The following is a 189649-nucleotide window of genomic DNA, read 5'->3' as shown; positions in this document are numbered from 1 at the left end:
CCCGCTACGACAAGCTCGCCAGAAGTTTTGGCGCGATGGTCACGCTGGCTTGCGCGCTGCGATGCTTAAGGCAGTACTTTTCGTACAGAACCTAGTGAGCGAGCACGATCAGCATGTTGGTGGGAGTAATCTGCGGCAGCAGTTGCCGAACATGGCTGGGCGTATCGATCTTGAAGAATACCCGGTAGCCGCTGCCATCCGGATAAGGCCACGAATGGGTCACCCAATTCGAAACCACGCTCTCGCAGAGGCCGATATCGGTGGCAATTTTCAGCAGTGGAATATGAATGGTCATCACGAGTTCCTTCTCGATCATTCAGATAGTGATGCATACATCACGCTGCCGGACTTCCATACCGGGCCTGGGTTGACAGGCAATATCACTATGCCACATTAGAGCGCGTATAATCATTATTTTTGGAGCTGCAGCAAAGAGCTGCTTTTTGCCGAGGTGCGCAGACCGTGGCCTATTAATTCGCTACCAATCGTCTGCCCGACTGAACTATCGCCGTAGCTACCATCAAATAGCTAGTATTACTCGATATGGAGGAACCAATCGTGAGCAAACCCATTTTCAACGCCCGCACAGCGGACAAGTTCGTTGTTCGTCTACCGGACGGAATGCGCAAGCGCATCGAAGATCTGGCCAATGACAACTACACCAGCATGAATACCGAGATCATCCGCGCCATCGAAGCCCACCTCGAAGGTCAGGCCAGGCAGACCCTGCTGATCGATGCGCTGGAAGCCAAGCTGAAAAGCGAACTGCAAACCGCGGCAAAGCCTGGCAAGAAAGCTCAGGAAGCCAATATCGACTACCTCGACGGTCTCAAGACTGGCACGCGCTGATCTACTCAATGCCGTTCGCACAGCTGTTTTCAAGCCCCGCCCCGCCGGGGCTTTTGTTTATATGGTTATCACTGCCTACTCGACCACTCTGAACAGGACATCACACGACGCGTCTAGTGTCGCCTAGGCTCTATTGCAGAACCTTCTCGCCGCGCAAGTTTCGGAATTCATGCCCGAAAGTATCGGAACGCATCACTTTTCTGCAGGCACAAAAAAAGCCCCGTAGCCAATGGCTACGGGGCTTCTAGTTTGGAGGCTGAGGTCGGAATCGAACCGGCGTTCACGGATTTGCAATCCGGTGCATAACCACTCTGCTACTCAGCCTTAAACTGAACGGGCCGTACGTGACGGCCCGTTGAAACTGGAGCGGGAAACGAGACTCGAACTCGCGACCCCGACCTTGGCAAGGTCGTGCTCTACCAACTGAGCTATTCCCGCTTGTCTTGTCGACGGGCGCCATTCTATAGCTTCACAACGCCCAGTCAAGCCCTTGATTCAAAAAAGTTATTTCTTTTCGGCAGTGACACTCAGATGCGGCCAGGCAGCAAGCAGATACTGAGCCATCGACCACAGCGTAAGTGCTGCTGCAACGAGCAATAACACGTAGCCGACCAGCACCCACAAACCGAACACTGGCGGGTTGCCAAGGAGGATGACCAGCGCGAGCATCTGCGCGGCGGTCTTCCATTTACCGAGGTTGGATACTGCTACATGGGCCCTGGCCCCGAGCTCGGCCATCCATTCGCGCAGCGCAGATACGACGATCTCCCGCCCGATGATGATGGTCGCCGGCAATGTCAGCCACAGGTTCGCGTGCTCGGCCACCAGCAGTACCAGCGCGGTGGCGACCATCAGCTTGTCGGCAACAGGGTCTAAGAAGGCGCCAAACGGTGTGCTCTGCTCCCAGCGGCGCGCCAGGTAACCATCCAGCCAGTCGGTCACTGCCGCGAACGCAAAAACCGCACTGGCAGCCCAGTAGCTCCAAGAAAAAGGCATGTAGAACAACAGGATAAAGATCGGGATCAGCAGAACGCGGAGCACCGTGAGGAGGTTGGGGATATTCATCGGCTCAACTGGACGGTTAGGTGAGGCGGCATTCTACTCGCTGTGCAGTGCCGCATAAATCAAACCGGCTAGCTTTTTACTGATGCCGGGTGCTTTGGCGATTTCTTCCGTGCTGGCTCGGGACAACTCTTGCAGACCACCGAAATGATTGAGCAGTTCACGACGTCTTTTTGGCCCTACTCCTGCTACCTCCTCCAGGCTCGAAGTACGGCGCGCCTTGCCTCGACGCGCCCGGTGCCCGGTAATGGCAAAGCGGTGCGATTCGTCGCGAATCTGCTGGATCAGATGCAGGGCTGGTGAATTACCCGGCAGGGTGAATTCATGCTCGGCGTCATTCAGGTAAAGGGTTTCCAGACCGGGTTTGCGGGTGGTGCCTTTGGCCACACCCAGAAGTATCAGCGGCGGGACCTCAAGCTCGGTAAGCACCTCTCGCGCCATTGCCAGTTGGCCCTTGCCGCCGTCGACCAGCAGGATATCCGGCAGTTTGCCCTCATTTTGCTTGATCTTGCTGAAGCGCCGAGTCAACGCCTGGTGCATGGCCGCGTAGTCATCACCACCGGTCACGCCTTCAATGTTGTAGCGCCTATAATCCGACTTGATCGGCCCCTCGGGCCCGAATACCACACAGGAAGCTACGGTCGCCTCACCGCTGGAATGGCTGATATCGAAGCACTCCAGGCGCTGCGGCACCTCACCCATATCCAGCGCTTCGGCCAGCGCATCGAAACGCCCGGCCATGTGCTCGCGGTTGGCCAGTCTGGCTCCCAGGGCCTGCTCGGCATTGGTGACCGCCAGTGCCTGCCATCGTGCCCGCGTACCACGAACCCGGTAGCTGATGGCCAGTTCACGACCGCGTAGCTCCTGAATGGCCGCAATCAACACGGGATAGTCTTCATGAGGCGCATTGACGATCAGTTCGCTCGGCAAGTCCCGCTCGTGACTGCCAAGGTAATATTGGCCGAGAAAGGCGACGAGTACGTCCTGCGCCTCCTCTTCGATCGCTACCTGGGGGAAGAAATTCTTGCTGCCCAGCACCCGCCCGCCACGTACGCTGATCAGGTGCACGCAGGCGCCGCCTGGGTTGACCATTGCGGCGATGATGTCGACATCGCCGCTACCGCCCTCCATGCTCTGCTGGTCCTGGACGCGGCGCAGCAAGGCCATCTGATCACGCAGCTCGGCGGCCTTTTCGAAATCCAGCGCGGCGGACGCCTGCTGCATGCTGGCGGATAGCTCGGCATTCAGGGCATTGCTGCGCCCTTCCAGAAACATCACCGAGTGACGTACGTCCTCGGCATACTCAGCCGGCTCGACCAGGCCTACGCACGGCGCCTTGCAGCGCTTGATCTGATACTGCAGGCACGGGCGTGTGCGATTGCGGTAATAGCTGTCCTCACACTGACGGACCAAAAAGGTCTTCTGCAACAACGCCAGGCTTTCACGGATCGCGCCAGCACTGGGATAGGGGCCGAAATAGCGACCTTTGCGGTTCTTCGCGCCACGGTGGATGTCCAGGCGCGGGTAATCGCCGTCAGACAGGAACACGTAGGGGTAGGATTTATCGTCACGCAGCAGGATGTTGTACGGCGGGCGCCATTCCTTGATCAGCGTCTGCTCGAGCAATAGCGCTTCGGTTTCGTTGCCGGTAATGGTGGTTTCCACTTGGGCGATCTTGCCCACCAGCGCCATGGTCTTGGTCGCCAAACCGCTCTTGCGAAAGTAGCTGGAGAGTCGTTTCTTGAGGTTTTTCGCCTTACCGACGTACAGCAGATTGCCGCTCGCGTCGAACATGCGGTAGACGCCCGGGCGCCCACTGCAGGTGGCAAGGAAGGCACTGGAATCGAACACTGGGGTCACTTCAGCTGGTGGCATCGACCATGCCATGACGGACGGCGAGCAGCGCCAGCTCTACATCGCTGGTGATCGCAAGCTTCTCGAAGATCCGGTAGCGGTAGGTATTCACCGTCTTGGGCGACAGGCATAGCTTATCGGAGATGCTCTGTACCTTCTGGCAGCCGGCAATCATAAGTGCGATCTGGATTTCACGTTCGGAAAGCAGGTCGAATGGCGAGTTGCTGCTCTGCGGCTGAAAGGATTTCAGCGCCAGTTGCTGGGCGATCTGCGGACTGATGAAACGCTGCCCGGCAAATACCATGCGAATCGCCTGCACCATTTCTTCGAGGCCGGCACCCTTGGTCAGATAGCCGGCGGCCCCGGCCTGTAGCAACCGAGTGGGAAAAGGATCCTCTTCGCACACGGTAACGGCAACAACCTTGAGATCAGGATGGCTGCGCATCAGCTTGCGGGTCGCTTCAAGGCCGCCGATGCCGGGCATTTTCACGTCCATTAACACGACATCGGGCTTGAGTTCGCGGACCTTTTTCAGCGCCTCTTCGCCAGAGCTTGCTTGGCCAATGACCTGCAGGCCCTCAATGTCGGCCAGCATGCGCGAGATACCCGTACGAACGAGGTCGTGATCATCGACAACCAATACCTTAATCAAACGAACACCTCGTACCTGCGCGAGCGCCGCACCGCGACTAACTGAGAGAAATGCACCATAACAAAAAACCTGGCAGGTGAGTTAGCGGTACGCGCCAAATTACAAGCGCCAAACAAGCTGCCGCTCATTGAAAGTGCTACTCGCTCTCCTATGCTCGCCAACCTACATCATGCATCTCGTGCCCATAACCACATCGTCAAATCATGTTCCTCATTGAGCTGCGCAACAGAAGAGAAATAACGCATCACTGCTCGATAATTTATTCGGAACGCCCCAGCACAAGCACCGCTCTGAATTTACAGACAGTGCACCACACCGAGGGCTTTACAATGGATATGCTTATCAAGCAGCTGAAGACCGTAACCGCCGGGCGTTATCACATCGTTACCGAAACCTCTGCCGAGGGACTGCAGGTCGACTGCCTAGACCTCCAATGCAACCTGGTGGCAACGCGTCGCCTGACAGCGGCCCAGCTGCAAAACAAGATTCTGATGACCGCGGTGTATGCCGATTTGAAGGGCACGCTGGGCTATTGAGGCAACGATTCAGCGCCTTCAAGCGCGGCCCCATGCATTAGAGCCGCGCTTAAGCCGCTAACTTTCACGCAACCGCCCTCCTCGCCTTATCCCCTCTATTTGCCTGACAAGCGCTTCGTCACTTGTAGCCACACCGATTGTGGAGCCCTTTGGTCGCCGTGCAAACGTGACCGAACGGTCGCACAAATAGCCTGAACGAAGCTGAAAATCGCCGATTCTATTCAGATCATGCACAGCGTTTGTGTCGCTGCAGCGATGCGCTCTGAATAGATACAGGAATGAAATGACATGACTATGATCTGGATAGCACTCGGCATTGCCCTTTCTATCGCCTCATTACTGGGTGCAGGCATCTATTCGCTTCTGCAAATCCTAGGCGAATTCAGCCAGAACTGAAAATCACATGGCAGCGGCTCTGGACGTTCGCTGCCAGCCAAACAGCAGGCGAAAAAAAGCCCGGCGAAAACCGGGCTTTTTTAGAAGTGGTGGAGGGCCAGGGATTCGAACCCTGGGAACGCTATTAACGTTCGCCGGTTTTCAAGACCGGTGCATTCAACCGCTCTGCCAACCCTCCAGGTCGACACGAAATGCCTCGGCTCGCCGAAACATTCCTTTGCAACCTTGCAGGCTGCGGGCGGCATCTTACCGGAACGCAACACACTGTCAAACACTCTGACTTGGCAGCACCTAAGGCTCTGTTAAGATGCTTCTCGACCCTTGGTCACTGACCAATAGCATTCACTAGGAGTGTCGCCATGCGCGAACAAGATTACGCACATAGCCCTACACGGCTTGAACAAACCGCAGTCAGCAGCGTTCTGCGCAACACATACGGTTTGCTGGCTCTCACCCTGGCATTCAGTGGCATCGTGGCGTTCATGGCGCAACGCGCCAACGTTCCTTACCCGAATATCTTCGTGGTGCTGATCGGCTTCTACGGCCTGTTCTTCCTTACCGCCAAGCTGCGTGACTCCGGCTGGGGCATCCTGTCGACATTCGCCCTCACCGGCTTCATGGGTTACACCCTGGGCCCGATCCTCAACCGTTACCTGGGCATGGCCAACGGCGCTGAAGTCGTCAGCTCGGCGTTCATGATGACCGCGCTGGTGTTCTGCGGCCTGTCGGCTTACGTGCTGACCACCCGCAAGGACATGAGCTTCCTGAGCGGCTTCATCACCGCCGGCTTCTTCGTGCTGCTGGGCGCGGTACTGGCCAGCTTCTTCTTCCAGATCAGCGGCCTGCAGCTGGCGATCAGCGCCGGCTTCGTGCTGTTCTCCTCGGCCTGTATCCTGTTCCAGACCAGCGCGATCATCCATGGCGGTGAGCGCAACTACATCATGGCGACCATCAGCCTGTACGTTTCGATCTACAACCTGTTCGTCAGCCTGCTGCAGATCTTCGGCATCATGGGCGGCGACGACTGATCGTCACCCGCAAACAAAAACCCGCCTCGATGGCGGGTTTTTTATGGCCTGGAAAATTACTACTGAGCCTTTTGGCGCATGCCCTTGAGCGTGTTGAAGGGCGCTTCGACCACGAACTTGTTGGACAGCCAGGAAGGCACGCTGCCACCCGGGTCGGTGTGCGCTTCGTACACCACCTCGACCATGCCGTCGGGCTTGGGTGTCATGGTCCAGCGCCCCTCCACACTGGCAACGCGCACGTAGCCTTTTTCCTCAGGCTGATAATTCGGCACGCCGTGCAGGGTGCGGGTCACGCTGCCATCGGCACCCTGCTCGGTGGTGACTTCGATGATCGAATCCCGCGGCGTCACCGGCCATGGCGTGTTGAATCGGGTGTAGGTCCAGCTCTTGTCACCTTCGTGCTTGAGCAGTCGCTGCTCCTGGCACTCATGGATCCACGCGCATGCCCCCACCACATCTTCCTGCAGCGCTCTGAGCTTGGCCACATCGCTCTTGATCAGGGTGACGCCGCGGTACGCCTTGTAGGGAGAGCCGGCCACTTCACTGAGGTAGACCTTGATGCCCTCCTCGTCTTTCGCCAGGCGCCAGTCTTCGGCATGGGCGGCAGACGCAATACACAGCGCCGCACTTGCTAGCAACAAACGGGTCAACGACATTTTTGTTCTCCGGGGTAGGTCTGTATAGCGTCAGACGGTGGTCGCCGTAACATCTTCCAGCCAGGCCAGCAGGCGGATAGCTTCTTCACGGCTATTACCGCAGACAGCGGAATCGGCTGAAAATGCGGCGCATACGGCAGGTCTGTCATGCCGGCCAAAAATCGAGCAAAGGTTATCCGCAGCCAGATTCACGCAGCGCTCGCCGGCAGCCTTGCCATTGGGCATACCGGGAATAAATGAACTGATCGACGGGGAAATACAGCAGGCGCCACAACCAGGACGGCATTGCATGGAAAGGACCTCGAACAGGGGCACGCAGAAACGCGGCGATTCTAGCTTGCCGTTTTGCCGACCGGCAGCCCCTGTAATCAGTTCAGCTCGAAGCGAATGCTAAAACGCGACCCTTTTCCCGGCTGGCTTGCGACTTCCAGCTCGGCGCCCAGCACATCAACCGCCAGCTGATGCGTGATGTGCAGGCCCAAACCAGTGCCACCCTGGCCTCGGCGTGTAGTGAAGAAAGGGTCGAATATCTTGGCCTGCAACTCTTCATCCATACCCCGGCCGTCGTCGATTACCTCGATGGTGCACTGCGCTTGCGCCTCATCGATCTGAGCACGAACGGTGACCACGCCTTTCACGCCAGGGCCGAAGGCGTGAACCAGCGCATTGTCGACGAGATTCTGTACGATCTGCCCGAGTGGACCCGGGTAGCTATCCAGTAGCTGATTCGGCGCCACCTGCACCATGATTCGGTGTTCGCCCTGGCGCAGCTTTGGCTGTAACAGCAACACCACCTCATCCACCAGCTCGCGCAGATCGAAACGTCGCCGCTCGGTACTGGCACGGTCGGTGGCCAGCTGCTTGAAGGCGCGGGTCAACTGCGACATGCGCTCAAGGCTGATGAGAATGATGCTCAGGCCGTCGTCAGTGCGCTGAACGAAACGCTCCAGAGTGGTGCGTTTAAGACCCTCGCGCATCGCGATCTGAAATTCCTGACTGGCTCTCTCCAGGGTCGAAGCAGCCACGCTGGCAGCGCCAATCGGCGTATTCAGCTCATGGGCGACGCCGGCTACCATGGTGCCGAGCGACGACAGTTTTTCCGCCTGCAATAGCGCACGGCGGGTACGCTGTAATTGCTCTACGGTGCGTTGCAATTGCTCGTTGCTAGCGCTCAGCGCTCGGCTGCTCACATGCAGATCGTGCTCAGCCCGCAGCCGCTCTGCCTCGTCGATCGCACGGCGCACGCTGATCAACAGCCCCACGCCCTGCAGCACGCAAAAGAACAGCAGGACACGCCATAGTACGCCCCAACGCAACTCGCTGAGATTAAGAGCAGGTAGATGAGACAGCAGTAACCAATGATCCGCGTCGTTGGAGGTCGCCGAACCGGCATCGCCGGGCCGAAAATGGCTGTAGGCCCAGAACCCAGCTGGGTCGATGAACGAGCCGCGCTGCTCCTCCTGCAAGCGTCTCCAGCTCGAAGGCTGCTGACTGGCGAGGGTCAGTTCGGGCTTGCCCAGTAGAAAACCCCAAGCGTGTTCGGGACGCTCGCCAAGCATCCAGTAACCTTCATGATCGAGCAGTTGCAGGGAGCCGCCATAGGCTACCGAGGTTTCACGCAGACGCTGGAGCAGCCGCTCGGCACGATAGTCTAGGATCAGCACACCGCGCCGCTCGCCACGCTCGCTGAAAACCGGCACTGCTGCACGCAGGATCGGCTCTATGGATTCGACGGAACCGTCAGGTCGATAACGGCGCTCCACATCGAAGCGCGACAGATACGATTCACCTTTGTAGAGGTGCATGGTTTCCACGAAGTAATAGGCGGCAGAGTCATTCTGCAGATCTGCCTCGGCAACCTGCCGCGCCTCACCGGAGACACTGTCGACGCGGACCCGCTCCAGGCCCTTCTCGTCGAGCCAGCGAATATGCTGATAGGTACCGCGGCTATCGGAAAATTCAGCGAACAGCTCGCTCAGCGACGCCAAACTTTCGGCCGATTCTTGCCTCAAGAGCTGATCGAGCAAGGGCTGCTGGCTGAGAAACTGCAGATCACCACGCAAGCTGGACAGATGACGCTCCAGCACCGCCACACCCTCGTTAAGGCTGTCGGTCTGCGCCTCGAGCAGCGGTTCCAGCCGGTCATTGAGCATGCGGTCATAGAGCAGCAGGCTGAGCACGATGATGAGCAGCGACCAAGGCAGAAACAGCACCAGCAGGTTGCGCGGCAGCGGTTTGGCGAGCGCATTTCGCCAATCGGCGATGCGCCCCATCACCGCGACGAATGCTCGCCCAGCCAGCTCAACAGCCGCTCGAGCGACATTGGCCTGGCGAATAGATATCCCTGGGCCTCCAGGCAATCATGACGTTTCAACCACTCGACCTGGTGCTGGTTCTCAACACCCTCGGCGATCACCGTCATACCAACGCGCCGCGCAATCTGGATGATCGCTTCGGCGATCGCCTGGCCTTCATCCTCTGCCCGCAGCTCTTCGACAAAACTGCGATCGATCTTCAGGCGATCAGCCGGCAACTGGCGCAGGTAGCTGAGCGAGGAAAAGCCGGTGCCGAAATCGTCGATGGCGACCTTGACGCCCATGGCGCGCAACGCCAGCAGTTGCTCGCAGACCTGTTCGAACGAGCGCATGGCCACCGATTCGGTGATTTCAAGCTCGACCTGGCTTGCACTTACCCCGGCGGCCTCCAGGTGCAGCGTGAAGCGCGCGATGAAATCGCGCTGCAGCAACTGGCTGGCCGACACGTTGATTGCCACTCTGACATGACCGAACCCCGCCTCGTCCAGGCGCCGCGCCGCCTGTAAGGCCAGACGCATGAGCAGGTCGCCCAAGGGCAGGATGTAACCGGTGGCCTCGGCCAGCGGAATGAACTCCAGTGGCGGTATCGCCTTGCCGTCGGGCTGGTACCAGCGTGCAAGAGCCTCGACGCCAGTGACCACCCCGCTGCGCATATCTACCTGGGGTTGTAACTCGATGCTGATCGAGTCGCTGGCCACGGCGTCACGTAGCGCCAGCAAAAGGCGAAACGATTCGGCGTGGGCGCTCTGCAACCGACGGTCGTGCACCACATGCTGGTCGTGGCCCAGCTGTTTGGCCTGCTTGAGGGTCAGCCGTGCGTCCTGCAGGGCCACGCTGGCGGTGTCGTCGAAATCGCGCAGATAGAGCGTGACAGTGCTCAGGCTGTGCACCTGCCCCAACTCATAAGGCCGGTTGGGCCTCCGGAATAGTGCCACTATGTCCTCGGCACGCACCTGCTCCTCAGGGCCTAGCACTGCGAACAGGTCATCGCGAATCCGTGCGATCAGCACATTGCCATCGAAGGCATCGCGCAGACGGTTGGCTACCAGGCCGAGAATGAAATCACCGTAGCCGGTGCCGAAAGCGGTATTGGCCCCGGAGAAATTGTCGATATCGAGCAGCACCAGCACACGATCAGCCTTGTTTGGGCTACTCAGCGTCATGTCTAGCATGCGAATCAAGGCGTTGCGGTTGGGGATCTTCAGCAGGTCGTCCTGGTAGGCCATCTCTTCCAGGCGGCTGAACAACGCAACGTTGTAAAGGCCGCGGCTGATACTGGCGCTGAACACTTCGAGCAGTTCCAGTTCGGTGTCGTCCAGCGTCCGTTCGGTGGCCACGTAGCAGGCGTAATCGGCGCCAGCCTGGAAGCGTGGAAAGAACAATACGGTGCAATCGTCAAAGCGCAAGGTACTCTGCTTTTGCAGGCTGCAGCGCAGCGCACTGGCTACCGCTTCATCTCCCAGACTACTGAGGTTACCGTCGATGGAGCCGTAGAAACGCCCACTGGCGCTGATCACGTGCGCATCGGGCAGTTCACCCGGAACGGAATCATGGGCTTTGACGCAGACAATCCCTTCAGCCTGCAGATCGAGCAGCGAGGCGATTTCGGAAAGAATCTTGGCCGACAACTCCCGGGTGTTCTTCGAGCAGAACAGCGCATTGCTGGACTCGACGATCATCTGCAGGCCGCGGCGCGCACGGGCCATGGCCTTGAGCTGCGAATAGCTGCGCAGCCCGGCGGTGAGCACTGTGCGCAGGCGCTCGGAACTCAGCTCGTTCTTGGACCAGTAGTCGTTGATGTCGTAGTCACGCATCACGCTCTGCACGGGCGCCATGCCAGGCTCGCCGGTCAGCAGCACGATTCGGATCTCGGCATTGCCGATGACCTCGCGCAGGGTCTTGACCAGGCGCAGGCCTGCGTCTTCGGTTTCCATCACCACATCGAGCAGCACCAGGGCGAAATCCTGCTGCTCGGCCAGCAGCATGGCCGCCTCGCGGTTGCTGAATGCCTGCTGTATCTCGACACGCCGCCCAAGGATGTCCATTTCGCCGATCGCGAAGGCGGTCGCGCGCTGGAAGTCCGGGTCATCATCAACGGTCAGAATGCGCCACGCCGGGTGAGCGCTGTCAGCCACCGGCTCGTCATCTGAAAACACCACGGAATCATCCATGAACCACACTCACCTTTCATTAGGTATGAAGAAGCTCGGCCTGCCGTGCGCAAGTATAGCCAGCGGCAGAAAGACACAATGTCCATGATGGCATTTAGTAATGGCACGAATCGCACCACCTGTCGGTCTGAGCTCTGAGCAAGGTGAAGCGAACGGCAGCAGACAAGGAGAGGCAATGGCGTACTGGCTGGTCATCGACCTGGAGGCTACGACCGAAGAAGGTGGCTGGCCAGTCGAATATATGGAGATCATCGAGATCGGTGCCAGCCTGGTGGACGCCAGCGGACACGAAATCGATCATTTCCAGCGCTTCGTGCGCCCGCTGCATCGCCCCAAGCTGACCCGGTTCTGCCGACAGCTGACCCATATCAGCCAGGCGGATGTGGACGGCGCCGTCACGCTGCCAGTGCTGTGGCCTCAATTCGAGCGCTGGCTGGATCCCTACCACGCACGTCTGCGCGGCTGGTGCAGCTGGGGCGACTACGATCGCCAGCAGCTGGAGCAGGACTGGCACCAGCACGACCTGGCCAGCTACCTGCAAACCCTGCCACACATGAATCTGAAACAGCGATTCGCCAAGGCCCGCCAATTGGCACGGCCGATCGGGCTGAATGCGGCGCTGCAACTGGCAGGCATCAGTTTCACTGGCCAGCAGCATCGCGCCCTCAATGACGCGCGCAATACCGCCCGCCTGCTGCCTCTGGTGATCACCGAACGCGGCAGCACGCGCAATACGTGACGCCGCCGAACGCCTTGGGCATACTTGCCAGCCCTTTATTCTGCCGCTCACGAGGATGCACATGTTCAAGGTCAACGAGTATTTCGACGGTACCGTCAAATCCATCGCGTTCGGCATGGCAGAAGGCCCGGCCACGATTGGCGTGATGGCAGCAGGCGAATACGAGTTTGGCACCAGCCAACTGGAGGTCATGCACGTGATCGCAGGCGCCCTGACCGTCAAACTGCCTGGCAGCGACAGCTGGGAGACCTTCACTGCCGGTAGCCGCTTCACCGTGCCGGCAGACAGCAAGTTCCAGCTCAAGGTCGAGCAGGACACCGCCTACCTGTGCGAATACCGCTGACAGGTCTCGTGGCATGAAAAAAGCCCGGCCAAGTGCCGGGCTTTTTTACATCTATCCGTCGGGCTATCCATTCAGACGCGCAACTCCATACCTTCCTTGAGAAAACGCGGCGCTATATAGCGCTCGAAGTGGGCTTCGGAGAGCAGGAAGAATTCGCGGTCGATGGCGTCACGCAGATCTGGTAGCTCCCAGTCGCGAAATTCCGGCAGCAGTACGATGCCGTAGGCCTCCAGCTGGGTGATCACCCGAGCGCCGCGGGCCAGCAACTGATAAGCCCAGCAATAAGGTGATTGCTGGGGCAGAAAGCGAATCTGTCGCTGCTGCAGCTGCTTGAGCAGCAGCGCCTCGTCGAACACTTCCAGCTTGGCGGCCATCACCTGCACCAGCAACATTTCCAGGCGCGTCCACACCGACTGCTTTTCCTCGTCGCTGTAGCCGTTCCAGTTGATCACCTCGTGGTGAAAGCGCTTGCAGCCACGGCATACAGTGTCGCCGAAAACCGTGGAGCAAAGGCCTATGCAAGGCGTCTTGATACGTTGATTGGGCATGCGTTGAATCGACACACAGAACAATAAGGCGTGCATCTTAGCCCTTTGTCTAATAGGGATCACCCCAGAGGCCAATGGGTCTTTCACTTAACTTCGCCAGAAGATTCGGCTAGAATCAGCGCGCCTTGCGAAAGGCGCCAATGTCCGTTGGAAGCTGTTTTCAAAGCGTCACGAGCACAGTCGATCCTGCAGCACGATAGTTGGCGTGGTCACCCTCAGGCCATGCCAGCCCTCATCAGACCCCGTTCTGCAGGCGTAAAACTTTGAAAGCAGCTTCCGGATGGAAGCATCGAAACCATCGTGCTCAGCCCATGAGGCTGCGCGACGGATGTGTTTGATGCATTCCTGCATGCGTCCCGGACTTCCCATTTGGGACCACTGATGAGGGTAATAACTGTGCTTGAAGCCTACCGCAAACACGTAGCAGAGCGTGCCGCCCAGGGTATCGTGCCCCAGCCGCTAAACGCCGAACAAACTGCCGGTCTCGTCGACCTGCTGAAGAACCCGCCGGCCGGCGAAGAAGAATTCCTCCTCGATCTGATCACCAATCGCGTGCCGCCAGGCGTCGACGAAGCGGCCTACGTGAAGGCCGGCTTCCTGTCCGCCATCGCCAAGGGCGAAGCCACTTCCCCACTGCTCGACAAGAAGCGCGCCACCGAACTGCTCGGCACCATGCAGGGCGGCTACAACATCGCCACCCTGGTCGAGCTGCTCGATAGCGCCGAACTGGGCGCCATTGCCGCCGAACAGCTCAAGCACACCCTGCTGATGTTCGACGCCTTCCACGACGTGGCCGAGAAAGCCAAGGCCGGCAACGCCAATGCCAAGGCCGTGCTGGAATCCTGGGCTGCCGGTGAGTGGTTCACCAAGCGTCCGGCGATTGCCGAGAAGTACAGCCTGAGCGTCTTCAAGGTGCCGGGCGAAACCAATACCGACGACCTGTCGCCGGCTCCGGACGCCTGGTCGCGCCCTGACATCCCGCTGCACGCCCTGGCCATGCTGAAAATGGCCCGCGACGGCATCGTTCCCGAGCAGCCTGGCGCCATCGGCCCGCTGAAGCAGATCGAAGAAGTACGCGCCAAGGGCTTCCCTGTTGCCTACGTCGGTGACGTGGTCGGTACCGGTTCCTCGCGTAAATCTGCCACCAACTCGGTGCTGTGGTTCTTCGGCGACGACATCCCGTACGTTCCGAACAAGCGCGCTGGTGGCTTCTGCTTCGGCTCCAAGATCGCCCCGATCTTCTACAACACTATGGAAGATGCCGGCGCCCTGCCGATTGAGTTCGACGTGTCGAACATCGAAATGGGCGACGTGATCGACGTCTACCCGCACGCTGGCAAGGTCTGCAAGCACGGCACCGACGAAGTCATCACCACCTTCGAACTGAAGACCCCGGTTCTGCTCGACGAAGTTCGCGCTGGCGGCCGTATTCCGCTGATCGTCGGCCGCGGCCTGACCGACAAGGCACGTGCCGAGCTGGGCATGGGCCCGACCGACCTGTTCGCACTGCCGGAAGCGCCGGTCGACACTGGCAAGGGCTACACCCTGGCGCAGAAGATGGTCGGCAAGGCCTGCGGCCTGCCGGAAGGCAAAGGCGTTCGTCCGGGCACCTACTGCGAACCGAAGATGACCACCGTCGGCTCCCAGGACACCACTGGACCGATGACCCGCGACGAGCTGAAAGACCTGGCGTGCCTGGGCTTCTCCGCTGACCTGGTCATGCAGTCGTTCTGCCACACCGCGGCCTATCCGAAGCCGATCGACGTCACCACCCACCACACCCTGCCGGATTTCATCCGCACCCGTGGCGGCGTGTCCCTGCGCCCTGGCGACGGCATCATCCACAGCTGGCTGAACCGCATGCTGCTGCCGGATACCGTTGGCACCGGTGGCGACTCGCACACTCGTTTCCCGATCGGCATCAGCTTCCCGGCCGGTTCCGGCCTGGTCGCCTTCGCCGCTGCTACCGGCGTCATGCCGCTGGACATGCCCGAGTCGATCCTGGTTCGCTTCAAGGGCAAGCTGCAGCCTGGCATCACCCTGCGTGACCTGGTTCATGCCATCCCTTACTACGCCATCCAGAAGGGCCTGCTGACCGTCGAGAAGAAAGGCAAGAAGAACGCCTTCTCCGGCCGCATCCTGGAAATCGAAGGCCTGGACGAGCTGACCGTCGAGCAGGCGTTCGAACTCTCCGACGCCTCGGCCGAGCGCTCCGCTGCCGGTTGCACCATCAAGCTGCCGGAAAAGGCCATCGCCGAATACCTGAAGTCGAACATCACCCTGCTGCGCTGGATGATCAGCGAAGGCTACGGCGATGCACGCACCATGGAGCGTCGCGCGCAGGCGATGGAAGCCTGGCTGGCCAACCCGGAACTGCTGTCCGCCGACGCCGATGCCGAGTACGCCGAAATCATCGAAATCGACCTGGCCGACGTCAAGGAGCCTGTGCTCTGCGCGCCGAACGACCCGGACGACGCGCGTCTGCTGTCGACCGTTCAGGGCGAGAAGATCGACGAAGTGTTCATCGGTTCCTGCATGACCAACATCGGTCACTTCCGCGCTGCCGGCAAGCTGCTCGACAAGGTCAAGGGTTCCATCCCGACCCGTCTGTGGCTGTCGCCGCCGACCAAGATGGACGCTCACCAGCTGACCGAAGAAGGCTACTACGGCATCTACGGCAAGGCCGGTGCTCGCATGGAAATGCCGGGTTGCTCGCTGTGCATGGGTAACCAGGCACGTGTGGCGGCGAACTCCACCGTGGTATCGACCTCGACGCGTAACTTCCCGAACCGTCTGGGCGATGGCGCCAACGTGTACCTGGCATCGGCTGAACTGGCCGCTGTCGCCTCGATCATCGGCAAGCTGCCGACCGTCGAGGAGTACATGGAGTACGCGAAGAACATCGACAGCATGGCTGCCGACGTTTACCGCTACCTGAGCTTCGACCAGATCGCCGAGTTCCGCGAAGCCGCGGCCAGCGCGAACATCCCGGTCGTTCAAGCCTAAGGCGTCACCCGCGTCCAAAGGAGCCCCGCCCAGTGCGGGGCTTTTTTATGGTTCTTCGCACGCCGAACTACACAGGAGCGGCTTCAGCCGCGAGCCCTTCACAAGCTGTCGCGGATCCCTGGCCCGCTCCCCACGAAGACACCGTTCGCACGAGAATTGCCGCGAACTGTACCGGATACAGCTGTGCTGGCCGCTTCGCTGTAGGGGGCAAGCAGCCGTGGGCTGTATCTGACAGGCCGCCATGCCCCTCGGTTAGGGTTGCTCATCGCCGCCAACTGCCGAGACCCACCCCATGCGCACTGCCGAACACGCCCTGCTGACCGACGCCGACCGCCGCGCCATCGCCTATAACGATTCCCTGGAGCAGCGCCGGGTCTATCCCGTTGAGAGCGCCATCGCCGCCCTGGATGCCTTCGACCAACCCCTGCCAACCACGGGGCAGGATGCCGGGCAGGTGCTGCACGCACTCGATGAACTCGGCTCCCCCGCCACCGTTACCAGTAACGGGCCGCGCTATTTCGGGTTTGTGATCGGCGCCACCCTGCCTGCCGCCGCAGCCGCCGAGCGGATGGTCCTGGCCTGGGATCAATGCGCGTCATCCGCGGACGGCTCGCCCATCGCCGACAAACTGGAAAAGGTCGCCGCCCGCTGGGTCTGCGAGGCACTCGGCCTGCCAGGTCAAAGTGCCGTCGGCTTCGGCACCAGTGCCACCGCCTGCACCCTCGCCTGCCTGGCAGCCGCACGTCGCACTTTGCTGGCGAGGCAGGGTTGGGATTTCGATCAGGACGGCTTGATCGGCGCCCCGGAAATCCGCGTGGTGATTTCCGAAACCGCTCATATCACCGTGAAGAAGGCGCTGCGCGTGCTGGGTTTCGGCATGCGCCGGCTGCTTCTGGCACCGGTGGATCAGCACGGTCGCATCGATCCGGCCCGGCTCCCCGAACTGGATGAGCGTACCGTACTGATTCTGCAGGCTGGCGAGGTCAATACCGGCGAGTTCGACCGCTTCGCCGAACTGATCCCCAGGGCCAAAGCCGCTGGTGCCTGGGTGCATGTCGATGGCGCCTTTGGGCTGTGGGCGCGGGCGTCGTCCTCGGCCGGGCTGGCCGACGGCGTGGAGCTGGCGGACAGCTGGACCACCGATGGCCACAAGTGGCTGAACACTCCCTACGACAGCGCCATGGCCATCTGCCGCGACGGCGATGCCCTGGCGGCCGCGATGAACAGCGACGCCGCCTACGCCATGGCCTCGAAGGACTCGCAAAAGAACCTGACCCTGGAGTTCTCCCGGCGCGCAAGAGGTGTGGCGATCTGGGCAGCGCTGGCCCACCTGGGCCGCGATGGCCTGGCCGAGATGATCGACCGGCACATCCGCCAGGCCGGGCACCTCGCCGAGGCGCTTCGTGCCGGCGGCTACCAGGTGCTCAACCGGGTGCGCCTCAACCAGGTGCTGGTTCGCGCCGATTCGGACGAACAGACCAAGGAGATTCTCCAGGCCGCCCAGGCGTCTGGCGAAGCCTGGTTCGGGTCGACCGTCTGGCAGGGGCGGCCGGCCTTTCGCCTGAGCGTCAGTTCCTGGCGCACCACCGACGCCGATATCGATGCCTTGATCGCCCTGCTCCTGCGCTTGAAAGACGCCTGAGGCTCAACGGTCAGCTTTCAAGACCTGCTGCAGCAGCTTGAAGGACGCATCGACCCGAGCCTCGAGCGGCACGTTGCGGTTGGCCAAAAGCACCAGGCCGATGCGCTCGTCCGGCACGAAGGCGGCGTAACCGCCGAACCCGTTGGTCGAACCGGTCTTGCCGAACAGCACGCCCTGCTCGCTCGCTTCAGGCTCAGGCAGACGGCTAGCCGGTTGCGCCTCGAGCGCCATCGACGGCGCGTTGCCGGCCAGCAATTGCTCGCGGGAAACGGGCCAAGGGTAGCGCTCCCACACCATCGCCTGGGTGAAGCACTCGGTGCGGGTCACGCCCTGGTGGGTCGTCTTGACCGCGGCAGCCAGTGGCGCTGGTACCTGGGTTTCGCCCAGGTTGATGTCGACGAAACGCAACATGTCGTCGATGTTGGACTTCAGGCCATAAGCCTCGGCATCCAGCACGCCAGGGCTGACGCGAATGGCCTTGTTGTCCTGCCGCGCATAGCCGTAGGCGTAATTCGGCATCTGCGCCGCTGGCACCTGAACATGGGTATGGTTCAGCGCCAGCGGAACGAGCACCTGATCATGCAGCGCCTTGGCATAGGGCTCGCCGAACGCTTGGGCGGACACCCGCCCCAGCAGGCCGATGCTGACATTGGAATAGGAGCGCTCGTGACCGGCGCCCGTGGTCGGTTTCCATTGCCGCAGCCAGTTCAGCAGGCCATTGTCATCCTTGACGTGATCCGGCACCTGCAAGGGCATGCCGCTGCTCTGGTGGGTGGCCAGATCCATCAGGCTCAGCTCACCTGCGCAGCTTCCCTGCAGCGACGGCATGCGGGCAGCGAGCTGGTCATCGAGCGACAGCAGCGAGCGCTGCTGAGCCAGCGCCGCCAGGGTGACGTTGAAGGTCTTGCTCAGCGAGCCCAGCTCGAACAGCGTCTCGCGGGAAACCGCCCTGGCCGCCTCACGGTTCGCCAGCCCCTTGGTGAACACGTAGTGCTTGCCTTGCCAGGTCACGCCCACCGCGAGGCCAGGGATATCGTACTCGGCCATCAATGGAGTGAAGAGCGTGTCGGCCTCGGCTCGAAACTGCTGCTCGGTCATGGCCGCGGCCGGCAGCGTCACGGTGAGGCCGGCGGCCAGCAGGCCCAGGGCGATAGTGCGGTGAGTCATCGGGTAGGTTCTCTGTCTTGTTGTAGGGCGGCAGCGGAACGAGCGCTGCCTGGAGGATGGGTCAGGATTCGAGTCGCGGCCAAGCATATCGTTCGAGGCGGTCAGCAGGCACTGCGGGAAAAGCGCTTGCAGGCACTCGACAAAGCCCGCGCCGGGCCTTATTGTCCGGCCAGGCCACCCCATGTGGCCAACGTCGCTCGGACGGTTCCGGGCGCTTACGTCTCTCGAGGAAAGCATGGCTGACCAGGCTTCGCGCCGCTTTGCGCGCATCGATCGTCTCCCCCCTTACGTTTTCAACATCACCGCTGAACTGAAGATGGCCGCCCGCCGCCGTGGCGAGGACATCATCGACCTGAGCATGGGCAACCCCGATGGCGCCACACCGCCGCACATCGTGGAAAAGCTGGTGCAGGTCGCCCAGCGAGAAGACACCCATGGTTACTCCACTTCCCGCGGTATTCCACGCCTGCGCCGGGCCATTTCGCACTGGTACAAGGATCGCTACGAGGTCGACATCGACCCGGAAAGCGAAGCCATCGTCACCATCGGCTCCAAGGAAGGCCTGGCGCACCTGATGCTGGCCACCCTGGATCACGGCGACACGGTGCTGGTGCCCAACCCCAGCTACCCGATCCACATCTACGGCGCAGTGATCGCCGGCGCCCAGGTGCGTTCGGTGCCGCTGGTGCCGGGCGTTGATTTCTTCATCGAGCTGGAACGGGCGATCCGCGAGAGCATCCCCAAGCCGAAGATGATGATCCTCGGCTTTCCCTCCAACCCGACCGCGCAGTGCGTGGAACTGGACTTCTTCGAGCGCGTGGTGGCCCTGGCCAAGCAGTACAACGTGCTGGTAATCCACGACCTGGCCTACGCCGACATCGTCTACGACGGCTGGAAAGCCCCGTCGATCATGCAGGTGCCGGGCGCCAAGGACATCGCCGTGGAGTTCTTCACCCTGTCCAAGAGCTACAACATGGCCGGCTGGCGGATCGGCTTCATGGTCGGCAACCCGGAGCTGGTCGGCGCCCTGGCGCGGATCAAGAGCTACCACGACTACGGCACCTTCACCCCGCTGCAGGTCGCGGCCATCGCCGCCCTGGAAGGCGACCAGCAATGCGTGCGCGACATCGCCGAACAATACCGCCAGCGCCGCAACGTGCTGGTCAAGGGCCTGCACGAGCTGGGCTGGATGGTCGAGAATCCCAAGGCCTCGATGTACGTGTGGGCGAAGATTCCGGACGCCTATGCCCATCTTGGCTCCCTGGAATTCGCCAAGAAGCTGCTGGCCGAGGCCAAGGTCTGCGTGTCGCCGGGCATCGGCTTCGGTGACTATGGTGACGATCACGTGCGCTTCGCGCTGATCGAGAATCAGGATCGCATCCGCCAGGCGGTGCGCGGCATCAAGGCGATGTTCCGCGCCGACGGGCTGATCGACGCGCCTGCCGCGAAAACATCGCGCAAGGCCAGCGAAGCAGGCTGACCGCCACGGCGCGGCACCGCAAGGGTGCCGCGCCGCGTTATGATCGCCGCTCACCCCGCAGACGAGCGCGCCATGCAGGACCTCGGCAACTACCCTCACATTCGCCAGTCGGCCATCCGTTCGCTGTTCGAGATCTTCGAGCAATCCAGCGAAGGCACCATCATCGTCGACCGCGACGCCCATATCGTCTGGATGAACGAGCGCTACGCCCAGCGCTTCGGCCTGCAAAGCGCCAGCGAAGCCATCGGCCGCCCATGCGAAAGCGTGATCCCCGGCAGCCTGTTGCGCGATGTGGTGAACAGCGGCCGGCCGATCCTGCTGGACATGATGGATACGCCCCGCGAACCGCTGGTGGTCATGCGCCTGCCCATCCATGACGACGCCGGCCAGGTGATCGGTGCCATCGGCTTCGCCCTGTTCGACGAACTGCAATCGCTGTCACCGCTGCTGGCCCGCTACCAGCGCATGCAGCAGGAGCTGGCCTCGACCCGCTCGCAGCTCAAGTCGCGCCAGGCGAAATACAGCTTCGCCCAGTTCATCGGTACCAGCGCCCGCAGCCTGGAGGTCAAGCGCCTGGCGCGGCGCAGCGCGACCAGCGACTCGGCGGTATTGCTGCTGGGCGAGACGGGTACCGGCAAGGAACTGCTGGCCCACGCCATTCACAATGCCTCGCCGCGGGCCAGCAAGCCCTTCGTCAGCCTGAACACGGCGGCGATCCCGGAAACCCTGCTGGAAGCCGAGTTCTTCGGCACCGCGCCGGGCGCCTTCACCGGTGCCGACCGCAAGGGCCGCGCCGGCAAGCTGCAGATCGCCCATGGCGGCACGCTGTTTCTCGACGAGATCGGCGACATGCCGCTGCCCTTGCAGAGCAAACTCTTGCGGGTGCTGCAGGAAAAGGAGTTCGAGCCGGTAGGCTCCAACGAGGTACTGCGCAGCGACGTTCGGCTGATTGCCGCCACCTCCATCGACCTGGAAGCGGCGGTGCGCAAGGGCACCTTTCGCGCCGACCTGTATTACCGGCTCAACGTGCTGACCCTCGCCGTGCCGCCGTTGCGCGAGCGCCTGGAGGATTTGCCGGCGCTGTGCGAGGCGATCTTCGATGCGCTGCAGGGTCGCCACGAACTGCACCCCGAAGCCATGGCCCTGCTCGGACGCCACGCCTGGCCGGGCAACGTGCGTGAGCTGCACAACGTGCTGGAACGGGCCTGCCTGCTCAGCGATGACAGCGTGCTCGACTACAAGGCGGTCGCCACCGCGATCGGCACCGTGCATCCTTTGCCCGAGACCCAGGACATCGTTGCGCAAACCGATGAAATCGAAGACTTCCATCAGGCCCGCGCCAACTTCGAACGCGAGTTGATCCGCAAGGCGCTGGCCGCCACCACCGGCGATGTGCCGCACGCCGCGCAACGCCTGGGCTTGGGGCGCTCAACCCTGTACCGAAAGATGCTTGAGCTGGGACTTTCGTCCTGATTCCGGGACGCATCCCACTTTCGGGATTAGCGCAAAGGCCATGCTGGAAGGTGCAATCCTCCATCATCGTCCCAAATTTGGGACGAGCGCCACAGCGCAAGGCCAAGAAGAAAATAAAACCCTTTAGATTCAATTGCTTAAAAATTTGGCACAGAACTCGCTATAGCCAGGCTGCGGGCTCACCCGCCGCCGACAACAAAAACAAAAGCGCCCACAGCGCCTGAGCGAGTTACTCGAAGGCTAACGGCAGCCTGTCGATTCGCCGCGTTGCAGGGTCAGGAGATCGTCGATGAGTGTCATCATCGCCCTCGCTGCACTGGCTTTACTGATGCTGGCTGCCTACCGCGGCTATAGCGTCATCCTCTTCGCCCCCATCGCTGCGCTCGGCGCGGTACTGCTCACCGACCCCAGCGCCGTGGCGCCCGCCTTTACCGGGGTGTTCATGGAGAAGATGGTCGGTTTCATCAAGCTCTACTTCCCGGTATTCCTGCTCGGTGCCGTGTTCGGCAAGCTGATCGAGCTGTCCGGCTTCTCGCGCTCGATCGTCGCCGCCGCCATTCGCCTCCTGGGTACCGGCCAGGCGATGCTGGTGATCGTGCTGGTGTGCGCCCTGCTCACCTACGGTGGCGTATCGCTGTTCGTGGTGGTGTTCGCGGTCTACCCGTTCGCCGCCGAAATGTTCCGTCAGAGCAACATTCCCAAGCGGCTGATTCCGGCGACCATCGCCCTTGGCGCGTTCAGCTTCACCATGGACGCCCTGCCCGGCACCCCGCAGATCCAGAACATCATCCCCACCACCTTCTTCAACACCACCGCCTGGGCCGCACCCTGGCTGGGCCTGATCGGCAGCCTGTTCGTGCTCGGTATGGGCATGCTCTATCTGCGCCGCCAGTTGAACAAGGCGGTGCGCGCTGGCGAAGGCTACGGCACCGAGCTGCGCAACGAGCCGGAAACCCCGGACGACATCAAACTGCCCAGCCCCTGGCTGGCCATCGCGCCACTGATTCTGGTGGGCGTGGCCAACCTGCTGTTCACCCACTGGATTCCCCAGGTCTATGGGCCGACTCACAGCTTGCAACTGGCCGGCATGGCCGCGCCGCTGCAAACCGACGTCAGCAAGCTCACCGCCATCTGGGCCGTACAGGCCGCGCTGCTGCTGGGCATCCTGATGGTGCTGGTCAGCGCCTTCGGGGTGATCCGCGACAAGCTCGCCGAAGGCACCAAGAGCGCTGTCGGCGGCTCGCTGCTGGCGGCGATGAACACCGCGTCGGAATACGGCTTTGGTGCGGTGATCGCCTCGCTGCCGGGCTTCCTGATCCTCGCCGATGCGCTCAAGGGCATCCCCGATCCGCTGGTCAACGAGGCGGTGACGGTCACCTTGCTGGCCGGCATCACCGGCTCGGCCTCGGGCGGCATGAGCATCGCCCTGGCGGCCATGTCCGACACCTTCATCGCGGCGGCCAACGCCGCCAACATTCCGCTGGAAGTCATGCACCGTGTCGCCTCCATGGCCAGCGGCGGCATGGACACCCTGCCCCACAACGGCGCGGTGATCACCCTGCTGGCGGTCACCGGACTGACCCACCGCGAAGCCTACAAGGACATCTTCGGCATCACGATCATCAAGACCCTGGCGGTGTTTTTCGTGATCGGCGTCTTCTACACCACCGGCATCGTTTAGTTTTCGTGAGAAGCGCGCCTCGCTGCGCGCTTAAGGAGTTGTTATGAACCTCAAAGGCAAGACCGCACTGGTCACCGGCTCCACCAGCGGCATCGGCCTGGGTATCGCCCAGGTGCTGGCCGAGGCCGGCGCCGATCTGCTGCTCAACGGTTTCGGCGACGCCCAGGCGGCCATCGATAGCGTGGCCGCATCTGGCGGCAAGGTGCTTCACCACCCCGCGGACATGAGCGATCCGCAACAGATCGAGGCGATGATCGCCTACGCCGAGCGCGAGTTCGGCGCCATCGACATTCTGGTCAACAACGCCGGCATCCAGCACGTCTCGCCGGTGGAGGATTTCGCCCCGGAACGCTGGGACGCGATCATCGCCATCAACCTGTCCTCGGCCTTCCACACCACCCGCCTGGCGCTGCCCGGCATGCGCCAGCGCAACTGGGGGCGCATCATCAATATCGCCTCGGCCCATGGCCTGGCCGCCTCTGCCGGCAAGAGCGCCTACGTGGCGGCCAAGCATGGGCTGGTCGGTTTGAGCAAATCGGTGGCACTGGAAACCGCCACAACCGGTATCACTTGCAACGCCATCTGCCCCGGCTGGGTGCTGACGCCCCTGGTGCAGGCGCAGATCGATGCGCGCGCCGCCGAAAGCGGTGACAGCGAGGGTGAACGGCGCAATCTGCTGGCCGAGAAACAGCCCTCGCTGGAGTTCGTCACACCCCGGCAACTCGGTGAGCTGGCGTTGTTCCTGTGCAGCGACGCCGCAGCTCAGGTGCGCGGCGCGGCCTGGAACATGGATGGCGGTTGGCTGGCGCAGTGACGCGCTAGACTGCAGCCCAAAACGACAAGAACCAAGAGGTAACCCCATGCAGCAACCGCTTTGGACGCCCACGGCCGCACGCATCGGCGCCACCCGGATGGACGCCTTCCGGCGCTTCGTCAATCAGCGTCATGGCCTGGAACTGGCCGATTACCCGGCGCTGCACGCCTGGAGCGTGAGCGAGCGAGAGGCGTTCTGGCAGGCCATCGCCGAGGTCTTCAACGTGCGCTTCGACCAGGCGCCGCGGGCGGTGCTCGAAGAAGGCCCGGCGATGCCCAGCGCCCACTGGTTCCCGGGCACCACGCTGAATTTCGCCGAACATTTGCTGCGCCGTCGCGACGACCATCCGGCCATCGTCGCCATCGGCGAAGACGGCAGCCGCGAGCAACTCAGCTACGCGCAACTGGCCACCCATGTCGCCGGCTTGCAGCGTAGCCTGCGTGCGGCTGGCGTGGGCATTGGCGACCGGGTCGCGGCGTTCATGCCCAATACCTGGCAAACCCTGGTCGGCATGCTGGCCACCGCGAGCCTCGGCGCCACCTGGTCGAGCTGCTCGCCGGACTTCGGTACTCAAGGGGTGATCGACCGATTCGGGCAGATCGAACCCAAGGTGCTGATCGCCTGTGCGGGCTACCGCTACGCCGGCAAGAACCTCGACCTGACCGACAAGCTCAACGAGATTCTCACCCACCTGCCGACCCTGCAGCAGTTGGTCGTCGTGCCCTATGCCAACACCGGCTGCCAGGCCGAAGACTTCAAGACCCAGGCGCAGGTCGCCTGCTGGGAGGATTTCTACCAGGCCCAGGGCGAGCCGACCTTCACCTCGGTGCCGTTCGCGCACCCGCTTTACATTCTCTACTCCAGCGGCACCACCGGCGTGCCCAAGTGCATCGTCCACGGCGTCGGCGGCACGCTGCTGCAACACGTCAAGGAGCTCGGCCTGCACAGCGACGTGACGGCCGAGGACACCCTGTTCTACTACACAACCTGCGGCTGGATGATGTGGAACTGGCTGGTTTCCGGCCTGGCCCTGGGCGCCACCCTGGTGTTGTACGACGGCTCGCCATTCCACCCCGAACCCACGCGATTGATCGACCTGATCGACGCAGAAGACATCAGCGTGTTCGGCACCAGCGCCAAGTTCATCGCCGCCCTGGAAAAGTCCGGTGCCAAGCCGCGCGAAACCCACGAACTGCAACGCCTCAAGGCAATTCTCTCCACCGGTTCGCCCCTGGCCCACGAAAGCTTCGATTACGTGTACCGCGACATCAAGGCCGATGTCTGCCTGTCGTCCATTTCCGGCGGCACCGACATCGTCTCCTGCTTCGCCCTCGGCAACCCGGTTTCGCCGGTGTATCGCGGCGAAATCCAGTGCAAGGGCCTGGGCATGGACGTGCAGGTGTGGGACGACGCCGGCAAGGCGGTGGTCGGCGAAAAAGGCGAGCTGGTCTGCGCCAGGCACTTCACCTCCATGCCGGTGGGCTTCTGGAACGACGCCGACGGCGAGAAATTTCGCAGTGCCTACTTCGAGACCTTTCCCGGCGTCTGGGCCCACGGTGACTACGCCGAACAAACGCCTACCGGCGGGCTGATCATCCATGGCCGCTCCGACGCCGTGCTCAATCCCGGTGGCGTGCGCATCGGCACCGCCGAGATTTACCGCCAGGTGGAAAAGGTCGAGCAAGTGCTCGAATCCATCGCCATCGGCCAGGAGTGGGACGGCGACGTGCGCGTGGTGCTGTTCGTGCGCGTGCGCGACGGCGTAACGCTCGACGAAGCGCTGCAGAAACAGATCTGCCAGGTGATCCGCGCCAACACCACGCCGCGTCACGTGCCAGCGCGCATCGTTGCGGTAGCCGACATTCCACGCACCATCAGCGGCAAGATCGTCGAACTGGCGGTGCGCAACGTGGTGCACGGCAAGCCGGTGAAGAACACCGACGCCCTGGCCAACCCAGAGGCGCTGGAGCTGTTCCGCAACCTGCCGCAACTGCAGCAGTGATCACCCATCGCCCGGGTTCACCACCCGGGCGATGACCTACCACCGACGGCAGCTCGTCGCTTTTGCTCGCCAATAATCAGCGGTTCACAGATATCTCGCCGGGCAGTTCCTATACTCATGGCATAACGCCAAGGAATGCCCACGTTGCGCCTTCTCACCTGCCTGTTGCCATTGCTGCTTTGCTGCTCGGCAGTCGCCGAACCACGCACCATCCAGCTGTTCATGCCGGATGCCCCACCCTTGGCGTTGCAAGGCGAGGATGGCCATGGCATCACCGGTGATGCCGCCATCATGGCGTTGCAGCGCGCCGGTTATCGCGTGGCGGTGCAGAACATGCCCTGGCCAAGGGCGCAGAAACGCACCCAGGAACTGCGTGATGCGTTGATCGTGCCGCTGTCCAGAACCACCGAACGCGAAGGCCTCTACACCTGGGTGGTCAACATTCAGCCGCTGTACCGCGCCTTCTTCACCCTCGACGATCCGGTTGCCAGCCTCGAAGAGGCACGTCAGCGCTATCGCCTGGTGGCCGTTGGCCTGGGTTCGGCCCAGGAAGAAATCCTCAGGCGCGCCGGCTTCACCCGCGACCAGTTGTATGCCCTGAAGCTCGGCGACCGGCCGATTCAGCTGGTCAGGCGCGGTCGGGTAGACGCCTGGTTCACCACCGACCTGGAGGGCCGCCACCAGTGGGACGACGGCCCGGCCCTGGCCATGAGCGCCCTGCTCGCGCCCCAGGACATGTACATCGCCTGCTCGCTGCGGTGCGACCCGCAGCTGGTCCAATCGGTCCACGACGCCCTCGAAGGCATGCGCGTTGACGGCAGCCTGCAGCGCATCATCGAACGCTATGTGCCCAACCGCTAAAGGCCACCTCTAAAAATCTGTTCATAATTTTGAGCCCAGGCTCGCCGATTTTTGCCGCTAAGGGCCGGGAACGGACGTGTGCGACCTTGTGGGAGCGGCTTTAGCCGCGAGTTTTTATCAAGACAAATAAAGAGCTCGAGGCTAAAGCCTCTCCCACAAATGAGCGGCAGCGTCTGCCTTGTAGCTGCCGCTTCAAACGCATAAGGATCGTGAACAGACTATAAGGCAGTTGCCCCACTCAGGCTTTACTGCTGGAATGCTGTATCGCTTCACAGGAACACCCCATGTCCAGCTATCAGGACCTTATCGCCATCGGCGAGTGCTTCGATGCCTTCGCCAGCCGCGGTCTGCCAGCCGAAATCGAGACAGTACGAACTGCACGGGCGCTGCTCGGCCAGGCCGACGCCCTGAGCGGCAAAATCCATCAACGCCTGGCCGCCATTCAGGGCCGCTACCACCTGCTCGCCGCCGGCGAAATGTGGTGCCCGGATTGCCAGTTGAATCTCGCGGCGATGGACCACCTGCAGCGTCTGCAGCCCAAAGTGAGCTTGGCGATCATCTCCAAGGCCCGCGCCGAGCACGCGTTGAAAGCGCAACTGGAACTGGAGCGTATCTCGATTCCGCTGGTGCTGGTTCTCGACGATGGGTTCGAACCCATCGGCCGTTTCGTCGAACAGCCACAGGCGGTAGTCAACGGCGGTGAGGCAGCCAAGATCGACTACCGCGCCGGGCGTTATCTGCAAAGCACGATTACTGAAGTGCTGGCGATCATCGAAGTCCACGAAGCTCACCCACAGTGCTGACTCGTTACGGCAGATAGGGCCGGATCACACCCATGGCACGGTCGACGAACGCCTGCTTCTCACCCACCGGCGCCACGTAATGCAGCACCTCGGCACAGGCCTGCTCGCCCGCCAACCGGGCGATGGCCCAAGCCGCCAGATATGGCGCCGACAGGCAGCCGCCGGCGGTAGCCAGATTGCCGCGAGCGAAGAAAGGTTGGTCAAGCACCTCGAGGCCTGCGTCGATGACCCAAGGCTTGGTGGTGAGGTCCGTGCAGGCCGGCATGCCCTGCAACAACCCCAGGCGGGCCATCAGCAAGGTGCCCGAGCACTGGGCACCGATCAGTTGGCGCTGCGGGTCGAGCTGCAGGCGTTCAAGAGTGCCGGCGTCTGTTGCGATCTCACGGGTCTTGATGCCGCTGCCAAACAGCACCACGTCTGCCTCTCGGGCATACTCCAGCGGCTGCTGAGCGTGGATACGCACGCCGTTCATGGAGGTGACCTCCGCACTCGGGCAGGTGATCGCCGCCTGCCAGCCATGCTCGCGCAGACGATTGAACAGCGCACTGGCAACGAACGAGTCGAGCTCATTGAAACCATCGAATGTCAGAACCGCCACGCGCATAGCCTTCTCCCGGCAAATGGGTTGAGCCGCCAATCTAAGGGGCTCGCCCCATAGACGCCACGCACAGCGCAGCGCCATCTTGCCGGTACAGTCAGTGAGGCGAACTCAGATGCCCTGACGGCCCGGGTCTTCGGGAGGCGTGTCCTGTTCGATCTCTTCCAGCTTGAGTTCCAGCCCCCAATCGGCCGGGGCGGCGACCTTGGGTGCGCTGGCCGCTGGTGCCACCGGCGCCGCAGCGGGTGCCGGCGTCGTGGACGTTTCGCGGTATAGCTTTAGCTTGAGGCGCACGTTGTTGGCCGAGTCGGCGTTCTTTACCGCCTCCTCCTCGTCGATGGCGCCCTCGTTGACCAGGTCGATCAGCGCCTGATCGAAGGTCTGCATGCCGAGGTTCTTGGACTTTTCCATGATCTCCTTGATCTCGGAAAACTCGTTACGTTTGATCAGGTCACGGATGGTCGGCGTGCCCAGCAGCACCTCGACGGCGGCGCGGCGCTTGCCATCGACGGTCTTGACCAGGCGCTGGGACACGAAGGCCTTGAGGTTGTTGCCCAGGTCGTTGAGCAACTGCGGGCGGCGATCTTCGGGGAAGAAGTTGATGATGCGGTCCAGCGCCTGGTTGGCGTTGTTGGCGTGCAGTGTGGAAATCGCCAAGTGACCGGTGTCGGCGAAGGCCAGGGCATGCTCCATGGTTTCCCGGTCGCGGATCTCGCCGATCAGGATCACGTCCGGCGCCTGGCGCAGGGTATTCTTCAGCGCCGCGTGGAAGCTGCGGGTGTCCACACCGACTTCGCGTTGGTTGATGATCGATTTCTTGTGCCGGTGCACGTATTCCACCGGATTTTCGATAGTGATGATGTGTCCGCCGCTGTTGCGATTGCGGTAGTCGATCAGCGCGGCCAGGGAGGTCGATTTGCCCGACCCCGTACCGCCTACGAACAGCACCAGCCCGCGTTTCTCCATCACCGTCTTGAGCAGCACTTCGGGCAGTTTCAGATCCTCGAAACTCGGAATGTCGAGCTTGATGTTGCGCGCGACGATGGACACCTCGTTGCGCTGCTTGAAGATGTTGATCCGGAAACGACCGACGCCATTGAGCGAGATCGCCAGGTTCATTTCCAGCTCGCGCTCGAACTCTTCGCGCTGGGCGGCGTCCATCACCCCCTCGGCGATTTCCGCCACGGCGCCGGCCTTCAACGGCTCGCTGCTCAGGGCCTTGAGCACGCCGTTGAACTTGGCGCAGGGCGGCGCACCGGTCGACAGGTACAGGTCCGAGCCGTCCTGGCTGGAAAGGATTTTCAGCATTGCGTGGAGATCCATGAGCAGCGTTCCCGTCGACTGAAGCTATTACGTTAGCCAAGATTGAAAAATAGACGACCTTGAAAGGCCGGATAAATGGCGCCATTTAACTGGCGCCGCGAATACTGGCACAATACGCGCCCGATAACTGAGGAACCTGTCATGGCAAAGGCAATGGCCCGCCACATCCTGGTCAAGACCGAAGCGGAAGCCGCTGCTCTGAAGAAGCGCATCGCCGGCGGCGAAGCCTTCGACGTGCTGGCGCGCAAACATTCGACCTGTCCGTCCGGCAAGAAAGGCGGCGACCTGGGCGAAGTCCGCCCCGGGCAGATGGTGCGGGTGATCGATCAGGTGATTTTCAAGAAGCCGCTGCGCGAAGTGCACGGCCCGATCAAGAGCCAGTTCGGCTATCACCTGGTGCAGGTGTTCTTCCGCGATTGATTGGCACCAGGTGCAAAGCGCCTGTCACCGGCTGCGAAAGATCTTAGAATTGCCCGCTTTCACCCGAATACCACGAGTTACCTTGTCAGCCATGCCCACCATCACCCTCGACATCGAGCGCTGCGCCCGCCAACTGCAGAGCGGCGAACTGGTCGCGATGCCCACCGAAACCGTCTACGGCCTGGCGGCCGATGCCCGCAACGGCGACGCCGTGGCCAAGGTGTTCCAGCTCAAGGGGCGCCCGGGCAGCAACCCGCTGATCGTTCATCTGGCCGATGCCAGCCAGGCGGCCGACTGGGTCCGCGAGATCTCGCCTGAAGCGCAGATGTTGATGGACGCCTTCTGGCCGGGGCCGCTGACCCTGGTACTGCCGGCCCGTGACGATGTGCTGCGCAGCGTTACCGCCGGGCAAGACAGCGTGGCCCTGCGCGTACCGGCTCATCCGGGCGCCCGCGCCTTGCTGCAGACCTTCGGTGGCGGGCTGGTGGCGCCGTCGGCCAACCGCTACATGTCGATCAGCCCGACCAGCGCCGCCCACGTCGCTCAGCAGTTCGCCGATAGCGAGCTGCTGATCCTCGACGGCGGCGCCTGCCAGGTCGGCCTGGAGTCGAGCATCGTCGCCCTGCTGCCCGGCGACAGCCCGCGCCTGCTGCGCCATGGCATGCTCGACCAAGAGCGCCTGCAGCAGGTGCTCGGCCAGGCTCTGGACACCCAGGCCGGCGGCCTGCGCGCGCCCGGGCAGCATCGCCGCCACTACGCGCCAGGCACCCTGGCCAGCACCTTTGTCGAGGTCCCCAACGCTGCGCTGGATACGCCGGACTGCGGCTGGATCTGGTGCGGCCAGGCCCGTCCGACCCTCGGCCCGGCCATCGACCTGAGCGCCGACCCCGAACGCTATGCCGCGGGCCTGTATGCAGCCCTCTACCAGCTCGATGCTTTGCAGCTGCGCCACCTGCATATCGCCCTGCCGCCACAAGGCGCCGCCTGGGCAGCGGTACACGAGCGCCTGCAGCGCGCCACCACCCAGTAACCCACACGGCGGCTCAGTTCAGCGGCCGCCAGCCGCGGCCATCGCGAATCTGCAACGGCGCACCTGGCTGATCATCCAGGCGCAGCAGGTGCAACCAACCGTTCTCCACGAGTTCCCGCACCACCTGATGATTGGCGATGACCTGATCGATCATCGCGCATGGTGCGGCGATCACCACGCTCAGGCGTAGCGGGCGGTGCATCCAGCGCTGACCGTCGTGCAGCGATTGCCGCGCCAGGCCGATGCGCAGGTCGCCGCCATTGCCCTCGAACACGCCGATATGGCCGCCCACCACGTTGTGCAGCACCTTGTTGCCGCTGCCGAAGCGCCCGTTGTCGGTGGTCGAGGTCAGGTACTGCAGGTTGATCCAGTGCGCCACTACCATGGGCGCGGTCATGATCTGCTCCAGCACCTTGCCGCCTTCGTCCAGGCGCCAGTCGTAGTCGTGCAGAAAGGCACGTCCCTGCAGATTCAGCCCACGGCTGCGCGACCGTGGCGCAGCAATAAAGGCGGCATTGCCGGCCAACCCCCACTCCGGACGCGTTTGTGACCAGTCATTAGCGCGCCGGTGCAGCGCCTTCAGCAGCCGCTCGGGGTTATCGGCCAGATGCTCCAGGCCCAGAGTCGGCGCGCGCTCCTGACGTACCCGCCGCGCCGCGCCATCCAGTGCCTCGCGCAGGCGCTGCCAGGTTGGCGCGAGTGCCGGCGGCAGCGCCTGAGTATCGAACACCTCTACTTCGTCTGTGGTGGTGTTGTGCAGCCCGGCCAGCACGCGGCACTCGGCGGGCAGCCTGATGCCCTGCCCGACCAGGCCCTGGCGCACCTGCGTATCGGTGAGCAGATCGGCCAGCACCCGGGCATTGATTTCGCCGCTCTGCCCGCAACAGGCGCCGCAGTCCAGGCCGGCGGCCTGAGGGTTGTTGGCGCTCTGGCTACCATGGCCAAGCAGCAGGATCAGTGGCGGAAAGTCCCGGGTCAGGCTCATGACCCGCAGAATATGCGCGGCCATCTCGACCCGCTGCGGGGCCGATTCGAGCGCCAGTACCGGGCGCAAGCGCTGCCACTCGGCAGGTTTCCAGGCCACCCGCTCGGCCGAATGGCCGGCGCCCAGCAGGCCGCAGGTGCGCCCCAGCAGGCTGGCGGCATAACCCAAACCAAGGGACTCGACCAGGCTGAAACCGGAAGCCGGCAAGCGCTCGAACAACCGCCAACGCCCCTGGCGCGTCAGCCGCACCTGGCGGCGTTCGGCCAACTCGGTATCACGGCTAGTATCGCCGCTGCTGTCGCCGACCATCAGTTGCGGGGCCAGCAGACCTGGCAATTGCGGCCGCGTGGCACAGGTGCCCAGCGGTGTATAGGCGATGGGCAGGCCGAAGAAGCCGGCGAAACCACCGGTCTCGACTTCTGGGCAGACCGTCTCCAGGGCGCGGCGCAACGGCTCGGAGCGCACGTCGATACAGAAGTAGACCTTGGCCAGGGGCGCCTGCGTTACCGGTTGCGGCGGCTGAATGCACAACAGCTGCTGCAGCCGCTCCTGCCAGGCCAGCTCCTCGGCACGTTGCCACAGCTGCAGCGCCTGCCAGCTCGATGAGGGCTGCTGAGCGCGGGCGGCCTGCCAGGCACGGCGCCAGTTGTCCCAGCGGCTGCCCGCCTCGCGCCGGCGGTCATCCACCAGCCATTCCCAGCCGGCACGAATGGCCAACAGGTCGAACAGCGTCGCATCGTCGCCACCGCCCTGCCGAGCCTGCCAGCGCTGGTAAGCGCACCAGGATGCCCAACCGAGGTTGCGCAGCAACAGGCAGTCGAACCACTCCTCAAGCTCGTCGGCGCTGAGGCCCAGGCGCTGTACTGCAAGCTCCAGGGCAACTTCGGCCTGCGGCGGCAACTCGGCGATGCGCGCGCTCAGTTCGGGGCAGGCGCTGAGTACGCTCAGCCCGCGATCATCCTGCATGGCCTGGCGCCAGGCCTTGTACAGGCCGCCCTGGCGATTCACATGCCAGTCGGCCTGGCTTTCATCGAACCAGGCGGCGCAACACTGGCCGATCTGCTGGGTGATCAGGGTCGGCCAGCCCGGCAGCGCGATATCGGCGTCGGCCATGTCCTCCAGCAGCGGCAAGCCACGCGCCTCGTCGTCGGCGCCTTGCAAGGCCTGCAGCAGATGCTGAAGCGTCCAGCCACGGGAGTCGCCCTCCAGCGCCTGCTGCAGGTGACGCTCACCAATCGCACCGCTGGTCCAGGCCTGGCGATAGTCCTCGGCGTTCAGGGTCAGCCGGCTGCCGGCGCGGCGCCAGAGTTGCTCGGCCACCTCGGCCCAGCTCTGCTGGCGGCGCTCCCACAACGGGTTGACGGCGATCAGGCGATCCAGCGGCCAGGTCGGTGCGATGCGCTCGCAGGCCCTCGCGGCGGCGGCATGCAGGGTGTCGCGGTCGAGCACGAAGAAGTATTCGATGGCATTCATGGGCGCTCTCCGATAACGGTCAAGGTGGCTTGCTGCGGGCGTTGCGGCAGCGGCCGCACCGGCCACAGGCGAAAGGTCAGACGGGTGAAGTGTTCATCGAGAAAGAAGCCGGCGAAGGCCGCCGGATACAGGCGCCGCGCCAACGCATCTTGCGGCCGCGCGACGATCCACGCCTGCAGCAGGTAGAGCGCGAGGAACAGGCCCAGAGCGAGCACGCTCAGGGCCAGCGGAGCGTCAGGCAGCGGCTCGTGGCTGGCGAGAATCCAGCTCGCGGCCAGGTGCCAGAGCAGATACAGACTCAGCAGCGCCGCCAGCGTGGCAGCGTCGTAGAACGGCTGGCCGCGGCGCAGGCACCAGGGCGCCAGCCCCACGGCGAGAATGGCCAGTGCCTCCAGCGGCAGCGGCTGAGCCGGCACGAAATGGCGCCACAGTTGGTCGAGCAGAACCACGGCCAGCGCCGCCAGCAACAGCGCCAGCAGCAAGGCCGCGAGATTCGGTGCCGGGCGAGCCGGCTGCAGGGCGTGGTGACGCACCTGCAGCACCGTTTCGCCGGAGGCAAGGAAGGCATGGGCCTTGTACAACGAGTGCGCCAGCAGGTGCACCAGCGCTAGCTCGTATAGGCCAAGGCCGATTTCGAGCAGCATGAAGCCCATCTGCGCGCAGGTCGACCAGGCCAGGCGTACCTTGATGCTGATGCGGGTCATCATCACCAACGCGGCGAGCACAGCGGTCAGCCCGCCAATCACCACCAGCAGCGTCTGCGCGACCGGCGCGGCAGACAGCAACGGCGCGAAACGCAGCAGCACGAAACCACCGAGATTGACCAGCCCGGCATGCAGCAGCGCGGAGACCGGTGTCGGCGCCTCCATCACCTGAATCAACCAGCCGTGCACCGGCAACTGCGCCGATTTGAGAGTCACCGTAAGCACCAGCAGCACGGCAGCCAATTGCAGGTCCCAACCCAGAGCGCTGCCCTGCTGCAGGCGCAGCGTCACCTGCTCGGTAACCGCCGCCAGCTCGCTACTACCGGCCGCGCGTACCAGGAGCACACTGGCTACCAGTAAACAGACATCTGCCAGGCGACTGGCGATGAATTTCTTGTGCGCCACCACCAGGGCCATGGGCCGATCGGGGTAGAAGGTCAGCAGTTGGTGCAGGCACAGGCTGGAAACGATCCAGGCGGCCACCAGGGCGTACAGGTCGCGGCTGGTGACCACCAGCGCCACCGCCGCCAGGGTGCCGAGCAAAGCTAGCAAATATCGGCGCTGGCCCGACTCGCCCTGCAGGTAGCGCGCGGAGAACTCGACGATCACCAGCGCCAGCAGGCTGACCAGGCTGGCCATGGCCAGCCCCAGGCGGTCAGCGGGCTGGTCGTCCAGACCAGCCTGTAGCAGCGCCGCCAGCACCAGCGCCACACCAGCTATAGCCGCCAGGCGACCCGCGCACCACAGGCTTTTGGTCAGGCGCGCAGACCACAGGGCGACAGGCACCAGCGCCAGGGCGTACAGCCACGGCAGCCAGGTGGCTAAATAAGAGAGCGTGGGGTACATGAGCGATCTCCAGAGCTAGATAATGGCGGTAGTCTCCGGGAGCGCTTTACTTAATTAAAATAGATTGATAAGAACCAAACATTCGCTTTTAGAGAACCTCGCATGCGCCGCCTGAATTTTCATCACCTGCACTACTTCTGGGCCGTGGCCAAGGAAGGCAACCTGACCCGCGCCGCCCAGACCCTGCACGTGGCGCAGTCGGCGCTGTCGACGCAGATCCGCGCACTCGAGGAGCAGCTCGGCCACGCCCTGTTCATCCGCTCCGGGCGCAACCTGCTGCTGACCGAGGCCGGCCAACTGGTGCTGGATTACGCCGACAGCATCTTCGCCTTGGGCAGCGAGCTGCAGATGACCCTGCAGGGCGCCTTGCAGGCCAATCAACAACTGCGCATCGGCGCGGTGGCAACGCTGTCGCGTAACTTTCAGGAGAACCTGCTGCGTCCCTTCCTGGGCCGTGGCGAGCTGAGCATCGTGCTGGAGTCCGGCGGTCTGAACAACCTGCTGGAGCGGCTGGCGCTGCACAAACTGGACGTGGTGCTAACCAACCAGGCGGTGAGCAGCGACGCTCAGCGTTCCTGGCGCTGTCGCCTGCTGGATCGGCAGAGCGTTTGCCTGGTCGGCCCGCCGCGCGCTGATGGCTTCGACTTGCAGCGCGATCTGCAGCAGGCCCGGCTGATCGTACCGGGGCGCAGCAGCGACATCCGCAGTCAGTTCGATTTGTTCTGCGACAGTCACAGCCTGCGCCCCGACATCTGCGCGGAAGTCGACGACATGGCCATGCTGCGCCTGTTGGCCCGCGACTCCGGCGACATGGCCCTGCTGCCGGCGGTGGTGGTGCAGGACGAGTTGCAGGCCGGTGTGCTGCAGCTGTATGCCGAGATCCCCGAGATCGCTGAGCAGTTCTTCGCCGTCACCCTGCAGCGGCATTTCAACCTCAGCATTCTCGAAGAGCTGCTGGCCTGAACGCGGCTGCCTTACATGCATAGACAAAATCGGTCTGTTCAGCCGGTCGCCAAAGGCTGCACCGAGCCCGCCAAGCTGGCAGGATGAACGCCAACGCTACGCAAGGAGACGAAGCATGACATTTGGCCCTCTGGTAACAACCGACTGGCTGGCGCGCGAAAGCAACACCGCGGACCTGGTGCTGTTCGACGCCAGCACCTACCTGCCCAACGAAGGAAAAAATGGCCGCGAGGAATTCCTCAAGGCGCATATTCCCGGTGCCCGCTTCTTCGATATCGACGCCTTTTCCGACCCCGACACCCCGCTTCCCCACACCCTGCCCTCCCAGGGCCGCTTTGCGCGGCTGGCCGGCGCCGAAGGCGTGGGCAACGACACCCGCGTGGTGGTGTACGACCAAAAGGGGCTGTTCTCCGCCGCGCGCGCCTGGTGGCTGTTTCGCTACTTCGGCCACCAGAACGTCGCAGTGCTCGATGGCGGCTTGCCCAAGTGGCTGGTCGAACAGCGCGCCACCGAAACCGGCGAGCCGGCGGCTGCCCAGCCGCGAAGCTTCCAGGTCAATGTGCACGCCCGCAAGGTGCGCGGCCTGGGTGACGTGCTTGAGGCCATCGAGCGTGAAGACACGCTGATTCTCGACGCCCGCGCCGCCAACCGCTTCGACGGCAGCACCGCCGAAGCGCGCCCAGGTGTCGCCTCCGGGCATATTCCGGGCAGCCAGAATCTGCCGTATAGCCGCCTGTTGCGTAGTGACCACACCCTGCAGCCCGCGGAGACCCTGCGCACCCTGTTCAGCGCATCCGGTGTCGATGGCAATAAACCGGTGATCACCAGCTGCGGCAGCGGCGTTACGGCGGCAGTACTGCTGCTCGGCATGGAAGTGGCCGGTCTGCCGGAAGGCGCGCTGTACGACGGTTCCTGGACCGAATGGGGCAGCCGCGCCGATACGCCGAAGGTTACCGGCGTGGTGTGACGCATAAGCGCCCGCCTCCATGGCGGGCGCTTAGGGCCTGCTTACGATCTTCATGTCGAGCTTTATCTCATGTTGGACTGAAGCGCGGCGGTGGCGGCCGTTCACAATCTTGTGGGAGGGGCTTTAGCCTCGAGCTCTCTACGCCTAGTCAGGCACAATCGAGGCTAAAGCCTCTCCCACAAAAGCGCTGCGCCTACCGTCCGCTTTCACCTTGTAGTTGCCCCAGAAAGATCGGGAACAGCCGCTTACAGCGCGTGAGATTGATACAACTCAGTCAGCGCTTCGCTGCGCAGCTGCGCCAACTGAGGCGAACGACGATCCCGTGGATGCGCCAGCGGCACCGCCAGCTCTCGCTGCAAACGGCTGGGTATACCGCCGAGAATCAGCACGCGATCGCTCAGGTAGAACGCCTCGTCCAGGTCATGGGTGACCAGCAGCACGGCAATCCCGTAGCGGGCAGCCAGCTCGGCCACCAGGTCCTGCAGTTTCATCCGCGTGAAGGCATCCACCGCGCTGAACGGCTCATCGAGCAGCAGCACCTGGGGTTTGCCGTAGAGCGCCCGGGCAATCGCCACACGCTGCGCCTGGCCGCCGGACAACTGCTTGGGCAAGGCGTCACCGCGCCCCTGCAGGCCGACATCACGCAGCAGTTGCTGCACCCACTTGTCCTCGGCGATCCAGCCGTCGGCAAAACCGACGTTCTGCGCCACGCTCAGCCAGGGCATCAGCCGCGGCTCCTGGAACACCACGCCAATGCCGTTGCCGCGCCCGCGCGGCAGGTGCGCGCCGAGCTGCAAATCGCCCTGGTATTGACGGTCCAGCCCAGCGGCGATGCGCAGCAAGGTGCTCTTGCCGCAGCCGCTGGGGCCGAGCAGGCTGACCACCTCGCCGCTAGCGAGGCTCAGGCTGACGTCTTCGAGCACCCGCACATCGGCGAAGGCCTTATGAATGTTCTGTAATTGCAGAAGCGCATTCATGCTCCACCCTCCCCACCCTGATAGCTGTCGCGCCAGCGCAGGGCGCGGTTTTCCCAGGCCTTGAGCAGGCTGTCGCTAAGTTTGCCGAGCATCGCCAGCAACAGGATGGCGGCGATCACCAGATCCGGTCGCGAGGTTTCCCGACCATCGCTGAGCAGGTAACCGAGGCCGCGGGTGGCGGCGATCAATTCGGCGGCGACCAGGAACATCCAGCTCAGGCTCAGCGCGCCACGCAGGCCGGTGAACAGGCTTGGCAGTGCGGCCGGCAAGAGAATGCGGCGCACCAGCGTCAGTGGCGGCAGGCCGTAGAGCTGACCCACTTCCACCAACTTGCGATCGATATTGCGGATACCGGCCAGCAGCGCCAGGTACACCGGAAAGAAGGCACCCAGGGCGATCAGCACGATCTTCGGCGTTTCGTCGATGCCCAGCCAGAGCAGCAACAAGGGCACCCAGGCCAGGCTGGGAATCGCCCGCAGCGCCTGGAACGTCGGCTCCAGATACGCTTCGGCACGCCGGCTCAGCCCGACCCAGGTGCCGATGACGACTGCCAGCGCCGCACCGATCACGAAGCCGGCGCCGACCCGCAGCAGGCTGGCACTCAGATGCCGCCACAGCTCACCGCTCTGCGCCAAGAGGTAGAGCGTTTTGGCCACTTGGCTGGGAGCCGGCATCTGGTGGCTCGGCAACAGGCCCGTGCGCACCAGGGTTTCCAGCAGCGCCAGCAACAGCAGCGGCACCACCCAGCCACGCAGGTCGTTCAGTCGAGGCCGCGAGGTGGGCAGGCCGCGGCTGATGGCGAGACCTAGCGCCCTCATCATCAGTTACCTGCCTTGGCCACAGCGCGAGCGATCACCTTTTCCGCTAGTTGCGGCGTGATCAGCTGATCGACCACCTGAGCAACGTCGGTGCCCGGGCGTACCAGGCCCTCTTCAAGCAGGATCGGAGCCGCCGCCTTCAGCGCATTGATATGTTCGGCGCCGGGCTGCGAGTTGCTGAAGTCGGTACGCGACAGCTGCAGCTTGGCCACTTCCAGTGGCAGCTTGGCTTCATCGGCGAGCAGCTGGGCCAATGCATCCGGGTTGGCAATGGCCCACTGGCGCGCCTGCTCGTAGGCGGCGATGACCTGTTCGATCAGCGCCGGCTGCTGCTTGGCGAAGGTTTCGGTCACGCTGAGCACGCTGTAGCTGTTGAAGTCGCGATTGCGATACAGCAGGCGCGAGCCGGCCTGCAACTCGCTCGAGGCCATTAGCGGGTCGAGCCCGGCCCAGGCCTGCACGTCGCCCCGTTCCAGGGCCACACGACCATCGGGGTGCTGCAGGTGGACGATCTCCACGTCGTTCTTGTTCAGCCCGGCTTTCTGCAGGCTCTGCAACAGGAACAGGAAGGGATCGGTGCCCTTGGTAGCTGCCACCTTCTTGCCCTTGAGGTCAGCCACGGTCTGGATCGGCGAATCCTTGGGTACCACCAGCGCCGTCCATTCCGGGCGGCTGGCCACATAGATGGTCTTGATCGGCGCGCCATTGGCGCGGCTCAGCACCGCGGCCAGGCCGGCAGTAGAAGCGAAATCGGTGCTGCCACCGTTGAGGTATTCCAGCGAGCGGTTGCTGCCCTGGCTGAATACCCATTTGACGCTGATGCCCTGGGGCTCGAGCGCTTTTTCCAGCAAGCCTTGCTGCTTGAGCACCAGGCTGGTGGGGGCGTAGTAGGCGTAATCGAGGCGTACTTCCTTGGGCGGAGCAGCCTGCACAGCAGTCGGCAGCCAGACGGCAAACAGGGCGGCAAGCCCGACACGCAAAGTGGTTTTGTTCATGGTCTTGTTCCTTGTGGATGACACTGGCAAGCCGCTGCCGGCCGCCAGGCCAATGGTGATAACGGACGATCAGAGCAGCGTCAGGGTGTAACTCAGAATCAGGCGATTCTCGTCGGCATCGGTAGCGACGTTGCCGCGCTGGGTCGCGTTGCGCCAGGACACGCCCAGGCCCTTGAGCGGCCCGTCGAGCAGGGTGTAATCCAGGCGCAGATCACGCTCCCACTCCTTGAGGTCGCCATTGGCGGAGTCGACGTTGTCGCCCTTCAGGTAGGCGACGCTGGCCTTCAGGCCCGGCACGCCGAGCTTGGCGAAGTCATAGGCGTACTCGGCGACCCAGGTACGCTCGCCGGCGCTGGCGAATCTGCCGAGCTGGCGGTCGGTGATCAGGTAGGACGACGAGCCGCCGCCCTGGTTGAGGAACGGGAAAGCGCTGTCGCCTTCGACCTGCTGATAGCCAAGGCCGGCGGAATGGCTGCCCAGGGTGTAGGTGAACAAGGCGCTCCAGGTCTGGTTGTCGACCTCGCCGGTGGTCACGCCGTTACCGTAATAGCCGGTACTGGTATAGCCCTGAGCGCGACCAGCCGCGTTGCCATTCTTGCCGTCGGAATTGCTGTCGAAATAGCGCAGGTCACTCTTAAGCGAGCCCGGTCCGATGGCCCAGTTGTGCACCAGCCCGAGGAAATGCTGTTTGTAGAAATCTTCCAGGTTGCCGTAGTAGTACTGCAGCGTCAGGTCCTTGGTGGCCTTCCAGTCGCCGCCAGCGAAATAGAACTTGTTGGTGTCGGCGTCGCCCGAGGCGCCAGCGATACGCAGGCCGATGTCGTCGGTGGAACTGCGGGTCTTGGTGCTTTCCAGTTGGCCGCCGGTCAGGGTCAGGCCGTCGATCTCGCTGGAGGTCACCTGCCCGCCTTCGAAGGTCTGTGGCAGCAGGCGGCCATCGTTGAAGGTCACCACCGGCAGCTTGGGCTGCAGCGTGCCGATACGCACCTCGGTCTTGGACAGCCGCAGCTTGGCGGTCACGCCGGCCTTGCTGTAGTCGTCCACCGCGCTTCCGTCGCTATCGAGCGGGAAAAGCTGGCCCGGGGTGCGATCACGCCCGGTCTTTCCCGCCTTGCCACCGGAATCGAGTTTCACGCCGAGCAGGCCAATGGCGTCGAGGCCAAAGCCGACGGTGCCCTGGGTGAATCCTGAGGCGTAGTTGAAAATGAAACCCTGCCCCCACTCCTGCGCCTCGCCATTGTTGTTGGCGGTGTTCTTGGTGTTGAGGTCGTAATAGAAATTGCGCAGGCCGATGCTGGCCTTGCTGTCTTCGATGAAGCCAGCGGCGCTCGCTTCGGTGGCCAGAGCGGCCAGGGCGACGGCTAATGCCAGGGTGGACTTGTTCATGCTCGATGCTCCAGTGCAGGGGTGTGCTGTTATGAACGGGCACGGCGCAGGAGCTCGACATCACCGACACGAAGACGTTGGCAGAGAGCCCCTGGTTCGGGCCCGATGCGGTGGTCCGCTGTCGGCTGGTGGCTAATTTACGAGAGCCTTGTTAATCCCTAAAAAGAATTATTTTTCACTTTGTAGTAACTATTTTGCATATAAGAAAAGCAGATTCATCGACCTAAGCTAATATCTAAAAATTATTTATTAATTATTTTTTATATCGATTAGCTTCTCGACACCGGACCACCGGACTTCAATCGCTCATTCATGAAGTACGTGTGATCGTCCCCATATGGCCGCCACGCGTTTTTGTCGAGGCCCTGCCATGTCATTGCCGCATTCCCTACACCGCCCCATCACTGCCTTACTCCTGATCCTTGGCCTGGCCGTTGCGCCACTTGCCAATGCCGGCGAACAGCTGCGCATCGGCTACCAGAAATCATCGACCCTGATCAGCCTGCTGAAGAGCCAGGGCACTCTGGAAAAAGCGCTGGCCGATCAGGACGTCACCATCAGCTGGCACGAGTTTCCCAGCGGTCAGCCGCTGCTGGAATCGCTCAATGTGGGCAATATCGACCTGTCCGCGGATGTCGCCGATACCGTGCCGGTGTTCGCCCAGGCAGCCGGAGCCGACCTCGCCTACTTCGCCCAGGAGGCACCCTCGCCTCACGCCCAGGCCATCGTGGTGCGCGAGGATTCACCGATCAAAAGCCTGGCTGACCTCAAGGGCAAGAAGGTCGCCGTCACCAAGGCGGCCGGCGTGCACTACCTGCTGATCGCCGCGCTCGCCAAGGCAGGCTTGAAATTCAGCGACATCGAGCCGGCCTACCTGACGCCCGCCGACGGCCGCGCCGCTTTCGAGAATCGCAAGGTCGATGCCTGGGTGACCTGGGAGCCCTTTCTCAGTGGCGCCCAGCAGCAACTGCCCACGCGCATCCTCGCGGATGGCGAAGGCCTGGCTGACTACCAGCGCTATTACCTGACCAGCGCCAGCTTCGCCAGAAATCACCCGCAGGTGCTGCAGATCGTCTTCGCCGAGCTGGTGAAAACCGGCGACTGGCTGCGCGCCAACCCGCGCCAGGGCGCCGAGGTGCTCGGCCCGCTGTGGGGCAATCTGGATCCCGCCATCGTCGAGAAGGCCAACGCCAAACGCAGCTACCAGGTGCGCCTGGTCAAGCCTGACAGCCTTGCCGAGCAACAGAGGATCGCCGATGCCTTCCTCGCGGCGGGGCTGTTGCCCAAGGCCGTGGACGCCCGCCAGGTGAACATCTGGAGCCCGGCACCATGAGCAGCCAAGCCCTCGCCTACCCCAGCAAGCCGGAAGAACCGCTGTTCGCCGCCCATCTGTTCCCGGCGAATTTCGGCAGCCGCAGCGCCACCGTCGAACGCCTGGCCCGGCAGTTGGCCGCCAGCGCCGTGGAGCGTGACCGCGCCGGCGGCAGTGCACAGGCCGAACGTGAACTGCTGCGCGGCAGTGGCCTGCTGACCCTCGCCGTGCCGCAGCAATACGGCGGCCAGGGCGTGGCCTGGCCGGACATCTATCGCATCGTGCGCTACCTCGCCGCCGCCGACAGCTCGCTCGCCCACCTGTTCGCCTTCCAGCATTTGCAGGTGGCGACCATCCAGCTGTTCGGCAGCCCCGAGCAGCAACGCCACTGGCTGACCCGCACCGTGCAGGAAAACTGGTTCTGGGGCAACGCCACCAATGGCCGCGACGTCGGGCTGCATCTCACCCAGCACGAGGAGCACTTCGAGCTCAATGGCAGCAAGTCGTTCTGCTCCGGCGCCCTGGGCGCCGATGCACTGGTGATCGGCGTACAGCGCAGCAAGAAGCCTGATGACCGAGTATTCATCGTGTTGCCCAGCCAGCGTGAAGGCCTGGCGGTGAATCAGGACTGGGACGGCTTCGGCCAGCGCCAGACCGACAGCGGCACCGTGCAGTTCGAGCAGGTATTCGTGGACAGCAGCGAGTTGCTCGGCCCCGTCGGCCCCAGCCCACGTACCACCCTGCGCTCGTGCCTGTCGCAGCTGATCCTCACCCAGCTCTACCTGGGCAACGCCCAGGGCGCGCTGGACGCCGCGCTGCGCTACACACGCGAGCAGAGCCGCCCCTGGCCGGCCTCCGGCGTGGCCCAGGCCAGTGATGACCCGTTCATCCAGCAACGCTACGGCGAGCTGTGGCTGCGTTATCGCGCCGCGCTGCCGTTGGCCGAACAGGCCGCGCAACGCTTGCAGGGCGCCTGGGAAAAGTCCGCACTCACCGCCGCCGAACGCGCCGAGGTCGCCCTGGCGATCAGCGAGGCCAAGGTGGTGGCAGTACGCGCAGCGCTGGATATCACCAGCCAGATCTTCGAGAACATGGGCGCCCGCGCCACCAGCTCGCGCTACGGCTTCGATCGCTTCTGGCGCAACGTGCGGGTGCACAGCCTGCACGACCCCATCGATTACAAGGTGCGCGACCTCGGTCACTGGCTGCTCAGCGGCCAGGGCCCGCAGCCCTCGCTGTACAGCTGACTGCGCTCGTTACACACGCCGTTCGCCACCGGACCACCGGAGCCTCGATTCCCAGCCACTGCACGCACCTTATCCCGGTGCCGCAGTGCGTACATCCACAAGATGAGGTTCACGTGACCCGTCCGATTACCCTTGAGGACAGCGCCTCCGATCAGGACGTCGCCCCGCCGCTCCAACCCGCCGCCATACTCGTTAGCGATGCCGAGGCCCTGCAGGCCGCCCGCACCCTGGCCCAGGCCGCGCAGGCCGATGTCGTCCAGCGTGACCGGGAGCGGCGCTTGCCGTGGGAGCTGGTGGAGCGCTTCACCGCCAGCGGCCTGGGCAGCATCGCCGTGCCACGCGCTTTTGGCGGCCCGCAGCTGTCATACGTAACCATCGCCGAGGTATTTCGCATCATCAGCGCCGTCGACCCTGCGCTCGGGCAGATTCCGCAAAACCACTTCGGCCTGCTCGGCCTGCTGCACGCCGCTGCCAACCCAGAGCAACAGCAACGCCTGTTCGCCAGTGTGCTGGCCGGCTGGCGCATCGGCAACGGCGGCCCCGAGCGCGGCAGCAAGCACACCCTGGATCTGCGCGCACGCCTGACTCAGCGGGATGGTCGCTGGCTGCTCAGTGGCGAGAAGTTCTACTCCACCGGCGCCCTGTTCGCCCACTGGGTCACCGCCAAGGCGCTGGATGATCAGGGCCGCCCGTGGTTGGCCTTCATCCAGCGCGGCCGACCGGGCCTGCGCATCGTCAACGACTGGTCCGGTTTTGGTCAGCGCACCACCGCCAGCGGCACCTTGCTGCTCAATGAGGTGGAGGTCCATGAGAACGACCTCGTGCCGCTGTGGCCTTTGGCGGACAAACCAAGCATTCAGGGCGCGTTTTCCCAGCTGATTCAGGCGGCCATCGATCTCGGCATTGCCGATGGCGCGATCCGCGACGCCATTGCCTTCGTGCGCGAGAAATCCCGGCCGTGGATCGACGCCAAGGTCGAACGCGCCGGTGACGACCCATACGTGATCGCCGACGTCGGGCGCCTGCATATCGAACTGCATGCCGCCGAAGCGCTGCTGCACAAGGCCGGGCGGGTGCTCGATGAAGTGGCCGCCGCGCCCATCGACGCCGACGGCGCGGCGCGGGCCTCGATTGCGGTAGCCGAAGCCAAGGCGCTGAGCACCGAGCTCAGCCTGCAGGCCAGCGAAAAGCTGCTGGAGCTAGCCGGCAGCCGCGCCACCCTGGCCGAGTTCGGCCTCGACCGCCATTGGCGCAACGCCCGCACCCACACCCTGCACGATCCGGTGCGCTGGAAGTACCACGCCATCGGCGCCTGGCACCTCAACGGCACACGCCCCAACCGCCATTCCTGGATCTGAGCCCATGAACGCCCATACCCAACCTGGCGTGCCGCTGTTGCGCGACGACGCCCAAGCCCTTGCCGTCGCCGAACGCCTGGCTGAACGTTTCTCCGTCGGCGCCGCCGAACGTGACCGCGAGCGGCAATTGCCCCACGCCGAACTGGCGCAGTTCTCTCACTCCGGCCTGTGGGGCATCAGCGTGCCCATTGCCTTTGGCGGGCCGGGCCTGGCCAGCGTCACCGTCGCCAGGGTCATCGCCCGCATCGCCCAGGCCGATGGCTCGCTCGGGCAGATTCCACAAAACCATTTCTATGCCCTGGAGGTGCTACGGGTAAACGGCAGCCAGGCGCAGCAGCGCCGTCTGTATGCCGAGGTGCTGGCCGGCCAGCGCTTCGGCAATGCCCTGGCCGAGCTGGGCACCAAGACCGCGCTGGATCGCACCACACGCCTGACCCGTACCGCCGACGGCTACCGTATCGACGGGCGCAAGTTCTACTGCACCGGCGCGCTGTTCGCCCAGCGCATTCCGACCCTGGCCATCGATGAAGACGGCATTGGCTTCCTCGCCTTCGTGCCGCGCCAGGCCAATGGCGTGCAGGTGATCGACGACTGGAGCGGCTTCGGCCAACGCACCACCGGTAGCGGTAGCGTGGTATTCGACGGCGTAGAGGTGGCGGCCGATGACGTGCTGCCCTTCCAGAGTGCCTTCGAGCGTCCGACCACGGTCGGCCCCTTCGCCCAGTTGCTGCACGCGGCCATCGACACCGGCATCGCCCGCGGCGCCTACGAGGACCTGCTGCACTTCGTGCGGCACAAGTCGCGGCCGTGGATCGATGCCGGGATCGACAAGGCCAGTGACGACCCACTGACCCAGCAGGAAATCGGCAAGCTGCGCGTGCGCCTGGCCGCTACCGAAGCGCTGCTGGAGCGCGCTGGCGAATTCGTCGACCGCGCCCAGGCCGCGCCAGATGCCGACAGCGTGGCCGCCGCATCGATTGCCGTAGCCGAGGCCCGGGCCATCAGCACGGAAACCTCGCTGCTGCTCGGCAGCAAGCTGCTGGAACTGGCTGGTAGTCGCGCCACCCTGGCGGAACACGGCCTCGACCGCCACTGGCGCAACGCCCGCACCCACACCCTGCACGACCCGGTGCGCTGGAAGTACCACGCCATCGGCGACTTCTACCTCAACGATCGCCTGCCGCCGCGCCGGGGGACCATCTGATGGGCAAGCAGATTCTTCTCAACGCCTTCAACATGAACTGCGTCGGGCATATCCATCACGGCCTCTGGACCCACCCCGATGATCAGTCGGTGAACTTCAACCAACTGAGCTACTGGACCGACCTGGCCCAGCTACTGGAACGCGGGTTGTTCGACGGGCTGTTCATCGCCGACATTCTTGGCGTTTATGACGTGTACGGCGGTGGCATCGACCTGCCGCTTCAGGAAGCCATCCAGCTGCCGGTCAACGACCCGCTGCTGCTGGTCTCCGCCATGGCCGGCGTCACCCAGCACCTGGGCTTCGGGGTTACCGCCAACCTCAGCTACGAGGCGCCGTACACCTTCGCCCGCAGGCTCTCTACCCTCGATCACCTGAGTAATGGCCGCATCGGCTGGAATATCGTCACCGGTTACTTGGAAAGCGCGGCCAAGGCCATGGGCCTGAGCCAGCAAGTCGAGCACGACCGCCGCTACGACCAGGCCGACGAATATCTGGAAGTGCTCTACAAGCTGCTCGAAGGCAGCTGGCAGGACGATGCGGTGCTCGCCGACCGCCAGCAGCGCATCTACGCCCAGCCCGGCAAGGTGCACAAGGTGCGCCACCACGGCGAGTTCTATCAGGTCGAGGGTTACCACCTCAGCCAGCCCTCGCCGCAGCGTACACCGCTGCTGTTCCAGGCCGGTTCGTCAGCACGCGGCTCGCGCTTCGCCGGCCAGCACGCCGAATGCGTGTTCATTGGCGGTAATGGCGTCGAGGCGGTGCGCGCCCAGGTCGAGCAGGTGCGGGCCAGCGCCGTGGCGGCCGGGCGCAGGAGCGACGCGATCAAGGTGTTCATGGGCATCGCCGTGATCGTCGCGCCCACCGAAGCCGAGGCCTGTGACAAGCACGCCGAGTACCTGCGCTACGCCAGCCCGGAAGCCGGCATCGCCCACTTTTCCAGCTCCACCGGTATCGACCTGGCGGCCTTCGGCCTCGACGAACCGATCCTGGCGCGCAAGACCAATGCCATCGAATCGGTGGTCAAGACCTTCACCGGCTGGACCAAGCGTCGCCTGCTCGAACAGCACGCCCTGGGCGGTCGCTATCCGGTGCTGATCGGCTCGCCAGGCCAGGTGGCCGATCAGCTCATCGAGTGGATCGACGCCACCGGCCTGGATGGCTTCAACCTCACGCGCATCGTCACCCCACAAAGCTACGCCGATTTCATCGACCTGGTGATTCCCGAGCTGCAACAGCGCAGCCGCTACAAGACCACCTACGCAGACGGCGCCCTGCGCCACAAGCTGTTCGGCCAGGGCCCCAGGCTGCCGGCGGATCACCCGGCTGCCGCCTGGCGCGACCCTGCCCGCCTGCAACACACCAACCCCATCCCCCATGAACTGCGAAACCTCAGCGCCCACGCGTTGAACCTGCTCTGACCCCACAAGGACGCCACCATGCTCAAACCGTTGAAAACCCTGACACTCGCCGCCCTGCTCAGCGCGAGCACCCTGGCCCAGGCCGCACCCGCCCTCAAACTCGGCACCACCGCGGCCTTCGCACCGCCGCTGGAAGTGGCCGTGGCCGAAGCCAAAAAGCAGGGGCTGGATGTGGAACTGGTCGAGTTCACCGACTGGATCGCCCCCAACGTCAGCCTCGCCAATGGCGACATCGACGTGAACTACTTCCAGCACATTCCCTTTCTGGAGAATGCCAAGGCCGAGGGTGGTTACGACCTGGTGCCGGTGGCGCGCGGGGTGATCAACAACGTCGGCCTCTACTCCAAGACGCACAAGGATTTCGCCAGCCTGCCGGACGGCGCCAAAGTGGCCATCGCCAACGACCCGGTCAACGGCGGGCGCGGCCTGCAACTGCTGCAAAAGGCCGGGCTGATCGAACTCAAGCCCGGCGTCGGCTACAAGGCAACCCAACAGGACATCACCGCCAATCCGAAGAACATCCGCATCATCGAACTGGAAGCCGTGCAACTGGTGCGCGCCTATGACGAGGCCGATCTGGTGCAGGGCTACCCGGCCTACATCCGCCTGGCCAAAACCTTCGATCCGGCCTCGGCCTTGCTGTTCGACGGCGTCGACCATCCCGAGTACATCATCCAGTTCGTCACCCAGCCAACGAAGGCGCAGGACGCGCGCCTGCTCAAATTCATCGACATCTATCAGCACTCGCCGGCCGTGCGCGCCGCCCTCGACAAGGCCCACGGCAACCTCTACCAGGCCGGCTGGGAGAGCTGAGATGAGCGGCTTCGATCCCCATCTTCAGCAAGCCGCCGCAGCCAGCCGCATCGCCCAGGCGCACCTGCGCTTCGAGCGCCTGGGCAAGACCTACGAGGGCGCCCAGGGCCCGGTGCAGGCGCTGCACGACATCGAGTTGTCGATCGAACGCGGCGAAGTGTTCGGCATCATCGGCCGCAGCGGTGCGGGCAAATCCTCGCTGCTGCGCACCATCAACCGGCTGGAGCGGCCCAGTAGCGGTCGCGTGTTGATCGACGGCAGCGACATCGCCGGCTATGACGATGATGCCCTGGTGGCGCTGCGCCGGCGCATCGGCATGATCTTCCAGCACTTCAACCTGATGTCCGCCAAGACCGTGTGGCAGAACGTCGAACTGCCCCTCAAGGTTGCTGGCGTGCCGCGCGAAGCCCGCCAGGGCAAGGTGCGCGAATTGCTCGAACTGGTCGGCCTCGAGGACAAGCACGGCGCCTACCCGGCGCAGCTCTCGGGTGGCCAGAAACAGCGGGTGGGCATTGCCCGCGCCCTGGTGCACGACCCGCAGATTCTGCTCTGCGACGAAGCCACCAGCGCTCTGGATCCGGAGACCACCCAGGCGATCCTCGGCCTGCTGCGCGAGATCAACCGGCGCCTGGGCCTGACCGTGGTGCTGATCACCCACGAGATGGCGGTGATCCGCGAGATCTGCGACCGCGTGGTGGTGCTGGAGCGCGGTGAAGTGGTCGAGCAAGGGCCGGTCTGGCAGGTATTCGGCTCGCCGCGCCATGAAGTCACCCGCACTCTGCTGACACCGCTGCAGCATGCCCTGCCGACGAACCTGCAGCAGCGCCTGTACGACTCGCCCGGCGAGCGCGACGATCTGGTGCTGCGCCTGCACTTCGCCGGTACGGGCCTTGAGCCGGATTTGCCGGCACTGGGCGCTGCCCTGGGCGGCCGCGCCACCCTGCTCGACGCCAGCCTGGAACAGATCCAGGGACACGCCGTGGGTCATCTGATTCTGTCCGTCGGCCCGTCAGCCCTCGGTCACGTATCGCTGGTCGAAAACGCCCGCACGCTGGCCGACCATGTGGAGGTACTGGGTTATGTCGCTGCTGTTTGAACGCCTCTGGCAAGGCCTGCTCGACACCCTGCTGATGGTCGGCGTGTCATCCCTGCTCGCCCTGCTGGCCGGCATTCCGCTGGCAGTATTTCTGGTCACCAGCAGCAGGGGCGGCATCTTCGAGGCACCGCGGCTGAACCGGGTGCTCGGCGCCATCGTCAACCTGTTCCGTTCCATCCCGTTCCTGATCCTGATGGTCGCGCTGATTCCCTTTACTCGCCTGGTAGTCGGCACCACCTATGGCGTCTGGGCCGCCGTGGTACCGCTGACCATCGCCGCGACGCCGTTCTTCGCGCGCATCGCCGAAGTCAGCCTGCGCGAAGTGGATCACGGCCTGATCGAAGCCGCCCAGGCCATGGGCTGCCGCCGCCGGCATATCGTCTGGCACGTGCTACTGCCCGAAGCCCTGCCCGGCATCGTCGGCGGCTTCACCATCACCCTGGTCACCATGATCAACTCCTCCGCCATGGCCGGCGCCATCGGTGCAGGCGGCCTGGGCGATCTGGCCTACCGCTACGGCTATCAGCGCTTCGATACCCAGGTGATGCTGACGGTGATCGTCGTACTGGTGGTGATGGTCAGCTTTATTCAGCTGGGTGGGGATCGGTTGGCACAGCGGTTGAACAAGCGGTAAGGAAACAGGTTGTCACTGCAAATGCAAAGCCCCGGATTTCCGGGGCTCTTTTTGTGCCTATGTCGCAGAAATGCGTTACGAGCAATGCGCTTCGCTCAGCCGCAATAGACAGTTGTTGTACGAATCGAGTAGCGTCTCAAACCAGTCGGCTCCCGCACTTGGTCGAGCAATCGAAGCTGCCTATCCATGGTGTATAACCCCCTTATACGCTCATCGATACGCTGAAAGCCCTAGCCTAGACACGCATCGTGAGAGGGACAAGGAATGTTATACACCACGCCCGTCCGGGAAGTTATGCACCAGTTGGTGTCTATTTATAGTTAGGCCTCACAGATGAATTCTCGGCTATCCACAATCGTCCCAGATATTGAAGAAATATTGAATGCTATGCCCCACCCAGAACGCATAGATTTAGCTGCTAGGGCTGTAATGTGGGTTGCGAATGAGTTTGATCTTGATGGCCCAGCTATAGAAAAAGCTATCGAAGAGATGCATCCAGAACGCTTACAAGAAACCTTTAAAGAGCTCGATGAGCGATATTTCGAACTTCAAGAGCTAGGCGATCCAGAGCATCTAACCTGTTTCTCTAAAGCTCGCGGCTATAGCGCGGCAGTATTCTTGGCTCAGGGTAACGTTTACGAAGCGATATACGAGGTAATTGCAGCTACTGATACGCCGCAAAATATTCTGCGCATCCTAAAGAACAAGCCAAGTCGTGAAGCCTAACTAGTGGTTCAAATCGTTCGCTTCGCTCACTGGGACGGGCTAAAGCCCGCCCCTTAACCAAACGTTAGGAGCCATTTCGGTGCCTCTTGCAGTCAATAAACCTGGAGAGCTTGCTGTCGGCCAGTTCTTTGAAAGCTGCTCATTCCACCCGTGCTTATGCTGCGAAGTTGATTCCGCAGGAGTTCAAATCGAAGGCATTTCCCTCATCGATGGAAAAATCCATTACTGCAATATCAGGCACTGCGGGTTACGACTATTGAGCACCGAAGAAGCAATTCAATGGAAATTAAACGGCCCAGCAGATAAAAGCTTGGCCCCTGAACGGCAGTGGTGGTAATGACTCCTAACAAGTCGCTCAAATCGCTCACTTCGTTCGCTGGGACGGCGTTCCGCGGCCCCTTAGCTTAATCGTTAGAGTTTTTGCATATTTTTTGAGTTGACCTATGAGAAAAGAAATTCCGGCTCCAGTGATCGCTGTCCTCTCAGAGAATATGCCCGACTTAGAGAGCCATGCGAGCTTAGACAATCTTTTCTCTTATGCAGAGGCACCCGGCGAGCCACCCGAGGGCTCAAAGCCAGTAAAAGTTCAAGCATGGCTGCGTCGTGTCAATAAAGAAGCTGGTTTCAGGGCGCATAATTGAGCCTTACATGGAGCTTCCTGATATAGAGGAAAACGCGCGCTCAATGTATAGCATGCACGCCGCAGACACTAAAAAGGAATTCAAAAGGAAAATTGAAGCAATATTGTCTCGCCGCAATCTTACATATATTGCTGGCGGCATAATTTCAGATGGTAGTTCAACACCTAGCCGATCATTAGCCGAGTTGATTAAAGATCGAGATATCCCCTCAATCGATGCTGAATTTACTAGGGCCCTTGTCAATGTAAATTCAGAGCCAAGAGAAGCAGTCTCTGCTGCTTGCAATATATTGGAATCTATATTCAAAACGTACATTACTGATGAAAATCTGGAGATGCCTCAAAAGCAGGATCTTCAGAATATTTGGAAGGTAGTCCGCTCTGATCTCGGCTTTGAACCGGGACTGCTACAGGATGACGACCTAAAAAGGATTCTCTCAGGTGTGCTATCAGTTGTTGATGGAATTGGTGCCTTCAGAACTCATGCAAGCTCAGCGCATGGGGAGGGTCGGAAGGTCTACAAACTTAAGCCAAGGCATGCGAGGCTCGCAATCCACTCCGCTCACACGATTGCGCTATTTGTCTTAGAGACGTGGGATGAAAGAAAGCGCCGATAAAAACTCTAACAAATTGTATATGGACTCTCCCCACAAGTAGTGAGCAAAGCTTTGCTTTTGCACCTGTCGTCAGCGCGATTGCATTCGTATACCCGGCCTGTTTTGGGCTTTTGCGCCCTGGCCATTCTGTAGTTCGCGCAGCGGGGGCCAAGCATTCAATCGATCCCTGGGATCATCATTGTTATCGGCCTTGCTCCGCTGCAGGACTCGCCTGTTCCGACAGTGCTGCTGCTCACCACAACCACAAGAAAACCATCACGCCTTCCTGATTACTCCCGCCGTCAGGCGGGTTTTACGCTGTGCCAATTGCCATTGAAGCGCCGCTCGTGGCACCAGACCGTGCCAGTTAGCAGCTGATTGTCCTACTCGCTAAACCTCCTGCAGCCCCCACTCGACCCGATTACGCCCTGCCTCCTTCCCTCGATACAACGCTGCATCCGCCTGCTGCAGAAAGTCATCGAATGCTTGCGCGCTGGTGAAGTACTCCGAGACGCCGATGGTCGCCGTGCAGCGGATCGTTTGGTTGCGGTTGCTACCTGGCACTTCAATGCGCTCTATCGCCCTACGCATGCGTTCTGCCAGCTGCAGAACGCCTGTTTTCTCCGCGTCCAGAGCGATCACCACGAACTCTTCTCCGCCTAATCGGCAGATCAGGTCGCCTTGGCGAGCGGTGGTTTTGAGGGCATCAGCAACGTGGCAGATCACGAGGTCGCCGACTTTGTGGCCGTGGGTGTCGTTGATGCGTTTGAAGTGGTCGATGTCCACGATCAACACATAGGCCGGCGCGGCGGTGCGGGAGCTGAAATGAACCTCCAGCGCCTCGATCAACCCGCGTCGGTTCAGCAGTTGGGTAAGCGGGTCATGGGCCGCCAGGCTGCGCAGTTCATCGGTCAGGCGACGGAGTACCAGCCACACCGCGCAGGGCGGCAGCACGGTCGCCAGGAACGACATGTACAGGTAGAAGATCCTCTGAAAGCCGCTGCTCATGTCCAGCGCCGCCATGCCGCCGCTGAGGATCATCACGAACTTGGCGGCGTTCAACGCGCAGATGCCGCTGATCAATACGGCGAACACGAGCATCTCGACGCACAGATCCTTGGCGAAAGTTCGGCTGCCCACCAGCAACGCGATGATCATGCCTAGGAAAAGCAGTACGCAGGCGCCTGCCAGCAACGCATGGCGCGCTTCATCTCCGAAGAGCCATTGCACCAGCAGTTGCACGGCTGCGTATAGAGCCGCCAGCGTAAGTAGCGAGCGCACAATAGGTGTGGGTCGACCAAAAAAGCGCAGTGCGCCCAGCAAATAGGTAACCGGGGCGCTCAGCGTCAGGATGTGATTGACGACACTCATCAATCCAAAGTCCGGCGGGCCGTCGACCAGCTGCATGATGTAGGCAAGGCCCAGCAGCAGATTGCCGAGCGCAAACACGTCCATGCCCATTTTCTTGTCGGCGAGCCGGGTGCTGATCAGCAGGAACATCACACTGAAACACAACAGATACACGCAGAGCATGCCGAGGATGACGGTGGTAATCATGGGTTTCGCGCAGGTAAAAGGGTGCAATTGGAGCCGAATATGGCGGGCAGCACAGCGCGATCCCTGGAGCCCCTAGGCGCTAGCAGCCTGGCTAGTATAGCCATTTGATATTGCAGGCCGTAGCGAGGAACTGAGGCAAATGCAGTCCCTATGGCAGCACACGGGAGAAAGTCGATCCGATGGGGAGCGTAAAACGGGATAATGGGTCGATACATTACGCCCACAGCCTGCCAGCAAGTGGCAGCAGCAAACCGGGCGCTACTCCGAACCAGCCAAACGAAGAGGATCTATGGGCCAGCGCCAAACCCAGATACTGAAGCAAGACCTGAAAGCCGTTGCCGAAGACCTGCGATGGGTATCCGTCGACCTGCTCAAGGTGGCGGAGAAGCTGCGCGGCACCGAAAACGAGGCCGATGCCTGGGCCATTCTGCGTATGGTCGGCGTGCTGACCAACGATGAGGACCGCCTCAACAAATACGCCAGCGAGATCAAAGCCGGGCGGATCGTGCGCTCAAAAGCCTGAGCAGTTTTACGCCCAGCAACGAGCCAAATAAAAACGGCCCAGCCCGAATAGGCTGAGCCGCTTGCCTAAACGTCGCTAGCTGTCAGTCCAGCGCGCCGTTGAAGACTTCGTAGATGATGCCGGTGGCCACCGCAACCAGGATCAGGTCGACGCCCGCCTGCATCCATTCATAGCCGTCATAGCGAGGCAGTTGCCCGAGCAGCCGGCCGTCGAGCTTCTTGGCGATACCAGGCGGAAGCGGCTTGCCGCGCGCCAGGTTCTTTTGAATGCCCGGTGGCAGCGAGGGGCCAGGCGACCAGTAGGATCGATTGCCCTGCACAATGCTGAGGATGCCGCCGCGATCGATCGAAGGGCCGCCGTATCGGGCATCCTTCGGCCCACTACCCTGATTACCCTGCCCCTGGTGATGCTGGCCTTTGCCATTACCCTGCCCGTGCCCCTTGCCGTTACCCGGATCGGCCGAGGCAAGGCATGGCGCCGCGGCCATGGCAATCGAAACCACTGTGCTGGTAAGCAGACGTGAATTAGCCATTTCGATGTTCCTTTCAATAGCGGGGAATCCCAGCACTGTAGACGCCCGGGGCGCCATAAGTTACGAAGCGCTACATCTACTCGAACCGGCGCCCCGGCACCTGAAGGACGCCGGATGCATCAGGTAGCCTGGGAGGTATTGAGCTGGTTCAAGGTCAGCAGCGATCTGGCCGACTCGCTACTGATCACCGGCGTGTCATCCGGGCTTTCCTCGCGTTGCAGCTGCAGGAAGGCGCGAAACTGCTCGGTCGGTATCGGCGCTGCGCTGCGCTGGAACCAGGCGCCTTCGACTCGATACAGACCACAGGTTCGGCAGTCGCATGCCGCGTAGGTACCGGTTTTGGAAATCAGCCAGGCGTCGTCACCACAGATAAAGCATCTCACTACTGTCACCTCGTCGACATGCGTGGGAAATACCGAGTCTGTAAGTAGGGACAGAGGCTCTGTGACGGGGATTCAGGAAAGTTTCGCGGGTTTCAGCCGAACGGCGCTTCACAGGCGATCCGCCTAGGCCGAAAATTGGCGTCAACTTTGGGCACCTGCAACTGGCGGACTTCAGCGCAGGTAGCTATAAAGTCTGGTGTCCATCTAGATGGACATCAGCCAGGAAGCAATTGAAGTAAGGACACTACCCATGATGCACCACACCCTTAAGCACGGCTCGTGCCGGCAGGAATTCTCCCGCGTTCTCGGTCTGGCCATGAGCAAGCATGACGACATCATGCTGGTGCCTGGCAACATCACCGGCCTGAGGGACCATCTCGAAAAACTTCTCGGTTCGGCATTCGCGAAGCGTTTGCTCGATGAGCGCCAAGCCACCCTCTCCCTGCCCAACGGCGCCAAGAAAACCATCCACCTGGCTTCTCTGTCCGGCTGCTATGGCTTCGAAGACGGCGCCATTGTGTTGCCCTGGGTACCGTTGCAAACCGTTTCCCTCGCCGAACAGAAGCACCCGCGCAGCGACAAGTTCTATATTCCCAATGACGGTCCCGGTACACCCCACCGTGCACCGGGTCGGGACGAGCTTTCTCGCTACCTCTCCAGTTATCCCAGATCAAAAGCGGTGTAAGCGGCTTAAAGCACTAGCAGAAGGCTATCTCCTAGATGAGATAGCCGTGCGCAACTTCTCGGCAGGCTTTCCCAACAGCCGCAGGTTCTCCAGCGAGAACCTGGATATGAAGAGGCTCGTTCGCCGCTTTGCCGACCAGTGGGTGGCCTATTCGATCACGCCCGGCCGTGAAAGCGCTGGGTATTCGCCGCAGTCATCCGTACAATGCGCGCCTCACATACGCAACCCTATGCCCGATGGCGAAAATGCTCAGGCCTCTATCGCCAGGCAATCGGGCCACGCGGTGCAGATTCTGCTTTCTCGCTAGGCCAGATGAATCGTTGGCAAAGGCGACTGGGCTGAAATGAGCCAACCCAGGCTCGCTCCAAATCTGCCCCAAGACTCAATCCACATCTCTGAAACATGCGAGTTAGAGCACTTTGATTTCCACCGCTAATATCACCATGCAGTTTGGCGCCAAGCCGCTGTTCGAGAACGTTTCCGTCAAGTTCAACAACGGCAACCGCTACGGCCTGATCGGCGCCAACGGCTGCGGCAAGTCGACCTTCATGAAGATCCTCGGCGGCGATCTGGAGCCCTCGGGCGGCCAGGTCATGCTCGAGCCGAACGTGCGCCTGGGCAAACTGCGCCAGGATCAGTTCGCCTACGAGCAATTCAACGTGATCGACACCGTGATCATGGGCCACCAGGAGCTGTGGAAGGTCAAGGCCGAGCGCGATCGCATCTACTCGCTGCCGGAAATGAGCGAAGAAGACGGCATGAAGGTCGGTGAGCTCGAAGGCGAGTTCGCCGAGATGGACGGCTACACCGCCGAGTCCCGCGCCGGCGAGCTGCTGCTCGGCCTGGGCATTCCGCTGGAGCAGCATTTTGGCCCGATGAGCGAAGTGGCGCCCGGCTGGAAACTGCGCGTGCTGCTGGCCCAGGCACTGTTCGCCGATCCGGATGTGCTGTTGCTCGACGAGCCGACCAACCACCTGGACATCAACACCATCCGCTGGCTGGAAACGATCCTCACGGCGCGTAACAGCACCATGATCATCATTTCCCACGACCGCCACTTCCTGAACTCGGTCTGCACCCACATGGCCGACCTGGATTACGGCGAGCTGCGCCTGTTCCCGGGCAACTACGATGAGTACATGACCGCTGCGACCCAGTCGCGCGAGCAGCTGCTGGCCGACAACGCCAAGAAGAAGGCGCAGATCTCCGAACTGCAGAGCTTCGTCAGCCGCTTCTCGGCCAACGCCTCGAAAGCCAAGCAGGCGACCAGCCGCGCCAAGCAGATCGACAAGATCCAGCTGGCCGAGGTCAAGCCGTCAAGCCGCGTCAGCCCGTTCATTCGCTTCGAGCAAACCAAGAAACTGCACCGCCAGGCCGTCACCATCGAGAACCTCAGCAAGGCGTTCGATGACAAGGTGCTGTTCAAGAACTTCAGCTTCACCGTCGAAGCTGGCGAGCGCGTGGCGATCATTGGCCCCAACGGGATCGGCAAGACCACCCTGCTACGCACCCTGGTCAGCGAGCTGAAGCCGGATGCCGGCGCAGTGAAATGGACAGAGAGCGCCGAGGTCGGCTACTACGCCCAGGATCACGCTCACGATTTCGAAGACGACGTGACCCTGTTCGACTGGATGGGCCAGTGGACCACCGGCGAGCAAGTCATTCGCGGCACCCTGGGCCGCATGCTGTTCTCCAACGACGAGATCCTCAAGTCGGTCAAGGTCATCTCCGGTGGTGAACAGGGTCGCATGCTGTTCGGCAAGCTGATCCTGCAAAAGCCCAACGTACTGGTGATGGACGAACCGACCAACCACCTGGACATGGAATCCATCGAGGCGCTCAACCTGGCGCTGGAGAACTACCCGGGCACACTGATCTTCGTCAGCCATGACCGCGAGTTCGTCGGATCTCTGGCCACCCGCATCATCGAGCTGTCGGACAACGGCGTCACCGACTTCAGCGGCACCTACGACGATTACCTGCGCAGCCAGGGCATCATCGTCTGATCGGCTGAGCCGGCATAAGCAAGCCCCGTCATCCGCTGGATGACGGGGCTTTTTTGTGGCCGGACGTGGTTTCACAGGCTGGGCCAATATCGGTCACAAGCTGTGGACCCATTGGCAGCAGCCGATATCAGGTCTCCCCTGTGGGAGCGGGCGGGAACGCCTAGTCCATGCCCGCGATTTTTTCGCGCGCATGGCGCGCTCCCACATTCATAATCTCTCCTCAGCTCTGTAGTAGGCCTCTAGAGCGCTGAACGTGGGTTTCGTGGGAGCGGCTTTAGCCGCGATGCTACAGGCGACCGCAAGACTGATCGCGGCTGAAGCCGCTCCCACATCTCTTTGCATCGTGCCTGACGGCATGGCCGGCACCCACATACGGCATCGCCTGAGGGCGTAGCCTAGGTTGAGCATCGCGATACTCAGGTATTTTCCCGGTTGTCGCTACGCTCGACCCGGGCTACCAAATCGAAAAAGCCAGAATGCAGATACAAAAACGCCGCTCAATCGAGCGGCGTTTTGCGTTGCGACTAACTGATCAGGCAGAAAGCTCGATCAGCAGCTTGTTCAGGCGCTGCACGTAGGCGGCCGGGTCTTTAAGGCTGTCGCCGGCGGCCAGGGCAGCCTGGTCGAAGAGGATGTGCGACAGGTCGCCGAAACGATCCTCGTCCGGCTCGGCGTCCAGCTTCTCGATCAGCGGGTGGCTCGGGTTGAATTCGAAGATCGGCTTCGAATCCGGCACCTTCTGCCCACTGGCTTCGAGGATCTGGCGCATCTGCAGGCCCAGGTCCTGCTCGCCGATGGCCAGGATGGCCGGCGAGTCGGTCAGACGGTGGGACACGCGCACCTCGGCGACCTGCTCGCCTAGCGCGGTCTTCAGGCGCTCGACCAAGCCTTCCTTGCTCTTGGCGACTTCTTCCTGGGCCTTCTTGTCCTCTTCGGAGTCCAGCGAGCCCAGGTCCAGATCACCGCGGGCCACGTCGACGAAGCTCTTGCCGTCGAACTCGGTCAGGTAACTCATCAGCCACTCATCGATGCGGTCGGTGAGCAGCAGCACTTCGATGCCTTTCTTGCGGAAGACTTCCAAGTGCGGGCTGTTCTTGACCTGCGCGTAGGATTCGCCGGTTAGGAAGTAGATCTTGTCCTGGCCTTCCTTCAGGCGGCTGACGTAGTCGCCCAGTGATACCACCTGCTCGCCCTCGCCTTCGCTGGTCGAGGCAAAGCGCAACAGGCCGGCGATCTTCTCCTTGTTGGCGAAGTCTTCGGCCGGGCCTTCCTTGAGGACCTGGCCGAAGTTCTTCCAGAAGGTCTTGTATTGCTCGGGCTCGTTCTTGGCCAGTTTCTCCAGCATGTCGAGCACGCGCTTGGTCAACGCCGACTTCATGGAGTCGATCACCGGATCCTTTTGCAGGATTTCGCGCGAAACGTTCAGCGACAGGTCGTTGGAGTCGACCACGCCCTTGATGAAGCGCAGGTACAGCGGCAGGAACTCGTCGGCCTGATCCATGATGAATACGCGCTGGACGTACAGCTTCAGGCCGCGCGGCGCTTCACGCTGGTACAGGTCGAACGGTGCACGGCCTGGCACGTAAAGCAGCGAGGTGTACTCCAGTTTGCCTTCGACCTTGTTGTGACTCCAGCTCAGTGGGTTGTCGTAGTCGTGGGAGACGTGCTTGTAGAACTCCTGGTACTGCTCGTCGGTGACCTCGGTGCGCGGGCGCGTCCACAGCGCACTGGCGCGGTTGACCACTTCCCATTCCGGCTCGGCGGGCTTGTCCTTCTCTTCGCCGTGGAACTCCTTCGGCAGCTCGATCGGCAGGCCGATATGGTCGGAGTATTTCTTGATGACGTTGCGCAGGCGCCAGCCATCGGCGAACTCTTCTTCGCCGCTTTTCAGGTGCAGCACGATGCGGGTACCGCGCTCGGCCTTCTCGACGGTGGCGATCTCGAACTCGCCTTCGCCCTTGGATGCCCAGTGCACGCCTTCGCCAGCAGCCAGGCCTGCGCGACGGGTGAACACTTCGACCTTGTCAGCAACGATGAACGCCGAATAGAAGCCCACGCCGAACTGGCCGATCAGGCTCGAATCCTTTTTCTGGTCACCAGAGAGGTTCTTCAGGAAGTCGGCGGTGCCGGACTTGGCGATGGTGCCCAGGTGCGCGATGGTTTCTTCGCGGCTCATGCCGATGCCGTTGTCTTCGAGGGTGACGGTCTTGGCGTCCTTGTCGAAGCTCACGCGGATCTTCAGCTCGGCACCGTCCTCGAGCAGCTCGGGCTTGGCCAGCGCTTCGAAACGCAGCTTGTCGACGGCGTCGGAGGCGTTGGAGATCAACTCGCGCAGGAAGATTTCCTTGTTGGAATACAGCGAGTGAATCATGAGGTGCAGCAACTGCTTCACCTCTGTCTGGAAGCCCAGGGTTTCTTTTTGAGTTTCCACACTCATGGTCATCTAACTCCACATTGATGGCTAAGCCGCGGTACGGCGGATGACCATCAGGTGGGGACGCGATGGGAAAACTTCAAGTCAGTCGTCGATGCGTTCGACATGCACCACATCGGTCGGCGCCAATGTGAAGCGCGCTTCGCCCGAACCATTGAGACGCTGGCGCAGCACCAGCTGGCCCTGCTCGTCGATACCGGCGAACTGGCCCTGCACTGCGGTGCCCTTCTCGTTGAACAGGCGCAGTTGCTGATTGATGTAGCGCTGCGGCTCGGCGAGCAAGCGCGCCAGGGTCAGCTCCTGACGCGTATCCTGCGGGCTTGCTGGCTCTCTTGGTGCCGACTTGATGGCGACAGTGCTCGGCGCAGGCTCCGCGGTTTTCGCCAATGCGGGAAAATGGTCATCCTCAACCCGCCAGCCAAGCTGCGGATACTTGCTCAGGCGCACCGGCACACGCTGCGACTGACCGGCCACCTGCGCCTGCACGTCGAGCGCCAGGCTGCTGGAGCTCATATCATGCAAGGGCAGCGGTGCGAGCTGCACGTCGCGGGTGGCGAAGCGTCGCTGCAAGTAATCGGTGATCAGGTAAGCGAGGGTATCGCGCGAATCAACGGTGCGATCCACATAGCCCTGCTGGTAGCGCAGGCCGTTACGAAACAGCTCGACCTTGCCGGTCAGGGTGGTCTGGAATTGCGCCGGCAGCACCATATGGAATTCGCCGACCAGGCGGTTCGGCTCTTCAGGCCTCAGATCCAGGTGCAGCGTATAGCCGCCTTTGAGCTGCCGGGCCTCTGGCAGGTCCTGCTCGGGCAGCAACCAGCTCAGCTCGATCTCCGGGAGCTGCCCGGGATCATCGGGCAGCACATCCAGGCGCAAGCCATCAGCCGCCACCGGCAGACCACGAATGCTCAGTTCACGACGAGCAAAAAAATCCTGACCTTCGCGCAGGCTGAGCACACCGTCGATAAGCTCGCCTTCCTGGGGCGCAAAGGGCTCGCCATTGAGCTGGCCATGCAGCTGGATATTCAAGCCGCCGGCAGCCGCCGGCTCGGGGTGTAGCCACTGCAGGCTGATGATGCCGTCCAGGCGTTGCGGATCCTGCCCGGCCATCACCGCCAGCCCGACAACCACCGGAATCATGCCCAGGGCGCAGCACGCCAGCGCCTGCTTGGCACGGTGCCAGTGCGCCACGATAAACAGCAGCGTCAAAGGCGGCAGCAAGCACGCCCAGCCCCACAGCAGGCTGGTGGCGAAGCCGCGCATCACCAGCATTACCAAACCGACGAGGATCAGGAGCAGGCCGCTCAGGATCAACAGCGCATCCATACGATTTCCTTAGATCAGTGACTGGCGCCGATCAATCGCGCGAAGAGCGCAACGATAATGATCGTCGCACTTGGGTTCCATCGACGCGTCGAGACTTTTGGCTTTTCGTGATAGGCCCTGGATTGGTGCTTTCACCTGCTTGGGTGAAGCAAAAAAGCGCATCGACGCAAAGTCAGTGAACTTATCGCGTCCTCGACGCCTCGAAAAACGGTAATGGCATTCACCCAAAGGAGAAACACCACCATGCAAAAATCAGTCGCTTACGCCTTCATGCTGGCTGCCACGCTGGGCCTTGCGGCCTGTGACAAGCCTTCCGAAAACAAAGCTCAAGAAGCTCAGGAAGCCCGTACCGAAGCTCAAGAATCCATGAACGACGCGGCTAAAGAGAGCAACGAAGCTGCTCAGAAAGAAGCCGAAGCTGCTCAAGAAGCCGCCAAAGAGCAACAGGAAGAAGCCCAGACTCCGGCTACCAACCCTGCTCCTGCGGAGCCGGCAGCCCCTGCAGATCCGGCAGCGCCAAAACAGCAATAAGCTGATCTCTTCGCGTTACCCGCAGCTTACTGCGGGTAACGTTCGCTAAATCTTCTCCCGCCTCAACGCATCGCTGGTGTCAGCATGATCAGCAGCGTACATACCATCCCCACCGCCCATACCAAACTGCGCTGCCAGTGCAGATCAGCCCAGTAGAACACCAGATACAGCACCCTCGCGATCACGAAGATCACTGCCAGCCAATCGACTAGCCAGCCGCTGCTTTGAGTAACGTGCGCCATCAACACGGCCACGGCAAACAGCGGAAAAGCCTCGAAGCTGTTGTGGTGGGCAGCCAGCGCTCGCGCGCCGAATCCCGTCAGGCGTGCCTGCTGGGCACGCGGGTGATGGTTGTCATAGGTGCCACCCTCCTCCTTCATCGCCTTGGCCAGCGGCGCCTTGGCTATGAAGATCAGCAAGGCGCTGATGAAGATGCACCAGAATGGAATGCTCATTCTCCTTTCTCCTTGGCCGGCTCGAACGTCGGCGTTTGTGTGTACACCATGACCTCGAGAACATCCGAATGGAATTCGCGGCGATACAGCACCACGACGACACCTGCGGTCACCAGCATGAAGAACCAGGGGTTGATGAACCACGACAGGGTCGCCATGCCGAAATAGTAGGCACGCAAACCGTAGTTGAACTGGTTGGCCGCCATCGAGATGACCCGCGCGGTACGTTCGGCAAAGGCCTTGCGCTCCTGTTCAGTGACGTGACGCTCACCGATCATCGGTGCCGAGCCCACCAGTACGGCAGCAAAGTTGTATTGGCGCATGCACCAGCTGAACGTGAAGAAGGCATAGACGAATACCACGCCCAGGCACAGCAGCTTGACCTCGGAGATGCCACGGCTAGCCGACTGTACGAATGGCAGGTCGGCGAGCAGCGACACCGCGCGATCCGAGGCGCCAAGCACGGTAAGGATACCGGCCAAAATGATCAGCGTGCTGGAAGCGAAGAACGAGGCGTTGCGCTCCAGGTTACCGATCACGTTGGCGTCGGCAATGCGGTTCTCGCGCAGCAGCATGCGGCGCATCCAGTCTTCACGATACAGGTGCAGCACGCTGGCCAGGCACGGCGTGGTGCGACCTTTGGCATGTGCATAACGGGTGTAGCCTGCCCAGCACAGCACGAACCAGCAGGCAGCAATCAGATGGTGCAGATAGTCTTCGCTGAGGGACATGCAAATTCCTTGTAATGCGGGGGCCTGCCGATGATCGTGCCCTGCTCCTCGACCTGCGAGAAGCCGGCGACAGACTCGCGGATTATAGCCACGCCAGGCACAAAAAACCGCTCCGAAGAGCGGCTTTCGTTTACCCGTTCTGAATTACGCCAGCGCTTGCTGCGCCTTGCCACGCCACCAGTCGTAACCGCTGGCCAGGGCCAGCATCACTGCAGACGGCAGCAGCCACGCCAAGCCCTGCTCAGCCAGTGGCAGGCTGGTCAGCCAGCTCGGCAGCCAGCCGTCCAGACCCGCGGCTTTCAGCCCGTCGACGATGCCGAACAGGGTGGCCACCACCATCACCGGCCCGACCACACGCGCCGCGGCGTGCCATAGCCCCCAGCAGAAGCTCAGCGCAATCAGCACGATGCACGGCGGGTAGATGGCCGTGAGCACCGGCACGGAGATCTGGATCAGCTTGGTCAGCCCCAGGTTCGACACCAGCAGCGAGAACGCCGCCAGGATGATCACCAGGCTGCGGTAGGAAAGCGGCACCAGACGGCTGAAGTACTCCGCGCAGGCGCAGGTCAGGCCGACCGCAGTGACCAGGCATGCCAGGGAAATCAGCACCGCCAGAAAAACGCTGCCCAGGCCTCCGAAGGTGTGCTGCACATAGGCGTGCAGTACGGCTGCACCATTGGTGGCGCCTTCGGCGATGCTATGGCTGCCGGCACCGAGGCGGAACAGGCTGATGTAAACCAGCGCCAGGCCGACGCCAGCAATCAGCCCGGCGATGATCGCGTAACGGGTGATCAATTGCGGCGAGGTGACGCCGCGCGAGCGGATGGCGTTGACGATGACGATGCCGAACACCAGCGCGCCCAGCGTATCCATGGTCAGGTAACCATTGATGAAACCCTGGGAGAAAGGCGCAGCCTGGTAGGCCGCCGTCGCCGAGCCCACGCCATCGGGCGTCAGCACAAACGCCGTGCCGCCGAGGATCAGCAGCGCGAGAATCTTCATCGGTCCGAGTACGCGACCCACGGTATCGAGCAGTCGGCCCGGATAAAGCGACACACCCAGCACGATGGCGAAGTACACCAGGCTGTAGACGAACAGAGCCAGCGGGCTTTCACCGGTCAGCGGCGCCAGCCCCACCTCGAACGACACCGTGGCGGTGCGCGGCGTGGCGAACAGCGGGCCGACCGCCAGGTAGCAGACCACGCCGAGCAGCACACCTGCGGCACGGCCGATGGGGGTGCTGAGCGCATCCATGGCGCCGCCAACCTTGGCCAGGGCGACCAGGGTGATGACCGGCAGGCCCACGGCGGTGATCAGGAAGCCCAGCGCAGCCAGCCAGACATGCGGCCCGGCCTGCAGGCCGACGATAGGCGGAAAAATGATGTTGCCGGCCCCGACGAACAGGGCAAACGTCATGAACCCCAGGGCGAGCACGTCCTGGCTTTTCAAGGAAGTCATCTAAGGAAATACCACATCACTAAACGAGTTGAGAGAGGGAATCCCGATGGATAGGGGGACACGTCGTTCGCCCTTGTGGCGCGAACCCTTGTTGCGGGCCTGTTTCGGATAGAAGCGAAACCCATTAGTTGCAAGGCTAACGATTTTGCCGCAAACACCCTGCCCGTTCCAGTCCGGCTGACGGCTGGCTGTAATGGCCTGTCGCCTGAGCAACATTTTTTGGACACAAAAAAGGCCACCCGAGGGTGGCCTTCTTTCGTCAGTGCAGAATGGCTTACGCCTTCTTCACTTCCCAACCGGTCAGCTCGGCCAGGGCCTTGCCGATGTCAGCCAGGGAACGCACGGTCTTCACACCAGCGTCCTGCAGTGCAGCGAATTTCTCGTCTGCAGTACCTTTGCCGCCGGAGATGATGGCGCCAGCGTGGCCCATGCGCTTGCCGGGCGGAGCGGTCACACCAGCGATGTAGGAAACTACAGGCTTGGTGACGTTGGCCTTGATATAGGCAGCCGCTTCTTCTTCAGCCGAACCGCCGATCTCACCGATCATGACGATCGCTTCGGTCTTCGGGTCTTCCTGGAACAGCTTCAGGATGTCGATGAAGTTGGAGCCCGGGATGGGGTCACCACCGATGCCCACGCAGGTGGACTGGCCGAAACCGGCGTCAGTGGTCTGCTTGACGGCTTCGTAGGTCAGGGTGCCGGAACGCGACACGATGCCTACTTTGCCTGGCAGGTGGATGTGACCTGGCATGATGCCGATCTTGCACTCGCCGGGAGTGATCACGCCCGGGCAGTTCGGGCCGATCAGGCGAACGCCCAGCTCGTCACACTTGACCTTGGCGTCGAGCATGTCGAGGGTCGGGATGCCTTCGGTGATGCAGACGATCAGCTTGATGCCGCCGAAAGCCGCTTCCAGGATCGAGTCCTTGCAGAACGGAGCTGGAACGTAGATGACCGAAGCGTCGGCGCCAGTGGCTTCAACGGCTTCTTTCACGGTGTTGAACACCGGCAGGCCCAGGTGAGTGGTACCGCCCTTGCCCGGGGTCACGCCGCCAACCATCTTGGTGCCGTAGGCGATGGCTTGTTCGGAGTGGAAGGTACCTTGCGAGCCAGTGAAACCCTGGCAGATAACCTTGGTGTCTTTATTGATCAGGACGCTCATTACTTGCCCTCCGCAGCTTTGACGACTTGCTGAGCAGCGTCGGTCAGGCTGGTTGCCGCGATGATGTTCAGGCCGCTGTCGGCCAGTACCTTGGCACCCAGTTCAGCGTTGTTGCCTTCCAGACGGACGACAACCGGAACCTTCACGCCAACTTCTTTCACTGCACCGATGATGCCTTCGGCAATCATGTCGCAACGAACGATACCGCCGAAGATGTTCACCAGAACGGCAGCGACGTTGCTGTCGGACAGGATGATCTTGAATGCTTCGGTCACGCGCTCTTTGGTCGCGCCGCCGCCAACGTCCAGGAAGTTGGCCGGCTTGCCGCCGTGCAGGTTGACGATGTCCATGGTGCCCATGGCCAGACCAGCACCGTTGACCATGCAGCCGATGTTGCCTTCCAGCGCGACGTAGTTCAGTTCGAACTTGGCAGCGTGGGCTTCACGGGCGTCGTCTTGCGACGGGTCGTGGAAAGTCTTCAGCTTCGGCTGACGGTACATGGCGTTGGCGTCGATGTTGATCTTCGCGTCCAGGCAGTGCAGGTCACCGTCGGCCTTGATGACCAGCGGGTTGACTTCCAGCAGGGCCAGATCGTGGTCCTGGAACAGCTTGGCCAAACCTACGAAGATCTTGGCGAACTGAGCGACTTGCTTGCCTTCCAGACCCAGCTGGAATGCCAGCTCGCGGCCCTGGAACGGCTGAGCGCCGACCAGCGGATCAATGGTCGCCTTGAGGATCTTCTCAGGGGTGTCGTGAGCGATCTTCTCGATGTCCACGCCACCTTCGGTGGAAGCCATGAACACGATGCGACGGCTGGAACGGTCAACGACCGCACCCAGGTACAGTTCCTTGGCGATGTCGGTGCAGGACTCGACCAGGATCTTGGTGACAGGCTGGCCATTGGCGTCAGTCTGATAGGTCACCAGGCGCTTGCCCAGCCAGTTGGCAGCGAAAGCCTTGGCGTCTTCCTTGCTCTTGACCAGTTTCACACCGCCCGCTTTACCGCGGCCACCAGCGTGTACCTGAGCCTTGACGACCCACTCGGTCCCGCCGATTTTTTCACAGGCCGCTGCGGCCTCTTCCGGGGTGTCTACGGCAAAGCCCTTGGATACGGGCAGGCCGTACTCAGCGAACAGCTGCTTACCCTGATACTCGTGAAGATTCATGCTTGTCTACCGTCTTCGTTTAGGTATTGCGCATCGGTGCTGCACTCACGTGCCGCACCACCTGTGGCTGCCTCTTGGCAGCCCGGCGCACATTCCGCGATAGGCCCTGGGGCCTCGCACGGGCCATGCGCCGTGGTTCTGCTTCGCGAAAAATCGTCTGAACGACGCCGGCCCGTAGGCCGGCATCAGACAGATGACTTTTTAGCGTTTCTTGCGGTTGGCGATGTGAATCGCGCCACCGTTGACTGCCAGGGCGGCTTCGTGGAGCGCCTCGGACAGGGTTGGGTGCGAGAACACCATCATGCCCAGGTCTTCGGCACTGGTGCCGAATTCCATGCCGATGGCGCCCTGCTGTACCAGCTCGGCCGCGCTTGGGCCGATGACGTGAACGCCCAGCACACGGTCGGTGTTGGCGTCAGCGATGACCTTGACGAAACCACCAGTGTCGTTGGCCGCCATGGCACGGCCGCTGGCCGCGAACGGGAAGGTACCGACATTGATGGCCACGCCTTCGCCCTTGAGCTGCTGCTCGGTCTTGCCGACCCATGCGATTTCCGGGTGGGTGTAGATGACCGACGGGATCAGGTCGTAGTTCATCTGCGCCTTGTGACCGGCGATGCGCTCGGCAACCATCACGCCCTCTTCCGAGGCCTTGTGGGCCAGCATCATGCCGCGTACCACGTCACCGATGGCGTAAACGCCCGGAACGCTGGTGGCGCAATGGTCGTCGACGAAGATGTAGCCACGCTCGTCCAGGTCCACGCCGCTGTCCGAAGCCAGCAGGTCGGTGGTTACCGGGCGACGGCCGACCGCAACGATCAGCTTGTCGAAAACGATCTTCTGTTCGCCAGCGGCATCGGTGTAGTTGACGGTAACTTGCTTCTTCTTGACTTCGGAGCCGGTGACGCGAGCGCCCAGCTTGATGTCCAGACCCTGCTTGGTGAGGGTCTTGAAGGCTTCCTTGGCAACGGCTTCGTCAGCGGCCGGCAGGAACTTGTCCAGCGCTTCGAGAACGGTCACTTCCGCGCCCAAGCGAGCCCAGACCGAACCCAGTTCCAGACCGATGACGCCAGCGCCGATAACGCCCAGCTTCTTCGGTACGGCCTGGAATTCCAGGGCGCCGGTGGAATCGACGATCACGTCCTGGTCGACCGGAGCCGGCGGAATGTCGATCGGACGCGAGCCGGAGGCCAGGATCACGTTCTCGGCCTCGACGACGGAGGTCTTGCCGTCTTTATCGGTAACTTCGACTTTCTTGCCAGCCAGCAACTTGCCGTGGCCTTCGAGCAGGGTCACACCGTTAGCCTTGAACAGGCCGGCAACGCCGCCGGTCAGGTTCTTGATGATGGTGTTCTTGCGACCGACCATGGCCGGTACGTCGATGCTCACGCCCTTGGCGCTGATGCCGTGAACGGCAAAACCGTCCTGGGCTTCGTGAAATTTCCAGGAGCTGTCCAGCAGCGCCTTGGAGGGAATGCAACCGACGTTCAGGCAGGTGCCGCCCAGTGCGGTCTTACCGTCCTTGTCCTGGTACTTCTCGATGCACGCGGTCTTGAGACCGAGTTGAGCGGCCTTGATGGCGGCTACATAGCCGCCAGGGCCGGCACCGATGACTACCACGTCGAATTTCTGGCTCATAAAAGATTCCTTTTAGCGTATAGCTTCGAGCTCGAGCCGCGGACGAAGGCCCTGTAGGGCGCAGCGTCCACGACCCGCAGCTGCGTTTAGATGTCCAGCAGCAGACGCGCTGGGTCTTCCAGCAGGTTCTTGATGGTCACCAGGAAGGTCACGGCTTCTTTACCATCGATCAAACGGTGATCGTAGGACAGCGCCAGGTACATCATCGGGCGAATGACCACTTGGCCGTTCACGGCAACCGGGCGCTGGATGATGTTGTGCATGCCCAGGATCGCGGCCTGCGGCGGATTGACGATCGGCGTCGACATCATCGAACCGAAGGTACCACCGTTGGTGATGGTGAAGGTGCCGCCAGTCATCTCTTCGATGGACAGCTTGCCGTCACGTGCTTTCTTGCCATAGGCAGCGATGCCGGCTTCGATATCGGCCAGGCCCATCAGCTCGGCGTTGCGCAGCACCGGAACCACCAGACCACGGTCGCTGGAAACGGCTACGCCGATGTCCTGGTAGCCGTGGTAGACGATGTCGTTGCCATCGATCGAGGCATTGACCGCCGGCAGGCGCTTCAGCGCTTCGGTAGCCGCTTTCACGAAGAAGGACATGAAGCCCAGGCGGGTACCGTTGTGGGCTTTCTCGAACTGGTCTTTGTACTTCGAACGCAGCGCCATGATCTCGGACATGTCGACTTCGTTGAAGGTAGTCAGCATCGCCATGTTCGACTGAGCTTCGACCAGGCGACGGGCAACGGTGGCGCGAACGCGAGTCATCGGCACGCGCTTCTCGGTACGGTCGCCAGCACCGGTTACTACCGGGGCTGCGGCAGCGGCGGCGGCTGCAGGCTTGGCAGCCGGAGCGTTCTTCTTGGCTTCAACGGCGGCGACCACGTCTTCCTTGGTCACACGGCCGCCTTTGCCCGAACCGCTGATGCTGTTCGGATCGATGCCGTTCTCTTCAGCCAGCTTGCGAGCGGCTGGCGAGAGGATCTGGTCGTCACCGCCAGCAGCGGCCGGTGCAGCGGCAGCCTGGGCCGGCGCAGCAGCGGCTTGAGCAGGCGCAGCGGCCGGAGCGGCAGCGCCACCTTCGGTCAGCTTGCCCAGCACTTCGTTGGAGAGGACGGTGTCGCCTTCGTTCTTGACGATCTCGGCAACCACGCCATCGGCCTCGGCCAGCACTTCGATCACGACCTTGTCGGTCTCGATGTCGACGATCAGCTCATCGCGCTTGACCGCTTCGCCCGGCTTCTTGTGCCAGGTCGCAACGGTGCCGTCGGCGACCGATTCGGGGAATGTAGGGGCTTTGATCTCGATAGCCATTGTGCTCTTTTCCTTAAATTCGGTTATTCGAGGAGGCGGCCTCTAGGCCGCCTCCTTCGCGATGGCGTTAAACGGTGAAGGCATCCTGCAGCAGTTTTTCCTGCTGCTCGGCGTGCATGGACGCGTAACCACAAGCCGGGGCTGCCGAAGCGTCACGGCCGGCATACTCGAGCACCAGCGATTTCTTGTGCGCCGCAGCGGCACGACGCATGTGGTGCTGGCTGCAGTACCAGGCGCCCTGGTTCATCGGTTCTTCCTGACACCAGACGATGTGCTTGAGATTCTTGTACGGGGCAAGAACCTCGGCCAGGTCATCTTCCGGGAACGGATACAGCTGCTCGAGGCGCACGATGGCGATGTCCTCGCGGCCTTCGGCGCGGCGCTTTTCCAGCAGGTCGTAGTAAACCTTGCCGCTGCACAGCACCAGACGCTCGACCTTCTTCGGATCGATCGAGTCGATTTCCGGAATGACGGTCTGGAACGAGCCTTCGGCCAGATCTTCCAGGGTCGACACGGCCAGCTTGTGGCGCAGCAGCGACTTGGGCGTCAGCACCACCAGCGGCTTGCGCAGCGGGCGGATGACCTGACGACGCAGCAGGTGGTAGATCTGCGCAGGCGTGGTCGGTACCGCCACCTGGATGTTGTGCTCGGCGCACAACTGCAGGTAACGCTCCAGACGTGCCGACGAGTGCTCCGGGCCCTGCCCTTCATAACCGTGCGGCAGCAGCATGGTCAGGCCGCACAGACGGCCCCACTTGGTTTCGCCACTGGAGATGAACTGGTCGAACACCACCTGGGCGCCGTTGGCGAAGTCGCCGAACTGGGCTTCCCAGATCACCAGCGCATTCGGCGTGGTGGTGGCGTAGCCGTATTCGAAGGCCAGCACGGCTTCTTCCGAGAGGAAGGAGTCGTACAGGTCGAAACGCGGCTGACCTTCGTACAGGTGCTGCAGCGGCAGGTAGGACGAGCCGTCCTTCTGGTTGTGCAGTTGTGCGTGGCGGTGCGAGAAAGTCCCGCGGCCAACGTCCTGACCAGTGATACGGATCGGATGACCTTCGACCAGCAGGGTCGCATAGGCCATGGTCTCGGCGTAGCCCCAGTTCAGCGGCAGGCCGCCAGCGCCCATCTTGGCACGGTCTTCGTAGATCTTGGTGACCTGGCGCTGAACAACGAAACCGTCCGGCGTTTCCAGCAGCTTGTTGGACAGCTCCTGCAGGGTCTTGAGATCGAAACGCGTGTCGTGACGTGCGGTCCAGGCGTGGCCCAGATACGGACGCCAGTCGACGAACAGTTCCTTGTTGGGCTCCTTGACCAGGCTCTTGACAACGTGTTGACCGTTGTCCAGCGCGGTGCGGTAGTCATCGACCTGAGCCTGAATGGCATCGACGTTGAGGCTACCGGCGTTGCTCAGGGCTTCGGCATACAGCTCACGGGTAGTGCGCTGCTTGGCGATCTGCTGGTACATCAGCGGCTGGGTGCCGCTCGGCTCGTCGGCCTCGTTGTGGCCGCGACGGCGGTAGCAGACCAGGTCGATGACCACGTCACGCTTGTACTGCATGCGGTAATCGACGGCCAGCTGAGTGACGAACAGCACGGCTTCCGGATCATCGCCATTCACATGGAAGATCGGCGCCTGGATCATCTTGGCGACATCGGTGGCGTACTCGGTGGAACGCGCGTCGTCGGCACGGTTGGTGGTGAAGCCAACCTGGTTGTTGATCACGATGTGGATGGTGCCGCCCGTCTTGTAAGCGCGGGTCTGCGACATCTGGAAGGTTTCCATGACCACGCCCTGACCGGCGAATGCCGCGTCACCGTGGATGGAAATCGGCACGACCTTGTCACCGGAGAAGTCGCTGCGACGATCCTGGCGAGCACGTACCGAACCCTCGACCACCGGAGAGACGATCTCCAGGTGCGACGGGTTGAACGCCAGTGCCAGGTGCACTTCGCCGCCACGGGTCATCACGTTCGAGGAGAAGCCCTGGTGGTATTTCACGTCACCGGAGCTCAGGCCTTCGACCTTCTTGCCTTCGAACTCGTCGAACAGGTCGCGCGGGTTCTTGCCGAAGGTGTTGACCAGCACGTTCAGACGGCCACGGTGGGCCATGCCGATGACGATTTCCTTGGTGCCGTAGGAGCCGCTGCGCTGGATGATTTCATCGAGCATCGGGATCAGGCTTTCACCGCCTTCCAGACCAAAGCGCTTGGTGCCCGGATACTTGGTGCCCAGGTACTTCTCCAGACCCTCGGCAGCAGTCAGGCGCTCGAGCAGGTGGCTCTGCACGTCGGCAGAAACCTGCGGGCGGCCGCGAACGCTTTCCAGACGCTGCTGGAACCAGCTGCGCTGCTCGGAATCGGTGATGTGGGTGAACTCGGAGCCGATGGTGCGACAATATGTCTGATGCAACGCATCGCGGATTTCCCGCAAAGTTGCTTCTTCTTTGCCGATTGCCAGGCCACCCGTGCGGAAGGTGGTGTCCAGATCCGCGTCGGTGAGGCTGTAATGACTGATCGACAGATCAGCAGGAACAGGACGCTGCCACAGCCCGAGCGGATCGAGCTGTGCTGCCTGGTGGCCACGCATGCGAAATGCCTGAATCATCCGCAACACTTCGACCTGCTTCTTCTCGTGTTCGCTGCTCACGGTGCCGGCAGACGCCGGTTGAGCGCGACGCTGGTTCTTGGCCAGCAACACGAAATGATCACGAATCGTCGAGTGCGATACGTCGTTGGCGGTGCTGCCTTCGGACGGCAACTTATCGAAATAAGTGCGCCACTCTTCCGGCACGGCGTTGGGATCGTGCAGGTAGAGCTCGTAGAGCTCCTCCACGTAGGCAGCGTTACCACCGGATAGGTGGGCACTGTCCCACATGCGCTGCATCACGCTTTCTTGCATGCTTGGTCACCCTCGGTAAGGGGACACCACCGGCGAGGACACCGTAGGCTTTCGAAGTCAGGTTGCAGCGACTTCAGCAAAGCCACCAATAATCCCGCAGATAGTCCGGGCACCAGCCCGAATGCCCCTGCTGGTCGTCATATTTTTCGTATAAGGGCGTCGGCGGCTAGGCCAACGCCCTGGCGATACTGCAACACCGACATGACGTCGGTGCGGCAGGTGTTACGGGTCGAGCTAAAGAGCGATGAATCAGGTACCGCTTTGCAGCAGCATGTTGCGTACGTGACCGATGGCCTTGGTCGGGTTCAGACCCTTGGGGCACACGTTCACGCAGTTCATGATGCCGCGGCAGCGGAACACACTGAATGGATCGTCGAGCGATGCCAATCGTTCCGCCGTCTTGGTATCACGGCTGTCAGCCAAGAAACGGTAGGCCTGCAGCAGTGCAGCCGGGCCCAGGAACTTGTCCGGGTTCCACCAGAAGGACGGACAGCTGGTCGAACAGCACGCGCACAGGATGCACTCGTACAGACCGTCGAGCTTCTCGCGCTCCTCCGGCGACTGCAGACGCTCGATGGCCGGAGCCGGGGTGTCGTTCTGCAGGAATGGCTGCACCTTCTCGTACTGCTTGTAGAAGATGCTCATATCGACGACCAGGTCACGAATGACCGGCAGGCCAGGCAGCGGGCGAATCACCAGCTTGTTGCCCTTGACCACGCTGGAGATCGGCGTGATGCAGGCCAGGCCGTTCTTGCCGCTGATGTTCATGCCGTCGGAACCGCACACGCCTTCACGGCAGGAGCGGCGATACGAGAAGCCTTCGTCCTGCTCTTTGATCAGGGCCAGGATGTCGAGCACCATCAGGTCTTTGCCGTCGATGGTGATGTCGAAGTCCTGCATGAACGGCGCTTTGTCCGCTTCCGGGTTGTAGCGATAAACGCTGACTTTCAAGCTTTTGCCAAGAGACATGGTAGCCACCCTTAATAAGTACGAACTTTGGGTTCAAATGCCGGTACGGTCTTCGGAGAGAAATTGACATCGCGCTTGGCGACGCGTTTCTCACCTGGGAAGTACAGGCTGTGGCACAACCAGTTGGTGTCGTCACGGTCTTCGAAGTCTTCACGGGCGTGGGCGCCGCGAGACTCGGTACGGGTGTCGGCTGCGATAGCAGTGGCTTCGGCGACTTCCAGCAGGTTCTGCAGCTCCAGCGCTTCGATACGCGCGGTGTTGAAGGCCTGGCTCTTGTCGTTGATCTTGACCTTGGCGATACGCTCGCGCAGGTCGGCCAACTGGGCGATGCCCTTCTTCATGTATTCGCCGGTGCGGAATACGCCGAAGTAGTTCTGCATGCACGACTGCAGCTCGCGCTTGAGGGTGGCAACGTCTTCGCCGCTGCTACGCTCGTTGACGCCGGCCAGACGGCCCAGCGACAGCTCGATGTCGGTTTCGCTGGCACCACGGACTTCCACGCCTTCTTTCAGCGCTTTTTCCAGGTGCAGGCCAGCGGCGCGACCGAATACCACCAGGTCGAGCAGCGAGTTGCCGCCCAGGCGGTTGGCACCGTGAACCGAAACGCAAGCCACTTCGCCCACGGCGAACAGACCTTCGATGATCTTGTCGTTGCCGTTGGCATCCTGGGTGATGGCCTGACCATGAATGTTGGTGGCAACGCCGCCCATCATATAGTGGCAGGTCGGGATGACCGGAACCGGCGCGACAACCGGATCGACGTGCGCGAAGGTTTTGGACAGCTCGCAGATGCCTGGCAGGCGGCTGTGCAGTACTTCTTCGCCCAGGTGATCGAGCTTCAGCAGTACGTGGTCCTTGTTCGGGCCACAGCCGTTGCCGGCGATGACTTCCTTGACCATGGAACGGGCCACGACGTCACGACCGGCGAGGTCCTTGGCGTTGGGCGCATAGCGCTCCATGAAGCGCTCGCCATGGGCGTTGATCAGGTAACCACCCTCACCACGGCAGCCTTCAGTAACCAGCACACCAGCACCGGCGATACCGGTCGGGTGGAACTGCCACATTTCGATGTCCTGCACCGGTACGCCAGCACGCAGGGCCATGCCCACGCCGTCACCGGTGTTGATCAGGGCATTGGTGGTGGAGGCGTAGATACGGCCGGCACCGCCAGTGGCCAGAACTACAGCCTTGGAACGGATATAAACGGTTTCGCCGGTCTCGATGCAGATGGCGATGACGCCAACGATGGCGCCGTCCTGATTCTTGACCAGATCGACCGCGTACCACTCGTTGAGGAACGAGGTACCCGCTTTCAGGTTGGCCTGATACAGGGTGTGCAGCAGCGCGTGACCGGTACGGTCGGCCGCGGCGCAAGTACGGGCAGCCTGAGTCGGGTTATCCGGCCCCTTGGACTGGCCACCGAACGGACGCTGATAGATGCGGCCCTGCTCGGTGCGGGAGAACGGCAGGCCCATGTGCTCGAGCTCGAACACCGCCTCGGGGCCTACGGAACACATGTATTCGATCGCGTCCTGGTCACCGATGTAATCGGAACCCTTGACGGTGTCGTACATGTGCCAGCGCCAGTCGTCGTTCGGATCGTTCGAAGCGATGGCACAGGTGATACCGCCCTGGGCGGATACGGTGTGCGAACGGGTCGGGAAGACCTTGGTGACCACTGCTGTCTTGTGACCGCCTTGCGCCAGCTGCAGAGCAGCGCGCATACCGGCACCGCCACCACCGACGATGATGGCGTCATAGGAAAGAGTACGAATGCTAGTCATGAATCAGAAACCCCAAAGAATCTGCACGCCCCAGACGAAGAACACGAACATGGCGATGCCACACGCGGCCTGGAACAGAAAACGCACGGCTGTTGCCCACTTGCCCAGCGCGGTTTGCGTCAGGTAGTCGGTGGAAATGGTCCACATACCTACCCAGGCGTGAACGCCCAGCGCGACGAGGGTCAACAGACTGAAGATGCGCATTGCATTATTGGAGAACAGGCCGTGCCATTGGGCGTAGCCCATGCCTGGGTTCAGAACGACGTAGCCCAGCAGGAACAGGACATAAGCCGCGAGCACGACTGCAGAAACACGCTGGGCCATCCAGTCATAGAGGCCCGAGCGCGAGAAATTCGTGACATTAGTTACCATATCCACACCCCCAGCAGCACGATCAGGATTACCGCTACGACGAGAACGATTTTGGAACCCAGCTTGCCGCCTTCCAGCGTCTCACCGACTCCAGCATCCATGATCAAGTGGCGCACACCGGCCACCAGGTGGTACAGCAGAGCGGACAGCAGTCCCCAGATCACGAACTTGGCCAGCGGGCTGGTCAAGCATTCTTTCACCTGAGCGAAGCCCTCTTCCGAAGACAGCGACTTGTCGAGCCCGTAAAGCAGCACGGCAATGCCGAGGAAAAGGATCACACCAGAAATACGGTGAAGAATGGACGTGTAAGCGGTGACTGGGAGCTTTATCGTCCGAAGGTCTAAGTTTACAGGTCGTTGGCTATTCACGGCTTTATTATCACACTGAGAGCCCCAGCTATCAGGGCTGAGTTGTCGGGAAGCGCACTGGTCAGGTACCCATCACCCAAGGAGTGACAACCACCAGAAACCGGGCTCGAAGCCCTTGGCGGTCGGGCGCAGAGTATAGACAGTTAGGTCGCTAATGACAACGCGAATACCCCTACCTAATAGCGATTGCGTCAAGCCTGGAAATGCCGTAAAAGGGCGCGCCTTTTTGTCGCAGACAGGCCACTCAAACCCTTCTATTGCCTGGGTTTTCGCAAATTGACTTTCAGATTCATAACACTATAGTGATGCGGGCCCTGCGTGGGGGGCCGACTGATGATTCCAAGCATAACTAGGAGGCCACACATGGCTGACAAAAAAGCGCAGTTGATCATCGAGGGCGCAGCCCCCGTAGAGCTGCCCGTTTTATCCGGCACCGTTGGCCCAGATGTGATCGACGTGCGGAGCCTGACTGCCACGGGCAACTTCACCTTCGACCCCGGTTTCATGTCGACCGCTTCGTGCGAGTCGAAGATCACCTATATTGACGGTGACAAGGGCGTACTGCTGCATCGCGGCTACCCCATCGAACAGCTGGCTGAAAAAGCCGACTACCTGGATACCTGCTACCTGCTGCTCAATGGCGAACTGCCGAACGAAGACCAGAAGGCCCAGTTCGTCAGCACCATCAAGAACCACACCATGGTTCACGAGCAACTGAAGACCTTCTTCAACGGTTTCCGTCGTGACGCACACCCGATGGCCGTCATGTGTGGTGTGGTTGGCGCCCTCTCCGCCTTCTATCACGACTCCCTGGACATCAAGAACCCGCAGCACCGCGACATTTCCGCGATGCGCCTGGTCGCCAAGATGCCGACCATCGCTGCCATGGTGTACAAGTACTCCAAGGGCGAGCCGATGATGTACCCGCGTAACGACCTGAACTACGCGGAAAACTTCCTGCACATGATGTTCAACACCCCATGCGAGACCAAGCCGATCAGCCCTGTGCTGGCCAAGGCCATGGACCGCATCTTCATCCTGCACGCCGACCACGAGCAGAATGCTTCCACTTCCACCGTGCGCCTGGCGGGCTCCTCGGGCGCCAACCCGTTCGCCTGTATTGCTGCCGGTATCGCCGCGCTCTGGGGCCCGGCCCACGGCGGTGCGAACGAAGCCGTACTGGCCATGCTGGACGAAATCGGCGACGTGTCGAACATCGACAAGTTCATCGCCAAGGCCAAGGACAAGGACGATCCGTTCAAGCTCATGGGCTTCGGTCACCGCGTCTACAAGAACTTCGACCCGCGCGCCCAGGTCATGAAGCAGACCTGCGACGAGGTTCTGGCCGAGCTGGGCATCAACGACCCGCAGCTGGAACTGGCCATGAAGCTCGACGAGATCGCCCGTAACGATCCGTACTTCAAGGAGCGCAACCTGTACCCGAACGTCGACTTCTACTCGGGGATCATCCTCAAGGCGATCGGCATTCCAACCAGCATGTTCACCGTGATCTTCGCCCTGGCGCGTACCGTCGGCTGGATTTCGCACTGGAAGGAAATGCTCTCCGGTCCGTACAAGATCGGCCGCCCGCGCCAGCTGTACACCGGCCCGACCCAGCGCGATATCAAGCGTTAATCCGCTCGCGCTGCGTTACCGAAAGCCCATATCCACGGATATGGGCTTTTTCATTTCTGTCCCCCTCGCTCAGGCTTTATCATGGCGCCCTGTTTCCAGCACCGGGCCGTTCATGAAATTCGCCATTGCCCTGTTTTCGCCGCCGTCGGCGCCCTCCTCCCGCCGCGCCCTGCGCTTCGCAGAAGCCGCGTTGCAGAGCGGACATGAGATCTCGCGCCTGTTCTTCTACGCCGACGGCGTGTACAGCGCTTCCGGCAACATCGTCAGCCCTCAGGATGAAACCGACGTGGCGCGCCATTGGCGCGAACTCGTCGCCAGCAACGGGCTCGACGGCGTGGTATGCATAGCTGCTGCACTGCGCCGCGGCGTGCTGGATGAGCAGGAGGCGCGTCGCTACGAACGCGAAGCCGCCAACCTGCCCGCGCCCTGGGTACTTTCCGGTTTGGGCCAGCTGCACGAAGCGGCGCAAGAGGCCGACCGGCTGATCTGTTTCGGAGGTGACTGAGATGACCCAGTCGCTGCTGATCATCAGCCGCCAGGCGCCCTGGGGCGGCCCGGGTGCTCGCGAAGCCCTGGATATCGCCCTGGCCGGCGGCGCCTTCGACCTGCCCATCGGCCTGCTGTTTCTCGATGACGGCGTACTGCAGTTGGCTGTCGGGCAAGCGCCCCAGGCCGTGCAGCAGAAAGATCTGACCGCCAATCTGCAGGCCCTGCCGATGTTCGGCGTCGAAGCGCTGTACGCCTGCGCCCAGAGTCTGGCGCAGCGCGGCCTGAGCGACACCTCGCTGGCCGTCGAGCGTCTGGACACCGACGGTCTGCGCGCCCTTATCGACCGCTACGACCAGGTGATCACCCTGTGATGAAGACGCTGCACGTACTTTCCAGTTCTCCGTTTAGCGATGACCGCCTGAGCAGTTGCCTGCGCCTGCTGGGCAATAGCGATGGCCTGCTGCTGTGCGGCGACGCTACCTACGCCGTACGACCGGGCACCAATCACGCCGAAGCGCTGGCAGCGCTGCAGGGCGCCGCGCTGTACGCCCTGGCCGAAGACATCCAGGCCCGCGGGCTCAAGCCTGCGGTAGATATCCAGCAGGTCGACTATCCGGGCTTTGTCGCCCTCGCCTGCCAGTTCAGCAAGGTGAACACCTGGTTATGAGCGCCCTGATCGTCAACGACCGCAGCATCGAACTGGACAAGGACGGCTACCTGCTCGAACTGCAAGACTGGTCCGCCGAGGTGGCCGCCGCGCTGGCTGCCCGTGAACAGCTGGACTTGAGCGCTGAACACTGGGAAATCCTCGAGTTGTTGCGCGCTTTCTACGCCGAGTTTCAGCTATCGCCGGCCAATCGCCCGCTGATCAAGTACGTCGCCCTCAAGCTGGGCCCGGAAAAAGGCAACAGCCTGCATCTCAACCGCCTATTCAACGGCGCACCCGCCAAGCTCGCCGCCAAGCTGGCGGGCCTGCCCAAGCCGACCAATTGCCTATGAACCTCGTCACACCCGAAGAACACCCGTTCGCCGCCTTCGTGCGCATCCTCGGCAAGGGCAAGCGCGGCGCGCGCAACCTGACCCGCGAAGAAGCCCGGGAGGCCATGGGCATGATCCTCGACGGAAAGGTCGAGGACGCCCAGCTCGGCGCTTTTCTGATGCTCCTGCGCCACAAAGAGGAAAGCGCCGAGGAAATGGCCGGCTTTACCGAAGCGGTGCGCGCCCGCCTGGCTGCGCCCGCCATCCAGGTCGATTTCGACTGGCCGACCTACGCCGGCAAGAAGCGCCATCTGCCCTGGTTCCTGCTCGCCGGCAAAGCCCTGGCGAACAGCGGCCTGCGCATCTTCATGCATGGCGGCGGCGCGCACACCGCCGGGCGGCTGTACAGTGAGCAGCTGCTAGGCGAACTGGAAATCCCGCTGTGCCGCAATTGGGACGAGGTTTCGCGCAATCTGGAGCACCGCAACCTGGCTTTCATGTCGCTGGGCGACTGGATGCCGGCCCTGCAGCGCATGATCGACCTGCGCAACGTACTGGGCCTGCGCTCACCAATCCATTCCCTGGCACGCATTCTCAATCCGCTGGCGGCGCGTTGCGGCCTGCAGAGCATCTTCCATCCGGGCTATCAGGCCGTACACCGCGAAGCCAGCCAGTTGCTCGGCGATCACGCCATCGTGGTCAAGGGTGACGGCGGTGAGATCGAGCTGAACCCGGATGCCGTCTGCCATCTGTATGGCACCGAGAACGGCGAGAACTGGGACGAAGACTGGCCGATGCTCTCCGAGCGCCGCCACGTCAAACCCGAGCGTCTCGATCTGGCTCATCTGCAAGCCGTGTGGCGCGGCGAAGCCGAAGATGCCTATGGCCAATTGGCGATCATCGCCACCATGGCGCTGGCCCTGCGCGGGCTTGGCTTGCAGCGCGAAGCCGCGTTTGCGGAGGCGGAAAAACGCTGGCAAGCACGCCACCTATCGAGTCAGCCGATTCGTTGAACCCGGTTTTTAAGGCTTGTGTCGATAGCTGACTGAGTAGACTCCAGGCATCGACTGAAACGGGGGAAAACGACATGGGCTTGCTGATCGAAGGCCAATGGCATGACCAGTGGTATGACACGGGCGCGGGCGGGCGCTTCAAGCGCGAAAACGCCCAACGCCGCAACTGGATCACCGCCGACGGTTCGGCCGGGCCGTCCGGAGAGAGTGGCTTCGCCGCCGAAGCCGGTCGCTATCACCTCTATGTTTCGCTGGCCTGCCCTTGGGCGCACCGTACGCTGATTTTGCGCAGCCTCAAGGGCCTCGAACCACTGATCGACGTGTCGGTGGTCAGCTGGCTGATGCGCGAGAACGGTTGGACGTTCGACCGCGAACACGGCTCCAGTGGCGACGCCCTGGACGACTTTGCCTTCCTGCACCAGCGCTACACCCAGGATGACCCGGACTACACCGGCCGCGTCACCGTGCCCCTGCTGTGGGACAAACAACAGCAACGTATTGTCAGCAACGAATCGGCGGAAATCATCCGCATGTTCAACTCGGCGTTCGACGGCATTACCGGCAACCGCCTGGACTTCTACCCCGAGCATCTGCGCGGTGAAATCGACGCGCTCAATGAGCGCATCTACCCGGCAGTCAACAACGGCGTATACCGAGCCGGCTTTGCCACCACCCAGGAGGCCTACGAGGAAGCCTTCGATGAAGTGTTCGATGAACTGACGGTGTTGGAAACCCGCCTGGGGCAATCGCGCTACCTGGCTGGCGAGTACCTGACCGAAGCCGACTGGCGGCTGTTCACCACCCTGGTGCGCTTCGACGCCGTGTACCACGGCCACTTCAAGTGCAATCTGCGGCGCATCGCCGATTACCCGAACCTCAGCCACTGGCTGCGCGAACTCTACCAGTGGCCCGGGGTGGCGGCGACCGTGGACATGTGGCACATCCAGCACCACTACTACGCCAGCCACCAGACCATCAACCCGACCGGCATCGTGCCCAAGGGCCCGGCACTGGACTTCGACGCGCCCCACGACCGCGAGCGCCTGCCGGGCAAAGGCGTCTATCGCCACACTTGATCAAAGACGTAGCCCGGGTCGAGCGCAGCGACCCGGGCTCTTCCCCACGATTGAGCAATGATCCCAGGTTACGCCTGCGGCTAACCCAGGCTACGGTTCACTCTGACTTCTCAACTTCCTCGAGCTGCTGCACATCCCAGCCGCCGCCAAGCGCGGCGATCAGTTGCACGCTGGCGGTCAGCCGGCTGCCGAGCAGGGTCAGAGCGTTACGCTCGTTGCTCAACGCCGTGGCCTGCACGTTGACCACGCTGTTGTAGTCCACGGTGCCGGCACGGTATTGGTTTTCGATCAGGCGCAGCGATTCGCGCGCTGACTCCAGCGCCTGGCCCTGCACCTCGGCTTCGCGGCCCAGAACCCGCTGCTGCACCAGGTAGTCCTCGACCTCGCGGAAGCTGTCGAGCACCGCCTGGCGGTACTGGGCGACGGTCTGGTCGTAAGCCGCTTCGACCCGTTCGCTCTCGGCGCTGCGCCGACCGCCGTCGAACAGGGTCAGGGCCAGTTGCGGGCCCACCGACCAGAAACGGTTAGGCAGGTTGATCCAGTCGGCGAAGCTGCTGCCGCGGTAGCCGCCCGTGGCAGAAATGGTCAGGTCAGGAAACCAGGCAGCCTTTGCCACGCCGATTTCGGCGTTGGCAGCGATCACCCGGCGCTCGGCAGCGGCTACGTCCGGGCGACGCTCCAGTAGCTCGGATGGCACGCTGGCCGGCACCTCTGGCAGTGTCGGCAGGCTATCGCGGCGGGCGATGCTGACCTCGCTCGGCGGCACGCCGATCAGCACGGCAATGGCATGTTCGAGTTGCACGCGCTGCCACTGCAGGTCGATTGCCTGGGCTTCGGTGCTGCGCAGCTGGGTCATGGCCTGGGCGACGTCCGAGCGCGGCACGATGCCGGCCCGATACTGGTTTTCGGTCAGCCGTAGCGAGCGCTGATAGGCCGCGACCGTAGCGTCGAGCAGGCGCTGCTGCTCGTCCAGTACACGCAATTGCAGATAGCTCTGCACCAGTTCGGACTGCAGGCTCAAACGCACAGCGGCGAGGTCGGCCGCACTGGCTTCGAAGGCAGCGCGGTTGGATTCCAGGCCGCGGCGCAGCTTGCCCCACACATCCAGCTCCCAGCTGGCGTTGAGGCTCAGATCGTAGTTCTTGCTGATGCTCGACGAGCTGCCGCCGCCAATGGCGATGCCGTCCGAAGTCCGCAGCGTGCTGTCACCGCCGCCCTGCCCGGCCCGGGTCATCCCAGCGCTGGTCGACAGGGTCGGGAAGAACGCTGCACGGCCGCTGCGCAGCAAGGCGCGGGCCTGACGGTACTGGGCTTCGGAGGCGGCCAGATTCTGATTGGAAACGTTGAGACGACCGACCAGCGCATTTAGCTCGCCATCGCCATACAGCTCCCACCAGGCGCCCCGTGCCAGGGCGTCGGCCGGCACGGCGGCCTTCCAGCCGTTGGCCTGCTTGAAGGCGGCGGGCGTGTCGATATCCGGGCGCTGGTAGTCCGGGCCGACGGCGCAACCGGCCAGGGCGATGCTGAGCGCCAGCAGACAGAGGGTTCGACGAGGGGCAAAGGTCATAGAGGCGTTTCCAGAGCGGCATCGGTACGCACGCCGCGCCAGCGGTTGACCCGGTGGCGCAAGCGGTCGAGATAGAGGTAGACCACAGGCGTGGTGTAAAGCGTGAGGATCTGGCTGAGAATCAGCCCGCCGACAATGGTGATGCCCAGCGGTTGGCGCATCTCGGAGCCTTCGGCGCTGCCGAGCATCAGCGGCAAGGCGCCGAGCAGCGCTGCCAGGGTGGTCATCATGATCGGCCGGAAGCGCAGCAGACAGGCGCGGCGGATCGATTCGGCCGGGCTCAGATGCTCGTGACGCTCGAGCTGCAGCGCCAGGTCGATCATCAGAATGGCGTTCTTCTTCACCACGCCGATCAGCAGGAACAGCCCCAGCAGCGAGATCAGGCTGAACTCGGTATTCAGCAGCTTCAGCGCGAGCAGCGCACCGACACCCGCCGAGGGTAGCGTGGAGAGAATGGTCAGCGGGTGCACGTAGCTCTCGTAAAGCACGCCGAGCACGATGTACACCACCACCAGCGACATCAGGATCATCCACGGCTGGTTCTTCTGGGTCTGCTGGAATGCGCCGCCGGTGCCGCCCAGGGTGCCTTGCACATCAGTCGGCAACGCGATACGCGCCACGGCGAGGTTGATGGCGCGGGTCGCCTGGTCGAGGCTGACGCCTTCGGCCAGGGAGAAGCCGATATTCTCCACGGCGAACTGACCCTGGTGGCTGATGCGGTCATCTTCCAGACTGTTTTCCCAGTGGGCAATGGCCGACAGCGGCACCCGCGCACCGTCGGCGGTGATCAGCTGAATCTGCGCCAGGGACTCGGGGCTCTGGGCATAGCGCGGGTTGATCTCCATCACCACGCTGTACTGGTTGAGGGCGTCGTAGATGGTAGAGATCTGCCGCTGGCTGAAGGCATTGTTGAGCACGCCGGTGACCAGGCTCATGTCCACGCCCAGACGCTTGGCCTCGTCGCGGTCGACAACCAGGCGAATCTGCGGCGCGCCGCCGTCCTCGGTGGCGTCGATATCGGTCAGCTCGGGCAACGCGCGCAACGCCTCGCGTACCTTGGGCAGCCATTCGCGCAAGGCGTCCAGATCATCGGACATCAGCATGTATTCGTTTTCCGAACTGCGCCCCTGGCGGCCGCCGACCTGAAGGTCCTGATCAGGCATCAGGAACATCCGGCCACCGGGAATCTTCGGCACTTCCTTGCGCAGGCGGTCGATCACCTGCTGCGCCGAGATGTCGCGCTCCTTGATGGGCTTCAGGCGCACGATGATGATCGCGTTGTTGATGCCGCTATTACCGCCGATAAAGCCAGCCACGCTCTCCACCGCCGGGTCGGCGAGGATCGCCCGGCGGTAGGCTTCCATCTTCGGCTGCATGACCTGGAACGACAGGCCGTTGTCGCCGCGGATAAAGCCCATCAGCTGACCGGTGTCCTGCTGGGGCATGAAGGTCTTGGGCACGATGACGAACAGGAACACGTTCAGAGCGATGGTCGCGAACAGGCTGATCAGCATCAGCAGCGAGTGGCGCAGCGCCCAATCCAGGCTACGTTCGTAGCCGCGCACGATGCGCGCGCCGATACGCTCCAGCCGCCCCGGTTCACGGGCTTCATGTTTAGGCTCGGGCTTGAGCCAGCGGGCGCAGAGCATTGGAGTGAGGGTCAGCGACACCAGCAGGGAAATGACGATGGCCACCGCCAGGGTGATGGAGAACTCGCGGAACAGGCGCTCCACCAGCCCGCCCATAAACAATATGGAAAGGAACACCGCCACCAGCGAGACGTTCATCGACAAGAGCGTGAAACCCACCTCGCGGGCGCCCTTGAAGGCCGCCGCCATTGGCGTTTCCCCCGCCTCGATATGCCGGCTGATGTTCTCCAGCACCACGATGGCGTCGTCCACCACCAGGCCGGTGGCGATGATCAGCGCCATCAGCGACAGGTTGTTCAGCGAGAAGCCCAAGAGATATATGGCGGCGAACGAGCCAACTAACGACACCGGCACCGCCAGGGCGGGAATCAGCGCCGCGCGCCAGCGGCGCAGAAAGGCAAAGACCACCAGAATCACCAGCACCACGGCGATCAGCAGGGTGTGCTCGGCCTCCTTGAGCGTGGCGCGAATCACCGGCGAGCGGTCCATGGCCACTTCCAGATCGGCACTGGCCGGGATCACGCTGCGCAGCTCGGGCAGCAAGGCGCGGATGCCGGCGACGGTCTCGATGATGTTCGCCCCGCTCTGCCGGTTCACCACCACCAGCACGGCCTGCTTGTCGTTGTAGAAACCGCTGTTGTAGCGATCCTGCACGCCGTCGGTGACCTGGGCGACATCGCCCAGGCGAATCGCCGCGCCATCCTGGTAGCGGATGATCATCGGCACGTAGTCGGCGGCGCGCTCCAGCTGGTCGCTGGCCTGCACCTGCCAGTGGCGTCCGGCATCCTCGACCGCGCCCTTGGGGCGCTTGGCGTTGGCGGAAGCGATGGTCGAACGCACGTCGTCCAGCGCCAGGCCGTACTGATCGAGCAGACGCGGCTCCAGCGCCACGCGCACGGCCGGCAGCGAACTGCCGCCGATCTGCACTTCACCGACACCGGTGACCTGGGACAGCTTCTGGCCGACGATGGTCGAAGCCACGTCGTACAGCTGGCCCTTGTCGAGCACGCTGGAGGTCAGCGACAGCACCATGATCGGCGCCTGGGACGGGTTGATCTTGCGGTAGGTGGGCATGCTGCGCATGCCGCTGGGCAGCAGCTCGCGCGAGGCGTTGATGGCTGCTTGCACCTCGCGGGCCGCAGCGTTGATGTCACGGTCAAGATCGAACTCGATCATGATCCGCGTGTTGCCCTGGCTACTGTTACTGTTCATCTGGCTGACGCCGGCGATGGCGCCCAGCGAACGCTCCAGCGGCGTGGCCACGGTGGCGGCCATCACCTGGGGGCTGGCACCGGGCAGGCTGGCCTGCACGGTGATTACCGGAAAGTCCATGTTCGGCAGCGGCGCCACCGGCAACAGGCCGAAGCTGACGCCGCCGAGCAGCATGATCGCCAAGCTCAGCAGCAACGTGGCCACCGGGCGGCGGATGAAGGGTGCCGAAAGATTCATGCGCTTGGCACACCCGCCGCACTGCGGCCGCTGAAACGCCGGGCCAGGCGGTCGAAGTACAGGTAGATCACCGGCGTGGTGAACAGGGTGAGGATCTGGCTGAGCAGCAGGCCGCCGACCATCACCAGGCCCAGGGGCTGACGCAGCTCGGCGCCGGAGCCGGAAGCGAGCATCAGCGGGATGGCGCCGAACAACGCTGCCAGGGTGGTCATCAGGATCGGCCGGAAGCGCAGCAGCGCCGCCTGGTAGATCGCGTCATGGGGCGTCATGCCCTGGTGGCGCTCGGCGTCCAGGGCGAAGTCGATCATCATGATGGCGTTCTTCTTGACGATGCCAATCAACAGGATGATGCCGATGATCGCGATCAGCCCCAGGTCGTTACCGGTCAGCAGCAGCGCCAGCAAGGCGCCGACGCCGGCCGACGGTAGGGTCGAGAGGATGGTGATCGGGTGGATGTAGCTCTCGTAGAGCACGCCGAGCACGATGTACATGGTCACCACCGCTGCCAGGATCAGCAGCAGCGTCGACGACAGCGAGGCGCGGAACGCCTCGGCGGCGCCCTGGAAATTGACCTGTACGCTGACCGGCATGTCGATTTCCTGCTGCACCCGCTCGATCACCGCCACTGCGTCGCCCAGAGCAACGCCGGGGCTGAGGTTGAACGACAGCGTCGCCGCCGGGAACTGGCCGATATGGTTGATCAACAGGCTCGCAGCGCGCTCCTCGACATGGGCCAGGGACGACAGCGGCACCTGCTCGCCATCAGCGGTGGCCACATGGATCTGGCGCAGCGCGGCCGGGCCGATGCTGCCGGCGTTGGCGCTCTCCAGCACCACGCGGTACTGGCTGGCCTGGGTGTAGATGGTGGAGATTTGCCGCTGACCGAAGGCGTCGTATAGCGCGTCGTCGATGTTCGCCACGCTCACGCCCAAGCGTCCGGCCATGTCGCGGTCGATGTTAAGGTACACCTGCAGGCCGCGGCTCTGCAGATCGCTGGTCACGTCGCTGAGCGACGGCTGCTGACGCAGTGCCTCGACCATCTTCGTCGACCAGGTTTCCAACAGCGCCGGATCCGGCGACTCCAGACTGAACTGGAACTGGGTACGGCTGACCCGATCCTCGATGGACAGATCCTGAACCGGCTGCAGGAACAGCTCGATACCCGGCAGCTTGGCGAGTTCCGGGCGCAGCCGCTCGATCACCTGACTGGCATTGACGTCACGCTCGGCGTGGGGCTTGAGGTTGATCAGCATGCGCCCGCTATTGAGCGTCGGGTTGTCGCCATCCACACCGATATAGGACGACAGACTGGCCACCGCTGGATCCTTGAGGATCACGTCGGCCAGGCGCTGCTGACGCTCGCTCATGGCGCTGAAGGAAATCGACTGCGGCGCCTCGGAAATACCCTGGATCACGCCGGTGTCCTGCACCGGAAAGAAGCCCTTGGGCACCGCCAGGTACAGCACCACGGTCAGTGCCATGGTGCCGATGGCCACCAGCAGGGTCAGCGGCTGGTGCCGCAGCACCCAGCGCAGGCCCACTGAATAGCGCTCGATCATGCGGTCGATAACGGCCCCAGCACCGCGGTAGAAGCGCCCCTGCTCCGCTTCCGGCTCGTGCCTGAGCAGGCGTGCGCACATCATCGGCGTCAGCGTCAGGGAAATTACCAGGGAAATCAGGATGGCCACCGCCAGGGTGATGGCGAACTCGCGGAACAGCCGCCCCACTACATCGGCCATGAACAGCAGCGGGATCAGCACGGCGATCAGCGACAGGGTCAGCGACACTAGGGTGAAGCCGATCTGTTTGGCGCCCTTGAGCGCGGCGTTGAGCGGCGTCTCGCCATCTTCCAGATGGCGGGCAATGTTCTCCAGCATGACGATGGCGTCGTCGACCACAAAACCGGTGGCGATGGTCAGCGCCATCAGCGTCAGGTTGTTGACCGTGAAACCAGCCAGGTACATGACGCCAAAGGTGCCGATCAGCGACAGCGGCACCACCACCGAAGGAATCAGCGTGGCCGATACCTTGCGCAGGAACAGGAAAGTGACCATCACCACCAGGGCGATGGCCAGCATCAGTTCGTGCTGCACGTCACGCACGGCGGCGCGGATGGTCTGGGTGCGGTCGGTGAGCACCGTCACCTCGACACTGGCCGGCAAACCCTGGGTCAGGTTGGGCAGCAGGGCCTGGATGCGATCGACCACATCGATGACGTTGGCACCCGGCTGGCGCTGCACGTTGACCAGCACCGCGCTGTTCTGGTTGGCCCAGGCGGCGAGGCGCTGATTCTCTGCGCCGTCGACGATATCGGCCACGTCGCGCAGGCGCAGCGCTGCACCGTTGGCGTAGGAGAGGATCAGGTCGCGGTATTCGTCGGCCGAACGCAGCTGGTCGTTGGCGTCGAGCTGGGACACCCGCGTCGGACCGTCGAAGTTGCCCTTGGGCTGATTGACGTTGCTTGCGTTGATCAGCGTGCGCACATCGGAAAGATTCAGACCATAGGCCGCCAGGGCCTCGGGATTGACACGGATGCGCACGGCCGGGCGCTGACCACCGGCCAGCGATACCAGGCCGACGCCGGTGGTTTGCGCCAGTTTCTGTGCAAGGCGCGTATCAACCAGGTCATTGACCTTGGGCAGCGGCATTTCCTTGGACGTCACCGCCAGGGTCAGCACTGGCGTGTCCGCCGGGTTGACCTTGCTGTACACCGGCGGCGCCGGCAGGTCGCCCGGCAGCAGGTTGGTGGCACCATTGATGGCCGCCTGCACCTCTTGCTCGGCGACATCCAGCTGCACTTCCAGGTTGAAGCGCAGGGTAATCACCGAGGCGCCACCGGAGCTGGTCGAAGACATCTGCTGCAAGCCGGCCATCTGCCCGAACTGGCGCTCCAGCGGCGCGGTTACGGCGCTGGTCATCACGTCGGGGCTAGCGCCGGGATACAGAGTCATCACCCGGATGGTCGGGTAGTCCACCTCGGGTAGCGCCGAAACGGGCAACAAACGGTAGGCGATCACACCGCTCAAGAAGATCGCCAGCATGATCAGCGTGGTAGCGACCGGTCGCAGGATGAACAGGCGTGAGACGTTCATGAAGCGCTGCGCACCCGCAGAGCGGCTTCCCCGGTGGCGGGTGGCTCGCTGGCGCCCTCGCCGATCACTTCGACCTTGTTGCCTTCACGCAGGCGGTCGGTACCTTCGACCACCACGCGCTCGCCCGCCGAGACGCCGTCCTCGATCACCGTGAACTCGCCATCGCTGGGGCCGACCTTGATCTTGCGCACCTGTACCTTATCCTCGCCATCGATCACGTAGGCGAAGGTGCCGCTGGCGCCGAACTGCACGGCGGCTATCGGCACCACCAGGGCGTCGCTGCGCACCGAGACCTGCAGGCGGGTGTTGATGAACTGGTTGGGGAACAGCATCTCGTCGGCGTTCTCGAAGCGTGCCTTGAGCTTGACCGTACCAGTGGCGGTGTCGATCTGGTTGTCCAGGCTCTCCAGCTCGCCCTCGGCCAGCTGCTGCTTCTCGCTGCGATCCCAGGCCTGCACCACCAGTTTCTGCTCCGCGCGCACCTGCTTGAGCACGCTCGGCAGCTCGCCTTCGGGCAGGGTGAACATCACCGAAATCGGCCGCGTCTGGGTGATCGCCACGATGGGGTCGGTATCGCCGGACGCCACCAGGTTGCCCAGGTCGACCTGGCGGATACCCAGGCGGCCGTCGATGGGCGCGCGCACCTTGGTGAAATCAAGGTTCAGCTTGGCGTTGGCCACGGCCGCCTGGTTGTTCTGCAGGGTGCCGCGGTACTGGTTGACCAGCGCTTCCTGGGTGTCCAGGGTCTGGCGGGCGATGGAGTCTTCCTTGAACAGCCCGCGGTACAGCGCCAGGTCCTTTTCGGCGGCGCGCAGCTGGGCCTGGTTCTCGGCCAGGGTGCCCTGGGCCTGCTGCAGGGCGATCTCGTAGGGGCGCGGATCGATCTGCACCAGAACGTCGCCGGCCTTGACCGGCTGGCCGTCCTTGAACAGCACCTTGGTCAGTTGACCGTCGACGCGGGCACGTACATTGGCGGTGTTGTAGGCGGTCACCGTACCCAGGGCCTTGAGCACGATGGGAAAATCGCGGGACTCGACCTGGGCGATGCGCACCGGTACGTTGTCGAAGCCCCAGCCAGGCATACCCTTGGGTTCCTGTTTGCTCTGCCAGAACCACCAGATCAGCACGATGACCAACGCCAGCAACAACAGGCCGATAAGCCACTGACGTTTGGAGGATGGGGTTCTCGACGCTGCATTCACTTCAGACATGGGCCAATCGCTTCGGGTGAGGAGCGTGAACGATAAGCACTCCTCGACATGAAGCAAAGCCTCTTTACCGGCTATTTACCTTCACACCTGAATTTAAGTGATAAATGCATTACTCAGCGGCCCATAACCCCTCTGTTTCGGGCTCGTCAGGCATTACGGATATGTTGCCTGGTGTTGCTTGAAAGGCGGCCTGCGCTTACAGCACGACCTGATGTTCGGCCTGCCCCTGAACCGGCACATCGACGGCGAACAACTTGCCAGCGTGGGGTTCGGCGGCGAGTTGGTCGTCTTCCATGCCTTCGCGCGCGGACGTGGCGAACAGGGTCGACAGATCCGGCCCCGCGAATGCCGGGCAGGAGATCTGCGAGGCGGGAAAGGCCACAGCCTGCAGGAACTGACCGTTGCTGTCGTAACAGGCGACCCGCGAGGCGCCCCACTGGGCGTTCCACAGCCGGCCCAAGGCATCTACCACCGCGCCATCAGGGTTTAGGCCTGCCACGCGGCCATCGATGAACAGCTGTGGCTCACCGCTCGGCCAGCCATGCTGTTCGCCCAGCGCCTGGCGCCAGATGCGCTGGCGTTCAGTATCGGCGAAATAGCCGAAACGCCGGTCCGGCGAGAAACAGATGGCGTTGCTGATGGTGATATCGGCGAACAGCTGGCGCAGCTCGCCGCGGTAATAACGATAGATGGCGCCAGCCTGGGGCTGGGCTTCGAGGCCCATGGTGCCTATCCAGAAACCACCCCAGGGGTCGGCGCGGCCATCATTGGAGCGGGTCAGCGGGTTGTCCGCTTCCAAGGCGCAGATCCGCTCGCGGGCACCGCTGCGCAGATCGAAGATCGACAGCGCCGTTTCGCTGGCCATCAGCAGGCGATCGCTGTCGATCCAGCCGGCGGCCGACGCCCTCTCGCCGAGCGCCCATTCCAGCGGCTGCCCATCCTGCTGGCTAAGCAGACGCTTGCCGAGGATATCGAACCAGAACAGCTGCTCGCGCCGCGGATGCCAGAGCACGCCCTCGCCCAGGGTGCAGACCCGGGAATCGGCGATACGGGTGGTGTTGCTGCCGGGGGGGGGCGCAGCCATGTCTAGATGCCTCCTCGAATGTGCTGGTGGGCGGCCGCCAAGCCAGCCAGGGTGACCTGTTCGGCGCCCAGGGTGCGGGCGCTGATGCCTTGGGCCGCCAGGGCGTGACGATAGCGCTCGGCTGCCTCGCCATCACCGATTACACAGACCGGCAGGCCCTGCCAGTGTTCAGGCAATCCCGACAGTTCCTGACCGATCAGCAAACCGGACAGGCGCGAGCGCGCCGCGGCCGGGGCCAGCCCTTCGAGCAGGCTTTCGGCACGCAGGCCGAATAGCGCGCCGAGCAGCGGGCGTTCGGTCGCGGCATGCAGCCCCGCATCGAAAGCCGAACGATCCAAAGGATGATTGCCCTGCATGCCGTGGCGCAGCACCGATTGGCCGCTGAGCAGCGCGAACAGCTCGCCGGTCATGAAGGTCTGGAAGCTCAGCACCTTGCCACCCCGCACCTCGGCCCATTTGCTGTGGGTGCCGGGAAGGCAGACCAGCCCGTGATAATCCGGCCACTCGACCAGCAGACCAGCGATCTGGGTTTCCTCGCCGCGCAGCACATCGGCCGGCGAACGCTGACACAGGCCGGGGATGATCGACACGCGAATACGTGCATCGATGACCTCAGGGTTGATCACGCGCGCCATGGACTGGGGCGCACAGGGCACCTCGGCATAGGGCGCCTCACGCCAGCCCTGGCGGGCGCCGACCATGCCGCAGGCGACCACCTCGGTGACGCGGTCGACCGGCAGCCAGCCGTCGATCAGCTCGAGCAGCGCACCTTCGAACTGATCCACTGCCAGACTGCCCATGCCCCGCGCCGACGCAGCGTGCTGCAGCACCTCACCGTCAGCCGACAGCGCCCAGGCGCGCAATTGCGTGGTGCCCCAGTCGACGGCGATCCAGCTGACCTCGCTCATGTGCGCCGCCCTCTCCTGCTCAATGGCTGTCTTTGGGAATGCCGGCGCCACGGCAGCCCTTGAGGAAGTCGAAGTCCGCGCCGCTGTCGGCGCCCTCCACGTGATCGTGGAACAGCTTGATGTAGCCACTGGTTGGTGCCTCGACGGTGGGTTTCCACTCGGCCAGGCGCTGGCGCAGTTCTTCATCGGTGATATCCAGATGGATGCGTCGGGCGTCTACGTCGAGTTCGATCATGTCGCCATCGCGCACCACCGCCAACGGGCCGCCGGCCGCCGCTTCCGGCGTGGTGTGCAGCACCACGGTGCCGTAGGCCGTGCCGGACATGCGTGCATCGGAAATGCGCACCATGTCGGTGATGCCCTTGCGCAGCACCTTGGGCGGCAGGCCCATGTTGCCCACTTCAGCCATGCCCGGATAACCGCGCGGGCCACAGTTCTTCAGCACCATCACGCAGTTTTCGTCGATATCCAGGCTCTCGTCGTTGATCTTCGCCTTGTAGTCGTCGATGTCCTCGAACACCACGGCGCGGCCGCGGTGCTGCATCAGGTGCGGTGATGCCGCCGAAGGCTTGAGCACCGCGCCGCGTGGCGCCAGGTTGCCGCGCAGCACGGCGATGCCGCCTTTGGCGGTGAGCGCCTTGTCGACGGGGCGGATGACGTCCTCGTTCCAGTTGCGAACGTCCTTGACCTCTTCCCAGATGGTCTGCCCGGAAGCGGTCAGCGCGCCCTTGTGCAGCTTGCCACCCTCGCCGAGCATGCGGATCACCACCGGCAGGCCACCGGCGTAGAAGAACTCTTCCATCAGGTATTTGCCCGAGGGCATCAGGTTGACGATGGTCGAGATGTCCTGGCCCAGGCGGTCCCAGTCGTCCAGGGTCAGGTCGACGCCGACGCGGCCGGCGATAGCCAGCAGGTGAATCACCGCATTGGTCGAGCCGCCAATCGCGCCATTGACGCGGATGGCGTTCTCGAAAGCCTGACGGGTCATGATGTCGGACGGTTTCAGGTCGTCCTTGACCATCTGCACGATGCGCCGCCCGGTCAGGTGCGCCATTACCCGGCGGCGGCTGTCCACCGCGGGAATCGCCGCGTTGCCAGACAGCGCCATGCCCAGTGCCTCGGCCATGCTGGCCATGGTGCTGGCGGTGCCCATGGTATTGCACGAGCCCGGCGAGCGGGACATCGACTGCTCGGCCTCAAGGAAGTCCTCGCGGCTCATCTTGCCGGCCTTGATATCTTCGGACATCTGCCACAGCGCGGTGCCCGACCCGACCCGCTCGCCACGGAACCAGCCGTTGAGCATCGGCCCGCCGGACACCAGAATGGCCGGAATGTCCACGCTGGCGGCGCCCATCAGCAGCGCCGGGGTGGTCTTGTCGCAACCGGCCAGCAGCACCACGCCGTCCAGCGGATTAGCGCGCAGCGCTTCCTCGACGTCCATCGCCGCCATGTTGCGGTACATCATCGCGGTCGGGCGCAGCGAGCTCTCACCCGGCGAGAACACCGGGAACTCCAGCGGCAGGCCGCCGGCTTCGTAGATGCCGTGCTTGACCCGTTCGGCCAGATCACGCAGGTGGGCGTTGCAGGGCGTGAGCTGCGACCACGTATTGCAGATGCCGATCACCGGGCGGCCGTCGAACAGGTCGGCCGGCAAGCCCTGGTTCTTCATCCAGCTACGATGATAGATGTGATCACGCGAGTTGCCGCCGAACCATTCGGTGGAGCGCAGCTTGCGCGGCCAGACTGCCGGTTTGAAGGTGCTCATACCCAACCCCCATCAACGATGAAATTCTGCGCGGTGCACATCGCCGCCGCGTCGGATGCCAGAAACAGCGCCATATCGGCGATATGCTCGGGCAGCAATTGGCCGGGCATGCACTGGTTCTGGCGGATCTGTTCCTTGGCCGCTTCGTCGACCCACATGGCCAACTGCTTCTCGGTCATCACCCAGCCTGGTACCAGGGTGTTGACGCGAATCCGCTCCTTGCCCAGATCCCGCGCCAGGCCACGGGTCAAACCGTGAGTGGCGGCCTTGCTGGCGGCATACACCGGGTAGCCGGCCGAGGCCATCATCCAGCCCACCGAGCCGAAATTGATGATCGCGCCGCCACCGGCCTGGCGCATCATCGGCACCACCGCCTGGGTGGCGAAGGTGGCGTGGCGCAGGTTGACGGCGATCAGCTCGTCGAAACGCTCCACGCTGATCGAATCCAGGGCGTGGCGCACGTCATTGGCTGCGTTGTTGAGCAGCGCGGTGATCGGCCCGAACTGCTCAGCCACCTTGTGGATGGCCGCCTGATAGGCCTTCACATCGGTGATGTCGCAGCGCAGGAACAGCACCTGGTGGCCTGCTTCTGTCAGCTCACTGGCCAGGGCCTTGCCATGCTTGTCGTCGATATCGACGAAGGCGGTACGCGCACCCTGCCTGGCGAACGCGGTGACCAGTGCGCGGCCGATGCCGGTGGCGCCACCGGAAATCAGCACGGTGCGCCCAGCCAGGTCGGCGTACACCGCTTTGCCTGATGGTTGATTGTGGCTATTCATGGCCTGTTACCTCGTGTTCATCCCGCGGCGCCCAGCCTCGCCAGGCGCCCGCGGTACTACGGAAATAGGTGGATGGCGCTTCAGCGTCTCTTAACGGGACTTGCTCTTGTTGACGACGTCGAAAATCACAGCGGCGAGCAGCACCAAGCCCTTGATCACCTGTTGCCATTCGATGCCGATGCCGAGGATCGACATGCCGTTGTTCATCACGCCCATGATCAGGGCGCCGATCACTGCGCCGATGATCTTGCCGACACCACCGGACATCGAAGCTCCGCCGATGAACACCGCGGCGATCACGTCCAGCTCGAACGACACGCCAGCCTTGGGCGTGGCGGTGTTGAGGCGCGCGGCGAAGATCAGCCCGGCCAGGGCGGCGAGCATGCCCATGTTGACGAAGGCCAGGAAGGTCAGGCGCTCGGTGTTGATGCCCGACAGCTTGGCCGCCTTGACGTTGCCGCCGATGGCGTAGATGCGTCGGCCCAGCGTGGTGCGGTTGGTCAGGAAGGTGTAGGCGCTGATCAGCATGGCCATGATGATCAGCACGTTCGGCAGGCCGCGATAGGTGGCCAAGAGATACGCGATATAGACGATGGCGCCGGCGATCAGCAGGTTCTTGGCGATGAAGAACACGCCGGGCTCGTCGACGATGCCGTAGCGCTTGGCACGTCGACGGCCACGTACCGCCAGGTAGATGATCAGCGCGGCAGCGAACACACCGAGCACCAGAGCGGTGACGTTCGGGCGCTTGACGCCGAAGATGTCCGGAATGAAGCCGTTGCTCATCAGCTGGAAGCTGCTGGAGAACGGGCCGATCGATTGGCCGTCGAGTACAGCCAGGGTCAGGCCGCGAAACACAAGCATGCCGGCGAGCGTCACAATGAACGAGGGGATTTGCCAATAGGCGATCCAGTACCCCTGAGCTGCGCCGATCAGACAGCCCATCAACAGGCACACCGGCACCACCAGCGAGGTGGACCAGCCCCACTGCACCATCATCACCGCCGCGGCGGCGCCGACGAAGCCGACCACCGAGCCGACCGACAGGTCGATATGCCCCGAGACGATCACCAGCAACATGCCCAGGGCCATGATGATGATGTAGCTGTTCTGCAGCAGCAGGTTGGTGAGGTTGACCGGGCGCATCAGCGTGCCGTCGGTGAGCACCTCGAACAGCGCCATGATGACCACCAGTGTCAGCAGCATGCCGTAGTCGCGGATGTGGCTCTTCATGTGGCCCAGCAGCGAGGGGCGCGCCGGCTGGGCCTGCTGGGTTTGTGCGGTTTGGTTGTTGTTATCCATTGGGTTGTCCTCGCTCACGCCTTGACGATCATCGACATGATCTTTTCCTGGCTCGCCTCTTCACGTGCCAGTTCGCCCAGGAAGGCGCCGTCGTTCATTACGTAGATGCGGTCGCACATGCCCAGCAGTTCAGGCATCTCCGACGAGATGATGATCACGCCCTTGCCATCGGCGGCGAGCTGGTTGATCAAGCTGTAGATCTCGAACTTGGCACCCACGTCGATGCCGCGGGTGGGCTCGTCGAGAATCAGCACCTCGGGCTTGGCGAACAGCCATTTGCTGAGCACCACCTTCTGCTGGTTGCCGCCCGACAGGTTGAGCACCTTCTGGAATACCCCCGGCGTGCGGATGTGCATGGCCTCGCGGTACTGCTCGGCGACCCGGCGCTCCTCGTGCTCGTCGATCACCCCGTGCTTCGACACGCCTGGCAGGTTGGCCAGGGTGGTGTTGCACTGGATGCTCTCGTCGAGCACCAGGCCCAGGGCCTTGCGGTCTTCGGTGACGTAGGCGATGCCGTTGTCCACCGCGCGGCGCACGGTCGACACGTCGATCGGCTGGCCGCGCAGGTGTACGGAGCCGGAGATGTTGCGCCCGTAGCTCTTGCCGAACACGCTCATCGCCAGCTCGGTGCGCCCTGCCCCCATCAACCCGGCGATGCCGACCACTTCGCCAGCGGCCACGCGCAGGTTGACGTTGCGGATCATCTGCCGGGACGCCGACTCGGGGTGCCAGACGTTCCAGTCGCGAATCTCCAACAGGGTTTCGCCGATCCGCGGCGTGCGCTCCGGGTAGCGGTTCTCCATGTCGCGGCCGACCATGCCGCGAATGATGGTTTCTTCACTGACCGCTTCGGTATGGCAATCCATGCTGCTCACCGAGGCGCCGTCGCGCAGCACCGTGATGCTGTCGGCGACGCGGCTGACTTCGTTGAGCTTGTGGGAAATCAGAATCGAGGAAATCCCCTGGGCGCGAAACTCCAGCAGCAGGTCGAGCAGCTTCTGGCTGTCGTTTTCCTGCAGCGCCGCGGTGGGCTCATCGAGAATCAGGAGTTTGACGTCCTTGGCCAGCGCCTTGGCGATTTCCACCAGTTGCTGCTTGCCGACACCAAGCTTCTCCACCGGCGTGGTGGCGACCTCGTCGAGGCCGACTTTCTTGAGCAGCGTTTCGGTGCGCCGGTACACCTCGGGCCAGTCGATCACGCCATTACTGGCGATCTCGTTACCGAGAAACAGGTTCTCGGCGATCGACAGCAGCGGCACCAGCGCCAGCTCCTGGTGGATGATGATGATGCCTTCACGCTCGCTGTCGCGAATGCCGGTGAAGGCCAGCGGCTTGCCTTCGTAGACGATCTCGCCTTCGTAGCTGCCGTGGGGATACACGCCGCTGAGCACCTTCATCAGGGTCGACTTGCCGGCGCCGTTCTCGCCGCACAGGGCGTGAATTTCGCCGCGTCGCACCTTCAGATTGACGTTGTTGAGCGCTTTCACGCCGGGGAACGTCTTGGTGATGCCGCGCATTTCCAGAATGATGTCTTGCTGCATGGCTTTATCCATCCGCAAGGCACGCGCCAGCCGCAGCGAGCGCGCCATGCTCAGGTAAACAAGGAGGTGAAAGGCCGGCAGCGACGAGGCTGCCGGCAGAGCGGCTTACTGGATCTGGTTCTTGGTGTAGTAACCGCTGTCGATCAACACCTTTTCCCAGTTGCTCTTGTCGACCGTGACCGGCTGCAGCAGGTAGGCCGGAACGACCTTCTTGCCGTTGTCGTAGGTCTTGGTGTCGTTGATCTGCGGCTCGCTGCCTTCGAGCAGCGCCTTGACCATGCCGACGGTCACTTCGGCCAGCTGGCGAGTGTCCTTGAAGATCGACGAATACTGCTCGCCGGCGAGGATCGATTTCACCGACGGCACTTCCGAATCCTGACCGGTGACGATCGGCATCGGCATGTCGCCGGAACCGTAGCCAACACCTTTCAGGGACGACAGCACGCCGATGGATATACCGTCATAGGGCGACAGCACGCCATCGAGGCGCTCCTTGGTGTAGTTGGCGGACAGCAGGTTATCCATGCGTGCCTGGGCGGTAGCGCCGTCCCAACGCAGGGTGCCGACCTTGCCCATGCCGGTCTGGCCGGAAAGGATCTTGATCTCGCCCTTGTCGATCAGCGGCTGCAGCACCGACATGGCGCCGTTGTAGAAGAAGTAGGCGTTGTTGTCGTCCGGCGAGCCACCGAACAGCTCGACGTTGTACGGACCCTTGCCGCGCGCCTGCATGCCCTTGACCAGGGATTCGGCCTGCAGCACGCCAACCTTGGTGTTGTCGAAGGTCGCATAGTAGTCGACGTATTCGCTGTCACGGATCAGGCGGTCATAGGCGATCACCTTGATGCCGGCAGCGTCGGCGTTTTCCAGGGCGTTGGTCAGGGTGGTGCCATCGATGGCAGCGATGACCAGGACGTTTACGCCCTTGACCATCATGTTCTCGATCTGCGAGACCTGGGTGGGAATGTCGTCTTCGGCGTACTGCAGGTCAGCCTTGTAGCCGGCTTTCTCCAGCTGCTTGACCATGTTGTTGCCGTCGTCGATCCAGCGCGCGGACGACTTGGTCGGCATCGCGATACCGACGAAGCCCTTTTCGGCAGCGCCAACCGATGCAGCGCTGACCAGAGTGGCGCCCATGGCCATGGCGGCCACGAGTTTACGGATGGTGTTCATTCAGCTTCTCCTGGCGACGCCTGGCGCGCTCAGGGACGCGCGACATCGCGATTTATTGTTGTTGGGCAACGAAGAGCTCAAAGCAGAGCTGACGATAGAAGCACACCGCATATCAGGCAAATTCATATTTCGCTCAACTGCATACCAAAATTGTTATGCAGCTAATCGACAGTACTTACGCTCGGGCGCACACTCGCTCCCATAACGACAACAACGAGCACCACCATGGATATCGGAATTGCCCGCCATCTGAAGATCCCGCAACTGCGGCTGATCGCCGCCATCGCCGAGCACGGCCAGCTTGGCCTGGCCGCCGACGAGCTGATCGTCACCCAGCCGGCAGCCTCGCGCATGCTCGCCGACATCGAACACACCCTTGGCGCGCGGCTGTTCGAGCGCCACGCCAAGGGCATGGTGCCAACGCTGATCGGCCGAGCCCTGGCCCGTCGCGCACACAACATGCTGGTGGAGCTGCGCGACCTGGCCCAGGATGTTGAAGAGCTCAAACGCGGTGAAGGCGGCATGACCACGGTCGGCGCGGTGACCGGTGCAGCGGTGGGTTTCGTGATCCCGGCGATTCGCCAGCTCAAGGCCATCTCGCCGCGCGCCGACGTGCACGTCAACGTCGCCGCCAGTGACGAGCTGGTGCATGACCTGGCCAGCGGCAAGAACGACTTCGTGCTGGCCCGCCTGCCCCGCGGCGTCAACCCGGCGGATTTCGAGATCTACCCGGCGCGCACCGAAACCCTCAAGCTGATCGTGCGCCAGGATCACCCGCTGGCCAACGTCGACCAGGTGACGCTGCGCGACCTGTCGCCCTACGAATGGGTCATGCAGAGCCACCGCGCGCCGATCCGCGAGGCGATGGAAACCGCCTTTCTCAGCGCCGGCGCCCCGCTGCCGACCAACATCACCAACACCACTTCGCTCCTGGCGATGATTGCCATCCTGGTGTCGTCATCGGCCATCGCGCCGCTGGCCAGCGAAGTGCCGGACCTGCTGCTCGGCGATCAGGTCGGCGCCAAACTCAAGGTGCTGCCGCTGAACATGACTATCGAGATGTCGCCCTACTACCTGCTGCTGGTCAAAGGTCGCGAGCTGTCGCCGGTGGCCAACCGTCTGCGCCGGCTGGTCACTGCCGCGCTGAACAAGGCGCATTGAGCTAGGGTCTGTTGCCGTTTCAACGCGAGCCGCGTTGTCGCGAGAAATCTCGCCAGGCCGGGCGGCGATCCGCTAGGCGGAGGACGCAGGGAATGGACTAGCCGTCCGCGTTTTCCCTTGCCAAGTCCTCCAACGACGCATGGCGAGATTTCCCGCACAACCCTTAGGGCCGGGCCCGTTTTGTCGCGATGCGGCGTTTCTCGCCGGCTCATTTAGCTAGCTAAACTTCGCGGCTCGTGCCTTGCCTCGCGACAAAACGGGCTCCGGCGCAGCCGTGCGTGAAACGGCAACAGACCCTAGGCAGCTTGCCCTATTGGCGATGCAGATCGGCCTGCCCGAACAGCTCGACCAGCCAATCGACGAACACCCGCACCCGCCGCGACAGCTGGCGATGCGGTGGGTACAGAGCCGCCAACTCAATCGGCGCGGGCAGGTACTCGGGCAGCACCTCGAGCAGCGTGCCGGCGCGCAATTGCTCGCGCACGTGGTACAGCGGCGCTTGGATGATGCCCATACCAGCCTCACAGGCGGCCACGTAGCCTTCCGAGCTGCTGATCGCCATATAGCCGGGCATCTGCAGTTCCCGACGCTCGCCGGCCACCATGAAATCGAAGGGAAAATGCCGGCCAGTCAGCGGCGACACATAGTTGACCGCCTGATGCTTACTTAACAGTTCGTCCAAGTCCCGCGGCAAGCCATGCCGCTCGATATAGGCGCTGCTTGCACAGGTAACCTGCGGCAACCGCGCCAGCGGCCGAGCGACCAGGCTGACATCATGCACAGCACCGGCGCGCACCACGCAGTCGATGCCCTCACGGACCAGATCGACCGGCCTGTCACTTGCGCCAATCTGCAGCTCGATACGCGGGTAGCGCGCAAAGAACGCGGGTAACGAAGGTATCACCACGCGGTGGCTGATCGAGGCCGGCAGATCAACGCACAAACGACCTTGCGGGTTGGCGCGGGCATCGGAGAACAGCGACTCGGCGTCGTCAATATCCGCCAGCACGGTCAGGCAGCGCTCGTAGTAGGCGCTGCCATCGAGCGTAGGGCTGACATGTCGGGTGGTACGCTGCAGCAGCTGCGCGCCCAGGTGCTTCTCAAGCTGTTTGATCAGTTGCGTCACCGAAGCCCGGGGTAGCCCCAGGCTGTCGGCCGCCTTGCCAAAACCGCCGAGTTCGACGATGCGCGTGAAAACCTGCATGGCAAGCAAGCGATCCATAACTGATTATTTTCCAAAACCGAATAGTGCATGCATTTTTAGCCAGTTTATCTGCAAACCTGCAACAACCAAACTCTTGGCTCCACTCATTTACAGGAGCTGAAGATGAAAACCCGCCAACTGGGCCACAACGGCCCTCAGGTTTCAGCCATTGGTCTGGGCTGCATGGGCATGAGCGACTTCTACACGGCCGACCGTGACGACCGTGAGTCCATCGCCACCATTCACCATGCCCTCGAGCGCGGCCTGAACTTCCTCGACACCGCCGATATGTACGGCCCGCACACCAACGAACAGCTACTGGGCCGCGCCCTGGCCGGCCGTCGCCAGCAGGCCTTCGTGGCCAGCAAGTTCGGCATCCTTCGCGACGCCAAAGACCCGCACAAGCGTGGCGTCAGCGGTCATCCCGATTATGTGCGCCAATCCATCGAGGGCAGCCTGAAACGCCTGGGCACGGATTATTTGGATCTGTACTACCAGCATCGCATCGATCCCGCTGTCCCCATCGAAGAGACTGTCGGTGCGCTTGCCGAGCTGGTCGCTCAGGGCAAAATCCGCCATATCGGCCTCAGCGAAGTGGCACCGGCCACCCTGCGTCGCGCCCACGCGGTACACCCCATCACAGCAGTACAAACCGAGTATTCGCTGTGGACCCGCGACCCCGAAGAAAACGGCGTGCTGGCAACCTGCCGGGAACTGGGCATCGCCTTCGTGCCTTACAGTCCACTTGGCCGAGGCTTCTTGACCGGTGCGCTGCAGAGCCCTGACGATTTTGAGGCCGATGATTTCCGTCGCCACAATCCGCGCTTTCAGGGCGAGAACTTCGCCAGAAACCTGCAACTGGTTGCCAAGGTGCAGAGCATGGCTGCCGACAAGGGCATCAGCGCTGCACAACTGGCGCTCGCCTGGGTATTGGCTAAGGGCGAGGACATTGTGCCGATCCCCGGCACCAAGCGCCGCCGCTATCTGGATGAAAATCTGGCGGCGCTGGAGATCGAGTTGAGCATGAATGAGGTGGCGGCGCTGGACGATATCTTTCCTGCTAAGGCCGTCGCCGGTGAACGCTACACGCCAGGGTCAATGCAGACGCTGAACCTCTGAAACGAAAACGGCCTGCGCAAGGCAGGCCGTTTCGGGTAACGCGGTTGGCTTACTTCAGCGCAGCCAGGGCCGCGTCATAGTTTGGCTCGTCAGCGATTTCGCCGACCAGCTCACTGTGCAGCACCTTGTCGTTCTCATCGAGCACCACCACGGCGCGGGCTGCCACGCCAGTCAGCGGGCCGGAGCTCAGAGCTACGCCGTAGTCCTTGAGGAACTCGGCGCCGCGCATGGTCGACAGATTCTGGACGTTTTCCAGGCCTTCGGCACCGCAGAAGCGCGCCTGGGCGAACGGCAGGTCGGCCGAGATGCACAGCACCGCAGTGTTCTCCAGCTTGCTGGCCTCGGCGTTGAACTTGCGTACCGAGGTGGCGCAGGTCGGGGTGTCGACGCTTGGAAAAATGTTCAGCACTTTGCGCTTGCCCGCCAGGCTGCTCAGGCTGACGTCAGCCAGGCCAGCGCCAACCAGGGTGAATGCCGGCGCTTGCTGACCGACTTGCGGCAACTGGCCAGCGACTTCAACCGGGTTACCGCGCAGGGTTACTTGTGCCATGAAACGATCCTTCTCTTGATGGTTGGAAACACGCAGGAGCGGTCATCCTACGCCAGTAACAGCGGCCCGCAAACGCTTATCTTGGCGCCGTGAGCCGCCGGCTACCGGCCTAGAAATCGCGCTTGTAGAACAGGTCAAGAGAGCTGGCCAGGCCGCTGGCAGCCTCCAGATACAGGCGTCGCGTCAGCGCGTAACGCAGCGCCACGGTGTTGACCGGCTCGAACACGCCGACGCCGTAACGCAGGCTCAAGCGCTCGGACAAGTTGCCACTGGCCACCACGCTGGTGCTGCGGCCGCTTCCGTCGGTGTCCAGTTGGAAGTCCTGAATGCCCAGGCTCTCGGCGACCGAGCCGGTGACCCCGGAACTGCCGGCCACGCCGAGAGCCAATGCCGCCTGGGCAAGCATGTTGTTGTCCTCGCTGCCGCTCGACAGCGGGCGCCCTAGCACCAGATAGGACAGCGCCTGTTCCTGGCTCATGGCCGGCTCGGAGAACACCTCGGTGCGTGGCTGATCTGCGCTGCCGGTCAGGCGCAGTCCGGCCACCACGCCGTCGACCTTGCGAATCGCTTCAATATCCAGGAACGGCTGGTCGATAGGCCCAGCGAACAGCAGACGCGCACGTCGGATGGTCAGACGCTGACCGTAGCCGCGGAAGTTGCCCTTGTTGAGGTTCAGCTCGCCGCGGGTATCGAGGTCATCGCCGATGTGCACCCGTCCGACCAGTTCGGCGTTGAGTCCGAAACCGCTGAAGGTCAGCTTGTCACTGCCGACGTCCACGTCGATGTCCATGCTGATCGCCACCGGCTGCTTTTCCCGGGTTTCGTCGCCAACGATCACAGCATCATCCGAGACTTTCACCGTGGACGGCGGCAGCTCGCGTACGACGATCTTGCCGCGGGGAATTGATACTTTGCCGCTGACCGACAGCTGATCATCGGCCAGGCGCACCTGCATATCCGGCGCCACTTCCAGATTGGCGTACGGCTCGACATTCACCGGCAGGCGATTGCCCTGCACGTTCAGGCTGCCGCTGAGCGGGCCGCCCCAGGCCAGCGCTCCGTTGAGCGTGCCCTGGCCCTGCTCGCCACTGCGCCAGCCGCCGTTGAGCTGCAGGCTTTCACCAGCGATCAGCACGCGCACCTGCAGATCCTCGAAGCTGGTCGGCAGCTCGCCGCCGGACACTTCGCCATTGCTGAGCGCCAACTGGCCGTTGACCAGGGGCTTGAGCAGATCGCCAGACAGCGTGCCGCTGCCATTCAGTTGCCCAGTCAGGCGCTCGACCATGGGCACGAACGGCCGCGCGATGGCCAGGTCGAGACCGCTCAAGCGGAACTGGCCGGACAGCGGCTTGTTATCCGGCCGCGGGTCCAACTGCGCCTGCACCGACAGCTCGCCGATGCGCGGGCCACGCAGGCTCAGCTCGCTGTCGATGCGCTGAGGCCGCAGCTCGCTGCTCAGGCGCAGGCTGTCGTAGGTGAAGTCGACCCACTGTTCGTTGTCGCGCACCCGCCAGGTACCGCTGCCGGCATCCACCACCACGCGGCCATTGGGGCCGGCCGCTGGCAGATCCAGATGCACGTCGGCATCGAGGGTGCCCTGCCAGGCGAAATCCTTCGGAAACCACGGCGACAGGCTATCGAGCGGGAAGTCAGCCAGGCGATAACGGATCTTCGGCTCCGGCTGCAGGCGCTGGTTCTCGCCGCACAGGCTGGCCCCACCGGACCGCAGGCAATGGGCACCAAGGTCGATCTCGCCACTGGCCAGCCGCACCAGGGAGGCCGGTGCCTGCAAGCGCCAGTCCTGCCCGCCGGCCTGGATCTCGATGCGGCTCAGGCGTCCCCGCCAGTCACCCTTGTCCAGGGTGCCGTCCAGCGCCAGGCTGGTTTGCAGCTGCGGCCCCTGCAGGCTCAGGTCCATCTGCTGCTGGCGCTGGTTGCCGGCGCCATTGACCGTCAGGTTCCCAAACTGGCTATCGCCACTGGCGATGCCCTGCCCACGCAGTTGCAGCTTGGCCTGGCCGTTGTCATCCAGGGTGGCGTCCAGACCCAGTTGCCTCAGGCGGGTTTCCTCGAAGGCCAAGGACTGACCGCTCAAGGTGAAAGTGCCTTGTGGCGCTTGCAGACTGCCAGCCAGATCCAGGCGACCGCTAGCCTGACCTTGCAAACCGGGCCACAACTGGCCGAGACGGTTGAGAGCGATCCGTAACTGGCCCTGCAGGCGCTGATCCAGCTGGCCGCTGCCATCAATGCGGTTGTCACCCAGGCGCAGGCTGAGCGTACTCACATCCCAGCGCTCGCCAGCGCCAGCTAGCTGGGTTTGCAATTGCGCCGGCTGGCCCCGCAGGCGTCCCTGCAAGTCCAGATCGCCGGTTAACTCCAGGCGCCCGCCGAGCAACTGGCCTTTGCTGCGAATCGGCCCGGCGATACGCCCGGGCAGCTCGGCGACCCAGTAGGCGGGGTCGAAGTCGCTGACCTGCAATTGCGCATTCCAGCGGATCGCCTCGGCAAAACCCACAGTGAGCTGGCCCTCGATCTTGCCCTGCCCGGCGCGCACCTGTAACTGCGGCAGATGGATCTGCTGCAGGTCGCCGCTCAATGGCGTCTGCACTTCGAAGGCGCCGGCCGGGCCATCCAGTGCCGCGGACAGGTTGCCGAGGTAATTGCCATTGTCGTAGGCCAGATCACCGGTCAGCGTCTTCAGGGTCACTGGGGGTGCATCGTCCATGGGATAGAGGCGCTGCCAGGGGAAGTTTTCCCAATCGATGTGGGTATCGGCGCTGAAGCCGTCCTGCCAGTCGAGGCGTCCGTTGACGGCTAAGCGTTCGCCTGGACCGGCTGACAGGCTCAAATTCTCGATATCCGCACCCTTGGCGTCGACACGGCCGTCCAGCGACAGAGCCACCACGGCGCCATCGGCAGGCAGCAAGCCAACACCGTGAAACTGGTAGCCTTCCTGCAGGTTGCCACCGGCCCGCAGCGCCACACCCTTGAGGCGCAGGGTCTCGGGCAACGAATCGACAGCCTTGAAATCGTCGGCGCTGAAGGAGAGCCGCGCCGGAATGTGCTCGGCCAGTGGCTGCACCTCGCCGCTCAGGCGGCCCGCCAGATAGCCGGAGCTGTCGATCATCAGCGCCAGGCCCTGGCGTAGCTCACCTTCTATCTCTAGCGCCAGGTTCCAGGGCTTGTCGCCGGGTGCCGGCAGCACAGCGCTACCCTTGAGCTTCAACGGCCATTCACCGCTGGGTTGCACGTGGCCCTGCAGGTCGACGACCAGCTCGTCGCGCTGCACATGCAGACGACGGATATTCAGCCCTTCGCTGACCCAATCCGCGGCGAGTTCGAGGCCTTGCAGCTGATCGGCGCCATTGAGCTGCAGGCTGCCGAGCCACACCTCGCCGACCTCGAGCGCCAGCGGCAGGTTCAGTTGCGGCAGGCTGAAAGGCTCGTCGCTTGGCGGCGCCTCGCTGGGCGCGAAATTCAGCTCGATGCGTTCGCTGCGCAGCGTGTTGATGCACAGCGTCAGGCGCAGCAGGCATGACGGCGACCAGTCGAATTGCGCCTGGCGGACCAGTACCTGATCGTCGCCCTGCTGCCAGCGCACTTGCTCGGCCGTCCAGTGCCCGCCCAGGCGCCCCTGAAATCCGTCGACCGCAAGGCCAGGCACCTGGCCAAGCGTAAAGCGGCTGCCGGCGGCTGTGCCCAGCATCCAGACAAGTACTACTACGAGCAGTGCGAGCAGTCCGGCCAGGCTCAAGCCGGTGTAGTTCAGCGCACGCCTCACAGTTCCGGCCCCATGGAAAAGTGCAGGCGCACGCCGCCTTCGTCATCCAGCGGATGGGCCAGATCCAGGCGCAGTGGCCCGACCGGCGACACCCAGCGCACGCCGATGCCCACGGCGCTTTTCAGCGATGGCATCTGCAGGGAATTGAAGGCGTTACCGGTGTCGTAGAAGGTCGCCACGCGCCACTTGTCGAGGATGCTGTACTGATACTCGGCGCTGGCCGCGACCATATAGCGCCCGCCGATGCGGTCGCCATCGCTGTTCTCCGGCGACAGGCTCTGGTAGTCGTAGCCGCGCACGCTCTGATCGCCACCAGCGAAGAAACGCAGCGACGGCGGCACCGAGGAGTTGAAGCCCTTGGATTCGGTGCCGCCGAATTGTGCCCGGGCGAGAAAACGATGGTTCTGCCAGAGCGTGGTCAGGCCCTTGACCAGCACATTGCCGTGCACCACATCGGAGTCGGAGAGCAGCCCCTCCTTGGCCACCGAGGCATCGAACTGCAGGCGATAGCCGTTGTTGGGGTCGATGCGGCTATCGCTGTGCAGGTACGAATAACTGATACCCGGCATCAACAACGTACTGAGGCCCGAGTCGTCGCCGAGGCGATACTCCTCGCGCTGCCACTTCAGGGAGATCACCCGCTGCCAGCCACTGTCGAGCTTGCTGTGCCATTCCGGGCCGACGGTCAGCAGGCGGCTGAGGCTGTCGGTATTGGCCAGTTCTTCATACTGGTAACCGCCGGCCAGACGCAGCTTGTCGGTCATCGGCGGATTGCCGGGAATGTCGTACCACAGGCCGACATTCTGCCGCGGCGCCGACAGCTCCATTTCCGCGCCGTAACTGTGGCCCTGCGGGTTGGCCCAGTGGCGCTCCCACTGGATGCGACCGCGCGGGCCAACGTCGGTGGAAAAACCCAGGCCCAGCCCCATGGTGCGCGGCAGGCGAGTCTGCAGATGGACCTTGACCGGAATCACCTGCTGCTCGGCTACCGTGGGACTGGCATCGACGCGCACCGACTCGAAGTAACCACTGGAGCGCAGCGCCTCATACAGCTCGGCGATCCGCTCGGAGTCGTAGGGCGTGTCTGCCGGGAACGGCACCATGCGCTGCAGCAGTTCGTCATCGAAGGGCATGTCGCCATCGAAACTGACCTGGCCCAGGGTGTAGCGCGGGCCGCTGTCGTAGACCAGCTCGATGTCGGCCACCCCAGCCTGGGGATTGATGCGCAGGCTCTGCTGGGTGAAGCGCCCGCGAAAGAAGCCGTAACGCGATGCCTGATTCTGGATATGCCGTTTGGCGGCCTCATATCGGCCGTGATTGAGCCGCGCCCCCGGTTTGAGCTCGGCGTCCTTCGGTAGCTGGAAGGCGCGCATTTGCGAAGCAGGGCCATCGACACGCACGGTGACGTTGCCGAGGCGCACCGGCTCGCCGGGCACGACGCGCACATTGAGGCGCGGCGGCGTCTGCTCGATCACTTCAGTGCTGATCTGCGCCTGGTAGTAGCCCAGCGCCTGGGCGGCTTTTTCGGCCTGGCCCTCGACCACCCGACGCAGACGCTGCAGAGCTTCAGCATCACGTTCGCCCAGGTTGCCGATATAACCTTCGACGTTACTCTTCAGGGCATTGTTGGCCGGCTGCACGCTGACCACCAGGCGAGCATCCTCGGCGAGCAACGTGGCACTGAACAGCATGAGCGCGCATCCCGCGCCGAGGGTCGAAAGTACTCTCATGGCGGCGATGCTATCACGGCGAACGCACCATTTTTATGCCTGTACGTATCGAAACGATTTCCCGCTGCGCTGGCCGCCTGGCGACGCGATCAGCTAGCATCGCGGTTTTACCGCCAGCTACGCTCAGGATCGCCGACATGAAACTCGTTTCCTTCAACATCAATGGCTTGCGCGCCCGCCCGCATCAACTCGCGGCACTGATCGAGAAGCACCAGCCGGATGTGATCGGCCTGCAGGAAACCAAGGTCAGCGACGACCAGTTCCCCGAGGCGGAGATTCGGGCCCTGGGCTACCACGTGCACTACCACGGCCAGAAGGGTCATTACGGCGTGGCGTTGCTGTCGCGCCAGGCACCGCTGGACATCGCCAAGGGTTTTCCGGACGACGACGAAGACTCGCAGCGCCGCTTCATCTACGGCACCTATGCCGATGCCAACGGCAACCCTGTGACCGTGATGAATGGCTACTTTCCCCAGGGCGAAAGCCGTGACCACCCCACCAAGTTTCCCGCCAAGCAGCGCTTCTACGCCGACCTGCAGACGCTGCTGAGCAGCTGCTTCGCCCACGATCAGCCGCTGATCGTCATGGGCGACATCAATATCTCCCCCGAGGATTGCGACATCGGCATCGGCGAGGTGAACCGCAAGCGCTGGCTGAAAACCGGTAAATGCAGCTTCCTGCCTGAAGAGCGCGAGTGGCTGGCGACCCTGAAGAACTGGGGCTTGGTCGACAGCTTCCGCCAATTGCATCCCGGGGTGGATGACCGTTTCAGCTGGTTCGACTACCGAAGCCGCGGTTTCGAGGACGAACCCAAGCGTGGCCTGCGCATCGACGTGATCCTCGCCTCACGTGCCCTGCAGGACCGCCTCAAGGACGCAGGTATCGACTACGAACTGCGCGGCATGGAAAAGCCCTCCGATCACGCGCCGATCTGGCTGCACCTGGGCTGACCCTTCGTCATCGTGTAGTCATTTTTCTGTCTTATCGTCGCAGCACTTCCGCCATCCCTTGCAAGGTGATTGCCGCATGCTGCGCGCCTCAACCCGTTGTGACCACGAGACCTGGAGCCGAACGGCGACCTTTCTGCTGCTCGGTTTCGTCTTCTACCTGAGTCCCTGGACAGCCTTCGCCGCACTTCCCGTTCCGCCCGGCAATCAGCCCGTGCTGCGCATCCAGGGCTCCAACACCATTGGCGCCAAGCTCGGCCCGGCGCTGGTCAGAGGCCTGCTGCAGGAACAGGGTTTCAATGACATACGCACCAGCGCCACCCAGGAAAACGAGCAGACGGTCAGCGCGCTGAACGCGGCCGGTCGCAAGGTCAGCGTGACCATCGCCGCCCACGGCTCAAGCACAGGCTTCACCGCCCTCGGCCAGGGCAACGCCGAGCTTGCCGCCTCCTCACGCCCCATCAAGGACAGTGAAAATGCCAGCCTGGCTTCGCTGGGCAACATGAAGAGCCGAGACGCCGAGCAGGTCATCGCCATCGACGGCCTGGCTATCGTGCTGCACCCCAAAAATCCCATCGCTGCCTTGAGCACCCTGCAACTGGCGCAAATCTTCTCCGGTGAGATCAGCGACTGGTCACAACTGGGCGGCCGCCCCGGCGCCATCGACCTGTATGCCCGTGACGACAACTCCGGCACCTTCGACACCTTCAAGGAACTGGTGCTGAGCGCCAACGGCAAGCAGCTTTCAGCCAAGGCCAAGCGTTTCGAGTCCAGCGAACAGCTTTCCGACTCGGTGGTGGGTGATATCAACGGCATCGGCTTTATCGGCCTGCCCTATGTGCGCAATGCCAAGGCGGTGGCTATCGCTGCCGGCGACTCGCAGCCAATGGCGCCCAGCGTGACGTTGATCGCTACCGAGGACTACCCGCTGTCGCGCCGACTGTTCATCTACGCGCCACCCAAACGCAGCAATCCATGGGCCGAGGCACTGCTCAAGTTCGCGCAAAGCCCTCACGGTCAGGCCATCGTCGCCCAGAACGGTTTTATCGCCCAGAGCATCGAGCCGGTGAAGATCCCAACCACCGCGGACATGCCGCCGGCCTATCAGGAGCTGGCCCGCAACGCCCAGCGTCTGTCGGTCAACTTCCGCTTTCAGGAAGGCAGCGCCAGCCTGGACAACAAAGCGCAGCAGGACCTGTACCGCGTGCTCGACTACCTGCGCGAGCACGACAAGCTGCAGGACAAAGTGGTGCTGGTCGGCTTTGGCGACCCCAAGGCCTTGCCCGCAAGGGCCGAGCTGCTCTCCAAATTGCGCGCCATGGCGGTACGCCGCGAGCTGGTTCGCGAAGGCGTGGTGATGCGCGAAGTCACCGGCCTGGGTGACGAGCTGCCGGTTGCCGACAACGAGGGCGACAGCGGCAGGCTGAAGAATCGCCGCGTGGAAGTCTGGGTCTACTGACCCTTTCGAGGCGCGGCTAAAACTTGCTCGGCCGCGTGATCCGGCCTAGCCTCTAAAGCAAGTGACGCCGGGCCCCTCTGGCGATGAGCTGCTCTCATCGTGATGTCGGAGTCACCAAGTTGAATCTCAACTTAGGCATCGACAGGGAGGGCCCATGACAGCTCTACATGCCTTTATGCTCACGCCGTTTCTCGGCACCCCGTACTACTTCTGGCTGGCCTTCGTGGTCATCGTCATCGCTCTGCTGGTCTTCGACCTGGGCGTTCTGCACCGCGACCAACACGAAATCGAAATGCGCGAGAGCCTGCTGCTCTACTCGGGCTATTTCAGCGTGGGCGTGGCCTTTGGCGGCTGGGTCTGGTGGGAGCTTGGCGCCACCAAGGCGCTGGAGTTCTACACGGGCTTTCTGGTCGAACAGTCGCTGTCGATGGACAACGTGTTCGTCATGGCGATGATCCTCGGCTTCTTCGGCATTCCCCGCAAATACCAGCACCGCGTGCTGTTCTGGGGCATTCTCGGCGTGGTGCTGCTGCGGGCGATCATGATCGGCCTGGGAACCGCCCTGGTGCAGCAATTCGACTGGATCCTCTACCTATTCGGCGCCTTCCTGCTGTTCACCGGCATCAAGATGCTGTTCAGCAAAGACCATGACGAGCATCCGGATCTGTCGCAAAACAAGCTGCTCATCTTTCTACGCAAACACATCCGTATGACCGACGATATGCACGGCGGCAAATTTCTGGTGCGGCAGAGAGATCCGGTCAGCGGCAAGATGCTGCTGTTCGCCACGCCGCTGCTGCTCGCTCTAGTACTGATTGAGCTGGCCGATCTGGTGTTCGCGGTGGACAGCGTGCCAGCGGTGTTCGCCATCACCCAGGATCCGTTCATCGTCTACACCTCGAACATCTTCGCCATTCTCGGCCTGCGCGCGCTGTACTTCGCCCTGGCCGCGCTGATGCATCGCTTCGTATACCTGAAGTACGCGCTGGCCATCGTGCTGATGTTCATCGGCTGCAAGATTTTCCTGCACGGTTTCATCAAGGTTCCCGCTTTGCTTTCGCTCGGCGTTACCATGGGCGTGCTGTTCGGCGGCGTCATCCTGTCGCTGCTGAAAACCCGAAACAAGCGACCTGCCGAGACGACGTGAACGAACAAGAGGTGCAGCTTGAGCGACTGGAAAAGCCCGGCGGCGTGCGCTGGTGTGTGCGCCTGGGCAAACGCACGCTGATGTTCGACGATGAAGGCGCCGCTCGCGCCATCGCGGCCCAACTGCACATGCGTCTGAACGGCAAACGGCTGAGCCTGGTGCCCGACACCGGCAAGGAGCCGGGCAGCTAGATCATCAGGTTTTTTGCTGATACTTGCCCAGCTCGTATTTGCCGATGGCCGCACGGTGCACCTCGTCCGGGCCATCGGCCAGACGCAGGGTACGCTGCATGGCGTACCAGTAGGCCAGCGGAAAATCACCACTGACCCCTGCCCCGCCATGGATCTGAATGGCGCGATCGATCACCTTCAACGCTACATTCGGCGCTACCACTTTGATCTGCGCGATCTCGCTGGCTGCCACCTTGTTGCCGACGGTATCCATCATGTACGCCGCGTTGAGGGTCAGCAGGCGCGCCATATTGATCTCCATGCGCGACTCGGCGATGAGATCGATATTGCCGCCCAGCCGGGCCAGCGGCTTACCAAAGGCGGTGCGCTCGAGCGCGCGCTCGCACATCAGTTTCAGGGCCCGCTCGGCCATGCCGATGGAGCGCATGCAATGGTGAATGCGACCCGGCCCGAGGCGGCCCTGGGCAATCTCGAAGCCGCGCCCCTCACCGAGTAGCACGTTGCTGTACGGCACGCGCACGTCCTCGAACAGCACTTCGGCGTGACCATGGGGCGCATCGTCATAGCCGAACACCGGCAGCGGGCGCAGCACCTTCACGCCGGGCGTGTCCATGGGCACCAGAATCATCGAATGCTGTTGGTGCCGTGGGCCATCGGGGTTGCTCAGGCCCATGAAGATCATGATCTTGCAGCGCGGATCGCAGGCGCCCGAGGTCCACCACTTGCGGCCATTGATCACCCATTGATCGCCATCACGCACGGCGGTGGCCTGCATGTTGGTGGCGTCCGATGAGGCAACACCCGGTTCGGTCATCGCGAAGGCCGAACGGATATCGCCATTGAGTAGCGGCTCGAGCCACTGGCGTTTCTGCTCTTCGCTGCCGTAACGCACCAGCACTTCCATGTTGCCGGTGTCGGGGGCCGCACAGTTGAACGGCTCAGGGCCGATCAGCGAGCTGCCCATGATCTCGGCCAGCGGCGCGTATTCGGTATTGGTGAGCCCCGCGCCCAGCTCGGAATCGGGCAGGAACAAGTTCCACAGCCCCTCTCCTCTGGCGCGATCCTTGAGCTGTTCCATGATCGCAGTCGGCTGCCAGCGATCACCCTGGGCGACCTGGCGCTCGAACTCGGCCTCGGCCGGATAGACATGTTCCTGCATGAACGCGGTAACCCGCTCGCGCAGTTGCTGAACCTTGGGGGAATAGGCGAAATCCACGGCGCACCTCGGCTGCGTTTCTGTGTGCCAGGGATGCTAGTGGACGGCGAGTCATAAATCGACGCTATTTTCGGCATGTATTAACATTCATCACCGATATAAGATCGGCGCACAAGAACAACTCTGGAGTCGCTCAGGCATGAACCTGAACAAGGTCGATCTCAATCTTTTCGTGGTCTTCGACGCCATCTACACCGAAGCCAATCTCACCCGAGCCGGGCAGATCGTCGGCATCACCCAACCCGCGGTGTCCAACGCCCTCGCCCGCCTGCGCGAGACCTTCAACGACCCGCTGTTCGTGCGCACCGCGCAAGGCATGGTGCCCACGCCCATGGCGCAGAACATCATCACCCCGGTGCGCAACGCCTTGCAGCAGCTGCGCATCTCGGTGCAGGAAAGCCGCACCTTCAACCCGGCACAGGCTACCAAGAGTTTTCGCATCAGCATGACCGACCTGACCGAGGCGGTGGTGTTGCCGCCGCTGTTCCAGCGCCTACGTCGCCAGGCACCGAGCGTGACCATCGAAAGCATGCTGGTGAAACGTCGTGAGACCACCAAGGAGCTGGCCGCCGGCCGCCTGGACTTCGCCGTGGATGCGCCGCTGAACATCGACCCGCAAGTACGTCACGTCAAATTGATGGAAGACCGCTACGTCTGCGCCATGCGCCATGGGCATCCGCTGGCCAAGGAGAAGCTCAGCCTGGAAGCCTACCTGTCACTGACCCACATTCAGATCTCCAGCCGCCGCAGTGGGCTGGGCTATGTCGACCTGGCGCTGGGCAAGATGGGCATTCAGCGGCGTATTGCGTTGCGTTCGCAGCACTATCTGATGGCCTGCCGGGTGATGCGCGATACCGACATGGCGATCACCGTGCCGGAACGTTTCGCTCGCGACAACGACCTGCACTTCAGTGAATTGCCAGTGGCAGGCATCCCCTCGCTGGAGACCCACCTGTACTGGCATGAAAGTACCGATCAGGATCCCGCCAACCGCTGGATGCGCGAACAGATCATCGAGATCTGCCAGCGCATCACCGCCGAGGATCGCAAAGCGTCGGCCGGCGCCTGAGGTCGACTGAGGAAAGATCAGCTGGAATAGTCCAGCACCGTCCAAACCCGCGTCAGGCCCTCGCCGATAACGCAGTTCGACGCGCTCAGTTGCTTGTTGTCGTGCAGGGTCATGCGGGTAGTGACGCCATCGGCGGCGTCCTGGCGTTCGACCAACCACTGCAGCTTGCCGCAATTGGGTGTGTCGATCACATAGCTCGCCGCAACCGGCGCCTGCTTGCTGTCGAGCTTGATGGCATCGACCACCACGCCATGTTCCTCGACCCGCTTGCCATCGGAAACCAGTACCGCCCAGGCCTGATCGTCTTCGATGACCAGGTAATTGGCATTGACCTTCGGTTGCTCGACCTGGGGCTGTACGCAGCCGGTCAGTGTTACCAACAGCACAATTGTCATGAGTATCTGGTGCATTACAGGGAGTCCTCGGCATTGATCAGCGGCGCCTTACAGGGCCACCAGACAGGGGAGTCAGCAAGCGTCGGGGCTCACTATCACCGAATACTGTTTATTTGTACAGTACTTTTGAATTACCCTAGCAGCCGTCATCACACGATCGCCGACCCGGATATTTTCCGGCGAACTCAGGCCTAAGCGGGAGCCTAACGATGCTGGACGTATTGCAACTCAAACACACGGTCAACCGGATGCCGCTGGACAAGGTGCGCCTCATCGTTGAGGAACTGCACTTGGAAGGAATCGTTACCGAAGGTAAAACGCCCTTCAATCGTCTGCACTTCAACACCTGCTTCGCCGAGATCGAAGCGTTGCTGCAGCGCGCCGGCTATCACCGCCAGCTCGACGTGGTGGGTTATCAGGGGCTGGCCTATGCGATGTTCGACCCGAATCGCTGGGAGGCCGTCGAGGTGCTGCACTGGCTGAGGGATTACGTTGAAGAAGCCAGGGCCTGCCCTGCCTCCTGATGAAGCAGCGATGGGCGCCGGCGCTCGCTAATGGTTCGATACAGGCCGGTGCCTGGTCATATTGCGCCGGCATCGACTGCGTCTTGGTACCTTGGCGCGATGCTTGCTTTGACGAGAACCACATAGCCTGGCAGCCCTTAGATGGGAAGCTGGGTAACGCACACGGCATCTGCCAGACCACCTTCCCCCATCGGGTGTTCTGGTAGATGCCGTTTTTATTTGTACCGCACTTTTTTACGGGCAAAGAAAAACCCGGCCTGAGCCGGGTTTTTCATGATGCCTGAGCCTATTACTTGGCTTGGGCTTCTACTTCAGCTTCAACGCGACGGTTGATGGCACGGCCTTCTTCGGTAGCGTTGTCAGCAACCGGGCGGGACTCGCCGTAACCAACCGAGTTGACGCGGTCAGCGCCTACGCCGTACTGATTGACCAGCACTTCACGAACAGCGTTTGCACGACGCTCGGACAGCTTCTGGTTGTAAGCGTCAGTACCGACGGAGTCAGTGTGACCTTCAACAGTGGTGGTGGTCTGCGGGTACTGGTTCATGAAGTCAGCCAGGTTCTTGATGTCACCGTAGCTTTCTTGCTTGACAGCAGCTTTGTCGAAATCGAATTTCACGTCCAGTTCGACGCGAACGACTTGCGGAGCTTCTTCAACGACCGGAGCCGGAGCCGGGGTCGGCTCTGGAGCCGGCTCAGTTACCTGAGCGACCTGACGGGTGCTGCCACCGAAGTTCAGACCGACACCAACGCCGGCTTGCCACTCGGTGTCACCTTTGTCGATGTTGTACAGCGCTTCGACGCCTGCACGGGCATAGAACATTTCGGTGAAGTAGTACTTGGCACCGCCACCAACGATGGCCAGAGTCGAAGTGTCACGACCGCCTTTGTTGGCGTCGCCGATGCTCTGATGGCCAACGCCGCCGGAAACGTAAGGACGCAGACCTACACCCGGCTGGCCGAAGTGGTAGAGGGCTTTCAGATCAGTCAGGTTGCCCTTGATGTTCTTGCTGCCAGCAGCGCCTTCGCCACGCAGGTCGTGGTATTCGCCGTAGGACAGTGCCAGCTCGACATCGTCGGTCAGGTAGTAGCCAACGCTTGCGCCGAACTGGTTGCCTTCGTCGTGAGCGAAATCACGCTGGCTGTCGGTGAAGTAGCGGTTGGCAAAGCCTTCCACCTCGACAGCGCCTTGGCCTTGGGCCAGCACGCCCATGGAGGTAGCGGCTACCAAGGAGCCAATGACTACGCCTAAGGTGTTTTTCAGTTTCATCCGTTAAATCCCCATCTATGAGTGATTGATCCGCATGCAGGTAGACATGCGAGTCTGCGGTAAGTTTACTAAAACTCACCTTTGCCAGTTAAAGCTTGCCCCGAACTAACTTTCGGTAATACCTGCAAACTTTTCCCGCAATCGGTCCAACGCTCGCTTGTAACGCATCTTGGTAGCACTGAGTCCCATATGCATGATGTCGGCGATCTCCTGGAACTCGAGTTCTGCGACAAAACGCAGCACCAGAATTTCCCGGTCAATCGGGTTCACATGCACGAGCCAGCGATCCAGTCCGCCTTTGTCCTCTATCTTTGGCGCCTTTTCTTCCGACGCCTCTTCCAGAGGATCCAAACTCAGTGCATCCATCAAACGACGTTTGCGACGCTCCTTGCGGTACTGAGTGATGCATTCGTTGTAAGTAATGCTGTACAGCCAGGTCTTGAACTTCGATTTACCCTCGAAGTTCTTGAGCCCATATAGAACCTTGAGCATCACCTCCTGACAGACATCGTCGGCATCTCGATCGTTCCCTAAATATCGCGCACATACATTGAACAGCGTGCGTTGGTAACGTCGCATCAGTTCTTCGTACGCACGGGTGATATGGAACAGCTCGTCATGGGCACGTGCCACAAGCTCCTCGTCGGAGAGCTCGCGTGGGTCATAGCGCAGTGACGGTGTTTGGGATGCGTTCAAAGCAGATTGGGCCAACGGTCAGGACGAAAGCAGCCAGCGCCTGTCGAGCAGGCCACTGGCTGGGTGCATAGCGTAGCAGAAATGCCTTTCAGCGGCTGCTCACCCGTTGCTCGAGCAATACCCGATTGGCGAGCGAAACCAGCTCGCCGGAGTCCGTCATCACGGTGGTCTTGACCGTGCCGATCTCCTCGATCTGCCCCTGCACGCCGTCCACTTCGATTTCCTGCCCAACCTGGTACAACTCACGTACATAAATGCCGGCCAGAATCTGGCTGGCCAGCCCGCGGCTGCCCAGGCCAAGGGCCAGCGCCACGGCCAGGCCGACGGAAATCAGCACGATGGCGATGACGTTGTTGAGTAGGTCGGTCTTGACCTCCAGCTGGCCGATGGCCACGGAGATGCTGATGATGATCACCAGCCCCTGGGCAAGACGTGCCAGACCATGGGCGTAATCCAGGCCAACGCCTTCGGCGGCGCCGCGTACCAGGCCGCTGAGCAGATGACCCAGCAGCACACCGGCGAGCAGGATCAGAGCTGCGCCAAACACCTTGGGCAGGTACAGCGCCAGCACATCCAGGGTGGCAGAGACCCGTTCCAGGCCCAGCGACTCGGCGGCGGAAACCAGAAACACCAGCAGTACGAACCAGTAGACGATCTTGCCGATCAAGGTGGAGACCGGCACCTGGAAGCCGGCGCGGCCGAGGATCTTGGTCAGCCCGGTACCGGCCATCAGGCGGTCGAGGCCGACTTTGCCTAGCAATTTGGAAAGCAGCGTATCGAGCAGCTTGGCGACGATGAAGCCCAGCAGCACCAGCACCAGCGCCACGAACAGATTGGGAATGAAGCTGGCGACTTTAGTCCACAGCGCCGTCATCGCGGCGACCAGGCTATGAGTCCAGGGATCGAGTTCCATTTTCATTGAGCCTTATCGGAAGAACGAGCAGAAGCACGACGGCGTGATACCGGTGCGACATGGGAAGAGCCATTGTTGAGGGCGATCATCAGGGCGCCGGCCCAGTGCCCCATCAGGCCGAACAGGTCACCCGCGCCCACCTGGCGGTTGGCGGTTTTCAGTACCCGGTTCAGGCAGGCATCGTCGTCTCGCGCAGGCGAGGACGAGGCTTTCAACAAATCACGCAGAGATTCTTCAAATGGATCGTGCATGGCAGACCTCACAGAACGTCTCCGCTAGACGAAGCGCTTGCCGAGTGAGTCACATCACACCCAGCGCAGACGTCGAAACAGCAGCCACTGCCCCACGCCAATCAGCACCATCAGCAAACAGGCGACCAGAAACCCGTAAGGACTCTCGGCGCCAGGAATGCCGCCCACGTTGATACCCAAGAGACCGGTGACGAAGCTCATGGGCAGGAAGATGCAGGTGATGATGCCGAAGCGGAACATGATGTGGTTCATGCGCACGTCCAGCCGGCGGTTCTCGGTTTCCAGCAACAGGCCGATACGCTCGCGGGTCAGCTCCAGTTCCTCGAGATAACGCAGCAGTCGGTTGTTCAGCTCGTTCCAGTACAAGCTGTCTTCGTGGCTCAACCAGGGCAGCTGGCTGCGCGTGAGCTGTGCGTAGATATCACGCTGCGGCGACAGGAATCGGCGCAGGCCCGCGGCGCGGCGGCGGATATGCAGCAGCAGACCGTGATCGGGCAAGGTGCGTTCGTTGCCATCGACCTGCTCTTCCTGCTCATCGACCAGGTCGGATAGCCCGGTCACCAGGTCCTCGATCTTGTCGGTCAGATAATCGCTGAGTTGCAGAATCAGCTCCGAAGGATTTTTCGGTCCCTTGCCCGCCTGCAGGCGCTCGATCAGGTCTTCGGTGGCGCGCAGCGGGCGCAAGCGCAGTGAGATCACCCGCTGCGCACCCGCAGAAATGCGCACCGAAACCATGTCCTCAGGTTCGGCGCCGGGGTTGAGGTTGACGCCACGCAGGAACAGCAACAACTCGTCGTCAGGTAGCGGCAACGCACGCGGCCGCGTGTTTTCCTCGAGCAGCAGGTCGCAGGCGAACTCGCTCAACCCGCTGTCACGGCGCAGCCAGCTCTGGGTCTGCGGGTGGCTGCGATCCCAGTGCAGCCAGAGGCTCTGCCCGTCCTCCAACCGCAAGTCATCGAGTTGCTCGCGGGCCACCGCCTGAGCGCCGCCCTTGCCGTCCAGCACGAAGCCGTGCACCAGGCCCCACTGGGCATTGTCTTCCTCGTACATCCATACCCCTTGCTTGCTGCCAGGCGGCGTATGCCCCTGGTTATTCGCTTTGTAGCGCCTGCGGTGAAACGATGATGCCGTTGTTGTCGGCATACAGGTATTCGCCCGGGCGGAAGGTGACGCCACCGAAGTTGAGCACCACGTTGAGGTCGCCCAGGCCGCGCTTCTCGGTCTTCATCGGGTGGCTTCCGAGTGCCTGCACGCCAAGATTGGTCTGCGCCAGCACGTCGACGTCACGCACGCAGCCGTAGATCACCATGCCTTCCCAACCGTTACTCGCGGCCTTCTCGGCGATCATGTCGCCCAGCAGCGCGCAGCGCAGCGACGCCCCGCCGTCGACCACCAGCACCTTGCCAGCGCCTGGCTGCTCGGCCTGGGACTTGACCAGGGAATTGTCCTCGAAGCATTTGACCGTGACGATCTGCCCGGCGAACGAGTCGCGACCGCCGAAGTTGCTGAACATCGGCTCCACGACGCTGACCAGTTCCGGGTTGGCGTCACACAGATCGGGCGTGCTGTAGTGCATGGCGAAGCTCCTGGTGGGTGTTCGAAGGCTGCAGCATAGCCTTATCCGGTACGCCTCGAACACTCTCGCAGACGCATCCACCTGGCTGCATCAGAGCGTGGCAGCAACCGCCGCCCCACCCTGTTCATCCATCTCATGAGCCGGCATCTGGCGTTCGCCGGCAAGCCAGCGATGCACCAGTGGCCAGACTTCGTCCTGAGCCGGTTTGCTGACCAGCATCTGCACATGATCGTACTCATGGGCAAAACCATGGCCGCGCCCCAGCACCACGAACTCGCGCTCTGGCGAGGCGAACTGCGTGAACAGTTCACGACAGGCGTCAGGCGGGCATTGCACATCCGCGTCGCTGGCCACCGCCAGCAGCGGCACCCTCACCTCCTGCAGCCCTGCCCACCAGTCGCGTTCGGCATCGCCGAAACGACCGAACAGGCGATGCCAGCGCAAGGTTTCCAGGGCAATACCGATCGGCTCGTCCTCCGGCCCGCGCTTGAATCGTGCGCCCGAAAGCACCGGGAAACGCTTGAGCAGCAGACGGGCGATCCATTCAACAGGCGGCACCTTGAGCATCCAGTAGCGGCGACTGACCTCGGCGCCGAACAGCCCGACACTGGCGACACCGGCCTGCGGCAGATAACCGCCGCCCAGCGCCGCCGCCAGGGTCAGGCCGCCCAGGGAATGCCCCAGCCAGTGAATAGGTGCCGGGTTCTGCTCGGCGACGAAGGCGGCGATCGCCGGCAGATCGTAACGGGCGTAATCGGCCACGCAGTTGTCCCGGTAGGCCAGGTTGCGCGGCGACAGACCATGGCCGCGCATCTCGGCGATCCACACATCGAAACCGGCGCGCACCAAATAAGGCCCAAGACCGATACCACCAGCCGAATACCAGAAGCGTCGGTTGGAAAAACTGCCATGCAGCAGGATCACCGGCTCGCCGCGGACTTCTTCCTGCTCAGCCAGCCCGAGACGGGTCAGGGCCAGCTCGACGCTGAAATCCGGACTGTTGCCGGGTTTGAGGCGGTAGACATCTTCACTCAGGTCGCCACGTAGCTCGGCGCTCATCAGCGCTACGGGAAACAACTCACTGCTGCTTTGCATCTTCTTCGCTCTGACACAACAAATTGCCTGCCACAGCAAACTGCGGCAGGCATCAATATTCAAAATCCGGTGAAACGGCTTAAGAGCCTGCTGACACAAAAAAGGGCAGGTAGAACCTGCCCTCGGGTCACCTCAATGCCAATCGATCAGCCCGGCTGACCTTCAGCCAGGAAGAACCAGGTTTCCAATACCGAGTCGGGATTAAGGGACACGCTCTCGATACCCTGCTCCATCAACCAGCGCGCCAGATCCGGGTGGTCCGACGGTCCCTGGCCGCAGATGCCGATGTACTTGCCGGCCTTGTTGCAGGCCTGGATGGCGTTGGACAACAGCTTCTTGACCGCCGGGTTACGCTCGTCGAACAGGTGCGCGACGATGCCGGAATCGCGGTCCAGGCCCAGGGTCAGCTGGGTCAGATCGTTGGACCCGATGGAGAAGCCGTCGAAGTATTCGAGGAATTCTTCGGCGAGGATGGCGTTGGATGGCAGCTCGCACATCATGATGACCTTCAGGCCATCCTGGCCGCGCGCCAGGCCGTTTTCGGCGAGCAGATCGACCACCTGCTTGGCTTCGCCCAGGGTACGCACGAACGGCACCATGATCTCGACGTTGGTCAGGCCCATCTCGTTGCGGACCTTCTTCAGCGCCCGGCACTCGAGCTCGAAGCAGTCACGGAACGATTCGCTGATGTAGCGCGACGCGCCGCGGAAGCCCAGCATCGGGTTTTCCTCTTCCGGCTCGTAGAGCTTGCCGCCGATCAGGTTGGCGTATTCGTTGGACTTGAAGTCGGAAAGGCGCACGATGACCTTCTTCGGCCAGAACGCGGCGGCCAGGGTGCTGATGCCCTCGACCAGCTTCTCGACGTAGAAACCCACCGGGTCGGCGTAGCCGGCGATGCGTTTCTCGACGCTTTCCTGGATTTCCGGCGGCAGGCCGTCCATGTTCAGCAGCGCCTTGGGGTGCACGCCGATCATGCGGTTGATGATGAATTCCAGGCGCGCCAGGCCGATACCGGCGTTGGGCAGCTGTGCGAAATCGAAGGCGCGGTCGGGGTTGCCGACGTTCATCATGATTTTGAACGGCAGCTCGGGCATGGCATCGATGGAGTTCTGACGCACGTCGAAGCCCAGCTCACCTTCGAAGATGAAACCGGTGTCGCCTTCGGCGCACGAAACCGTCACACCCTGGCCGTCACGCAGCGCGTGGGTAGCGTTTCCGCAGCCGACCACGGCCGGAATGCCCAGCTCACGGGCGATGATCGCCGCGTGGCAGGTACGCCCACCGCGGTTGGTGACGATGGCGCTGGCGCGCTTCATCACCGGTTCCCAGTCCGGGTCGGTCATGTCGGAAACCAGCACGTCGCCGGGCTGGACCTTGTCCATCTCCGATACGTCATTGATCACCCGCACCTTGCCGGCGCCGATCTTCTGGCCGATGGCGCGGCCTTCGACCAGCACGGTGCCTTTTTCCTTGAGCAGGTAGCGCTCCATTACGGTGGCGCTAGCGCGGCTCTTCACGGTTTCCGGCCGGGCCTGGACGATGTAAAGCTTGCCGTCGTCGCCGTCCTTGGCCCACTCGATGTCCATCGGGCGGCCATAGTGTTTCTCGATGATCATGGCCTGCTTGGCCAGTTCGCTGACCTCGGCGTCGGTCAGGCAGAAGCGCGCACGGTCGGCGCGGTCGACGTCGACCACCTTCACCGACTTGCCGGCCTTGGCTTCATCGCCGTAGACCATCTTGATCGCCTTGCTGCCCAGATTTCGACGCAGGATCGCCGGGCGCCCGGCTTCCAGGGTCTGCTTGTGCACATAGAATTCGTCCGGGTTTACCGCGCCCTGAACCACGGTTTCACCCAGGCCGTAGGCGCCGGTGATGAACACCACATCGCGGAAGCCCGATTCGGTATCCAGAGTGAACATCACACCGGCGGTGCCGGTTTCCGAACGCACCATGCGCTGCACGCCGGCAGACAGGGCGACCAGCTTGTGGTCGAAACCCTGGTGGACGCGGTAGGCGATGGCGCGGTCGTTGAACAGCGAAGCGAAGACTTCCTTGGCCGCGCGGATGACGTTGTCGACGCCGCGAATGTTCAGGAAGGTTTCCTGCTGGCCGGCAAAGGAGGCATCCGGCAGGTCTTCAGCGGTGGCCGAGGAACGCACGGCCACGGCCATGTTGTCGTTGCCGCCCGCCATGGCGGCGAAGGCGCTGCGAATCTGCTTATCGAGCTCGGCCGGGAATTCGGCGTCCATCACCCACTGGCGAATCTGTGCGCCGGTCTTGGCCAGGGCGTTGACGTCGTCGACATCCAGCGCGTCCAAGGCTTCGTGGATCTGGGCGTTGAGGCCGCTCTGCTCGAGGAAGTCGCGATAGGCCTGGGCCGTGGTGGCGAAACCACCAGGAACCGAAACGCCAGCGCCCGCCAGGTTGCTGATCATCTCGCCGAGGGAGGCGTTCTTGCCCCCTACATGCTCGACGTCGTGATTGCCGAGCTTATCGAGGGAAACTACGTACTCTGCCAAGGTGATCTCTCCACTTCAGTGTTGGAAAAGCTCATGGGCTGGAAACGCCGTCGGCATGCGCCGGGTGGACAATGGCCTGGCCCTGGAAAATAAGTAACAATGCAAACCCATCAGGGCCGGCAAAAAACCGACCTATCATAGCCAAGATTCGTTCCCAGCTTATAGGCCATTTGCGCAATGACTCGAACCGCGTACTTCATCTCCGACGGCACCGGTATCACCGCAGAAGCATTGGGGCAAAGCCTGCTGGCCCAGTTCGACACCATCGGCTTCACCAAGCTCACGCGCCCCTACGTGGACAGCGTGGAAAAAGCGCGCGCCATGGTACAACAAATCAATAATGCCGCCGACAGAGACGGCGCCAACCCGATCGTCTTCGCCACCATCGTCAACCAGGAAATCCACGACATCCTAGTCGAGTCCCGCGGCTTCATGATCGACATCTTCTCGACCTTCCTGGCGCCGCTGGAGCAGGAGCTCGACTCCCACTCCTCGTACTCGGTGGGCAAGTCGCACTCGATCAGCGGCAACACCAACTACATGGAGCGTATCGAGGCGGTCAACTTCGCCCTCGACAACGACGACGGCGCCCGCACCCATTATTACGACAAGGCCGACCTGATCCTGGTCGGCGTGTCACGCTGCGGCAAGACCCCGACCTGCCTGTATATGGCCATGCAATACGGCATCCGCGCCGCCAACTACCCACTCACCGAAGACGACATGGAACGCCTGCAATTGCCTGCTTCGCTGAAGAAACACCGCGACAAGCTGTTCGGCCTGACCATCGACCCCGACCGCCTGGCGGCGATTCGCAACGAGCGCAAGCCAAACAGCCGTTACGCCAGCTATGCTCAGTGCGAATTCGAGGTGCGCGAGGTGGAAAGCCTGTTCCGCCGCGAATCGATCAACTTCATCGACTCCACGCATTTCTCGGTCGAGGAAATCTCCGCCAAGATCCTGGTGGAAAAAGGCGTCGAACGACGCTTCAAATAATGCCCCTGTGAGGGTCTCGTCATGACGCTGTCCGATGCCGTGCTGTTCGCTCCGCTCGCCTTCCTGATCGCGTTGACGCCAGGCCCCAACAACTTCTGCGCCATGAACAACGGCATTCGTCATGGCATCGGCGCAGCCCTGCTGGCCACCACCGGGCGCGTGGCGGCATTCACCATCTTCCTGAGCATTTCCGCCGTGGGCCTGGGCGCCATGCTGCTGGCCTCGGAAACCGCCTTCACGGCGATCAAGTGGGTCGGTGCCCTGTACCTCCTTTATCTGGGCATCAGCGCCTGGCGCAGCCGGGAATTCAATGGCCTGGACCTGGAAGGCGCGGTGCCGGCCGTGCAGCCGCAACGACGTATCGGCCGCCTGATGCTGCAGGAGTTTCTGATCGGTATCAGCAACCCCAAGGCGATTCTGCTGTTCGCCGCGATCTTCCCGCAGTTCATCAAGCCCGGCGAGCCGGCAAGCGAACAGTTCATATACCTGGGCGCCACCTACCTGCTGGCCGAATACGCAGCCTCGCTGGTCTATGCCCTGTTCGGCCGGCAGATCCGCCGCTTCATCCGCACCCGGCAAGGCGCGCAGCGGCTTAACCGCACCACCGGCGCCTTTTTCATGGGCGCCGGTGGTCTGCTGCTCAGCACGACTCAGCACTGAAAGCCTGCCGGCATCACGCAGGCACGCGCACCCAGCCTTCCATGAGGATTCGCGCACTGCGGCTCATGATCGCCTTGGTGACCACCCAGTTGCCATCGACCTGACTTGCTTCGGCACCGACTCGCAAGGTGCCGGACGGATGGCCGAAACGCACCGCCTGGCGCTCGCCGCCGCCCGCCGCCAGATTGACCAGGGTCCCAGGCACCGCTGCCGCTGCGCCGATGGCCACGGCGCAGGTGCCCATCATGGCGTGGTGCAGCTTGCCCATGGACAGCGCCCGCACCAGCAAGTCGACCTCACCCGCGTCGACCGTCTTGCCACTTGAGGCCCGGTAGCTTTTCGGCGCGCTGACGAACGCCACCTTGGGCGTATGCTGGCGGGTCAACGCCTCTTCAGCCCTCTTGATCAGGCCCATGCGCAAGGCGCCGGCCACGCGAATCTGCTCGAAGCGCGCCAGCTGCGCCGGGTCCGCATTGATGTCCTCACGCAGCTCGGTGCCCTGATAGCCGATATCCTCGGCATTGACGAAGATGGTCGGGATGCCTGCACTGATCAGGGTCGCCTCGAACGTACCGACGCCAGGCACATCCAGCTCGTCCACCAGATTGCCGGTGGGAAACATCGAGCCGCCCTCTTCGCCATCGTCCGACGGGTCGAGAAACTCCAGCACGATCTCCGCCGCCGGAAAGGTCACGCCGTCCAGTTCGAAGTCGCCGGTTTCCCGCACCTGGCCATTGCTGACCGGCACGTGGGCGATGATGGTCTTGTGGATGTTGGCCTGCCAGATGCGCACCACGCAGGTGCCGTTCTCGGGAATCCGCGAGGGATCGATCAGGCCGGCATGAATGGCGAAAGCCCCGGCCGCTGTAGACAGGTTGCCGCAGTTGCCGCTCCAGTCGACGAACGCCTTGTCGATGGACACCTGGCCGTAGAGGTAGTCGACATCGTGATCCGGCCGCGTGCTTTTCGACAGGATCACGCACTTGGAGGTGCTCGACGTCGCCCCGCCCATGCCGTCGATCTGCGCCCCGTAAGGATCCGGGCTGCCGATCACCCGCATGAACAGCTTGTCACGGGCCTCACCCGGCACCTGGCAGGGCTCTGGCAGGTCTTGCAGGCGAAAGAACACGCCCTTGCTGGTGCCGCCACGCATGTAGGTGGCGGGGATTTTCACTTGAGGCAGATGAGCCATGGGTGCAGTCCTGAAAAATGGCCCGGATGCGATCCGGGCAAGTTGATACTGGTTTTCCCGGATTGGCTACAGGGTGGGTCGGCAGGCGTAGCTGGCGCTTTCCATCCACCGGGGAGAGCCCCCTGGTGGGTCGGTAAAGCGCCATCCACCCTACTCGATCAAGCCACCACGCCTTCGAGGAAGTCCTTGGCGAAGCGCTGCAGCACGCCGCCGGCCTTGTATACGCTGACATCCGCCGCCGTATCCAGGCGGCAGGTCACTGGTACCCATACCACCTCGCCATCGCGGCGATGGATCACCAGCGTCAACTCACAACGGGGCGCAATATCGCCTTCGATGTCATAGCGCTCGGTGCCATCCAGCCCGAGGGTCAGGCGCGTGGTGCCCGGTTTGAACTCCACCGGCAGCACGCCCATGCCCACCAGATTGGTGCGGTGAATGCGCTCGAAGCCTTCGGCGACGATCACCTCCACACCCGCCAGGCGCACGCCCTTGGCCGCCCAGTCGCGGGACGAACCCTGGCCGTAGTCGGCACCGGCCACGATGATCAGGTTCTGCTTGCGGTTCATGTAGGTCTCGATGGCCTCCCACATGCGCATCACCTTGCCCTCGGGCTCGACGCGGGCCAGAGAGCCCTTTCTCACCTGCCCATCGATCACGACCATTTCGTTGACCAGCTGCGGGTTGGCGAAGGTGGCGCGCTGGGCGGTCAGGTGGTCGCCCCGGTGGGTCGCGTAGGAGTTGAAGTCTTCCTCCGGCAAGCCCATTTTCGCCAGATACTCCCCGGCGGCCGAGTCCGCCAGGATGGCGTTGGACGGCGATAGGTGATCGGTGGTGATGTTGTCCGGCAGGATCGCCAGGGGCAGCATGCCCTTGAGCGTACGCTCACCGGCCAATGCACCCTCCCAGTACGGCGGGCGGCGGATATAGGTGGACATCGGCCGCCAGTCGTACAACGGGCTTTCGGCCTCCTGCACGCTGCCCAGGTCGAACATCGGGATGTAGATCTGCTTGAACTGCTCGGGCTTTACCGACGCGGCGACGATGGCATCGATCTCCTCGTCGCTCGGCCACAGATCCTTCAGCGTGATCGGATTACCAGTCGCGTCATAGCCCAGCGCATCCTGCTCGATGTCGAAACGCACGGTGCCGGCGATGGCATAGGCCACCACCAGCGGCGGCGACGCCAGAAAGGCCTGCTTGGCATAAGGATGGATGCGCCCGTCGAAGTTGCGATTCCCAGAGAGCACGGCGGTGGCGTACAGATCGCGGTCGATGATTTCCTTCTGGATCACCGGATCCAGCGCGCCGGACATGCCATTACAGGTGGTGCAGGCGTAGGCGACGATACCGAAGCCGAGCTTCTCCAGCTCCGGCAGCAGTCCGGCTTCCTCCAGGTACAGCTTGGCGACCTTGGAACCCGGCGCGAACGACGTCTTCACCCAGGGCTTGCGCACCAGACCCAGCGCATTGGCCTTCTTGGCCACCAGGCCGGCGGCCACCACGTTGCGCGGGTTGGAGGTATTGGTACAGCTGGTGATGGCAGCGATGATCACCGCGCCATCCGGCATCAGCCCTTGCGCCTCTTCGCCCTTGCCGGCTTGCAGTTTGACTTCGTCGGCGATGCCGCGCTCGGCCAGCGCCGAGGTCGGCAGGCGGCGGTGTGGGTTGCTCGGCCCCGCCATATTGCGGCCCACGCTGCCCAAGTCGAAGCGCAGTACGCGTTCGTACTCGGCAGTTTTCAGGGAGTCGCTCCATAGCCCAAGGGTTTTGGCGTAGCTTTCCACCAGCGCCACCTGCTCCGGCTCGCGGCCAGTGAGTTTGAGGTAGTCGATGGTCTGGCCGTCGATATAGAACATCGAGGCGGTGGCGCCATACTCCGGGCACATGTTGGAGATGGTGGCGCGGTCGCCGATGGACAGGCTGTCGGCGCCCTCGCCAAAGAACTCGACCCAGGCGCCCACCACCCGCTCCTTGCGCAAAAACTCGGTCAGCGCCAGGACGATATCGGTGGCGGTGATGCCGGGCTGACGCTGGCCGGTCAGTTCGACACCGACGATATCGGGCAGGCGCATCATCGACGGGTGGCCAAGCATCACCGTCTCGGCCTCCAGGCCGCCGACGCCAATGGCGATCACGCCCAAGGCATCGACGTGCGGGGTGTGCGAGTCGGTGCCCACACAGGTATCGGGGAAGGCGATGCCGCCGCGCGCCTGGATTACCGGGCTCATCTTCTCCAGGTTTATCTGGTGCATGATGCCGTTGCCGGCGGGGATCACGTCGACGTTCTTGAACGCGGTCTTGGTCCAGTCGATGAAGTGGAAGCGATCCTCGTTGCGGCGATCCTCGATGGCGCGATTCTTCTCGAAAGCGTCCGGGTCGAAGCCCGGCGCTTCCACGGCCAGCGAATGGTCGACGATCAACTGAGTCGGCACCACCGGGTTGACCTTGGCTGGATCACCGCCTTTTTCGGCGATGGCATCGCGCAGGCCGGCAAGGTCGACCAACGCGGTCTGGCCGAGAATGTCGTGGCAGACCACCCGCGCCGGGTACCAGGGAAAATCCAGGTCACGCTTGCGGTAGACCAGCTGCTCCAGCGACGCGGTCAGGTCTTGCGGATCGCAGCGGCGTACCAGCTGCTCGGCGAGTACGCGCGAGGTGTAGGGCAGCCTCGCCCAGGCACCGGCCTGGATCGCCTCGACCGCCTCACGGGCGTCGAAGTAATCAAGCTCGGTGCCGGGCAGGCGCTTGCGGTATTGGCTGTTCACGACGTCATTCATCTTATTTACGGTCCTTGAGCGCCACGAACTTCAGGTCTTCGGGGCCTGTGTAGTTGGCGCTCGGACGGATGATCTTGCCGTCGATGCGCTGCTCGATGACGTGGGCGGACCAGCCAGCGGTACGGGCGATGACGAACAGCGGGGTGAACATGGCAGTGGGCACGCCCATCATGTGGTAGCTCACGGCACTGAACCAGTCGAGGTTGGGGAACATCTTCTTGATGTCCCACATGATGGTTTCCAGACGCTCGGCGATATCGAACATCTTGGTACTGCCCTGCTCCACGGACAGCTCGCGGGCCACTTCCTTGATCACCTTGTTTCGCGGGTCGCTGACGGTGTAGACCGGGTGGCCGAAGCCGATCACCACTTCCTTGCGCCCTACCCGCTCGCGGATATCGGCCTCGGCCTCGTCCGGGTTGTCGTAGCGCTTCTGCACTTCGAAGGCCACTTCGTTGGCGCCGCCGTGCTTGGGCCCGCGCAGCGCACCGATGGCGCCGGCGATGCAGGAGAACAGGTCCGAACCGGTGCCGGCGATCACCCGCGAGGTGAAGGTCGAGGCATTGAATTCGTGCTCGGCATACAGATTGAGCGAGGTGTGCATGGCGCGCACCCAGGACTCACGCGGTTTCTCGCCATGCAGCAGGTGCAGAAAGTGGCCGCCGATGGAGTCGTCGTCGGTTTCCACGTCGATGCGCTTGCCGTTATGGCTGTAGTGGTACCAGTACAGCAGCGCCGAGCCAAGGGAAGCCATCAGCTTGTCGGCGATATCGCGGGCGCCCGGATGGTTGTGGTCGTCCTTCTCCGGCGCCAGACAACCGAGCACGGACACTGCGGTGCGCATCACATCCATCGGGTGCGCCGACGGTGGTAGTTGTTCGAGCGCCGCCTTCACCCCGGCCGGCAGCCCGCGCAGAGCCTTGAGCTTGGCCTTGTAACCCGCCAGCTCGGCGACGTTGGGCAGCTTGCCGTGCACCAGCAGGTGGGCGATCTCCTCGAACTCGCAGCGGTTGGCGAAATCCAGCACGTCATAACCGCGGTAGTGCAGGTCGTTGCCGGTACGGCCCACAGTGCACAGCGCGGTGTTGCCGGCGGCAGTACCGGAAAGGGCAACGGATTTCTTCGGTTTGAAGCCCGGCGTGGTTTCGGTGGCGCTCATGGTTATCTCCTCAGACTGTTGTTCTTGTTCTTACTTCTTGCCGGCGGCGAACAGCGCGTCGAGCTTCTGCTCGAAAGCGTGATAGCCGATGCGGTCATAGAGCTCGGCGCGGCTTTGCATCTGCTCGACCACGTCTTTCTGGTGGCCGTTCTGGCGGATCGAGGTGTAGACACTTTCAGCCGCCTTGTTGGCAGCGCGGAACGCGGACAGTGGATAGAGCTGGATGGCGACGCCGACCGAGGCCAGCTCGTCGCGGGTGAACAGCGGCGTGGCGCCGAATTCGGTGATATTGGCCAGTACCGGCACCTTCAGCGCCTCGACGAAACGCTGGTAGGTCGGCAGGTCATAGGCCGCCTCGGCGAAGATGCCGTCGGCGCCTGCCTCCACGTAACGCAGGCAGCGCTCGATGGCTGCGTCAACGCCCTCGGCCTGGATGGCGTCGGTGCGGGCGATCAGGAAGAAATCCGGATCGGTCTTGGCATCGGCGGCAGCGCGTACGCGATCGACCATTTCCTCACAGGAAACGATCTCCTTGCCCGGCCGATGGCCGCAGCGCTTGGCGCCGACCTGATCCTCGATATGGGCAGCCGCAGCACCGGCTTTGATCAGGCTCTTGATGGTGCGCTCGATATTGAAGGCGCTGGGCCCGAAACCGGTGTCGATATCGACCATCAGCGGCAGATCGCACACATCGGTGATGCGCCGCACGTCGATCAGCACATCGTCCAGGGTATTGATGCCCAGATCCGGCAAGCCCAGAGAGCCGGCCGCGACACCGCCACCGGAGAGGTAAATCGCCTTGAAACCGGCACGTTGGGCCAGCAGCGCATGGTTGGCGTTGATCGCGCCAATCACCTGCAGCGGCTGCTCTTCGGCGAGGGCCTGGCGGAAACGCTGGCCGGCGGAAAGCTGGGTCATGAATCACCTCGGGTCTTGGATGGGGTGGCGAGCGCCTCTTTATAGTGGCGCTCGATATTGCGTTTGGAGGCGCCGATATGACGGCGCATCAACAGCTCGGCCAGCTCGCCGTCACGGCCTTCGATGGCGTCGAGAATGCGGTGGTGCTCGGCGAAAGCCTGGTGCGGCCGGTTGGGCGTGGCAGAGAACTGCAGGCGGTACATGCGCACCAGCTGATACAGCTCGTCGCACAGCAGCTTGGCCAGGGTGCGATTGCCGCTGCCCTGGATGATCCGGTAGTGAAAGTCGAAGTCGCCTTCCTGCTGGTAGTAGCCGACACCGGCCTGGAAGGCGGCGTCCTGCTCGTGCAGCTCCAGCACCCGGCGCAGGTCGTCGATCTCGGCCTGGCTCATGCGCTCGGCCGCCTGACGGCAGGCCATGCCTTCCAGGGATTCGCGGATTTCGTAGAGTTCGATCAGCTCGGCGTGACTGAGCGAAACCACCCGCGCGCCGACATGGGGCACACGCACCAGCAGCTTCTGCCCCTCCAGCCGGTGAATCGCTTCACGCAACGGCCCACGGCTGATGCCGTAGGTACGTGCCAGCTCCGGCTCGGAAATCTTCGAGCCCGGCGCAATCTCGCCACGCACGATGGCCAGCTGAATCTGGCGGAAGACGTTTTCGGCGAGCGTGCCGGAATCCTCCTGAGCGCTATTTACTTCGATGACATCCAGCATATTGTCGACACTCAAAGACCAATAAACCTAGATAACTCGATAAATCGCATTTATTCAAGCACTAGGTGTCGACAATCAACGGATTTAGACAAAAAACCAGTACGGCTGGCGCCCAGGCTCTTCATCAGCCTAGACACCCAGCTGCCAACATGCCGCGCGTGACGCCGCGCACACCCAGGATTGCGCAAGTGTTTAGGCGATGCAGTCCGCTAACGCTCAAACGCCATACGGCAGCCGAAAGACTTAGCAAACAATCACATGCGGCAAGGTATCAGCAGCGGCAGACAGCCCTGGGTGCGCTGCACACGCCATTGTCAGCACGCTCGCCGGCCATGCTAGACTTCGCCTCATTTCGCCCAAGGGCCGCTGCTGCACTGGCGCCTGGGGCCGTCTTCAATGGCGCATGGATCGTCCCATCGCTTCATCGACTCAAGGACCCATGAGACTTCATTTCCTGACTACCCTGCCCTGCCTGCTGGCGCTGTCCTGCCAGGCCATCGCCGCGGACAAGACCATCTACGGTCTGAACGAATACGTCAGCCTCGACCTCGACGTGCAAGTGGCCGCCAAACTCGACACCGGCGCCCAGACCGCCTCCCTAAGCGCCCGCGATATCGAACGCTTCAAGCGTGACGGCGAACGCTGGGTGCGTTTTTACCTGGCGATCGATGACGCCCACGCGCACCCCATCGAGCGTCCGCTGGCACGCATCAGCAAGATCAAGCGCCGCGCCGGTGACATCGACGAGGACGACGAGAAGACCTACACCGCACGCCCGGTCATCGAACTGGACGTGTGCATGGGTAACGTCAAGCGCCAGATCGAAGTGAACCTTACCGATCGAAGCGCCTTCCAATACCCGCTTTTGATCGGCTCCGACGCGCTCAAGCGCTTCGATGCCCTGGTCGACCCAAGCCTAAAATACGCAGCAGGCAAGCCTGACTGCTCCAACGCGAAATCCGGCGAGTAATCCCCATGCGCTCTCTTACCCTGCATCTGAAAATCCTGATCACCGTGCTGGTGACCCTGGGCGTTCTGATTACGGCCTATCAGATTTTCATTCTCGGCATTCCGGTCAGCAGTGACGAAACCGACGACCTCTGGAACATCGACACCCGGGTCGAATTCCAGGCCAACGGCCGCGACCCGATCAAACTGCAGATGTTCGTACCGCCGCTGAACCAGGACTATGTCAGCCTTAATGAGAGCTTCATCTCCAACAACTATGGCGTGAGCGTCAACCGTGCTGATGGCAACCGCAAGGTGACCTGGTCGGCACGCCGAGCCAACGGCAAGCAGACCTTGTACTACCGCCTGGTTCTGACCAAGCGCTACAGCGGCGAGCAGGCCAAGCCCAAGGGCCCAATCTTCCGTGACAGCATCCCGGTCGAAGGCCCCGAGAAGATTGCCGCCGAGGCGCTGCTGGCGCCGATCCGCCAGCACTCGGCGGATGTCGAGACCTTCATCAGCGAGACCATCAAGCGCGTCAACAACACCAACGACGACAACGCCAAGTTGCTGCTCGGCGGCGATGCCTCGACCACCAAAAAAGCCCAGGCCGTGGAGCTGCTGCTGTCCATCGCACACGTGCCGATGGAGCGCGTACACACCATTCGCCTGGCGGCGGACATCCAGCAGAGCCCGGAACTGTGGCTGCGCAGCTTCAACGGCGACCGCTGGCTGTACTTCAACCCGGAAACCGGCGAGCAGGGCCTGCCGGCCGATCGCTTGGTCTGGTGGACCGGTGACGAGCCGCTGATCACCCTCGATGGCGGCCGTCAGGCCACCACCACCTTCACGCTCAACAACAGCGAGATGAACGCTATTCGCCTCGCTCAGCTGACCGACGAAAATACCGACGCCGACTTCCTCGAGTACTCGCTGTACGGCCTGCCGCTGCAGACCCAGCAGACCTTCATGATCATGGTGATGATCCCCATCGGCGTGCTGGTGATCCTGATCCTGCGCAACCTCGGCGGCCTGCAGACCCTGGGTACCTTCACCCCGGTGCTGATCGCCCTGGCTTTCCGCGAGACCCAGCTGGGCTTCGGGATCTTCCTGTTCACGGTGATCACCGCGCTGGGCCTGTCACTGCGCTCCTACCTGGAACACCTGAAGCTGCAGATGCTGCCGCGCCTGTCGGTGGTTCTGACCTTCGTGGTGGTGCTGATCGCCACCATCAGCCTGTTCAGCCACAAGCTGGGCCTGGAACGCGGCCTGTCGGTCGCCCTGTTCCCGATGGTGATTCTGACCATGACCATCGAGCGCCTGTCGATCACCTGGGAAGAGCGCGGCGGCAGCCATGCCTTCAAGGTTGCTCTCGGCACGCTGTTCGCCGCTACCGTCGCGCATCTGCTGATGACCGTACCGGAGCTGGTGTACTTCGTGTTCACCTTCCCGGCGATCCTGCTGATCCTGGTGGGCTTCATGCTGGCGATGGGGCGCTACCGCGGCTATCGCCTGACCGAACTGTTCCGCTTCAAAGCCTTCCTGAAGGACTAAGACCATGTTCGGCCTGATCAAGACTTGGAAAGCCCTTGAGGCCAAGGGCATCATGGGCATCAACCGCCGCAACGCGGACTACGTGCTCAAGTACAACAAACGCCACCTGTATCCGATCGTCGATGACAAGATCATCACCAAGGAACGGGCCATCGAAGCCGGCATCCATGTGCCGGAAATGTACGGGGTGATCTCCACGGAAAAGGAGATCGACAACCTCGACAAGATCATCGGTGAGCGCAGCGACTTCGTCGTCAAGCCGGCTCAGGGCGCCGGCGGCGACGGCATCCTGGTGATCGCCGACCGCTTCGAGGATCGCTTCAAGACGGTATCGGGCAAGATCGTCAGCCACTCGGAAATCGAGCAGCAGATCTCCAGCATTCTCTCGGGCCTCTACTCGCTTGGCGGCCACCGCGACCGCGCGCTGATCGAATACCGGGTAACGCCGGACAGCATCTTCAAGAGCATCAGCTACGAAGGCGTGCCGGACATCCGCATCATCGTGCTGATGGGCTACCCGGTGATGGCCATGCTGCGCCTGCCGACCCGCCAGTCCGGCGGCAAGGCCAACCTGCACCAGGGCGCCATCGGCGTCGGCGTGGACCTGGCCACCGGCGTGACCCTGCGCGGTACCTGGCTGAACAACAAGATTAGCAAGCATCCGGACACCACCAACGCGGTGGACGGCGTGCAGTTGCCCAACTGGGATGGCTTCATGAAGCTTGCAGCCGGCTGCTATGAGCTGTGCGGCCTGGGCTACATCGGCGTCGACATGGTGCTGGACCAGGACAAGGGCCCGCTGATTCTCGAACTCAACGCCCGCCCCGGCCTGAACATCCAGATCGCCAATGACTGTGGTCTGACCCACCGTGCCCACGCCGTGGAAGCGCGTCTTGAAGAATTGGCCGCCAAGGGCATCCAAGAGAACGCCGAGGAGCGCACCCGCTTCTCCCAGGAACTGTTCGGCCACATCCCACCTGCCGAAATCTGATCGCGTTACCCGCTGCCGGTCTCGGCAGCGGACTTGCCCGGCCCGCCCGGCGGCCGCACGGATTTGTTACCATCGCCCTTCTCACCCACATGCCTCGGAGCCCGCAATGGATCTCGATCTGGACAGACTCAACGCCGAATTCGCCAATCAGCCGCAAAAGCTGATCGAGTGGGCAATCGGCCTGGGCAAACCGGCGATCTGCACCACCAACTTCCGTCCGTTCGAAGCGGTGATCCTGCACATGGTCAGCCAGGCTAGAGCCGATATCCCGATCGTGTGGATGGACAGCGGCTACAACACAGAGGCGACCTACCAGTTCGCCGATGAGGTCACCAAGCAACTGAACCTCAACCTGATCACCTACCTGCCCAAACGCAGCCGCGCGCACCGCGAAGCCATCGACGGCCCTACGCCGGCGCTGGACGACCCACGTCACGCCGCATTCACCGAGGAAGTGAAGCTCGAGCCCTTCGCCCGCGCCCTGCGCGAGACGGCGCCGAGCGTCTGGTTCACCGCACTGCGCGCCACCGACACGGCGGTACGCGCGCAGATGCAGCCGGTGAGCATCAACCCGGACGGCCTGATCAAGGTCGCCCCGCTGCTGCACTGGTCCTCCAAGGATCTGTACCATTACCTGACCGCCAACGGTCTGCCGAACAACTTCGATTACTTCGACCCGACCAAGGGCGAAGACAACCGCGAGTGCGGCCTGCACCTGAGCCACTGATCTCGGGACGAAAAAATGGCGCCTCTTGGCGCCATTTTTTCGTTTCTGCCGCAGCGATCAGTGCAGCGGTAGCTTGACGTCCTTGAACAGCTCTTCGAGCTCGACCTTGTTGTGGCACTGCACGGCCTTGGCCAGCATGTAGCGGGTCAGGTGAGGAGCGAAGGTCTCGATGAAATCACACATGAAACCGCGCAGGAAGGTGCCACGGCGGAAACCGATGCGCGTGACGCTGGATTCGAACAGCTCGCTGGCATCAAGCACCACCAGGTCCGGATCTAGCTTCGGGTCGACCGCCATACCGGCCACGATACCGACACCCAGGCCTAGGCGCACATAGGTCTTGATCACGTCGGCATCGACGGCGGTGAACACCACCTTTGGCGTCAGCCCGCGATGACTGAAGGCTTCATCGAGTTTGGAGCGACCGGTGAAGCCGAAGGTGTAGGTGACGATCTCGTGCTCAGCCAAGGCCTCGAGGGTCAACTTCGGCAGTTTGCTCAGCGGATGGCCCTGGGGAACGATCACGCAGCGGTTCCAGCGGTAGCACGGCATCATCACCAGGTCGTTGTAGAGTTCCAGACCTTCGGTGGCGATGGCGAAATCGACGGTGCCGTCAGCGGCCATTTCAGCGATCTGCGTCGGCGTGCCCTGGTGCATGTGCAGAGCAACTTCCGGGTACTGCTTGATGAAGCTACTTATCACCGGCGGCAATGCGTAGCGCGCCTGGGTGTGCGTGGTGGCGATGGACAGCGTGCCCTTCTTCTCGTTGGAGAACTCCTGGGCGATCTGCTTGATGCTCTCGACCTTGCGCAGGATTTCCCCTGCGGTAGTGATGATGCGCTCGCCGGCCGGCGTGACGCGGGTCAGGTGCTTGCCGCTGCGGGCGAAGACTTCGACGCCGAGCTCGTCTTCGAGCAGGCGGATCTGCTTGCTGATCCCCGGCTGCGAGGTATACAGGCTCTGCGCCGTGGCGGAAACGTTGAGGTCATGGTGCGCGACTTCCCAGATGTAGCGCAGTTGCTGAAGCTTCATATAAATCCCTCAAAGCGGATAGGCCGCCGCCTGATCGTCGATCAGCTATATAACCATATTAATGGTAAAGGCGGTATATATAGATTTTTTATCTGGGTCGAGCCGCTTACTCGTGGCGAGATCGATGCTGCAGCATGGGCACCAGGTAAACCGGCACATCGCATAACTGCAGCAGCCTGGCAGCCGTGCGGCCCATCGGCACCTCGAGCGCAGCGCCATGGCTATGACTGCCTACGACCAGCAAATCCACGGCGAGTTTCTGGGCGTGCTCGAGAATGGAAATCGGCGGATCGCCACGCAGGACGCTGACCGAGCCGATCAGTTCGAGATCGTCCTGGCTGTCACCCAGCTCGTCACGAAAGCCCTCGAGCACGCGCAATTCGATATTGCTCATCACGGTCTCCAAGCCCGTGCTGCGCAGTTCCTTGAGACGGGCTTCATCGACGTAGGTCTGCAGCACGGACTCGGCGAACAAACCCATGGGCTCCACGACGTGTACGACATGCAGGCGCGCCTTGAAACTGCGCGCCAATGCCAGCGCGTGTTGCAGCACATAGGGCGCATACAGACCAAGATCGGTGGCGTAGAGAATCGAACGGATCATGCGGCCTCCTCGACTGCCGGTACGGCGGGGCCTGTGGCTAGAGCTTAGCAGCGCCTTGGCAAAGCCACCGGAAAACGCGGGAGCTGGCGTAAAGCGACCAGCGCAACGGCACTCAAGGTAGTTCTTCGGGTGCTCTGGCAAGCGCCTCGGTCAATGCCTGGCGTAGATCGGCAGGCGTAAGGCTGGTGTGCAGCGCCCCGAAAAACTCGCCGTTCTGTACCAGGAACAGCGCCGGTAACTGGAAAACCTCGTAGCGCTGCACCAGGCCGAAATTCTCCTGAGCATCGATCCATACGAGCCGCTCGACCGGCAACCTCAGGCGTGGCAGTTGCTGGCGCGCGTAAAGGCAGGCAGCGCAGCCCCGGCTGGTAAATATCACCAATGAGGTGCCTGAGAGATCGAGTAATTGCCGATCGGCATCGAAATCGGTCAATTCCAGTTGTGTAGCTATACTCGGCAGGGCAATATCATATTGCCGGCAATCGGAGTGCCCGTTCATGCGTCGCTTTCTTCGTCATAGCAGCAATTTGCCGGTGGAGTTGAGGCTACGTCGCCACTCGCCCAGCGCTAGCCAACGTTTGGATAATATCAGCCTGGGCGGTGCGGCCTGCCATTCAAGCCACCCGCTTGCCCTGGGCACGCCGATCACGCTGCACATTCCCTTGCTGGGCGACAAGGCAGCCTACCCCGGTGAGGTGGCCTGGTGCACAAAGCAAACAAACAATTATCTGCTCGGCGTGGCTTTCAGCGAACACGCACCGGAGCTGCGCGCGCATATGGTCGAGGAAGTCTGCCACCTCGAACAGTATCGTCGCCATCGCGAACAACAGGCTGGTCAGGCACTGCCCCTGGAGCTGATCGCCGAGGAATGGCGCGAGCAGCGCCTGACTGTCTTCAAGCCCGCCAATCCCTAAATTCCATTGTCTCGACCGGCGCTAACGCGCTAAGGTTCGGCTTCCCCACTGTGCCCATACTGCTGTGCCCGCTGCACGGGGATCGCTGGCGGCCGGCTCCCGTGACCCGATGACACACCCGATGAAAAGCACGATAGCTGATTTACCGATTAACGACCTGAACGTCGCCTCCAACGAAACCCTGATCACCCCCGAGCAGATCAAGCTCGAGATTCCGCTGACCGAGCTTGCCCAGCGCACCGTTTCAGCCGGCCGGCAAGTGGTACGCGACATTCTCGATGGCAAGGATCACCGCCTGTTCGTCGTGGTCGGCCCCTGCTCCATTCACGACATCAAGGCTGCCCACGAATACGCTGAGCGCCTGAAAGTGCTCGCCGAGGAAGTGTCCGACACGTTGTATCTGGTCATGCGCGTGTACTTCGAAAAGCCGCGCACTACCGTCGGCTGGAAAGGCCTGATCAACGACCCGTACCTGGACGACTCCTTCAAAATCCAGGATGGCCTGCACATCGGCCGCAAGTTGCTGCTGGACCTCGCCGAAATGGGCCTGCCCACCGCCACCGAAGCCCTGGATCCGATTTCCCCGCAGTACCTGCAGGATCTGATCAGCTGGTCAGCCATCGGCGCGCGCACCACCGAATCCCAGACACACCGGGAAATGGCCTCGGGTCTGTCTTCGGCAGTCGGCTTCAAGAACGGTACCGATGGCGGCCTAACCGTCGCGATCAACGCCCTGCAGTCGGTTTCCAGCCCGCACCGTTTCCTGGGTATCAACCAGCAAGGCGGCGTCTCCATCGTCACCACCAAGGGCAATGCCTACGGGCACGTAGTACTGCGCGGCGGCAACGGCAAGCCGAACTACGACTCGGTGAGCGTGGCCATCTGCGAACAGGAACTAAAGAAGGCGTCGATCAAGCCAAACATCATGGTCGACTGCAGCCACGCCAACTCCAATAAGGATCCGGCGTTGCAACCCTTGGTCATGGACAACGTCGCCAACCAGATCCTGGAAGGCAATCAGTCGATCGTCGGCCTGATGGTCGAAAGCCACCTGGGCTGGGGCAGCCAGGCGATTCCCAAGGATCTCTCGCAGCTCAAGTACGGCGTCTCGATCACCGACGCCTGCATCGATTGGGAAAGCACCGAGAAAACCCTGCGCGGCATGCATGCCAAGCTCAAGGACGTACTGCCCAAGCGCCTGCGCGGCTAAGACCGCCACCATGAAAAACGCCGAGCAGATGCTCGGCGTTTTCGTATCTAGTGCTTGGCTCAGTCCTGATCGGGCGAGCCTTCGCTGCGCTCCATGTAGCGCTCCACATAGGAGCACGAAGCAATCACCGTGTAGCCCATGCTGTCGGCATACTCCAGCGCCGTTTTGGTCAGGGCGGCGGCGATGCCGCGACCACGCAGCGAATTGGGCACGAAGGTACGGTAGATATCCAGGGTCTGCTTGCCCAGATCCATATAAGAAAGGTAAGCGCGATCCCCATCCACTGTGGTCTCGAACTGGTGACCGGCTAGGTCATGATGAATGGACAGTGGTTCGCTCATTACTGCTCCTCTCGGCTGGGCCAGACACGACATCCCCGGCAGGGCCTGCGTACATCCGGTAACAATAGGATATAAAGCCACTGTAAGCGGCAAAGGGCAAGGCAAAATCCTGAGCTTTCAACATTGCAAGCAATCTTGCCGGTCGCTAGGTGAAAATCCTGTCAAATGGCCGCATACATGATCGAATTTTGTACAGCTTTTGCCGCTAGCGTACTAATTTCAGTGAAAAAAATGCGGAACCCTTGCCTGTCGTCCGTTTACTTACTAAAAGTTACAGGTAGTATGTACGCCGGCCATTTTCCAGGTTCGGGAAAGGGCTTCAATAAGCAAAAAACTGACCCTAAGGGGAACACGATGAACAACGTTCTGAAATTCTCTGCTCTGGCTCTGGCCGCAGTTCTGGCTACCGGTTGCAGCAGCGTCACCAAAGAAACCGAAGCTCGCCTGACTGCTACCGAAGACGCAGCAGCTCGCGCTCAAGCTCGCGCTGACGAAGCCTACCGCAAGGCTGACGAAGCTCTGGCAGCTGCTCAGAAGGCTCAGCAAACTGCTGACGAAGCCAACGAGCGTGCTCTGCGTATGCTGGAAAAAGCCAGCCGCAAGTAATAGCCCCCGGGCAATAAAAAAGCCGGCTCTTAAGCCGGCTTTTTTATGTCTGCCTGAAAGGTTGTACAGGCGCTCTCGCAAGCGCCCGTGCAACTGATCATCAGAGACTTGGCGATTGCGCCTGAATGACCGTCTCGCGCGGCGAAGCGATTTCCACCGGCAGGCCATCGTGGGCCGCCACCACTTCGCGCACCACATCCCAGTCCAGGGTATCGGCGCTCAGGTCGCTACGGCGGATCAGCGCATTGACTACCTCGGTGTGATGATCCACGGCCGGCTCATTCTCCTCGCCCAGCGGCGTATGCGCTTCCAGATAAACCTTGCCGCCGCTCACACCGAACTTGTACGGCTCATTGACGATACGTACCGACGTGCCCACCGGCACCATGTCGGCCAGCTCAAGCACATTGTTGTTGAGCATGCGGAAACAACCATGGCTCACGCGCATACCGATGCCGAACTTCTTGTTCGAGCCATGGATCAGGTAACCCGGTACCGACAGCGACATCTTGAAGGGCCCCAGCGGATTGTCCGGGCCTGGCGGAACGACGCTCGGCAGCGGATCGCCATCGGCGGCATGCTCCTCGCGAATCGACTGCGGAGGGTACCAGGCCGGGTTCGGCGTCTTGGCGGTGATGCGCGCCTGGGTTACCGGCGAGCTCCAGCCTTCACGACCGATCCCCAGCGGATAGGTGTAAACGACGTTCTGCCCCTTCGGGAAGTAGTACAGCCGGTACTCGGCCAGGTTGATCACGATGCCTTCGCGAGGGCCCGAAGGCAGGATATAGCGCGTCGGCAGCACGATATCGGTGCCCTCACCCGGCAGCCAGGCATCGACGCCCGGGTTGGCGGCGACCATCTCCAGATAGCCCAGATCGTTGGCTGTGCCTATGTCGGCGAAGGTGTCCTCGTAGCGCGCCTTGATCACCTTGATCTCGCCGACGATATCCTCACCAGGAGGCGGCAGGGGCAATTCAAGTGCGGCAGCGGAGCCGGCCACAAAGACGGCACACAACGACACACAGCGGGCAACAGCTGAAACGCGCGGCGACATGCAGAAAACCTTCGAGGTGGTAAGGGGATATGGGAGGTGATTGTATACCTTGGCGCCGATCAGCGCCCCGGCCACGCGGGCCGATCACCACGGCGCTGAGCCTCGAGCGTGGCCAGGCAGGCGCGGCACAGACGACGGTCCTGCAACATCGGCCTTTCCAGGTCGCGCCATAGCGGCTGCGCGGGCAGCAGGCCGCCGCACAGAGTGCGATCAGCGTACCCGCCAAGTTCCAGCTGACGAGCGACCAGGTGCACCTTCACTTCACGGCAGGCGAACAGGTCCAGCTGTTCGTCCGGCTCGATCAGTTGGTAGGCATACAGGGACCAGACGGGTCGCAACATTGGGGGCTCCAGAGCGGGGGCGCCACATTAGCGGAAACACCGTCAGTGGAAAAGCCCGTTACAGCAATGGCTTGAGGGTCGGCCAGACATTCTCCAGCAGCTGCGGCTGGGCCGCCACAGCGGGATGTACGCCGTCGTCCTGCATCAGGTTGGCAACGCCGCCGACCCCCTCGAGAAGAAAGGGCACCAGCGGCACCTTTTTCTCGGCAGCAAGATCGTCGTAAACCTTGGCGAAGCCGGTGGTGTAGCGCTCGCCATAATTGGGCGGAATGCGCATGCCCAGCAGCAGCACCTTGGCACCAGCATTGCGGGAGGCATCGATCATCGAGGCAAGATTCTGTTGCAATTGGCTCGGTGGCAAACCGCGCAGCCCATCGTTGCCACCCAGCTCGACAACCACCAGTTGCGGCTTGTGCTCGGCGAGCAGCGCCGGCAGCCGTGCCGCGCCGCCAGCGCTGGTGTCGCCGCTGATCGACGCATTCACCACCTGATGCTCGAAGCCCTCCTGGCGCATGCGCTCGTCGAGCAGATGAACCCAGCCCTGCTGGGTATCCATGCCAAAAGCGGCGCTGATACTATCGCCGACGACCAATATGGTCCCCGCCTGCGCCATCTGCCCTATCAGCAGCAGGCCGAGCATGGCCCCCTTCACTATCGCACGCATCGGATTCCTCATGAGCTCAAGCATTCTGTCTGCGCAGAACCTTAACAAAGTGGTTTCCAGCGCGGAAGGCGAGTTGACCATCCTGCACGACCTGTCACTGGAACTGGAAAAAGGCGGCAGCCTGGCCATCGTCGGCAGCTCGGGATCCGGCAAGTCCACCCTACTCGGCTTGCTGGCCGGCCTCGACCTGCCCAGCACCGGACGCATCCTGCTGGCCGGCAATGACCTGGGCAGCCTGGATGAAGACGCCCGCGCCCGGGTCCGCGCCGAGCACGTCGGGTTCGTGTTTCAGTCCTTCCAGCTGCTCGACAGCCTCAATGCGCTGGAGAACGTCATGCTGCCACTGGAGCTTGAAGGTCGCAGCGATGCCCGCCAGCGTGCTACCGAACTGCTCGAACGCGTCGGCCTGGGCGGGCGCCTGAGCCATACGCCGCGCCAGCTCTCCGGTGGCGAGCAGCAACGCGTCGCCATCGCCCGGGCCTTTGCCGCCGATCCCGACGTGCTGTTCGCCGACGAGCCGACCGGCAACCTGGACACCCACACTGGCGAGCGCATCAGTGATCTGCTCTTCGAGCTCAACCATGAGCGCGGCGCCACTCTGGTACTGGTCACCCACGACGAACGCCTGGCCGCGCGCTGCCAGCGCGTCATCCGCCTGGAGGCCGGCCACCTGGTGGCAGCGGTGAACGCCTGATGCGCAACCTGTCCTTTGCAAGCCTGCTGTCACTGGCGGGCCGCCAGTTGCTGCGCGATGCGCGCTCGGGCGAATTGCGCGTGCTGTTCTTCGCACTATTGATCGCCGTGGCCTCCAGCACCGCCATCGGCTATTTCGGCGCGCGACTGAATGAAGGCATGAGCCTGCGCGCCACCGAGTTTCTGGGCGCCGACCTGATTCTCAGAGGTAGCGCCCCGGCCGAACCCGAGCAGATCAAGGCCGGCACCGGGCGTGGTCTGCAGCACGCCCAGGTGGTCGAGTTCTCCAGCGTGATCGCCAGCGACGCCGGCATCCAGCTGGCCAGCGTCAAGGCCGCCGGCAACGGCTACCCGCTGCGCGGTGAGTTGAAGAGCGCTGCCGCCCCCTATGGCGAGGAGACCGTCAGCGCTGGCCCCGGGCCTGGCGAAGTATGGGCCGAATCGCGCCTTTTGGTGGCACTGAATCTGAAGGTGGGCGACGAAATCGAAGTCGGCGCCAAGAAGCTGCGCCTCACCCGGGTGCTGACCTACCTACCGGATGAAGCCGGCGACTTCTACAGCCTGACGCCCCACGTGCTGATGCACCTCGACGACCTGCCGGCCACCCGTGTAGTGCAGCCGGGCAGTCGAGTGCGCTATATCGAGCAATGGAACGGGCCGAGCGATGCTCTGACCAGCTATCGGCAGGCTACTGAACCCGGACTGGCCGCCAACCAGCGCTTCGATGACGCCCGCGATGGCAGCCGCCGCGTTGGCGGCGCGCTGGATCGCGCCGAGCGTTATCTGAACCTGGCCAGCCTGGCGGCCGTGCTGCTGGCCGGCGTGGCAGTCGCCCTGTCGGCCGCGCGCTTTGCCAGCCGCCGCTTCGACGCCAGCGCCCTACTGCGCTGCCTGGGTCTATCACGTCGTCAAGCATTGAGCCTGTTCGGCCTGCAACTGGCGATCCTGGGTTTAGTCGCCAGCCTCGCCGGCGCCCTGCTTGGCTGGCTCGCCCAGCAGACCCTGTTCCACCTGCTACAAGGCCTACTGCCGGCACAAATTCCCGCCGGCGGCATAACCCCGGCACTGGCTGGTATCGCCACCGGCTTGGTAGCCCTGGCCGGCTTCGCCCTGCCGCCGCTGGCTGCGCTGGGCCGCGTGCCTCCACTGCGCGTGCTGCGCCGCGACATGCTGCCGGTGCCGGCCAGCTCCTGGCTGGTCTACGGCACCGCGTTGCTCGCCCTGGGGCTGATCATGTGGCGCCTGAGCCTGGATCTGACGTTGACGCTCGCCCTGCTCGGCGGCGGGTTGGTCACTGCCCTGCTGCTGGGCGGTCTGATGCTACTGGGCCTGCAGAGCCTGCGGCGCCTGCTGGCACGTGCCGCGCTGCCGTGGCGCCTGGGCCTTGGCCAGTTGCTGCGTCGCCCCCTTGCCGCCGCCGGGCAAGCCCTGGCGTTCGGCCTGATCCTCCTGGCGATGGCACTGATTGCTCTGCTACGCGGCGAACTGCTGGACAACTGGCAGGAGCAGCTGCCGGCCGACGCACCCAATCATTTCGCTCTCAACATCCTGCCAGCCGACCGCGATGCCTTCGCCGAGCGCTTGGCGCAGCTTTCTCCCCATCCCGCGCCGCTTTATCCCGTGGTGCCGGGGCGCCTTACCCAGGTCAATGGCGAGCCGGTTCGCCAGTACGTCACCGAGGACTCGCGTGGCGAGCGTGCAGTGCGCCGCGACCTGAGCCTGACCTGGAGCGCCGATCTCCCGGACGGCAACACCCTGACGGCCGGCCAGTGGTGGACAGACGACCAGCCACGCGAGCTGCCCGGTGTGTCTGTAGAAGACGAACTGGCGCAGAGCCTGCACATCAAGCTCGGCGACCGCCTGACCTTCAACGTCGGCGGCGTCGATCGTAACGCCCTGGTGACCAACCTGCGCACGGTGGACTGGAACAACTTCCAGCCCAACTTCTTCATGATCTTCGAGCCCGGCACCCTCAAGGACCTGCCGGTGACCTACCTGACCAGCTTCTACCTGCCACCGCAGCACGAGCAGCAACTGGTGGACCTGTCGCGGGCCTTCCCGTCGGTATCGCTGCTGCAGGTCGAGGCGATCCTCAACCAGCTGCGCAGCATCCTCGCCCAGGTCACCATCGCCATCGAGTTCGTGTTGCTATTCGTGCTGGCGGCAGGCCTTGCGGTGCTTTTCGCCGGCCTGCAATCGACGCTGGACGAGCGCATCCGCCAGGGCGCACTGCTGCGCGCCCTGGGCGCCGAACGCCGGTTGCTGGTGCAGGCCAGGCGTGCCGAATTCGGCCTGCTCGGCGCAGCCAGTGGCCTGCTGGCCGCCCTGGGCTGCGAGCTGGTGAGCTTTATGATCTATCGCTACGCGTTCCAGATAGCCTGGCAACCGCACCCCTGGCTGCTGCTGCTGCCACTGATCGGTGCGCTGCTGGTCGGCCTCGCCGGTGTACTCGGCACGCGCCGCGCGCTCAACGCCAGCCCGCTCACCGTTCTGCGCGAGGGTTGATAAACTGCGCATCCGCCACACTCAGAGCCGAGCATGAGCCGATACCGCCCTCCCCGCGCTGCAGGAACACCCCTGATCACCCCACAAGGCGAGGCGCGCCTGCGCGCCGAACTGCACGAGCTCTGGCACGTGCGCCGGCCAGAGGTGACCCGCTCGGTCAGTGAGGCGGCGGCCCAGGGTGATCGCTCGGAGAACGCGGAGTACACCTACGGCAAGAAAATGCTGCGCGAGATCGACAGCCGCGTGCGCTTTCTGACCAGACGGCTGGAAAAGCTCAAGGTGGTGGACAGCCGCCCCAGTGACCCGGACAAGGTGTACTTCGGCGCCTGGGTCACGGTGGAAGACGAAGATGGCGTTGAAGCGCGCTACCGTATCGTCGGCCCCGACGAGCTCGACCTCAAACAGAACCTGATCAGCATCGACTCGCCCCTGGCCCGCGCCCTGGTCGGCAAGGGTCTGGACGCCGAAGTGCGGGTGCAGACGCCGACCGGCGACAAGTACTGGTACATCGTCGCCATCGACTATCCGTAAGCCAGGTTCAGCGCAGCGTAATCAGCCCCTGCCGAGCGATGCGCGTCAACTGGCCCAGCGCCTCGGCACTCGGTCGTTGCAGCACGGCGAAGTCGAAGCTGTTATCGGCGAAGCGCTGCAGCGACTCGCCCTCTTCAGCGAACTGCACGAGAAAGGCACGCTGGCCTTCGCGGCGTGCGGGCCAGCCATCCAGATAGCGCAGCAGCGTCGGCTGATGAACGCCACCCAAGAGAATGCGCGGGTTGCGGCGAACCAGTCGGGTAGTGATGGGAAGGATACGAATGTGTGCAGCCTGGGAGCAGCTCATGGTGTTTGTCTCCGCCTCGCAAATCCCGCTGGGCAGCGGTGGAGGCAACACCGAACCAGCGCTTTAGCGGAATTTCAGGACTCGATGAAGAATCCCTGAGGCGCCCCGCAAGTAGCTGTCTAAATCGGCGCAAGTGGTAATCCTAGAGACTTGCCGCTGAGCCTGTCAACAAGCAGAAAAGCCCGCATCAGCGGGCTTTCTTGAATGGCGCGGTGATCAACCGGCGATGCGCTTGTCCAGCGACAGACGCCCGGCGCCCTCGATCAGCAGGGCCAGCGTGGCAGCCAGCAGCGCCAGAGCGAACTCGTAGCCATTATTGGCCATGAAGAAGCCATTGCCGATATGCACCGAGAAGATCGCCACCAGCATGGTGAACGCCAGCACCGCCGACGCCGGGCGCACCAGCAGGCCGATGACCAGCGCCAGGCCACCGAAGAACTCGGCGCTCCCGGCCATCAGGGCCATCAGGTAACCCGGCGCCAGGCCGATGCTCTCCATCCACTGGGCGACGCCCGCCAGGCCGTAGCCACCGAACCAGCCGAACAACTTCTGCGAGCCATGGGCCATAAAGGTGATGCCGACCAGCACGCGCAGGACAGTGAGACCGAAGCCGGCGCGGGTGGTTGCCAGGGATTTGATAAAGGCGTTCATGGTGGGGCGATCCTGTGCTAGGTGAGTGAGATGGCGGCATATTAATTCAACAATCAAATATGGATAGCGGATAAAACCGCTATAACAGATCTATTTATTGGATTAGTTTCGAACACTCACCTTTTGCGCAGGCTCCAGCGAATAACGCTCACGCGCGTAAGCCAGGTAATACTTGTTCACCGCGTTGACGTAGCTGACCACGCCCATGCCCAGCTCCTCCATGGCCACACGCTCGACCTGAAAGAACCATTGATCCGGGTTTAGACCGCGCCGCCGCGCCTCGGCGCGCAGGCTCTGCACGCGCTGCGGCCCGAGGTTGTAGCCGGCCAGCACAAAGGCCATGCGCTCGCGCTCGTTGAGCCGCGGACTGTTGAAGAAGCCACGGCGAATCTTGGCCAGGTACTTGGCACTGGCCTGAACGTTGTTCTCGATGAGTGAGATGTCGCTGATACCCACGCTGCGCGCCGCGGCGGGGGTGATCTGCATCAGGCCGGTGGCGCCGCTGCTACCGCGGGCCGTGGGGTTGAGAGTCGATTCCTTGAAGGCCAGCGCCGCCAGCGCGAGCCAGTCGAAATCATGCTGCTCGGCGTAACGCTGCAAAACAGGTCGCACCCGTTCCAGGCGCTGACGCTCGGCGCGGCCCATGGGCGAATGCACTTTGTAAAGACGCCGGTAGACGCGCTGGAAGGCGGTGTCCTGATCATCGGGCGCCCGGTAACCTTCCAGAAAGCGATCGACGCTGGCACTGAGCATTGACGCGTCGCGGCGCATGTACCAGCGCATGTCGCCCTGATCATCGAGCACCAGATGGCGATCAACACGCAGCTTGGGCATCACCTTGGCCCAGCGCTCGGCAATCGGCAGCTCCGCGGCGGTGAAATCGAAAATGCCGGCCTGGACCATTTCCAGCACGTCCTCCACCGCGAGAGTCGGGTCCACCCACTCGACCAGGATGGGCGGCAGCTTGCGCTCGGCGAGCTTGAGGTTGATGTCGTGCAGGGCGTCCTTGGCGACGCTGCCAACCGGCAGCGACAGGCTGCGGCCGGATAGCTGCTCGAGCCGCTGATAGCGGCGGTTGCCCTGGCGCGCCACGATCACCACCGGCACATCGCGACGTATCGCTTCGCTGGCCAGTACGTTGCTTCCCTTGCCGCTGAGTAGCTCGCCGGGTGCAACCAGATCGCCCTCGCCGCGCTGCAGGGCCGCGAGCAGCTGATCCTTGGCTTTGGGAATCAGCTTCAGGCGCAGGGTGCGCCCGTCACGGGCATTGCGATTGAGGTACTGCTCCAGCGCGCGCAGGCGCTGATACTCGACACCGATGCTCTGCCCTTTCACCTCGCCGGAGCTATTGCGGCTCTGGTTGACCAGCACGCGCAGCTCGCCGCTCTTGCGGATGCCTGGCAGATCCCGCTGCGCAGCCGGGCTGGTGACCTCCAGCGGGCCGGCGATGCGCGCCACTGCCGGCAGCGGCAGCGAGAGCAACAGGCAAAGAACAAGAAGGACGCGCAATATCGATGCTCCGATAGCGAAAAACTGGCTGGCCGCCAGGGGCGATGATTCGGGAAACCGGTGCTAACGCGGGAGAAGCTGCAAAGTCAGCACCAAAGGCTATTTTCAACTTCACGAATCGACCACAAGTTTTTGTAATTGTTAGCTTTTTATTGAAGATAAAAAGCTCTGCTATGCTGCGCCCTCTCGTTTCACAGGGTCACACCATGCAACTCATCGACATCGGCGTCAATCTGACTCACGCAAGCTTCGACGATCAGCACGTCGCCGTGCTCGAACGCGCCTTCGGTGCCGGCGTCTGCCAACTGGTGTTGACGGGCACCAGCCTGGCCGAAAGCGACCATGCGCTGAGCCTGTGCCTGAAGTTGGACGAGCACGGTGATCGGCTCTTCAGCACCGCCGGCGTGCATCCCCATGATGCCAGGCACTGGAACAGCGACGACAGCAAACGCCTGCGCGCCCTGCTCGCCGAGCCTCAGGTCCGGGCCGTGGGCGAATGCGGTCTGGATTTCAATCGCGACTTCTCACCCCGCCCGCTGCAGGAAAAGGCTCTGGAAGAGCAACTGAGCCTGGCTGCCGACCTGCAGATGCCAGTATTTCTCCATGAGCGCGACGCCCACCCGCGCTTCGTACAGATTCTACGCGACTACCGCGACCGCCTGCCGGCCGCCGTGGTGCACTGCTTTACGGGCGAGCAGCGTGCGCTATTTGACTATCTGGATCTGGATCTGCATATCGGCATCACCGGCTGGATCTGTGACGAGCGCCGTGGAGCACACCTGCACCCGCTAGTGAAGGAAATTCCCGCCGGCCGCCTGATGCTGGAAAGCGACGCGCCCTACCTGCTACCCCGCAGCCTGCGCCCGAAACCCAAGGGTGGTCGCAATGAGCCGGCGTTTCTGCCCGAGGTGCTACGCGAGGTGGCGCTACATCGCAATGAATCCCAGGACGAAGTGGCCAGGCACACCACGGCCTGCGCCCGCGCGTTCTTCGGCCTGCCGGCAATCGCCGAGCCGAGCGACGAGCAATCAAGCGACTGGGATTACCGCTGATCGGCTTGCGCCGTCATTACGGCGGTTGGAACAGCCCATAGACCGGCTGCTCTTGACCCATATCAAGGGATGGTTGATTTGCCCATGAAAGAATAATGGCGCCTTGCCAGCAATTCATTCATGTCGAGAGCAAAAAAACATGCCCGTCTGGATCCGCGATATCTCCCTGAAACACAAGTTCTGGGCGGTCAATGCCGTCGCCTTCATCACCACCCTGCTGCTGGTGCTGTTCGCCATGCTTCAGGAGCAGGACACCTTTACCCAGGCCGCCCGTGCCAATGCTCAGCAGCAGGCGCAACTGTTGGCTGCCTGGCCGGTTGACCAACCAATCCCCGCGACCGCAGGTTTGCTTACCTTCAAAACTGGTGAAGCACCGAAACTGCCCGACGGCGTTGATGCGACGCCGTTAAAAGCCGCTCGCGGCTGGGTGGCCTTGGAACATGACACCCTGTTTGGCAGCGACCCGCTACTTGGCGCGCAAGTCATCGAGCGCGGCGCCGAGCAGCGCATCGCCGTGCTGGCCAGCGGGCGCAGCCTGGCCCAGGTGTTCGCCGAGCGCGCCGGCCATTACGCCCTGGCGGTGGCCGTGCTGATGCTTGCCCTGCTGGCCGCCTCACAGTTGCTGATCCGTTTTCTGCTTACCCACCTCAATACCCTCAAGGACGTGATGCTGCACGTCGAGAAGAGCGGCGACCTGTCTGCTCGTGTACCGCTGCAAAGCCGCGACGAGGTCGGACAGATGGCTGGCGCCTTCAACGCCATGCAGGACGGCTACCAGCGGGTGGTCGGCGCGGTGATCCAGGCCGCCTCACAGCTCGACGAAGGCACCGCTCGGCTGGCGCAAGGTATGCAGGCAGTGCGTCAGGGCATGCTCGGCCAGCAAAGTGAAACCGATCAGGCGGCCACGGCGATCAACGAGATGTCGACCACCGTGCACCATATCGCCGAACACGCCGCCACCACCCGCGACCAGTCGCAGACCGCCGACCAGCTCGCCGGAGTTGGCCAGAGCGTGGTCACCGGCGTGGTGGACGCCATTACCGGGCTATCCAGCGGTGTGCGGCAGACTGCGAACCTGATCGAACAGGTGGCCGCCGACAGCCAGAAGATCGGCAGCATGGTCGGCGTCATCCACGGCATTGCCGAACAGACCAACCTGCTGGCGCTCAATGCGGCCATCGAAGCGGCGCGGGCCGGTGAAATGGGCCGCGGCTTCGCCGTCGTGGCAGATGAGGTGCGCAACCTGGCCAAGCGGGTGCAGGACTCCACCAACGAAATCACCGGCATGATCGGCACACTGCAGATCGGCACCCGCGATGCGGTGGCGTTCATGCAGGAGAGTTCGCTCAAGGCCGACGACTGCGTACGCGCCGCCCATGAAGCCGGCGACGCGCTGGAAGCGATCACCGGCGCGGTGGCGCAAATGCGCGAAAGCAACACGCAAATCGCCGTTGCAGCCGAGCAACAGAGCCAGGTTGCCGAGGAAATGACACGTTCGGTGATCGGTATCCGCGACGTTACCGAGCAGACCGTCGAGCAGACCCTGCAGTCGGCCACCACCAGCAGCCAGTTGGCGGAGCTGGCTGGCGAACTGTCGCGGGCCATACGCCAGCTCAAAACCTGAATACGGAGGATCGCTCGGCAGATAGTAGAAAGCCTATCTGCCGTATAGCGCGGATCAATTCGCGACCTCACGGGCCGCGCCATAGACTGACTCCATCTGATGCAGGAGACAGACCATGAATACCCAAGCCGCTACACTCGCCCGCCAAACCGAATCGCTGGACATGCCGATGCTCGCCATTGCCCTGCCGCTGCTGCTGGTCTCACTGGTGCTGGCGGGCAGTGGCGCTGGCGCCCTGTCCCTGGCGCTATCCGGCCTCGGCGCCATCGCTGCCTACACTCTGGCGCGCCAGGCGCTGCTGGCCAGCGATCAGGCGAAAACCGTTACCGTCTGACGGCTGATGGCCAGCAAGTGGCCGTCCGCGCTCCACAGCTCCGCCGCTATGTGCCCGTAGCCATCGCTGGCCTGTTCGATCTCGGCGCGATAGAGGCACCACTGATCAACGGTGACCGAACTCAGCGGCTGGATGAACTCGATGGTCCAGGTGAGCGAACTGCCAGGCGCCGGCTTGCTGAGTAGCGACAGCACGGCCGGCGGCCAGGCATCGACCAGTGCCAGCAGGTGCGCCTCGTCGAGCATCTGGCTCGGCGCCTGATCGCGAAAACGTACCCAGCCGCCCATCTCTCGAGAAGGATTGCCACTGAACGGCATACCACCCAGGCCCCAGCGCATCTCCAGGTGCCGGGTGAATTCCGGCGTGACCTTCGCGATGTATGGAAACCCCTGACTCTGTTCGGGCGCCTTGATCACCGGCGCAGGCAACGCCTGCACGCTGACCGAAGACTGGCGCGGTGTTCCGAAGCTGCCCTGAATCAGGGTGACCACCTCGCCGTTCTGCACGGCGCGCCCCAGCACCTGGCTCACCGCCGAACCGGAGCGCAGCACCTCAGCCTCGAAGCTCACTGCCACGCCCGGCGTGGCCGGCGCCACGAAGGTGATCGCCAGCGAGCGTGGCAGCCTGTCGGCAGGCACCTTGCTGCGCATAACCGCATACACCAGCGCCGCCATCAGGCCACCGAAAGTCGTACGCCCCTGGGCCCAATCCGGGCCAATCGTCAGCGCCTCTGGCGAGCGCTGAACCTGCTCCATTAAATCGACGAAATCCATGCTCACCTCGTTTGCCGTTCAGCCGATGGTAAGAGACTGGCGGCACTACCGCGAGCCTCTCGCAGGCGGCAGTTCGGCCATTGTCCCGGCTGGATTTATTGCAGCGCTGCCAGCAGGCGTGCCTGGATCGCCTGTGCGGTGCTCTCGGCCGTCTTCATCGACTCGCGCCAGGCGGGGATGAAAGCCCGCAGATCCGGCTCGCGCTCGGCGCTCGCCAGCCACTGAAAATGGTCGTGCCAGTCGCCGAGGGCTGCCTGGCCTTTCTTGAGCAGCTTCAATTGCGCGGCAGAGAGCGACGAAAGTTGCGGATAAGCCTCGGCGGTATAACGCACGCGCTTGATCAGCAGCCGCACCTGATGGGGATCATGCTCGGCATCGCCCAGGGCCTCAACCAACTTGGCGCGCTGCTTGCGCAGGTAACGGCATACCTGCTTGTGCAAATTCTCGAGTTCTCCACTGGCTTGTTGAGCAGTCAACTCCTGCGGCCACTCATCCAGGGCGCGAAACAGCGCTGGCAAGGCTCGGCTACCCAGCACAAGCGCATCGCCCTTGCGGCGCTGCGCCAGGCGTCGATCCGCGGCGGCGTGCTCATCACTGGCACGCAGGGTGGCGATCAGCACTTCCAGGTCACGTAACGGGCCAGTCAGTTGCCCGAGCTCGGCGGCTCGGCGCTGCAACGCCTCACTACCCGCGGCGCCCTTGAGCGGCTTGAGCAGACTGCGCAAGCGGCGCAGGCAGACTCGCAGATCGTGCAGCGCTTCCTCATCGGTCTGCGCCTGTAAACGCTCGCGACAGGCATAGAGCGCGATCTGCAGGCGCAGCACTTCGCTGCGCAACGTACCGACAAAACCACTCATCACAGAACTCCTGAAAAACCGCTCAAGGGGATCGACTCCAGCGCCAGGGCAATTGGCGGCGCAATGTCTTCAGCTGCCGTAACAGCGCCTGGGAGGATACAGGTTGGCCCGCGTAACGTTGCGCTTCGAAAGCCTCGCTAAAGGCGTGAACGGCATCCGCCTGTTGGGGCAGCGCTTCGGCCGCACGCCGGGCGAACGCCCGCGGGCCCTCGCCGGCCTGGCGTCGTATGCCGTGCTGGGCCAACAGTTGCTCGAAGCGCTGAAAGATGCGTAGCGTAGCGTCGCGCTCGACGCGCCAGGGTTTGAACAACCACAGCGACAACAGTCCCAGCAGAAAACCGCCACCGCCGACCAGGGCAAGAATCAGCCGACCGGCGTCGACCTGGCCGAACCAGCGCTGCAAGAGTTCGAACTGCTGCGCACCTTGGTAGCCGAGTACCCAGCGCTGCCAGCCGTAGTTGAGGTCGTCCCAGGCCATGCGCAACTCGTTCAGCCAGGTCAGGTTGCGGTAACGCAGGGGCGAAAACGGCGAGTCGGCGAGGAAGCTCTGCTCACCGGCCAGAGCCTGCTCCAAGCCCTGTTCGATGCGCTCAGGGGCGACCTGAAAGGTCGGATCCACGCTGGTCCAGCCCGTTTCCGGCAACCAGTATTCGACCCAGGCGTGGGCGTCGAACTGGCGAACCTGCACGTAGTTGCCGTTGCTACTAAGTTCGCCGCCCTGGTAACCGGCCACTACGCGGCTGGGGATGCCCGCCGCACGCAGCACGAAGGTCATGGCGCCCGCGTAGTGCGCGCAAAAGCCGCTGCGGGTATCGAACAGGAATTCGTCGATGGAATCGGCGCCAAGCGGGGTGGGCGTCAGGGCATAGACGTAGGGTTGGCGATTGAAATGAGCGAGCAGCGCCTCGACCAGTTGCTGATCCTGCGGATACTGACGGCGCAGCTCCTGGGCCCAGGCGCGACTGCGCGCATCGCCGTCACGGGGCAGGCGCAACAAGGCCTGCCGCCGGCTCGACGGCAGTTGCGGCTCACGCAGCGCATCGGGCCAGGAGCTGACGTCATAGAGCAGCGCTCGGTCCACCGGGCGGATGCGCTGCAGGCGGAAATCGCCCATCTGCCGGGTGCCTTGCAGCTCGGTCTGCGCCACGTCGAGGGCGAACAGCCAGGGCCGTGTGGTGGGCTGCATCACCACGCTGTAGCGCAGCGCCTCGCCACGGGGCTGCCACTGCGGCGCCGGCGAGAACTGTTCAAGCGACGACTGCGACCAGCGCCGGCCATCGAAATAATCGAGCGTCAGGGCGCGCCAGTACAGTTCGCTGCGTGCCGGCACGCGGCCCTCGAAGCTGGCGCGAAAAGCCAGTTCGCCAGAGCGGGTCAGCTCGGCGATATCGCCAGGCGCCATGCTGTCGGCCAGCCCGGTGACGGCGCCGCGCTCGTTGGGCACCGGTAGCGACCACAGCGGCCCCAGCCGCGGAAAGAACAGAAACAGCAGCAGCATCAGCGGCAGCGCCTGCAGCAGCAAGCTGGCCGACAGACGCAGCGTACGCCACGGCCGCGTCGCCGTGCCGCTCTGCTGCAAACCGATCAACGCCGCCAGCAGAGCGCACACCGGCAGCAGGCTAAATAGCGCAACGAGCATGCCGTCATCGAACAGATAGGCGGTCACTACCACGAAGAAGCCGAGAAAGATCACCACCAGCGCATCGCGGCGAGTGCGCATTTCCAGCAACTTGAGGCAGAACGCCGCGACCAGCAGCACGACGCCGCCATCCAGCCCGACCAGGGTGCCGCGCGACAGGAATACCCCGGCCGCCGCCAAGACGATCAGGCCGATACGCACGATCAGGCTGGGGTAGCCGGCACGCATGCGATAGATCTGAATGCGCCAAAGCGCGCAGCCCAGCCACAGGCCGATCACCCAGACCGGCAGGTGGAAGGTGTGCGGCAGAATCACCAGTGCCTGGGCGACCAGCAGCCAGGTCAGGCTGATGCGCGGAATGCCGGCGATGCTGCTCATCCTCGCGCTCCATGCAGGGCCAGCGCACGCAGGCATTGTTCGCGGTGGCGTTCGCCGATGGCCACCGGCAGCGATTCGTTCGGCAGCTGCAGGGCGAAAGGCTGCTGACGCTCGGAGAGCACCAGCACCCAGTGACAGAGCAGCGACAAACGGCTTTCCAGGTCGCCGGTGAGCGCGTCGAAATCCAACAGCAGGTCACGGCCGCTCTGGGCGGCAAAATCCTTGACCAACAGCCCCTGACCTCGCGAATAGGCCTTCCAGTGCATCCGCCGGCGTGAGTCGCCGGGTTGATAGGTGCGCAACCCCTGAAAATCATCGCTGCCCTGCCCCTGGCTGACCAGTCCTGCCTGCTCGTCATCCTCATCGCCGCCAGCCGCCAGTGGCAACTCGCCCTCCAGTGGCCGCGGATAGACCAGCACCGCCTGATCGAGATCAACGTGGCTCCAGGCAACCAGCAACCCCAGCGGGAAACGGCTTTCCACCCGCAGGCGGCCAGGCTGCAGCCAGCCACGGCGCTGAGTCTGCAGAGTCAGCTCGCACTCGACCGAGCCCTGCGCCGGTACGTCCTGCTGCTGCAGCTCGGCCGGCGGCCAGCCCAGGGCGATGGCCTCATGGGCGCGGCCGCGGCTCTCCAGGCGTACCCGCAGCCGCGCCGCCTCGCCAGCGAATACCGCGCCGGCGCCACCGGCGTGCAGGACCAGCCCGGCCAGGTTTCGATAGGTATGCAGGATGGTCACCACGAACACCGAACCGAGCAGAAAGGTCAGTCCGTAGGCCAGGCTGCTTTGGTAATTGATGGCAGCCAGCAGCATGACCAGCAATGCTAATAGGAACGCCACACCCACGCGGCTCGGCAGGATGAAGATGCGCCGCTGATTAAGCTGCACACTGCCTGCCGCCGGTATGCGCCTGGCCAGCCAGCGATCCCAGCGCTGCCTGAGGGCGCCGGTCAAAGCGCCGGCACCTCGCGCAGCAGCCACTGCACCAGCGCGCCACCGCCATGCCCGGCGGGGTCGGCCTGGTCACGCAGGCGGTGCCCGGCCACCGACGGCAGTACGGCCTGCACATCCTCGGGAATCACATAATCGCGCTCGGCCAACAGCGCCCAGGCACGTGCCGCGGCCAGCAGCGCCAGGCTGCCGCGTGGCGACAGGCCCCAGGCGAACTGCGGCTGGGTGCGGGTGGCCTCGACCAGACGCAGCACGTAATCGACCAAGGCATCACTGACGCGCACCTTGGGCACTTCGGCTTGCAGCTTTGCCAGCTCCGCGTGATCGAGTACCGCGTCCAGCGTCGGCAGTACCGAGCGACGTGGCTCACCCAACAGCAGGGCTTTTTCCGCGGCGCGGGCTGGATAGCCCAGCGACAGGCGCATCAGAAAGCGGTCCAGCTGCGACTCCGGCAACGCGAAGGTGCCACTCTGGCTGATCGGGTTCTGGGTGGCGATGACGAAAAAGGGATCGGGCAGCGGGCGCGTAGCACCCTCGATGGTCACCTGGCCCTCCTCCATGGCCTCCAGTAGCGCACTCTGGCTCTTCGGCGTAGCGCGGTTGATCTCGTCCGCCAGGACCAGCTCGGCGAACACCGGGCCGGGGTGGAACAGGAACTGTCCGCTGTCCTTGTCGAACACCGAGGTGCCAAGTATGTCGCCAGGCAACAGATCGGAAGTGAACTGGATACGCTGAAAGCTCAGCCCAAGCACCTTGGCCAGGGCATGGCTCAAGGTGGTCTTGCCCATGCCGGGCAAATCCTCGATCAGCAGGTGACCGCGGGCCAGCAGGCAGGTCAGTGCCAGGCGCACCTGCGCCTCCTTGCCGAGCAACACCTGGTTGATGGTATCCAGGCAGGCATCCAGTTTCGTGTGCATCGTCCACTCCTCAGGCAAGTGGCTCGATGCTACTGACCGGAAGGCGGCGGGCAAAGCGTTACGTAATGTTTGCTGACGAAACTGTGTGCCAGGCCCACACCTGGTAGCGATCGTGTGAAAGCCGCAGTGCAGAGCGGCTAGAGACGAAAGTGCGCGGCCATGCCCTGCAATTCACGGCTCAGCGCCGCCAATTGCTGGCTGGAGCCAGCGTTCTCGTCCATGGCCGCAGCGGATTGCTCGCCCAGGTCGCGAATCGAGGTGACGCTGCGGTTGATGTCCTCGGCCACCGCAGTCTGCTCCTCAGCGGCGGCGGCGATCTGCTGGTTCATGCCGTGGATCACTGCGACGGAATCGGCAATCCCGGCCAGGGCCTGCTGGGTATGCCGAGCGTCATGCACCACCTGCTCGACCAGTTCATCGCTCTGGCGCATATCGGCAACCGAACGGATGGCGCCGGCGCGCAGCGTGCCCAGCAGACCTTCGATCTCCTCGGTGGATTGCTGGGTACGCCGCGCCAGCGCACGTACCTCGTCGGCCACCACCGCGAACCCACGCCCCTGCTCACCCGCCCGCGCCGCCTCGATGGCCGCGTTGAGCGCCAGCAGGTTGGTCTGCTGCGCCACGCTCTTGATGACTTCCAGCACCGCATCGATATTGCGGGTGTCCTGGCTGAGCTGTTCGATGCCTTGCCGGGTGACGGCCATGGCCGCGACTAGTTGCTCGATACGCTGCAGGGTCGCCCGTACCACTTCGCTGCCGGCATCGACCCGCGAATCGGCCTGAGCGGTGGAGACAGCGGCCTGTTCGGCATTCTGCGCCACCTCGTGAACCGTCGCCGCCATCTGCGTGATCGCGGTGGCCACCAAATCGGTCTCCTCCTTCTGGCCACTGACACCCTGACGCGCCTGCTCTGTGACCGACGACAAGGTCTGCGCCGAGGTGGAAAGCTGCGCCACGCCATCCTGCAAGCGCCCGACCATGGTACGCAGATCCCGCGACATACCCTGCATGGCCAACAGCAACTGGCCGATCTCGTCGCTGCGCTGCACCTCGATCTCGGTGCTCAGGTCTCCGGCGGCAATGCGCTGCGCCACGGCTGTGACCTGCTTGAGCGGTCGCACGATCACCTGGGTGATGATCAGCGTCGCCAGCAGGCCGACCACCAGGGCCGCCGCCGCGGCGACCAGAATCAGCAGCGCACTGGTGCGCACCAGGGTATGCACGGCGGCCTTCTGCTGGGCATAGGCCTGGCTGACCAGTTCGACCACCTTGTCGGCCCGCTCGACCAGCTTGGCGTGCTCTTGCTGTTGCTGCTGCAACAGCCCGGTGTACTCCTGCAGCCGCTGGTTGAAAGAGTCGATATTACCGACCACCTCGGCCAGCACCGAGCGATACCCCGGATCACGCAACGCATCACGCAACTCGGCGGCCTGTTTTTGCGCATCGACAGCTTCCTGGATGGCGGTAGTCGGCACCTCGCCGCTGCTGCGGCTGTTTTCCAGCAGCACGCGGGCCTGCTCCAGGGCTTGTAGAAGCAACAAATGTATCTTGCCAATGCTGCCGGCCTGGGTGATGGAGTCGGCGCCTTCGGTTCCCTGGCTGTCCTTGAGGGAATAAACGCCGTCTTCGGCCAAACCGTCCTTGAGCAGATCCAGGCTGTTGGCCGCACCGACCACCAGCCATTTGGCAGCATCCAGGGACAGGCGCATGTTGTCGCTCTGCTCCACATAGCGGTCGAAGACCTGCACGTACTCGGCGATATCATCGTCGACCTGCTGCAAGGCCTGACGCTCCTCGCCAGCCACCTGCTCGCTGAACTGCGCCACCTGCTCACGAATCGCCTGCGCCTGCTCGTGCAGGTGCTGGGTCTGGGCGGCATCGCCGGTGATGATGAAGGCCTGCTCGGTACGGCGCATCTGCACGACCTTGTCGTTGATGTCGCTGAAATGCTCGAGCAGGGTAAAACGCGCCCCGACATCACGCAGCGCAAAGAACCCGGTAGCAGCCACTACCAGGGTGAGCACCAGCACCACCCCGAAGCCCATGGACAATTTGGCCGCCGTCGCCAGACTGGCCAAGCCGCGAAGAGAAACCATTGTCGACCCTCTCGTGCTGGGCAGATGCCCTCATAATCGCAACAGTGAGGCACGCAACTAATGGCGACAAGCCAGCAGCGAGGCGTCAGGTGGTTTTGACTAAAAAGATGTCGTTTTCAGAATGTTGCTGGTTATCGAAGAACTGGTCGGGCGAAAGCAGCACATCGCAATCACCAAGGCGGCGGCTCTGGAATCGGGCTGCACCTTGGCTAGCCGGCATCGGCGGGACAATCATACGATGCACATCGCCTGCTAGGTCGACAGCAGCTCCGAGCGCGACACGCTGTTGCTGACCAGCCACGATTGATTTGACGGCTACCGCATCTGTTACCGGCACGCTCACCTGCAGGCGGGTCGCGAGGCGCCGGCGCAAGTCAGCACCCACGCCAATGAGCGCACGCCGCACTCACGGATCTAACTCTACTAATAGATCAGAGCGGGCGTTGCAGATCGAAGGTATCGCAGGTGCGGCTGTAGGCAGCGCCACCCAAGCGACCGACCAGATCGAGACGTTGCGGGTCGACGCGCCCTTTCTCGTTGAGCACCTCGTCACTGATATGCGCCAGCAGCACTTCGGCGAAGATCAGATGATGATTGGGCTGCACCTGCGGATAGCCCATGATCTGCGCGACGCGGCACTCGAATGCCACCGCAGCGCCTTTCACCCGCGGCGGTGCAACGCGCGTGCTCGCCAGCGAGTCGATGCCGCAATGCACGAACTCACTGGTGCTGCGCGGCAGGATCGCTGCACTGGCGTTCATGGCTTCTGCTTGGGCGAAAGAAACCAGGTGAATGACCAGCTCGCCGGTTTCCTGAGCATTGCGCAGGGTGTCTTTCAATGCGCCGTCGTCACGGTTGCCGACGTTGACCATTAACGTCGCCGGCTCGTCACTGATCACCTGAAAGAAGCTGAAGGGGGCGAGATTGGTTACCCCCTCGCTGGAAATGCTGGACACCCAGGCAATGGGCCTGGGTGTCACGGTGGATGCGAGCCAGCGGTAGCGATCCAGCGGGGTCAGGTCAGCGAAATCGAGCAGCATGAGGGTCTCCGGCAGTCAGGTTGACGCCAGCTTACTCCAGTACACGACTCAACGGCCTGCTCGGGACTCGCGAATATAGAAACGCGCCTTCTCGGACTTGTCGGTACAACCACGATAGGCTTCAAACTGCTGCTGGGTCTTCGCCGCGGTCATCAACGAGGCCGCTTTGGAGTAGCTGACCGTGCCGGCAAAACCTTCGGCCTTGGCCAGATCCAGTTCACGCCAGGCAGCATCGAGTTGGGTTGCACAACTATCGCGGTAGGTCGTGGTCGCTGAGCAGCCCGCCAACAGCGCAATCGGTAAAAGAATCCAGGCTTTCATGTCGCATACTCCAGAGGTTGGCCGGCAATCAGGTCACCGGTGTTGTTTATGACGATAGGCTAGAGAAAAAGTGCCACTATCAGCGTGCTGCACAGCGCAAATTGCGTTGCCGTTACAGTACGAATCAGGGAGAGCTGAATGAGCAAGAAAGTGGCTTTGGTACTGGGTTCGGGCGGCGCGCGTGGTTACGCGCATATTGGCGTCATCGAAGAGCTGGAAGCACGTGGCTACGAGATCGGCTGCATTGCCGGTTGCTCGATGGGGGCGGTGGTCGGCGGCATCTACGCCGCCGGCAAGCTCAAGGATTACAGCGACTGGACGCAGAGCCTGGACTATCTAGATGTGTTGCGCCTGCTGGATGTCAGCTTTCGCCTGGGTGCCATCCGCGGCGAGAAGGTGTTCGGGCGCCTTCGCGATATCGTCGGCGAGATCAACATCGAGTCATTGAACATCCCGTTCACGGCAGTGGCCACCGACCTCACCAACCAGCAGGAAATCTGGTTTCAGGAAGGCTGCCTGCATCAGGCGATGCGCGCCTCGGCGGCGATTCCCAGCCTGTTTACCCCGGTCATTCAGGGCAAGCGCATGCTGGTCGATGGCGGCCTGCTCAATCCCCTACCCATCGTGCCGGTGGTCTCGAGCCACTGCGATCTGATCATCGCCGTGAACCTCAACTCGGCCCATCAGCAGCACTATCAGTTGCCCGTCATCGAACGCCCCGCTGCCCTGAAGGGCCGCTTCGACCAAATGATGACATCGCTGGGCTCACGGCTACCGTCGCTGCGCCGCAAGGGCGGTGAGGACGATCCATTGCTTCTCCAAGGCGCTGCGCTGCCCGAAGCGCCGGAGCAGCCCGACCTCTGGCTGCAGGAACCGGCGGCCCCTCACGGCCAACAACCGGTCGCTGCTCCGCAAGACGACAGCGCCCCCAAATCGGCAAGTGGTTCGCGGGTCGCACAGATGGCAGGCCCGGCATCGCTGCTGGAGTTGATCAACCAGAGTTTCGAGGTGATGCAGACGTCGCTGTCGCAATACAAGATCGCCGGTTATCCGCCGGATATCCTGATCAACGTGCCCAAACGCGTGTGCCGCTTCTTCGAGTTCTACAAGGCGCCGGAACTGATCATGCTGGGCCGGCAGATCGCTCGCGATACCCTCGATAAATACGAGCGCGGTGACCGTTGAGCCGACTCGCCCTCACAACGGCGGCCGGCGCTCCTCACGGGGCGGCAGGCCAGCCGGTGCTTTGTGAGCGACCCAGTCGCTAAGCAGGCTGTAGGCGACGGCCAGCAGAGTCGGGCCGAGGAATAGCCCCATGAAGCCGAAGGCCAGGATGCCGCCGAACACGCCGAGCAGCACCACCACCAGCGGCAGGTTGCCGCCGCGGCTGATCAAGTAGGGTTTGAGGATGTTGTCCACGCCGCTGATGATGAAGAAGCCCCAGATGCCCAGGAAGATCGCCATGCCGATCTCGCCCTGCCAGATCAGCCAGCCTACCGCCGGCCCCCAGACCAGAGGCGGCACCATGATCAGGCTGCAGGCGAAGGTCAGCACACCGAGCACCAGCGCACCAGGAATGCCGGCGATCATGAACCCGATATAGGCCAGCAGCGCCTGCGCCACCGCAGTGCCGATCACCCCGTTGACCACCCGCTGTACCGTACCGGCGACCAGCTCGAGGTAATGCTGGGCGCGCTCACCGATCAGCCGCTCAAGCAGGCTTTCGACGAAGGCAGCCAGACGAGGGCCGTCGCGATAAAAGAAGAACACCAGGATCAGGCTCAAGGCCAGTTCCAAGAAGCCGCCGCCGATCTTGGCGCTGCGTACCAGCAGGAAGTTGCCGACCTGCCCAAGATAGGGCTGCACCGTGGCGAACAGCGCCGAGCCCTGCTGATCCAGGGTTTCCCAGATACTCACCAGACGGTCGCCGACCATGGGCACAGAGGCCAGCCAGCCTGGCGGTGGCGGCAGGCCATCGACCTGAAAGTCCTTGAGCATTGCGGTGGCGTCACGGATATGGTCGGCGAGATTGAAGCCCAGCATCACCAGCGGCACCGCCACCAGCACGATCCACACGCCGGTCAGCAAGGCGGCGGCAACCGACTGCCGGCCTTTCAATACACGGGTCAGCCAGCGCATGACCGGCCAGCTGGCGAACGATAGCACGGCCGCCCAGAACAGTGCGGACCAGAACGGCGCCAGCACCCAAAGGCTGGCACCCAGTAGCCCCAGGAGCAGGATCTGCACCAGCAAGCGGTCGTTATTCGGCATTTTTCAGGACTTCCAGCAAACCAGACTCAGGCCCAACGCAGGCGCGCTCAACGTAGCACGTCGATACGCAAACCGTCGCCGGTGCTTTCGCCGATCTCTAAGCGTGCGGCCCTGACCTGATCGTCGATCAACGCCTCACGCCAGGCCTCGGCATTCACCCCGGACAGGCTGACCCGCAAGGTGCTGTCGAGGTTGAGGCTGCGCGCCAGCACCTCCGCCCACTCGGGGCTGGGTTGGTCCCGTTCGGGCATGCGCAGCGTGCCAGTGCTCTTGAGTTGCCGAGAAAGAGTCGCCGGGGTCGGCAGCACCTTGGCCAACGGCTGCCCGGCCTTGAGCAGCTCGGCATGCAGGTAAGCACGGCGATTGCCGCGGGTGATGCTGTAAAGCGCCACCAGGCTGTCATGGCGCGGCTCGGCCAGGCGCAGCAAGGCGTAGGCCTGCTGGTCATCCGAGCCATAGAGTGTGGAATTGCCGAATACCGAGTTAGCCCACAGGCTGCTGGAGCCGCATTCGCGACCCTGACACCAGTACAGCAACTGAGCATCCTGATCCTGTAATGCCTCGCGAGCCTGAGTGAACACCTCATTGGCGCTGTGGGTTCCCGGCAACTCATAGGTAACGGCGGTAAGCGCGCCTTGCACCAGCACTTCACGCTCGTACCGCAGGCGCCCGCTGATGCGGCGTACGGTTCCCTGGGGATACACGCGCTCCTGCTCAGCCTCTTCCTTGAAGGTGACAATTTCACTGCCGGCGAAACGCGGCAACACATCGAGATCGCGGCTACCGGCCACATCGGCGCCGGCCAGAGGGCTGACGAGCATCAGCGCGAACAGGTAGCTCAGACGCATGCCGATCCCCCGACAGCAGCAGGCATTTGCAAGTAAGCAGGCAAGGTGGGCAGCGCATCCGGCGCGACGGTGAACAGGTCGGTCATGCAGATCTCCATGGCAGTGCCCGACACCTTTCCCCAGTTGCCACGGGCCGTCAAGGCGCGCTCAGGAATGCTTTGAAACAGTCTGCTACGAGTTGTGCACCCTGCTCGTCATCCAGATGCAGATGGTGACCGCCGGGCCGGCGTTCGACGCTGATTTCCGTCTGCGCCAACAAGTCAGCCAGACCATCCCGTGTCGCCAGCAGCCCTTGTTCGGCCAGCACCAGGCAGGTCGGGCAGCGCAGCGCGGTGACGAACGCCTGCGCGTGGGCATGGGTCAGCCGCAGGGGCGTGGCTAGGGTCAGGCGGCTGTCGGTGCGCCAGGTCAGCCCGCCCTGCACCGACATCAGGCCGCGCTGCGCCAACAACATCGCCGCCTCGAAACTGACGTGTCCGACACCGCGCTGGCGCACCTGGGCAGCTCGCTCGATGTCGGGATAGACCGGCTTGCGCTTGGCGGACAAGGTCAGGCGCCCACGCAGCGATTCCGCCAGGGTAGCGACTGCGCCATCGGCCTCGACGGTGGGCGGCACCAGCCCGTCGATCAGCGCCAGGCGCTGCACGCGCTCGGGAAAGGTGGCCGCCAGCAGCACCGAAACGATGGCCCCCATGGAATGCCCAAGCAGGCTGAAGCGGGGCCAACCAAGCTGCTCGGCGACCAGCAGTACGTCGTGCACGTAGTCCCACAGGGCATAACCGGCACCCGATGGGCGATGAGCCGAATGACCGTGACCGGCAAAATCCACGGCGACGATACGCATGCCCGCCAATTTGGGAGCCAGCCGCGCGAAAGTCGCCGCATTGTCGAGCCAGCCATGCAGGGCGATGACCGGCAGGCCATCTGGCGGCCCATAGACTTGAGCGGTCAGCTCGATATGCGGTAGGTGCAAGCGTATTTCTTCGGGGATACAGGTCACTGCATCGTCTCGCGAGATTGCTGCCAGCGGGCGAACAGGCGCCGAAGCAACTGCGCCGTGGCATCCGGGTGTTCGAGGGGAAACATATGCCCGCCGGGCATGATCAGAAATTCGCCGCGTGGCGCCCTTCGTGCCATACGCCCATGGTGGGCGAGCACCACACGGCTCTCGGCGCCTTTTACAAGCGCCAGCGGCACCTTGAGTTGTTGCGGCCGCCCCGGGCTGATATGCGGCACGCTCCGGTAGATGCTCATCTCGGTAGCGGCCTCGAAACGCAGGCGCAGGCCCTCTTCACCCGGGTGAAGACCGTGCTCGACATAGGCGTCCAGGCATTCAGGGTCGAAGCGGCTGAACAGCGTACGCTCAGCGAAGTAACGACGCGCCTCATGGCCGTCGACAAAGGCCTCGCGCCGCCCCTGGGTACGCCCGGCTGGGGTGAGCCGGTCGATAAAGCCGAACCGCTTGGCCGCGTGAATCACCAACTGGTCGACGCGGCTGAGCACCGGCGAGTCGAGCATGACCACGCCCTGATATAGATCCGGGCGAAGCAACGCCGCATGATAATGCAGCACACCGCCCAGCGAGTGGCCTACGCCCCACACCGGCCCAGCGCACTGTTCGAGATGGTGAATCAGCTCGTCGACCAGGTTGCTCCAGTTGTCATTCACTGGGAAGCGCGGGTCATGGGCATGCTGCGCCAGGTGCTGCACCTGGTACTCCGGCGCCAACGCCGCGAACAGCTTGCGGTAGGTGGCCGAAGGAAAACCGTTGGCGTGGGCGAAGAAGATGAGCTGATCCATGGCAATCGCACAGGTGGCATGCAGTGCTGGGATTGTCAGCCAGCCTTGCCAGGCCGACAACGCCTGTAACGGTCAGGAAGCACGACGCTCCGGCCAACCCTGCTCCGGCGCTTAGAGCCTGTTCAAAGTCTCGCGAGCTAGAGCAATGCAAGGCGAAAACAGGCGAGGACGCGGAGTTTACGAGCTGTAAATGAGCAGTCCGAGCCTGTTTTTAACGCCGCAGTGCCGACGCGCAGCAGACTTTGAACAGGTTCTTAGCCACGCTCAGGCGGCTGACTACCGTGGGGCACGACGGCCACGGTCAGGCGCGAGATGCAGCTGGGCTTGCCGTCATCGCCGCTCAGGCGAATATCCCAGACATGGGTGGTGCGGCCCAGGTGCACGACCTTGGCCACCGCCGTGACGCGCCCACTGCGCAGCCCACGCAGGTGGTTGGCATTGACCTCCAGGCCCACGCAGAAGAACTTCTCGGTATCGATGCACTGGTAACTGGCCGTGGAACCCAGGCTCTCGGCCAGCACCACCGAGGCGCCGCCATGCAGCAGGCCGTGGGGCTGATGGGTCCGTGAATCGACGGCCATACTGGCGGTGATCGACTCATCATCGAAGGATTCGAAGCGGATGTCCAAGAGCTCACCAATGGTATTGCGCTGGGCGGCATTAAGTTCGTCGAGGTTGGGTGTCTGACGCCAGATGCTCATGGTCGATCCTTCTTGTTGTTGTGGGTGGGCTGATCAATGCAGCTCAGGGTGCGCCAGCAACTGGAGTGTCATCAGCCCGGCAATCAGGTCCTCGCCTTCGAGCAGTGCCAGGCTGGCCGTATGCATCGCCAGTGGCTGCTGACGATGGCCATGCACCAGCAGGCCACCCAAGGCGCCAATGAAGGGCTGGTGAGAAACCAGCAGCAATTCAGTTCCGGACAATTGCTGCAGCCTCGCCAGGCTATCACGCGGATCGCTGTCCGGTGTCAGCCAGGGCACGGTCTGCACAGGCGCCTGCAAGGCCAATGCGTCGTGCACCAGCGCAGCCGTCTGCTGGGCCCGCACATAGGGGCTAACCAGAATGGCAGGCGAACGACCACGCAAATGTTCGAGGGCTTGGCACACTTCGTCACGGCCATGGGCCGTCAGCTCACGGGCAGCATCGCTACGCGCCTGGGCCTGGGCCTGGCCGTGGCGCAACAACCAGAGCTTCATGCCGGCTGGCTCATAGTTTCGGCTCCTCGTCGCGGACCGGATGTGGCGCCGGCGGCACGCGATGGGCAGCCTCGCCTTGCGCAGGGCGGGCAGCCGGCCAGTCGGCGAACGGCCAGGGCTTGGTTTCGGTGTTGAACGTGCCGAAGCGGCCGATCTGCGCCAGGTACTGGCTGAGGCTGTCACCGAAGCTCAGCAAGCCGGCATTCGGCGCGCCATAGATCAAGCGATAGCTGAGCTGCAGCAACACAACGCCGGCCAGCAGCAGCTCGGCCAGTTGCCAGACGAACAGAAACAGCAGCATCCAGACGAGACGCAGGCCGATGGGCTCGCCTTTGGAGTGATCACTCATAAAGATTGTCCTCAGAAATCCGTGGCTGAAATGAAGTCGACATCGGTCTTGGGCTCGGCGCGCATCAGTGCCTGGATCACCTGGTCGAGGGTGCGCCCTTCGAACAGAATGGCGTGCAACCCGGCCACCAACGGCATGTACACCTGCAGCTCTTCAGCCTTGGCCTTGAGCACCTTGATGGTGTTGACGCCTTCGGCCACCTCGCCAAGACGATCGACAGCCTCCTGCAGGCTCAGCCCCTCACCCAAGGCGAACCCGACCTGATAGTTGCGGCTTTTCGGTGAAGAGCAGGTGACGATCAGATCGCCCACCCCGGCCAGGCCCAGGAAGGTCATGGGATTGGCGCCCAAGTGCACGGCGAACCGAGTCATCTCCGCCAGCGCCCGGGTGATCAACATGCTTTTGGTGTTCTCGCCCATGCCCAACGCTGCCGCCATACCGGCCATAATGGCGTAGACGTTCTTCAGCGCACCACCCAACTCGACGCCGAAGCGATCGGCACTGGCATAGACCCTAAAAGTACGTCCGTGCAGCACCTCCTGCACCCTGCGGCAGAGCTCTTCGTCTTCACTGGCAACCACGGTGGCGGTCAGGGTGTGTGCGGCGATTTCCTTGGCCAGATTCGGCCCCGACAGCACGCCGATGCGCGCCTTTGGCGCGACCTCTTCGATGATTTGGCTCATCAGTTTGAAGGTCTGCGCCTCTATGCCCTTGGTGGTGCTGACCAATAGCTTGCCGGCCAGCAATCCCGACACAGGCTGCAACACTTGGCGCAAGGCAGAAGACGGCAGCGCCACGAAAGCCAACTCACAGGCTGTGAGTACCGCCGGCAGGTCGGTGGTCGGTTCTACACCGTCGAGCACTTTGACGCCCTTGAGGTAACGCGGATTTTCGCGCTGTGTACGAATGGCCTCAGCCTGTACGGGGTCGCGCATCCAGTGCAGAACGCGGTAGCCGTTCTGCGCCAGCAGGTTCGCAATGGCGGTTCCGAAGCTGCCGCCACCCAATACCGCGATAGGTTGCTGTTGAGTCATGACCAGTCCGTTGTGCTATGCAAGTGGCGGGCATTATACGGCTCGCGATTGTTACGGCCAGTCTGCAGAGCCGCTCTATTGCCCACGAACAAGCGCGAGACAGCCGCTATTTCGGCAATTGCTGGCTGGCAAGGTGCCGCAGCTCGGTTAACATGCCTGCTCTACGCGAACAGGGCCGTTGCGTGACTTCCTTCACCACTATTGATAACCCTATGTTGCTGGTGGCCTCCTGTATTTGTGCTGGCCATACCTCGTGTCGCCTGTCGGTTTCACTGCCCGGATGAGTTTTCAAAGAACGCGTGTTCATGCCCGCTACCGGATCTGGCTATGCCGAGCGCTGGTCACGCTGTGCGTGCTGCACACACCAGTGCGAGCGGCTGAGCTGCTGCTCAGCACAGCAGGCGACACCTCTACCCTGCAGCATTTCGCAAGCGCGTTGGCCAAAAGCCGCCCGGCCGACCGCCTTCGCGTCGTGCCCCTGAACGACATGCCGCCGCTCGACCAGCTCGGCGACGATACGCGTCTAATCCTGTTCGGCAAACCCGCTCTGAACTGGCGCCTCACAACCCCCAAAGGCCCGCCGACACTCGTGCTGCAGGTCAGCAAGACCGACGCACGCGAAATCCTTGGCAAGCGTCATCCAGCGGAGTTCAGCGTGCTCTGGCAAGATCCGGCGCCGCGCCGCCAGTTGCGTCTGCTCAAGCTTCTACTGCCAAACGCCCCACGCGTGGGCGTGCTGCACGACCCGCACAGCGCATTTCTGATCGAAGAACTACACCAGGCGGCCAGTGAACTGGGGCTCAAGATCGTCGCAAGCAGTTGGCAGGATACGCGGGACAACAAAGCGGTGATCAATCTGCTGAGAGCAAGCGATGTACTGCTCGCTATCGCCGATGACGACCTCTACAACTCGATGACCGCCAAGACCCTGCTGTTGACCAGCTACAGCCAGCAGCACGCGTTGATCGGACCGAGTGCAGGCTTCGTTCGCGCGGGCAGCCTGGCCACGACCTACAGCGATCAAAGCGACCAGCTGGCCACACTCAACCAATTGTTGGATCAGTCGCCAGCACGTTGGCCGGCGGGGGCTTATTCGCAAACATTCAAGGTACTCGGCAACCCTCAGGTGGCCCGCGCGCTGGGAATCACCTTGCCTAGCGATGCGGAACTCGCCCGGCACCTATCTCAAGGAGAAACGCCATGAAGTTGTGGCGAGGCTGGAACATCCACGTCCACACCCAACTCATCAGCGTCGGGCCTGCGCTGCTGCTGACCCTGTTGCTGACTGGATTTCTGACCTTCAATCGCCTGCAGGATCTGCGCGCTGAGATCAACCATACTGGCCAGTTGATCGCCAGCCAGTTGGCGCCTGCCACCGAGTACGGGGTCATTTCCGGCAATCGCCGTATGCTGGAATCCTTGCTGCAGGCAACCCTCAAGACGCCCCACGTACGCTTCATCGAGGTACGCGATCGTGACGAGAACATCCTCGCGTACCTCGAACAACCCGATCATGCGCAAACCGGTAATGGCCAACTGGACATCTTCCAGGCGCCCATCCAGCAACAGCAGGTAGACCTGGGCGGTGATTTCGTCGAGGAGCAGGCACGTGCTGTTGACGCACCTGGCATCGGTTACCTGGGCCGCGTGGTGGTGGGCATGTCCAGCGATGCCTTCAATTCCCGGCAGCAGGAAATCCTTCTCAAGGTCGCTGCGCTGGTGCTCTTCGCCCTGTTGCTAACCTTTGTCCTGGCAAGGCGCCTGGCTGGGCGGCTGTCCAGACCCCTGAGCGAAATGAGCGAAGCCGTTACCGCGATCCAGGCTGGCAACTACCAGGCAGGTCTTCCCGAAGTCGGCGGCGGCGAGTTGGCGACCCTGGCCCGCCACATCAATGACCTGGCCAACGGGCTGCAGAACGCCGCTCAGGAGCAGCAACAGGCCATGACCCTGCTGATCAAGGCGCGAGAGGAATCGGACCTGGCCAACCGCGCCAAATCCGACTTCCTGGCCATGATGAGCCACGAGCTGCGCACGCCCATGAACGGCGTGCTCGGCATGCTGCAATTGCTCGACACCACCGAGATGAACGACGAGCAACGCGAGTACGCGGCCCTGGCCATGGAGTCCACCGAGCACCTGCTCAAGGTGATCAACGATATTCTCGACTTCTCGCGCATCGAGCGTGGTGCTCTGGAGCTGGAGCTGATCAGCTTCAACCTGCCGACGTTGCTCAAGTCCGCCCTGCAGGCTTTCCAGCACAGCGCCCAGCAGCGTGGCCTGCAGCTGCGCCTGGAACTCGACGATGCGCTGCCGGCGCCGCAGGTACAGGGCGACCCAACCCGCTTGCGGCAGATTCTGGTCAACCTGATCGGCAACGCCCTGAAATTCACCGAGCGCGGCGAAGTACGCGTCGAAGCCCATTGGCAGGCGCTGGACAACCAGGTGCTGTGGTTTACCTGCCAGGTGCACGACACCGGCATCGGCATCAGCGCCGAGCGCCTGGACACCATGTTCGATGCCTTCCAGCAGGCCGACAACTCCATATCCCGCCGCTACGGCGGCACCGGCCTGGGTCTGCCCATCGCTCGCACCCTTGCCGAATGCATGGGCGGCACGCTGACCGCACGAAGCGAGCTCGGCCACGGCTCCTGCTTCACTCTGGAAATTCCGCTGCCCTTCTCTGCCCAGCAGCCCCAGTTGCCCGTCCACCCTACCGTCAGCACGCCTTCTTCGCCGGTCGAGCGCTCAGTACTTTTGGTAGAAGACAATGCGGTGAACCAGACCGTGATCGAGGCCATGCTGCGTAGCCTGGGCTATCAGGTCGAGCTGGTGGTCGACGGCGCCCAAGCCGTCAATGCGGTCGAGCGCAAAACGTTCGCCGCTGTGCTGATGGATTGTCGCCTGCCTATCATGGACGGCTACGAGGCTACTCGGCGTATCCGTGACCTGGGTGCCAAGGGCCGTTTACCCATCATCGCCCTCACCGCGAACGCCCTGCAGGGTGACCGCGAGGCCTGCCTGCAAGCCGGAATGAACGATTACCTCGCCAAGCCGTTCAAACGCATGGAGCTGCAGGAAGTGCTCGAACGCTGGCTATCGGTGACCTGACGCTGTTGTACCGCCGTCATGCGAAATCCCACCTCACCTGGGATCGCAATACTCGCAACCTCTAGTCAGATAGGCGAAAATACTGCACGCTTGTTGGTTGAAGTGGGCATCAAAGGGGCATCTGTGACACCATTGCCGCCTGCAGAGTACAACTGTACTCACCACACTGTGACTTTCACCACAACGCAACAGTCTATGACTAGGCTGCTGGCAGTCGCATCACTCATGCGCAGCCGGCCAGGACGATTTACCCAGCCGAGGCGCGTGGGGATTATTGAGGAGCTCGCATGACCAAACAAAACGCCTTCACCCAGGAAGATCTGTTGCGCTGCAGCCGCGGCGAACTGTTCGGCCCGGGTAATGCGCAACTGCCCGCCCCCAACATGTTGATGATCGACCGGATCGTCCACATCAGCGAAACGGGCGGCAAGTACGGCAAAGGCGAAATTGTCGCAGAGCTCGATATCAATCCTGATCTGTGGTTCTTCGGCTGCCATTTCGAAGGTGACCCGGTCATGCCAGGCTGCCTGGGCCTCGATGCCATGTGGCAGCTGGTCGGCTTCTTCCTCGGCTGGCAGGGTAACCCCGGCCGTGGTCGCGCCCTGGGTTCGGGCGAAGTGAAATTCTTCGGTCAGGTTCTGCCGACCGCCAAGAAGGTCACCTACAACATCCATATCAAACGCACCATCACCCGCTCGCTGATCCTGGCGATCGCCGATGGCACCGTGAGTGTCGATGGTCGCGAGATCTACAGTGCCGAAAGCCTGCGCGTCGGCCTGTTCACTTCCACCGACAGTTTCTAAAGGATCCTTTCCATGCGTCGCGTCGTTATTACCGGTCTAGGCATCGTTTCCTGCCTGGGCAATGACAAAGAAACCGTCTCCGCCAACCTTCGCGCTGGCCGCCCCGGTATCCGCTTCAATCCGGAATACGCCGAGAAGGGTCTGCGCAGCCACGTATCGGGCTCCGTCGACCTGAACCTGGAAGAGTTGATCGACCGCAAGCTGTTCCGCTTCATGGGTGATGCCGCTGCCTACGCCTACCTGGCGATGGAGCAGGCGATCAAGGATTCCGGCCTCAGCGAAGAGCAGGTATCGAACCCGCGTACCGGCCTGATCGCCGGTTCCGGCGGCGCCTCCACGCTGAACCAGATGGAAGCCATCGACACCCTGCGCGAGAAAGGCGTCAAGCGTGTTGGTCCCTACCGCGTTACCCGCACCATGGGCAGCACCGTATCGGCCTGCCTGGCGACTCCGTTCAAGATCAAGGGCGTCAACTTCTCGATCTCCTCGGCGTGCGCGACCAGCGCCCACTGCATCGGCCAGGCCATGGAGCAGATCCAGCTCGGCAAGCAGGACGTGGTCTTTGCCGGTGGTGGCGAGGAAGAGCACTGGAGCCAGAGCTGCCTGTTCGACGCCATGGGCGCCCTCTCCACTCAGTACAACGACACCCCGGAAAAAGCCTCGCGCGCCTACGATGCCAACCGTGACGGTTTCGTCATCGCTGGCGGCGGCGGCATGGTCGTGGTCGAGGAACTGGAGCACGCTCTGGCTCGCGGCGCGAAGATTTACGCGGAAATCGTCGGCTATGGCGCGACTTCCGATGGCTACGACATGGTTGCCCCGAGCGGCGAAGGCGCGGTGCGCTGTATGCAGCAGGCGCTGGCCACCGTCGACAGCCCGATCGACTACCTCAACACCCACGGCACCTCGACTCCGGTCGGCGACGTCGCGGAAATCAAGGGTATTCGTGAAGTGTTCGCAGGCAACGCCCCGGCCATCAGCTCCACCAAGAGCCTGTCGGGTCACAGCCTGGGCGCCGCTGGCGTGCACGAGGCGATCTACTGCCTGCTGATGATGGAAGGCAACTTCATCACCGCCTCGGCCAACATCGAAGAGCTGGACCCGGCGGTCGCTGACCTGCCGATCCTGCGCGAGACTCGCGAGAACGCCAAGCTGGACACCATCATGTCCAACAGCTTCGGCTTCGGTGGCACTAACGCCACCCTGGTCCTCAAGCGCTGGGCCAACTGATCGGTTGCCTGCAATAAAAACGGCGCCCTAGGGCGCCGTTTTTTATTGCCCGACGGTTGCTCAGCGCACGTCGAAGCGCTGCTCGGCCAGCTTACGGTCGCCCTGGAACAGCAGAAAATGCCACTCCCCTGGCACCACTTCGTTGTTCTCGGAAAACTCGAAGGCCATGACATCGTGAGGTGCATCGGGCACCAGCTTCTGGGTCACCACGAACTTGTCGTGGCGCTGGCCATCGGCGCCGATCACGCCCGGAGTGAGATACAGCAGCGTCAACGGCTCACCGTCAGCCGTCTTGCCGCTCAGGGTGTATCGCATGCCGAACTTGGTGCCGAGCTTGGCGGGCACCACGCTGGTGTGCTCGATCTGCTGGTTGGACTGGCTCAATACCCGCTCCCCCGGCTGGAAATCCTTGTGCTGGCTGATGAAGACGCCGTACTCGACAGGACCCTGCACCTTCACCTCAGCCTGAACTAGCCCGGCTGCCAGCAGCAACGCCGTCATCGTCGCGAATCGAAACTGTTGCATCTCACGCTCCTGTTTTGGAATGGCGCGAGGCTATGACGCGGCGATGACAGCCTGATGACAATCAGCGTGAAGCAGGCAGCGACTCCTGTACCTTGCGCGGCAGGATGGACAGGAAGTTGTCGCGGGCGACCTTGTGAGCGACCTCCTCGGGCAACGCATCGAGGAAGCGGTCGAAGCCGTGCATGTATTCGCCCATGCTGTCGAAGCGGCCGACCACGTCGGAGCCGACCATGAAGCGATCGGGGTAGCGCTCGACCAGCTTTACCCATTTGGGGTCCGGCTTGCCGCTCTCATCGGTCAGGTAGGGCCTGAGCATGGTCCACGAAAGGTCGATGTACAGATTGGGGTAACTCTCCAGCATGCGCGCCAGGGTGTCGTAGAGAAAATCCAGTTTCTCCTGATGGCGGTGAATTTCCATGCTGGTGCCGGCGTGGGCCCAGATGAAGCGCACGTGGGGATGATTGCGCAGCGGCTCCTCGATCTCCTGCAGGTACAGCGGATTGCGCTCGCGCTTGGAGGTGATGTTGGAGTGCATCATCACCGGCAGGTCGTACTCGGCAGCCAGGTGATAGACACGTGTCATGGCCTCGTTATTGGCTCGCGGCGTGCTGCCCTCGATCAGCGAGGTGAGGTCGTCATGGCGGGTAAATACTTCGCCAATGCCCTGCCACAGCCCAGGGTCTAGCTCCAGCATGCGGCGAATATGGGAGTCGGAGTTCTTGTCGTTGGGGTTGAAGCCGGACAGAAACGGATGGAAGCGATGGCGCTGCGCCTCGGGAACCTGTTTGTAGGCATGGGCAATCAGCACATCGGTGGCGCTGTACCAATAGGCTGCAGCGTCGTCGCCAGCGTAATAACGCGGACGCTTGGGTTCGTCCTCATGCCATTTCTTGGCCACCGGAATGCCCGAGAACATCACATGGTCGACCCTGGACTCATCCATGCGTTTGAGCAGCATGTCCATGCCGGCGCTTTCCTGGAAGAAATCCACGTAATGCAGGTGGGCGTCGCTGTAGCCATAGTCTCGCGCCTCGGCGAAACCGACCAAAAGCCCCGCAGACAATAGAAAACCCAGGCGAATCAGACGCATGTAGACGCTCCTCTGTCACTGAGCAGCATAGACTGTGGCCGCTTCGCTCGAGTTCAGGCTATTGGCAGTCGCTGCCCCACCGTTGCCGAGACTAATTGTTTCATTGCTGGCACATCCAAACGGCCTGCTCTCGGGTATAACCCTTGCCAACCTCAGGACGCAGCCCAGCACAGGACGACGGCATGTCTGACCCGATGTTTGATTACGACCATACCCTGGAAGCCTGCGCGCGCCGTGACGAGCGCGCCTTTCAGGCGCTGTATCGCCAGGAGTCGGCGCAGATGCTCGCGCTGGCCATCAGCCTGCTGGGCCAGCGCGATGCTGCCGAGGACTGCCTGCATGATGCCTTCGTGCAGATCTGGCGCAATGCCGGACGCTTTCAGCGTGCGCTGGGCGGCGGCCGAGGCTGGATCTACAGCATTCTGCGCTATCGCGCACTGAATCAATTGCGCCAGCGCGGCCGCACGGTGGTACTGGCCGACGACATAGCCGAACAGCTGATTGACGACAGCCCATCGGCCGCTCAGCAGCACGAACAGCAGTCGGACAGGCGCCATTTGCGCGGGTGCCTACAAAAGCTTGAGCGGCCGCGGCGCCATCCGGTTCTGCTGGCGTTCTATCGAGGCCTAACCCACGAGCAGATCGCCGAGCGCCTGAGCACACCACTGGGCACCATCAAAGGGCGCATTCGCAGCGGCTTGCGCGCATTGCAGGAGTGTTTGCAACGATGATCAGCACTGATCCCGCAGAACGCCGTGCACTTATCGGTGAATACGTTCTTGGCCTGCTTGAACAGGAACAGGCTGCCGAAATTGCCGAGCTGATCGAGCGCGACCCCCAGGCTGCCGAGATGGCTCTGCAATGGGAGCAGCATTTTCTCGAACTCAGTGACAGGCTCGAACCCACCTCGCCCTCACCCGGACTCTGGCCACGCATCCAACAGACGCTCAATCTGAATCGACAAACGAGCGCCTGGCAGCAGTGGTGGTCGAACCTCAATACCTGGCGCCTGACCAGTGCTGCCTTGGCACTCGCGCTGATCGCCGCGTTGCTGCCTATGCCGTGGCAGGCCGATACGCCTGGGCCTTCGGCGATCTATACCGCTGTACTGCAGCCGCCAGGCGAAGCCGCAGCACCGGGCTGGGTGGTGCATATCGATGCGACCGGCACCTTGCTGCTGGAGCCACTGCGTGACGACCAGGTTGCGGCAGATCGCTCGGTACAGTTCTGGACGCTCGTCGATCCGAAGGATGGCCCCCGCTCTCTCGGCCTGGTCGAGCCGGGCGAACGCCTGACGCTCACGGCTGAACAGATTGGCACGGTACGCGCCGGCCAGCTGTTCGAGCTGACCCTGGAGCCAGCTGGTGGCTCACCACTGAGCAGACCTACTGGCGAGGTGTTGTATATCGGTCGCGCGGTGACGGCAGCGCTGAACTGATGTAAGCAGATGTGTCTGGCGACATCTGCCTGGCGATCTCGGGGGTATGGATAACAGGTGCTTAACCACGGTACCTGGATGCCAGCGCGAAGAATCCTTCGCGCCCTACCCATAGAGAGGACGCTCATGAATATTTCCAAGAAAGTGCTCGGTATCGCCATCACCGCCGCTGCTCTGGGCTGTGCCACTGCCAATGCCGATGATCTGCTGGCCCTGAGTGCAGATGGCAAACTGCTCCACATCGACACCAAGACCCTTACCGTCGCTTCCGATGTGAAACTAAGCGGTATTTCCAGTCTGCGCGGAATCGATATTCGCCCAGCCAATGGCTCGCTCTACGGCGTGGATGACGCCGGCCAGCTCTACACCATCGATACCAAGAGCGGCGCAGCCACCAAGGCCGTCAAGCTCAGCCAAGCGCTACCGGGCATGGGCCAGGCCGTGGTCGACTTCAACCCGGTCGCCGACCGCCTGCGCTTGCTGGCGGCCGATGGCACCAGCCTGCGCGTCAATGTCGAGAGCGGTGAGGTGGTAGTGGACGGCAAGGTCGCCTATGCGAAGGATGGTCCGTACGCTGGCAAGACGCCCAAGGTATTAGCCGGTGCCTACACCAACGCCTACAAGGGCACCGAGAAAACTGCGCTGTACACCGTAGACCTGGCGACCGGCAACCTGATGCTGCAGAACCCGCCAAATGATGGCATCCAGCAGGTGGTTGGCAAGATCGCCGATAACCTGAACAGCGCCGCGCTGGACATCAAGAGCGATGGCAAGGGCGGCAATACCGCCTATTTGCTGACGGGTACCACGCTGCACCAACTCGACCTGGAAACGGGCAAGACCACAGCCCTGGGCGAGATCAAGAACCTGCCCGACGACATCATCGACATTGCAGTTCTGCCAGCCAAATAACCCGAAAAAGGGGAAGACCGCACGGCCTTCCCCTCTCTGTTTCGCGTTACTCGAACACCTCATCGAGCAGATTGTTCATCGCCTTGAATGCACGCGCTGCGATCAATGGATGGTACTGATTGCTGCCTGGCGTATTGGCCAGCGGATCGGTGAACGAATGCACCGCACCACCGTAGCTGACCAGTTGCCAGTCCACCTTGGCAGCCTTCATTTCCGCCTCGAACCCATCGACCTGAGCCGGCGGCACGGCCGGATCATCCGCACCATGCAGCACCAGCACCGGCGCCTTGATGTTATTGGCGTCAGCGGGGTTGGGTGTGTCCAGGTTGCCATGGAAGGACACGAAGGCTTTCAGCGGAGCACCCGAGCGGGCCAGTTCGAGAACCGTGCCACCGCCAAAGCAGAAGCCGATCGCGCCCAGCTTGGCGGTGTTCAGGGCGACCTGGCTGGTTTGTGCCTTGAGCACCTCGACAGCCGCCTGAGCACGCTTGCGCATCAGCGCGCGGTCGCTGCGCACGGTGGTGGCAGCCTGCTTGGCTTCGTCGGCATTGCTGGGGCGGATACTCTTGCCGTACATATCGGCCACGAATACCACGTACTTGTCGCCAGCAGCACGGGCGGCCTTCTCGGCAGAGGCGTCGGTGACACCCAGCCAGTTGGGCACCATCAGCAAACCGGGACGCGGTTCGCTGATCGCGTCATCGTACACCAGCTTGCCTTCGAACGGCTGGCCGTCGATCTCGTAGGGGACGTTCTTGACTACCACACCCGCTTCCGCCAGCCCGGCAAGGCCCAGCAACGCTGCCGACAACAGTGATTTCCTCATGGCATGACTCCCTTGTGTCTGTACCCAGTGACTGCAGCCGATGCTGCGCCTGGCAAACAAGGAAGCACATTTGCGGCGCCGGGGAAACCCGACGTCGCCAGCAGATGCTCGATCAGGCAGCTTCGAACAGACCGTCGATCTGTGCCTGAGCGCCACGCAGAGCATTGGCTTTAGGCTCGTCGCCGTACGCCAGGCCTTCGGCACGCACCACTTCGATGTCGGTGATGCCCAGGAAATTCAGAACCAGGATCAGGTAGTCCTCGTGAGCCTTGCCGCTGGCTTGCCCAGCGTGGATGCCGCCGGCGGTGGAAACGATCACCACTTTCTTGCCGCCAGCCAGGCCTTGCTGGCCATTCTCAGTGTAGGAGAAGGTCTTGCCGGCGACCGCAATACGGTCGATCCAGGCCTTGAGCTGGGTCGGCACAGTGAAGTTGTACATCGGCGCGCCGATCACGATGGCATCGGCCGCCAGGAATTCTTCCAGGGTCGCTTCGGCCAGGGCCACTTCGTGAGCCTGGGCGGCGTCGCGCAGCTCGGCCGGAGTACCGCCGGCAACAAAGCTGGCAGCAGACAGATGACTTAGCGCATCGCTGGCCAGGTCGCGGTAAGTGACCTCGACATTGACCTCGCTATTTTTCCAGGCGTGGGTTACGGCAGCGCTGAGCTGGCGAGAAGCGGAAGCGTCGCCAAGAATGCTGGAATCGATGTGCAGAAGTTTCATGAAGGTCTCCTTGAAAGAAGTCAGTGACTGTTCGATGGGTTAATCCTATCAATGGAGCCAATCGCTGATTAGGCGGTAAAAATGCGATGATGCGTTCCACCAATGGGACAAACGTATTTTGCGTAATTCGGAGCCTTCATGCAGGACCTCAACGACCTGATGTATTTCGCCAAGGTGGTCGAGCACGGCGGCTTCAGCGCGGCCGGGCAGCAGTTGGGCATTCCCAAATCGCGGCTGTCACGGCGGGTGGCCGAGCTGGAGGCTCGCCTGGGCGTGCGCCTGCTGCAACGCACCACCCGCAAGCTGGCGCTGACCGAAACCGGAGAGCGCTACCTGCGCCACTGCCAGGCGATGCTGCTCGAAGCCGAGCAGGCGCAAGAGGCCGTGGCTTCGCTGAGCAGCGAACCACGCGGGCGGGTGCGCATGTCCTGCCCAGTGGAAATGGCACGCGCCGGTCTGCATCCGGTAATCACCAGCTTTCTGGTCAAGTACCCGCTGGTGCAGCTCGATGTGGTGCTGACCAACCGCCGCGTCGATCTGTTGCAGGAAGGCATCGACGTCGCACTGCGCGTGCGTGACCAGAGCGATGAGGATCCCTCGCTGATTGCTCGTCAGTTGGCGCCCGCCTCTGCCTATCTGGTGGCTGCGCCAGCGCTGCTGCATGGACTGGACATCCGTACGCCCGACGATTTGCAACAGCTTCCGGCGCTGGGCGCGGCGGCCAGCGACAGGCGTATCCATCATCTGCTCAGAAACTCAGCCGGTGTACGACGTGAAGTGGCGCTGGAAGCACGCTTGAGCATCGAAGACTTCGATATCCGCCGGGAGGCCGCGCTGAAGGGGCTGGGTTTCAGCATGCTGCCGCACACCAAATGCGTGACCGATCTGCAGGCAGGCCGCCTGGTGCGCCTGCTCCCGGACTGGAACCTGCCCGGCGGCCACCTGCAGGTCGTCTACCCTCACCGGCGCGGCATGCTGCCAGCAGTGCGCGCCTGGCTCGAGCATATGATCCAGGCCAGCAGCGAGGGCTGGCTGATGCCTGGAACGGACCTGGCTCGCACAGAGTCAGACCAACCTGATAACGTTATCTCCCACTCCACCGCACAGGACACTCGATGACCACCCGCAAGCCCCAGGCACCCGGCCAGACCGCGCGAATTCTAGCCGTGGTGTTCTTCACCTTCATCGGCTTTCTCTGCGTTGGCCTGCCCCTGGCGGTACTACCCGGTTTCGTGCTCAACGACCTGGGTTACGGCTCGGTGATGGCGGGCCTGGTAATCAGCCTGCAGTACCTCGTCACCCTGGTTTCACGGCCAATCACGGGAATGCTGATCGACCGGATCGGCCCCAAGCGCGCGGTGGTCTACGGTCTGGGCGGTACCCTGGGTAGCGGCGTGCTGACCCTGGCGGCGACCAGCCTGCATGAGGTATCCGGCGCGATAGGCCTGGGCCTGTTGCTGGCCGGGCGTGTGGCCCTGGGCATTTCCCAGGCGCTGATCGGTACCGGTTCGATCACCTGGGGCATCGGCCGGGTCGGCGCAGAGAACACCGCACGGGTGATTTCCTGGAACGGCATCGCCTCCTACGGCGCCATCGCCATCGGCGCACCACTGGGCGTTCTGATGGCCTCGCAGCTCGGCTTGTGGAGCATCGGCGCGGCCATCACCCTGCTCAGCCTCGGCGCGTTGTGGGTGGCACGCGACAAACCAGCCATCCCGGTCATCCAGGGCAAGCGCCTGCCGTTTCACAACGTCTTTCTGGCCATCGCCCCCAATGGCTTGGCGCTGGCCTTGGGCTCCATCGGCTTCGGCACCCTGGCAACCTTCGTCACCCTGTATTACGCGAGCCTCGGTTGGGAACACGCCGCCTATTGCCTGAGCGCATTCGGCCTGGCCTTCATCGCCGCGCGGCTGTTGTTCGCCGGCGCCATCGAGCGGCGCGGCGGCTATCGGGTCGCGACCGTCTGCCTGGCAATCGAAACCCTTGGCCTGTTGCTGCTGTGGATCGCACCGATCCCGGCTCTGGCCCTGTGTGGCGCAGCGCTGACCGGCTTCGGCCTGTCGCTGGTGTATCCGGCGCTTGGCGTCGAGGCGATCGGCAACATTCCCGCGGCCAGCCGCAGTTCGGCACTGGGCGCCTACGCGCTGTTCTTCGATCTGGCGTTGGGCGTGGCCGGCCCCCTGATGGGCCTTGTCGCCACCGCCTATGACTATGGCGCGGTGTTTCTCGCCTCGGGCTTGCTGTCGCTGCTTGGCCTGGGGCTGAGCGTGTTACTGCTACGCCGTGCCGAGCGGCCGAAGGCGGTGCAGCCGTGACTCGTGACGAACTGATCGCCTTCTGCCTGCAACTGCCGGGAGCTCGGGTGGATTACAAGTGGGGCAGCAACCAGGTGTTTTCCGTGGCGCACAACAAGATGTTCGCCATTCTCGATTTTCTCGGTGACAACCTGGCCTTCAAGGTAGATGCCGCGGTGTTTCTGGGTTTCACCGATCGCCCCGGTATTCGCCCGGCGCCCTACCTCGCCCGCGCCCACTGGATCAGCATGAACGGCAGCCAACCGCCGCTGGGTGACGAGGAGCTGCGCGATCTGCTGACCCGCTCCCACCAACTGGTAGTGCGGCGCCTGCCACGCAAGCAGCAGGTCGGCCTGCTGCTCGATCTATAGCAGGCTGCGCAACCAACCGCTGGTGTAGGCACCACCGAGCAAGAGCTGATCGATCCAGACCAGTTGGTGAAGCGCCACGATGGACCAGAAAACCAGCTGGTAGGACGCCTTGCGCGTCTTGTGCCGAAAGGCTTGCTGAGCCACCAGGGCTCCCGGCCAGCCCCCAGCCAGTTCGACCAGATGCAAGGTGTTTTCCGGCGTACGCTGGCGGCCCTGCTGGGCGCTGTTCTTGTCGTGCCAGTAGAGGAAGAAGCACAGCACGCTGACCACGGGATAGAGCAACGCCGGCCATACCATTCCGCTAGCCAGCCAACGCAGTGCGCCGAACACAGGAAGCAAACAAAGCGCGGCGAAAACCAGCCATTTGGCGAGCGGATTGCGCACGGCAGCCGCTGGCCGACGATCGCCGCGCGTAGTTGGCCTGGCAGCCTTGGTGTTTGGCCTGCCTGCGTTGGGCTTGGCGGTAGTCGGCTTGACGCGAATCTGCGGCTGATCGATCGCCAGTTCACCGGCCAGGCGCACATGCTCGGCGCGCAAGCGGCCCTTGTCGTCGCGCCCGGCCACGAACAGCACCTGGTCCCCAGCAGTGGGCCGACGATCGCCACGCATCGCCGAAATGTGCGCGAACACGTCGGTTCCACCGGCAAGGGGCTGAATGAACCCGAAGCCCTTGTCATCGTCCCAGCGTTTGATGCGGCCCGCCTGCTCCCTGCTCTGCATATGCGTCCTTAACGGCTGGGCGATCAGCCCTCCGCCGTGCTCCAGTCGATCCAGCCGAACTGCCAGGTGGCCAGAATCAATAGGCCGAAGGCAATTCGGTACCAGGCAAATACCGCGTAACTGTGGTTGGCGATGAATACCAGCAGCGCACGCACCGTCAGCATGGCGACGACGAAGGTGGTGACGAAACCGATGGCGAATACCGGCAGATCGCTCAGTTGCAGGATATCCCGGTACTTGTAGAGCGAGTACACCGTGGCGGCGACCATGGTCGGCATCGCAAGGAAGAACGAGAACTCGGTGGCTGCCTTGCGCGACAGGCCGAACAGCAGGCCGCCGATGATGGTCGAGCCGGAGCGCGAGGTACCCGGAATCAATGCCAGGCACTGGGCGAAACCGACCTTGAGAGCCAGCTTCCAGTCCATGTCGTCGACCGTTTCGGCGACGATGCGGTGCTGACGCTTCTCGGCCCAGAGCATGACCACGCCACCGATGACCAGCGCGGCGCTGACCGTGATCGGGTTGAACAACCAATGCTCGATGAGATCGGCGAACAGCAGGCCGAGCACCACCGCCGGAAAGAACGCGATCATCAGGTTGACGGTGAAACGCCGGGCCATGGGATCGCTGCCCAGGCCGGTGACCACCGACAGGATGCGCTGACGAAACTCCCACATCACCGCCAGGATGGCGCCAAGCTGGATGATGATTTTGAAGGCCGTGGCGCGTTCGCCGTTGAAATCCAGCAAGTCACCGACCACGATCAGGTGCCCGGTGCTGGAAATGGGCAGAAATTCGGTGAGACCTTCAACGATACCCAGAATCAGCGCCTGAAAAGCGAGCCAACTGTCCATCGAAACTCCTCGGAAAGGTGCCAGATGAACTGGCTGTAAAGGGATTGTTTCTCGGACTGGAGGCGCTGGAGGAGGTTCCAGCGGGGCCGAAAAAAGCGGCAGTTATAAATCACTCGCATGCAATTTCAAAACGCTATCAAACCGAAATTGTCACTTTCCTGTCAGCTGATCGATCTCCCAGGCGCCACAAGCGCTAGAATGCGCGCCCGCCCCACCGTCATACGCCGAGGTTCCATGTCACCGCTCGAAGTCTGCGCCTCGTTGCTCGGCCTGATCGCCGTCTGGCTGACCGTGCGGCAGAACCCCTGGTGCTGGCCGATCGGGCTGGTCATGGTGGTGCTCTACGCCTGGGTGTTCTTCGAGGCCAAGCTCTACTCCAACACGCTGCTGCAATGCGTCTACGCCGCCCTGCAGCTTTACGGCTGGTGGCACTGGACGCGTGGCGACCGCCCCGACGAGCGCCTGCAGGTATCGAGCTTGAACCTGCGCCAGACCCTTTCAGGCCTCGCCCTGGGCGTGCTCGGTTCGGCCGTGCTGGGCCTGCTGATGATGACCTACACCGATGCCAGCGCGCCCTGGCAGGATGCGACCCTGTGCGCTTTCAGCCTCGTCGCGCAGGTGTGGATGGCCAAGAAGCGCGTGCAATGCTGGGCACTGTGGATCCTCTTGGACGTGCTGTTCGTCGTGCTGTTCATCAATCAGGCGCTGTACCTTACCGCTGCGCTGTACGCTCTGTTCACCCTGCTGGCCTGTCATGGCTGGCTGACCTGGCGGCGCGAGCTGCTCGCGGCGCGCCCATGAACGTCCTGGTGCTGACCGGCCCGGAATCGACCGGCAAGAGCTGGCTGGCGAACGAGCTGCAGCAGCGCTTCGGCGGCATCGTGGTCGGTGAATACGTGCGCCACTTCATCGACACGCAGCAACGCGATACCTGCTACGCCGATATTTCTACCATCGCCCACGGTCAGCTCGCCTGGGAAGATGCAGCCCGCGAGCAACGCCCTCACCTGCTGATCCTCGACACCCACCTGCTCAGCAACATTCTTTGGAGCCGCACGCTTTTCTGTGATTGCCCGGATTGGATGGAACCTGCCCTGCTGGCCCGCGAGTATCACCTGCACCTGCTGCTCGACCCGCGTGGCGTCGAATGGGTAGGCGACGGGCAGCGCTGCCAGCCGGATCTGGCGGAGCGCCTGGCCTTTCACCAGGGCTGCGCGCAATGGCTCGAGGCCAACGGCCAGAGCGTGGTGGAAATCGCCGGGACCTGGCATGAACGCCAGCGCGCAGCGGTGAGCTGTGTGGCCAGTTGGCTGGGCGTCGACACCTAGCCCAAACTGAATTTGTTCGCCAGTTGCGCGTGGCATCTTGCCATTAAGTGACGGTATGGGCATAAAGGGGGACGACTGGAAGAACGCCACAAGGACGTCCCGATGCGCCTGATTCGCCGCGCGCTGAAACTCATCGCTCTGCTCGTGCTGACCGCCCTGCTGGTCATCCTCTATTACATCGTCAATCCCAACCTACCGGCCTACACGCCGGCGAAAAAGGTCCATTACCTGGGACAATGGAGCGAACAGCAGCGCCAGTTCTATTACTACACGCCCCAGGGCACTACGGTAAAAGACCTGCATTACGACTGGTTCACCGCCTTGGAAATGCCATTCGGCAAGGCCAAGTTCGCCCACCCCGATTACCTCGCGCGCTTCGGCTTTCTCACCCAACCCGGCCAACAGGCCACGGCCCTGAACCCCGGCAACCTGCCGGTGGGTTTTGCCCGCCACCAGGACGATGAAAGCGGCGTCCAGTATCTGGACATCACCTGCGCCGCCTGCCACACCGGCGAGCTGCGTTACCAGGGCCAGGCGGTGCGCATCGATGGTGGTGCCGCGCTGCACTCGCTGGCGTCCACCGTGCCGACGCTCAAGGGCGGCAGCTTCGGTCAGGCCCTGGGTATGAGCATGGCGTTCACCTACTACAACCCGCTGAAATTCCGTCGCTTCGCCCATGAAGTACTGGGCGAGCATTACGAGCGCGACTACGACAGGCTGCGTGTGGAGTTCAAGCAGGTGCTCGATCGCCTGTTGAGCACCGCCTACAACGACTGGCACCGTGGCCTCTACCCGACCGAGGAAGGCTTCGGCCGTACCGATGCCTTCGGCCGCATCGCCAATACGGTGTTTGGTGACAGCATCGATGCCGCCAACTACCGCGTGGCCGATGCGCCGGTCAGCTATCCGCATCTGTGGGATATCTGGAAATTCGACTGGGTGCAGTGGAACGGTTCGGCCATGCAGCCCATGGCCCGTAACGTCGGCGAGGCACTGGGGGTTGGCGCTACCCTGCAGCTGCTCGACGAAAACGGGCGCCCGGTGCCACACGATCAGCGCTACGCGTCCGGCGTGCGCATCAACGACCTTTATCAGCTGGAAGAAACGCTCAAGCACCTGCAGCCGCCTGCCTGGCCGGAAAAGGTCCTTGGCAAGATCGACCTACCGCTCGCCAGCCGGGGACGCGCCCTGTTCCAGGAAAACTGCGCCCTCTGCCACGCACCGAAGGTGGTTCCGCCAGATCATCGCATGGCACCTGATCGCGACCCCGAGTGGTACATGCAAGTCGTCGACACGTCCATCGTGGGTACCGACTCCACCACCGCCGACAATATCGCCGACCACCGTTTCGACATCCGCAAGCTGGGCTGGAAGAAAGCCGAGCTGGCGAGGCTGGACGTGAAGCTGTTCAGCAACAGCCTCGATAATATCGATTTCAGCGCCATCTCCACTGCCGAGGCGCTGGCCTATGTCACCGCCTACGTCGAAGACCGCGCCTATCGCGACAACGGCATCGCGCCCGAGCAGCGTAAGCGCATGGACGGCTACGGCCTGCCCATTGGCGTCCAGGAGATCCGTGGCTACAAGGCGCGGCCGCTGGATGGCATCTGGGCCACCCCCCCATTCCTGCACAACGGCTCGGTACCGACGCTGTTTCATCTGCTGTCGCCGGTATCGGAGCGGCCCAGCAGCTTCTGGGTGGGCAATTTCGAATTCGATCCCAAGCATGTGGGCTTCGTCAGCGACAAGTTCCAGGGCGGTTTCCTGCTCGATACACGCATCAAGGGCAATGGCAACGGCGGCCATGAATTCCGGGATGGCTGCCGTAACGATGGCGTCATCGGCCGTGGCCTGCAGCCGGAGGAGCGCTGGGCGCTGGTCGAATACCTGAAGGTGCTGGGTAATCCGGCGCTGGAAAACCAGTTGAGCGACGTGCCGGCCAAACCCTGGAATCCCGGGCAGAACTGCCAAGGCAGCGTGAATGCAAATCGCAAGGAGTCCAACGATGCTTAAACGATTCTGGCTGTGGCTCGGACGCCTACTGAGCAGAACGCTGGTCACCCTGCTGGTCGTCGGCCTGGGTGGCTGGGCCGTGGGCAGCGCCTATTACAGCTGGAAGTTTTCCGGCCCGGTTTCCAGTGAAGAGCAGATTCCAGCCAATGAGGCCGCCTACACGGCTGGCATCATCGAAGACGCCATTCGCGTCGTCGAGCAACACCGTGACAATACTCGCGTGCTGCGTGACGCCCACGCCAAGGCCCACGGCTGCGTGAAGGCAGAAGTGACGGTCAAGGCAGATCTTGATGAAAGCCTGCGCTACGGCGTGCTCGCCGAACCAGGCAAAACCTGGCAGGCATGGATGCGCCTGTCCAACGGCAACGCCTATCCGCAATTCGACCGCGCTCGCGATGCCCGGGGTATGGCCATCAAGCTACTCGACGTGCCGGGCGCCAAGCTGATGAACAATCAACGCAGTGCTGGCGATCAGGACTTCGTGATGTTCAATCACCCCGCGTTCTTCGTACGTGATGTGGCGGAGTACCGCAGTAACTTCGCCGCACAAGCGGACGGCAAGAAAGCCCTGGCCTTCTTTCCGAGCTGGGATCCGCGAACCTGGGAGATTCGTCACCTGATCATCGCCCTGAAAACCCTGTCCCCCGCCCCCGCCAGCCCGGTGGAAACCACCTACAATTCCATCGCTCCGTTCAAGCTGGGGCCGCACAACATCAAGTATCGGGTCATTCCGACTCCGGAAAACTGCCCGGCTTATGCCATTCCCAAGCCCAATACCGATCTGCCCAACTTCCTGCGCAACGCGCTTTATCAGCAGCTTTCCCTAGATCGCATGCCGGCTTGCTTCGCCTTGCAGGTGCAGCAGCAAAACCCGGATTACTACATGCCGATCGAAGACCCGAGCGTAGAGTGGGACGAGAAGATCGCGCCGTTCGAGACCGTCGCCGACATACGTCTGCCAGCTCAGGACTTCGATAGCTCGGAGCAGAATCTGTTCTGCGACAACCTGTCGTTCAACCCGTGGCACGCCCTGCCCGAACACCGCCCGATCGGTGGCATCAACCGTTTGCGCAAGGCAGTGTACGAGGCAGTGAGTGTCTATCGTCACGATCGCAACGCTGCGCTGGGCCAGTAAGCCCCTACAGGTTGCAGCAGGCTGCTAGAATCGCAGGCTGTTTGCCCTGTAGAAAAGAGATTGGCCTTGGAACTGTTTAAAGAATTCATCTTCGAAGCCGCCCACCGGCTGCCCCACGTCCCCGAAGGCCACAAGTGCGGTCGCCTGCATGGCCATTCGTTCCGCATCGCGGTCTACATCGAGGGCGAAGTCGATCCGTATACCGGCTGGATTCGCGATTTCTCGGAGATCAAGGCCATCTTCAAGCCGATCTACGAGCAGCTCGACCACAACTACCTCAACGACATCCCCGGCCTGGAAAACCCGACCAGCGAAATCCTCGCCAAGTGGGTATGGCAACAGCTCAAGCCATTGCTGCCGGAATTGTCACGCATCCGTATCCATGAGACCTGCACCAGCGGTTGCGAGTATCGCGGCGACTAAAACGATCTTGCTTCCGCGGTTTCATTGCGGAAGGAACAAGGTAGAAACAACAAAGCCCGCGCTATGCGGGCTTTTGTTGTTTCTGAGCCAAGATCATCCTGGGCATTGGTATGCTCGGCTGTTACCCATGCCAGGTAGGTCATTCGAGCATCCCAACAAACTCGCACCAGCTCCCTGGGTTACGCCTTCGGCTAACCCAGGCTACTTACCTCTAGCAACTTATCGCTACGGTACGGCTTTTACGGCTGCCTCTTACGTAGTCTGCGGTAGAGCGAAGCGATACCCAGGTCAGCGTGCGCTCTGGCCGCCTGGCTGGCGCACTGTGCATTAGCCTTCGAATTTCGCGGCCGAAAAGA

The 189649-nt window shown here is 62.7% G+C and carries 176 protein-coding genes, 3 tRNA genes and 2 pseudogenes; 79 read left to right on the top strand and 102 right to left on the bottom strand.

Annotated features, from left to right (window positions below; translation table 11 throughout):
* A pseudogene (locus tag FB481_RS21125) lies at positions 1 to 95 on the top strand (IS5/IS1182 family transposase); the annotation flags it as partial.
* Here the strand turns inward: FB481_RS21125 and FB481_RS21120 are convergent.
* Complete coding sequence (locus FB481_RS21120) at positions 92 to 295, bottom strand: hypothetical protein (RefSeq protein ID WP_093505100.1); 204 nt, start codon at positions 293 to 295, stop codon at positions 92 to 94. The pseudogene FB481_RS21125 and the gene FB481_RS21120 sit on opposite strands and share 4 nt — an antisense overlap.
* 263 nt (positions 296 to 558) lie before the next feature.
* Here FB481_RS21120 and FB481_RS21115 point away from each other — a divergent pair, with 263 nt between their 5' ends.
* Entirely contained in the window at positions 559 to 849 is a 291-nt protein-coding gene (locus tag FB481_RS21115; RefSeq protein WP_013791523.1) for an Arc family DNA-binding protein, read from the top strand.
* Between the two features lie 250 nt (positions 850 to 1099).
* Here the strand turns inward: FB481_RS21115 and FB481_RS21110 are convergent.
* The 5 genes from FB481_RS21110 to uvrY form a co-directional block, all read right to left on the bottom strand.
* Positions 1100 to 1173: transfer RNA gene (locus FB481_RS21110), tRNA-Cys, on the bottom strand.
* A gap of 38 nt (positions 1174 to 1211) precedes the next feature.
* Positions 1212 to 1287, bottom strand: a tRNA-Gly gene (locus FB481_RS21105).
* A 66-nt stretch (positions 1288 to 1353) separates the two neighbouring features.
* On the bottom strand, positions 1354 to 1914 hold the full coding sequence (gene pgsA / locus FB481_RS21100; protein WP_093504579.1) for a CDP-diacylglycerol--glycerol-3-phosphate 3-phosphatidyltransferase: 561 nt from the start codon (positions 1912 to 1914) through the stop codon (positions 1354 to 1356).
* 33 nt (positions 1915 to 1947) lie between these two features.
* Complete coding sequence (gene uvrC, locus FB481_RS21095) at positions 1948 to 3771, bottom strand: excinuclease ABC subunit UvrC (protein WP_147177643.1); 1824 nt, start codon at positions 3769 to 3771, stop codon at positions 1948 to 1950.
* A gap of 1 nt (position 3772) precedes the next feature.
* Complete coding sequence (gene uvrY, locus FB481_RS21090; RefSeq protein ID WP_147177636.1) at positions 3773 to 4417, bottom strand: UvrY/SirA/GacA family response regulator transcription factor; 645 nt, start codon at positions 4415 to 4417, stop codon at positions 3773 to 3775.
* Positions 4418 to 4746: 329 nt separating this feature from the next.
* On the opposite strand from uvrY, the gene FB481_RS21085 reads away from it, so the two are divergent.
* The gene (locus tag FB481_RS21085; RefSeq protein WP_074888029.1) at positions 4747 to 4953 is read left to right on the top strand and encodes a hypothetical protein; all 207 of its coding nucleotides are present in this window, start codon (positions 4747 to 4749) and stop codon (positions 4951 to 4953) included.
* A 483-nt stretch (positions 4954 to 5436) separates the two neighbouring features.
* Here the strand turns inward: FB481_RS21085 and FB481_RS21080 are convergent.
* Positions 5437 to 5527 (bottom strand) — tRNA-Ser (locus FB481_RS21080).
* 181 nt (positions 5528 to 5708) lie between these two features.
* On the opposite strand from FB481_RS21080, the gene FB481_RS21075 reads away from it, so the two are divergent.
* Entirely contained in the window at positions 5709 to 6377 is a 669-nt protein-coding gene (locus tag FB481_RS21075) for a Bax inhibitor-1/YccA family protein (RefSeq protein WP_147177635.1), read from the top strand.
* Positions 6378 to 6436: 59 nt separating this feature from the next.
* Here FB481_RS21075 and FB481_RS21070 read toward each other — a convergent pair whose 3' ends face one another.
* From FB481_RS21070 to FB481_RS21055, 4 genes are all read right to left on the bottom strand, one after another.
* Positions 6437 to 7033 carry an START domain-containing protein gene (locus FB481_RS21070; protein ID WP_147177634.1) on the bottom strand — a complete coding sequence of 199 codons (597 nt, stop codon included), beginning with the start codon at positions 7031 to 7033 and terminating at the stop codon, positions 6437 to 6439.
* A gap of 30 nt (positions 7034 to 7063) precedes the next feature.
* On the bottom strand, positions 7064 to 7324 hold the full coding sequence (locus FB481_RS21065) for a YkgJ family cysteine cluster protein (RefSeq protein WP_093504573.1): 261 nt from the start codon (positions 7322 to 7324) through the stop codon (positions 7064 to 7066).
* Between the two features lie 77 nt (positions 7325 to 7401).
* On the bottom strand, positions 7402 to 9306 hold the full coding sequence (locus FB481_RS21060) for a sensor histidine kinase (protein WP_147177633.1): 1905 nt from the start codon (positions 9304 to 9306) through the stop codon (positions 7402 to 7404).
* On the bottom strand, positions 9306 to 11519 hold the full coding sequence (locus FB481_RS21055; protein WP_147177632.1) for an EAL domain-containing protein: 2214 nt from the start codon (positions 11517 to 11519) through the stop codon (positions 9306 to 9308). The genes FB481_RS21060 and FB481_RS21055 overlap by 1 nt, the downstream gene beginning before the upstream one ends.
* Positions 11520 to 11694: 175 nt before the next feature.
* On the opposite strand from FB481_RS21055, the gene FB481_RS21050 reads away from it, so the two are divergent.
* Positions 11695 to 12258, top strand: coding sequence for an exonuclease domain-containing protein (locus FB481_RS21050; protein ID WP_147177631.1), 564 nt, complete (start codon positions 11695 to 11697; stop codon positions 12256 to 12258).
* Positions 12259 to 12319: 61 nt separating this feature from the next.
* Positions 12320 to 12601 (top strand): pyrimidine/purine nucleoside phosphorylase, encoded by a 282-nt coding sequence (locus tag FB481_RS21045; protein ID WP_013791535.1) that lies wholly within the window; start codon positions 12320 to 12322, stop codon positions 12599 to 12601.
* Positions 12602 to 12672: 71 nt separating this feature from the next.
* Here the strand turns inward: FB481_RS21045 and FB481_RS21040 are convergent, their stop codons facing one another.
* Positions 12673 to 13149: a DUF1289 domain-containing protein gene (locus FB481_RS21040; RefSeq protein ID WP_027905476.1), complete on the bottom strand. Its 477-nt coding sequence runs from the start codon at positions 13147 to 13149 to the stop codon at positions 12673 to 12675.
* Positions 13150 to 13545: 396 nt separating this feature from the next.
* Here FB481_RS21040 and acnB point away from each other — a divergent pair, with 396 nt between their 5' ends.
* The gene (acnB, locus tag FB481_RS21035; protein WP_093504564.1) at positions 13546 to 16155 is read left to right on the top strand and encodes a bifunctional aconitate hydratase 2/2-methylisocitrate dehydratase; all 2610 of its coding nucleotides are present in this window, start codon (positions 13546 to 13548) and stop codon (positions 16153 to 16155) included.
* Positions 16156 to 16447: 292 nt separating this feature from the next.
* On the top strand, positions 16448 to 17797 hold the full coding sequence (locus tag FB481_RS21030; protein ID WP_147177630.1) for a pyridoxal-dependent decarboxylase: 1350 nt from the start codon (positions 16448 to 16450) through the stop codon (positions 17795 to 17797).
* A 3-nt stretch (positions 17798 to 17800) separates the two neighbouring features.
* Here FB481_RS21030 and ampC read toward each other — a convergent pair whose 3' ends face one another.
* Positions 17801 to 18964 carry a class C beta-lactamase gene (ampC, locus tag FB481_RS21025; RefSeq protein WP_147177629.1) on the bottom strand — a complete coding sequence of 388 codons (1164 nt, stop codon included), beginning with the start codon at positions 18962 to 18964 and terminating at the stop codon, positions 17801 to 17803.
* A 235-nt stretch (positions 18965 to 19199) separates the two neighbouring features.
* Between ampC and alaC the strand changes: the two genes are divergently transcribed.
* From alaC to FB481_RS20990, 7 genes are all read left to right on the top strand, one after another.
* Positions 19200 to 20444 (top strand): alanine transaminase, encoded by a 1245-nt coding sequence (gene alaC / locus FB481_RS21020; RefSeq protein ID WP_013791540.1) that lies wholly within the window; start codon positions 19200 to 19202, stop codon positions 20442 to 20444.
* A gap of 72 nt (positions 20445 to 20516) precedes the next feature.
* The gene (locus FB481_RS21015; RefSeq protein WP_147177628.1) at positions 20517 to 21917 is read left to right on the top strand and encodes a sigma-54-dependent Fis family transcriptional regulator; all 1401 of its coding nucleotides are present in this window, start codon (positions 20517 to 20519) and stop codon (positions 21915 to 21917) included.
* A gap of 289 nt (positions 21918 to 22206) precedes the next feature.
* Positions 22207 to 23598 (top strand): GntP family permease, encoded by a 1392-nt coding sequence (locus FB481_RS21010; protein WP_147177627.1) that lies wholly within the window; start codon positions 22207 to 22209, stop codon positions 23596 to 23598.
* A 43-nt stretch (positions 23599 to 23641) separates the two neighbouring features.
* Entirely contained in the window at positions 23642 to 24412 is a 771-nt protein-coding gene (locus FB481_RS21005) for a 3-hydroxybutyrate dehydrogenase (protein WP_147177626.1), read from the top strand.
* Positions 24413 to 24458: 46 nt separating this feature from the next.
* Positions 24459 to 26414: an acetoacetate--CoA ligase gene (locus FB481_RS21000; RefSeq protein WP_147177625.1), complete on the top strand. Its 1956-nt coding sequence runs from the start codon at positions 24459 to 24461 to the stop codon at positions 26412 to 26414.
* A 135-nt stretch (positions 26415 to 26549) separates the two neighbouring features.
* A complete protein-coding gene (locus FB481_RS20995; protein WP_147177624.1) occupies positions 26550 to 27275 on the top strand; it encodes a transporter substrate-binding domain-containing protein in 726 nt (241 codons plus the stop codon).
* A gap of 284 nt (positions 27276 to 27559) precedes the next feature.
* Positions 27560 to 28078: a thioredoxin family protein gene (locus FB481_RS20990; protein ID WP_147177623.1), complete on the top strand. Its 519-nt coding sequence runs from the start codon at positions 27560 to 27562 to the stop codon at positions 28076 to 28078.
* 4 nt (positions 28079 to 28082) lie between these two features.
* Here FB481_RS20990 and FB481_RS20985 read toward each other — a convergent pair whose 3' ends face one another.
* Entirely contained in the window at positions 28083 to 28682 is a 600-nt protein-coding gene (locus FB481_RS20985; RefSeq protein ID WP_147177622.1) for a DJ-1/PfpI family protein, read from the bottom strand.
* A gap of 105 nt (positions 28683 to 28787) precedes the next feature.
* Positions 28788 to 29999 (bottom strand): PilT/PilU family type 4a pilus ATPase, encoded by a 1212-nt coding sequence (locus tag FB481_RS20980; RefSeq protein WP_178109912.1) that lies wholly within the window; start codon positions 29997 to 29999, stop codon positions 28788 to 28790.
* A 141-nt stretch (positions 30000 to 30140) separates the two neighbouring features.
* On the opposite strand from FB481_RS20980, the gene FB481_RS20975 reads away from it, so the two are divergent.
* Positions 30141 to 30419 carry a peptidylprolyl isomerase gene (locus FB481_RS20975; protein WP_013791549.1) on the top strand — a complete coding sequence of 93 codons (279 nt, stop codon included), beginning with the start codon at positions 30141 to 30143 and terminating at the stop codon, positions 30417 to 30419.
* Between the two features lie 91 nt (positions 30420 to 30510).
* Complete coding sequence (locus FB481_RS20970; protein ID WP_147177621.1) at positions 30511 to 31449, top strand: L-threonylcarbamoyladenylate synthase; 939 nt, start codon at positions 30511 to 30513, stop codon at positions 31447 to 31449.
* 13 nt (positions 31450 to 31462) lie between these two features.
* Here FB481_RS20970 and FB481_RS20965 read toward each other — a convergent pair whose 3' ends face one another.
* Both FB481_RS20965 and FB481_RS20960 read right to left on the bottom strand, forming a co-directional pair.
* Positions 31463 to 33907, bottom strand: a complete 2445-nt coding sequence (locus FB481_RS20965) for a YbcC family protein (protein WP_147177620.1) — start codon at positions 33905 to 33907, stop codon at positions 31463 to 31465.
* Positions 33904 to 35457: an NADH-quinone oxidoreductase subunit L gene (locus FB481_RS20960; RefSeq protein WP_147177619.1), complete on the bottom strand. Its 1554-nt coding sequence runs from the start codon at positions 35455 to 35457 to the stop codon at positions 33904 to 33906. Before FB481_RS20960 ends, FB481_RS20965 begins: the two co-directional genes overlap by 4 nt.
* Before the next feature lie 102 nt (positions 35458 to 35559).
* Here FB481_RS20960 and FB481_RS20955 point away from each other — a divergent pair, with 102 nt between their 5' ends.
* Together FB481_RS20955 and sseA are read left to right on the top strand one after the other, a co-directional pair.
* Positions 35560 to 36420 (top strand): LysR family transcriptional regulator, encoded by an 861-nt coding sequence (locus FB481_RS20955; protein WP_147177618.1) that lies wholly within the window; start codon positions 35560 to 35562, stop codon positions 36418 to 36420.
* Positions 36421 to 36535: 115 nt separating this feature from the next.
* Positions 36536 to 37387: a 3-mercaptopyruvate sulfurtransferase gene (gene sseA / locus FB481_RS20950; RefSeq protein ID WP_147177617.1), complete on the top strand. Its 852-nt coding sequence runs from the start codon at positions 36536 to 36538 to the stop codon at positions 37385 to 37387.
* A 245-nt stretch (positions 37388 to 37632) separates the two neighbouring features.
* Here the strand turns inward: sseA and FB481_RS20945 are convergent, their stop codons facing one another.
* From FB481_RS20945 to FB481_RS20930, 4 genes are all read right to left on the bottom strand, one after another.
* Positions 37633 to 38364: an ABC transporter ATP-binding protein gene (locus tag FB481_RS20945; RefSeq protein ID WP_147177616.1), complete on the bottom strand. Its 732-nt coding sequence runs from the start codon at positions 38362 to 38364 to the stop codon at positions 37633 to 37635.
* Positions 38361 to 39182 (bottom strand): ABC transporter permease, encoded by an 822-nt coding sequence (locus tag FB481_RS20940; protein ID WP_147177615.1) that lies wholly within the window; start codon positions 39180 to 39182, stop codon positions 38361 to 38363. Before FB481_RS20940 ends, FB481_RS20945 begins: the two co-directional genes overlap by 4 nt.
* Positions 39183 to 39184: 2 nt before the next feature.
* Positions 39185 to 40177 (bottom strand): aliphatic sulfonate ABC transporter substrate-binding protein, encoded by a 993-nt coding sequence (locus tag FB481_RS20935; protein ID WP_147177614.1) that lies wholly within the window; start codon positions 40175 to 40177, stop codon positions 39185 to 39187.
* 69 nt (positions 40178 to 40246) lie between these two features.
* Positions 40247 to 41563: an OprD family porin gene (locus FB481_RS20930; protein WP_147177613.1), complete on the bottom strand. Its 1317-nt coding sequence runs from the start codon at positions 41561 to 41563 to the stop codon at positions 40247 to 40249.
* A gap of 370 nt (positions 41564 to 41933) precedes the next feature.
* Between FB481_RS20930 and FB481_RS20925 the strand changes: the two genes are divergently transcribed.
* The 10 genes from FB481_RS20925 (at position 41934) to FB481_RS20880 (ending at position 52628) form a co-directional block, all read left to right on the top strand.
* Positions 41934 to 42896, top strand: a complete 963-nt coding sequence (locus FB481_RS20925; RefSeq protein WP_147177612.1) for an aliphatic sulfonate ABC transporter substrate-binding protein — start codon at positions 41934 to 41936, stop codon at positions 42894 to 42896.
* On the top strand, positions 42893 to 44122 hold the full coding sequence (locus tag FB481_RS20920; RefSeq protein ID WP_147177611.1) for an acyl-CoA dehydrogenase family protein: 1230 nt from the start codon (positions 42893 to 42895) through the stop codon (positions 44120 to 44122). The genes FB481_RS20925 and FB481_RS20920 overlap by 4 nt, the downstream gene beginning before the upstream one ends.
* Before the next feature lie 113 nt (positions 44123 to 44235).
* Positions 44236 to 45480 (top strand): SfnB family sulfur acquisition oxidoreductase, encoded by a 1245-nt coding sequence (locus FB481_RS20915; protein WP_147177610.1) that lies wholly within the window; start codon positions 44236 to 44238, stop codon positions 45478 to 45480.
* 4 nt (positions 45481 to 45484) lie between these two features.
* On the top strand, positions 45485 to 46684 hold the full coding sequence (locus FB481_RS20910) for an SfnB family sulfur acquisition oxidoreductase (protein ID WP_147177609.1): 1200 nt from the start codon (positions 45485 to 45487) through the stop codon (positions 46682 to 46684).
* Positions 46684 to 48102 carry an LLM class flavin-dependent oxidoreductase gene (locus FB481_RS20905; RefSeq protein ID WP_147177608.1) on the top strand — a complete coding sequence of 473 codons (1419 nt, stop codon included), beginning with the start codon at positions 46684 to 46686 and terminating at the stop codon, positions 48100 to 48102. Before FB481_RS20910 ends, FB481_RS20905 begins: the two co-directional genes overlap by 1 nt.
* Before the next feature lie 18 nt (positions 48103 to 48120).
* A complete protein-coding gene (locus FB481_RS20900) occupies positions 48121 to 48915 on the top strand; it encodes a MetQ/NlpA family ABC transporter substrate-binding protein (RefSeq protein WP_147177607.1) in 795 nt (264 codons plus the stop codon).
* Position 48916: 1 nt separating this feature from the next.
* A complete protein-coding gene (locus FB481_RS20895; protein WP_147177606.1) occupies positions 48917 to 50011 on the top strand; it encodes a methionine ABC transporter ATP-binding protein in 1095 nt (364 codons plus the stop codon).
* The gene (locus FB481_RS20890) at positions 49995 to 50645 is read left to right on the top strand and encodes a methionine ABC transporter permease (RefSeq protein WP_178109911.1); all 651 of its coding nucleotides are present in this window, start codon (positions 49995 to 49997) and stop codon (positions 50643 to 50645) included. The genes FB481_RS20895 and FB481_RS20890 overlap by 17 nt, the downstream gene beginning before the upstream one ends.
* Before the next feature lie 333 nt (positions 50646 to 50978).
* A complete protein-coding gene (locus FB481_RS20885; protein ID WP_147177605.1) occupies positions 50979 to 51371 on the top strand; it encodes a hypothetical protein in 393 nt (130 codons plus the stop codon).
* Positions 51372 to 52019: 648 nt separating this feature from the next.
* On the top strand, positions 52020 to 52628 hold the full coding sequence (locus tag FB481_RS20880; protein WP_256662783.1) for an abortive infection family protein: 609 nt from the start codon (positions 52020 to 52022) through the stop codon (positions 52626 to 52628).
* A 369-nt stretch (positions 52629 to 52997) separates the two neighbouring features.
* Here FB481_RS20880 and FB481_RS20875 read toward each other — a convergent pair whose 3' ends face one another.
* Positions 52998 to 54164 carry a GGDEF domain-containing protein gene (locus tag FB481_RS20875; RefSeq protein ID WP_147177604.1) on the bottom strand — a complete coding sequence of 389 codons (1167 nt, stop codon included), beginning with the start codon at positions 54162 to 54164 and terminating at the stop codon, positions 52998 to 53000.
* 289 nt (positions 54165 to 54453) lie between these two features.
* Between FB481_RS20875 and FB481_RS20870 the strand changes: the two genes are divergently transcribed.
* Positions 54454 to 54687, top strand: a complete 234-nt coding sequence (locus FB481_RS20870) for a hypothetical protein (protein WP_027905504.1) — start codon at positions 54454 to 54456, stop codon at positions 54685 to 54687.
* An 82-nt stretch (positions 54688 to 54769) separates the two neighbouring features.
* Here FB481_RS20870 and FB481_RS20865 read toward each other — a convergent pair whose 3' ends face one another.
* Positions 54770 to 55219, bottom strand: coding sequence for an anti-virulence regulator CigR family protein (locus tag FB481_RS20865; protein ID WP_093504500.1), 450 nt, complete (start codon positions 55217 to 55219; stop codon positions 54770 to 54772).
* A gap of 119 nt (positions 55220 to 55338) precedes the next feature.
* A complete protein-coding gene (locus tag FB481_RS20860) occupies positions 55339 to 55602 on the bottom strand; it encodes a hypothetical protein (RefSeq protein ID WP_093504498.1) in 264 nt (87 codons plus the stop codon).
* A gap of 208 nt (positions 55603 to 55810) precedes the next feature.
* Here FB481_RS20860 and FB481_RS20855 point away from each other — a divergent pair, with 208 nt between their 5' ends.
* Both FB481_RS20855 and FB481_RS20850 read left to right on the top strand, forming a co-directional pair.
* Complete coding sequence (locus tag FB481_RS20855; RefSeq protein WP_147177603.1) at positions 55811 to 56287, top strand: hypothetical protein; 477 nt, start codon at positions 55811 to 55813, stop codon at positions 56285 to 56287.
* Positions 56288 to 56706: 419 nt separating this feature from the next.
* Positions 56707 to 58293: an ABC-F family ATPase gene (locus FB481_RS20850; protein WP_093504494.1), complete on the top strand. Its 1587-nt coding sequence runs from the start codon at positions 56707 to 56709 to the stop codon at positions 58291 to 58293.
* Positions 58294 to 58825: 532 nt separating this feature from the next.
* Here the strand turns inward: FB481_RS20850 and htpG are convergent.
* Entirely contained in the window at positions 58826 to 60730 is a 1905-nt protein-coding gene (gene htpG / locus FB481_RS20845) for a molecular chaperone HtpG (RefSeq protein WP_027905507.1), read from the bottom strand.
* A gap of 81 nt (positions 60731 to 60811) precedes the next feature.
* Complete coding sequence (locus FB481_RS20840) at positions 60812 to 62053, bottom strand: MFS transporter (protein WP_147177602.1); 1242 nt, start codon at positions 62051 to 62053, stop codon at positions 60812 to 60814.
* A 243-nt stretch (positions 62054 to 62296) separates the two neighbouring features.
* On the opposite strand from FB481_RS20840, the gene FB481_RS20835 reads away from it, so the two are divergent.
* Positions 62297 to 62584, top strand: a complete 288-nt coding sequence (locus tag FB481_RS20835) for a hypothetical protein (protein WP_093504490.1) — start codon at positions 62297 to 62299, stop codon at positions 62582 to 62584.
* 62 nt (positions 62585 to 62646) lie between these two features.
* On the opposite strand, the gene FB481_RS20830 is transcribed toward FB481_RS20835, so the two are convergent.
* From FB481_RS20830 to sdhC, 12 genes are all read right to left on the bottom strand, one after another.
* Positions 62647 to 63039: an MAPEG family protein gene (locus tag FB481_RS20830; RefSeq protein WP_093504488.1), complete on the bottom strand. Its 393-nt coding sequence runs from the start codon at positions 63037 to 63039 to the stop codon at positions 62647 to 62649.
* A complete protein-coding gene (locus FB481_RS20825) occupies positions 63036 to 63770 on the bottom strand; it encodes a DUF599 domain-containing protein (RefSeq protein ID WP_093504486.1) in 735 nt (244 codons plus the stop codon). Before FB481_RS20825 ends, FB481_RS20830 begins: the two co-directional genes overlap by 4 nt.
* Before the next feature lie 144 nt (positions 63771 to 63914).
* Positions 63915 to 65228: a branched-chain amino acid transport system II carrier protein gene (gene brnQ, locus FB481_RS20820; RefSeq protein WP_147177601.1), complete on the bottom strand. Its 1314-nt coding sequence runs from the start codon at positions 65226 to 65228 to the stop codon at positions 63915 to 63917.
* Positions 65229 to 65502: 274 nt separating this feature from the next.
* Positions 65503 to 66390 carry a succinate--CoA ligase subunit alpha gene (gene sucD, locus FB481_RS20815; RefSeq protein WP_013791582.1) on the bottom strand — a complete coding sequence of 296 codons (888 nt, stop codon included), beginning with the start codon at positions 66388 to 66390 and terminating at the stop codon, positions 65503 to 65505.
* A complete protein-coding gene (gene sucC / locus FB481_RS20810; RefSeq protein WP_013791583.1) occupies positions 66390 to 67556 on the bottom strand; it encodes an ADP-forming succinate--CoA ligase subunit beta in 1167 nt (388 codons plus the stop codon). The genes sucD and sucC overlap by 1 nt, the downstream gene beginning before the upstream one ends.
* A gap of 201 nt (positions 67557 to 67757) precedes the next feature.
* Positions 67758 to 69194 carry a dihydrolipoyl dehydrogenase gene (gene lpdA, locus FB481_RS20805; protein WP_093504482.1) on the bottom strand — a complete coding sequence of 479 codons (1437 nt, stop codon included), beginning with the start codon at positions 69192 to 69194 and terminating at the stop codon, positions 67758 to 67760.
* A gap of 86 nt (positions 69195 to 69280) precedes the next feature.
* Positions 69281 to 70507: a 2-oxoglutarate dehydrogenase complex dihydrolipoyllysine-residue succinyltransferase gene (gene odhB / locus FB481_RS20800; RefSeq protein ID WP_147177600.1), complete on the bottom strand. Its 1227-nt coding sequence runs from the start codon at positions 70505 to 70507 to the stop codon at positions 69281 to 69283.
* A gap of 67 nt (positions 70508 to 70574) precedes the next feature.
* Complete coding sequence (locus FB481_RS20795; RefSeq protein ID WP_147177599.1) at positions 70575 to 73406, bottom strand: 2-oxoglutarate dehydrogenase E1 component; 2832 nt, start codon at positions 73404 to 73406, stop codon at positions 70575 to 70577.
* A gap of 249 nt (positions 73407 to 73655) precedes the next feature.
* Entirely contained in the window at positions 73656 to 74375 is a 720-nt protein-coding gene (locus FB481_RS20790) for a succinate dehydrogenase iron-sulfur subunit (protein ID WP_013791587.1), read from the bottom strand.
* Between the two features lie 11 nt (positions 74376 to 74386).
* Positions 74387 to 76159, bottom strand: a complete 1773-nt coding sequence (gene sdhA, locus FB481_RS20785) for a succinate dehydrogenase flavoprotein subunit (RefSeq protein ID WP_093504476.1) — start codon at positions 76157 to 76159, stop codon at positions 74387 to 74389.
* Between the two features lie 3 nt (positions 76160 to 76162).
* Positions 76163 to 76531, bottom strand: a complete 369-nt coding sequence (gene sdhD / locus FB481_RS20780; protein ID WP_093504474.1) for a succinate dehydrogenase, hydrophobic membrane anchor protein — start codon at positions 76529 to 76531, stop codon at positions 76163 to 76165.
* Complete coding sequence (gene sdhC / locus FB481_RS20775) at positions 76525 to 76899, bottom strand: succinate dehydrogenase, cytochrome b556 subunit (RefSeq protein ID WP_093504472.1); 375 nt, start codon at positions 76897 to 76899, stop codon at positions 76525 to 76527. The genes sdhD and sdhC overlap by 7 nt, the downstream gene beginning before the upstream one ends.
* A 363-nt stretch (positions 76900 to 77262) precedes the next feature.
* On the opposite strand from sdhC, the gene gltA reads away from it, so the two are divergent.
* The 7 genes from gltA (at position 77263) to FB481_RS20740 (ending at position 82090) form a co-directional block, all read left to right on the top strand.
* Positions 77263 to 78534 carry a citrate synthase gene (gltA, locus tag FB481_RS20770; protein WP_093504470.1) on the top strand — a complete coding sequence of 424 codons (1272 nt, stop codon included), beginning with the start codon at positions 77263 to 77265 and terminating at the stop codon, positions 78532 to 78534.
* Between the two features lie 112 nt (positions 78535 to 78646).
* Entirely contained in the window at positions 78647 to 79039 is a 393-nt protein-coding gene (tusD, locus tag FB481_RS20765; protein WP_147177598.1) for a sulfurtransferase complex subunit TusD, read from the top strand.
* Position 79040: 1 nt separating this feature from the next.
* A complete protein-coding gene (tusC, locus tag FB481_RS20760) occupies positions 79041 to 79394 on the top strand; it encodes a sulfurtransferase complex subunit TusC (RefSeq protein ID WP_147177597.1) in 354 nt (117 codons plus the stop codon).
* Positions 79394 to 79690, top strand: coding sequence for a sulfurtransferase complex subunit TusB (gene tusB, locus FB481_RS20755; RefSeq protein WP_147177596.1), 297 nt, complete (start codon positions 79394 to 79396; stop codon positions 79688 to 79690). The genes tusC and tusB overlap by 1 nt, the downstream gene beginning before the upstream one ends.
* Positions 79687 to 80022 carry a TusE/DsrC/DsvC family sulfur relay protein gene (locus FB481_RS20750; RefSeq protein ID WP_093504462.1) on the top strand — a complete coding sequence of 112 codons (336 nt, stop codon included), beginning with the start codon at positions 79687 to 79689 and terminating at the stop codon, positions 80020 to 80022. Before tusB ends, FB481_RS20750 begins: the two co-directional genes overlap by 4 nt.
* Entirely contained in the window at positions 80019 to 81014 is a 996-nt protein-coding gene (locus FB481_RS20745; RefSeq protein ID WP_147177595.1) for a glycosyl transferase family protein, read from the top strand. The genes FB481_RS20750 and FB481_RS20745 overlap by 4 nt, the downstream gene beginning before the upstream one ends.
* Before the next feature lie 74 nt (positions 81015 to 81088).
* Positions 81089 to 82090 carry a glutathione S-transferase family protein gene (locus FB481_RS20740; protein WP_147177594.1) on the top strand — a complete coding sequence of 334 codons (1002 nt, stop codon included), beginning with the start codon at positions 81089 to 81091 and terminating at the stop codon, positions 82088 to 82090.
* 97 nt (positions 82091 to 82187) lie between these two features.
* On the opposite strand, the gene FB481_RS20735 is transcribed toward FB481_RS20740, so the two are convergent.
* From FB481_RS20735 to chvE, 11 genes are all read right to left on the bottom strand, one after another.
* Positions 82188 to 83657 carry an efflux transporter outer membrane subunit gene (locus FB481_RS20735; RefSeq protein WP_147177593.1) on the bottom strand — a complete coding sequence of 490 codons (1470 nt, stop codon included), beginning with the start codon at positions 83655 to 83657 and terminating at the stop codon, positions 82188 to 82190.
* A complete protein-coding gene (locus tag FB481_RS20730) occupies positions 83654 to 86755 on the bottom strand; it encodes an efflux RND transporter permease subunit (protein ID WP_147177592.1) in 3102 nt (1033 codons plus the stop codon). The genes FB481_RS20735 and FB481_RS20730 overlap by 4 nt, the downstream gene beginning before the upstream one ends.
* Positions 86752 to 89847, bottom strand: coding sequence for an MdtB/MuxB family multidrug efflux RND transporter permease subunit (locus FB481_RS20725; protein ID WP_093504452.1), 3096 nt, complete (start codon positions 89845 to 89847; stop codon positions 86752 to 86754). The genes FB481_RS20730 and FB481_RS20725 overlap by 4 nt, the downstream gene beginning before the upstream one ends.
* Positions 89844 to 91058 (bottom strand): MdtA/MuxA family multidrug efflux RND transporter periplasmic adaptor subunit, encoded by a 1215-nt coding sequence (locus FB481_RS20720; protein ID WP_147177591.1) that lies wholly within the window; start codon positions 91056 to 91058, stop codon positions 89844 to 89846. The genes FB481_RS20725 and FB481_RS20720 overlap by 4 nt, the downstream gene beginning before the upstream one ends.
* A gap of 196 nt (positions 91059 to 91254) precedes the next feature.
* Entirely contained in the window at positions 91255 to 92142 is an 888-nt protein-coding gene (locus FB481_RS20715) for an SMP-30/gluconolactonase/LRE family protein (protein ID WP_147177590.1), read from the bottom strand.
* Positions 92143 to 92144: 2 nt separating this feature from the next.
* Complete coding sequence (locus FB481_RS20710) at positions 92145 to 93050, bottom strand: 2-dehydro-3-deoxygalactonokinase (RefSeq protein WP_147177589.1); 906 nt, start codon at positions 93048 to 93050, stop codon at positions 92145 to 92147.
* A gap of 19 nt (positions 93051 to 93069) precedes the next feature.
* The gene (araD, locus tag FB481_RS20705) at positions 93070 to 94815 is read right to left on the bottom strand and encodes an L-arabinonate dehydratase (RefSeq protein WP_147177588.1); all 1746 of its coding nucleotides are present in this window, start codon (positions 94813 to 94815) and stop codon (positions 93070 to 93072) included.
* Entirely contained in the window at positions 94812 to 95594 is a 783-nt protein-coding gene (locus tag FB481_RS20700) for an SDR family NAD(P)-dependent oxidoreductase (protein ID WP_147177587.1), read from the bottom strand. The genes araD and FB481_RS20700 overlap by 4 nt, the downstream gene beginning before the upstream one ends.
* Before the next feature lie 90 nt (positions 95595 to 95684).
* Complete coding sequence (gene mmsB, locus FB481_RS20695) at positions 95685 to 96896, bottom strand: multiple monosaccharide ABC transporter permease (RefSeq protein ID WP_093504439.1); 1212 nt, start codon at positions 96894 to 96896, stop codon at positions 95685 to 95687.
* 14 nt (positions 96897 to 96910) lie between these two features.
* Complete coding sequence (gene mmsA / locus FB481_RS20690; protein WP_147177586.1) at positions 96911 to 98437, bottom strand: multiple monosaccharide ABC transporter ATP-binding protein; 1527 nt, start codon at positions 98435 to 98437, stop codon at positions 96911 to 96913.
* Positions 98438 to 98542: 105 nt separating this feature from the next.
* A complete protein-coding gene (gene chvE / locus FB481_RS20685; RefSeq protein WP_027905527.1) occupies positions 98543 to 99607 on the bottom strand; it encodes a multiple monosaccharide ABC transporter substrate-binding protein in 1065 nt (354 codons plus the stop codon).
* A 225-nt stretch (positions 99608 to 99832) separates the two neighbouring features.
* Between chvE and FB481_RS20680 the strand changes: the two genes are divergently transcribed.
* Positions 99833 to 100768 (top strand): LysR family transcriptional regulator, encoded by a 936-nt coding sequence (locus FB481_RS20680; RefSeq protein WP_147177585.1) that lies wholly within the window; start codon positions 99833 to 99835, stop codon positions 100766 to 100768.
* A gap of 310 nt (positions 100769 to 101078) precedes the next feature.
* Here FB481_RS20680 and FB481_RS20675 read toward each other — a convergent pair whose 3' ends face one another.
* Positions 101079 to 101990: a LysR family transcriptional regulator gene (locus FB481_RS20675; protein WP_147177584.1), complete on the bottom strand. Its 912-nt coding sequence runs from the start codon at positions 101988 to 101990 to the stop codon at positions 101079 to 101081.
* Positions 101991 to 102095: 105 nt separating this feature from the next.
* Here FB481_RS20675 and FB481_RS20670 point away from each other — a divergent pair, with 105 nt between their 5' ends.
* Positions 102096 to 103091, top strand: coding sequence for an aldo/keto reductase (locus FB481_RS20670; protein WP_147177583.1), 996 nt, complete (start codon positions 102096 to 102098; stop codon positions 103089 to 103091).
* Between the two features lie 49 nt (positions 103092 to 103140).
* On the opposite strand, the gene tpx is transcribed toward FB481_RS20670, so the two are convergent.
* From tpx to FB481_RS20655, 3 genes are all read right to left on the bottom strand, one after another.
* Positions 103141 to 103641, bottom strand: coding sequence for a thiol peroxidase (tpx, locus tag FB481_RS20665; RefSeq protein WP_147177582.1), 501 nt, complete (start codon positions 103639 to 103641; stop codon positions 103141 to 103143).
* A gap of 109 nt (positions 103642 to 103750) precedes the next feature.
* On the bottom strand, positions 103751 to 107422 hold the full coding sequence (locus tag FB481_RS20660) for a translocation/assembly module TamB domain-containing protein (RefSeq protein ID WP_147177581.1): 3672 nt from the start codon (positions 107420 to 107422) through the stop codon (positions 103751 to 103753).
* The gene (locus tag FB481_RS20655; RefSeq protein WP_147177580.1) at positions 107419 to 109113 is read right to left on the bottom strand and encodes an autotransporter assembly complex family protein; all 1695 of its coding nucleotides are present in this window, start codon (positions 109111 to 109113) and stop codon (positions 107419 to 107421) included. The genes FB481_RS20660 and FB481_RS20655 overlap by 4 nt, the downstream gene beginning before the upstream one ends.
* A 176-nt stretch (positions 109114 to 109289) precedes the next feature.
* Here FB481_RS20655 and xthA point away from each other — a divergent pair, with 176 nt between their 5' ends.
* The 4 genes from xthA to FB481_RS20635 all read left to right on the top strand — a co-directional run bounded on the left by xthA (position 109290) and on the right by FB481_RS20635 (position 112896).
* A complete protein-coding gene (gene xthA / locus FB481_RS20650; protein ID WP_147177579.1) occupies positions 109290 to 110102 on the top strand; it encodes an exodeoxyribonuclease III in 813 nt (270 codons plus the stop codon).
* A gap of 76 nt (positions 110103 to 110178) precedes the next feature.
* Entirely contained in the window at positions 110179 to 111558 is a 1380-nt protein-coding gene (locus tag FB481_RS20645; protein WP_147177578.1) for a phosphate ABC transporter substrate-binding/OmpA family protein, read from the top strand.
* Between the two features lie 154 nt (positions 111559 to 111712).
* Positions 111713 to 112705: a TerC family protein gene (locus FB481_RS20640; RefSeq protein WP_147177577.1), complete on the top strand. Its 993-nt coding sequence runs from the start codon at positions 111713 to 111715 to the stop codon at positions 112703 to 112705.
* Positions 112702 to 112896: a hypothetical protein gene (locus tag FB481_RS20635; protein ID WP_147177576.1), complete on the top strand. Its 195-nt coding sequence runs from the start codon at positions 112702 to 112704 to the stop codon at positions 112894 to 112896. Before FB481_RS20640 ends, FB481_RS20635 begins: the two co-directional genes overlap by 4 nt.
* Before the next feature lie 4 nt (positions 112897 to 112900).
* Here the strand turns inward: FB481_RS20635 and FB481_RS20630 are convergent, their stop codons facing one another.
* Positions 112901 to 114112: an acyl-CoA dehydrogenase gene (locus FB481_RS20630; protein ID WP_147177575.1), complete on the bottom strand. Its 1212-nt coding sequence runs from the start codon at positions 114110 to 114112 to the stop codon at positions 112901 to 112903.
* 139 nt (positions 114113 to 114251) lie between these two features.
* On the opposite strand from FB481_RS20630, the gene FB481_RS20625 reads away from it, so the two are divergent.
* A complete protein-coding gene (locus FB481_RS20625) occupies positions 114252 to 115181 on the top strand; it encodes a LysR family transcriptional regulator (protein WP_147177574.1) in 930 nt (309 codons plus the stop codon).
* Between the two features lie 17 nt (positions 115182 to 115198).
* On the opposite strand, the gene FB481_RS20620 is transcribed toward FB481_RS20625, so the two are convergent.
* Entirely contained in the window at positions 115199 to 115591 is a 393-nt protein-coding gene (locus FB481_RS20620) for a hypothetical protein (RefSeq protein ID WP_027910930.1), read from the bottom strand.
* Positions 115592 to 115785: 194 nt separating this feature from the next.
* Here FB481_RS20620 and FB481_RS20615 point away from each other — a divergent pair, with 194 nt between their 5' ends.
* Positions 115786 to 116100, top strand: a complete 315-nt coding sequence (locus FB481_RS20615) for a transcriptional regulator (RefSeq protein WP_147177573.1) — start codon at positions 115786 to 115788, stop codon at positions 116098 to 116100.
* 289 nt (positions 116101 to 116389) lie between these two features.
* On the opposite strand, the gene FB481_RS20610 is transcribed toward FB481_RS20615, so the two are convergent.
* The 8 genes from FB481_RS20610 to ppsA all read right to left on the bottom strand — a co-directional run bounded on the left by FB481_RS20610 (position 116390) and on the right by ppsA (position 124420).
* The gene (locus FB481_RS20610; protein ID WP_147177572.1) at positions 116390 to 117370 is read right to left on the bottom strand and encodes an OmpA family protein; all 981 of its coding nucleotides are present in this window, start codon (positions 117368 to 117370) and stop codon (positions 116390 to 116392) included.
* Positions 117371 to 117475: 105 nt separating this feature from the next.
* Positions 117476 to 118066: an RNA polymerase sigma factor SigX gene (gene sigX, locus FB481_RS20605; protein WP_093505094.1), complete on the bottom strand. Its 591-nt coding sequence runs from the start codon at positions 118064 to 118066 to the stop codon at positions 117476 to 117478.
* 88 nt (positions 118067 to 118154) lie between these two features.
* A complete protein-coding gene (locus FB481_RS20600) occupies positions 118155 to 118979 on the bottom strand; it encodes a mechanosensitive ion channel domain-containing protein (RefSeq protein ID WP_093504415.1) in 825 nt (274 codons plus the stop codon).
* A gap of 2 nt (positions 118980 to 118981) precedes the next feature.
* Positions 118982 to 119230 (bottom strand): CrfX protein, encoded by a 249-nt coding sequence (locus tag FB481_RS20595; protein WP_093504413.1) that lies wholly within the window; start codon positions 119228 to 119230, stop codon positions 118982 to 118984.
* Positions 119231 to 119284: 54 nt separating this feature from the next.
* Entirely contained in the window at positions 119285 to 120280 is a 996-nt protein-coding gene (locus tag FB481_RS20590; RefSeq protein ID WP_147177571.1) for a zinc transporter ZntB, read from the bottom strand.
* A 40-nt stretch (positions 120281 to 120320) separates the two neighbouring features.
* On the bottom strand, positions 120321 to 120806 hold the full coding sequence (rraA, locus tag FB481_RS20585) for a ribonuclease E activity regulator RraA (protein WP_147177570.1): 486 nt from the start codon (positions 120804 to 120806) through the stop codon (positions 120321 to 120323).
* A gap of 90 nt (positions 120807 to 120896) precedes the next feature.
* On the bottom strand, positions 120897 to 121901 hold the full coding sequence (locus FB481_RS20580) for an alpha/beta fold hydrolase (RefSeq protein ID WP_147177569.1): 1005 nt from the start codon (positions 121899 to 121901) through the stop codon (positions 120897 to 120899).
* A 146-nt stretch (positions 121902 to 122047) separates the two neighbouring features.
* Complete coding sequence (gene ppsA / locus FB481_RS20575; RefSeq protein WP_013791628.1) at positions 122048 to 124420, bottom strand: phosphoenolpyruvate synthase; 2373 nt, start codon at positions 124418 to 124420, stop codon at positions 122048 to 122050.
* Between the two features lie 177 nt (positions 124421 to 124597).
* Here ppsA and FB481_RS20565 point away from each other — a divergent pair, with 177 nt between their 5' ends.
* Both FB481_RS20565 and FB481_RS20560 read left to right on the top strand, forming a co-directional pair.
* Complete coding sequence (locus FB481_RS20565) at positions 124598 to 125416, top strand: pyruvate, water dikinase regulatory protein (protein ID WP_013791629.1); 819 nt, start codon at positions 124598 to 124600, stop codon at positions 125414 to 125416.
* A gap of 21 nt (positions 125417 to 125437) precedes the next feature.
* Positions 125438 to 126076, top strand: a complete 639-nt coding sequence (locus FB481_RS20560; protein WP_147177568.1) for a LysE family translocator — start codon at positions 125438 to 125440, stop codon at positions 126074 to 126076.
* A gap of 13 nt (positions 126077 to 126089) precedes the next feature.
* Here FB481_RS20560 and prpF read toward each other — a convergent pair whose 3' ends face one another.
* The 5 genes from prpF to FB481_RS20535 all read right to left on the bottom strand — a co-directional run bounded on the left by prpF (position 126090) and on the right by FB481_RS20535 (position 132841).
* Positions 126090 to 127268: a 2-methylaconitate cis-trans isomerase PrpF gene (gene prpF / locus FB481_RS20555; protein WP_147177567.1), complete on the bottom strand. Its 1179-nt coding sequence runs from the start codon at positions 127266 to 127268 to the stop codon at positions 126090 to 126092.
* A gap of 158 nt (positions 127269 to 127426) precedes the next feature.
* The gene (gene acnD / locus FB481_RS20550; RefSeq protein WP_178109914.1) at positions 127427 to 130036 is read right to left on the bottom strand and encodes a Fe/S-dependent 2-methylisocitrate dehydratase AcnD; all 2610 of its coding nucleotides are present in this window, start codon (positions 130034 to 130036) and stop codon (positions 127427 to 127429) included.
* 13 nt (positions 130037 to 130049) lie between these two features.
* Positions 130050 to 131207: a 2-methylcitrate synthase gene (gene prpC / locus FB481_RS20545; protein ID WP_013791633.1), complete on the bottom strand. Its 1158-nt coding sequence runs from the start codon at positions 131205 to 131207 to the stop codon at positions 130050 to 130052.
* A 30-nt stretch (positions 131208 to 131237) separates the two neighbouring features.
* Positions 131238 to 132125: a methylisocitrate lyase gene (prpB, locus tag FB481_RS20540; RefSeq protein WP_027905548.1), complete on the bottom strand. Its 888-nt coding sequence runs from the start codon at positions 132123 to 132125 to the stop codon at positions 131238 to 131240.
* Positions 132122 to 132841: a GntR family transcriptional regulator gene (locus tag FB481_RS20535; protein WP_147177640.1), complete on the bottom strand. Its 720-nt coding sequence runs from the start codon at positions 132839 to 132841 to the stop codon at positions 132122 to 132124. The genes prpB and FB481_RS20535 overlap by 4 nt, the downstream gene beginning before the upstream one ends.
* Before the next feature lie 439 nt (positions 132842 to 133280).
* Between FB481_RS20535 and FB481_RS20530 the strand changes: the two genes are divergently transcribed.
* From FB481_RS20530 to FB481_RS20515, 4 genes are all read left to right on the top strand, one after another.
* Positions 133281 to 133811 carry an ATP-dependent zinc protease gene (locus FB481_RS20530; protein WP_013791636.1) on the top strand — a complete coding sequence of 177 codons (531 nt, stop codon included), beginning with the start codon at positions 133281 to 133283 and terminating at the stop codon, positions 133809 to 133811.
* A gap of 5 nt (positions 133812 to 133816) precedes the next feature.
* On the top strand, positions 133817 to 135343 hold the full coding sequence (locus FB481_RS20525) for an inactive transglutaminase family protein (RefSeq protein ID WP_093504391.1): 1527 nt from the start codon (positions 133817 to 133819) through the stop codon (positions 135341 to 135343).
* Positions 135344 to 135347: 4 nt separating this feature from the next.
* On the top strand, positions 135348 to 136334 hold the full coding sequence (locus FB481_RS20520) for an alpha-L-glutamate ligase-like protein (protein ID WP_093504389.1): 987 nt from the start codon (positions 135348 to 135350) through the stop codon (positions 136332 to 136334).
* Positions 136335 to 136440: 106 nt separating this feature from the next.
* Positions 136441 to 137061 (top strand): phosphoadenosine phosphosulfate reductase family protein, encoded by a 621-nt coding sequence (locus tag FB481_RS20515; protein ID WP_147177565.1) that lies wholly within the window; start codon positions 136441 to 136443, stop codon positions 137059 to 137061.
* A 57-nt stretch (positions 137062 to 137118) separates the two neighbouring features.
* Here the strand turns inward: FB481_RS20515 and cysB are convergent, their stop codons facing one another.
* The 3 genes from cysB to FB481_RS20500 all read right to left on the bottom strand — a co-directional run bounded on the left by cysB (position 137119) and on the right by FB481_RS20500 (position 139196).
* Positions 137119 to 138093, bottom strand: a complete 975-nt coding sequence (cysB, locus tag FB481_RS20510) for an HTH-type transcriptional regulator CysB (RefSeq protein WP_147177564.1) — start codon at positions 138091 to 138093, stop codon at positions 137119 to 137121.
* Positions 138094 to 138199: 106 nt separating this feature from the next.
* Positions 138200 to 138697: a universal stress protein gene (locus FB481_RS20505; RefSeq protein WP_093504385.1), complete on the bottom strand. Its 498-nt coding sequence runs from the start codon at positions 138695 to 138697 to the stop codon at positions 138200 to 138202.
* Between the two features lie 112 nt (positions 138698 to 138809).
* Entirely contained in the window at positions 138810 to 139196 is a 387-nt protein-coding gene (locus FB481_RS20500; protein ID WP_147177563.1) for a co-chaperone YbbN, read from the bottom strand.
* On the opposite strand from FB481_RS20500, the gene FB481_RS20495 reads away from it, so the two are divergent.
* Entirely contained in the window at positions 139195 to 139611 is a 417-nt protein-coding gene (locus FB481_RS20495) for a PilZ domain-containing protein (protein WP_147177562.1), read from the top strand. The two genes, FB481_RS20500 and FB481_RS20495, sit on opposite strands and share 2 nt — an antisense overlap.
* Positions 139612 to 139744: 133 nt before the next feature.
* Positions 139745 to 140821, top strand: coding sequence for a 3-deoxy-7-phosphoheptulonate synthase (locus FB481_RS20490; RefSeq protein ID WP_147177639.1), 1077 nt, complete (start codon positions 139745 to 139747; stop codon positions 140819 to 140821).
* Positions 140822 to 140880: 59 nt separating this feature from the next.
* On the opposite strand, the gene FB481_RS20485 is transcribed toward FB481_RS20490, so the two are convergent.
* Complete coding sequence (locus FB481_RS20485; RefSeq protein WP_013791645.1) at positions 140881 to 141162, bottom strand: GNAT family N-acetyltransferase; 282 nt, start codon at positions 141160 to 141162, stop codon at positions 140881 to 140883.
* A gap of 354 nt (positions 141163 to 141516) precedes the next feature.
* Between FB481_RS20485 and oprI the strand changes: the two genes are divergently transcribed.
* The gene (gene oprI / locus FB481_RS20480; protein ID WP_013791646.1) at positions 141517 to 141768 is read left to right on the top strand and encodes an outer membrane lipoprotei OprI; all 252 of its coding nucleotides are present in this window, start codon (positions 141517 to 141519) and stop codon (positions 141766 to 141768) included.
* Between the two features lie 100 nt (positions 141769 to 141868).
* Here oprI and FB481_RS20475 read toward each other — a convergent pair whose 3' ends face one another.
* Genes FB481_RS20475 through FB481_RS20465 form a run of 3 tightly spaced genes read right to left on the bottom strand, consistent with a single transcriptional unit; the run spans position 141869 to position 143827 of the window.
* Positions 141869 to 142822 (bottom strand): L,D-transpeptidase family protein, encoded by a 954-nt coding sequence (locus tag FB481_RS20475; RefSeq protein WP_093505090.1) that lies wholly within the window; start codon positions 142820 to 142822, stop codon positions 141869 to 141871.
* 59 nt (positions 142823 to 142881) lie between these two features.
* Positions 142882 to 143163 (bottom strand): hypothetical protein, encoded by a 282-nt coding sequence (locus tag FB481_RS20470; protein ID WP_013791648.1) that lies wholly within the window; start codon positions 143161 to 143163, stop codon positions 142882 to 142884.
* A gap of 58 nt (positions 143164 to 143221) precedes the next feature.
* Complete coding sequence (locus FB481_RS20465; RefSeq protein WP_093504377.1) at positions 143222 to 143827, bottom strand: arylesterase; 606 nt, start codon at positions 143825 to 143827, stop codon at positions 143222 to 143224.
* A gap of 10 nt (positions 143828 to 143837) precedes the next feature.
* On the opposite strand from FB481_RS20465, the gene FB481_RS20460 reads away from it, so the two are divergent.
* Genes FB481_RS20460 through greB form a run of 3 tightly spaced genes read left to right on the top strand, consistent with a single transcriptional unit; the run spans position 143838 to position 147556 of the window.
* A complete protein-coding gene (locus FB481_RS20460; RefSeq protein ID WP_093505088.1) occupies positions 143838 to 144521 on the top strand; it encodes an ABC transporter ATP-binding protein in 684 nt (227 codons plus the stop codon).
* On the top strand, positions 144521 to 147025 hold the full coding sequence (locus FB481_RS20455; RefSeq protein ID WP_147177561.1) for an ABC transporter permease: 2505 nt from the start codon (positions 144521 to 144523) through the stop codon (positions 147023 to 147025). Before FB481_RS20460 ends, FB481_RS20455 begins: the two co-directional genes overlap by 1 nt.
* Positions 147026 to 147058: 33 nt before the next feature.
* Complete coding sequence (gene greB / locus FB481_RS20450) at positions 147059 to 147556, top strand: transcription elongation factor GreB (protein ID WP_147177560.1); 498 nt, start codon at positions 147059 to 147061, stop codon at positions 147554 to 147556.
* Positions 147557 to 147563: 7 nt separating this feature from the next.
* Here the strand turns inward: greB and FB481_RS20445 are convergent, their stop codons facing one another.
* From FB481_RS20445 to FB481_RS20435, 3 genes are all read right to left on the bottom strand, one after another.
* The gene (locus tag FB481_RS20445; protein WP_013791653.1) at positions 147564 to 147863 is read right to left on the bottom strand and encodes a hypothetical protein; all 300 of its coding nucleotides are present in this window, start codon (positions 147861 to 147863) and stop codon (positions 147564 to 147566) included.
* 216 nt (positions 147864 to 148079) lie between these two features.
* Entirely contained in the window at positions 148080 to 148514 is a 435-nt protein-coding gene (locus FB481_RS20440; RefSeq protein WP_093504371.1) for a DoxX family protein, read from the bottom strand.
* Between the two features lie 102 nt (positions 148515 to 148616).
* A complete protein-coding gene (locus FB481_RS20435) occupies positions 148617 to 150026 on the bottom strand; it encodes a transglycosylase SLT domain-containing protein (protein ID WP_093504369.1) in 1410 nt (469 codons plus the stop codon).
* Positions 150027 to 150229: 203 nt separating this feature from the next.
* Here FB481_RS20435 and FB481_RS20430 point away from each other — a divergent pair, with 203 nt between their 5' ends.
* The 3 genes from FB481_RS20430 (at position 150230) to FB481_RS20420 (ending at position 153033) form a co-directional block, all read left to right on the top strand.
* A complete protein-coding gene (locus tag FB481_RS20430; protein WP_147177559.1) occupies positions 150230 to 151075 on the top strand; it encodes a TatD family hydrolase in 846 nt (281 codons plus the stop codon).
* Positions 151076 to 151214: 139 nt separating this feature from the next.
* On the top strand, positions 151215 to 152699 hold the full coding sequence (locus FB481_RS20425; RefSeq protein WP_093504367.1) for a methyl-accepting chemotaxis protein: 1485 nt from the start codon (positions 151215 to 151217) through the stop codon (positions 152697 to 152699).
* Positions 152700 to 152814: 115 nt separating this feature from the next.
* Positions 152815 to 153033 carry a hypothetical protein gene (locus FB481_RS20420; protein ID WP_093504365.1) on the top strand — a complete coding sequence of 73 codons (219 nt, stop codon included), beginning with the start codon at positions 152815 to 152817 and terminating at the stop codon, positions 153031 to 153033.
* Here the strand turns inward: FB481_RS20420 and FB481_RS20415 are convergent.
* The 10 genes and pseudogenes from FB481_RS20415 to FB481_RS20375 all read right to left on the bottom strand — a co-directional run bounded on the left by FB481_RS20415 (position 153009) and on the right by FB481_RS20375 (position 162004).
* Positions 153009 to 153806, bottom strand: coding sequence for an acyl-CoA thioesterase II (locus FB481_RS20415; protein ID WP_093504363.1), 798 nt, complete (start codon positions 153804 to 153806; stop codon positions 153009 to 153011). The two genes, FB481_RS20420 and FB481_RS20415, sit on opposite strands and share 25 nt — an antisense overlap.
* A gap of 95 nt (positions 153807 to 153901) precedes the next feature.
* Positions 153902 to 154663 (bottom strand): CHAD domain-containing protein, encoded by a 762-nt coding sequence (locus FB481_RS20410; RefSeq protein WP_093504361.1) that lies wholly within the window; start codon positions 154661 to 154663, stop codon positions 153902 to 153904.
* 22 nt (positions 154664 to 154685) lie between these two features.
* A complete protein-coding gene (locus tag FB481_RS20405) occupies positions 154686 to 156680 on the bottom strand; it encodes a DUF3488 and transglutaminase-like domain-containing protein (protein WP_147177558.1) in 1995 nt (664 codons plus the stop codon).
* Entirely contained in the window at positions 156677 to 157633 is a 957-nt protein-coding gene (locus tag FB481_RS20400; RefSeq protein ID WP_147177557.1) for a DUF58 domain-containing protein, read from the bottom strand. The genes FB481_RS20405 and FB481_RS20400 overlap by 4 nt, the downstream gene beginning before the upstream one ends.
* Positions 157630 to 158547 (bottom strand): MoxR family ATPase, encoded by a 918-nt coding sequence (locus tag FB481_RS20395; protein WP_013791663.1) that lies wholly within the window; start codon positions 158545 to 158547, stop codon positions 157630 to 157632. Before FB481_RS20395 ends, FB481_RS20400 begins: the two co-directional genes overlap by 4 nt.
* A gap of 137 nt (positions 158548 to 158684) precedes the next feature.
* On the bottom strand, positions 158685 to 159527 hold the full coding sequence (locus tag FB481_RS23745) for a methyl-accepting chemotaxis protein (protein WP_372239582.1): 843 nt from the start codon (positions 159525 to 159527) through the stop codon (positions 158685 to 158687).
* Positions 159528 to 159542: 15 nt separating this feature from the next.
* Positions 159543 to 160256, bottom strand: a pseudogene (locus FB481_RS23740) (HAMP domain-containing protein); the annotation flags it as partial.
* Positions 160257 to 160728: 472 nt separating this feature from the next.
* Positions 160729 to 161016, bottom strand: a complete 288-nt coding sequence (locus tag FB481_RS20385; RefSeq protein ID WP_147177555.1) for a hypothetical protein — start codon at positions 161014 to 161016, stop codon at positions 160729 to 160731.
* A gap of 58 nt (positions 161017 to 161074) precedes the next feature.
* On the bottom strand, positions 161075 to 161683 hold the full coding sequence (locus tag FB481_RS20380) for a flavin reductase family protein (protein ID WP_147177554.1): 609 nt from the start codon (positions 161681 to 161683) through the stop codon (positions 161075 to 161077).
* A 48-nt stretch (positions 161684 to 161731) separates the two neighbouring features.
* Complete coding sequence (locus FB481_RS20375) at positions 161732 to 162004, bottom strand: hypothetical protein (RefSeq protein WP_093504351.1); 273 nt, start codon at positions 162002 to 162004, stop codon at positions 161732 to 161734.
* A 138-nt stretch (positions 162005 to 162142) separates the two neighbouring features.
* Between FB481_RS20375 and FB481_RS20370 the strand changes: the two genes are divergently transcribed.
* Positions 162143 to 163189: a patatin-like phospholipase family protein gene (locus FB481_RS20370; protein ID WP_147177553.1), complete on the top strand. Its 1047-nt coding sequence runs from the start codon at positions 162143 to 162145 to the stop codon at positions 163187 to 163189.
* Between the two features lie 12 nt (positions 163190 to 163201).
* Here the strand turns inward: FB481_RS20370 and FB481_RS20365 are convergent, their stop codons facing one another.
* The 8 genes from FB481_RS20365 to FB481_RS20330 form a co-directional block, all read right to left on the bottom strand.
* Positions 163202 to 164275 carry an AI-2E family transporter gene (locus FB481_RS20365; protein ID WP_147177552.1) on the bottom strand — a complete coding sequence of 358 codons (1074 nt, stop codon included), beginning with the start codon at positions 164273 to 164275 and terminating at the stop codon, positions 163202 to 163204.
* A 47-nt stretch (positions 164276 to 164322) separates the two neighbouring features.
* Positions 164323 to 165123 carry a DUF4892 domain-containing protein gene (locus FB481_RS20360; protein ID WP_093504345.1) on the bottom strand — a complete coding sequence of 267 codons (801 nt, stop codon included), beginning with the start codon at positions 165121 to 165123 and terminating at the stop codon, positions 164323 to 164325.
* A 136-nt stretch (positions 165124 to 165259) separates the two neighbouring features.
* A complete protein-coding gene (locus FB481_RS20355; RefSeq protein WP_147177551.1) occupies positions 165260 to 166123 on the bottom strand; it encodes an alpha/beta fold hydrolase in 864 nt (287 codons plus the stop codon).
* A complete protein-coding gene (locus tag FB481_RS20350; protein WP_147177550.1) occupies positions 166120 to 166923 on the bottom strand; it encodes an alpha/beta fold hydrolase in 804 nt (267 codons plus the stop codon). Before FB481_RS20350 ends, FB481_RS20355 begins: the two co-directional genes overlap by 4 nt.
* A gap of 254 nt (positions 166924 to 167177) precedes the next feature.
* Positions 167178 to 167624 (bottom strand): hotdog fold thioesterase, encoded by a 447-nt coding sequence (locus FB481_RS20345; protein ID WP_093504341.1) that lies wholly within the window; start codon positions 167622 to 167624, stop codon positions 167178 to 167180.
* A 33-nt stretch (positions 167625 to 167657) separates the two neighbouring features.
* Complete coding sequence (gene sixA / locus FB481_RS20340) at positions 167658 to 168119, bottom strand: phosphohistidine phosphatase SixA (protein ID WP_147177549.1); 462 nt, start codon at positions 168117 to 168119, stop codon at positions 167658 to 167660.
* A gap of 10 nt (positions 168120 to 168129) precedes the next feature.
* The gene (locus tag FB481_RS20335) at positions 168130 to 168468 is read right to left on the bottom strand and encodes a DUF4389 domain-containing protein (protein WP_093504337.1); all 339 of its coding nucleotides are present in this window, start codon (positions 168466 to 168468) and stop codon (positions 168130 to 168132) included.
* 11 nt (positions 168469 to 168479) lie between these two features.
* A complete protein-coding gene (locus FB481_RS20330) occupies positions 168480 to 169502 on the bottom strand; it encodes an NAD(P)H-dependent glycerol-3-phosphate dehydrogenase (protein WP_093504335.1) in 1023 nt (340 codons plus the stop codon).
* 280 nt (positions 169503 to 169782) lie between these two features.
* On the opposite strand from FB481_RS20330, the gene FB481_RS20325 reads away from it, so the two are divergent.
* The 4 genes from FB481_RS20325 (at position 169783) to fabB (ending at position 174643) form a co-directional block, all read left to right on the top strand.
* Entirely contained in the window at positions 169783 to 170706 is a 924-nt protein-coding gene (locus FB481_RS20325; protein ID WP_147177638.1) for an ABC transporter substrate binding protein, read from the top strand.
* Positions 170703 to 172610 carry an ATP-binding protein gene (locus FB481_RS20320; protein ID WP_147177548.1) on the top strand — a complete coding sequence of 636 codons (1908 nt, stop codon included), beginning with the start codon at positions 170703 to 170705 and terminating at the stop codon, positions 172608 to 172610. The genes FB481_RS20325 and FB481_RS20320 overlap by 4 nt, the downstream gene beginning before the upstream one ends.
* Before the next feature lie 287 nt (positions 172611 to 172897).
* A complete protein-coding gene (gene fabA, locus FB481_RS20315) occupies positions 172898 to 173413 on the top strand; it encodes a 3-hydroxyacyl-[acyl-carrier-protein] dehydratase FabA (RefSeq protein ID WP_013791679.1) in 516 nt (171 codons plus the stop codon).
* Positions 173414 to 173425: 12 nt separating this feature from the next.
* Complete coding sequence (fabB, locus tag FB481_RS20310; RefSeq protein WP_093504329.1) at positions 173426 to 174643, top strand: beta-ketoacyl-ACP synthase I; 1218 nt, start codon at positions 173426 to 173428, stop codon at positions 174641 to 174643.
* A 60-nt stretch (positions 174644 to 174703) separates the two neighbouring features.
* Here the strand turns inward: fabB and FB481_RS20305 are convergent, their stop codons facing one another.
* Positions 174704 to 175168 carry a DUF3859 domain-containing protein gene (locus tag FB481_RS20305; protein ID WP_147177547.1) on the bottom strand — a complete coding sequence of 155 codons (465 nt, stop codon included), beginning with the start codon at positions 175166 to 175168 and terminating at the stop codon, positions 174704 to 174706.
* Positions 175169 to 175229: 61 nt separating this feature from the next.
* On the bottom strand, positions 175230 to 176258 hold the full coding sequence (locus FB481_RS20300) for an amidohydrolase family protein (protein ID WP_147177546.1): 1029 nt from the start codon (positions 176256 to 176258) through the stop codon (positions 175230 to 175232).
* Between the two features lie 182 nt (positions 176259 to 176440).
* Here FB481_RS20300 and FB481_RS20295 point away from each other — a divergent pair, with 182 nt between their 5' ends.
* The 3 genes from FB481_RS20295 to FB481_RS20285 all read left to right on the top strand — a co-directional run bounded on the left by FB481_RS20295 (position 176441) and on the right by FB481_RS20285 (position 178608).
* Positions 176441 to 176989: a sigma-70 family RNA polymerase sigma factor gene (locus FB481_RS20295; RefSeq protein WP_147177545.1), complete on the top strand. Its 549-nt coding sequence runs from the start codon at positions 176441 to 176443 to the stop codon at positions 176987 to 176989.
* Entirely contained in the window at positions 176986 to 177696 is a 711-nt protein-coding gene (locus FB481_RS20290; protein ID WP_147177544.1) for an anti-sigma factor domain-containing protein, read from the top strand. The genes FB481_RS20295 and FB481_RS20290 overlap by 4 nt, the downstream gene beginning before the upstream one ends.
* 126 nt (positions 177697 to 177822) lie before the next feature.
* Positions 177823 to 178608 (top strand): DUF4394 domain-containing protein, encoded by a 786-nt coding sequence (locus FB481_RS20285; protein ID WP_256662781.1) that lies wholly within the window; start codon positions 177823 to 177825, stop codon positions 178606 to 178608.
* Positions 178609 to 178654: 46 nt separating this feature from the next.
* Here the strand turns inward: FB481_RS20285 and FB481_RS20280 are convergent, their stop codons facing one another.
* Positions 178655 to 179434 (bottom strand): dienelactone hydrolase family protein, encoded by a 780-nt coding sequence (locus FB481_RS20280; RefSeq protein WP_147177543.1) that lies wholly within the window; start codon positions 179432 to 179434, stop codon positions 178655 to 178657.
* A gap of 112 nt (positions 179435 to 179546) precedes the next feature.
* Positions 179547 to 180155, bottom strand: a complete 609-nt coding sequence (locus FB481_RS20275) for an FMN-dependent NADH-azoreductase (protein WP_093504319.1) — start codon at positions 180153 to 180155, stop codon at positions 179547 to 179549.
* A gap of 138 nt (positions 180156 to 180293) precedes the next feature.
* Here FB481_RS20275 and FB481_RS20270 point away from each other — a divergent pair, with 138 nt between their 5' ends.
* Genes FB481_RS20270 through FB481_RS20260 form a run of 3 tightly spaced genes read left to right on the top strand, consistent with a single transcriptional unit; the run spans position 180294 to position 182820 of the window.
* Complete coding sequence (locus FB481_RS20270; protein WP_093504317.1) at positions 180294 to 181274, top strand: LysR substrate-binding domain-containing protein; 981 nt, start codon at positions 180294 to 180296, stop codon at positions 181272 to 181274.
* Positions 181271 to 182470: an MFS transporter gene (locus FB481_RS20265; RefSeq protein ID WP_147177542.1), complete on the top strand. Its 1200-nt coding sequence runs from the start codon at positions 181271 to 181273 to the stop codon at positions 182468 to 182470. The genes FB481_RS20270 and FB481_RS20265 overlap by 4 nt, the downstream gene beginning before the upstream one ends.
* Positions 182467 to 182820, top strand: a complete 354-nt coding sequence (locus FB481_RS20260; RefSeq protein WP_147177541.1) for an MmcQ/YjbR family DNA-binding protein — start codon at positions 182467 to 182469, stop codon at positions 182818 to 182820. The genes FB481_RS20265 and FB481_RS20260 overlap by 4 nt, the downstream gene beginning before the upstream one ends.
* Here the strand turns inward: FB481_RS20260 and FB481_RS20255 are convergent.
* Both FB481_RS20255 and FB481_RS20250 read right to left on the bottom strand, forming a co-directional pair.
* Positions 182815 to 183540 carry a cold shock and DUF1294 domain-containing protein gene (locus tag FB481_RS20255; RefSeq protein WP_093504311.1) on the bottom strand — a complete coding sequence of 242 codons (726 nt, stop codon included), beginning with the start codon at positions 183538 to 183540 and terminating at the stop codon, positions 182815 to 182817. The genes FB481_RS20260 and FB481_RS20255 overlap by 6 nt on opposite strands.
* 23 nt (positions 183541 to 183563) lie before the next feature.
* A complete protein-coding gene (locus FB481_RS20250) occupies positions 183564 to 184394 on the bottom strand; it encodes an undecaprenyl-diphosphate phosphatase (protein WP_147177540.1) in 831 nt (276 codons plus the stop codon).
* 234 nt (positions 184395 to 184628) lie between these two features.
* Between FB481_RS20250 and pnuC the strand changes: the two genes are divergently transcribed.
* The 5 genes from pnuC to queD all read left to right on the top strand — a co-directional run bounded on the left by pnuC (position 184629) and on the right by queD (position 189293).
* Complete coding sequence (gene pnuC / locus FB481_RS20245) at positions 184629 to 185195, top strand: nicotinamide riboside transporter PnuC (protein ID WP_093504307.1); 567 nt, start codon at positions 184629 to 184631, stop codon at positions 185193 to 185195.
* On the top strand, positions 185192 to 185722 hold the full coding sequence (locus FB481_RS20240; RefSeq protein ID WP_093504305.1) for an AAA family ATPase: 531 nt from the start codon (positions 185192 to 185194) through the stop codon (positions 185720 to 185722). The genes pnuC and FB481_RS20240 overlap by 4 nt, the downstream gene beginning before the upstream one ends.
* Positions 185723 to 185824: 102 nt before the next feature.
* Entirely contained in the window at positions 185825 to 187735 is a 1911-nt protein-coding gene (locus tag FB481_RS20235) for a di-heme-cytochrome C peroxidase (protein ID WP_147177539.1), read from the top strand.
* Positions 187728 to 188870, top strand: a complete 1143-nt coding sequence (locus FB481_RS20230; protein ID WP_147177538.1) for a catalase family protein — start codon at positions 187728 to 187730, stop codon at positions 188868 to 188870. The genes FB481_RS20235 and FB481_RS20230 overlap by 8 nt, the downstream gene beginning before the upstream one ends.
* 66 nt (positions 188871 to 188936) lie before the next feature.
* Positions 188937 to 189293, top strand: a complete 357-nt coding sequence (queD, locus tag FB481_RS20225) for a 6-carboxytetrahydropterin synthase QueD (RefSeq protein WP_075961648.1) — start codon at positions 188937 to 188939, stop codon at positions 189291 to 189293.
* The last annotated feature ends 356 nt before the right edge of the window (positions 189294 to 189649 follow it).

Origin of the sequence: Pseudomonas sp. AG1028 (assembly GCF_007993955.1) — a bacterium.
Classification (GTDB): Bacteria; Pseudomonadota; Gammaproteobacteria; order Pseudomonadales; family Pseudomonadaceae; genus Aquipseudomonas; species Aquipseudomonas straminea.
This window is presented reverse-complemented; position numbering and strand designations above follow the sequence as displayed.

What these genes read in the sequence shown, in the direction of transcription:
- FB481_RS21120 (WP_093505100.1), bottom strand. Translation starts at nt 295, where the DNA reads ATGACCATTCATATTCCACTGCTGAAAATTGCCACCGATATCGGCCTC.
- pgsA (WP_093504579.1), bottom strand. Translation starts at nt 1,914, where the DNA reads ATGAATATCCCCAACCTCCTCACGGTGCTCCGCGTTCTGCTGATCCCG.
- FB481_RS21085 (WP_074888029.1), top strand. Translation starts at nt 4,747, where the DNA reads ATGGATATGCTTATCAAGCAGCTGAAGACCGTAACCGCCGGGCGTTAT.
- FB481_RS21075 (WP_147177635.1), top strand. Translation starts at nt 5,709, where the DNA reads ATGCGCGAACAAGATTACGCACATAGCCCTACACGGCTTGAACAAACC.
- FB481_RS21070 (WP_147177634.1), bottom strand. Translation starts at nt 7,033, where the DNA reads ATGTCGTTGACCCGTTTGTTGCTAGCAAGTGCGGCGCTGTGTATTGCG.
- FB481_RS21065 (WP_093504573.1), bottom strand. Translation starts at nt 7,324, where the DNA reads ATGCAATGCCGTCCTGGTTGTGGCGCCTGCTGTATTTCCCCGTCGATC.
- FB481_RS21060 (WP_147177633.1), bottom strand. Translation starts at nt 9,306, where the DNA reads ATGGGGCGCATCGCCGATTGGCGAAATGCGCTCGCCAAACCGCTGCCG.
- FB481_RS21055 (WP_147177632.1), bottom strand. Translation starts at nt 11,519, where the DNA reads ATGGATGATTCCGTGGTGTTTTCAGATGACGAGCCGGTGGCTGACAGC.
- FB481_RS21050 (WP_147177631.1), top strand. Translation starts at nt 11,695, where the DNA reads ATGGCGTACTGGCTGGTCATCGACCTGGAGGCTACGACCGAAGAAGGT.
- FB481_RS21045 (WP_013791535.1), top strand. Translation starts at nt 12,320, where the DNA reads ATGTTCAAGGTCAACGAGTATTTCGACGGTACCGTCAAATCCATCGCG.
- FB481_RS21040 (WP_027905476.1), bottom strand. Translation starts at nt 13,149, where the DNA reads ATGCCCAATCAACGTATCAAGACGCCTTGCATAGGCCTTTGCTCCACG.
- FB481_RS21030 (WP_147177630.1), top strand. Translation starts at nt 16,448, where the DNA reads ATGCGCACTGCCGAACACGCCCTGCTGACCGACGCCGACCGCCGCGCC.
- ampC (WP_147177629.1), bottom strand. Translation starts at nt 18,964, where the DNA reads ATGACTCACCGCACTATCGCCCTGGGCCTGCTGGCCGCCGGCCTCACC.
- alaC (WP_013791540.1), top strand. Translation starts at nt 19,200, where the DNA reads ATGGCTGACCAGGCTTCGCGCCGCTTTGCGCGCATCGATCGTCTCCCC.
- FB481_RS21015 (WP_147177628.1), top strand. Translation starts at nt 20,517, where the DNA reads ATGCAGGACCTCGGCAACTACCCTCACATTCGCCAGTCGGCCATCCGT.
- FB481_RS21010 (WP_147177627.1), top strand. Translation starts at nt 22,207, where the DNA reads ATGAGTGTCATCATCGCCCTCGCTGCACTGGCTTTACTGATGCTGGCT.
- FB481_RS21005 (WP_147177626.1), top strand. Translation starts at nt 23,642, where the DNA reads ATGAACCTCAAAGGCAAGACCGCACTGGTCACCGGCTCCACCAGCGGC.
- FB481_RS21000 (WP_147177625.1), top strand. Translation starts at nt 24,459, where the DNA reads ATGCAGCAACCGCTTTGGACGCCCACGGCCGCACGCATCGGCGCCACC.
- FB481_RS20995 (WP_147177624.1), top strand. Translation starts at nt 26,550, where the DNA reads ATGCCCACGTTGCGCCTTCTCACCTGCCTGTTGCCATTGCTGCTTTGC.
- FB481_RS20990 (WP_147177623.1), top strand. Translation starts at nt 27,560, where the DNA reads ATGTCCAGCTATCAGGACCTTATCGCCATCGGCGAGTGCTTCGATGCC.
- FB481_RS20985 (WP_147177622.1), bottom strand. Translation starts at nt 28,682, where the DNA reads ATGCGCGTGGCGGTTCTGACATTCGATGGTTTCAATGAGCTCGACTCG.
- FB481_RS20980 (WP_178109912.1), bottom strand. Translation starts at nt 29,999, where the DNA reads ATGGATCTCCACGCAATGCTGAAAATCCTTTCCAGCCAGGACGGCTCG.
- FB481_RS20975 (WP_013791549.1), top strand. Translation starts at nt 30,141, where the DNA reads ATGGCAAAGGCAATGGCCCGCCACATCCTGGTCAAGACCGAAGCGGAA.
- FB481_RS20970 (WP_147177621.1), top strand. Translation starts at nt 30,511, where the DNA reads ATGCCCACCATCACCCTCGACATCGAGCGCTGCGCCCGCCAACTGCAG.
- FB481_RS20965 (WP_147177620.1), bottom strand. Translation starts at nt 33,907, where the DNA reads ATGAATGCCATCGAATACTTCTTCGTGCTCGACCGCGACACCCTGCAT.
- FB481_RS20960 (WP_147177619.1), bottom strand. Translation starts at nt 35,457, where the DNA reads ATGTACCCCACGCTCTCTTATTTAGCCACCTGGCTGCCGTGGCTGTAC.
- FB481_RS20955 (WP_147177618.1), top strand. Translation starts at nt 35,560, where the DNA reads ATGCGCCGCCTGAATTTTCATCACCTGCACTACTTCTGGGCCGTGGCC.
- sseA (WP_147177617.1), top strand. Translation starts at nt 36,536, where the DNA reads ATGACATTTGGCCCTCTGGTAACAACCGACTGGCTGGCGCGCGAAAGC.
- FB481_RS20945 (WP_147177616.1), bottom strand. Translation starts at nt 38,364, where the DNA reads ATGAATGCGCTTCTGCAATTACAGAACATTCATAAGGCCTTCGCCGAT.
- FB481_RS20940 (WP_147177615.1), bottom strand. Translation starts at nt 39,182, where the DNA reads ATGAGGGCGCTAGGTCTCGCCATCAGCCGCGGCCTGCCCACCTCGCGG.
- FB481_RS20935 (WP_147177614.1), bottom strand. Translation starts at nt 40,177, where the DNA reads ATGAACAAAACCACTTTGCGTGTCGGGCTTGCCGCCCTGTTTGCCGTC.
- FB481_RS20930 (WP_147177613.1), bottom strand. Translation starts at nt 41,563, where the DNA reads ATGAACAAGTCCACCCTGGCATTAGCCGTCGCCCTGGCCGCTCTGGCC.
- FB481_RS20925 (WP_147177612.1), top strand. Translation starts at nt 41,934, where the DNA reads ATGTCATTGCCGCATTCCCTACACCGCCCCATCACTGCCTTACTCCTG.
- FB481_RS20920 (WP_147177611.1), top strand. Translation starts at nt 42,893, where the DNA reads ATGAGCAGCCAAGCCCTCGCCTACCCCAGCAAGCCGGAAGAACCGCTG.
- FB481_RS20910 (WP_147177609.1), top strand. Translation starts at nt 45,485, where the DNA reads ATGAACGCCCATACCCAACCTGGCGTGCCGCTGTTGCGCGACGACGCC.
- FB481_RS20905 (WP_147177608.1), top strand. Translation starts at nt 46,684, where the DNA reads ATGGGCAAGCAGATTCTTCTCAACGCCTTCAACATGAACTGCGTCGGG.
- FB481_RS20900 (WP_147177607.1), top strand. Translation starts at nt 48,121, where the DNA reads ATGCTCAAACCGTTGAAAACCCTGACACTCGCCGCCCTGCTCAGCGCG.
- FB481_RS20895 (WP_147177606.1), top strand. Translation starts at nt 48,917, where the DNA reads ATGAGCGGCTTCGATCCCCATCTTCAGCAAGCCGCCGCAGCCAGCCGC.
- FB481_RS20890 (WP_178109911.1), top strand. Translation starts at nt 49,995, where the DNA reads ATGTCGCTGCTGTTTGAACGCCTCTGGCAAGGCCTGCTCGACACCCTG.
- FB481_RS20885 (WP_147177605.1), top strand. Translation starts at nt 50,979, where the DNA reads ATGAATTCTCGGCTATCCACAATCGTCCCAGATATTGAAGAAATATTG.
- FB481_RS20880 (WP_256662783.1), top strand. Translation starts at nt 52,020, where the DNA reads ATGGAGCTTCCTGATATAGAGGAAAACGCGCGCTCAATGTATAGCATG.
- FB481_RS20875 (WP_147177604.1), bottom strand. Translation starts at nt 54,164, where the DNA reads ATGATTACCACCGTCATCCTCGGCATGCTCTGCGTGTATCTGTTGTGT.
- FB481_RS20870 (WP_027905504.1), top strand. Translation starts at nt 54,454, where the DNA reads ATGGGCCAGCGCCAAACCCAGATACTGAAGCAAGACCTGAAAGCCGTT.
- FB481_RS20865 (WP_093504500.1), bottom strand. Translation starts at nt 55,219, where the DNA reads ATGGCTAATTCACGTCTGCTTACCAGCACAGTGGTTTCGATTGCCATG.
- FB481_RS20855 (WP_147177603.1), top strand. Translation starts at nt 55,811, where the DNA reads ATGGACATCAGCCAGGAAGCAATTGAAGTAAGGACACTACCCATGATG.
- htpG (WP_027905507.1), bottom strand. Translation starts at nt 60,730, where the DNA reads ATGAGTGTGGAAACTCAAAAAGAAACCCTGGGCTTCCAGACAGAGGTG.
- FB481_RS20840 (WP_147177602.1), bottom strand. Translation starts at nt 62,053, where the DNA reads ATGGATGCGCTGTTGATCCTGAGCGGCCTGCTCCTGATCCTCGTCGGT.
- FB481_RS20835 (WP_093504490.1), top strand. Translation starts at nt 62,297, where the DNA reads ATGCAAAAATCAGTCGCTTACGCCTTCATGCTGGCTGCCACGCTGGGC.
- FB481_RS20830 (WP_093504488.1), bottom strand. Translation starts at nt 63,039, where the DNA reads ATGAGCATTCCATTCTGGTGCATCTTCATCAGCGCCTTGCTGATCTTC.
- FB481_RS20825 (WP_093504486.1), bottom strand. Translation starts at nt 63,770, where the DNA reads ATGTCCCTCAGCGAAGACTATCTGCACCATCTGATTGCTGCCTGCTGG.
- brnQ (WP_147177601.1), bottom strand. Translation starts at nt 65,228, where the DNA reads ATGACTTCCTTGAAAAGCCAGGACGTGCTCGCCCTGGGGTTCATGACG.
- sucD (WP_013791582.1), bottom strand. Translation starts at nt 66,390, where the DNA reads ATGAGCGTCCTGATCAATAAAGACACCAAGGTTATCTGCCAGGGTTTC.
- sucC (WP_013791583.1), bottom strand. Translation starts at nt 67,556, where the DNA reads ATGAATCTTCACGAGTATCAGGGTAAGCAGCTGTTCGCTGAGTACGGC.
- lpdA (WP_093504482.1), bottom strand. Translation starts at nt 69,194, where the DNA reads ATGAGCCAGAAATTCGACGTGGTAGTCATCGGTGCCGGCCCTGGCGGC.
- odhB (WP_147177600.1), bottom strand. Translation starts at nt 70,507, where the DNA reads ATGGCTATCGAGATCAAAGCCCCTACATTCCCCGAATCGGTCGCCGAC.
- FB481_RS20795 (WP_147177599.1), bottom strand. Translation starts at nt 73,406, where the DNA reads ATGCAAGAAAGCGTGATGCAGCGCATGTGGGACAGTGCCCACCTATCC.
- FB481_RS20790 (WP_013791587.1), bottom strand. Translation starts at nt 74,375, where the DNA reads ATGTCTCTTGGCAAAAGCTTGAAAGTCAGCGTTTATCGCTACAACCCG.
- sdhA (WP_093504476.1), bottom strand. Translation starts at nt 76,159, where the DNA reads ATGACTAGCATTCGTACTCTTTCCTATGACGCCATCATCGTCGGTGGT.
- sdhD (WP_093504474.1), bottom strand. Translation starts at nt 76,531, where the DNA reads ATGGTAACTAATGTCACGAATTTCTCGCGCTCGGGCCTCTATGACTGG.
- gltA (WP_093504470.1), top strand. Translation starts at nt 77,263, where the DNA reads ATGGCTGACAAAAAAGCGCAGTTGATCATCGAGGGCGCAGCCCCCGTA.
- tusD (WP_147177598.1), top strand. Translation starts at nt 78,647, where the DNA reads ATGAAATTCGCCATTGCCCTGTTTTCGCCGCCGTCGGCGCCCTCCTCC.
- tusC (WP_147177597.1), top strand. Translation starts at nt 79,041, where the DNA reads ATGACCCAGTCGCTGCTGATCATCAGCCGCCAGGCGCCCTGGGGCGGC.
- tusB (WP_147177596.1), top strand. Translation starts at nt 79,394, where the DNA reads ATGAAGACGCTGCACGTACTTTCCAGTTCTCCGTTTAGCGATGACCGC.
- FB481_RS20750 (WP_093504462.1), top strand. Translation starts at nt 79,687, where the DNA reads ATGAGCGCCCTGATCGTCAACGACCGCAGCATCGAACTGGACAAGGAC.
- FB481_RS20745 (WP_147177595.1), top strand. Translation starts at nt 80,019, where the DNA reads ATGAACCTCGTCACACCCGAAGAACACCCGTTCGCCGCCTTCGTGCGC.
- FB481_RS20740 (WP_147177594.1), top strand. Translation starts at nt 81,089, where the DNA reads ATGGGCTTGCTGATCGAAGGCCAATGGCATGACCAGTGGTATGACACG.
- FB481_RS20735 (WP_147177593.1), bottom strand. Translation starts at nt 83,657, where the DNA reads ATGACCTTTGCCCCTCGTCGAACCCTCTGTCTGCTGGCGCTCAGCATC.
- FB481_RS20730 (WP_147177592.1), bottom strand. Translation starts at nt 86,755, where the DNA reads ATGAATCTTTCGGCACCCTTCATCCGCCGCCCGGTGGCCACGTTGCTG.
- FB481_RS20725 (WP_093504452.1), bottom strand. Translation starts at nt 89,847, where the DNA reads ATGAACGTCTCACGCCTGTTCATCCTGCGACCGGTCGCTACCACGCTG.
- FB481_RS20720 (WP_147177591.1), bottom strand. Translation starts at nt 91,058, where the DNA reads ATGTCTGAAGTGAATGCAGCGTCGAGAACCCCATCCTCCAAACGTCAG.
- FB481_RS20715 (WP_147177590.1), bottom strand. Translation starts at nt 92,142, where the DNA reads ATGGCTGCGCCCCCCCCCGGCAGCAACACCACCCGTATCGCCGATTCC.
- FB481_RS20710 (WP_147177589.1), bottom strand. Translation starts at nt 93,050, where the DNA reads ATGAGCGAGGTCAGCTGGATCGCCGTCGACTGGGGCACCACGCAATTG.
- araD (WP_147177588.1), bottom strand. Translation starts at nt 94,815, where the DNA reads ATGAGCACCTTCAAACCGGCAGTCTGGCCGCGCAAGCTGCGCTCCACC.
- FB481_RS20700 (WP_147177587.1), bottom strand. Translation starts at nt 95,594, where the DNA reads ATGAATAGCCACAATCAACCATCAGGCAAAGCGGTGTACGCCGACCTG.
- mmsB (WP_093504439.1), bottom strand. Translation starts at nt 96,896, where the DNA reads ATGGATAACAACAACCAAACCGCACAAACCCAGCAGGCCCAGCCGGCG.
- mmsA (WP_147177586.1), bottom strand. Translation starts at nt 98,437, where the DNA reads ATGCAGCAAGACATCATTCTGGAAATGCGCGGCATCACCAAGACGTTC.
- chvE (WP_027905527.1), bottom strand. Translation starts at nt 99,607, where the DNA reads ATGAACACCATCCGTAAACTCGTGGCCGCCATGGCCATGGGCGCCACT.
- FB481_RS20680 (WP_147177585.1), top strand. Translation starts at nt 99,833, where the DNA reads ATGGATATCGGAATTGCCCGCCATCTGAAGATCCCGCAACTGCGGCTG.
- FB481_RS20675 (WP_147177584.1), bottom strand. Translation starts at nt 101,990, where the DNA reads ATGGATCGCTTGCTTGCCATGCAGGTTTTCACGCGCATCGTCGAACTC.
- FB481_RS20670 (WP_147177583.1), top strand. Translation starts at nt 102,096, where the DNA reads ATGAAAACCCGCCAACTGGGCCACAACGGCCCTCAGGTTTCAGCCATT.
- tpx (WP_147177582.1), bottom strand. Translation starts at nt 103,641, where the DNA reads ATGGCACAAGTAACCCTGCGCGGTAACCCGGTTGAAGTCGCTGGCCAG.
- FB481_RS20655 (WP_147177580.1), bottom strand. Translation starts at nt 109,113, where the DNA reads ATGCTGTTCAGTGCCACGTTGCTCGCCGAGGATGCTCGCCTGGTGGTC.
- xthA (WP_147177579.1), top strand. Translation starts at nt 109,290, where the DNA reads ATGAAACTCGTTTCCTTCAACATCAATGGCTTGCGCGCCCGCCCGCAT.
- FB481_RS20645 (WP_147177578.1), top strand. Translation starts at nt 110,179, where the DNA reads ATGCTGCGCGCCTCAACCCGTTGTGACCACGAGACCTGGAGCCGAACG.
- FB481_RS20640 (WP_147177577.1), top strand. Translation starts at nt 111,713, where the DNA reads ATGACAGCTCTACATGCCTTTATGCTCACGCCGTTTCTCGGCACCCCG.
- FB481_RS20625 (WP_147177574.1), top strand. Translation starts at nt 114,252, where the DNA reads ATGAACCTGAACAAGGTCGATCTCAATCTTTTCGTGGTCTTCGACGCC.
- FB481_RS20620 (WP_027910930.1), bottom strand. Translation starts at nt 115,591, where the DNA reads ATGCACCAGATACTCATGACAATTGTGCTGTTGGTAACACTGACCGGC.
- FB481_RS20615 (WP_147177573.1), top strand. Translation starts at nt 115,786, where the DNA reads ATGCTGGACGTATTGCAACTCAAACACACGGTCAACCGGATGCCGCTG.
- FB481_RS20610 (WP_147177572.1), bottom strand. Translation starts at nt 117,370, where the DNA reads ATGAAACTGAAAAACACCTTAGGCGTAGTCATTGGCTCCTTGGTAGCC.
- FB481_RS20600 (WP_093504415.1), bottom strand. Translation starts at nt 118,979, where the DNA reads ATGGAACTCGATCCCTGGACTCATAGCCTGGTCGCCGCGATGACGGCG.
- FB481_RS20595 (WP_093504413.1), bottom strand. Translation starts at nt 119,230, where the DNA reads ATGCACGATCCATTTGAAGAATCTCTGCGTGATTTGTTGAAAGCCTCG.
- FB481_RS20590 (WP_147177571.1), bottom strand. Translation starts at nt 120,280, where the DNA reads ATGTACGAGGAAGACAATGCCCAGTGGGGCCTGGTGCACGGCTTCGTG.
- rraA (WP_147177570.1), bottom strand. Translation starts at nt 120,806, where the DNA reads ATGCACTACAGCACGCCCGATCTGTGTGACGCCAACCCGGAACTGGTC.
- FB481_RS20580 (WP_147177569.1), bottom strand. Translation starts at nt 121,901, where the DNA reads ATGCAAAGCAGCAGTGAGTTGTTTCCCGTAGCGCTGATGAGCGCCGAG.
- FB481_RS20565 (WP_013791629.1), top strand. Translation starts at nt 124,598, where the DNA reads ATGACTCGAACCGCGTACTTCATCTCCGACGGCACCGGTATCACCGCA.
- FB481_RS20560 (WP_147177568.1), top strand. Translation starts at nt 125,438, where the DNA reads ATGACGCTGTCCGATGCCGTGCTGTTCGCTCCGCTCGCCTTCCTGATC.
- prpF (WP_147177567.1), bottom strand. Translation starts at nt 127,268, where the DNA reads ATGGCTCATCTGCCTCAAGTGAAAATCCCCGCCACCTACATGCGTGGC.
- prpC (WP_013791633.1), bottom strand. Translation starts at nt 131,207, where the DNA reads ATGAGCGCCACCGAAACCACGCCGGGCTTCAAACCGAAGAAATCCGTT.
- prpB (WP_027905548.1), bottom strand. Translation starts at nt 132,125, where the DNA reads ATGACCCAGCTTTCCGCCGGCCAGCGTTTCCGCCAGGCCCTCGCCGAA.
- FB481_RS20535 (WP_147177640.1), bottom strand. Translation starts at nt 132,841, where the DNA reads ATGCTGGATGTCATCGAAGTAAATAGCGCTCAGGAGGATTCCGGCACG.
- FB481_RS20530 (WP_013791636.1), top strand. Translation starts at nt 133,281, where the DNA reads ATGAGACTTCATTTCCTGACTACCCTGCCCTGCCTGCTGGCGCTGTCC.
- FB481_RS20525 (WP_093504391.1), top strand. Translation starts at nt 133,817, where the DNA reads ATGCGCTCTCTTACCCTGCATCTGAAAATCCTGATCACCGTGCTGGTG.
- FB481_RS20520 (WP_093504389.1), top strand. Translation starts at nt 135,348, where the DNA reads ATGTTCGGCCTGATCAAGACTTGGAAAGCCCTTGAGGCCAAGGGCATC.
- FB481_RS20515 (WP_147177565.1), top strand. Translation starts at nt 136,441, where the DNA reads ATGGATCTCGATCTGGACAGACTCAACGCCGAATTCGCCAATCAGCCG.
- cysB (WP_147177564.1), bottom strand. Translation starts at nt 138,093, where the DNA reads ATGAAGCTTCAGCAACTGCGCTACATCTGGGAAGTCGCGCACCATGAC.
- FB481_RS20505 (WP_093504385.1), bottom strand. Translation starts at nt 138,697, where the DNA reads ATGATCCGTTCGATTCTCTACGCCACCGATCTTGGTCTGTATGCGCCC.
- FB481_RS20495 (WP_147177562.1), top strand. Translation starts at nt 139,195, where the DNA reads ATGCGTCGCTTTCTTCGTCATAGCAGCAATTTGCCGGTGGAGTTGAGG.
- FB481_RS20500 (WP_147177563.1), bottom strand. Translation starts at nt 139,196, where the DNA reads ATGAACGGGCACTCCGATTGCCGGCAATATGATATTGCCCTGCCGAGT.
- FB481_RS20485 (WP_013791645.1), bottom strand. Translation starts at nt 141,162, where the DNA reads ATGAGCGAACCACTGTCCATTCATCATGACCTAGCCGGTCACCAGTTC.
- oprI (WP_013791646.1), top strand. Translation starts at nt 141,517, where the DNA reads ATGAACAACGTTCTGAAATTCTCTGCTCTGGCTCTGGCCGCAGTTCTG.
- FB481_RS20475 (WP_093505090.1), bottom strand. Translation starts at nt 142,822, where the DNA reads ATGTCGCCGCGCGTTTCAGCTGTTGCCCGCTGTGTGTCGTTGTGTGCC.
- FB481_RS20470 (WP_013791648.1), bottom strand. Translation starts at nt 143,163, where the DNA reads ATGTTGCGACCCGTCTGGTCCCTGTATGCCTACCAACTGATCGAGCCG.
- FB481_RS20465 (WP_093504377.1), bottom strand. Translation starts at nt 143,827, where the DNA reads ATGCGTGCGATAGTGAAGGGGGCCATGCTCGGCCTGCTGCTGATAGGG.
- FB481_RS20460 (WP_093505088.1), top strand. Translation starts at nt 143,838, where the DNA reads ATGAGCTCAAGCATTCTGTCTGCGCAGAACCTTAACAAAGTGGTTTCC.
- FB481_RS20455 (WP_147177561.1), top strand. Translation starts at nt 144,521, where the DNA reads ATGCGCAACCTGTCCTTTGCAAGCCTGCTGTCACTGGCGGGCCGCCAG.
- greB (WP_147177560.1), top strand. Translation starts at nt 147,059, where the DNA reads ATGAGCCGATACCGCCCTCCCCGCGCTGCAGGAACACCCCTGATCACC.
- FB481_RS20445 (WP_013791653.1), bottom strand. Translation starts at nt 147,863, where the DNA reads ATGAGCTGCTCCCAGGCTGCACACATTCGTATCCTTCCCATCACTACC.
- FB481_RS20440 (WP_093504371.1), bottom strand. Translation starts at nt 148,514, where the DNA reads ATGAACGCCTTTATCAAATCCCTGGCAACCACCCGCGCCGGCTTCGGT.
- FB481_RS20430 (WP_147177559.1), top strand. Translation starts at nt 150,230, where the DNA reads ATGCAACTCATCGACATCGGCGTCAATCTGACTCACGCAAGCTTCGAC.
- FB481_RS20425 (WP_093504367.1), top strand. Translation starts at nt 151,215, where the DNA reads ATGCCCGTCTGGATCCGCGATATCTCCCTGAAACACAAGTTCTGGGCG.
- FB481_RS20420 (WP_093504365.1), top strand. Translation starts at nt 152,815, where the DNA reads ATGAATACCCAAGCCGCTACACTCGCCCGCCAAACCGAATCGCTGGAC.
- FB481_RS20415 (WP_093504363.1), bottom strand. Translation starts at nt 153,806, where the DNA reads ATGGATTTCGTCGATTTAATGGAGCAGGTTCAGCGCTCGCCAGAGGCG.
- FB481_RS20410 (WP_093504361.1), bottom strand. Translation starts at nt 154,663, where the DNA reads ATGAGTGGTTTTGTCGGTACGTTGCGCAGCGAAGTGCTGCGCCTGCAG.
- FB481_RS20405 (WP_147177558.1), bottom strand. Translation starts at nt 156,680, where the DNA reads ATGAGCAGCATCGCCGGCATTCCGCGCATCAGCCTGACCTGGCTGCTG.
- FB481_RS20395 (WP_013791663.1), bottom strand. Translation starts at nt 158,547, where the DNA reads ATGCACACGAAACTGGATGCCTGCCTGGATACCATCAACCAGGTGTTG.
- FB481_RS23745 (WP_372239582.1), bottom strand. Translation starts at nt 159,527, where the DNA reads ATGGTCGGGCGCTTGCAGGATGGCGTGGCGCAGCTTTCCACCTCGGCG.
- FB481_RS20380 (WP_147177554.1), bottom strand. Translation starts at nt 161,683, where the DNA reads ATGCTGCTCGATTTCGCTGACCTGACCCCGCTGGATCGCTACCGCTGG.
- FB481_RS20375 (WP_093504351.1), bottom strand. Translation starts at nt 162,004, where the DNA reads ATGAAAGCCTGGATTCTTTTACCGATTGCGCTGTTGGCGGGCTGCTCA.
- FB481_RS20370 (WP_147177553.1), top strand. Translation starts at nt 162,143, where the DNA reads ATGAGCAAGAAAGTGGCTTTGGTACTGGGTTCGGGCGGCGCGCGTGGT.
- FB481_RS20365 (WP_147177552.1), bottom strand. Translation starts at nt 164,275, where the DNA reads ATGCCGAATAACGACCGCTTGCTGGTGCAGATCCTGCTCCTGGGGCTA.
- FB481_RS20360 (WP_093504345.1), bottom strand. Translation starts at nt 165,123, where the DNA reads ATGCGTCTGAGCTACCTGTTCGCGCTGATGCTCGTCAGCCCTCTGGCC.
- FB481_RS20350 (WP_147177550.1), bottom strand. Translation starts at nt 166,923, where the DNA reads ATGGATCAGCTCATCTTCTTCGCCCACGCCAACGGTTTTCCTTCGGCC.
- FB481_RS20345 (WP_093504341.1), bottom strand. Translation starts at nt 167,624, where the DNA reads ATGAGCATCTGGCGTCAGACACCCAACCTCGACGAACTTAATGCCGCC.
- sixA (WP_147177549.1), bottom strand. Translation starts at nt 168,119, where the DNA reads ATGAAGCTCTGGTTGTTGCGCCACGGCCAGGCCCAGGCCCAGGCGCGT.
- FB481_RS20335 (WP_093504337.1), bottom strand. Translation starts at nt 168,468, where the DNA reads ATGAGTGATCACTCCAAAGGCGAGCCCATCGGCCTGCGTCTCGTCTGG.
- FB481_RS20330 (WP_093504335.1), bottom strand. Translation starts at nt 169,502, where the DNA reads ATGACTCAACAGCAACCTATCGCGGTATTGGGTGGCGGCAGCTTCGGA.
- FB481_RS20325 (WP_147177638.1), top strand. Translation starts at nt 169,783, where the DNA reads ATGAGTTTTCAAAGAACGCGTGTTCATGCCCGCTACCGGATCTGGCTA.
- FB481_RS20320 (WP_147177548.1), top strand. Translation starts at nt 170,703, where the DNA reads ATGAAGTTGTGGCGAGGCTGGAACATCCACGTCCACACCCAACTCATC.
- fabA (WP_013791679.1), top strand. Translation starts at nt 172,898, where the DNA reads ATGACCAAACAAAACGCCTTCACCCAGGAAGATCTGTTGCGCTGCAGC.
- fabB (WP_093504329.1), top strand. Translation starts at nt 173,426, where the DNA reads ATGCGTCGCGTCGTTATTACCGGTCTAGGCATCGTTTCCTGCCTGGGC.
- FB481_RS20305 (WP_147177547.1), bottom strand. Translation starts at nt 175,168, where the DNA reads ATGCAACAGTTTCGATTCGCGACGATGACGGCGTTGCTGCTGGCAGCC.
- FB481_RS20300 (WP_147177546.1), bottom strand. Translation starts at nt 176,258, where the DNA reads ATGCGTCTGATTCGCCTGGGTTTTCTATTGTCTGCGGGGCTTTTGGTC.
- FB481_RS20295 (WP_147177545.1), top strand. Translation starts at nt 176,441, where the DNA reads ATGTCTGACCCGATGTTTGATTACGACCATACCCTGGAAGCCTGCGCG.
- FB481_RS20290 (WP_147177544.1), top strand. Translation starts at nt 176,986, where the DNA reads ATGATCAGCACTGATCCCGCAGAACGCCGTGCACTTATCGGTGAATAC.
- FB481_RS20285 (WP_256662781.1), top strand. Translation starts at nt 177,823, where the DNA reads ATGAATATTTCCAAGAAAGTGCTCGGTATCGCCATCACCGCCGCTGCT.
- FB481_RS20280 (WP_147177543.1), bottom strand. Translation starts at nt 179,434, where the DNA reads ATGAGGAAATCACTGTTGTCGGCAGCGTTGCTGGGCCTTGCCGGGCTG.
- FB481_RS20275 (WP_093504319.1), bottom strand. Translation starts at nt 180,155, where the DNA reads ATGAAACTTCTGCACATCGATTCCAGCATTCTTGGCGACGCTTCCGCT.
- FB481_RS20270 (WP_093504317.1), top strand. Translation starts at nt 180,294, where the DNA reads ATGCAGGACCTCAACGACCTGATGTATTTCGCCAAGGTGGTCGAGCAC.
- FB481_RS20265 (WP_147177542.1), top strand. Translation starts at nt 181,271, where the DNA reads ATGACCACCCGCAAGCCCCAGGCACCCGGCCAGACCGCGCGAATTCTA.
- FB481_RS20255 (WP_093504311.1), bottom strand. Translation starts at nt 183,540, where the DNA reads ATGCAGAGCAGGGAGCAGGCGGGCCGCATCAAACGCTGGGACGATGAC.
- FB481_RS20250 (WP_147177540.1), bottom strand. Translation starts at nt 184,394, where the DNA reads ATGGACAGTTGGCTCGCTTTTCAGGCGCTGATTCTGGGTATCGTTGAA.
- pnuC (WP_093504307.1), top strand. Translation starts at nt 184,629, where the DNA reads ATGTCACCGCTCGAAGTCTGCGCCTCGTTGCTCGGCCTGATCGCCGTC.
- FB481_RS20240 (WP_093504305.1), top strand. Translation starts at nt 185,192, where the DNA reads ATGAACGTCCTGGTGCTGACCGGCCCGGAATCGACCGGCAAGAGCTGG.
- FB481_RS20235 (WP_147177539.1), top strand. Translation starts at nt 185,825, where the DNA reads ATGCGCCTGATTCGCCGCGCGCTGAAACTCATCGCTCTGCTCGTGCTG.
- FB481_RS20230 (WP_147177538.1), top strand. Translation starts at nt 187,728, where the DNA reads ATGCTTAAACGATTCTGGCTGTGGCTCGGACGCCTACTGAGCAGAACG.